This window comes from Mycetocola sp. Y171, from assembly GCF_056713165.1.
In genome coordinates this window covers 730,665-957,564 of the sequence record NZ_JBWYGX010000002.1, presented here as the reverse complement: position 1 = coordinate 957,564, position 226,900 = coordinate 730,665, and the positions used below count along the sequence as shown (strand labels likewise).

At 66.1% G+C, this 226,900-nt stretch carries 209 protein-coding genes, 7 tRNA genes and 1 other RNA gene (1 of these 217 running past the window's edge); 71 read left to right on the top strand and 146 right to left on the bottom strand.

Annotated elements, in window-relative coordinates; all coding sequences use genetic code 11:
* The 20 genes from AC1M2K_RS14265 to pyrR form a co-directional block, all read right to left on the bottom strand.
* Positions 1–1,514 carry the 5' portion of an anthranilate synthase component I gene (locus AC1M2K_RS14265; protein WP_480241468.1) on the bottom strand. 16 nt of this gene lie to the left of the window's left edge, so the window shows 1,514 of its 1,530 coding nt (coding positions 1–1,514); the start codon lies at positions 1,512–1,514; its stop codon lies off the left edge, out of view.
* Complete coding sequence (gene hisI / locus AC1M2K_RS14260; protein WP_480236497.1) at positions 1,507–1,887, bottom strand: phosphoribosyl-AMP cyclohydrolase; 381 nt, start codon at positions 1,885–1,887, stop codon at positions 1,507–1,509. Before hisI ends, AC1M2K_RS14265 begins: the two co-directional genes overlap by 8 nt.
* Entirely contained in the window at positions 1,887–2,648 is a 762-nt protein-coding gene (gene hisF, locus AC1M2K_RS14255) for an imidazole glycerol phosphate synthase subunit HisF (protein WP_480241467.1), read from the bottom strand. Before hisF ends, hisI begins: the two co-directional genes overlap by 1 nt.
* A 13-nt stretch (positions 2,649–2,661) precedes the next feature.
* Positions 2,662–3,501, bottom strand: a complete 840-nt coding sequence (gene hisG / locus AC1M2K_RS14250) for an ATP phosphoribosyltransferase (protein ID WP_480241466.1) — start codon at positions 3,499–3,501, stop codon at positions 2,662–2,664.
* A gap of 63 nt (positions 3,502–3,564) precedes the next feature.
* Complete coding sequence (locus AC1M2K_RS14245) at positions 3,565–3,828, bottom strand: phosphoribosyl-ATP diphosphatase (protein WP_480236500.1); 264 nt, start codon at positions 3,826–3,828, stop codon at positions 3,565–3,567.
* 13 nt (positions 3,829–3,841) lie between these two features.
* Positions 3,842–4,525: a ribulose-phosphate 3-epimerase gene (gene rpe / locus AC1M2K_RS14240; RefSeq protein ID WP_480241465.1), complete on the bottom strand. Its 684-nt coding sequence runs from the start codon at positions 4,523–4,525 to the stop codon at positions 3,842–3,844.
* Between the two features lie 9 nt (positions 4,526–4,534).
* Positions 4,535–5,956 carry an RsmB/NOP family class I SAM-dependent RNA methyltransferase gene (locus AC1M2K_RS14235; RefSeq protein ID WP_480241464.1) on the bottom strand — a complete coding sequence of 474 codons (1,422 nt, stop codon included), beginning with the start codon at positions 5,954–5,956 and terminating at the stop codon, positions 4,535–4,537.
* 10 nt (positions 5,957–5,966) lie between these two features.
* Positions 5,967–6,884: a methionyl-tRNA formyltransferase gene (fmt, locus tag AC1M2K_RS14230; protein ID WP_480241463.1), complete on the bottom strand. Its 918-nt coding sequence runs from the start codon at positions 6,882–6,884 to the stop codon at positions 5,967–5,969.
* 35 nt (positions 6,885–6,919) lie between these two features.
* Positions 6,920–8,944: a primosomal protein N' family DNA-binding protein gene (locus AC1M2K_RS14225; RefSeq protein ID WP_480241462.1), complete on the bottom strand. Its 2,025-nt coding sequence runs from the start codon at positions 8,942–8,944 to the stop codon at positions 6,920–6,922.
* Positions 8,945–8,946: 2 nt separating this feature from the next.
* Positions 8,947–10,140, bottom strand: a complete 1,194-nt coding sequence (gene metK, locus AC1M2K_RS14220) for a methionine adenosyltransferase (RefSeq protein WP_480241461.1) — start codon at positions 10,138–10,140, stop codon at positions 8,947–8,949.
* Between the two features lie 154 nt (positions 10,141–10,294).
* Positions 10,295–11,509 carry a bifunctional phosphopantothenoylcysteine decarboxylase/phosphopantothenate--cysteine ligase CoaBC gene (gene coaBC, locus AC1M2K_RS14215; protein WP_480241460.1) on the bottom strand — a complete coding sequence of 405 codons (1,215 nt, stop codon included), beginning with the start codon at positions 11,507–11,509 and terminating at the stop codon, positions 10,295–10,297.
* Positions 11,510–11,524: 15 nt separating this feature from the next.
* The gene (gene rpoZ / locus AC1M2K_RS14210) at positions 11,525–11,782 is read right to left on the bottom strand and encodes a DNA-directed RNA polymerase subunit omega (RefSeq protein WP_090712805.1); all 258 of its coding nucleotides are present in this window, start codon (positions 11,780–11,782) and stop codon (positions 11,525–11,527) included.
* 62 nt (positions 11,783–11,844) lie between these two features.
* Positions 11,845–12,774, bottom strand: a complete 930-nt coding sequence (gmk, locus tag AC1M2K_RS14205; RefSeq protein ID WP_480241459.1) for a guanylate kinase — start codon at positions 12,772–12,774, stop codon at positions 11,845–11,847.
* Positions 12,767–13,609: an orotidine-5'-phosphate decarboxylase gene (gene pyrF / locus AC1M2K_RS14200; RefSeq protein ID WP_480241458.1), complete on the bottom strand. Its 843-nt coding sequence runs from the start codon at positions 13,607–13,609 to the stop codon at positions 12,767–12,769. The genes gmk and pyrF overlap by 8 nt, the downstream gene beginning before the upstream one ends.
* Positions 13,606–16,899: a carbamoyl-phosphate synthase large subunit gene (gene carB / locus AC1M2K_RS14195; RefSeq protein WP_480241457.1), complete on the bottom strand. Its 3,294-nt coding sequence runs from the start codon at positions 16,897–16,899 to the stop codon at positions 13,606–13,608. The genes pyrF and carB overlap by 4 nt, the downstream gene beginning before the upstream one ends.
* The gene (carA, locus tag AC1M2K_RS14190) at positions 16,899–18,068 is read right to left on the bottom strand and encodes a glutamine-hydrolyzing carbamoyl-phosphate synthase small subunit (RefSeq protein ID WP_480236510.1); all 1,170 of its coding nucleotides are present in this window, start codon (positions 18,066–18,068) and stop codon (positions 16,899–16,901) included. Before carA ends, carB begins: the two co-directional genes overlap by 1 nt.
* Complete coding sequence (locus AC1M2K_RS14185; protein WP_480241456.1) at positions 18,068–18,601, bottom strand: PH-like domain-containing protein; 534 nt, start codon at positions 18,599–18,601, stop codon at positions 18,068–18,070. Before AC1M2K_RS14185 ends, carA begins: the two co-directional genes overlap by 1 nt.
* A complete protein-coding gene (locus AC1M2K_RS14180; protein ID WP_480241455.1) occupies positions 18,594–19,940 on the bottom strand; it encodes a dihydroorotase in 1,347 nt (448 codons plus the stop codon). The genes AC1M2K_RS14185 and AC1M2K_RS14180 overlap by 8 nt, the downstream gene beginning before the upstream one ends.
* A gap of 3 nt (positions 19,941–19,943) precedes the next feature.
* A complete protein-coding gene (locus AC1M2K_RS14175; protein WP_480241454.1) occupies positions 19,944–20,891 on the bottom strand; it encodes an aspartate carbamoyltransferase catalytic subunit in 948 nt (315 codons plus the stop codon).
* Positions 20,891–21,430 (bottom strand): bifunctional pyr operon transcriptional regulator/uracil phosphoribosyltransferase PyrR, encoded by a 540-nt coding sequence (gene pyrR / locus AC1M2K_RS14170; RefSeq protein WP_480236514.1) that lies wholly within the window; start codon positions 21,428–21,430, stop codon positions 20,891–20,893. The genes AC1M2K_RS14175 and pyrR overlap by 1 nt, the downstream gene beginning before the upstream one ends.
* A 287-nt stretch (positions 21,431–21,717) precedes the next feature.
* Between pyrR and AC1M2K_RS14165 the strand changes: the two genes are divergently transcribed.
* On the top strand, positions 21,718–22,854 hold the full coding sequence (locus AC1M2K_RS14165) for an FAD-dependent oxidoreductase (RefSeq protein ID WP_480241453.1): 1,137 nt from the start codon (positions 21,718–21,720) through the stop codon (positions 22,852–22,854).
* A gap of 4 nt (positions 22,855–22,858) precedes the next feature.
* Here the strand turns inward: AC1M2K_RS14165 and AC1M2K_RS14160 are convergent, their stop codons facing one another.
* From AC1M2K_RS14160 to aroC, 7 genes are all read right to left on the bottom strand, one after another.
* Positions 22,859–23,551 (bottom strand): peptidoglycan DD-metalloendopeptidase family protein, encoded by a 693-nt coding sequence (locus AC1M2K_RS14160; RefSeq protein WP_480241452.1) that lies wholly within the window; start codon positions 23,549–23,551, stop codon positions 22,859–22,861.
* Positions 23,552–23,657: 106 nt separating this feature from the next.
* A complete protein-coding gene (gene nusB / locus AC1M2K_RS14155) occupies positions 23,658–24,071 on the bottom strand; it encodes a transcription antitermination factor NusB (RefSeq protein ID WP_480236516.1) in 414 nt (137 codons plus the stop codon).
* Positions 24,071–24,634, bottom strand: a complete 564-nt coding sequence (efp, locus tag AC1M2K_RS14150) for an elongation factor P (protein ID WP_480236517.1) — start codon at positions 24,632–24,634, stop codon at positions 24,071–24,073. Before efp ends, nusB begins: the two co-directional genes overlap by 1 nt.
* A gap of 95 nt (positions 24,635–24,729) precedes the next feature.
* Positions 24,730–25,167, bottom strand: coding sequence for a type II 3-dehydroquinate dehydratase (locus tag AC1M2K_RS14145; RefSeq protein WP_480241451.1), 438 nt, complete (start codon positions 25,165–25,167; stop codon positions 24,730–24,732).
* 3 nt (positions 25,168–25,170) lie between these two features.
* Positions 25,171–26,247 carry a 3-dehydroquinate synthase gene (aroB, locus tag AC1M2K_RS14140; RefSeq protein ID WP_480241450.1) on the bottom strand — a complete coding sequence of 359 codons (1,077 nt, stop codon included), beginning with the start codon at positions 26,245–26,247 and terminating at the stop codon, positions 25,171–25,173.
* Entirely contained in the window at positions 26,244–26,711 is a 468-nt protein-coding gene (locus AC1M2K_RS14135; RefSeq protein WP_480241743.1) for a shikimate kinase, read from the bottom strand. Before AC1M2K_RS14135 ends, aroB begins: the two co-directional genes overlap by 4 nt.
* Before the next feature lie 41 nt (positions 26,712–26,752).
* A complete protein-coding gene (gene aroC, locus AC1M2K_RS14130) occupies positions 26,753–27,964 on the bottom strand; it encodes a chorismate synthase (protein WP_480241449.1) in 1,212 nt (403 codons plus the stop codon).
* A gap of 94 nt (positions 27,965–28,058) precedes the next feature.
* Here aroC and AC1M2K_RS14125 point away from each other — a divergent pair, with 94 nt between their 5' ends.
* Positions 28,059–28,790, top strand: a complete 732-nt coding sequence (locus AC1M2K_RS14125) for an SDR family oxidoreductase (RefSeq protein WP_480241448.1) — start codon at positions 28,059–28,061, stop codon at positions 28,788–28,790.
* Positions 28,791–28,811: 21 nt separating this feature from the next.
* Here the strand turns inward: AC1M2K_RS14125 and AC1M2K_RS14120 are convergent, their stop codons facing one another.
* From AC1M2K_RS14120 to AC1M2K_RS14065, 12 genes are all read right to left on the bottom strand, one after another.
* On the bottom strand, positions 28,812–29,675 hold the full coding sequence (locus AC1M2K_RS14120) for a shikimate dehydrogenase (RefSeq protein WP_480241447.1): 864 nt from the start codon (positions 29,673–29,675) through the stop codon (positions 28,812–28,814).
* The gene (mltG, locus tag AC1M2K_RS14115; protein WP_480241446.1) at positions 29,675–31,099 is read right to left on the bottom strand and encodes an endolytic transglycosylase MltG; all 1,425 of its coding nucleotides are present in this window, start codon (positions 31,097–31,099) and stop codon (positions 29,675–29,677) included. Before mltG ends, AC1M2K_RS14120 begins: the two co-directional genes overlap by 1 nt.
* The gene (gene ruvX, locus AC1M2K_RS14110; protein ID WP_480241445.1) at positions 31,096–31,572 is read right to left on the bottom strand and encodes a Holliday junction resolvase RuvX; all 477 of its coding nucleotides are present in this window, start codon (positions 31,570–31,572) and stop codon (positions 31,096–31,098) included. The genes mltG and ruvX overlap by 4 nt, the downstream gene beginning before the upstream one ends.
* Positions 31,573–31,586: 14 nt before the next feature.
* Positions 31,587–34,241, bottom strand: coding sequence for an alanine--tRNA ligase (alaS, locus tag AC1M2K_RS14105; RefSeq protein ID WP_480241444.1), 2,655 nt, complete (start codon positions 34,239–34,241; stop codon positions 31,587–31,589).
* Between the two features lie 40 nt (positions 34,242–34,281).
* A complete protein-coding gene (locus tag AC1M2K_RS14100; protein ID WP_480236527.1) occupies positions 34,282–34,515 on the bottom strand; it encodes a hypothetical protein in 234 nt (77 codons plus the stop codon).
* Positions 34,516–34,657: 142 nt separating this feature from the next.
* On the bottom strand, positions 34,658–35,287 hold the full coding sequence (gene rpsD, locus AC1M2K_RS14095) for a 30S ribosomal protein S4 (protein ID WP_480236528.1): 630 nt from the start codon (positions 35,285–35,287) through the stop codon (positions 34,658–34,660).
* 328 nt (positions 35,288–35,615) lie between these two features.
* Positions 35,616–37,058, bottom strand: a complete 1,443-nt coding sequence (locus AC1M2K_RS14090) for a replication-associated recombination protein A (RefSeq protein ID WP_480241443.1) — start codon at positions 37,056–37,058, stop codon at positions 35,616–35,618.
* 64 nt (positions 37,059–37,122) lie between these two features.
* Positions 37,123–38,145: an iron-siderophore ABC transporter substrate-binding protein gene (locus tag AC1M2K_RS14085; RefSeq protein WP_480241442.1), complete on the bottom strand. Its 1,023-nt coding sequence runs from the start codon at positions 38,143–38,145 to the stop codon at positions 37,123–37,125.
* Between the two features lie 47 nt (positions 38,146–38,192).
* Complete coding sequence (locus tag AC1M2K_RS14080) at positions 38,193–39,032, bottom strand: ABC transporter ATP-binding protein (protein WP_480241441.1); 840 nt, start codon at positions 39,030–39,032, stop codon at positions 38,193–38,195.
* Positions 39,029–40,075, bottom strand: a complete 1,047-nt coding sequence (locus AC1M2K_RS14075; protein WP_480241440.1) for a FecCD family ABC transporter permease — start codon at positions 40,073–40,075, stop codon at positions 39,029–39,031. Before AC1M2K_RS14075 ends, AC1M2K_RS14080 begins: the two co-directional genes overlap by 4 nt.
* On the bottom strand, positions 40,075–41,115 hold the full coding sequence (locus AC1M2K_RS14070; RefSeq protein WP_480241439.1) for a FecCD family ABC transporter permease: 1,041 nt from the start codon (positions 41,113–41,115) through the stop codon (positions 40,075–40,077). Before AC1M2K_RS14070 ends, AC1M2K_RS14075 begins: the two co-directional genes overlap by 1 nt.
* A complete protein-coding gene (locus tag AC1M2K_RS14065; protein ID WP_480241438.1) occupies positions 41,115–42,068 on the bottom strand; it encodes a siderophore-interacting protein in 954 nt (317 codons plus the stop codon). The genes AC1M2K_RS14070 and AC1M2K_RS14065 overlap by 1 nt, the downstream gene beginning before the upstream one ends.
* A gap of 148 nt (positions 42,069–42,216) precedes the next feature.
* Here AC1M2K_RS14065 and AC1M2K_RS14060 point away from each other — a divergent pair, with 148 nt between their 5' ends.
* The 4 genes from AC1M2K_RS14060 to AC1M2K_RS14045 all read left to right on the top strand — a co-directional run bounded on the left by AC1M2K_RS14060 (position 42,217) and on the right by AC1M2K_RS14045 (position 45,858).
* Positions 42,217–43,011, top strand: a complete 795-nt coding sequence (locus tag AC1M2K_RS14060) for a peptidylprolyl isomerase (RefSeq protein ID WP_480241437.1) — start codon at positions 42,217–42,219, stop codon at positions 43,009–43,011.
* A gap of 87 nt (positions 43,012–43,098) precedes the next feature.
* Positions 43,099–44,328 (top strand): DUF349 domain-containing protein, encoded by a 1,230-nt coding sequence (locus AC1M2K_RS14055; protein ID WP_480241436.1) that lies wholly within the window; start codon positions 43,099–43,101, stop codon positions 44,326–44,328.
* 171 nt (positions 44,329–44,499) lie between these two features.
* Positions 44,500–45,186 carry a phosphatase PAP2 family protein gene (locus AC1M2K_RS14050; protein WP_480241435.1) on the top strand — a complete coding sequence of 229 codons (687 nt, stop codon included), beginning with the start codon at positions 44,500–44,502 and terminating at the stop codon, positions 45,184–45,186.
* Between the two features lie 102 nt (positions 45,187–45,288).
* Positions 45,289–45,858, top strand: coding sequence for a type IV toxin-antitoxin system AbiEi family antitoxin (locus tag AC1M2K_RS14045; protein ID WP_480241434.1), 570 nt, complete (start codon positions 45,289–45,291; stop codon positions 45,856–45,858).
* Here AC1M2K_RS14045 and AC1M2K_RS14040 read toward each other — a convergent pair.
* From AC1M2K_RS14040 to thrS, 12 genes are all read right to left on the bottom strand, one after another.
* Entirely contained in the window at positions 45,837–48,083 is a 2,247-nt protein-coding gene (locus tag AC1M2K_RS14040; protein WP_480236539.1) for a RelA/SpoT family protein, read from the bottom strand. The genes AC1M2K_RS14045 and AC1M2K_RS14040 overlap by 22 nt on opposite strands.
* 44 nt (positions 48,084–48,127) lie before the next feature.
* Positions 48,128–49,138: a protein translocase subunit SecF gene (gene secF / locus AC1M2K_RS14035; protein ID WP_480241433.1), complete on the bottom strand. Its 1,011-nt coding sequence runs from the start codon at positions 49,136–49,138 to the stop codon at positions 48,128–48,130.
* Positions 49,138–50,856 (bottom strand): protein translocase subunit SecD, encoded by a 1,719-nt coding sequence (gene secD / locus AC1M2K_RS14030; RefSeq protein WP_480236541.1) that lies wholly within the window; start codon positions 50,854–50,856, stop codon positions 49,138–49,140. Before secD ends, secF begins: the two co-directional genes overlap by 1 nt.
* 115 nt (positions 50,857–50,971) lie before the next feature.
* A complete protein-coding gene (gene yajC / locus AC1M2K_RS14025; protein ID WP_480241432.1) occupies positions 50,972–51,412 on the bottom strand; it encodes a preprotein translocase subunit YajC in 441 nt (146 codons plus the stop codon).
* Positions 51,413–51,483: 71 nt separating this feature from the next.
* Positions 51,484–52,509, bottom strand: coding sequence for a Holliday junction branch migration DNA helicase RuvB (ruvB, locus tag AC1M2K_RS14020; protein ID WP_480236543.1), 1,026 nt, complete (start codon positions 52,507–52,509; stop codon positions 51,484–51,486).
* Positions 52,506–53,126, bottom strand: coding sequence for a Holliday junction branch migration protein RuvA (ruvA, locus tag AC1M2K_RS14015; protein WP_480241431.1), 621 nt, complete (start codon positions 53,124–53,126; stop codon positions 52,506–52,508). The genes ruvB and ruvA overlap by 4 nt, the downstream gene beginning before the upstream one ends.
* 184 nt (positions 53,127–53,310) lie before the next feature.
* A complete protein-coding gene (gene ruvC / locus AC1M2K_RS14010) occupies positions 53,311–53,877 on the bottom strand; it encodes a crossover junction endodeoxyribonuclease RuvC (protein WP_480241430.1) in 567 nt (188 codons plus the stop codon).
* A 9-nt stretch (positions 53,878–53,886) separates the two neighbouring features.
* A complete protein-coding gene (locus tag AC1M2K_RS14005; protein WP_480236546.1) occupies positions 53,887–54,648 on the bottom strand; it encodes a YebC/PmpR family DNA-binding transcriptional regulator in 762 nt (253 codons plus the stop codon).
* Positions 54,649–54,710: 62 nt separating this feature from the next.
* On the bottom strand, positions 54,711–55,316 hold the full coding sequence (gene pdxT, locus AC1M2K_RS14000; protein ID WP_480241429.1) for a pyridoxal 5'-phosphate synthase glutaminase subunit PdxT: 606 nt from the start codon (positions 55,314–55,316) through the stop codon (positions 54,711–54,713).
* Complete coding sequence (pdxS, locus tag AC1M2K_RS13995; RefSeq protein WP_480236548.1) at positions 55,306–56,208, bottom strand: pyridoxal 5'-phosphate synthase lyase subunit PdxS; 903 nt, start codon at positions 56,206–56,208, stop codon at positions 55,306–55,308. The genes pdxT and pdxS overlap by 11 nt, the downstream gene beginning before the upstream one ends.
* Positions 56,209–56,266: 58 nt before the next feature.
* Positions 56,267–56,860 carry an HIT family protein gene (locus AC1M2K_RS13990; protein WP_480241428.1) on the bottom strand — a complete coding sequence of 198 codons (594 nt, stop codon included), beginning with the start codon at positions 56,858–56,860 and terminating at the stop codon, positions 56,267–56,269.
* On the bottom strand, positions 56,848–58,770 hold the full coding sequence (gene thrS, locus AC1M2K_RS13985) for a threonine--tRNA ligase (protein WP_480237346.1): 1,923 nt from the start codon (positions 58,768–58,770) through the stop codon (positions 56,848–56,850). Before thrS ends, AC1M2K_RS13990 begins: the two co-directional genes overlap by 13 nt.
* 181 nt (positions 58,771–58,951) lie before the next feature.
* Between thrS and AC1M2K_RS13980 the strand changes: the two genes are divergently transcribed.
* The gene (locus tag AC1M2K_RS13980; RefSeq protein ID WP_480241427.1) at positions 58,952–59,638 is read left to right on the top strand and encodes a lysoplasmalogenase; all 687 of its coding nucleotides are present in this window, start codon (positions 58,952–58,954) and stop codon (positions 59,636–59,638) included.
* Positions 59,635–60,432, top strand: a complete 798-nt coding sequence (locus AC1M2K_RS13975) for an alpha/beta fold hydrolase (protein WP_480241426.1) — start codon at positions 59,635–59,637, stop codon at positions 60,430–60,432. Before AC1M2K_RS13980 ends, AC1M2K_RS13975 begins: the two co-directional genes overlap by 4 nt.
* Here AC1M2K_RS13975 and AC1M2K_RS13970 read toward each other — a convergent pair.
* On the bottom strand, positions 60,395–61,588 hold the full coding sequence (locus tag AC1M2K_RS13970; protein ID WP_480236552.1) for an AI-2E family transporter: 1,194 nt from the start codon (positions 61,586–61,588) through the stop codon (positions 60,395–60,397). The two genes, AC1M2K_RS13975 and AC1M2K_RS13970, sit on opposite strands and share 38 nt — an antisense overlap.
* Positions 61,589–61,717: 129 nt before the next feature.
* On the opposite strand from AC1M2K_RS13970, the gene AC1M2K_RS13965 reads away from it, so the two are divergent.
* A complete protein-coding gene (locus tag AC1M2K_RS13965) occupies positions 61,718–62,893 on the top strand; it encodes an alcohol dehydrogenase catalytic domain-containing protein (RefSeq protein WP_480236553.1) in 1,176 nt (391 codons plus the stop codon).
* A gap of 45 nt (positions 62,894–62,938) precedes the next feature.
* Here the strand turns inward: AC1M2K_RS13965 and AC1M2K_RS13960 are convergent, their stop codons facing one another.
* Entirely contained in the window at positions 62,939–63,358 is a 420-nt protein-coding gene (locus AC1M2K_RS13960) for a DUF7144 family membrane protein (RefSeq protein ID WP_480236554.1), read from the bottom strand.
* 209 nt (positions 63,359–63,567) lie between these two features.
* Between AC1M2K_RS13960 and AC1M2K_RS13955 the strand changes: the two genes are divergently transcribed.
* Complete coding sequence (locus AC1M2K_RS13955) at positions 63,568–65,442, top strand: glycoside hydrolase family 15 protein (RefSeq protein WP_480241425.1); 1,875 nt, start codon at positions 63,568–63,570, stop codon at positions 65,440–65,442.
* 5 nt (positions 65,443–65,447) lie between these two features.
* Here the strand turns inward: AC1M2K_RS13955 and AC1M2K_RS13950 are convergent, their stop codons facing one another.
* Positions 65,448–66,818, bottom strand: a complete 1,371-nt coding sequence (locus AC1M2K_RS13950; RefSeq protein WP_480236556.1) for a hypothetical protein — start codon at positions 66,816–66,818, stop codon at positions 65,448–65,450.
* Positions 66,819–66,977: 159 nt separating this feature from the next.
* On the opposite strand from AC1M2K_RS13950, the gene AC1M2K_RS13945 reads away from it, so the two are divergent.
* On the top strand, positions 66,978–68,393 hold the full coding sequence (locus AC1M2K_RS13945) for an ATP-binding protein (RefSeq protein WP_480241424.1): 1,416 nt from the start codon (positions 66,978–66,980) through the stop codon (positions 68,391–68,393).
* A 9-nt stretch (positions 68,394–68,402) separates the two neighbouring features.
* On the opposite strand, the gene AC1M2K_RS13940 is transcribed toward AC1M2K_RS13945, so the two are convergent.
* Positions 68,403–69,824, bottom strand: a complete 1,422-nt coding sequence (locus tag AC1M2K_RS13940) for a DUF2252 domain-containing protein (RefSeq protein WP_480241423.1) — start codon at positions 69,822–69,824, stop codon at positions 68,403–68,405.
* Positions 69,825–69,901: 77 nt separating this feature from the next.
* Positions 69,902–71,161: an AI-2E family transporter gene (locus tag AC1M2K_RS13935; RefSeq protein WP_480241422.1), complete on the bottom strand. Its 1,260-nt coding sequence runs from the start codon at positions 71,159–71,161 to the stop codon at positions 69,902–69,904.
* A gap of 257 nt (positions 71,162–71,418) precedes the next feature.
* On the opposite strand from AC1M2K_RS13935, the gene AC1M2K_RS13930 reads away from it, so the two are divergent.
* Together AC1M2K_RS13930 and AC1M2K_RS13925 are read left to right on the top strand one after the other, a co-directional pair.
* The gene (locus tag AC1M2K_RS13930) at positions 71,419–71,805 is read left to right on the top strand and encodes a hypothetical protein (RefSeq protein ID WP_480241421.1); all 387 of its coding nucleotides are present in this window, start codon (positions 71,419–71,421) and stop codon (positions 71,803–71,805) included.
* Between the two features lie 71 nt (positions 71,806–71,876).
* Positions 71,877–72,539 (top strand): GAP family protein, encoded by a 663-nt coding sequence (locus tag AC1M2K_RS13925; protein WP_480241420.1) that lies wholly within the window; start codon positions 71,877–71,879, stop codon positions 72,537–72,539.
* Between the two features lie 28 nt (positions 72,540–72,567).
* Here AC1M2K_RS13925 and AC1M2K_RS13920 read toward each other — a convergent pair whose 3' ends face one another.
* The 4 genes from AC1M2K_RS13920 to AC1M2K_RS13905 all read right to left on the bottom strand — a co-directional run bounded on the left by AC1M2K_RS13920 (position 72,568) and on the right by AC1M2K_RS13905 (position 76,030).
* Positions 72,568–75,459 (bottom strand): hypothetical protein, encoded by a 2,892-nt coding sequence (locus AC1M2K_RS13920; RefSeq protein ID WP_480241419.1) that lies wholly within the window; start codon positions 75,457–75,459, stop codon positions 72,568–72,570.
* 268 nt (positions 75,460–75,727) lie between these two features.
* Positions 75,728–75,799, bottom strand: a tRNA-Val gene (locus AC1M2K_RS13915).
* 35 nt (positions 75,800–75,834) lie between these two features.
* A tRNA-Cys gene (locus AC1M2K_RS13910) sits at positions 75,835–75,905 on the bottom strand.
* Between the two features lie 53 nt (positions 75,906–75,958).
* Positions 75,959–76,030, bottom strand: a tRNA-Gly gene (locus tag AC1M2K_RS13905).
* Between the two features lie 184 nt (positions 76,031–76,214).
* Here AC1M2K_RS13905 and AC1M2K_RS13900 point away from each other — a divergent pair.
* Both AC1M2K_RS13900 and AC1M2K_RS13895 read left to right on the top strand, forming a co-directional pair.
* Positions 76,215–76,290: transfer RNA gene (locus AC1M2K_RS13900), tRNA-Val, on the top strand.
* 127 nt (positions 76,291–76,417) lie between these two features.
* The gene (locus AC1M2K_RS13895) at positions 76,418–77,296 is read left to right on the top strand and encodes an aminoglycoside phosphotransferase family protein (RefSeq protein ID WP_480241418.1); all 879 of its coding nucleotides are present in this window, start codon (positions 76,418–76,420) and stop codon (positions 77,294–77,296) included.
* Positions 77,297–77,380: 84 nt separating this feature from the next.
* On the opposite strand, the gene AC1M2K_RS13890 is transcribed toward AC1M2K_RS13895, so the two are convergent.
* From AC1M2K_RS13890 to zapE, 5 genes are all read right to left on the bottom strand, one after another.
* Entirely contained in the window at positions 77,381–78,526 is a 1,146-nt protein-coding gene (locus AC1M2K_RS13890) for a ScyD/ScyE family protein (protein WP_480241417.1), read from the bottom strand.
* Between the two features lie 196 nt (positions 78,527–78,722).
* Complete coding sequence (locus AC1M2K_RS13885) at positions 78,723–79,394, bottom strand: endonuclease/exonuclease/phosphatase family protein (protein ID WP_480237347.1); 672 nt, start codon at positions 79,392–79,394, stop codon at positions 78,723–78,725.
* A gap of 64 nt (positions 79,395–79,458) precedes the next feature.
* Positions 79,459–79,890 carry a type II toxin-antitoxin system PemK/MazF family toxin gene (locus tag AC1M2K_RS13880; protein ID WP_480241416.1) on the bottom strand — a complete coding sequence of 144 codons (432 nt, stop codon included), beginning with the start codon at positions 79,888–79,890 and terminating at the stop codon, positions 79,459–79,461.
* Between the two features lie 272 nt (positions 79,891–80,162).
* Positions 80,163–81,395 carry an ammonium transporter gene (locus AC1M2K_RS13875; protein WP_480241415.1) on the bottom strand — a complete coding sequence of 411 codons (1,233 nt, stop codon included), beginning with the start codon at positions 81,393–81,395 and terminating at the stop codon, positions 80,163–80,165.
* A 166-nt stretch (positions 81,396–81,561) separates the two neighbouring features.
* Positions 81,562–82,599 (bottom strand): cell division protein ZapE, encoded by a 1,038-nt coding sequence (zapE, locus tag AC1M2K_RS13870; protein WP_480241414.1) that lies wholly within the window; start codon positions 82,597–82,599, stop codon positions 81,562–81,564.
* Positions 82,600–82,743: 144 nt separating this feature from the next.
* On the opposite strand from zapE, the gene AC1M2K_RS13865 reads away from it, so the two are divergent.
* A complete protein-coding gene (locus tag AC1M2K_RS13865) occupies positions 82,744–83,640 on the top strand; it encodes a sulfurtransferase (RefSeq protein ID WP_480241413.1) in 897 nt (298 codons plus the stop codon).
* Between the two features lie 62 nt (positions 83,641–83,702).
* Positions 83,703–84,137 carry a SufE family protein gene (locus AC1M2K_RS13860; RefSeq protein ID WP_480236570.1) on the top strand — a complete coding sequence of 145 codons (435 nt, stop codon included), beginning with the start codon at positions 83,703–83,705 and terminating at the stop codon, positions 84,135–84,137.
* A gap of 6 nt (positions 84,138–84,143) precedes the next feature.
* On the opposite strand, the gene AC1M2K_RS13855 is transcribed toward AC1M2K_RS13860, so the two are convergent.
* Positions 84,144–85,331: an alpha/beta hydrolase family protein gene (locus AC1M2K_RS13855; RefSeq protein ID WP_480241412.1), complete on the bottom strand. Its 1,188-nt coding sequence runs from the start codon at positions 85,329–85,331 to the stop codon at positions 84,144–84,146.
* 26 nt (positions 85,332–85,357) lie between these two features.
* Between AC1M2K_RS13855 and AC1M2K_RS13850 the strand changes: the two genes are divergently transcribed.
* The 4 genes from AC1M2K_RS13850 (at position 85,358) to AC1M2K_RS13835 (ending at position 90,560) form a co-directional block, all read left to right on the top strand.
* A complete protein-coding gene (locus tag AC1M2K_RS13850; protein WP_480236572.1) occupies positions 85,358–85,954 on the top strand; it encodes a DUF3000 domain-containing protein in 597 nt (198 codons plus the stop codon).
* Positions 85,947–87,146, top strand: coding sequence for an HRDC domain-containing protein (locus AC1M2K_RS13845; RefSeq protein WP_480236573.1), 1,200 nt, complete (start codon positions 85,947–85,949; stop codon positions 87,144–87,146). The genes AC1M2K_RS13850 and AC1M2K_RS13845 overlap by 8 nt, the downstream gene beginning before the upstream one ends.
* 73 nt (positions 87,147–87,219) lie before the next feature.
* Positions 87,220–88,416 carry a thiolase family protein gene (locus tag AC1M2K_RS13840; protein WP_480241411.1) on the top strand — a complete coding sequence of 399 codons (1,197 nt, stop codon included), beginning with the start codon at positions 87,220–87,222 and terminating at the stop codon, positions 88,414–88,416.
* A 5-nt stretch (positions 88,417–88,421) separates the two neighbouring features.
* The gene (locus tag AC1M2K_RS13835; protein WP_480241410.1) at positions 88,422–90,560 is read left to right on the top strand and encodes a 3-hydroxyacyl-CoA dehydrogenase NAD-binding domain-containing protein; all 2,139 of its coding nucleotides are present in this window, start codon (positions 88,422–88,424) and stop codon (positions 90,558–90,560) included.
* Between the two features lie 62 nt (positions 90,561–90,622).
* Here AC1M2K_RS13835 and AC1M2K_RS13830 read toward each other — a convergent pair whose 3' ends face one another.
* The 6 genes from AC1M2K_RS13830 to dut all read right to left on the bottom strand — a co-directional run bounded on the left by AC1M2K_RS13830 (position 90,623) and on the right by dut (position 98,754).
* A complete protein-coding gene (locus AC1M2K_RS13830) occupies positions 90,623–91,792 on the bottom strand; it encodes a N(5)-(carboxyethyl)ornithine synthase (protein WP_480241409.1) in 1,170 nt (389 codons plus the stop codon).
* Positions 91,793–91,848: 56 nt separating this feature from the next.
* Positions 91,849–93,780 carry a 1-deoxy-D-xylulose-5-phosphate synthase gene (dxs, locus tag AC1M2K_RS13825; protein ID WP_480241408.1) on the bottom strand — a complete coding sequence of 644 codons (1,932 nt, stop codon included), beginning with the start codon at positions 93,778–93,780 and terminating at the stop codon, positions 91,849–91,851.
* A gap of 117 nt (positions 93,781–93,897) precedes the next feature.
* Complete coding sequence (acnA, locus tag AC1M2K_RS13820) at positions 93,898–96,708, bottom strand: aconitate hydratase AcnA (protein WP_480241407.1); 2,811 nt, start codon at positions 96,706–96,708, stop codon at positions 93,898–93,900.
* 157 nt (positions 96,709–96,865) lie between these two features.
* Positions 96,866–97,603, bottom strand: a complete 738-nt coding sequence (locus tag AC1M2K_RS13815; protein ID WP_480241406.1) for a DUF3159 domain-containing protein — start codon at positions 97,601–97,603, stop codon at positions 96,866–96,868.
* Between the two features lie 6 nt (positions 97,604–97,609).
* Positions 97,610–98,299 (bottom strand): DUF3710 domain-containing protein, encoded by a 690-nt coding sequence (locus AC1M2K_RS13810; RefSeq protein ID WP_480236580.1) that lies wholly within the window; start codon positions 98,297–98,299, stop codon positions 97,610–97,612.
* On the bottom strand, positions 98,296–98,754 hold the full coding sequence (dut, locus tag AC1M2K_RS13805) for a dUTP diphosphatase (protein WP_480241405.1): 459 nt from the start codon (positions 98,752–98,754) through the stop codon (positions 98,296–98,298). The genes AC1M2K_RS13810 and dut overlap by 4 nt, the downstream gene beginning before the upstream one ends.
* Positions 98,755–98,793: 39 nt before the next feature.
* Between dut and AC1M2K_RS13800 the strand changes: the two genes are divergently transcribed.
* On the top strand, positions 98,794–99,258 hold the full coding sequence (locus AC1M2K_RS13800; RefSeq protein WP_480241404.1) for a DUF3093 domain-containing protein: 465 nt from the start codon (positions 98,794–98,796) through the stop codon (positions 99,256–99,258).
* On the opposite strand, the gene AC1M2K_RS13795 is transcribed toward AC1M2K_RS13800, so the two are convergent.
* A complete protein-coding gene (locus tag AC1M2K_RS13795; RefSeq protein WP_480236583.1) occupies positions 99,255–99,548 on the bottom strand; it encodes a DUF4193 domain-containing protein in 294 nt (97 codons plus the stop codon). The two genes, AC1M2K_RS13800 and AC1M2K_RS13795, sit on opposite strands and share 4 nt — an antisense overlap.
* 200 nt (positions 99,549–99,748) lie before the next feature.
* On the opposite strand from AC1M2K_RS13795, the gene sepH reads away from it, so the two are divergent.
* Positions 99,749–100,783, top strand: coding sequence for a septation protein SepH (gene sepH, locus AC1M2K_RS13790; protein WP_480241403.1), 1,035 nt, complete (start codon positions 99,749–99,751; stop codon positions 100,781–100,783).
* 107 nt (positions 100,784–100,890) lie between these two features.
* Here sepH and AC1M2K_RS13785 read toward each other — a convergent pair whose 3' ends face one another.
* Positions 100,891–102,030: an alkaline phosphatase family protein gene (locus AC1M2K_RS13785; RefSeq protein ID WP_480241402.1), complete on the bottom strand. Its 1,140-nt coding sequence runs from the start codon at positions 102,028–102,030 to the stop codon at positions 100,891–100,893.
* Positions 102,031–102,110: 80 nt separating this feature from the next.
* Here AC1M2K_RS13785 and AC1M2K_RS13780 point away from each other — a divergent pair, with 80 nt between their 5' ends.
* On the top strand, positions 102,111–104,585 hold the full coding sequence (locus AC1M2K_RS13780) for a DNA gyrase/topoisomerase IV subunit A (protein WP_480241401.1): 2,475 nt from the start codon (positions 102,111–102,113) through the stop codon (positions 104,583–104,585).
* A gap of 301 nt (positions 104,586–104,886) precedes the next feature.
* Here AC1M2K_RS13780 and AC1M2K_RS13775 read toward each other — a convergent pair whose 3' ends face one another.
* Complete coding sequence (locus AC1M2K_RS13775) at positions 104,887–106,977, bottom strand: DNA gyrase/topoisomerase IV subunit B (protein ID WP_480241742.1); 2,091 nt, start codon at positions 106,975–106,977, stop codon at positions 104,887–104,889.
* Between the two features lie 163 nt (positions 106,978–107,140).
* Here AC1M2K_RS13775 and AC1M2K_RS13770 point away from each other — a divergent pair, with 163 nt between their 5' ends.
* Positions 107,141–107,386, top strand: a complete 246-nt coding sequence (locus AC1M2K_RS13770; RefSeq protein WP_480236587.1) for a DUF7455 domain-containing protein — start codon at positions 107,141–107,143, stop codon at positions 107,384–107,386.
* 100 nt (positions 107,387–107,486) lie between these two features.
* The gene (locus AC1M2K_RS13765) at positions 107,487–108,566 is read left to right on the top strand and encodes a DNA polymerase IV (RefSeq protein WP_480241400.1); all 1,080 of its coding nucleotides are present in this window, start codon (positions 107,487–107,489) and stop codon (positions 108,564–108,566) included.
* 4 nt (positions 108,567–108,570) lie between these two features.
* On the opposite strand, the gene AC1M2K_RS13760 is transcribed toward AC1M2K_RS13765, so the two are convergent.
* The 5 genes from AC1M2K_RS13760 to AC1M2K_RS13740 all read right to left on the bottom strand — a co-directional run bounded on the left by AC1M2K_RS13760 (position 108,571) and on the right by AC1M2K_RS13740 (position 114,425).
* On the bottom strand, positions 108,571–109,293 hold the full coding sequence (locus AC1M2K_RS13760) for a type 1 glutamine amidotransferase (protein ID WP_480241399.1): 723 nt from the start codon (positions 109,291–109,293) through the stop codon (positions 108,571–108,573).
* Positions 109,290–110,585, bottom strand: a complete 1,296-nt coding sequence (locus tag AC1M2K_RS13755; protein WP_480241398.1) for a Mur ligase family protein — start codon at positions 110,583–110,585, stop codon at positions 109,290–109,292. Before AC1M2K_RS13755 ends, AC1M2K_RS13760 begins: the two co-directional genes overlap by 4 nt.
* Positions 110,578–111,927 carry an RNA polymerase sigma factor gene (locus tag AC1M2K_RS13750; protein ID WP_480236591.1) on the bottom strand — a complete coding sequence of 450 codons (1,350 nt, stop codon included), beginning with the start codon at positions 111,925–111,927 and terminating at the stop codon, positions 110,578–110,580. The genes AC1M2K_RS13755 and AC1M2K_RS13750 overlap by 8 nt, the downstream gene beginning before the upstream one ends.
* 217 nt (positions 111,928–112,144) lie before the next feature.
* Positions 112,145–113,464 carry an MFS transporter gene (locus AC1M2K_RS13745; protein ID WP_480241397.1) on the bottom strand — a complete coding sequence of 440 codons (1,320 nt, stop codon included), beginning with the start codon at positions 113,462–113,464 and terminating at the stop codon, positions 112,145–112,147.
* A gap of 22 nt (positions 113,465–113,486) precedes the next feature.
* Entirely contained in the window at positions 113,487–114,425 is a 939-nt protein-coding gene (locus AC1M2K_RS13740) for a proteasome assembly chaperone family protein (protein WP_480236593.1), read from the bottom strand.
* Between the two features lie 102 nt (positions 114,426–114,527).
* Between AC1M2K_RS13740 and AC1M2K_RS13735 the strand changes: the two genes are divergently transcribed.
* From AC1M2K_RS13735 to sucB, 3 genes are all read left to right on the top strand, one after another.
* A complete protein-coding gene (locus AC1M2K_RS13735) occupies positions 114,528–116,030 on the top strand; it encodes a leucyl aminopeptidase (RefSeq protein WP_480241396.1) in 1,503 nt (500 codons plus the stop codon).
* A 95-nt stretch (positions 116,031–116,125) separates the two neighbouring features.
* Complete coding sequence (lpdA, locus tag AC1M2K_RS13730; protein WP_480236595.1) at positions 116,126–117,499, top strand: dihydrolipoyl dehydrogenase; 1,374 nt, start codon at positions 116,126–116,128, stop codon at positions 117,497–117,499.
* A 69-nt stretch (positions 117,500–117,568) separates the two neighbouring features.
* The gene (gene sucB, locus AC1M2K_RS13725; RefSeq protein WP_480241395.1) at positions 117,569–119,047 is read left to right on the top strand and encodes a 2-oxoglutarate dehydrogenase, E2 component, dihydrolipoamide succinyltransferase; all 1,479 of its coding nucleotides are present in this window, start codon (positions 117,569–117,571) and stop codon (positions 119,045–119,047) included.
* Here sucB and AC1M2K_RS13720 read toward each other — a convergent pair.
* A complete protein-coding gene (locus AC1M2K_RS13720) occupies positions 119,044–120,495 on the bottom strand; it encodes a serine/threonine-protein kinase (RefSeq protein WP_480241394.1) in 1,452 nt (483 codons plus the stop codon). The two genes, sucB and AC1M2K_RS13720, sit on opposite strands and share 4 nt — an antisense overlap.
* A 155-nt stretch (positions 120,496–120,650) precedes the next feature.
* Here AC1M2K_RS13720 and AC1M2K_RS13715 point away from each other — a divergent pair, with 155 nt between their 5' ends.
* On the top strand, positions 120,651–121,361 hold the full coding sequence (locus AC1M2K_RS13715) for a DUF4191 domain-containing protein (RefSeq protein WP_480236598.1): 711 nt from the start codon (positions 120,651–120,653) through the stop codon (positions 121,359–121,361).
* Positions 121,362–121,442: 81 nt separating this feature from the next.
* On the opposite strand, the gene AC1M2K_RS13710 is transcribed toward AC1M2K_RS13715, so the two are convergent.
* A complete protein-coding gene (locus AC1M2K_RS13710; protein WP_480241393.1) occupies positions 121,443–121,886 on the bottom strand; it encodes an RDD family protein in 444 nt (147 codons plus the stop codon).
* Positions 121,887–122,025: 139 nt separating this feature from the next.
* On the opposite strand from AC1M2K_RS13710, the gene glnA reads away from it, so the two are divergent.
* On the top strand, positions 122,026–123,450 hold the full coding sequence (gene glnA / locus AC1M2K_RS13705) for a type I glutamate--ammonia ligase (protein WP_480236600.1): 1,425 nt from the start codon (positions 122,026–122,028) through the stop codon (positions 123,448–123,450).
* 176 nt (positions 123,451–123,626) lie between these two features.
* On the opposite strand, the gene AC1M2K_RS13700 is transcribed toward glnA, so the two are convergent.
* The 3 genes from AC1M2K_RS13700 to AC1M2K_RS13690 all read right to left on the bottom strand — a co-directional run bounded on the left by AC1M2K_RS13700 (position 123,627) and on the right by AC1M2K_RS13690 (position 128,385).
* A complete protein-coding gene (locus AC1M2K_RS13700; protein ID WP_480241392.1) occupies positions 123,627–123,908 on the bottom strand; it encodes a hypothetical protein in 282 nt (93 codons plus the stop codon).
* Positions 123,909–124,001: 93 nt separating this feature from the next.
* On the bottom strand, positions 124,002–127,019 hold the full coding sequence (locus AC1M2K_RS13695) for a bifunctional [glutamine synthetase] adenylyltransferase/[glutamine synthetase]-adenylyl-L-tyrosine phosphorylase (protein WP_480241391.1): 3,018 nt from the start codon (positions 127,017–127,019) through the stop codon (positions 124,002–124,004).
* Positions 127,020–127,029: 10 nt separating this feature from the next.
* Positions 127,030–128,385 (bottom strand): glutamine synthetase family protein, encoded by a 1,356-nt coding sequence (locus AC1M2K_RS13690; protein WP_480236603.1) that lies wholly within the window; start codon positions 128,383–128,385, stop codon positions 127,030–127,032.
* A 113-nt stretch (positions 128,386–128,498) separates the two neighbouring features.
* Here AC1M2K_RS13690 and panB point away from each other — a divergent pair, with 113 nt between their 5' ends.
* Positions 128,499–129,329, top strand: a complete 831-nt coding sequence (panB, locus tag AC1M2K_RS13685) for a 3-methyl-2-oxobutanoate hydroxymethyltransferase (protein WP_480236604.1) — start codon at positions 128,499–128,501, stop codon at positions 129,327–129,329.
* Between the two features lie 20 nt (positions 129,330–129,349).
* On the opposite strand, the gene AC1M2K_RS13680 is transcribed toward panB, so the two are convergent.
* On the bottom strand, positions 129,350–129,538 hold the full coding sequence (locus tag AC1M2K_RS13680; protein WP_480241390.1) for an SPOR domain-containing protein: 189 nt from the start codon (positions 129,536–129,538) through the stop codon (positions 129,350–129,352).
* Between the two features lie 36 nt (positions 129,539–129,574).
* Here AC1M2K_RS13680 and map point away from each other — a divergent pair, with 36 nt between their 5' ends.
* A complete protein-coding gene (map, locus tag AC1M2K_RS13675; RefSeq protein WP_480241389.1) occupies positions 129,575–130,459 on the top strand; it encodes a type I methionyl aminopeptidase in 885 nt (294 codons plus the stop codon).
* Positions 130,456–131,220 carry a polyphosphate--glucose phosphotransferase gene (gene ppgK / locus AC1M2K_RS13670; RefSeq protein WP_480236607.1) on the top strand — a complete coding sequence of 255 codons (765 nt, stop codon included), beginning with the start codon at positions 130,456–130,458 and terminating at the stop codon, positions 131,218–131,220. Before map ends, ppgK begins: the two co-directional genes overlap by 4 nt.
* A 17-nt stretch (positions 131,221–131,237) precedes the next feature.
* Here ppgK and kynU read toward each other — a convergent pair whose 3' ends face one another.
* The 6 genes from kynU to AC1M2K_RS13640 form a co-directional block, all read right to left on the bottom strand.
* Positions 131,238–132,494 (bottom strand): kynureninase, encoded by a 1,257-nt coding sequence (gene kynU / locus AC1M2K_RS13665; protein WP_480241388.1) that lies wholly within the window; start codon positions 132,492–132,494, stop codon positions 131,238–131,240.
* A 14-nt stretch (positions 132,495–132,508) separates the two neighbouring features.
* Positions 132,509–132,872: RNase P RNA component class A (gene rnpB / locus AC1M2K_RS13660), an RNA gene on the bottom strand.
* 49 nt (positions 132,873–132,921) lie between these two features.
* Positions 132,922–133,659 carry a zinc ribbon domain-containing protein gene (locus AC1M2K_RS13655; RefSeq protein ID WP_480241387.1) on the bottom strand — a complete coding sequence of 246 codons (738 nt, stop codon included), beginning with the start codon at positions 133,657–133,659 and terminating at the stop codon, positions 132,922–132,924.
* A gap of 40 nt (positions 133,660–133,699) precedes the next feature.
* Positions 133,700–134,518, bottom strand: coding sequence for a Nif3-like dinuclear metal center hexameric protein (locus AC1M2K_RS13650; protein WP_480236610.1), 819 nt, complete (start codon positions 134,516–134,518; stop codon positions 133,700–133,702).
* A 32-nt stretch (positions 134,519–134,550) separates the two neighbouring features.
* Positions 134,551–135,327 carry an aggregation-promoting factor C-terminal-like domain-containing protein gene (locus tag AC1M2K_RS13645; protein WP_480241386.1) on the bottom strand — a complete coding sequence of 259 codons (777 nt, stop codon included), beginning with the start codon at positions 135,325–135,327 and terminating at the stop codon, positions 134,551–134,553.
* Between the two features lie 309 nt (positions 135,328–135,636).
* Entirely contained in the window at positions 135,637–136,002 is a 366-nt protein-coding gene (locus AC1M2K_RS13640) for a hypothetical protein (protein ID WP_480241385.1), read from the bottom strand.
* 171 nt (positions 136,003–136,173) lie between these two features.
* Here AC1M2K_RS13640 and AC1M2K_RS13635 point away from each other — a divergent pair, with 171 nt between their 5' ends.
* Entirely contained in the window at positions 136,174–137,205 is a 1,032-nt protein-coding gene (locus tag AC1M2K_RS13635; RefSeq protein ID WP_480241384.1) for a manganese catalase family protein, read from the top strand.
* A 9-nt stretch (positions 137,206–137,214) separates the two neighbouring features.
* Here the strand turns inward: AC1M2K_RS13635 and AC1M2K_RS13630 are convergent, their stop codons facing one another.
* Complete coding sequence (locus AC1M2K_RS13630) at positions 137,215–137,949, bottom strand: GntR family transcriptional regulator (RefSeq protein ID WP_480241383.1); 735 nt, start codon at positions 137,947–137,949, stop codon at positions 137,215–137,217.
* A gap of 83 nt (positions 137,950–138,032) precedes the next feature.
* Here AC1M2K_RS13630 and AC1M2K_RS13625 point away from each other — a divergent pair, with 83 nt between their 5' ends.
* From AC1M2K_RS13625 to AC1M2K_RS13610, 4 genes are read left to right on the top strand one after another with little or no spacing between them, the layout of a single operon-like run.
* The gene (locus AC1M2K_RS13625; protein WP_480241382.1) at positions 138,033–138,902 is read left to right on the top strand and encodes an SMP-30/gluconolactonase/LRE family protein; all 870 of its coding nucleotides are present in this window, start codon (positions 138,033–138,035) and stop codon (positions 138,900–138,902) included.
* The gene (locus tag AC1M2K_RS13620) at positions 138,899–139,861 is read left to right on the top strand and encodes an aldose epimerase family protein (protein ID WP_480241381.1); all 963 of its coding nucleotides are present in this window, start codon (positions 138,899–138,901) and stop codon (positions 139,859–139,861) included. The genes AC1M2K_RS13625 and AC1M2K_RS13620 overlap by 4 nt, the downstream gene beginning before the upstream one ends.
* Positions 139,854–140,675 (top strand): SDR family NAD(P)-dependent oxidoreductase, encoded by an 822-nt coding sequence (locus tag AC1M2K_RS13615; protein ID WP_480241380.1) that lies wholly within the window; start codon positions 139,854–139,856, stop codon positions 140,673–140,675. Before AC1M2K_RS13620 ends, AC1M2K_RS13615 begins: the two co-directional genes overlap by 8 nt.
* Positions 140,672–141,715 (top strand): mannonate dehydratase, encoded by a 1,044-nt coding sequence (locus tag AC1M2K_RS13610; protein ID WP_480241379.1) that lies wholly within the window; start codon positions 140,672–140,674, stop codon positions 141,713–141,715. The genes AC1M2K_RS13615 and AC1M2K_RS13610 overlap by 4 nt, the downstream gene beginning before the upstream one ends.
* Before the next feature lie 5 nt (positions 141,716–141,720).
* Here AC1M2K_RS13610 and AC1M2K_RS13605 read toward each other — a convergent pair.
* Both AC1M2K_RS13605 and AC1M2K_RS13600 read right to left on the bottom strand, forming a co-directional pair.
* A tRNA-Val gene (locus AC1M2K_RS13605) sits at positions 141,721–141,796 on the bottom strand.
* Positions 141,797–141,861: 65 nt separating this feature from the next.
* A complete protein-coding gene (locus AC1M2K_RS13600; protein WP_480241378.1) occupies positions 141,862–142,335 on the bottom strand; it encodes a peroxiredoxin in 474 nt (157 codons plus the stop codon).
* A gap of 237 nt (positions 142,336–142,572) precedes the next feature.
* Here AC1M2K_RS13600 and aceE point away from each other — a divergent pair, with 237 nt between their 5' ends.
* The 6 genes from aceE to AC1M2K_RS13570 all read left to right on the top strand — a co-directional run bounded on the left by aceE (position 142,573) and on the right by AC1M2K_RS13570 (position 150,265).
* Positions 142,573–145,299, top strand: coding sequence for a pyruvate dehydrogenase (acetyl-transferring), homodimeric type (aceE, locus tag AC1M2K_RS13595; RefSeq protein WP_480241377.1), 2,727 nt, complete (start codon positions 142,573–142,575; stop codon positions 145,297–145,299).
* Positions 145,300–145,317: 18 nt separating this feature from the next.
* Entirely contained in the window at positions 145,318–146,517 is a 1,200-nt protein-coding gene (locus AC1M2K_RS13590; RefSeq protein ID WP_480236620.1) for a PucR family transcriptional regulator, read from the top strand.
* Positions 146,518–146,619: 102 nt separating this feature from the next.
* On the top strand, positions 146,620–147,534 hold the full coding sequence (locus tag AC1M2K_RS13585; protein ID WP_480241376.1) for an ACP S-malonyltransferase: 915 nt from the start codon (positions 146,620–146,622) through the stop codon (positions 147,532–147,534).
* A 42-nt stretch (positions 147,535–147,576) separates the two neighbouring features.
* Complete coding sequence (locus tag AC1M2K_RS13580) at positions 147,577–148,581, top strand: beta-ketoacyl-ACP synthase III (protein ID WP_480241375.1); 1,005 nt, start codon at positions 147,577–147,579, stop codon at positions 148,579–148,581.
* An 82-nt stretch (positions 148,582–148,663) separates the two neighbouring features.
* Positions 148,664–148,912 carry an acyl carrier protein gene (locus tag AC1M2K_RS13575; RefSeq protein ID WP_090711896.1) on the top strand — a complete coding sequence of 83 codons (249 nt, stop codon included), beginning with the start codon at positions 148,664–148,666 and terminating at the stop codon, positions 148,910–148,912.
* 117 nt (positions 148,913–149,029) lie between these two features.
* On the top strand, positions 149,030–150,265 hold the full coding sequence (locus tag AC1M2K_RS13570) for a beta-ketoacyl-[acyl-carrier-protein] synthase family protein (protein WP_480236623.1): 1,236 nt from the start codon (positions 149,030–149,032) through the stop codon (positions 150,263–150,265).
* Between the two features lie 152 nt (positions 150,266–150,417).
* On the opposite strand, the gene AC1M2K_RS13565 is transcribed toward AC1M2K_RS13570, so the two are convergent.
* From AC1M2K_RS13565 to gad, 3 genes are all read right to left on the bottom strand, one after another.
* On the bottom strand, positions 150,418–150,921 hold the full coding sequence (locus tag AC1M2K_RS13565) for a DUF3145 domain-containing protein (protein WP_480241374.1): 504 nt from the start codon (positions 150,919–150,921) through the stop codon (positions 150,418–150,420).
* A gap of 134 nt (positions 150,922–151,055) precedes the next feature.
* Positions 151,056–151,736 (bottom strand): hypothetical protein, encoded by a 681-nt coding sequence (locus tag AC1M2K_RS13560; RefSeq protein ID WP_480241373.1) that lies wholly within the window; start codon positions 151,734–151,736, stop codon positions 151,056–151,058.
* A gap of 23 nt (positions 151,737–151,759) precedes the next feature.
* Positions 151,760–153,130: a glutamate decarboxylase gene (gad, locus tag AC1M2K_RS13555; protein WP_480241372.1), complete on the bottom strand. Its 1,371-nt coding sequence runs from the start codon at positions 153,128–153,130 to the stop codon at positions 151,760–151,762.
* A 211-nt stretch (positions 153,131–153,341) separates the two neighbouring features.
* Here gad and AC1M2K_RS13550 point away from each other — a divergent pair, with 211 nt between their 5' ends.
* Together AC1M2K_RS13550 and AC1M2K_RS13545 are read left to right on the top strand one after the other, a co-directional pair.
* Positions 153,342–153,914: a PadR family transcriptional regulator gene (locus AC1M2K_RS13550; protein ID WP_480241371.1), complete on the top strand. Its 573-nt coding sequence runs from the start codon at positions 153,342–153,344 to the stop codon at positions 153,912–153,914.
* Between the two features lie 143 nt (positions 153,915–154,057).
* Positions 154,058–156,532, top strand: a complete 2,475-nt coding sequence (locus AC1M2K_RS13545; RefSeq protein WP_480241370.1) for an ATP-dependent DNA ligase — start codon at positions 154,058–154,060, stop codon at positions 156,530–156,532.
* Positions 156,533–156,543: 11 nt separating this feature from the next.
* On the opposite strand, the gene AC1M2K_RS13540 is transcribed toward AC1M2K_RS13545, so the two are convergent.
* Together AC1M2K_RS13540 and AC1M2K_RS13535 are read right to left on the bottom strand one after the other, a co-directional pair.
* The gene (locus AC1M2K_RS13540; protein WP_480241369.1) at positions 156,544–156,957 is read right to left on the bottom strand and encodes a four-helix bundle copper-binding protein; all 414 of its coding nucleotides are present in this window, start codon (positions 156,955–156,957) and stop codon (positions 156,544–156,546) included.
* A gap of 135 nt (positions 156,958–157,092) precedes the next feature.
* Positions 157,093–157,923, bottom strand: a complete 831-nt coding sequence (locus AC1M2K_RS13535) for a YhjD/YihY/BrkB family envelope integrity protein (RefSeq protein WP_480241368.1) — start codon at positions 157,921–157,923, stop codon at positions 157,093–157,095.
* Between the two features lie 201 nt (positions 157,924–158,124).
* On the opposite strand from AC1M2K_RS13535, the gene AC1M2K_RS13530 reads away from it, so the two are divergent.
* The 4 genes from AC1M2K_RS13530 (at position 158,125) to AC1M2K_RS13515 (ending at position 160,747) form a co-directional block, all read left to right on the top strand.
* On the top strand, positions 158,125–158,631 hold the full coding sequence (locus AC1M2K_RS13530) for a DUF1990 family protein (RefSeq protein ID WP_480241367.1): 507 nt from the start codon (positions 158,125–158,127) through the stop codon (positions 158,629–158,631).
* 63 nt (positions 158,632–158,694) lie between these two features.
* The gene (locus AC1M2K_RS13525; RefSeq protein WP_480241366.1) at positions 158,695–159,540 is read left to right on the top strand and encodes a DNA/RNA non-specific endonuclease; all 846 of its coding nucleotides are present in this window, start codon (positions 158,695–158,697) and stop codon (positions 159,538–159,540) included.
* A gap of 351 nt (positions 159,541–159,891) precedes the next feature.
* Complete coding sequence (locus AC1M2K_RS13520) at positions 159,892–160,062, top strand: hypothetical protein (protein WP_480241365.1); 171 nt, start codon at positions 159,892–159,894, stop codon at positions 160,060–160,062.
* Positions 160,063–160,186: 124 nt separating this feature from the next.
* A complete protein-coding gene (locus AC1M2K_RS13515) occupies positions 160,187–160,747 on the top strand; it encodes a GIY-YIG nuclease family protein (protein WP_480236634.1) in 561 nt (186 codons plus the stop codon).
* 15 nt (positions 160,748–160,762) lie between these two features.
* Here the strand turns inward: AC1M2K_RS13515 and AC1M2K_RS13510 are convergent, their stop codons facing one another.
* The 6 genes from AC1M2K_RS13510 to AC1M2K_RS13485 all read right to left on the bottom strand — a co-directional run bounded on the left by AC1M2K_RS13510 (position 160,763) and on the right by AC1M2K_RS13485 (position 165,610).
* On the bottom strand, positions 160,763–161,539 hold the full coding sequence (locus tag AC1M2K_RS13510) for a PspA/IM30 family protein (RefSeq protein ID WP_480236635.1): 777 nt from the start codon (positions 161,537–161,539) through the stop codon (positions 160,763–160,765).
* Between the two features lie 13 nt (positions 161,540–161,552).
* Positions 161,553–162,158: a hypothetical protein gene (locus AC1M2K_RS13505; RefSeq protein ID WP_480241364.1), complete on the bottom strand. Its 606-nt coding sequence runs from the start codon at positions 162,156–162,158 to the stop codon at positions 161,553–161,555.
* Between the two features lie 257 nt (positions 162,159–162,415).
* Complete coding sequence (locus tag AC1M2K_RS13500; RefSeq protein WP_480236637.1) at positions 162,416–162,973, bottom strand: dihydrofolate reductase family protein; 558 nt, start codon at positions 162,971–162,973, stop codon at positions 162,416–162,418.
* A 201-nt stretch (positions 162,974–163,174) separates the two neighbouring features.
* Positions 163,175–163,251 (bottom strand) — tRNA-Ile (locus tag AC1M2K_RS13495).
* Positions 163,252–163,260: 9 nt separating this feature from the next.
* Positions 163,261–164,523: a glycosyltransferase gene (locus AC1M2K_RS13490; RefSeq protein ID WP_480241363.1), complete on the bottom strand. Its 1,263-nt coding sequence runs from the start codon at positions 164,521–164,523 to the stop codon at positions 163,261–163,263.
* A gap of 160 nt (positions 164,524–164,683) precedes the next feature.
* Positions 164,684–165,610 (bottom strand): DMT family transporter, encoded by a 927-nt coding sequence (locus AC1M2K_RS13485; protein WP_480241362.1) that lies wholly within the window; start codon positions 165,608–165,610, stop codon positions 164,684–164,686.
* 39 nt (positions 165,611–165,649) lie between these two features.
* Between AC1M2K_RS13485 and def the strand changes: the two genes are divergently transcribed.
* Complete coding sequence (gene def, locus AC1M2K_RS13480) at positions 165,650–166,216, top strand: peptide deformylase (RefSeq protein ID WP_480241361.1); 567 nt, start codon at positions 165,650–165,652, stop codon at positions 166,214–166,216.
* A 54-nt stretch (positions 166,217–166,270) separates the two neighbouring features.
* On the opposite strand, the gene AC1M2K_RS13475 is transcribed toward def, so the two are convergent.
* The 5 genes from AC1M2K_RS13475 to dusB form a co-directional block, all read right to left on the bottom strand.
* Positions 166,271–166,343, bottom strand: a tRNA-Asn gene (locus tag AC1M2K_RS13475).
* A 64-nt stretch (positions 166,344–166,407) separates the two neighbouring features.
* Positions 166,408–167,244, bottom strand: a complete 837-nt coding sequence (locus AC1M2K_RS13470) for an ATP-binding cassette domain-containing protein (RefSeq protein ID WP_480241360.1) — start codon at positions 167,242–167,244, stop codon at positions 166,408–166,410.
* A gap of 48 nt (positions 167,245–167,292) precedes the next feature.
* Positions 167,293–169,146: a DNA primase gene (gene dnaG, locus AC1M2K_RS13465; protein ID WP_480241359.1), complete on the bottom strand. Its 1,854-nt coding sequence runs from the start codon at positions 169,144–169,146 to the stop codon at positions 167,293–167,295.
* Positions 169,147–169,206: 60 nt separating this feature from the next.
* A complete protein-coding gene (locus tag AC1M2K_RS13460) occupies positions 169,207–170,460 on the bottom strand; it encodes a deoxyguanosinetriphosphate triphosphohydrolase (protein ID WP_480241358.1) in 1,254 nt (417 codons plus the stop codon).
* Positions 170,450–171,610, bottom strand: a complete 1,161-nt coding sequence (dusB, locus tag AC1M2K_RS13455) for a tRNA dihydrouridine synthase DusB (RefSeq protein ID WP_480241357.1) — start codon at positions 171,608–171,610, stop codon at positions 170,450–170,452. Before dusB ends, AC1M2K_RS13460 begins: the two co-directional genes overlap by 11 nt.
* A gap of 33 nt (positions 171,611–171,643) precedes the next feature.
* Here dusB and AC1M2K_RS13450 point away from each other — a divergent pair, with 33 nt between their 5' ends.
* A complete protein-coding gene (locus tag AC1M2K_RS13450; RefSeq protein ID WP_480241356.1) occupies positions 171,644–172,129 on the top strand; it encodes an aminoacyl-tRNA deacylase in 486 nt (161 codons plus the stop codon).
* Here AC1M2K_RS13450 and AC1M2K_RS13445 read toward each other — a convergent pair.
* The 17 genes from AC1M2K_RS13445 to hrcA form a co-directional block, all read right to left on the bottom strand.
* The gene (locus AC1M2K_RS13445; protein ID WP_480236646.1) at positions 172,113–172,253 is read right to left on the bottom strand and encodes a hypothetical protein; all 141 of its coding nucleotides are present in this window, start codon (positions 172,251–172,253) and stop codon (positions 172,113–172,115) included. The two genes, AC1M2K_RS13450 and AC1M2K_RS13445, sit on opposite strands and share 17 nt — an antisense overlap.
* A complete protein-coding gene (locus AC1M2K_RS13440) occupies positions 172,250–172,927 on the bottom strand; it encodes a DsbA family oxidoreductase (protein WP_480241355.1) in 678 nt (225 codons plus the stop codon). The genes AC1M2K_RS13445 and AC1M2K_RS13440 overlap by 4 nt, the downstream gene beginning before the upstream one ends.
* A 145-nt stretch (positions 172,928–173,072) precedes the next feature.
* Positions 173,073–173,879: an isoprenyl transferase gene (locus AC1M2K_RS13435; protein WP_480236648.1), complete on the bottom strand. Its 807-nt coding sequence runs from the start codon at positions 173,877–173,879 to the stop codon at positions 173,073–173,075.
* Positions 173,876–174,613 (bottom strand): DNA repair protein RecO, encoded by a 738-nt coding sequence (gene recO, locus AC1M2K_RS13430; protein WP_480236649.1) that lies wholly within the window; start codon positions 174,611–174,613, stop codon positions 173,876–173,878. Before recO ends, AC1M2K_RS13435 begins: the two co-directional genes overlap by 4 nt.
* Before the next feature lie 43 nt (positions 174,614–174,656).
* A complete protein-coding gene (leuA, locus tag AC1M2K_RS13425) occupies positions 174,657–176,417 on the bottom strand; it encodes a 2-isopropylmalate synthase (protein ID WP_480241354.1) in 1,761 nt (586 codons plus the stop codon).
* A 201-nt stretch (positions 176,418–176,618) separates the two neighbouring features.
* Positions 176,619–178,010, bottom strand: coding sequence for an ABC transporter permease (locus tag AC1M2K_RS13420; RefSeq protein WP_480241353.1), 1,392 nt, complete (start codon positions 178,008–178,010; stop codon positions 176,619–176,621).
* Positions 178,007–178,768: an ABC transporter ATP-binding protein gene (locus AC1M2K_RS13415; protein ID WP_480241352.1), complete on the bottom strand. Its 762-nt coding sequence runs from the start codon at positions 178,766–178,768 to the stop codon at positions 178,007–178,009. The genes AC1M2K_RS13420 and AC1M2K_RS13415 overlap by 4 nt, the downstream gene beginning before the upstream one ends.
* 58 nt (positions 178,769–178,826) lie before the next feature.
* Positions 178,827–179,516 (bottom strand): response regulator, encoded by a 690-nt coding sequence (locus AC1M2K_RS13410; RefSeq protein WP_480236653.1) that lies wholly within the window; start codon positions 179,514–179,516, stop codon positions 178,827–178,829.
* Complete coding sequence (locus AC1M2K_RS13405) at positions 179,513–180,709, bottom strand: sensor histidine kinase (protein ID WP_480236654.1); 1,197 nt, start codon at positions 180,707–180,709, stop codon at positions 179,513–179,515. The genes AC1M2K_RS13410 and AC1M2K_RS13405 overlap by 4 nt, the downstream gene beginning before the upstream one ends.
* A gap of 80 nt (positions 180,710–180,789) precedes the next feature.
* Complete coding sequence (gene era / locus AC1M2K_RS13400) at positions 180,790–181,764, bottom strand: GTPase Era (protein WP_480241351.1); 975 nt, start codon at positions 181,762–181,764, stop codon at positions 180,790–180,792.
* 2 nt (positions 181,765–181,766) lie between these two features.
* A complete protein-coding gene (locus AC1M2K_RS13395) occupies positions 181,767–183,062 on the bottom strand; it encodes a hemolysin family protein (protein ID WP_480241350.1) in 1,296 nt (431 codons plus the stop codon).
* Complete coding sequence (gene ybeY, locus AC1M2K_RS13390; RefSeq protein WP_480236657.1) at positions 183,062–183,526, bottom strand: rRNA maturation RNase YbeY; 465 nt, start codon at positions 183,524–183,526, stop codon at positions 183,062–183,064. Before ybeY ends, AC1M2K_RS13395 begins: the two co-directional genes overlap by 1 nt.
* A complete protein-coding gene (locus AC1M2K_RS13385) occupies positions 183,523–184,536 on the bottom strand; it encodes a PhoH family protein (protein WP_480241741.1) in 1,014 nt (337 codons plus the stop codon). Before AC1M2K_RS13385 ends, ybeY begins: the two co-directional genes overlap by 4 nt.
* A 76-nt stretch (positions 184,537–184,612) precedes the next feature.
* Complete coding sequence (locus AC1M2K_RS13380; protein ID WP_480236658.1) at positions 184,613–184,969, bottom strand: histidine triad nucleotide-binding protein; 357 nt, start codon at positions 184,967–184,969, stop codon at positions 184,613–184,615.
* A gap of 47 nt (positions 184,970–185,016) precedes the next feature.
* Positions 185,017–185,751 carry a 16S rRNA (uracil(1498)-N(3))-methyltransferase gene (locus tag AC1M2K_RS13375; RefSeq protein WP_480241349.1) on the bottom strand — a complete coding sequence of 245 codons (735 nt, stop codon included), beginning with the start codon at positions 185,749–185,751 and terminating at the stop codon, positions 185,017–185,019.
* Between the two features lies 1 nt (position 185,752).
* Entirely contained in the window at positions 185,753–186,847 is a 1,095-nt protein-coding gene (gene dnaJ / locus AC1M2K_RS13370; RefSeq protein WP_480236660.1) for a molecular chaperone DnaJ, read from the bottom strand.
* Between the two features lie 81 nt (positions 186,848–186,928).
* Positions 186,929–187,951, bottom strand: a complete 1,023-nt coding sequence (hrcA, locus tag AC1M2K_RS13365; protein WP_480236661.1) for a heat-inducible transcriptional repressor HrcA — start codon at positions 187,949–187,951, stop codon at positions 186,929–186,931.
* 205 nt (positions 187,952–188,156) lie between these two features.
* On the opposite strand from hrcA, the gene AC1M2K_RS13360 reads away from it, so the two are divergent.
* Entirely contained in the window at positions 188,157–188,786 is a 630-nt protein-coding gene (locus AC1M2K_RS13360; protein ID WP_480236662.1) for a DUF4870 domain-containing protein, read from the top strand.
* Between the two features lie 21 nt (positions 188,787–188,807).
* Here AC1M2K_RS13360 and hemW read toward each other — a convergent pair whose 3' ends face one another.
* From hemW to lepA, 3 genes are read right to left on the bottom strand one after another with little or no spacing between them, the layout of a single operon-like run.
* Entirely contained in the window at positions 188,808–190,031 is a 1,224-nt protein-coding gene (hemW, locus tag AC1M2K_RS13355; RefSeq protein ID WP_480241348.1) for a radical SAM family heme chaperone HemW, read from the bottom strand.
* Between the two features lie 30 nt (positions 190,032–190,061).
* Positions 190,062–190,715 carry a DUF1990 family protein gene (locus AC1M2K_RS13350; RefSeq protein WP_480241347.1) on the bottom strand — a complete coding sequence of 218 codons (654 nt, stop codon included), beginning with the start codon at positions 190,713–190,715 and terminating at the stop codon, positions 190,062–190,064.
* A gap of 4 nt (positions 190,716–190,719) precedes the next feature.
* A complete protein-coding gene (lepA, locus tag AC1M2K_RS13345) occupies positions 190,720–192,570 on the bottom strand; it encodes a translation elongation factor 4 (protein ID WP_480236665.1) in 1,851 nt (616 codons plus the stop codon).
* 114 nt (positions 192,571–192,684) lie between these two features.
* Here lepA and AC1M2K_RS13340 point away from each other — a divergent pair, with 114 nt between their 5' ends.
* Together AC1M2K_RS13340 and rpsT are read left to right on the top strand one after the other, a co-directional pair.
* Entirely contained in the window at positions 192,685–193,449 is a 765-nt protein-coding gene (locus AC1M2K_RS13340) for an alpha/beta fold hydrolase (RefSeq protein ID WP_480241346.1), read from the top strand.
* Positions 193,450–193,541: 92 nt separating this feature from the next.
* The gene (gene rpsT / locus AC1M2K_RS13335) at positions 193,542–193,802 is read left to right on the top strand and encodes a 30S ribosomal protein S20 (protein ID WP_480236667.1); all 261 of its coding nucleotides are present in this window, start codon (positions 193,542–193,544) and stop codon (positions 193,800–193,802) included.
* A 91-nt stretch (positions 193,803–193,893) separates the two neighbouring features.
* Here rpsT and holA read toward each other — a convergent pair whose 3' ends face one another.
* From holA to AC1M2K_RS13310, 5 genes are all read right to left on the bottom strand, one after another.
* Complete coding sequence (gene holA / locus AC1M2K_RS13330) at positions 193,894–194,922, bottom strand: DNA polymerase III subunit delta (protein ID WP_480236668.1); 1,029 nt, start codon at positions 194,920–194,922, stop codon at positions 193,894–193,896.
* 53 nt (positions 194,923–194,975) lie between these two features.
* Positions 194,976–197,393 carry a ComEC/Rec2 family competence protein gene (locus AC1M2K_RS13325; protein ID WP_480241345.1) on the bottom strand — a complete coding sequence of 806 codons (2,418 nt, stop codon included), beginning with the start codon at positions 197,391–197,393 and terminating at the stop codon, positions 194,976–194,978.
* Entirely contained in the window at positions 197,390–198,025 is a 636-nt protein-coding gene (locus tag AC1M2K_RS13320; RefSeq protein WP_480241344.1) for a helix-hairpin-helix domain-containing protein, read from the bottom strand. Before AC1M2K_RS13320 ends, AC1M2K_RS13325 begins: the two co-directional genes overlap by 4 nt.
* A gap of 113 nt (positions 198,026–198,138) precedes the next feature.
* On the bottom strand, positions 198,139–200,691 hold the full coding sequence (gene leuS, locus AC1M2K_RS13315) for a leucine--tRNA ligase (protein WP_480241343.1): 2,553 nt from the start codon (positions 200,689–200,691) through the stop codon (positions 198,139–198,141).
* 81 nt (positions 200,692–200,772) lie between these two features.
* Positions 200,773–202,137, bottom strand: a complete 1,365-nt coding sequence (locus tag AC1M2K_RS13310; RefSeq protein ID WP_480241342.1) for an anthranilate synthase component I family protein — start codon at positions 202,135–202,137, stop codon at positions 200,773–200,775.
* Positions 202,138–202,231: 94 nt separating this feature from the next.
* On the opposite strand from AC1M2K_RS13310, the gene AC1M2K_RS13305 reads away from it, so the two are divergent.
* Genes AC1M2K_RS13305 through AC1M2K_RS13290 form a run of 4 tightly spaced genes read left to right on the top strand, consistent with a single transcriptional unit; the run spans position 202,232 to position 206,734 of the window.
* Positions 202,232–203,098, top strand: coding sequence for an ABC transporter ATP-binding protein (locus AC1M2K_RS13305; RefSeq protein WP_480241341.1), 867 nt, complete (start codon positions 202,232–202,234; stop codon positions 203,096–203,098).
* Between the two features lie 58 nt (positions 203,099–203,156).
* A complete protein-coding gene (locus AC1M2K_RS13300) occupies positions 203,157–204,125 on the top strand; it encodes an iron-siderophore ABC transporter substrate-binding protein (RefSeq protein ID WP_480241340.1) in 969 nt (322 codons plus the stop codon).
* Positions 204,106–206,211 carry an iron ABC transporter permease gene (locus AC1M2K_RS13295; RefSeq protein WP_480241339.1) on the top strand — a complete coding sequence of 702 codons (2,106 nt, stop codon included), beginning with the start codon at positions 204,106–204,108 and terminating at the stop codon, positions 206,209–206,211. Before AC1M2K_RS13300 ends, AC1M2K_RS13295 begins: the two co-directional genes overlap by 20 nt.
* A gap of 49 nt (positions 206,212–206,260) precedes the next feature.
* On the top strand, positions 206,261–206,734 hold the full coding sequence (locus tag AC1M2K_RS13290; protein ID WP_480241338.1) for a nitroreductase/quinone reductase family protein: 474 nt from the start codon (positions 206,261–206,263) through the stop codon (positions 206,732–206,734).
* Here AC1M2K_RS13290 and AC1M2K_RS13285 read toward each other — a convergent pair.
* The 5 genes from AC1M2K_RS13285 to AC1M2K_RS13265 are packed head-to-tail and all read right to left on the bottom strand — an operon-like array spanning position 206,723 to position 213,224.
* Complete coding sequence (locus tag AC1M2K_RS13285) at positions 206,723–207,370, bottom strand: TetR/AcrR family transcriptional regulator (RefSeq protein WP_480241337.1); 648 nt, start codon at positions 207,368–207,370, stop codon at positions 206,723–206,725. The genes AC1M2K_RS13290 and AC1M2K_RS13285 overlap by 12 nt on opposite strands.
* Positions 207,371–207,426: 56 nt before the next feature.
* Complete coding sequence (gene cydC / locus AC1M2K_RS13280) at positions 207,427–209,118, bottom strand: thiol reductant ABC exporter subunit CydC (RefSeq protein WP_480241336.1); 1,692 nt, start codon at positions 209,116–209,118, stop codon at positions 207,427–207,429.
* Entirely contained in the window at positions 209,115–210,779 is a 1,665-nt protein-coding gene (gene cydD / locus AC1M2K_RS13275) for a thiol reductant ABC exporter subunit CydD (protein ID WP_480241335.1), read from the bottom strand. The genes cydC and cydD overlap by 4 nt, the downstream gene beginning before the upstream one ends.
* Before the next feature lie 9 nt (positions 210,780–210,788).
* Positions 210,789–211,802: a cytochrome d ubiquinol oxidase subunit II gene (gene cydB, locus AC1M2K_RS13270; protein WP_480236680.1), complete on the bottom strand. Its 1,014-nt coding sequence runs from the start codon at positions 211,800–211,802 to the stop codon at positions 210,789–210,791.
* A gap of 9 nt (positions 211,803–211,811) precedes the next feature.
* Entirely contained in the window at positions 211,812–213,224 is a 1,413-nt protein-coding gene (locus AC1M2K_RS13265; protein ID WP_480236681.1) for a cytochrome ubiquinol oxidase subunit I, read from the bottom strand.
* Between the two features lie 131 nt (positions 213,225–213,355).
* Here AC1M2K_RS13265 and AC1M2K_RS13260 point away from each other — a divergent pair, with 131 nt between their 5' ends.
* Genes AC1M2K_RS13260 through AC1M2K_RS13245 form a run of 4 tightly spaced genes read left to right on the top strand, consistent with a single transcriptional unit; the run spans position 213,356 to position 216,484 of the window.
* Positions 213,356–213,754 (top strand): BlaI/MecI/CopY family transcriptional regulator, encoded by a 399-nt coding sequence (locus AC1M2K_RS13260; RefSeq protein WP_480236682.1) that lies wholly within the window; start codon positions 213,356–213,358, stop codon positions 213,752–213,754.
* A 12-nt stretch (positions 213,755–213,766) separates the two neighbouring features.
* Positions 213,767–214,705: a M56 family metallopeptidase gene (locus AC1M2K_RS13255; RefSeq protein ID WP_480241740.1), complete on the top strand. Its 939-nt coding sequence runs from the start codon at positions 213,767–213,769 to the stop codon at positions 214,703–214,705.
* Positions 214,706–214,724: 19 nt separating this feature from the next.
* Entirely contained in the window at positions 214,725–215,411 is a 687-nt protein-coding gene (locus tag AC1M2K_RS13250) for a DedA family protein (protein ID WP_480236683.1), read from the top strand.
* Between the two features lie 26 nt (positions 215,412–215,437).
* The gene (locus AC1M2K_RS13245) at positions 215,438–216,484 is read left to right on the top strand and encodes an App1 family protein (protein WP_480236684.1); all 1,047 of its coding nucleotides are present in this window, start codon (positions 215,438–215,440) and stop codon (positions 216,482–216,484) included.
* Here AC1M2K_RS13245 and AC1M2K_RS13240 read toward each other — a convergent pair.
* The gene (locus tag AC1M2K_RS13240) at positions 216,481–217,182 is read right to left on the bottom strand and encodes an SOS response-associated peptidase (protein ID WP_480236685.1); all 702 of its coding nucleotides are present in this window, start codon (positions 217,180–217,182) and stop codon (positions 216,481–216,483) included. The two genes, AC1M2K_RS13245 and AC1M2K_RS13240, sit on opposite strands and share 4 nt — an antisense overlap.
* Positions 217,183–217,284: 102 nt before the next feature.
* Between AC1M2K_RS13240 and AC1M2K_RS13235 the strand changes: the two genes are divergently transcribed.
* Positions 217,285–218,412, top strand: coding sequence for a winged helix DNA-binding domain-containing protein (locus tag AC1M2K_RS13235; protein WP_480241334.1), 1,128 nt, complete (start codon positions 217,285–217,287; stop codon positions 218,410–218,412).
* Positions 218,413–218,422: 10 nt separating this feature from the next.
* On the top strand, positions 218,423–219,478 hold the full coding sequence (locus AC1M2K_RS13230) for an FUSC family protein (RefSeq protein WP_480241333.1): 1,056 nt from the start codon (positions 218,423–218,425) through the stop codon (positions 219,476–219,478).
* 37 nt (positions 219,479–219,515) lie between these two features.
* Here AC1M2K_RS13230 and AC1M2K_RS13225 read toward each other — a convergent pair whose 3' ends face one another.
* From AC1M2K_RS13225 to AC1M2K_RS13215, 3 genes are all read right to left on the bottom strand, one after another.
* The gene (locus AC1M2K_RS13225) at positions 219,516–220,079 is read right to left on the bottom strand and encodes a YceI family protein (protein WP_480236688.1); all 564 of its coding nucleotides are present in this window, start codon (positions 220,077–220,079) and stop codon (positions 219,516–219,518) included.
* A 115-nt stretch (positions 220,080–220,194) separates the two neighbouring features.
* Positions 220,195–221,391, bottom strand: coding sequence for a glycoside hydrolase family 3 N-terminal domain-containing protein (locus AC1M2K_RS13220; RefSeq protein WP_480241332.1), 1,197 nt, complete (start codon positions 221,389–221,391; stop codon positions 220,195–220,197).
* Positions 221,392–221,419: 28 nt separating this feature from the next.
* Positions 221,420–222,457 (bottom strand): zinc-binding dehydrogenase, encoded by a 1,038-nt coding sequence (locus tag AC1M2K_RS13215; protein WP_480241331.1) that lies wholly within the window; start codon positions 222,455–222,457, stop codon positions 221,420–221,422.
* 102 nt (positions 222,458–222,559) lie between these two features.
* Here AC1M2K_RS13215 and AC1M2K_RS13210 point away from each other — a divergent pair, with 102 nt between their 5' ends.
* Both AC1M2K_RS13210 and AC1M2K_RS13205 read left to right on the top strand, forming a co-directional pair.
* Positions 222,560–223,288 (top strand): trimeric intracellular cation channel family protein, encoded by a 729-nt coding sequence (locus AC1M2K_RS13210; protein WP_480236691.1) that lies wholly within the window; start codon positions 222,560–222,562, stop codon positions 223,286–223,288.
* Positions 223,289–223,407: 119 nt separating this feature from the next.
* Positions 223,408–223,998 (top strand): NADPH-dependent FMN reductase, encoded by a 591-nt coding sequence (locus tag AC1M2K_RS13205; RefSeq protein ID WP_480241330.1) that lies wholly within the window; start codon positions 223,408–223,410, stop codon positions 223,996–223,998.
* A gap of 8 nt (positions 223,999–224,006) precedes the next feature.
* Here AC1M2K_RS13205 and AC1M2K_RS13200 read toward each other — a convergent pair whose 3' ends face one another.
* Positions 224,007–224,402 carry a YchJ family protein gene (locus AC1M2K_RS13200; RefSeq protein WP_480241329.1) on the bottom strand — a complete coding sequence of 132 codons (396 nt, stop codon included), beginning with the start codon at positions 224,400–224,402 and terminating at the stop codon, positions 224,007–224,009.
* Between the two features lie 156 nt (positions 224,403–224,558).
* Here AC1M2K_RS13200 and AC1M2K_RS13195 point away from each other — a divergent pair, with 156 nt between their 5' ends.
* From AC1M2K_RS13195 to AC1M2K_RS13185, 3 genes are read left to right on the top strand one after another with little or no spacing between them, the layout of a single operon-like run.
* Positions 224,559–224,978 carry a MerR family transcriptional regulator gene (locus AC1M2K_RS13195; RefSeq protein WP_480241328.1) on the top strand — a complete coding sequence of 140 codons (420 nt, stop codon included), beginning with the start codon at positions 224,559–224,561 and terminating at the stop codon, positions 224,976–224,978.
* Positions 224,975–225,955, top strand: coding sequence for an aldo/keto reductase (locus AC1M2K_RS13190; protein ID WP_480241327.1), 981 nt, complete (start codon positions 224,975–224,977; stop codon positions 225,953–225,955). The genes AC1M2K_RS13195 and AC1M2K_RS13190 overlap by 4 nt, the downstream gene beginning before the upstream one ends.
* A 40-nt stretch (positions 225,956–225,995) precedes the next feature.
* Complete coding sequence (locus AC1M2K_RS13185; protein WP_480241326.1) at positions 225,996–226,670, top strand: TetR/AcrR family transcriptional regulator C-terminal domain-containing protein; 675 nt, start codon at positions 225,996–225,998, stop codon at positions 226,668–226,670.
* The last annotated feature ends 230 nt before the right edge of the window (positions 226,671–226,900 follow it).

Genomic DNA, 226,900 nt, shown 5'->3' with positions numbered 1-226,900 from the left:
ATGGCGTTGGCCACTGCGACGGCGCGGAGCGGGGCCGCGGCCTTGTTCTGCGACTCGAGGAACTCGCTCTCCGGGTCGGAGTCAGCGACGAGGCCTCCCCCTGCCTGGACGTGCGCGACTCCGTTGACGATGGTGGCCGTCCGGATGGCGATGGCCAGGTCGGTGTCGCCGGAGAACGCGAAGTACCCGACAACTCCCCCGTAGACGCCGCGCTGGGCGGGTTCGAGCTCGTCGATGATCTCCAGGGCACGGGGCTTCGGCGCGCCGGACAGCGTCCCTGCCGGGAACGTCGCCGTGAACACGTCGATGGGGGTGGCGGACTCTGCCAGTGTGCCTTCGACGCTCGACACGAGGTGCATGATGTGGCTGAACCGCTCGATCCGCATGAACTCCGTCACTTCGACGCTTCCCGGGGTGCAGACCTTGAGCAGGTCGTTTCGCGCCAGATCCACGAGCATGAGGTGCTCTGCCCGTTCCTTGGCGTCAGCGGAAAGCTCGGCCGCGAGTTCGACGTCGCGCTCAGGGGTGTCTCCCCTGGGCTTCGAGCCGGCGATCGGGTGGGTGAAGACCCGGTTGTTCTGAACCTTGACGAGTGCCTCAGGGCTCGAGCCGACGATCGTGTACGGCGTGCCGTCGACCGTGTGCAGGGTGAGCAGATACATGTACGGGCTGGGGTTGAGGCTCCGCAGGATCCGGTACACGTCGATCGGCTCGGCCTCGCACGGCTGGTCGAAGCGCTGGGAGATGACGACCTGGAAGATGTCGCCGTCACGGATACGCTCCTTACTCGTCACGACCGCGTCGAGGAAGTCCGACTTCTTCGTGCGATGGGCCGGGTTCGCCGGGGTGGCGAGGTCGACCTCGGCCAGCCAGGCGTCGCTCGGCTTCGCGAGCTGGGACTGCATCGCGTCGAGTCGTGACTGTGCGGAACGCCACAGGGCGGCTTCGTCGTCGAGGCCGTCGTTGAGCACGTTGGCGATGAGTTGGACGGTTCCTGTGCGGTGGTCGAGGACGACGAGGTCGGCCACGAAACAGAGGGCCTGCCCTGGCACGTCGAATTCCTTCGGCGGGCGGTTCGGCAGGTGTTCGATCTGGCGGATCGCTTCCCAGCCGATGAAACCGACGAGTCCGCCGGTGAGCGGTGGGTGACCGTCGACGTGGGGGGTCTCCCACCGCCTGTGCAGTTCGGCGATGGCCTGCAGCGGCCGCAGGCCTTCGGCATCCCCGAGGGCGCGCTGCCGTGTGAGGCCGTAGTCGATCCACTGGACAGTGTCACCACGCTGGGTGAGCACGCCGAACGAGGAGACGCCGACGAACGAGAAGCGCGACCAGATCCCGCCCTGTTCAGCCGATTCGAGGAGGAAGCTGCCCGGCTTGCCGATCGCGAGCTTCCGATAGATCCCGACAGGGGTCTCTCCGTCTGCGAAGAGCTCGCGGATCACCGGGATGACCCTGTGGTCCCTGGAGAGCATGTCGAAGTCGGCACGACTGGTCGTGCCTGTGCTCTTACTCATCGTCATCGTCGCTGTCGTCGGAGGGTTCGTCGCCGATGGCAGGGCTGAGTTCGTGCGCGTCGAAACAGGTGCGGGTGCCGGTGTGGCATGCGACGCCGACCTGTTCCACCTGGACGAGAAGGGTGTCCGCGTCGCAGTCGAGCGCTGCGCCCTTGACGTACTGGGCGTTGCCGGAGGTGTCCCCCTTGCGCCAGTACTCTTTCCGTGACCGCGACCAGAACGTCACGCGTCCTTCGGTGAGCGTGCGCCTGACGGCTTCATCGTTCATATAGCCGAGCATCAGGACCTCGCCGGTGTCCCACTGCTGGATGATGGCGGGGATGAGCCCGTCCGCATCGAACTGGATCTGCTGGATTGTCGAGGAAACGCTCATCAGCGCACCAATATCCCTTCGTTCGTCAGTTCACGTTTCACGTCGCCGATGGTCAACGCTCCCGAGTGGAAGACGCTCGCTGCGAGGACGGCGTCTGCACCGGCCGCGATGGCCGGCGGGAAGTGCGCGACGGCGCCTGCGCCCCCTGAGGCGATCACGGGGACACTGCTGACCTCGCGCATGAGGGCGATGAGCTCGGTGTCGAAGCCCTGCTTGGTGCCGTCGGCGTCGATCGAGTTCACGAGCAGTTCGCCCGCTCCGCGTTCGATGGCTTCGCGTGCCCAGTCGAGGGCGTCGAGCGACGTCTCTGTCCTGCCGCCGTGGGTGGTGACCACGAAGCCGGAGTGGGTCGATCCGCCCCGTTTGACGTCGAGGGAGAGCACGAGGACCTGGGCGCCGAAGCGGTCGGCGATCTCACCGACGAGGTCTGGCCTGGCGATCGCGGCGCTGTTGACGCCGACCTTGTCTGCGCCGCTGCCGAGCAGCCTGGCGACGTCGTCGACGCTGCGCACTCCACCTCCGACGGTGAGTGGGATGAAGACCTGCTCCGCGGTGCGGGTGACGACGTCGTAGGTGGTCGCCCGATTGTCGACGGTCGCGGTCACGTCGAGGAAGGTCAGTTCGTCAGCACCCTGCTCGTAGTAGCGACGGGCCAGCTCGACCGGGTCGCCTGCATCCCGCAGGTTCTGGAAATTGATGCCCTTCACGACGCGGCCGTCGGCCACGTCGAGACACGGGATCACACGGCACGCAACGGTCATCGTTCCGCCCTCGCTACAGTCTCGCCGCGTGGATGGCGCTGACGAGGATGGCCCGCGCGCCGAGTTCGTAGAGCGCATCCATGATGTGGTTGGTCCGCTGGCGGGGAACCATGACCCGGACGGCCACCCAGTCCTTGTCACGGAGCGGTGAGACGGTCGGCGATTCGATGCCGCCGGCGATGTCGGTCGCCTGGTCGAGGAGGTGAGCGGGGAGGTCGTAATCCATGAGGACGAACTGGCGGGCGACGAGCACTCCCTGCAGGCGCCTGCGGAGTGTCGCGAGCCCGGACGCCTCCTGGGGAGACCCGATGAGCACCGCCGTGGATTCGAGGATCACAGGGCCGAAGATGTCGAGCCCTGCCTTCCTGAGCGTCGTTCCCGTGGAGACGACATCTGCGACGGCATCCGCTACACCGAGCTGGACGGCGGATTCGACGGCGCCGTCGAGCGGCACGAGGGTGACGTCGACGTCGTGGCCGGCGAGGAATGTACCGACCAGGCCGGGGTAGCTCGTTGCGACCCGCAGCCCTGCCAGATCTGCGAGCTCGGTGAACCGGCCGGAAGGACCGGCGAAGCGGAAGGTCGAGTCACCGAAGCCGAGGCTTTCGATCTCGGAGGCCTCGGACCCCGAATCGAGGAGCAGGTCGCGTCCGGTGACCCCGACGTCGAGGGCACCTGAGCCGACGTATGTGGCGATGTCGCGTGGGCGGAGGAAGAAGAACTCGACGTCGTTGTGTGCGTCGACGAGGTGGAGTTCCTTCGGGTCGCGCCGGCCGGCGTAACCGGCCTCTGACAACATCTGTGCGGCTGTCTCAGCCAGTGAGCCCTTGTTGGGCACTGCGATTCTCAACATGTGCTGAAGTCTCTCGGTGGGGTGTCTGGTGTCGGAGGTGTCGTGTGCCCTGACGGGCAGGCGTCACAGATGTCGGTACACGTCCTCCGGCGCGAGTCCCTTGGCGAGCATCAGGACCTGCAGGTGGTAGATCAGCTGGGAGATCTCTTCGGCGGTCTCGGCGTCGCTCTGGTATTCGGCGGCCATCCACACTTCGGCGGCTTCCTCGACGATCTTCTTGCCGATGGCGTGCACGCCGGCATCCAGTTCACGAACCGTTCCGCTGCCTTCGGGGCGTTCGAGCGCCTTGCGGCTGAGTTCTGCGAACAGGTCGTCGAATGTTTTCACGTCTATCAGGGTACTAGTTCCTCGACGGGCCGCCGTGCGTGTGAACGGATGCAGCGGCCTCACGGAGGGCGCTGATCCGCAGTTCGGCGTTGTCGGAGCCGAAGACGCTCGAACCGGCCACGAAAGTGTCTGCCCCGGCCTCGGCGGCGATGCTGATGGTGTCTTCGTTGACTCCGCCGTCGACCTGCAGCCAGACGTCTCCTCCTGTGCGCGAGAGGGTTTCGCGGAGGAGGTGCAGTTTGGGCATGGTCTCTGCCATGAACGCCTGTCCGCCGAATCCGGGTTCGACGGTCATGACGAGGACCTGGTCGAACTCGTCGAGGAGTTCGAGGTAGGGCTCGACGGCGGTTCCCGGCTTGAGGGCGATGCCAGCCCTGGCGCCGATCTCGCGCAACCGCCGGGCGAGGAGGACGGGTTCGGTGGTCGCCTCGGCGTGGAAGGTGACGCTGTACGCGCCGAGTTCGGCATAGCCTGGCGCCCACCGGTCGGGGTCGTCGATCATCAGGTGCACGTCGAGCGGGAGCGAGGAGACCTGCTGGATCCGGTCGACCATCTGGGGGCCGAAGGTGAGATTCGGCACGAAATGGTTGTCCATCACATCCACATGCACGAGATCCGCTGTGCCGATGCGGCCGAGGTCACGTTCGAGATTGACGAAATCGGCGGCCAGGATGCTCGGGTTGATTCTGATCGACATCCAGACAGCCTAACGACTGGAGGAGGTCGCCTGCGATTTACCGATCAAGGCGATGAACATCGCGTCCGTCCCGTGGCGGTGCGGCCAGAGTTGCACCGTCGTGCCCTGGTCGGGGTCCTCCGCTGGGGGCAGGTCGAGGTGCTGGACAGCGACGGATTGCAGAACCCGGGCGGTGTCGAGCAGTTCGGCCGAATCGCCGAGCCTGCGGAGGGCGTCTGTGACGACGCCGCGGGTCTCCGCGACGTGCGGTGAGCAGGTCACGTATGCCAGCACTCCACCTGGCTTGAGCGCGTCGAAGGCGGACAGCAGCAGTGACTGCTGGAGCGCGGTGAGGTCGCCCACGTCTTTTGCGGTCTTCCGCCAGCGTGCCTCAGGTCGGCGGCGGAGCGCGCCGAGACCGGTGCATGGCGCGTCGACGAGGATGCGATCCCACGACTCGGGCTGGAGCTCGCCGACGTCGGTGCCGTCGAGTTCGGTGACCGGGATGTCTCCCGGCACCGGTGCGACGGCGCGGCGGACGAGCTGTGCCCTGGCCGGGACGACTTCGTTCGCCGTGACGGTGGCTCCGGAGAGGGCCGCCTCGGCGCCGAGCAGCGCGGTCTTGCCGCCGGGCCCAGCGCACAGGTCGAGCCAGCGCTCCCCCTCCACGACCGGCCGCGCCCTGCTGAGCGCGAGGGCGGCGAGCTGTGAGCCTTCGTCCTGCACGCGCATGCGGCCGTTCTCGTGGCGGATGGCTGTGTCCGGGTCTCCGCCGGTCAGGGTGAAACCGAACGGAGAGTACCGGTTGTGGTCGGCATCGTCAGGGGCGTCGGCGAGACCGGGAAGGGCGACGAGGTTGACGCGGGGTGCCTGGTTGTCTGCGGCGAGCAGGTCGTCGAGTTCGTCTCCCCTGCCCTCCAGGTTGAGCGCCTGTCGGAAGGCACGGATGATCCAGGCCGGGTGCGCGGAATCCGCGGCGATGCGGTCGTCCGCGCTCGTGGCGGCGGCGAGCACACGCTCGCGCCACTCGTCCGGCGTCGAGCGGGAGATGGTGCGGAGGACGCCGTTCGTGAAGCCGACGGCGGAACGGGAGCCGACCATTCGCGCCAGCGCGACCGATTCGTTGACGGCGGCGTGGGGCGCGACGCGAGTGGCGAGCAACTGGTGTGCGCCGAGCCGGAGCACGTCGAGGATGGCGGCATCTATCTGGCTGATGTCCCTGCCGGCGGCGATGGCGATGACGCGATCGTAGTAGCCGCGGAGGCGCAACGTGCCGTAGGTCAGCTCGGTCGCCAGCCCGGCGTCAGCGGTGTTGAGCGCCGACCGGGAGATGAGGGTGGGAAGGAGCAGGTTCGCATAGGCGTCGTCCGTGCTCACGGCGGCGATCACGTCGTACGCGACGCGCCTGGCCGGCTGGACGGAAGAGGGAGTGGGTGCGGTTGATGCAGTCATTGTGTGGAACCTACTCTGCCACGATCGCCGGGTCGCGGCCGAGTCCGCGCCACCAGTCGGCGGCAGCCATGGCCGGTTTGCCGGCAGGCTGGACCCTGAGGAGTTCGAGTGCCGTTGTTCCGGTGCCGACGACCACACGGCCGTCTGCGAGTCCCAGCTGCCCGGGGGAAAGCCTGACGTCCGGGGCCACCCGCGCGTCGAGGACCTTGAACCTGGCGCCGCCGATTGTCGTGTGTGCCCCAGGCTCCGGCGTCACGCCACGGAAGCGGTTGTACACCTCGTCGGCCGGAGCGGTCCACGGCAACCGACCGTCCTCGATGGTGAGTTTCGGTGCGACGGTCACCTCGCCGGACTGGGGCACCGCCTCGATCGCGCCGTCGCCGAGCCGGTCGACGACGTCGGCGAGGAAGCCCGCCCCGGTGTCTGCGAGCTCCCCGAGGAGGGCGCCGGCAGTGGCATCCGGGTCGATCGGATGCGTGAGGGTCCCGAACACGTCGCCGGCGTCAAGTTCGCGGACGAGCTGGAACACGCTCGCGCCGGTGACGGTGTCGCCGGCGATCAGTGCGTGCTGCACGGGTGCTGCTCCTCGCCAGGCGGGGAGCAGCGAGAAGTGCAGGTTAATCCAGCCGAGCCGTGGCGTCGACAGCAGCGGTTCGCGGAGGAATCCTCCGTATGCGACGATGACGCCGAGGTCTGGTGCCAGCGCGGTGAGAGCCTCGGTCACGTCGTCGCTGAGTCTGTTGGCCTTGAGCACGGGGATGCCTGCCGACTCTGCCGCACGAGCCACAGGCGACGGTGTGAGGATGCGCTTGCGGCCGAGCGGAGCGTCCTCCCTGGTCAGGACCGCCACGACCTCGTGGCGCCCTGCGAGCAGGCGCTCGAGGCTGGGGACGGCGACCTCGGGGGTTCCGGCGAAAATCAGTCTCATCGGGGTGTGCTCTCTCGCTGGCTGGTGCTGGGGGCTCATGACAGGATCTCGGGGTCGTCGAAGCGGACCCGCAGTGTCGGGGGCGGGCGGTAGCCGGCCTTGCCAGGGGGCGCCTTGCGGCGCCTGGTCGCATTCTTCACGACGGCGCCTCGGAGCAGCCGTGCCGCTTCGCCGGCGTGGCCGTAATCGATTCGCAGGATCGCCCTGACTCCGTCGTCTGTGGGAGTCGGACCGAGGATGCTCGCCCCTGGCAGATCCCTCACCTCGTCGAGTGCGGCGGAGACCGCGGTGGAATCTCCAGAGACGGATGCCGCTCTCACGGCGGGAGGGAAGCGCAGCGCGTGGCGGTCGAGGAGCTCGGCGTGGGCGAACGCCGGCTGGGTCCAGGTGGCGAGAGCGCGTGCGAGGTCTCCGGTGACGCCGGTGAGGACGACGGGGGCGCCCGGACGGGCGAGTGCTGCGGCGTTCGACCACCAGCGCAGGCAGTCCTCGCCGATCCTGAGGTGCTCTGCAGCGAGCATCCGGTCTCCGTCAAGGAGAAGGACGGCCGCGTACCCGCCCGAGGCGATCGGCTCGGCCCCCCTCGTGGCGATGACGAGCGAGGGCCTGGACTCGACGGTCGTCACCTGTCGTTCGCCGTCGGAGACGATGACGGGCACACCGGGGAACGCCCGCCCCAGTTCTTCAGCGGTGCGTCCTGTCCCCCTGGTGACCAGCCGGAGCTTCGTGCCCTCGCAGGTCGGGCATCTCCATCCGGCGGCGATGGCGCCGCAGAGGGTGCAGGCGGGTGCCGCTCCTGCCCTTGCGATGCCGAGGGGGCCTCCACAGTGGGTGCACCGTGCGGCTGCGGAACACGTGGCGCAGGCGACCACAGGGGCGTAACCGGGCCTCGCCACCTGCACGAGCACGGGACCGGACTGGAGCGCTTCCCTGGCCTGGCGCCACGCCATCGACGGGATGCGGGCCGCGACGGCGCCGGCATCCTCATGGTCCGCTTTCGCCGTGACGAGCACACGCGGTGTGAGGGCGCGCTCGGGCGCGACAGCCCTCACCCAGCCGATCTCGACGAGACGCTGTACGTCAACACTGCGCGTGTGCCCGGCGAAGAGAAGGGCGGCCCCCGACTGTTCCTGGCGGATGAGAGCCGCGTCGCGTGCGTGGACGTACGGGGTGAGCGGCTCCGAGTAGAGCGGATCGCCGTCGTCCCACAGGGCGATGAGACCCAGGCGTGCGGCCGGCGCGTAAACCGCCGACCGGTTGCCGAGGATCACCCGGGGAGTGTCGGTGAGGCAGTCGAGGAACCCGCGGTACCGCTCGGCATTGGGCTGGTTGGCGTCGACCCTGGTGATGCGATCGGCCGGAAGGTATTCGCTCAGGGCGGCGGAGAGCTGCTCGAGGTCGCGGTAGTCGGGCACGGCGAGGATGGCTGACTCTCCCCCGGCGACGACACGGGCAGCCGCCTGGGCCAGTGTGAGTGCCCATCGCCCGACCCATGCTCCCGAGTCGACCTGCACGACCTGAGGGACGACGTCGAGCGCGATCCTGGCGTGGTCGGCGAGCAGCCCGGCCAGTGCGTCTGAGAAGCCGTGGATGTCCGGGGCGGAGAGGACTGGCGTCGGAGCGCCCGGTTCGTCCTGCTCGCGCTGCCAGGTCTTCTCCACCCGGACCTGCCTGGCCGGGATGGCCAGCCGCAGGATGTCTCCCGCGCCGCCGGCTGCGCGGTCGGCCGCCTTCCTGGCCAGAGCCCAGACCTCAGGGGTCAGGACGGGCACATCGGAGACGACGGAGTCGATCGGGCTGAGGGCGCCGTCGAAACCGTCGGACGCGTCGACGGTGTCGATGATGTATCCGCGCGCGATCCGCCCGGCCGAGCGGAGGGGCACTGTCACCCGCACGCCGGGCACGGCGACGGAGGCGAGGCTCTCAGGGATGCTGTAGTCGAACAGGTGGTCGAGCTGTGGCAACGGGGAGTCGATCACGACGCGGGCCGCCGTGGTTCGGCTCGGACGCGGACCGGGCGGTGCTGCCCCGTCCGTCCCGGTTGGGGCGCCCTCCGTCACGGCTAGAGCCCGGCAGCGCTGCGGAGGTCGTCGACCCTGTCGAGCCGTTCCCAGGTGAAGTCAGGCAGTTCCCGGCCGAAGTGGCCGTACGCCGCCGTCGCCGTGTAGATCGGCCGCTTGAGGTCGAGCGCAGCGACGATCGCCGCAGGCCGGAGGTCGAAGACGTCGCGGATGGCGTCGACGATGGTCTCCTCTGAGACCTTCGCGGTGCCGAATGTCTCGACGTAGAGGCCGACAGGGGCGGCCTTTCCGATCGCGTATGCGACCTGAACCTCGAGCTTGTCGGCGAAACCGGCCGCCACAGCGTTCTTCGCGACCCACCGCATGGCGTATGCGGCCGAGCGGTCGACCTTCGACGGGTCTTTTCCGCTGAATGCGCCTCCGCCGTGCCGTGCAGCGCCGCCGTAGGTGTCGATGATGATCTTGCGGCCGGTGAGCCCGGCGTCGCCGGCCGGTCCGCCGATGACGAAGCGACCGGTGGGGTTGATGAGGAAGTTGACGGCGGAGGTGTCGAGGTCCACCGTGTCGAGCACGGGCCGGATGACATGCTCTTCGACGTCTGCGCGAAGCTGTGCCAGTTCGATGCCGTCCTGGTGCTGGGTGGAGAGCACGACGGTTTCGACGGAGCGGGCGGTGATCCCGTCGTAGCCGACCGTGACCTGGGTCTTGCCGTCCGGACGGAGGTAGTCGAGCTCACCGGACTTGCGCACGGCGGAGAGTCGCTCAGCGAGACGGTGGGCGATCCATCCTGGCACGGGCATGAGCTGGGGGGTCTCGGTCGTGGCGAAACCGAACATGATGCCCTGGTCGCCTGCGCCCTGGTGGTCGAGGGCGTCCGAGCTGGACAGTTCGCGGGATTCGAAGGCGTCGTCGACACCCTGGGCGATGTCAGGCGACTGCTGGCCGATGGAGACGGAGACGCCGCATGAGGCGCCGTCGAAGCCGACGTCCGAATGGTTGTAGCCGATGTTGGTGACGAGTTCCCGGATGAGCGCGGGGATCTCGACGTATGCCTCTGTGGTGACCTCGCCCGCGACGTGGACGAGTCCGGTGGTGACGAGTGTTTCGACGGCGACGCGGCTGTTCGGATCCTGTTCGAGCATGGCGTCGAGGATGCTGTCTGAGATCTGGTCGCAGACTTTGTCCGGGTGCCCTTCGGTGACGGATTCCGAGGTAAACAGGCGCAGTTGCGTCATACCAACTCCAAGTGGGACGGGGTGAGAACGGTCGTTCGGTGGGGCCGCCCGTGATCGATTCTCGGTGAAACCACCGACAATGCGCGGCCCGAAAAGCCCTCATCACTATATCCCCGGCCGGATGGGCGCCCCGTCCAGGTGACGGCGGGAGACGTCAGCGGGTCGGTCGGGGAAGGGTGTTGAGGACTCGGTCGGCGACGGTCAGCTTGTCGCCGGACGCCGTCAGAACGACCTCGCCGCCCCGAGCCAGGACGACGACGGTGTTGCTGTCCCTGGCGAAGCCCTCGTCCCATCCGACGCGGTTCACGACGAGGAAGTCGCAGCCCTTGCGCGCGAGTTTTGCCCGGCCGATCTCGATCAGTTCGTCCTCCCCTGGCGTCGTCTCCGCCGCGAAACCGACGACCACCTGGTCCGGCCTTGCCGATGCCGCGAGTCCGGCGAGGATGTCGGGGTTCTTGACGAGCCGGAGAGTGAGTTCGTCGCCGGTGTCTTCCTTCTTGATCTTGGCGTCCATCACCTCGACCGGCCGGTAGTCCGAGATTGCGGCGGCCATGATGACGATGTCCGCGTCCGGTGCGGCCTCCGTCACGGCCCGCTGGACGTCAGCGGCGCTCGGTGCATCGACGAGAGTGACGCCGTCTGGGGCAGGAACGTCAAGATGTGAGGCGATGAGCGTGACGGCCGCGCCCCGACGGAGGGCGGCGGTCGCGAGGGCGACACCCTGTTTGCCGCTGGAGCGGTTGCCGATGAACCTCACCGGATCGAGGGGTTCGCGTGTTCCGCCTGCCGTGATGACGATGCGGGTCCCGTCGAGGTCGCCAGGTGTACGCCGTTCGGCCGCAAGGGCGAGTGCGGCTTCGACGATCCGTTCGGGTTCCTCCATCCGCCCAGGGCCCGAATCTGCGCCGGTGAGTTGGCCGACGGCCGGACCGACGATTCCGACGCCGCGCGTACGGAGGGTGGCGATATTCGCCTGCGTTGCCGGGTTCTGCCACATCTCGGTGTGCATGGCGGGGGCGATCACGAGAGGGGCGGTGCTGGCCAGCACGGTGTTGCCGAGGAGGTCGTCTGCGAGCCCTGCTGCGAGCTTCGCGATCGTGTTCGCGGTCGCGGGGGCGATGACGATGAGGTCGGCGGCCTGGCCGATCGCCACATGCCTGACCTCGGAGACGCCCTCATAGAGTTCTGTGTGCACAGGGTTGCGGGAGATCGCCTCAAGTGTCGGCCTGCCGACGAAGCGCAGCGCCCCGGCGGTGGCCACGACCTGGACCGAGTGCCCGGCCAGCACGAAAGAACGGATGACACCGACCGCTTTGTATGCGGCGATGCCACCCGTTATGCCGACAACGACATTCAGAGAACCTGTCATCGGGAGTATTCGGTGTTACTCGACGATGGGACGCAGGACGAGCTTGTCCTCGTTGATCTCGTGGAGTGCGACGGAGAGCGGCTTGTCTTCGACGTGTGAGTCGACCAGGGGTCCGACGTTGTCGAAGAGGCTGCCCTCGTGCAGGTCGGAGTAGTAGTCGTTGATCTGGCGGGCGCGCTTGGACGCGAAGATCACCAGGGCGTACTTGGAGTCGACCTTGGAAAGCAGGTCGTCGATGGGCGGGTCAATGATTCCCTTGGGCTTCTCAGCCATACTGAAGTCACACTCCTCGTGTGTTGCGGATTGGAGAATAGAGGTCTGTCTGTGGCCGCGCGTCACGCCTGAGGGGCGTCTGACGGGCCGCGAGTCTGCATCAAGTCTACGACCTCCCGGGCTGCTTCAGCCACGGTGCCGTTCACGACCCGGTAATCGAACTCGTCCTGGGCCGCCAGTTCGTGCTCAGCGGTGGCCAGTCGACGTTCGCGCTCCTCGGCATCCTCGGTGCCACGGCCGACGAGCCGGCGGACGAGTTCGTCCCAGCTGGGCGGCAGCAGGAAGACGAGGGTGGCCTCTGGCATCACCTTGCGGACCTGCCTCGCTCCCTGGATGTCGATCTCGAGGAGCACGCTGTGCCCGCGGCGGAGAGCTTCGTCGATGGGTGCGCGCGGGGTGCCGTAGCGGTACGCGTTGTGGACGGTGGCGTGTTCGAGAAGTTCGTGGTCGGCGATCAGCCGGTCGAACTCGGCGTCGTCGACGAAGAAGTAGTTCACACCGTCGACTTCACCCGGCCGTGGCGCCCGCGTGGTCGCCGAGACGGACAGCAGCACGTCAGGGTAGTTCTCCCTGATGTGCGTGGCGACCGTTCCCTTGCCGACGGCTGTGGGTCCTGCGAGGACGACGAGACGGCTCTTGCGGCGTCCACGGTTCCGTGCCTCCCTGTCTATGACGAAGTTCCGGAGCCGCACGCGCTGATTGTGGCCGAGCCCGCCGATCCGCTTCGACGGAGAGATTCCGAGATCCTCGAGGATGCGGGCGAGTTTGGTCCGACCGATCGCAGGCACGCTGAGCAGGAAGTCGGTGACGCGCATCCGGCCGGCAACGCCTTCCGGGTGCTCGAGTCCGTCGTCGAGGACGGAGAGCGCAGAGGTCGATCCCTCAGCGATGGCGTTCTTCAGCCGGGCTCTGGCCCGCCTCGCCTCGACTGCGGCACGGGATGCGGCGACGCGGTCCACCTCTGGTGGGGTGCGATCCGTTGACTCAGGCACTGGCCCGCCTCACCTCTTCTGCTCGGGAGGCGACAGCCTGGCGGATGCCGTCTGGACCCGCGGCGAGCAGAGCGCGGGACTCGGAAACGATGACTCCGGCGGCGAGCGGGCCGTAAATGGCCTTGAGGTCGGCGACGGATGCGCCCTGGTGGCCGAAGCCAGGCGCGAGGACGGGCGGAGCCGGGCTCCTGGTTCCCCCGAGGTCGAACGGGCCGAGGTCGAGGGTCGCGCCGAGGACCACTCCGACCGAGCCGAGCGGCCCGGCCGCATGGTCTTGGTTCCATGTGGTCACGTCGTCGAGAATACTCCGCGCCACGGTGGAACCGGAGGCCAGTTTTGCCTGCTGGCCTGCGATGCCCTCCGGGTTCGACGTCGCGGCGAGCACGAACACCCCTTTTCCGTGCTTTTCGGCTAGCTCGAACGGCCCGGTGAGCGATCCGACTCCCTGGAACGGGTTGAGGGTGAGGGCATCCGATTCCAGTGGTGAACCGGCACCGAGCCATGCGTCGCCGTAGGCGTCGACGCTGGAACCGACGTCGCCCCGCTTCGCATCGGCGATGACGAGGAGCCCACTCTCCCTCGCCTCGCGGAGAACGCGTTCGAGCGCGTCGAACCCGCGGGATCCGAAGCGTTCGAAGAACGCCACCTGCGGTTTGACGATGCCGGCCGTCCCCGCGGCGGCCGCGACGACCCGGAGGCCGAACTCCCTGGCGCCGTCCGCTGTGTCAGGGAGCCCCCAGGTCGAGAGCAGCCAGCCGTGCGGGTCGATGCCGACGCAGAGGCGGCCCGGGCCGGCGAAGACCCCCGCCAGCCGTTCGCTGAAGGTTTCGGTCATGCCCGCGAGGCCCGATCCGACGCGTACTCCTGCAGGGAGCGCACGTCGAAGCCGTTGCGCACCGCTTCGATCGACGCGACAGCCGCGGTGAGTTCGGCGATGGTGGTGAAGAGCGGCTTGTCCTCCGCGACGGCAGCTGCGCGGATCTCGTAGCCGTCTGCGCGGCCGCTGCGACCCGAAGGGGTGTTGATGACGATGTCGACTTCGTGGCGGTTGATGAGTTCGACGATGGACGGTTCGCCGAGCGTGGACTCGTCGCCCTCGCTGTACTTGCGGACGGTGCGCGCCGAGATGCCGTTGCGGTTGAGGATCTCGGCGGTTCCGACCGTGGCGAGGATGTCGTAGCCAAGCTCCTGGAACCGAAGGATCGGAAGCACGATCGAGCGCTTGTCGCGATCGGAGACCGAGACGAAGACGGTGCCGGACAGCGGCATCCCGCCGTATGCAGCCGTCTGACTCTTGGCGAATGCGCGCGGGAAGTCCTTGTCGATGCCCATCACCTCGCCGGTCGAGCGCATCTCGGGGCCGAGGATCGAGTCGACGATGCGCCCGTCCGTCGTGCGGAACCGCTTGAACGGGAGGACGGCTTCCTTGACGGAGACCGGGGAATCGATCGGGATGCGCGATCCGTCGACCGGCGGCAGGAGACCCGACTCCTTGAGCTCGGCGATCGTCGTGCCGGTCATCACGAGCGATGCGGCCTTGGCGAGCGGGATGCCGAGGGCCTTTGAGACGAACGGAACCGTGCGCGACGCCCGCGGGTTGGCTTCGAGCACATAGAGGATGCCAGCGCCGATCGCGAACTGCACGTTGAGCAGACCCTGCACGCCGATGCCCTGCGCGATGGCGAGGGTGGCGTCACGGACCCGGTCGATCTGCCCACGACCGAGGGAGATCGGCGGAAGGGTGCAGCTCGAATCACCGGAGTGGATGCCTGCCTCTTCAATGTGCTCCATCACGCCGCCGATGTAGAGCTCGGTGCCGTCGTAGATGGCATCGACGTCGATCTCGATGGCGTCGTCCAGGAACCGGTCGACGAGCAGCGGATGCTGCGGACCGATGATTCCCTGGCCGGCCATCCGGAGGAAGTAGTCCTCGAGAGACGCGGTGTCGTAGACGATCTCCATGCCGCGGCCGCCGAGTACGTAGCTCGGGCGGACGAGGACGGGGTAGCCGATGTCCTCGGCGATGGTGATCGCACCGGTGACCTCGGTGGCTGTGCCGTTCTTGGGTGCGAGCAGCCCGGCGTCTGTGAGGATCTGTGAGAACGCGCCGCGCTCTTCGGCGAGGTCGATCGCCTCCGGGGTGGTTCCGAGAATCGGGATGCCTGCTGCTTTGAGCCCCTTGGCCAGGCCGAGGGCGGTCTGGCCGCCGAGCTGCACGACCACTCCGACGAGTTCGCCCGCCTGGCTCTCGGCGTGGATGACCTCGAGGACGTCCTCGAGAGTCAGCGGCTCGAAGTACAGCCTGTCGCTCGTGTCGTAGTCCGTCGACACGGTCTCCGGGTTGCAGTTGATCATGATGGTCTCGAACCCGGCGCCGCGCAGGGCGAATGACGCGTGGACGCAGGAATAGTCGAACTCGATACCCTGGCCGATGCGGTTGGGGCCTGAGCCGAGGATGACCACCTTGCGGCGGTCGGACGGGATGACCTCGGTCTCCTGGTCGTAGCTCGAGTAGTGATACGGCGTGAGGGCGGGGAACTCGCCTGCGCACGTGTCGACGGTCTTGAAGACGGGCCGTACGTCGAGGATGTGCCTGACTTCGCGCACCTCAGCTTCGCCGAAACCGCGCAACTGCCCGATCTGGGCGTCGGAGAAACCGTGGTTCTTGGCGGTCGTGAGCACGTCGGTGTCAAGCCTGGCGGCATCCCGGATGTAGTCGGCTACCTCGTTGATGAGCACGATCTGGTCGAGGAACCACGGGTCGATCTTGGTGGTTTCGAACAGCTGTTCCGGGGTTGCCCCACGACGCAGTGCCTGCTGGACGACGACGATTCGTCCGTCGGTCGGTACGGCGGCGATCGTGAGGAGTTCCTCGATGGAGCGGTTCTCTTCTCCCCAGTGGAAGCTGGAGCCGCGTTTCTCGAGTGAGCGGAGCGCCTTCTGCAGGGCTGTGGAGAAGTTACGGCCGATCGCCATCGCCTCACCGACCGACTTCATGGTCGTGGTGAGCGTGGCATCCGCTGCCGGGAATTTCTCGAACGCGAACCGCGGCACCTTGACGACGACGTAGTCGAGCGTCGGCTCGAAGCTCGCGGGGGTGACCTTCGTGATGTCGTTCGGAATCTCATCGAGGTGGTAGCCGATGGCCAGCTTTGCGGCGATCTTGGCGATCGGGAACCCGGTCGCCTTGGACGCGAGGGCACTCGAGCGTGAGACGCGTGGGTTCATCTCGATGACGATGATGCGACCGTTCGCCGGGTCGATGGCGAACTGGATGTTGCAGCCGCCCGTGTCGACGCCGACGGCGCGGATGATGTCGATGCCGATGTCGCGGAGCTTCTGGTACTCACGGTCGGTGAGGGTCAGTGCCGGAGCGACGGTGATCGAGTCGCCGGTGTGCACACCGACCGGGTCGACGTTCTCGATGGAGCAGACGACGACGGTGTTGTCGGCCGTGTCGCGCATCAGTTCGAGTTCGTACTCTTTCCAGCCGAGGATCGACTCCTCGAGGAGAACCTCGGTCGTCGGGCTCTGGTGCAGGCCATCGGTGACCATTCGCACCAGTTCCTCGCGGGTATACGCGAATCCGGAGCCGAGACCGCCCATGGTGAACGACGGCCGGATGACGAGCGGGTAGCCCAGCTGCTCGGCGAAATCGATTGCTTCGTCGACGGTGTGGGCGATGAAGGATTTCGCGACATCCGCGCCGCATTCGAGGACGAGCTCCTTGAAGATCTGGCGGTCTTCGCCCTTGTTGATGGCCTCGAAGTTCGCGCCGATCAGCTCGACGTCGTACTTCTCGAGGATGCCGTGTTCGTGCAACTGGATCGCCGCGTTCAGTGCGGTCTGGCCGCCCAGGGTCGGCAGGATGGCATCCGGCTTCTCCTTGGCGATGATCGTTTCGAGGACTTCCCACGTGATCGGTTCGATGTATGTGGCATCTGCGAAGTCCGGGTCGGTCATGATGGTGGCCGGGTTGGAGTTCACGAGGATGACGCGAACGCCTTCCTCACGCAGAACACGGCACGCCTGCGTTCCCGAGTAGTCGAACTCGGCTGCCTGGCCGATGACGATCGGGCCTGAACCGATGACGAGGACGCTGTGGATGTCGTCGCGCTTGGGCATTAGTTGTTGTCTCCTGCTCGGTTGGCCTTGTTCGAGATCACCAGGTCGCGGAAGCGATCGAAGAGGTGGTTGGCGTCATTCGGGCCTGCGGCCGACTCCGGGTGGTACTGCACGCTGAACGCGGGGATGTCGAGGCACGCGAGGCCTTCGACGACCTGGTCGTTGAGACTGTAGTGACTGACGGTGACCCGGCCGAATCCCTCAGGCGACTCGTGTTCGCCCTCGATCGGCAGGTCGACCGCGAAGCCGTGGTTCTGGGAGGTGATCTCCACTCTCCCTGTCGCCTTCTCGAGCACTGGCTGGTTGATGCCGCGGTGGCCGAACGGCAACTTGTATGTGCCGAAACCGAGCGCGCGGCCCAGCAGCTGGTTTCCGAAGCAGATCCCGAAGTAGGGAAGTTCGGCGCGGAGTGCCTCGCGGAGGAGGGTCACATGGGCTTCGGACGCAGCGGGGTCGCCCGGTCCGTTCGAGAAGAACAGGGCGTCCGGGTTCAGGGAGAGCACGTGCTCGGCCGTGACGTTCTGCGGCAGCACGAGAACATCGAAGCCGCGCTCCGAGAGATATTTGACAGTCGAGCTCTTGATACCGAGATCGAGAACAGCGACCCGGCCGACGCGCTCACCCTGGGCAGGGACTTCGTACGGGTCGACCGTGGAGACGTCGCGCGACAGGTTTCGTCCCGACATTTCCTCACCCTGGCGGACCTGGTCGAGCTGGTCGCCCTCGGAGAGGTCGAAGAACTCGCCAGAGAAGATCCCGGCGCGCATGGCACCCGCCGAGCGGATGTGGCGGGTGACGGCGCGGGTGTCGATGTTGCTGATCCCGACGACGCCGCTCTGAACGAGGTCGTTGTCGAGGCTGTCCTCGGCGCGGAAGTTGGAGACCATACGGGAAGGGTCGCGGACGACGTATCCGGCCACCCAGATCTGCTTCGACTCCATGTCTTCGGTGTTGACGCCGGTGTTGCCGATGTGGGGTGCGGTCATCAGGACGATCTGCCCGGCGTACGACGGGTCGGTCAGCGTCTCCTGGTATCCGGTCATCCCGGTGGAGAAGACAGCCTCACCGAGGGTCTTGCCTGTTGCGCCGTATGCGCGGCCGACGTAGCGGCTGCCGTCTTCGAGGACGAGGACGGCCGGTGTTGCGGAGCCAAATCTCGAGCTGCTCATTATTTCTCACTCTCGGTGGAGTCGGTGGGCGCGGCGGGGGCCGGCGCGGAGGACAGGGACGTCAGGGCGTCGAGGACGCGGGTGTGCTGGGTGGGATCGATCACGCGGACGTAGCTCTCGACATCCGTGCCCGCCGATCGCCAGCGGAACGAGAGCAGGCCGTCTGCCTCGACCACACGGTCGATGGTCCAGGTCGCAGGCTCCGCGGACACGATCTGATCCGCGGCGAGAAAGACGGGATCCTGTCCGGGGACGGACAGCACGACGCCTTCGGAGGCGACCGTGAGGTCGGCACTGGCTCGGAACGCCAGTCCGCGGATGGCGAGCCGCTCAAGAGGCTGCCCGGCACGGGTCGTGGCGACGTAGAGCACTGCGGTGGTGATGAGAGGGTGGATGCCCTCTGCTGGCACCGGCTGTCCGGCAGGAACGCCGGCGTCACGGGCGGCGCGGGCCCGCCAGGCGAGCCACATGCCGAGCAGGAGCAGGGCAAGGAACGCCAGGACGATCGCGGCGGGTACGATCCGGTCAGACATTGCTGGCCGTCCTCTGCTCGCGGGCCAGCGTGGCGATCTCGTCCGCCGGCCTGAGGAGTCCGTCGAGGACGGTGGCGAAGCCGTTGTGGAAGGTCGCGACGACCCGGCCGGGCAGAACCTGGTCGAGATAGGGCGAGTTGGTCCCCTTCCCAGCGAGGTCGTCGGTGCTGAAGGTGCGGCTGGCCGTCGGGTCGTAGAGGGTGACCTGGCCCGGGGCCCCGTGTGTGAGGCCCTGGCCGTGGCTCGAGATGCGCCCGATGCGCGCCGGAGCTGAGGAGAGCACGCGGGCGACGTCAGCCCAGCCCAGCTGGCCGGTCTCGACGACGGCCTTGTGGACCACGCTGAGCGCCGATTCCAGTCCGACCATGCCGTTCGCGGCGGCATCCCATTCACAGTCCTTGTTCTCGACCGGGTGCGGGGCGTGGTCGGTGGCGACGATGTCGATGGTGCCGTCTGCGAGTGCCTCGCGGAGGGCGAGCACGTCCTCGCGGCGACGCAGAGGCGGGTTCACCTTGTAGCGGGCGTCGAAGCTGCGGACGAGTTCTTCGTCGAGGAGCAGGTGGTGCGGGGTGACCTCGGCGGTGACGTCGATGCCGCGTGCCTTGGCCCAGCGGATGACGTCGACGGAGCCTGCGGTCGAGACGTGACAGACGTGCAGCCTGCTGCCGACGTGTTCGGCGAGGAGCACGTCGCGGGCGATGATCGACTCCTCGGCGACGGCCGGCCACCCGGTGAGGCCGAGTTCGCCGGAGACGGCGCCCTCGTTCATCTGTGCGCCGACGGTGAGGCGGGGTTCCTGGGCGTGCTGGGCGATGACGCCGTCGAAGGACTTCACGTACTCAAGCGCGCGGCGCATGAGTACAGGGTCTGAGACACAGAAGCCGTCGTCGGAGAAGACGCGGACGTTGGCCCGTGAGGTTGCCATTGCGCCGAGTTCGGCCAGCTGTTCACCGGCGAGGCCGACCGTGACGGCGCCGATCGGCTGCACGGTGGCGTATCCGGCCTGCTCCCCCAGCGAGAGTTCCTGTTCGACGACGCCGGCCGTGTCTGCGACCGGCGAGGTGTTCGCCATGGCGAAGACGGCGGTGAAGCCGCCGGCAGCAGCGGCCTGGGTTCCGGTCAGCACCGTCTCACTCTGTTCGTAACCAGGCTCACGGAGGTGGGTGTGCAGGTCGACCAGGCCAGGGAGCGCGACGAGTCCGTCTGCGTCGATGCGTCGGGCGCCGGCGGACGACAGGTCGGTGCCGAGGCCGGCGATGATGCCGTTCTCGAGGAGGATGTCGGTGCGCGTGCCGTCTGGCAGGGAGGCTCCGGAAATCAGGTAGGTGTTCGTCGACATGTCTTAGTTCTCCCGATCGCCTGACAGCAGCAGATACAGTGCGGCCATCCGCACGGAAACCCCGTTGGTCACCTGTTCGCGCACGGTTGACATGGGCGAATCGGCGGCGGCAGCGGAAATTTCGAGGCCCCGGTTCATCGGCCCGGGGTGCATGACAATGGTAGTCGGCTCGAGCCGGTGCAGCCGCGCGTCGTCGAGTCCCCAGCGTCTCGCGTACTCGCGGCTGTTCGGGAAGTAGGCGTCCCGCATCCGTTCGCCCTGAATGCGAAGCATCATCAGAACGTCCGGCCCGGCGGCGATGGCGTCGTCGAGGTCGTAGCCGATGCTGACGGGCCATGCCCGGGTGTCGACGGGGACGAGGGTCGGTGGGGCTACCAGACTGACCGTCGCGCCGAGAGTCGTGAGCAGCCAGACGTTCGAACGTGCCACCCGGGAGTGCAGGATGTCGCCGACGATGCTGACTGTGAGGCCGTCGAGGCTGCGCCCGCGGGAATCCGCGCCGTGCACACGCTTGCGGATGGTGAACGCGTCGAGGAGCGCCTGGGTGGGGTGCTCGTGGGTGCCGTCGCCGGCGTTGAGGATGCCCGCGTCGATCCAGCCGCTGGTGGCCAGCGTCTGCGGAGCTCCCGATGCGGGGTGACGGATGACGACGGCATCCGCGCCCATCGCCTGCAGGGTCTGTGCTGTGTCCTTGAGGCTCTCGCCCTTCGAGACGCTCGATCCTTTCGCACTGAAGTTGATGACATCCGCGCTCAGGCGTTTCGCGGCGGCCTCGAACGAGATGCGAGTGCGGGTGGAATCCTCGAAGAAGAGGTTCACGACGGTCTTGCCGCGGAGCGTGGGGAGTTTCTTGACCTCGCGCTGCTGGGTGTCTGCCATGTCTTCGGCGACGTCGAGCAGGCGGACGGCCGCGTCGCCGTCGAGGTCACGGGTCGACAGCAGGTGGCGCATCACAGGGCCGCCGCATCGATCGAGACGAGATCGGCGCCGTCGAGTTCGGCCAGTCGCACGTTGATCCGTTCGGTCTGAGAGCTCGGCAGGTTCTTGCCGACGAAGTCCGGGCGGATCGGGAGTTCACGGTGCCCGCGGTCGACCAGCGTGGCGAGCCGGACGGCGCGGGGTCTGCCGATGTCGCCGATCGCGTCAAGGGCGGCCCGGATGGTGCGGCCGGAGTAGAGAACGTCGTCGACGAGGATGACGGTCTTGCCGTCGATCCCCGAGGCAGGGATGTGGGTCGGGGCCGGCGTGCGGGTCGGATGCTTCGCGAGGTCGTCCCGGTACATGGTCACGTCGAGCGACCCGGCCTCGATGGCCGTGCCGGAGATGTCGGAGATGATCCGGGCGATGCGGTCGGCGAGAATCACGCCCCGAGTCGGGATTCCGAGGAGGACGAGGTCGTCTGCGCCTCGATTGGACTCGAGGATCTCATGCGAGATCCGAGTCAACGCTCGGGCGATGTCAGCCTGCTGCAGTACGACGCGCGCACTCATGTGCTGACTCCCTTCTCCGTCTCTCTGGGCGGCTTTAAAGGTTGTCGGTTTCGTCCACCCTACCAGCGGGCGTGCCTACCCGCCTCCGCTCGCAACCCTCGCCGGTCGGGTAGTGCCCATTGCGCAGGGCGTCCGCATACCGAGCCCGCGTCGGAATAACAGGAGATCGCACGTTTATCAGGACTGAAGTACCGAAAGCCTCCTGCAAACCGTGCGATCTCCTGCGGAGTCTTTGGCGGGCATCCGCACCGGGAAGGACTGGGCTGCACGCGGCGTTACACCTCACCGTGACCGTCGACTCCCCCGCACCCCAACCCGCACCGGCCGACGTCGTCGTCATCGGTGCGGGGCAGGCGGGCCTCTCCGCGGCGTATCACCTGCAGCGGCGAGGCTTCGTACCCGCGGCGAACGCACCGACGGGCACGTCGGCCAGGACCTACGTCGTCCTCGACGCCGAAGACGGCCCTGGCGGAGCCTGGCGCCACCGCTGGAAGAGCCTCGTGATGGCCACGGTCAACGGGATCAGCGACCTTCCGGGAATCGCGAAGCCCGATGTCGACCCCGATCAGCCGAGTTCGGAGTTCCTCACCGGCTATTTCGGGGACTACGAGCGGGAACTCTCCCTCGCCATCGTCCGCCCTGTGCGGGTGTCAGGAGTCTTCAGGGAGGACGACGACCCGCACGGCAGGCTGCGCGTCGAATCGGATGCCGGCACCTGGTCCACCCGCGCCGTGATCAACGCCACCGGCACATGGACCCGCCCGTTCTGGCCGCTCTACCCCGGGCAATCGACATTCCGGGGACGCCAGCTCCACGTCGCCGACTATGTCTCAGCCGATGAGTTCACCGGGCAGCACGTGCTCGTCGTCGGCGGAGGAATCTCGGCGGTACAGCTCCTCGATGAGATCTCCACCGTCGCCACGACGACGTGGTTCACCCGCCGCGAACCCGTCTGGCGCGACGACGTCTTCGACGACGCGGCCGGCCATGCCGCCGTCGCCCTCGTCGAGGAACGGGTGAAGCAGGGCCTGCCCCCGCAGAGCGTGGTGTCCGTCACCGGCCTGATCTGGACGCCCGTCCTGCGCGCCGCTGCCGCTCGCGGTGTCCTCGACCGGCATCCGATGTTCACCGCGATCGAGGCCGACGGGGTCCGGCACGCGGACGGCTCGTTCGAGCGTGCGGACGTGATCCTCTGGGCTACCGGGTTCCGTGCGGCACTCGACCACCTCTCGCCGCTTCACCTCCGTGTGCCTGGCGGCGGAATCGTCATGGACGGCACGTCCGTCGCCGCAGAGCCGCGCGTCCACCTCGTCGGCTACGGCCCGTCGTCGTCGACCATCGGCGCGAACCGGGCCGGACGCGCAGCAGTCACCGGAATCGTCCGCATGCTCGACGCCGCACCGGCCGCGCGGCTCGCGGGCTGACCCGTCAGTCCGGCTCGGTCGACCGGATCCGTTCCCGACGGGTCGGGATGCCGTCCGTCACGGCCTCCCACCGGCCGTCCCGTTCCACCTCGTACGCGCTGAACGCGCAGGCGATGCCGTTCGCCGTCATCAGGTCCGGCGAGTCCATCAGTTGGAAGTGCAGATGTGGTGAGGTCGAATTTCCGGTGTGCCCGACCCTCCCGAGGAGATCTCCGGATGCCACACGCTGACCGGGAATCACCGCGACCGTCCCCGGCGCGAGATGGGCGAACCCGGCGAACAGGGCGCCTGAGCGCAGGATCACGTGGTTGCCGAGGATGCTGGGCAGACGCTCAGGCGTGAACGTGACGGCGTTCCTGACCATGCGGAGGATCTCGGCGACCGGGTGGATCCATTTCCGCTCGGGGAAGCCGTCGACGGCGCGCACGACGTCACCGTCGAACGGTGCGTGGACAGAGGCACCCCATGCGTAGCAGTCGCGTGTCCTCGTCCCGAGAACGAGGCCGCGAGCGGTGCCACCCGGGTCGACGTGCACTCCCCTTCGCCGGTCGACCCTGACCAGGTCGAACGCGTATCGCTGTCCGAGCATGTCTGTGCCGTGGCTCGGCACTCTGGTTGCAGGCGTCGTGACGGCCATCCAGCCTTCCCCGCGGAGGGGGAACGTCACGGTGACGGGGTTCTCGAGCGAGGGGGCCATGGCCCAAGAGCGTAGTCCCGGCCGCCGCTGGGGTGAATGCCCCAAGACGACGGAACGCCCGCCGACTCGCACGGAGGTGCGAGGGCGGGCGCCCGGAGGATGTGCTCTAGCCGTTGGCCTGCGAGATCTTGCCGAGAAGGCCGTTCACGAAGCCGGCTGAATCGTCTGTCGAGAGCGTCTTGGCTGACTCGACGGCCTCATCGATCGCGACAGCCGCCGGGATCTCATCGTTGAACAGGATCTCCCACACGCCGATTCGCAGGATCGCGCGGTCGACGGCGGGCATCCGCGCGAGGCTCCAGCCCTGCGCGTACGTCTCGATCTGCTCGTCGATCTCCTCGGAGTTGTCGATGATGCCGTCGACGATGTCCCTGGCGTAGAGCCAGGACGCTTCGCGCTGCGGCTCGCTCGCCGCACGCTGCGCTTCGACGGTCAGGGCGTCGCGGAGCGGAAGTTCGCGAAGGTCGGCACCATAGAGGATGTCGATGGCCCGTTTGCGGGCCTTGCTACGGGCGCTCACTAGTCGTTGACGCGGCCCATGTAGTCACCGGTGCGGGTGTCCACCTTGACCTTGGTGCCCTGCTCGAGGAACAGCGGGACCTGGATCTCATAGCCGGTCTCGACTGTGGCGGGCTTGGTGCCGCCGGTCGAACGGTCGCCCTGCAGGCCAGGCTCGGTGTACGTGATCTCGAGGACGACGGATGCCGGAAGCTCGACGTAGAGCGGGTTGCCGTTGTTGAGGGCGACGGTGACCGACTGGTTCTCCAGCATGAAGTTGGCGGCGTCTCCGACGACGGTGGCCGGGACGGTGAGCTGGTCGTAGTCAGCGGTGTCCATGAAGACGAACGCTTCGCCGTCGTTGTACAGGTAGGTGAAGTCGCGGCGGTCGACGTTCTCGATCTCGATCTTGGTGCCGGCGTTGTACGTGCGGTCGACGGTCTTGCCCGAGACGACGTTCTTGAGCTTGGTGCGGACGAACGCGCCGCCCTTGCCCGGCTTGACGTGCTGGAATTCGATGACGTTCCAGAGCTGGCCGTCGATGTTGAGGACGATTCCATTCTTGATGTCGGCGGTAGATGCCATGAAGAGGGGGTTCCGTTTCAGTGGGAAGAGGTTCGGCCCGACGGGGCCGTCCCAAGGAGTTTACCCGCAGCGCGTCGAGGCGCCAAAGGCACCGCTCAGCGTGGGAGGGTGACGGCCGACAGCGCCAGCCGGTACGAGTCGAAACCGAAGCCTGCGATGATGCCCGTCGCCACACCGGAGATCACGCTGGTGTGCCTGAACGTCTCCCGGGTGTGCGGGTTGGTGATGTGCACCTCGACGAGCGGCAGGCCAGCCTTGGTGACGAGCGCTGCGGCATCCCTCAGGGCGTAGCTGTAGTGGGTGAAAGCGGCAGGGTTGAGGATGACGGGCGAACCGGTGTCGACGGCCTCGTACAGCCAGCCGATGAGCTCGGCCTCGTCGTTGGTCTGGCGGAGATCGATGGTGACCCCATCGGGCGCGTCCGCTTCGAGGATGACGCGCAGGTCGTCGAGGCTGCCGCTTCCGTAGACGTCTGGTTCACGGGAGCCGAGGCGACCGAGGTTCGGGCCGTTGAAAACGAAGATCCGAGTCATGGTTCAGGAGCCTACTTCCTGGTACGCCGCGAAGAGCAGCGATGTCTCAGGGCCGGCGAGGACGGTCGGCTTGGCCAGGTCGTCGAGGACGATGAAGCGGAGCATCCCCGCCCGCGCCTTCTTGTCGCGCTGCATGGTCGCCAGGAGCGTGTTCCAGCGCCCGAGCGGGTACTCGGTGGGGAGGGACAGGGAATCGAGGATGCTTCGGTGCCGGTCTGCCACGGCGTCCGGCAGGCGGCCGGCCAGCCTGGACAGCTCTGCTGCGAACATCATGCCGACGGCGACAGCGGCACCGTGACGCCACTGGTAGCGCTCGGCGTGCTCGATGGCGTGGCCGAGGGTGTGCCCATAGTTGAGGATCTCGCGCACGCCGCCCTCCTTGAAGTCCTCGCTGACCACTCGCGCCTTGAGGGCGATGGACAGTTCGACGACCCGGCGGAACGCGTCAGTGGTCGGGTCGGTGACGACGTCGACGTCTGCCTCGATGTGGTCGAGGATCTCGGGCTCTGCGATGAACCCGCACTTCACGATCTCGGCGAATCCGGCGAGGATCTCGTTCTTCGGCAGGGTGGAGAGCAGATCGAGGTCGACGACGACGCCGGCGGGAGCGTAGAAGGAACCGACGAGGTTCTTGCCCTCGTTGGTGTTGATGCCGGTCTTGCCGCCGATGGCTGCGTCGACCATTCCTGCCACAGACGTCGGCACCTGCACGAGGCGGACGCCGCGCAGCCAGGTCGCTGCGACGAACCCGGCGACATCGGTGGTCGCTCCCCCACCGAAGCCGATGACGGCATCCGTCCGGGTGAAGTCGGCCTGTCCCATGATCTGCCAGCAGAAGGCCGCGACCTCGACCCGTTTGCCGGTCTCGGCATCCGGGATCTCAGCGAGGAGGACCTGGTATCGATCCGAGAGGCTCTCACGCAGCTTCTCGGCCCGTGCGCCGAGCGTCGGAGGGTGGACGAGGAGGATCTTCGCCGCCTGGTCGCCCAGGGCGACCGGGATCCGGTCGAGTATGCCGCGTCCCACCTCGACGTTGTACGCGTCGGTTCCTGTGACCTCGATGGTGGTGATGTCCGTCATGCGTGTCCTTTCGCCCAGTCGGCGATTCTGTCGGCGATGTTCTCGATCGGCTCGCGCGACGTGTCGAATGTGATGGTGGCCAGCCGTTCGTACGTCGGCCGGCGTTCCTCGTAGATGCGCTGCCAGTCGCCCGTGCCGTCCTTGAGGAGCGGTCGCTTGTCGGTCCGGATCCGTGCGGCCACGGCCTCAGCGGTCACCGTGAGCAGCACGACGGTGAGACCGTCGAGTTCGGCTTGCGTGTCGGGGTCGATCACTGCGCCGCCGCCGAGGGAGACCACGGCGGATTCCTTCAACGCGTGGGCAACGGCGATGCGTTCGAGGCGGCGGAACTCCGGTTCGCCGTGAAGGGCGAAGATCTCCGTGATCGGCCCGTGGTCGGCGACGATCCTCTTGTCCGTGTCGACGAACGGCACAGAGAGCGACCGGGCGACACGGCGGCCGATCTTGGTCTTACCGGCCCCCATCGGTCCGATCAGGACGAGGGGAAGCGGCTTCGCCTGCTCGCTCACTGAGGTTCTGGAGTGGATTCCGTCGCGGTCCGAAGACCTTCGGGGATCGCGGCGATGTAGGAGTCCAGGTTGCGCTTCGTCTCCTCGATGGCGTCTCCGCCGAACTTCTCGAGGACCGAATTCGCGAGCACGAGTGCGACCATGGCTTCGGCCACCACACCGGCTGCAGGAACGGCGCAGACGTCCGAACGCTGGTGGTGCGCTCCTGCGGCCTCGCCAGTGGCGACGTCGATGGTGCGCAACGAGTGCGGTACCGTCGCGATCGGTTTCATGCCGGCACGCACACGCAGGACGGTGCCCGTGCTCATGCCGCCCTCGGTTCCTCCGGCTTTGTCGCTTGAGCGGACGATCCTGTCGCCGATGGCGAACAACTCGTCGTGTGCGGCCGAACCGCGACGGGTGGTGGTGAGGAAACCGTCGCCGACCTCGACCCCCTTGATGGCCTGGATGCCCATGAGAGCGTGTGCGAGCTGGCCGTCGAGGCGCCTGTCCCAGTGCACGTGCGACCCGAGCCCTGGCGGAAGCCCGTATGCGAGCACCTCGACGACGCCGCCGAGGGTGTCACCGTCCTTCTTGGCGTCGTCGACTTCTGCCACCATGCGCTCCGACGTGGCGGGGTCGAAGCACCGCAGCGGATCCGCGTCGAGCAGGTCGACGTCGGCAGGGGTCGGCAGCGCAGTACCTTCGGGAACGCGGACGGGACCGATCGAGAGCGTGTGGCTGACGAGGGTGATCCCGAGCTCGGCGAGGAAGGAACGCGCGACGGCTCCGAGGGCGACGCGCGCTGCGGTCTCGCGTGCACTCGCCCGTTCGAGGATCGGCCGTGCTTCGTCGAAGTTGTACTTCTGCATGCCGACGAGGTCGGCGTGACCTGGCCGTGGTCGGGTCAGCGGCGCGCTGCGGCCGCGGGACTTCTCGGTCTCCTCGATGGGCTCCGGGTTCATCACCTCGACCCACTTGGGCCACTCGGTGTTGCCGATGCGGATGGCGACGGGGCTGCCGAGAGTGAAGCCGTGGCGCACTCCCCCGGAGACGTTCAGTTCGTCCTGCTCGAACTTCATCCGGGATCCGCGGCCGTAGCCCAGCTTGCGGCGGGCCAGATCGGCGCGGATCGCGTCGAGGGAGACGGGGACGCCGGCGGGCAGGCCCTCGACGATTGCAATGAGTTCCGGGCCGTGAGACTCTCCGGCAGTGAGCCAACGAAGCATGGCTCTATCCTTCCACAGCGGCTGGCCCCGCTCTGACGCGGGGCGCTAGCCTGCAGGAAGGACACCGACACGGAACAGGGAAGGGCGGCAACGCATGGAGGTCCTCGTCACAGGAGGCACAGGGACCCTCGGCTCGATCGTCGTCGACCGGTTGCGATCGGCCGGTCACATCGCCCGTGTCCTCAGCCGCTCAGCGAAAGCCGGAGTGGTGACCGGCGACCTGCGCAAGAATCTCGGGATCGGATCAGCGGTCACCGGAGTCGACGTCATCGTGCACTGTGCGACCGGTCGCGGCGACGTCAGCGCCACGAAGAACCTGGTCCACGCGGCTCGTTCCTCTGGAAACCCGCATCTGGTCTACATCTCCATCGTCGGCGTCGACAGGATCCCGTTCAGCTATTACCGGCAGAAGCTCCAGGCCGAGGCCGTGATCTCCGGCAGCGGGTTGCCGTTCACGATCCTCCGCGCCACGCAGTTCCACACCCTCGTCGCCGGGATCTTCGACGCCCAGCGAAAGGTGCCACTGCTCGTCGTCCCCGCCGTGTCCGTTCAGCCGGTCGAGGTCTCGGAGGTGGCCGATGTCCTCGCCGGCCTCGCTGTCGCCGAGCCCGCCGGCCGCGTGCCTGACTTCGGCGGTCCTGAGGTCAGGCCGGCGCACGAATTCGCCAGCGCGTGGCAGCGTGCAGAGGGACAGTACAGGCACCAGGTGCCGCTTCGGCTGCCCGGCGGGACATTCCGCGCGTTGCGCGAGGGAAGAAACGTGACCAGCGGACTCCCCACCGGTTCCGTCACGTTCGACGAATTCCTCGCGGCCCGCAAGCGCTGAGCAAACGCGACGGTCTGTGGGTCAGGCGATCGGGATGCCCCGATTGTCGAGACCGACGGATGCCAGCATGGCCGCCAGCACGGCATCCTCGTCGTCGAGCGGCTGGAACGGGTCGTCGAACGCGAAGATGCGGACCTGGACGAGCGCCTGGTGCACGAGCATGGACAGGCCGTTGGCGACCGTTCCGCCGGCGTTCTCCCACCCGGAGGCGAGAGCACTCGGCCACGGGTCGTACGCGACATCGAGCAGCGCAGACTCTGCCATCACTCGGGCCGGGTATCTGACGGGGGCGTTCGATCCGCCCGGCAGGGTGCTGACGACGAGCTGAGGAGTCGGGAGCCCCGCGATCGTATCGAATCCGACCAGCTCGACGGTGAGCCCTGCACGGTGGCCGAGGTCGACGAGGCCGGCGGATTTCTCCGGCGAGCGGGTCACGATCGACACGTTCAGGGCGCCGAGCTCGGCCGCGGCGACGACGGCGCTTGCCGCTGTGGAACCCCCGCCGAGAATGTGCACCTGGGCGGCTTCGGTGACGTCGAGCGTTGCCAGGGCGCGGAGAATGCCGGTGACGTCGGTGTTGTAGCCGGACAGTCGCCTGCCGGTCCCTGTGTCGGTGAAGTGCAATGTGTTCACGGCGCCCGTGAGTTCCGCGATGGCGTCCCGCGTGTCTGCCAGGTCGAATGCGGCGGATTTCAGGGGCATCGTCAGCGACAGTCCGCGCCACGTGTCGTCGAGGTCAGCGAGCGCCCCGGGCAGCTCGGCGGCGCCCACCTCCCGTGAGTCGTATTCCCAGTCGACGCCGATGTGCCGATACGCGGTGCTGTGCAGGACGGGCGACTTCGAGTGGGCGATCGGTGAACCGAACACGGCGAGGCGTTCGGTCATCAGCAGCCTTTGCCCGGGTTCGCGTCGCACCAGGAGCGGAGTTGCGCGACGGCCGCTTCATGTTCCTCGATCGTGTTCGTAAACACGGTCTCGCCGGTGTCGAGGTTCACCGTGACGAAGAACAGCCAGCTGCCGTCCGCCGGCGCCATGGCTGCGGCGATCGCGGCGTCGCCCGGACTGGCGATCGGCCCGATCGGCAGCCCGGTGCGCTTGTAGGTGTTCCACGGGTTGTCGGACTCGAGGGCTTCCTTTGTAGACCAGACCGAGCCGGACTTCGTCGTGTCAGCGTACTGGGCCGTCGAGTCCATCTCGAGCTTCATGTCGACGTCGAGCCGATTCTGGATGACCCGGCTGACCTTGTAGAAGTCCTCGTCGAGCCGCGCCTCCCGCTGGATGATCGAAGCGATGGTGAGGATGCGTTCGCGGTCCTCGACCGGCACGGCGGCGGAGTCGAGCGAGCTGATCGTCCTGTCGACGAGCACCTGGATGATCTGCTCGGCGGTCAGCCCCGGGTCGAATGTGTAGAGCGCAGGGAACAGCCAGCCTTCGATGGAGACCGCTGTGGCGGGGATCCCGTACTGCGAGGGATCGGCGACCGCCGCCTCGAACTCCTCGACGGGGATCTCGGTTCCCGCTGACAGCTCTTCGATGATCTCGGCGCCGGTGATTCCTTCACGCAGGAGCACCGTCCGCTCGATCTTGTTGTCAGGGTCGAGCAGCGCATCGAGTGCCGACTGTGCGCTCATCTTCTTCGCGAGCTGGTAGACGCCCGGGTGGAAGACCGGTTCGGCGTCCTGGGTGAGGAGCAGGTCGTAGAACGCTTCGGTCGTCTTCGTCACGCCGCTGTTCTTCAGCGTCCTGGCGATGTCCGATCCGTCGTCGCCTGCGGCGATCGAGACCATGACCTCACCGCTGCCTGAGCCCTCGTAGTCGTTGGGCTCTTCCCAGCCCATGACGGAGCGGATCTGCGGCTCGAAGGTGTTCCAGACGTACAGACCTCCCCCACCGATCCCGGCGAGGAGGACGAGCACGACGACAGCGGCGATCCAGCCCGACTTCTTCTTCTTTTCACGCGGCGGGTAGTCCGGGGCAGCGGAGCGTCGCGACGCGCGGTCGCGGCCTCGTGCGTCGGGCTCAGTCGGCTCGGTCGCTCCGACAGCCGGCGAGACGTCCGCCGTCGACTCAGTCGGCGGAACGGCCGTTCTGCCCGCTTGTTCACGAGCCTCACGCCGTGACAGCGGGGCATCGGCAGCCGCGGAGACGGGTGACGGGTCCGTGACGAAGGCAGAGTCATCGCCGGCGGGAGGCGGGGTGGGCGAGGTGGATTCGACGGCGGGGTCCGGCGTGGACTCGACGTCCTGGTCCCGGCCGCTTGACCCGAATACGGCGTCGAACGCGTCATCGCGTGGCGTCTGTTCAGTCACTCCTGTGTTCCTTCATTCGGGCTGACGAGTGTGCCAGGGGGGAACGCGCTGCCGCGCTCCGCATCGAGGGCGTGCTGCAGGATGATGACGGCCGCGACCTGGTCGATGACGGTGCGAGAGCCCTTCTGCTTCTTGCCAGAGCTCCGCAGCGCCGAGTGGGCGGACACGGTCGACAGTCGTTCGTCGACCATGCGGACCGGGATACCGGATGCAGCTGCAAGCGTTGCCGCGAAACCGGCTGCATCCTCTGTCGACGCCGTCCGTCGCCCGGAGAGTGCGAGGGGCAGCCCCACGACGATCTCGATCGGCTCGAGTTCGCCGGCGATCTCGAGAATGCGGCGGATGTCTGAGTCGCCGCTCGAGGCCCGCGGGACGGTCTCGATCGGCGTCGCCAGCATCGCATGGGCGTCAGAACGGGAGACGCCGATGCGAGCCGTTCCGACGTCGATGCCGATGCGGACACCTGCGCGCATGTCGGTTCCCACCGTCAGCGCGTGACCGCGTCGACGATGGCGGACAGCGCTGCTGGGATCGCGGCGGAATCTGACCCGCCACCCTGGGCGAGGTCGTCCTTGCCGCCTCCGCCTCCGCCGAGGACGCCTGCGGCGGTTCGGGCGAGCTGGCCGGCCTTCGCGCCGAGGGCACGGGAGGCGTCGTTCGTGGCGACGATGACGATCGGACGGTCGTTGACGGTCGCGGCGAGGGCGACGACCGACGGGTCGGAACCCAGCCGTTCGCGCACACCGGTCACGAGCGATCGCAGGTCGTCCTGCGAACCGAGGACTCCGACCGATTCAGCCACGGTGCGGATCGCACCCGGCCGGACCGTCGACACCAGGGCAGGAATACGTTCTGAGAGCAACCGCGCCTCGAACGACTGGATCTTCTTCTCGGCCGACTTGAGGTTCGCGACGAGCTCGGCGATCCGGTCGGGCAGCTGCTCACGCGGAGTCTTCAGAGATGAGGTGAGCTGCGACACGATGGCGCGCTCGGCAGCCAGGTCACGGAACGCCTCGAGCCCGACGAGCGATTCGACGCGGCGGTTGGTCGATCCGACGCTGGACTCACTCACGAGGTTGATCATCCCGATCTCGGCACTCGACGACACGTGTGTTCCTGCGCAGAGTTCGCGAGACCACGGTCCCCCGATGTCGACGACACGCACGACATCGCCGTACTTCTCGCCGAACAGGGCCATGGCGCCGAGCGACTTCGCCTCGTCGAGCGGGAGCTCACGGGTGACGACCTCGAGGTTGTCCCGGATGGCGTTGTTCGAGACCTCTTCGATCTCAGACCGCGTCTCCTGGGACAGTCCCTGGTTCCAGGAGAAGTCGAGTCGCAGGTAGCCGGCCTTGTTGTACGAACCGGACTGGTGCGCGTTGGGGCCCAGGATCTGGCGCAGCGCGGCGTGGATGATGTGGGTTCCCGAGTGGGCCTGTTTTGCGCCACGCCGGTAGTCGGCGTCGACGACGCTTCGAGCGACGTCCCCGACTCCGACCTCGCCGCGCGACACCTGCACCTTGTGGCTGATGAGACCCTTGACCGGCTTCTGAACGTCGAGCACTTCGAGCTCGTAGCCCGGTCCGACGATGAGGCCCTGGTCGGACTCCTGGCCACCGGACTCCGCGTAGAGCGACGTCTCGGCGAGGATCACTTCGGCGATGTCCCCGGCGACCGCCGTGGTGACCGAGTGGCCGCCGACGATGAGCCCGAGCACACGGGATTCCGTTTCGAGGTCGGTGTATCCGGTGAAGACTGTCTCGCCCTGTGCCCGGAATGCGCTGTAGACGGAGAGATCGGCGAGTGCCGTCTTCTTCGCTTTTGCGTCGGCCTTCGCGAGCGAGCGCTGGTTCGCCATGAGCGCGTCGAATGCCGGGCGGTCGACGGAGAGGCCTGCTTCTTCAGCGATCTCGAGGGTGAGGTCGATCGGGAAGCCGTAGGTGTCGTGGAGCAGGAACGCGGTGTCGCCCTGGAGCCTGCTGCTCCCGGTGTCCTTCGTCTTCGTGACCGCGAGGTCGAGGATCGTGGTTCCGCCTGCCAGCGTGCGCAGGAAGGTCTCCTCCTCGCCGAAGGCGGCCTGGGAGATCCGGTTGTAGTCGTGCTCGACTTCCGGGTATGCGGACTTCATGGCGTCGCGGGATGCGGCGAAGAGTTCGGGGAACGACGCGCCGTCGACGCCGAGCAGGCGCATCGCACGCACCGTGCGGCGCATCAGGCGGCGGAGAATGTAGCCACGGCCTTCGTTGGACGGCGAGACGCCGTCGCTCATGAGCATGAGTGAGCTGCGCACGTGGTCGGCGATGACGCGCATCCTCACGTCGTCGGTGTGGTCGGCGCCGTAGCGCTTCCCCGACAAAGCGGCCGCGCGGTCGAGGACGGGCCTGACCTGGTCGATCTCGTACATGTTCTCGACGCCCTGCTTGAGGAACGCGACACGTTCGAGTCCCATGCCGGTGTCGATGTTCTTCTTCGGCAGTTCCTGGACGATCTGGAAGTCTGTCTTCGAGCGGACGTCGCCGATCAGGTACTGCATGAAGACGAGGTTCCAGATTTCGACGTACCTGTCGTCATCCGTCGCCGGTCCGCCGTCTGCGCCGTACGCGGGGCCGCGGTCGAAGAAGATCTCCGAGCACGGACCGGCCGGGCCGGGCTGGCCGGTGTGCCAGTAGTTGGTGTCCTTGTCGAGACGCTGGATCCGTTCCTCCGGCAGGCCGGCGACCTTCTTCCACAGCGCGATGGCCTCGTCGTCGTCCTTGTAGACGGTGACCCAGAGGTCCTTCTCGTCGAACCCGTAGCCGCCGTCGCTCTCCGAGGAGGTGAGCAGCTCCCACGCGTACGCGATCGCCCCCTCCTTGAAATAGTCGCCGAAGGAGAAGTTCCCGGACATCTGGAAGAACGTGCCGTGGCGCGGGGTCTTCCCGACCTCTTCGATGTCGTTGGTGCGGATGCACTTCTGGACGCTCGTTGCGCGCGGGTACGGCGCTGGGACGAGACCGGTGAGGTAAGGAACGAACGGAACCATTCCCGCAACGGTGAAGAGCAGCGACGGGTCGTCTGAGACCAGGGAGGCTGAGGGGACGACGGTGTGGCCGCGCTCGGCGAAGAAATCGAGCCAGCGCTGGCGAATATCAGCGGTCTTCATGGGTCCGTTCGAAGGTTGAGGGTGCGCCTGGGCGCAGCGGTCAGTTCTTATTGAGGTCGCCGAGAGCGTCTTCGGCATCACGGGCGAGGTCGTCGATCTTGTCGCGGAGCTCGGCTTCGCGCTCCTTGTATGCGTCGGCGACGGTCTCGCTGAACTCGCGCAGTTTCTGGTCCAGGTCGGCGAAGAACTCCTTGCCGCGCTGGGTCTTGTTGACTTCGTGGGCGACGACAAAGCCGGCACCGATGCCTGCGATCAACCAGAGCAGGTTCTTCATAGGGGCTCCTCCTGTAACTGTGGGGCGGATGCTTCCAAGCTATTCATCCTATCGGGTGAGCCTGTTGACCAGCCGAACGCGGCCGGTACGACGAACGGGGCCGCGGCAGATGCCGCGACCCCGTCCGTTCGATAAGCAGTGCTTAGCGAGCTGCGTAGTACTCCACAACGAACTGGACTTCACAGGTCACGGGGACCTCTGCACGCTTCGGGCGGCGCACGAGGCGTGCCTGCAGCTTGTCGAGTTCGACCTCGAGGTAGGCGGGAACCTTGGGCAGGACATCGACGTGTCCGCCTGCGGCTGCAACCTGGAAGGGCTCGGTGCCTTCGCTCTTGGCCTTGACGTGGATGAGCTGACCCGGCTTCACGCGGAAGGACGGGCGGTCGACGAGCTGGCCGTCGACGAGGATGTGACGGTGCACGACCATCTGGCGGGCCTGTGCGGTGGTGCGGGCGATGCCTGCACGCAGCACGAGCGCGTCGAGACGCATTTCGAGGAGCTCGACCAGGTTCTCACCGGTCAGGCCCTGGGTACGGCGAGCCTCTTCGAAGGCGATCTTCAGCTGCTTCTCGCGGATGCCGTACTGGGCGCGCAGACGCTGCTTCTCGCGAAGACGCACGGCGTAGTCGGAGTCGGTCTTGCGCTTGGTGCGGCCGTGCTCACCGGGAGCATACGGGCGCTTTTCAAGGTACTTTGCAGCCTTCGGGGTCAGGGCGATGCCCAGTGACCGCGAGAGGCGGGTCTTGCTACGGGTACGTGACTTGGTAGACACGGGTTCCTTTCGATGGAATCTCTGACAATGTGATGCCGACGCACAGAAGTGCGACCGGAAAGTAAGAGGGGTGAGCCGGAACAGTTCGGCTAAAGAACATGTCCGTCAACCCGATTCAGTGCAGCCATACATTCAAACCGGGCCTAGGCCAGCAACAATCCTAACACGGGTGGGCCTGACACGAACGCGGTCTGCCGCGCGCCCCAGGCAGTGTCGCGCGAAGGTTCCCGTTGCGGTCGAGGGCACCAGGAGCCCGGGGTGCTTTCGACCGGAAGTGATGCCATCGGTCGCCCGTTCACCTGTTCCGGACGTGCTCACGAGGAATCGGTCAGCCGCGCCCGCCGCGCACGATGCGCAGCAGCTTCGCCAGGCGGGACGAGACATCCCGCTCGTTGCCGTGCTGGGTGGGCTGGTAGTAGCGCACGCCCCGCAACTCGTCGGGCAGGTACTGCTGTTCGACCACGCCGAGGTCGGCGTCATGCGGATAGCGGTAGCCCTTGCCGTGGCCGAGGCGCTTCGCTCCTGCGTAGTGGGCGTCGCGCATCGGCTTGGGGACGCGGCCGAAGTTGCCTGCCCGCACGTCGGCGATGGCCTGGTCGATGGCGACGTATGAGGCGTTCGACTTCGCTGCTGTGGCCAGGTAGACGACCGCCTCGGCCAGCGGGATCCTGCCCTCGGGCATGCCGATGAACTGGACGGCGTCTGCAGCGGCGACGGCGATGAGCAGGGCCTGGGGGTCGGCCATGCCGATGTCTTCAGAGGCCGAGACGATGATCCGGCGCGAGATGAACCGCGGGTCCTCCCCCGCCTCGATCATGCGCGCGAGGTAGTGCAGCGCCGCGTCGACGTCTGAGCCGCGGATGGACTTGATGAACGCGCTGATGACGTCGTAGTGCTCGTCTCCGTTCCTGTCGTACCGCAGCAGGGCACGGTCGACCGCCGACGAGACGACGTCTGCGGTGATCCGCGGTCGTTGGGCCTCGGCGGTCTGCGCAGGGGCGGCCTCCTCGTCGCGCTCATCTGATTCGTCGGATTCGTCGGATTCGGTCGCAGGCTCAGCCGCAGCATCCGAGCTGAGTGAATCGGCGCTGAGTGAATCGGCGCTGACGGATGCCGCTTCGAGGGCGGTGAGTGCGCGGCGGGCGTCGCCTGAGGCGAGGCGGATGATCGTGTCTCGCGCGTCATCGGTGACTTCGAATCGGCCTCCGAGGCCCCTGGGGTCGTCGATGGCCCTGTCGAGCACGATACGGAGGTCGTCATCGGTGAGCTGCTCGAGTGTGAGCAGGAGCGACCGCGAGAGAAGGGGCGAGATCACCGAGAACGACGGGTTCTCGGTCGTCGCTGCGACGAGGATCACCCAGCCGTTCTCGACGCCGGGGAGAAGGGCATCCTGCTGCGCCTTCGTGAACCGGTGGATCTCATCGAGGAACAGAACGGTGGAGAGGCCGTACAGGTCGCGGCTGGTCATCGCTTCGTCCATGACCTGTCTGACGTCGCGCACGCCCGCGGAGACGGCGGAGAGTTCGACGAAACGGCGACCGGAGCTGTGGGCGATCGACTGGGCGATCGTGGTCTTGCCCGTGCCTGGTGGACCCCAGAGGATCACGGAGACCGAGCCTTTGTCACCCGACTTGCTGGTGGCGAGGCTGACGAGAGGTGAACCGGGCTTGAGCAGGTGCTTCTGGCCGGCGACCTCGTCGAGGCTCTTGGGGCGCATCCGCACGGCGAGCGGGACGCTGCCCGATTGCAGCGCCGCTGTCGTGTTTGCCATGATGCAAGGCTAGCCGCACCCGCCGACAGTTGCTGTCGGCGGATGCGGCCAGTGGCTGGTGCTTCTACTCGGCTGCGGTCGCTGCCGTGGAGAGGATCGCGACGTAGTCTTCGATCCCCCAGGTCAGCGAGAGAGCGCTCGGCGGGGAAACGGCGGCGATGAGCTCGACACCGACGACGGATGCCACCGAGCCGTTCGCGACGGCAGGGATCGTCTGCGCGTAGCTCGAGGACAGGAACGTGTCCGCTGCTTCCTGGGTGTCCGAGTAGCTCACCAGGATGTCGCTGTCGAGCTTGTCGAGTTCCTCGTAGCTGAGCTCGTAGTAGAAGCTCGAGTCACCGTTCGCGAGTTCCTCGACGGCCGGAGCGTCGACGAGGCCGAGATCGAAGAGGAAGTCGACGCGGGAGTCTGCTGCCTTGTACACGTAGAACTTGCCGCCGGAGTCAGCGACGGCCGCGACCGTCTTGCCCTCGAGTTCCGGGTGCGCTTCCGCCTGCTCGGCGGTGACTGTCGCGATGTCATCGAGGACTGCTTCAGCCTCGGCGGTCTTGCCGAGCGCCTTGCCGACCGTGGTGACGACCTCGGTCCACGGGGTCGACCATGGGGCATCCGGGTATGCGACGGTCGGTGCGATCTCGCTGAGGAGGTCGAACTGTGCCTCGGTGATGCCCGAGTACACGGCCAGGATCAGGTCGGGTGCCTGCTCGGCGATCTGCTCGTATGCCGGCTCCTCGACCGTGGACGGGATGACGGCGGGAGTCTCGGCTCCGAGGTCGTCGAGAGCGTCGGCCACCCACGGGAGGACACCGTTCTCGTCTCCGCCGTAGCTCTGTGCCTCCATGCCGACGGGAACGACGCCGACCGCGATGGCGGCATCCGTCGATCCCCACCCGAGGGTGACGACGCGTTCGGGTGCTTCTTCGATCTCGGTCTCGCCGAAGGCGTGGGCGATCGACACGGGGTATGCGCCCGAGTCGCTCTGGGCCGCAGGGGTCTCGGCGTCGTCGTTCGATGTGGCACACCCGCTGAGGGCGAGGACGGTGACGGCGGCTGTCGCGATCAACGCGAGTCGGGGTCGGTAGGACACAGGGGCTCCAGGTTCGTCGGAAGGGGGAATGTTTAGGTAAGCCTATCCTAAGCCGATTCGGCGGGACGGTGGAATCGTCCGATGGGGATGACCATGGGTGACCCGCAGACGGGGTCGGCGATGATCTGCGACTCGAGGCCGAACGCCCGCTGAACGAGGTCGGAGGTGAGGATGTCTGCAGGCGCGCCGTTGGCGAGGACCGCTCCATTCGCCATCACGACGAGGTGGTCGGCGTAGCGCGCGGCGAGATTGAGATCGTGGAGGACCATCACGATCGTCGAGCGCCTGGTGCGGTTGAGCTCGGCGAGCAGGTCGAGAACGTCGATCTGGTGGGTCACGTCGAGGAACGTCGTCGGTTCATCGAGGAGCAGGATGTCGGTGTCCTGGGCGAGGGCCATGGCGATCCAGACCCGCTGGCGCTGGCCGCCGGAGAGCTCCTCCACCCGTCGGTCGGCCAGCTCGGTGGTCGACGTCGCTTCCATCGCTTCGGCAACGATCGACTGATCCGCACTGGACCACTGCCGGAACAGGCCCTGATGGGGATGCCGGCCCCTGCCGACGAGATCGGCGACGGTGATGCCGTCAGGCGCGATGGGCGACTGCGGAAGGATGCCGACGACCCGTGCGAACTCCTTGGCCGGATAGGTGGAGATGTTGCGGCCGTCCAGGTGAACGGTGCCGGCTGTGGGGCGGAGCAGCCTGGCCACGCCACGCAGGAAGGTCGATTTGCCGCACGCGTTGGCGCCGACGATGACGGTGACTGCACCGTCAGGGATCGAGAGGTCGAGGCCCGCGATCACGTCGCGGCCGTCGTAGGAGAGGCTGAGTCCTGCCGCCTCGATGTCGTGGCCGGGCTTCGCCTGGCTGGGTGTCTGGTTGCCGGTCATGCGCCGCGGCCTCCTCGGTCAGCGGTGGCGAGCAGCCACAGCAGGTAGGGGGCACCGATGATGCCCGTGATGATGCCGGCGGGAACCTGAAGTTCGCCGGGGAGTGCATGCTGGGCGACGAAGTCGGCGCTGAGCACGAGGACCACTCCGACGAGGGCGCTGGGGACGAGCGCAAGCGAGCCGTGTCCGACGATGCGACGTGCGATCGGGGCAGAGACGAAGGCCACGAACGCGATCGGGCCGACGAATGCCGTCGCGACGGCGCACAGGGCGACAGCGACGACGAGCAGGACGAGCCGGGTCCGTTCCACAGGAACTCCGAGGCCACCGGCCGCGTCGTCGCCGAGCTGGAGGATGCGCAACCGGGCTGACAGGACCGCTACGACAGGCAGCAGGACGGCGAGCCCGATCGCGAGCACCGCGATCTCCGACCACTCGGCTCCCCCGACCCCGCCGACCATCCAGACGAGTGCCTGTGACACCTCCCGCACGTCTCCGCGGGTGAGGAGGTAGCCGAGGGCAGCCTGGACGAGGAACGCGACACCCACCCCGATGAGGACGAAGCGATAGCCGCTCACCCCGTCACGCCAGGCGAGGAGATAGATCGCCGCAGCGACGACCAGGGCGCCGAGGAAAGCGCTGAGGGAGACGGCGGCGCCGCTCGCGCCGAAGATCAGGATGGCGGTCGCGGCTGACACGCTCGCTCCCCCGGAGATGCCGATGATGTCCGGGCTGGCCAGGTCGTTCCTCAACAGGGTCTGGAACAGCGCCCCGGCGATCCCGAAGGCCGCGCCTGCCAGCATCCCGAGCACCACCCGCGGCAGGCGGAGCCGGAAGACGATGACGTTGTCACTGCCTGCGCCCTGTCCGAGCAGCGTCATCACCAGGTCGGGCAGCGCCAGAGTGTACGCGCCGACCGCCAGACTGAGCGCGGCGATGAGCAGCGCGATGACGGCAAGGATCCCGACGACCCAGCGTTCGCGAGTCGGGTTCCCGTGGGTCGCGAGCGGCGCGGGCAGCGTTGCCTGTGGGGTCGACGTCATCACAGGCCGGCCGTCTTCGACCGGCGAACGATCACGATGAGGACCGGAGCGCCGATCACGGCGACCACGAGCCCCGCCTCGATCTCGCTCGGGTAGCTGAGGAGCCGGCCGACGACGTCAGCGGCGACGAGCAGGACCGGCCCCAGCACCGCCGAGTAGGCCAGGATCCACCGATAATCCGGCCCGGTGAACGGGCGGACGAGATGCGGGATCACCAGTCCGACGAAGACGATCGGACCGGCAAGAGCCGTGGCGGCGCCGCACAGCAGCACGATCGAGACCGCGGCGATCGCTCGGGATACCCCCACGCCCTGCCCGAGACCCCTGGCGAGGTCGTCGCCGAGCGACAGCACGTTGAGGGTCGATCCGATGGCGAAGGCAAGTATCGCGCCAACGACGAGGAACGGAAGGAGGGCGGCCACGGTGTCGAGGTCGCGATTGACCAGGGAACCGACCGACCAGAACCGGTAACTGCTCAAGGTGTCGATGTCGGTGATGAGCAGCAGGGTGATGATCGACGTGAGCCCGGCTGTGAGCGCCGTTCCCGCGAGGGCGAGCTTCACCGGCGTCGCGCCCTCACGCCCCAGCGTGCCGACCGCATAGACGATCGCTGCAGCTGCGGCCGCGCCGGCGAAGGCGAACCAGATGTATCCGGACGGGTCGGTGACGCCGAACAGGGCGATCGCCAGCACGACGAAGAGGGATGCTCCCGCGTTGACCCCGAGCAGCCCGGGATCCGCCAGCGGGTTGCGGGTGATCCCCTGCATGAGTGTGCCCGCGAGAGCGAGGGCAGCTCCGACGACGAGCCCGATGATCGTGCGGGGCACGCGGAGCTCGCGGATCACGAGGTGATCGTTGTTCCCGGCGACAGGGTCGAACAACGCACCGAAGACGCTGTCGATGGAGGTGACCCGTGTGCCGAGGGTCAGGCTCAGGACGAGCACCAGTATGAGCAGGCCGACAGAGACGACCAGCCCGATCCGACGACGACTCCGTGACCTCACCGGTGGCACTGTCGCCGCCACGAAAGCTGTCGTCATTACTGAGCTTCGGCTTTCCCGGTGCGCCAGTAGCCCATGAATGCGATCCGTTTGCGATCGATGCCGGTCTCGCTGACCAGGAACCGACGCAGCGTCTTGATCACGGATGCCTCGCCAGCCAGCCAGGCGTAGAAGTCTCCGGTGTCCTGGGCCTCGGGCGAATCCCAGATCAGCTCGCGGTCGACGTCGACGTCGTCGAGCTGCTGGGCGGTCGACGAGAGGGCGGCGCGGTAGACGGGCCGGTTCGCGGCAACCCATTCGCGGACAGCAGGATCGAGGATGCCTCCGATCGCGGCGTCGTTCCTGGCCAGCCAGGTCACCTCCGAGCCGGGCGGCACGTCGAGCGGCAGGATGTCCGATTCGGCCGGCACTTCGATGAACGCCCTGGCGGTGCGACCCGCAGGCAACGATTCGATCACGCTGCAGATGGCGGGCGCCGCGGTCTCGTCGCCGACAAGCAGTACGCAGCGTGCGTCGCCTGGGTGCCAGTCGATACCGACGGCCGAGTCGATGCTCTGCGAATCCGGTCCGATGAGGACGACCTCCTGGCCGGGTTCGGCGCGGTTCAGCCAGCGCGACGCAGGCCCGCCGTCACCGTGGGCGACCATGTCGACGTCGACCTCGCGCGCTTCAGGCCGGACACCGCGGACCGTGTAGGTGCGGAACGGGTTACGTTCGGCGTCCGGAAGGCCGCGCCAGCGGGAGTACCAGGAGCCGTCGGCGATCGTCGCAGGGTCGTCGGAGCCGAAGTCGCTGATACCTCTTCCCTCGAGTGGGAACACGATCTTCATCCGCTGGTCGAGGCGGTCCACCCCGAACGCGCCGAGTTCGTCCCCGGTGAAGGTCACCCGGATGAAGTGCGGAGTCAGGGGTTGCACGCGGGCGACGGTGACCCGGAACGGACGATACGCGGGGCGCGAGTCCTTGACGGGAACGGGGCTCAGGGTAAGCATTGCCTAAGTATGGCATGCCTTACCTAAACGCCCCAGCTCGCTCCGGCATTTGGCGGGTACCAGCCGGTGACCGTAAAGTTCATCAGGGTGAGGAAGCCGCAGGCTCCTCTCCCGCGCGATTGCGCACAGGCACCCATGGAGGATCCACGTGGCACCCAGCAAGACCGACGACCGTGCCGCTCGCGAGAACCGCGAGCGTCTCAAGGGTTACAAGGCCCGGCAGGCCATGCACGAATTCCGGATCCGCCGTCGGGTGCGCGACAACTGGATCGCGAGCATCGCGATCGTCGTGGTCGTTGCGGGTGCGACGTTCGCCCAGCTGGCCTACTTCACGTCAGGACCAGGAACGCCCGTCGCGACGCCGACCGCTACGCCTGAGCCCACCGAGACCGCTCCCGCCGGCGAGAATGTCGGCAATGTCCCCGATGCCGAACTCGCCGAGGGCCGAACCTGGACAGGAACGCTCACGGTGAACGATGTCCCGCTCGGAATCGAACTCGACGGCGCAGCGGCTCCGCAGGGTATTTCGTCCTTCATCTCGCTCGCCCAGAGCGACTTCTACACCGGCATCCCCTGCCACCGCCTCACCAGTGGTGGATTCTTCGTGCTGCAGTGTGGCGACCCGGAGGGTGACGGAAGCGGCGGCCCCGGCTACAGCTACGGCCCCGTCGAGAACGCACCTGCAGACAACGTGTACCCGGCAGGGACGATCGCCATGGCCAGGCAGAGCGAGAACGGCTACAGCATGGGCAGCCAGTTCTTCATCGTCTATGAGGACACGACCATCCCTGCGGACTCCGCCGGCGGTTACACCGTGCTCGGAACGGTCACGAGCGGACTCGACGAACTGAAGGCCCAGGTGACGGACAAGGGTGTCGCGGACGGTGCCACCGACGGCGCTCCTGCCATTCCCGTATCGATCACCGGCGTCGTCGTCGAATAGCCTTGCCGGGCGCACGCGCCGAGGTAATAGGCTTGAGCAGAGTTTCCGGTCGCGCGTGAGTGCGACACCCACAGCAAGGTGAGGCACGTGTCCAATTCAGACCAGCAACCATGGGGCCGCGTCGACGAGTCCGGCGCCGTCTTCGTCCGCGAGGGCGAGGACTGGCGCGAAGTGGGCCAGTACCCTGACGGAACCGCAGAAGAGGCTCTTGCCTACTTCGAACGCAAGTATGTCGACCTCGCCGGCCAGGTGACCCTGCTCGAGCAGCGCGTGAAGCGCGGCGCACCGGCCGCAGACGTCGCCAAGGCTGTGGCGCACCTCGCCACGAACCTCGAGGGAGCCAACGCCGTCGGCGACCTCGCCAGCCTCAAGACCAGGGTGGCCGCTCTCGATACGACCGTCGGCGAACTGACCGAACAGCAGGGCGAAGAGGCGAAGGCCGCAGTGGCCGAGGCACTTGCCGCCCGGACGGCGATCGTCGAAGAGGCCGAGAAACTCGCGGCCCAGGACCCGGCGAAGGCGCAGTGGAAGAACACCACCGAGCAGATCAACGCCCTGTTCGCGCAGTGGCAGACCCACCAGCAGGAGGGTCCGAAGCTTCCCAAGGGCGAGGCGAACGACCTCTGGAAGCGATTCCGTGCAGCGAAGTCGACCATCGAACAGAATCGGCGGGCATTCTTCGCCGAACTCGACTCGGTTCACCGCGATGCGAAGACCCGCAAGCAGGCGCTGATCGAGAAGGCCGAAGCCCTCATCGAGAAGGGCGCCGACGGCATCCCCGGTTACCGTGCCCTGCTCGACGAATGGAAGCAGTCGGGCCGGGCAGGCAAGCGACACGATGACGCTCTCTGGGCACGTTTCAAGGCTGCGGGCGACGCGATCTATGCCGCCAAGTCCGAGGTGGATGCCCACGACAACGCCGAATTCCAGGGGAACCTCGATCAGAAGCTCGAACTCCTCGCCGAGGCAGAGCCGCTGCTGGCTGAGAACGACCGTGACAAGCTCCGTTCGGCTCTTGCCGGCATCCAGCGTCGCTGGGACGAGATCGGCAAGGTCCCGCGTGACCAGGTCAAGAACGTCGAGGACCGCCTCCGCAAGGTCGAGCAGCACCTCCGCACGCTCGACGACGATCACTGGAAGCGCAACAACCCCGAGACGAAGGCACGCACCGAGGGGCTCGCAGGCCAGCTGAACGCCGCCATCGCGAAGCTCGAGAGCGAACTCGAAGATGCGAAGGCATCCGGTGACAAGGCGAAGATCGCCGAAGCCACCGACGCACTCGAGGCCAGGAAGCTCTGGCTCAACGCCCTGTCCTGATTCCCACGTTCCCACCATTCGACGTCCCGCTGTGCACCGCACAGCGGGACGTCGTACTTTTGCGGGGGCGAACGCGCACGCCTCGCCCGCAATCGTCGACGCACGCGATACAGTTTCCACCTGCACGTGCTGACCCGGCCCGAGCGCAGGCAGATCGCAGGGAGTCGACCGATGGCATCATCCGTCCGTGAATCAGGCTCGTCCAGGCGGATCGAGCCGCCTGCCGCCCCCTCCGACCGCACACGACGGCTCGCGCTCATCGCGTGCGCGGCGGCCGTCGTCCTCTTCGCGATCGTGGCCGCCGTCAGCTACGGCCAGTCGTACGTCGCCGAGCCCCTCGACCGGTGGTGGAGCGAGCTGATGCTCGACCAGAGGACGGAGACCGGGCTCGTGCTGGCCTGGATCCCCGCCGTCATCGGCGGGCCGATCTCGATGCTCATCATCGGACTGGTTCTCGTCGGCACTCTGCTGTACATGCGGTGGAAGCTCGTCGCCCTCATCGTCGCGGCGGCGATGGTGGCATCAGTGGCTCTGGCCGCGCCTCTCGCGGCGGTGGTTGCTCGCACCAGGCCGGAGGGCTCGCTCGCGGAGTCCGTTCCCACCTCGTTCCCCTCAGGGCACACGGCGATGGCCGCGACCGTTGCGGTGGTCCTCGGACTCGTCCTGCGTCACTGGCTCGTCTGGCTCCTGGGTGCTCTATGGGTGATCGTCATGGCGTGGAGCCGGACGTATCTCCAAGCCCACTGGCTCACCGATGTGATCGCCGGCGCCCTGCTCGGCGTGATCGCGGGCACAGTGGTCTGGTACGGCATCGAGACCATCCGGAGCCGACGGGCGGCCTCGGATCCCGCATCCTGAGCCGGCAGCGGAGTTGTCCACAGCGGTCGGTCGAGCGTCGCGTTGTGCACAGCAGCGCGGGGTGGCCACCCTGCCCGCTCGGAGGCAGGCATGCTGTAGGCCGTGTTCTCCGTTCCCCCGCTTCTCACCTCGGTCGTACTCCCCCGGGCCGAGTTGTCTGCCGCCCGCCTCGACGGCGAGCTCTTTCCGGTGGACGATGGGTGGGTGTGCGCTGACGAACCCGACAGCCCCGAGCTCCGCGCGCGGGCGCTCGGAGCGCTGCTCCCCCGATCGGTGGCGAGCGGACGGCTGGTGATGATCGGGGGCACCGCAGCCTGGCTGCACGGGGCGACGGATGCTCCGCCCTCGCGCCACGAGGTCTGCGCACGGAGCGATGAGCGGGCAGGTGTTCGGCTGCCGCACCGCTTCGTACTTCGCGAGCTCAGCCTGGCCGACGAGGAGGAGTGCAGGATCGGACCCCTCCGGGTGACGACGCCTGCACGGACGGCTTTCGATATCGGCAGGCGCGAGCCTCTTGGTCAGAGGGACCTCCTCGTGCTGCAGGCACTCGTTCTCCGCTACCGGATCGTGCCTTCCGATCTGGTCGGTGTCCGCGCCACGCCGCTGCCCGGGAGGCGACGGTCGCTCGACCTGATCGCCGCGGTGACTGCTCAGCCGCCGTTGACGCGGTAGACGTCGTAGACGGCGTCGATTCGGCGGACCGCGTTGAGGACCCGGTCAAGGTGGGTGGTGTCACCCATTTCGAAGACGAACCGGCTGATTGCGAGGCGGTTGGTCGATGTCGACACCGTCGCGGAGAGGATGTTGACGTGGTGTTCGCTGAGCACCCGGGTGACGTCGCTGAGAAGCCCGGCCCGGTCGAGCGCCTCGACCTGGATGTTCACGAGGAAGACGCTCTTCGAGGTCGGTGCCCATTCGACGTCGATCATCCGTTCGGGTTCCTTGAGCAGATCCTGCACGTTGTGGCAGTCGCTGCGGTGGACGGACACTCCGGACCCGCGTGTGACGAAACCGACGATGTCGTCGCCGGGAACCGGGGTGCAGCACTTCGACATCTTCACGAGGATGTCAGGGGCTCCACGAACGAGCACACCTGAGTCGCTGTGCGGCAGTTTGCGCGTGCGCCCGCGCACCGGGAAGTCGATGGCTTCGGCCTCGGCTTCGCTGTCACCCTGAAGCAGGGCGGCGACCTTCTCGAGCACCGACTGGGTCGAGACGTGTCCCTCGCCGACGGCGGCGTAAAGCGCCGAGACGTCTTCGTAGCGCATCTGTGCTGCGACTTCGGCGAACGAGTCCTGGCTCATCAGTTTCTGCAGGGGCAGGTTCTGCTTGCGCATGGCGCGAGCGATGGCATCCTTGCCCTGCTCGATCGCCTCGTCGCGGCGTTCCTTGGTGAACCACTGCCGGATCTTGTTGCGGGCCCTGGTGCTCTTGACGAAGCTCAGCCAGTCCTGGCTGGGCCCGGAGTCCGGGTTCTTCGAGGTGAAGACCTCGACGACGTCACCGCTGTTGAGCTCGGTCTCCAGAGGAACGAGGCGACCGTTGACCTTGGCACCCATCGTGCGGTGTCCGACCTCGGTGTGCACCCCGTACGCGAAATCGACGGGGGTCGCCCCGGCGGGGAGCCCGATTACGCGACCCTTCGGCGTGAAGACGTAGACCTCTTTGGCGCCGATCTCGAACCGCAGGGAGTCGAGGAACTCCCCCGGGTCGGCGGTCTCGGCCTGCCAGTCGGAGATGTGAGCCAGCCAGACCATGTCGTTCTCGTTGGCCTTGGCCCCGGCGCTCTTGCCGTTGACGTTCTCTTTGTACTTCCAGTGCGCCGCGACGCCGTACTCGGCGTGCTGGTGCATCTCGTGGGTGCGGATCTGGATCTCGACGCTCTTGCCGCCAGGACCGATGACCGTCGTGTGCAGCGACTGGTACAGGTTGAACTTCGGCGTGGCGATGTAATCCTTGAACCGGCCGGGGATCGGGGTCCAGCGGGCATGGATCGCACCGAGAACCGCGTAACAGTCGCGGACGGAGTTCACGAGGATCCGGATGCCGATGAGGTCGTAGATCTCATCGAAGTCACGACCGCGCACGATCATCTTCTGGTAGATCGAGTAATACTGCTTGGGCCGTCCGACCACCTTGCCGCGGATCTTCGCGACCTTGAGGTCTTCGTTGACGGCGTCGATGACCTGGTGGACGAGCTCTTCACGCTGCGGCGTGCGCTGCTTGACGAGGCTTTCGATCTCGGCGTAGAGCTTCGGGTAGAGGACCGCGAACGACAGGTCTTCCAGTTCCCACTTGATGGTCTGGATGCCGAGACGGTGCGCGAGCGGCGTATAGATCTCGAGGGTCTCTGTCGCCTTCTTCGCCGCCTTCTCCGGGGGGACGAAGCCCCACGTGCGCGCATTATGGAGGCGGTCGGCGAGCTTGATGACGAGAACGCGGATGTCCTTCGACATCGCCACGATCATCTTGCGGACGGTCTCGGCCTGGGCGCTTTCGCCGTACTTGACCTTGTCGAGCTTGGTGACACCGTCGACGAGCATGGCGACCTCGTCGCCGAACTCAGCCCTCAGCTCGTCGAGCCCGTACTCGGTGTCCTCGACCGTGTCGTGCAGAAGCGCAGCAGCGAGCGTCTTCGGCCCGATTCCCAGATCCGCGAGGATCTGAGCGACGGCGACCGGATGCGTGATGTACGGTTCGCCGCTCTGCCGTTTCTGTCCGCGGTGCGCCTTCTCGGCGACCGTGTAGGCACGTTCGATGATCGAGAGGTCGGCCTTCGGATGGTGCATCCGTGCCGTGCGCACCAGCCGGTCGACGGCGCCTGCCGGCTGGGCCTTCGAGAAGATCCGAGGGACAAGACGTCGCAGGGAGGCGCTCGACGATTGTGTTTCAGTCATCGGTCACCTCCTTCCGTACCATTATCTCGCGGAAATGAGGCAGGTCAGATCGCCGGAACGACGGCGGGCTGCTCCAGTGAGCGCTTACGGGCGGCCAGGACGCGGGCATCCCGCTTCTTGATGTCCGGTTCGTTCTGACGGAACAGTGCGTACAGCGGCGCTGCCACGAAGATCGTCGAATAGGTGGCGACGATGATGCCGACGAAGAGCGACAGCGAAATGTCACGCAGCGTCTCCGCTCCGAGGACGAAGTCACCGATGATGAGGATGGACGCCACAGGCAGTGCCGCGACAACGGAGGTGTTGATCGACCGCACCAGCGTCTGGTTGACGGCGAGGTTCACCGACTCCGCGAAAGTCCGTGGGGCGTTCTCCCCGTCCTCACTGGTGTTCTCCCTGATCTTGTCGAACACCACGACCGTGTCGTACAGGGAGTAGCCGAGGATCGTCAGGAAGCCGATGATGGCCGCCGGGCTGATCTCGAAGCCACTGAGTGAGTAGACACCGAGGGTGATGATGAGCACGTCGAGCAGTGCGATCATCGCAGCCGCAGACATCTTCCAGGTGCGGAAGTACAACGCCATCGTGATGAAGGCGAGTGCGAGGAAGATCAGGAGGCCGGTGATGGCCTGCCTGGTGACATCCTGTCCCCATGACGCGCCGATGAACGACGTCGCGACGTCGCTCTCGTCCACATCGAAGGCCGCGGCAAGCGCCTGGGAGACCTCGGTGGTCTCCGCACTGGTCAGCTGGCTGGTCTGGACGCGTACGGCGCTGTCACCGACGGTGGTGACTTTCGAGACGGCTTCGGGGACCACGCTCGCGACGGCATCCGTCGCCTTGTCCTGGTCGGCGGATGCCACGGACGAGATCGTGAACTGCGACCCACCGGTGAACTCGAAGCTCAGGTTGAACCCACCCTTGACGACGGGCACGAGGATCGAGAGAAGGACGAGGGCGATCGCGACGCTGAACCAGACCTTGCGGTTGCCCACGAAGTTGAACGAGCGCTTGCCCGTGTACAGGTCATTGCCGAATGTTGTCAGGCTTGCCATTAGGAATCCTTCTCCTGGCTCTTCTTTCCGCCTGCGGCGATGAGTTCGGCCTGCTTGCGTTCTGCGATCGTTTGGCGTTTGACTGCCTCACGGCTGGATTTCGCCGCCTTCGACTGGCTCACGTCGATCGGCTGGCGGAACTGGGCACGACCGCGGTAGACAGCGCCGAGTGCCGTCGGGTCGAGTCCGGTGAGTGGATGCCCGCTGGAGAAGAACCGGGTGGTTGCGAGCAACTGCAGGGTCGGGTGAGTGAAGAGCACGACGACGATGACGTCGATGATCGTGGTGATACCAAGTGTGAACGCGAAGCCCTTCACGTTGCCGACGGCGAGTGCGTACAGCACGACGGCGGCCAGGAGGTTGACACCCTTCGACGCGTAGATCGTGCGCTGCGCACGACGCCAGCCGGCCTCGACCGCCGATTCGAGCCCACGGCCGTCGCGGAGTTCGTCTCGTATTCGCTCGAAGTAGACGATGAACGAGTCCGCCGTGAAGCCGATCGCGACGATCAGACCCGCCACACCTGCCAGCGACAGTCGGTAGCCGCTTCGCCAGGACAGGATCGCGATCACGAGGTAGGTCAGGATTCCGGCGACGATGAGCGACGCGATGGTGACGAAGCCGAGGAGGCGGTACTGGAACAGCGTGTAGATGGCGACGAGGATGAGGCCGATGATGCCGGCGATGATGCCGATCTGGAGCTGGCTGGATCCGAGAGTCGCCGAGATCTGGTCGGAGCTCTGCACCGTGAAGCTGATCGGCAGCGCGCCGTACTTGAGCTGGTCGGCGAGTGTCTTGGACGATTCCTGCGTGAAGTTTCCGGAGATCTCGGGCTTGCCGTCGCTGATCACAGCGAGGGTCTGAGGAGCTGAGATGACCTGGTTGTCGAGCACGATCGCGAACTGGTTCTGCGGGCTCTGCAGGCCGTTGAGCCTCGAGGTGACGTCGGCGAACTGCTCGGTCCCCTCGGAGTTGAAGACGAGGTTCACCGCCCACTCACCGGTGGTGGCTCCCGACTGCGTGGTTCGCATCCCGTTCGTGGCGTTCGTGATCTGCGAACCCTCGACCTCGACCGGGCCGAGGATGTACTTCACACTGCCATCGGCTTCACAGGCGATGATCGGTTCGTCAGCGGGCTGGACCACGCCGGCTTCGACGGGCTCGTTGCAGTCGAATGCCTGGAACTCTGCCTGCAGTGCAGGAGTGACCTGGCTGAGGTCGCTCGGGCTGGTCGGCTCGGCGGTCGGGGTGCTCGGCAGCGACGGGTCCGGTGTCGGGTACGGGGTTTCGGTTCCGTCCTCGCCGACGAACGTGTTCGACGGTTCCCCGGCCACGAGGACCGGCCGGAACTCGAGTTTCGCCGAGGCCTCGATGCGGTTGCGTGTCTCCTCGTCGGCTTCACCGGGGATCGAGACGACGACGTTGCTGCCCTCGGTGTTCACCTCGGCCTCGGAGACACCCGACGCGTCGACGCGCTGGCGGATGATGGCCACAGCCTGGTTGAGCTGTTCCTGCGAGACCTGCTCGCCACTCTGGACATTGGGCTGCAGGATGATCTGCGTTCCACCCTCGAGGTCCAGGGCGAGCTTGGGGGCCCAGCTGGCTCCGCCCCACAGGATCCCGCCGACAAGGACGCCAAGGAGAGCAAGGGTGATGACACCCAGCCAGGACAGGGAGCGCCATGCCTTACGGACGGGCGTCAACTTCGACTGTGCCAACTACGTACTCAGCTTTCTATGACCGCCCCACCCGCTGGGAGGCGGGAGGGACGCTTCGAGGATGGTGCGAAATCACTGCGAACAGCGCTGGGAGCGGCGACGCTCCTCAGGAAGACTACTGGTCAGCGTTCTTCTCACGTGAATCGGTGGCCGGCTTGGCCTCTGTCGGGTCGACGCGCTCACCGAATTCGGGCTCGGTCGGGAACGTCGCAGGCTCGGCCGGGTATGCGGCGCTGTCTTCGTTGATCTGCTCGGGAGCGTCTGCTTCGACGCCCTCGTCAGCCTCTTCGACCGGTGCGGGCTCGTCGTCGAGGAAGCGGACGATGGTCTGGCGGTGAACGGTGAGAACGTTGCCGGGGCTGGTCTCGACCTGGACCTTGTCGTCGTTCACGCTGAGGATGGTGCCGAAGACACCGAAGTTGGTCATCACTTCGGCGCCGGGCACGACCTTCGACTGCTTCTCTGCCATGTCCTTCTTGCGCTTCTGTCCGTTGCGGAACATGAAGAAGATGAGGACGGCGAGGATGGCAAGCATGCCAATGCTGAGGGGATCCATGAGTTCTTGTGAAGCCTTCCGCGGTTGTTCAACCGCAAGGGTAGGGAGTGGGGCCGATGGGCCAATCTGAATTATAGAACATCAGGCAGCAGAGAACCCTGAGCATGCGGTACCCCAAAGTGCGCGAAAGCCTGAGGCGTGGCCATCCTGCCGCGTGGGGTTCGCGTGATCAGGCCGATTCGGACCAGGAAGGGTTCGACGACGCTCTCGACCGTCTCCGCCTCTTCGCCGACGGACACAGCCAGGGTGTTCAGCCCGACTGGGCCTCCCCCGAACCTCGTCAGCATAATCTCCATCACTGCGCGGTCGAGGCGGTCGAGGCCGAGTTCGTCGACGTCGTACAGGTTGAGAGCGGCCCGGACGGACGCCTTGTCGGCAGGAGTCCGGTGCACGAGGACGTAGTCGCGGACGCGGCGAAGCAGTCTGTTGGCGATACGCGGGGTCCCGCGGCAGCGGCCGGCGATCTCGGCGAGGGCATCCGCCTCGATCGGGAAGTCGAGCATCCTGGCTGCCCGGTGGAGAACCTGCTCCAGTTCCGGCTTGTCGTAGAACTCGAGGTGCGCGGTGAAACCGAAGCGATCGCGCAGCGGATTCGGCAGGAGGCCGGATCGTGTGGTCGCGCCGACGAGAGTGAACGGTGCCAGGTCGAGGGGCACAGAGGTCGCCCCCTGGCCCTTGCCGACCATGATGTCGATGCGGAAGTCTTCCATCGCGAGGTAGAGCATCTCTTCCGCCGAGCGCGCCATCCGGTGGATCTCGTCGATGAAGAGCACTTCGCCGGGGACCAGACTCGACAGGACGGCCGCGAGATCGCCTGCGTGCTGGATGGCCGGACCGCTCGACATCCGGAGCGGCTTCTGGCTCTCGTGCGCCACGATCATGGCGAGAGTGGTCTTGCCGAGTCCTGGCGGCCCGGCGAGGAGGATGTGGTCGGCGGTGCGGCCCTGGATCGCGGCTGCCTTCAGCAGCAGTTCGAGCTGACCGCGTACCTTCGTCTGGCCGACGAACTCGGCGAGGCTCTGTGGCCGGAGGGCGCCCTCGAAGACGAGTTCAGCGTCCGACTCAGGTTCGGGATTGGTGAGATCGACGTCGGTCATGCGCGCGCACCGGTCGTGCTGTGCTGTGCGGGGCCGAGTTGTGCGAGGGCGAGCCTGAGCAGGGTCTGCACGGGCGAGGTACCTGCATCAGGGTTGGCGGCGATGACGTCGCTGACGGCCTGCCCGGCCACCTTCTCCGACCAGCCGAGACCGACGAGTGCGACGACGACCCTGTCGCCCGTCGGTGTGCCAGCGACCGGCGCAGCTGTCTCGGTGTGGGCGATGAGCTTGCCTGCGAGCGAGACGACGATGAGCTTCGCGGTCTTCGGGCCGATCCCTGACACCTTGCGGAAGGCCGCATCGTCTTCGGAGGCGACGGCCGCAGCGATCTGGCCTGGACCGAGAACGCTGAGCACCCCGAGGGCGGATTTCGGGCCGACACCGGTGACGCCGGTCAGCAACTGGAACACGGCGAGTTGCTCGCGGGTCTCGAACCCGAAGAGGCTCATCGAGTCCTCGCGGACGATGAACGACGTGTGGATGAAGGCCTGGTCGCCGACGCGCAGCGCCAGCGCGTGCTCAGGGGTGACGTGCACCGCGTAGCCGATTCCGCCGACATCGATGACGACGTCGCCGCCGACGGCCGAGAGCACTGTTCCACGCACGCTTGAAATCACCTTTCAAGCCTACGTGGGGCATCCGACAGACACCGGACCGCCACGCTCGACGCGTGCACTCCGTGAGGCTGTCGCGGTGAGGCCCGGGGTTCGTTGGTCGCTAAATGCGGTGATCGCCTGCGCGTTGCCGCACATCGTGACATATGAACGGGTACGGGCGGGCCGCACGACGCTCATCCGTCGCCTACTTGCCTCGCGCGGCCCGTTCCGCGCGGGCCCAGGCCTCCTGCGCCGGGGTGAGGGTGGTGGATGCTGCTCCCCCGGCGGGCACGACTCCCCCGCGCCACGCGTGACAGATCGCGATGGCCAGGGCGTCGGCGGCATCCGCAGGCTGCGGTGGCTCGGCGAGTCCGAGAACACGCGCGACCATCGTCGCGACCTGTTTTTTGTCTGCCGATCCGTAGCCGGTGATGGATGCCTTCACCTCGGAGGGCGTGTGAAGGCCGACCCGCAATCCACGCTTAGCCGCCGCGTGGAGGGCGAGCCCGGAGACCTGGGCAGTTCCCATCACGGTGCGGAGGTTGTGCTGCGCGAAGACACGTTCCACCGCGACGGCGCCGGGGAGGAACTCGTCGAGCGCCTCGTCGATTCCGCGCCCGATGACGAGCAGTCGCTGGTCGATCGAAGCATCGAGGTCGCTCCGCACGACCGTGTAGTGAACCAGCCTGGCCTTCCGGTTGGGCTCGACGTCGACGATCCCGATCCCGCAGCGTGTGAGGCCGGGGTCGACGCCGAGCACCCGGAGGGTCATCGGTCGGTCCTAGTCGTCCTGCGCGTGCAGTTCGGCCTGAACCTCAGGCGACAGCTCGTAGTTGCTGTAGATGTTCTGCACGTCGTCGGAATCCTCGAGCGCGTCGATGAGCTTGAAGATCTTGCGTGCGGTTTCCGCGTCGACCTCGACCTTGAGGTTGGGCACGAACGCAGCGTCGGCCGAGTCGTAGTCGATGCCGGCCTCCTGCAGGGCGGTACGGGTGGCCACGAGGTCGGACGGGTCAGTGATGATCTCGAAGGTCTCACCCTCGTCGACGACCTCTTCGGCACCGGCGTCGAGCACGGCGGCGAGGATGTCGTCCTCGGTCGTGTCAGCGGCTGGAACGACGATGATGCCCTTGCGTGCGAAGTTGTATGCGACGCTTCCTGGGTCGCCCATCGTGCCGCCGTTGCGGCTCATCAGGGTGCGGACATCGGCCGCAGCACGGTTCTTGTTGTCGGTGAGACACTCGATCAGGAGGGCGACACCGTGCTGGGCATAGCCCTCGTACATGATCGTCGTGTAGTCGACGGAGTCACCGGAGAGGCCGGCGCCGCGTTTGACGGCCCTGTCGATGTTGTCATTGGGAACCGAGGTCTTCTTGGCCTTCTGGATGGCGTCGACGAGGGTCGGGTTGCCTGACAGGTCGGCGCCGCCCATTTTCGCGGCGACTTCGATGTTCTTGATGAGCTTCGCGAACGCCTTGGCACGGCGAGAGTCGGTGATCGCCTTCTTGTGCTTGGTCGTAGCCCACTTGGAGTGTCCGGACATGTGCTCCCTTACTGGATGTCTAACCGCATCAGTCTAAATCACGCGGCGCTCGACCGCCGGAATCAGCGTGTGCGTGTGCGTACCTTCTCGAGAAAGTGTGCGTGGAATCGGATTTCGCCGGTGACCTCGGGGTGGAAAGAGGTTCCGAGCAGGTTCCCCTGCTCGACTGCGACGACCCGGCCGTCCGCAAGTGCGGCCAGGACGGTGGCCTTCGGCCCGACCGTCTCGACGATCGGGGCACGGATGAAGACGGCGTGCACCGGTGGTCCACCGAGGACGGGGACGTCGAGGTCCGTCTCGAACGAGTCGAGCTGCGACCCGAAAGCGTTCCGCCTGACGGCGACGTCGAGGCCGCCGAGCGTCTGCTGCCCCGCGATGCCCTCGACGATCCGGTCGGCGAGCATGATCAGCCCCGCGCACGTTCCGTAGACGGGGAGCCCTGAGGCGATGGCCGCTTTCAGGGGCTCGGCGAGACCGAACGCGCGCGACAGTTTGTCCTGAACGCTCGACTCCCCACCGGGGATGACGAGACCGTCCACGGCGGCGAGCTCCTCGGGGCGCCGGACGTGGATGACATCTGCCCCGAGACCCCGGAGAACGAGAGCGTGCTCCCGGAAATCGCCCTGGAGGGCGAGAACCCCGACCTGCGGCGTACCGCTACCAGCCACGTTCGGCGAGGCGGTGCGGGGCGGCGAGGTCCGACACGTTGATGCCGACCATGGCCTCACCGAGTCCGCGAGACACCTCTGCGATGATCTTCGCGTCGTCGTAGAAGGTCGTGGCCTTCACAACGGCAGCTGCGCGCTTCTCGGGGTTGCCCGACTTGAAGATGCCTGAGCCGACGAAGACGCCGTCTGCACCGAGCTGCATCATCATCGCGGCGTCGGCCGGGGTGGCGACACCACCGGCCGTGAACAGGACGACGGGAAGCTTTCCGGTCTCGGCGATCTCAGCGACGAGGTCGTACGGAGCCTGAAGCTCCTTGGCCGCGACGTAGAGTTCGTCCTTCGACATCGACGTGAGAGACGCGATCTCGCTCTTGATCTTGCGGATGTGCTTGGTGGCCTCCGAGACGTCGCCCGTGCCTGCCTCACCCTTCGAGCGGATCATGGCCGCACCCTCGTTGATGCGGCGGAGCGCCTCACCGAGGTTGGTCGCGCCACAGACGAAGGGGACGGTGAACTCCCACTTGTCGATGTGGTTCACGTAGTCAGCCGGGCTCAGCACCTCTGATTCGTCGATGTAGTCGACGTCGAGTGCTTCGAGGACCTGGGCCTCGACGAAGTGGCCGATGCGGGCCTTCGCCATCACGGGGATGGAGACCTCGGCGATGATCGACTCGATCAGGTCGGGGTCGGACATCCGTGCGACACCGCCCTGGGACCGGATGTCTGCGGGCACGCGCTCGAGGGCCATGACGGCCACGGCGCCGGCGTCCTCGGCGATGCGTGCCTGCTCCGCTGTGACGACGTCCATGATGACGCCACCCTTCAGCATCTCTGCAAGGCCGCGCTTGACGCGGTTGGAACCCAGTTCGCCGGTGTTGGTGCTGTTAGTCATAATGCTCAATCCTAGATCGTTGAAGAGGGGCGTGCCGTCGTGATGACGGAGCCAGGGGTCAGGTAGTCGGCCAGGCTTCGGCGATCGCCTCGCGGACGTCGCCGAGAAGCTGCGGGAGCGCCTTCGTCTTCGCGATGATCGGCAGGAAGTTCGCGTCCTGCGCCCACCGGGGCACGATGTGCTGATGCAGGTGACCGGCGATGCCCGCGCCTGCGACGATGCCCTGGTTCATGCCGATGTTGAAGCCGTCGTTCTTCGACACGGTGCGGACGACGGTCATCGCCGTCTGGGTCAGTGAACCGATCTCGGCCACTTCCTCCGGCGTCGCCTGGTCGTAGGTCGGGATGTGACGGTACGGGCACACGAGAAGGTGACCGCTGTTGTACGGGAACAGGTTCAGCAGGACGTATGCATGCGTGCCCCGAGCGACGATGAGAGCATCCTCGTCGTTCATCTGCGGTGCCAGGCAGAACGGGCAGTCGTCCTCATGGGGCTGCTGACCGTGCTGGATGTACACCAGCCGATGCGGGGTCCACAGCCGCTGGAACTCGTCGGGGACGCCGGCGAGGTGCGCGCTCGATTCAACCGACTCTGCCACAGGGATGCCGGGTTCGTCCGGCTCCCTGTGGTCGTCGACGCCTAGTCGAGCCATGCTGTCGACACCTGCGCACGCGAGTCGATCGAGGAACGGATCCGGGCGATGGCGTCGGCCACGGGGATGCCGTTGAGCTGGGTTCCATCACGGAACCGGAAGCTGACGGCACCGTTCGCACGGTCCTCCTCGCCCACGATGAGCTGGAACGGAACCTTCGATTTGGTGTGCGTGCGGATCTTCTTCTGCATCCTGTCGTCGGAGTGGTCGACGTGGGCCCGCACGCCAACAGCGGTGAGCTGGGCGATCACGTCGTCCAGGTATGCGCCGTATTCATCCGCCACCGGGATGCCGACGACCTGCACCGGGGAGAGCCAGACCGGGAAGGCACCCGCATAATGTTCGGTGAGCACACCGAAGAACCGCTCGATCGAGCCGAACAGTGCGCGGTGGATCATCACCGGGCGCTGGCGGGTCCCGTCCGCTGCCGTGTACTCGAGTTCGAAACGTTCGGGGAGGTTGAAGTCGAGCTGGATGGTCGACATCTGCCAGGTCCTGCCGATGGCATCACGGGCCTGCACCGAGATCTTGGGCCCGTAGAACGCCGCTCCACCCGGGTCTGGCACGAGTTCAAGACCGGATGCCTCGGCGACCTCCTGCAGGGTACGCGTCGCTTCATCCCACGCCTCGTCGCTTCCGACGTACTTCACAGGGTCCTTCGTCGACAGCTCGAGGTAGAAGTCGTCGAGTCCGTAGTCCTTGAGCAGGCCGAGCACGAAGTTCAGGGTGCCGGTGAGTTCGTCCTTCATCTGTTCGCGGGTGCAATAGATGTGGGCGTCGTCCTGGGTCAACCCGCGGACACGGGTCAGCCCGTGGACGACTCCGGACTTCTCGTATCGGTAGACGGTGCCGAACTCGAACAGCCGCATCGGGAGGTCACGGTACGAGTGCGCACCTGCACGATAGATGAGGTTGTGCATCGGGCAGTTCATTGGCTTCAGGTAGTAGTCCTGGCCGGCCTTGCGCACGTCGCCGTTCTCATCGTATTCCGCGTCGATGTGCATCGGCGGGAACATCCCGTCGCGGTACCAGTCCAGGTGACCGGAGATCTCGTAGAGGTTGCCCTTGGTGATGTGGGGCGTATTGACGAAGGAGTAGCCCTCCTCGATGTGCCGCTTGCGCGAGTACCCCTCGAGTTCGTTCCGGATGATGCCGCCGTTCGGGTGGAACACCGGCAGCCCTGACCCGAGTTCCTCGGGGAAGCTGAACAGGTCGAGCTCGGCGCCGAGCTTGCGGTGGTCGCGTTTCGCCGCCTCCTCGAGCCTGGCCTGGTAGGCACGAAGCTCGTCCTTGGTCGGCCAGGCCGTCCCGTAGATGCGCTGAAGCTGCGGGTTCTTCTCCGAACCGCGCCAGTACGCCGCGGCGACACGCATGAGCGAGTAGCCGTTGCCGATCATCCGGGTGTTCGGAAGGTGAGGTCCCCGGCAGAGGTCTTTCCACTCGGTCTCGCCGGTCTTCGGGTTGACGTTGTCGTAGATGGTGAGCTCTGCTCCCCCGACCTCGACGTTCTCGTTGTCCTCAGTGGCCGACGATCCTCCCTTGAGCCCGATGAGCTCGAGCTTGTACGGTTCGTCGGCGAGCTCCTCGCGGGCTTCCTCATCAGACACCACCCGGCGAACGAATCGCTGGCCCTGCCGGATGATCCGGTCCATCTCTTTCTGAAGCGCTTTGAGATCTTCAGGGGTGAACGCCTCACGCACGTCGAAGTCGTAATAGAAACCGTCGGTGACGGGCGGGCCGATGCCGAGCCGGGCGTCCGGGTTCACCTTCTGAACGGCCTGTGCGAGCACGTGGGCCGCTGAATGACGGAGGATGCTGAGACCGTCCGGTGAATCGATGGTCACCGCTTCGACCTCGTCGGTGTCCGTGATCGTCGTCGCCAGATCCTTCAACTCGCCGTTGACGCGCATTGCGACAACGGATCGGTCGGTAAATCGTGCGAATCCGTCAGACACCTGGTGTGCTCCTCTGTTTGGTAAAAGACTCTCCAACTTTAGCGCCGTCGGCCGTGTCGCCCGTTCGCGTGCCCGGTGGCCGTTCGCCCGCCCCTAGAGTGAGTGCACCCCAAGACGTGAGAGTGAGGAACACGCCGTGCCCGCTTCAGTCCGACCGCGCCCCCTCGTGGCCTTCGCGCCGTTCCTTCTCGTCAGCGTGATTCATCTCATCGGTCAGCTCATGCCGTCCCCGGTCCTGACCACTCTGACGAAACCCCTTCTCATCCCGTTCCTGGCGATCGCGGTCATCTGGTTCCTCCGCCGGTCGCTGTCGCGCGCTGCGATCCTGCTGCTCGGTGCCCTGCTGTTCAGCTGGCTGGGCGACCTCGCCCTCCTGATCCCCGGCGGCACGTGGTTCCTCATCGGCCTCGTGCTTTTCCTCCTCGCCCATGTTGCGTACATCGCGCTGTTCTCGTCCGATGTGGGAGTAGGTCGTCCCCGTCGGTGGAGCCTGGTTTACGGCGTCTGGTTCGCCGCCCTCATCCTCGTTCTCGCGCCGCACCTCGGCGGAATGCTGGTCCCCGTCGTCGTGTACGGGCTCGTGATCTGCTCGATGGCCGTTGTCGCCACGCGCTGCGGCGGCACAGTCGTCGCCGGTGCGACTCTGTTCCTTCTCTCGGACTCCCTGCTCGCCGTGAACACGTTCGTCGCCGACATCGAGATCCCTGCAGTCGACTTCCTGGTCATGCTGACGTATCTGGCCGGACAGGGCCTCATCGCGCTGGGCATTGCGCGTCTGCTTGTCCGGGCCGACGAACCGATCGAGGCAGGAGCCATCCGATGACTCAGAATTGCCCCTACCGTTTCGTCCACGGCGACCTCACCCTGCTCGTCAGGCGCTGGGGTGCACGGAAGGCACCCGGTTCGCCGCAATACGTCCTTGTGCATGGCATCGGAGTCTCGTCGAGGTACTTCACCAGGCTGGCGACGCTCCTCGCCCGGTCAGGAACCGTGTTCGCCGTCGAGCTCCCGGGTTTCGGCGGTGCGCCACGGCCCGAACACGAACTGACCGTCGAGGCTGGCGCCGAGCTCCTGTCCGCCTTCCTGAGGGCGGAAGGCCTCGACGCGGCCATCCTGGTCGGCCATTCGATGGGGTCGCAGTTCACTGTCGAGGTCGCCGCTCGCGGCTCGGATCGCGTCGCTGGACTCGTCCTCATCGGAGCCGTCGTGGACGAACGTGCCCGGGCTCCGTGGCAGCAGGGCATGCGCCTGGCACGCGATGTTCTCCGGGAATCCCCGACGGCGAACTGGATCGTCGGCACCGACTACCTCCGGAGTGGTCTCCGGTGGTACCTCACCGAACTGCCGGTGATGCTCGGTTACCGAATCGAGCATCGCATCCGGTCCGTAGCGGTTCCGGTTCTCGTCCTTCGGGGCGAGCGCGATCCGATCGCACCCCACGGTTGGTCGTCCGCCCTCGCCGCGCGCGCAGTTGACGGGCGACTCGTCGATGTGCCGGGCGGGGCGCATGTCGTTCAGCACACTGCGGCGGAGACGGTTGCTCGGATTCTGGAGGAATTCGAGGCTGGATCCTCGGGCTCTACGACGCCGGAGCGGCCGACGCGCCAGGAGCGGTAGTCTCCCCGGCCCCAGCGGACGGTGCAGGCTTCTTCTCGCGTTTCGTTCGCTTCTTCGCCGGGCGGTCGAGCGACGTGTCCGGCCCGTTCCAGACCTTGACGATCGCCCATGCCACTGCGGCGATCGGTACGGCGAGCACGGCACCGGTGATCCCACCGAGGATCGTCCCGGCGGTGAGGGCGACGAGGATGACGAGGGGGTGCAGCTTGAGCGACTGGGCCATGACGGTGGGCTGGAGGAAGTTGCCCTCGAGCTGGTTCACGACGATGGCGGCGGCAATGACGAGGAGCGCTGTCAGCGGGCCGTTCTCGGTGCCGACGAGGGCGACAAGCGCGGCGAGGATGCTGGCGACCGTCGCACCGACGATCGGGACGAACCCGCTGAGGAAGATGATCACGGTGAGCGGGAGGGCGAGCGGGACTCCGAGGATGAAGAGGACCGCCCCGATGAAGAACGCGTCGACGAAAGCGATGAGGGCCGTCCCTCGCACGTAGCCGCCGAGTACCCGGACACCTGTGTGGCCGATCCGGACGCCGCGGTCGAGGCGTTCGCCGTGCAGCGGCTTGAGGAAGAAGTTCCAGATGGTGTCGCCGTCCTTCAGGAAGAAGAACAGGATGACGATGGCCAGGACCAGGCCGGTGATGATGTTCGCGGCGGCCGACACCCCCGCGAGGGCTCCTGTACCGAACTGGCTGCTGGTGAGGAAGTCGACGGCGGCGTCACGGGCATCGTCGATCTGCTGCTGATCGATCGGCAGAGGACCGTCTTCCAGCCAGGTCAGGAGCTGGTCGAGGCCCTTCACCGCCGAGGCAGCAAGTTCGTTCCACTGGTCCCTCACGGCGAACACGATCATGGTGACGATGCCCCCGAAGACGAGCGCTCCGCTGAGGAGGGCCGCCCAGGCGGCGAGCAGATTCGACATGAAGCGGCGAAGCCACATGATCACAGGGGCAGCAGCGGCAGCCACGATCAGTGCGATGAGCAGCGGGATCACGACGAGCTTGATCTGGACCAGCGACCACACGAGCACGGCGCCCAGCGTGATGATGAGGAGGAGCTGGACGCTGCGGGTTCCGAGGTACCCGATCCGGTCGGTCCACAGGTCGCGCAGAGTGGGTTTGGCTGTGACGGGTCGAGCGTCGCTGTCAGCGTTCATCGTGCCAGCCTAGTTAGTTCCGGCAAACGGCCGAGCCGGTTGCGCTCGCGCGTCGTGCACGGTACTTGTCCCGCGCCTATGCGTCAAGGTGGTCGACGCCGGAACGATGGCGGGCGTAGACAGGACGGCATGAGAGCACTCACCTGGCAGGCAAAACGATCCGTCTCCGTCGAAACCGTCCCCGACCCGACCATCCAGAAACCGACGGATGTCGTCATCCGCGTCACCTCCGCCGCGATCTGCGGTTCCGACCTGCATCTGTATGAGACGCTCGGCCCGTTCCTCGACAAGGGCGACGTGCTCGGCCACGAGACGATGGGTGTCGTCGAGGAGGTCGGCTCCGCGGTCACGCGCCTCTCCCCAGGCGACCGCGTGGTCATCCCATTCGTCATCGCGTGTGGCGACTGCTACATGTGCAACCGCGGTCTCCACTCACAGTGTGAGACGACCCAGATGACCGAGCAGGGTACAGGCGCACAGCTCTACGGGTTCAGCCAGCTCTACGGCTCGACTCCTGGCGGTCAGGCCGAACGCCTTCGGGTCCCCCTGGCCGACTTCAACGCCACCAAGGTCGGGCACGACCTGCCCGACGAACGCTACCTCTTTCTGAGCGACATCCTGCCGACCGCCTGGCAGGGTGTGCGTTACGCCGACCTGCCAGACGACGGCACCCTCATCGTGATGGGCCTCGGCCCTGTGGGGCAGTTCGTGAGCAGGATCGGTAAACATCTCGGTCATCGAGTGCTCGCCGTCGAACCGGTCACTGAACGACGAGTGATGGCCGAACGTTACGGCGTTGAGACCTTCGACCTGACGGATGACGTGGTGGCGCGACTCCGTGACGCCACAGACGGGCGCGGCGCTGACTCCGTTGTCGAGGCCGTCGGCATGGAAGCCCACGGCAGCCCTGGCGCGACGCTCGCCCAGAACGCGGTCGGCCTTCTGCCGGATGGCATCGCCAGAAAGCTGATGAACACGGCGGGCGTCGACCGTCTCGAGGCGCTGTACAACTCGTTCGACTCCGTTCGCCGGGGTGGCACGGTGTCTTTGAGCGGCGTCTACGCGGGTGAAGCGGACCCCATTCCGATGAAGTCCCTGTTCGACAAACAGGTGAGCATCCGGATGGGACAGTGCAACGTGCAGCACTGGCGCGATGAGCTGCTTCCGCTGGTCGAGGACCCGTCCGACCCGCTTGGCGTCGAGGATCTCGTCACCCACCGGGTGCCGCTCGACAAGGCACCCGAGATGTACGAGATGTTCCAGAAGAAGGAGAACGGCTGCATCAAGGTCGTGCTGAAGCCGTAGCGTTCAGGCGGTGCCGGCCGTCACGGGCGGCACCGCCCGCACGGCTCAGGCCCGGGTCTTGAGTTCTGCGCCGCGCGCCACGAGGGCGTAGATGATGGTCACGTCGATTGCGATGACGATGAGTGCCCACCAGGGTTGCGACGGCAGGACCATCATCTGCACGACCCCGCTGATCGCGGCCAGGATGATGGCGAGAACACGGGCCCAACCGGCCTCCCGGAACAGGGCGACCGAGGTGAGGATCAGCAGTGTGCCGATGATCAGGTTCCACCAGCCCCACCCGGACGCGTCGAACAGGAAGACGCTCCCCTCGACCACGGTGAAATATGTGCTCGGCCCGACCACGGCCACGAGGCCCTGGACGACGCTGAAAAGACCATTGAGAAGGAGAATGACCGCAGCGAACTGGACCCACCCGGCCCAGACGGTCGGCGTGGCACGCGTCCCGGAATTGACAGTACTCATGGTGTGAACCGCTTCCCATCTGATCTGCGGCCGACCCGAACGATGTGATCTGCCGTGTCTATCGTGGGCCCCGATTATCCTCCGGCCGCGTCCCGGCGGTCAACGGATCCCGAGCGCCTGTACCCAGCTTCACCCTGACCGGGTGACGACTCCGGCGGGGCCCGATCGCATGATGTCTGTGGAGGCGAATTCTGAAGACGGGTGTGCAGATGAAGACCTACCCTTTGATCGCCGATCATGGCCTGATCGGTGATCTCCAAACCGCCGCGCTGGTGTCCACAGACGGGACCGTCGACTGGTTCTGCAGCCCGCGTTTCGACTCACCCAGCATTTTCGCCTCGCTCCTCGACGCGGATCGCGGGGGTCATTTCGCCGTACGCCCCCGCGCCGACACATTCGACTCGAAGCAGCTCTACTTGCCGGATACCGCGATCCTCGTCACCCGTTTCCTGACGGAGGAGGGTGTGGGGGAACTGGTCGACTTCATGCCGGTGACCGGAAGCGCGACGAGCGAGCTGCACTGCCTGGTGAGAATGATCCGCTGTGTCCGTGGGCGGATGACGTTTGACATCGAGGTCGCCCCTCGATTCGGCTACGGGCAGCTGACCCATACCCTCAGTGTCGGGGACCACGGAGCGACCTTCGAAGCAGGCGACACCCGGCTTGCCCTGAGCCTCATCCGAGAGGACGGGGCCGAGGAACTGGGAAGCCTCGCTGCGACTGATGACGGTGCCATCCACGGGGCGTTGAGCCTCGAGGAGGGGCAGATGCGTGGGTGCGTTCTGGAGACAGGCGCGCTTGCCGTCCCGCTGAGGAGACGCCCGGCGGATGCCATCCGGCTTCTCGAAGAGACGACGGAGTTCTGGCAGGACTGGATCGGCAGATCGACATATCGAGGACGCTGGCGTGAACAGGTGGAGCGATCCGCCATCACGTTGAAACTTCTCACCTACGCCCCTACCGGAGGCCTGGTGGCCGCTCCCACCGCCGGGCTGCCCGAACAGATCGGCGGTGAACGCAACTGGGACTATCGGTACACCTGGGTGCGCGATGCGTCGTTCTCGGTTCACACCCTGGTCAGGTTGGGGTTCACCGATGAAGCCGTCGCTTTCGGCCAGTGGCTTCGGGACCGTGCGACGGAGCACGTGGAGAGCGAGACCGGCCCGCTCAACATCATGTACAGGATCGACGGTGACCCTGACCTACAGGAGGATCTCGTCGAGGGGTGGGAGGGCTACAAGGGCTCCTACCCGGTGCGGATCGGCAACGGGGCCGCCGGGCAGCTTCAGCTCGACATCTACGGCGAAGCGCTGGACGCCGTCTACGCCCTCGATCGGGCCGGTGTCACGATCGGACAGCCCGGCTGGGCAGGCATCTGCACCCTTCTCGACTGGCTCGCAGACAACTGGGATCAGCCGGAGGAGGGCATCTGGGAGACCAGGGGCGGGCGCAGGAATTTCACCTACGGTCGGCTGATGTGCTGGGTCGCGTTCGACCGGGCGATCCGCCTGGCGACTGCCCTCGGCAGACCGGCGGACCTGTCACGGTGGATCGTCGAACGCGACGCCATCTACAGCCAGATCATGGAGCATGGGTGGAACGCCGACCGTTCGGCGTTCGTGCAGCAGTATGGGGAGACCGTCCTCGACGCCTCGCTGCTGAAGATGCCTCAGGTCGGTTTCGTGTCATCCCACGATCCCCTGTGGCAATCGACGCTGGACGCCATGGACGAAGAACTGGTGTCGGACAGCCTCGTGTACAGGTACGACCCAGCGGCGTCGCCCGACGGTCTCCGCGGGTCAGAGGGAACGTTCTCCCTGTGCACGTTCCTGTACGTCGATGCCCTGGCGCGGGCGGGTCGGGTCGATGCGGCACGGCTGACCTTCCAGAAGATGCTCACATACGCGAACCATCTGGGCCTGTACTCGGAGGAGATCGCCGTCACCGGAGAACAGATCGGAAACTTCCCCCAGGCATTCACCCATCTGGCGCTCATCGACGCCGCGCTAACCCTGGACGATGCGCTCGAAGACTCCGCACACGACCGGAGACCGTCGACACCAGGCGGTCGGCGCGACCTCTGATCGGATCATTCGACTTCGACGGTCTCGATGTCCTCACTCGCTGTCGCAGGAACAGTGACGACGGGGCGCTGCACAAGTTCGATGATCGCGAGGGCGACCACCGCGAGCACCAGAGTCCAGAGCGTGAGGCTGATGCTGACGGGCCGAACCAACAAAACGACGGCAGACGCGACGACGGCGACGATGGCGCGAAGAAGCGTCCGACGGGTGTAGATCCACACCCCGAAGCGGCCTGTCGTGATGCCGCGTTCCTCCGCTGCACCGCGGATCGCCCCTGCGCCCTCATTCACCAGTCCGCGCAGGCGGCGCGGGACGCCGAACGGCCCGGCCAGCCAGCCGACGATGGCGACGACGACCGCGAGGACAAGGACGGCGACAGCGGTGTTCCGCATGTCACCGGCGACGGTTTCGTAGAGCAGCGTCGTCACCCCTGAGGGCAGCACGTCGGGGCTCAAGGCTGAGACGAGTGCGAAGTTGCCGATCACGATTCCCCCGAGGGCAAGCGCCATCGACAGGGCCAGCGCCACCGCAGCCCAGATCAGGGCGACGGGACGCCGCCTGGCGGCGACCACACCGGCGGCGAGGAACAGAATCGCGATCCACGGCAGCCACGAGCCGAGCGCGACGATGAAGCCATAGAACAGCTGCACAGAGGGAAGCGCGTCGGCCTGAGCGATGACGACTGTCCTGTCGACGGCCGGGATCTGGTTCGCCAGGTCGATGCCCCTGTCCACCAGTGCCTTCTTGACGGCCTCCACGATGGGGCCGAGCTGGATTCCGATGGAGCCGTCAGTTCCGACCTGGACCACGGCATCCGGATCGTTCTCCATGAGCGAGATGATCTGGGTATGGCTCACCCGCAGCGCTGACGCCCACACATTCGCAAACGCGTCCGACTCGACGAAGCCGGTCACCCCGCGTTCGATGAGCGATTGAACACCTGCGGCCGCCGGTCCTTTCAGGAGTTCGAGCGCCTGCGTCGCCCTCGGACCGGTGCCGAGGTCCGTGATGCCGTCGATCACGTCAGAGGTGAGCGTCGGGATGTCGATCTGTTCGTTGATGACTGCCAGGGTCTGATCCGTGATGTACGCCTGAACCGCCGGGTCTTCCGCCAGCGGTGCATAGGTCGCTACGAAACGGTCGGTGTCTGTGAGGAGCACCTTCGACCATGAGGCGACCAGCGCGAGAGGAGCCAGCACGGCTCCCACCACGATCAATACCGTCGCAAGGAGCGTCCATCCCCATCCGCGTCGCTTTCTCTGCGGGGTCGGTTCCGCATCGGCCGGCGGGATACCGTCACGCTCACGGAGGGCCGAGTTCTCGGCCTCGAGTTGTTCGATCCGCCGGAGCAGTTCGATGTTTGCCGGATCTGACATGAGTTCCTCATTCGCCCAGTGATGTGTCTACGGTAAAGATGACCCTGAATCCTGGCGTTGAGATCACCCATCCTGCGTGAGATAGCGAAAAATCGGCATCATTGCTTTCGTCCGGACAAACAGCGGGGCTACTCTTTCGCTGAGCTGAAGGAGAGAGCGATGACGGATGCCAGAAGTTCCGGGACGGACGCGGCGTCGGCCGTTTCGATCGACGGGCGGGTCTTCCAATTCGCCGGCTCGCTTCAGTCCGCGTTCGAACCAGGCGGATTCGTCCTCCTTCTCGCCGAAGACGGCGGCAAACAACTCGGTCAGGTGGAAGACGTCACGTTCGCCATCGGTGGCGCCCTGAGCGGCGTCGGCCGGATCCTCGGAGCCGTGTCAGACGACGGACTGCAGATCGACAGGCGACGCACCGCAGCGTTCCCACGAGCGACCGTGCATGTGGCGGACGCACAAACGATCGAAGCCCTGCATGACGGCTCGGCGGCGGCGCTGACAATCGGTTCGTATCTGGCCTCGGATGAGATCCCAGCGCGGCTCCTTCCCTCGCGGTTCAACCGGCATACGTTCTGGTGCGGCCAGAGCGGGTCGGGCAAGACCTACGCGCTCGGCGTGGTGCTGGAGCAACTTCTGCTCCACACCAGTCTTCCGATGGTGATCTTCGACCCTAATGGCGACTTCGTCCGAATTCGCGAGACAAATCCGGATGCGAAGGACACTGCTGCAGGAGAGACGCTCGCCGGCCGTGACATCCGGGTACTCCGGCCCTCATCGCCGAACCCGAATTCACTCCGGGTCCGCTTCATCGATCTCCCCGCCGCAGCGAAGGCCGCAGTCTTCAGCCTCCATCCGCTCGCCGACCGCGACGAGTACTCCGAGCTGATCCACCTCGAGGAGACGGCGGGCACCATAGGGAAGGAGGGGATCATTCCACACCTTCTCGAACGGGACACGGCAGCTGCACGGGCCCTGGTGGCACGCACGCTGAATCTCGATGTCCTCAACTGGAGCGTCTGGGCCGAAGGGTTCGACACGGTCACCGACATCCTGGACACGCGTCCGGATGCAACCGTCCTCGACCTCGGCGGGTTTTCCTACGCAGAGGAATCCCTCGTCGTGTCGCTGGCCGTCCTGGATGACCTGTGGGCGAAACGCGAAGACCGGCGGCCACTTCTGATCGTGATCGACGAGGCGCACAACCTGTGTTCCCCTGACCAGAACAGTCCGTTGCACATCGCCGTACGGGAGAGGATCATCCAGATCGCAGCTGAAGGCCGGAAGTTCGGTCTGTGGCTCCTGCTCTCCACGCAACGCCCCTCGCGGGTCCACCCCAGCATCATCTCGCAGTGCGACAATCTGGCCCTGATGAAGATGACCTCGCCGCTCGATCTCGACGAGCTCGCAACGATCTTCGGTTTCGTGCCTCCTGCGATGCTCGCCAGGGCATCGCGCTTCACTCAGGGCGAGGCGCTCTTCGCCGGCGGCTTCACCCCCGCGCCATCGATGGTCAGAATGGGGAGCCGCCTCACGCGAGAAGGCGGTGCCGATGTGGGTGTGCCGCTCAGACAGGCATGAGCAGGAGCCCTACCCCCCTGAAGACGCGGTCAGACGGCCCGATGCCACCGCATCGCTGAAAGCTGAGAAATCTCGTTCGTTCTGATCGGCGTATGCCGAGGCGAACCGACCGATCGCCTTGTCGAATCGATCGCTGTTGCCCAGGTATCCGGCGATGGCGACCCGATCGCCCGCCCGAGCGTGTGCGCGAGCCAGGGTTTCACCGCAGATGCGCGCGTAGATGAGAGCCCCGGCGAACGGCATGTTCTCGAGGTCCGCCGAACCCTTCCAGTCGTGAAGCTGGCGTACGTAGAAATCGCGTGGCTGGCCGTCGAACCCCACCACACGTTGCCAACCGAGGAAGATGTCGCTCGCCCCCTGCATGATGCGCTGACCCCGGACAACGCGTTCGCCATGGTGCGCATATTCGCTCGCGGGCAGGAATCGTTCGAGAACGGATGCCTCGGCTTGCTTGGCCTGCAGAAACAGGGGGTCTGAGTTGTCCCGTCCGCGCAAGAGTACGATCCACGCCCTGGTCCCGACACTTCCCACTCCACCGACTCTCCTGGCCATGTCGACGTATTCGAACTCCCGCATCGGGTGGATGTCGTGGGACAGCGTCGTCTGATAGTCGGCGAGAAGGTCGCGGATGGTGCTTTCATTCTCCTCACGGGTGCGAATGGACGGAGCGAGATCTGCGAGGGGGACGACGAGGGGCGGATTCGCGCGGATACGGAGGTCTCCATCGACAACCTCCGCGAGCTTCGCCAGCGCGCGTGCGCTGTCTCGCTTCTTCGCTTGAGCGATGACCCGTTCAGGACCGTTCGACTTCTCCCCGTTCTTCTGGACCGTTCTGAGGGCTGGACGGAACAACTCGACGACTTGATCCGCCTTCAGATGGTCGTACCACGCCGTCAGGACCGGCGACCCCGCGGCTTTGCGCATCCTCTTCCGATAGCCGCTCACTGTCGCCCGGGTCAGCGCCTGACGTTCCACGTCCGAGAACTGGCGATGCCTGCCCATCACTTCGAAACTCGCCGCGAGCCGTTTGACATCCCACTCCCATGGACCGGGGAGGGTCTCATCGAAGTCATTCATATCGAATACCAGCACACGTTCAGGGCTGGCGTAGAGCCCGAAATTCGACAGGTGGGCATCGCCGCACAGCTGGACGGTGATCCCGGAGTCCTCGGTGTGCGCGAGATCGGCGGCCATGATCAGTGCCGCGCCGCGGAAGAAGGCGAACGGGGATTGCAGCATCCGCGAATGCCGAATCGGCACCAGGTCCGGCACACGGGTCGCTGCCTGCTCTTCAAGGAGGGAGATCGGGTCGGGGCGGTCGGATGCCGCAGTCCACGTCTCGTGCGCAGCGCGTGGAACCCGCCCGCGGGCGGCCCTCCCCCGTTCCGCCCGTTCCTGGAAGGCCGGGGTGGGTGTACCGCGTGATTTCATGGCCTGACTGTACGCGCCCCATGATTCACCAGCATCACCCGGGGAGGATGAAGGCATTCATCGTCACATGACGGGCGTCACCTGTGGCGGCTGTTCCGCCTCGTTTGGGGCTCCGGCTCGACGGCGGTCGTTTCTACGGCCGACACGGGTGGCGCCTGGCCGGGTGCAGCCTGCTTCCGAGCCTTCCTGCCTGCCTTGGCTTCGGCGTCAGCCGCCTTCATCAGCCCCTTTGCTTCGTCGATGTCGCCGGTCAGCGGTCTGAACCACTTCATTCGCGGATCCGCATCCAGCAGGACCGTTCTCACCAGGAGCGTGAGCGGCACGGCGAGCACCGCGCCGATCGGACCGATCACTGCGGCCCAGAACAACACCGATACGAAGGTGATGGTCTGGTTGAGAGCCACCACGTTGCTGACCAGCAGCGGTTGCACGATCGACTGGACGATGAAGTTGATGACACCGTAGATGAGGATCACGGCTATTCCTGTCGGCCACCCGCCGACCAGGAATCCGAAGATCGTCGGAGGGATGATGGCGATGAAATAGCCGATGTTCGGGATGAAGCTGCAGATAAAGGAGAGCAGCGCCCAGAGAAATGACGCGGGGACCTGCAGGACGACCAGTGCGATCCAGTTCATCGTGCTCTGCAGGATCCCCAGCGCGGTTGCGGCGACCATGTAGCGCCTGACGCCGATCGCATACCCGCTGAGCGCTGCGACAAGGCTGGGGCGCTTCACCTTGATCTGCGCCAACAGGGTCGGCAGGTAGGCCGCGTCCATGGCCATCAGCATCACAAGGGTGAGAATGACGACGAGGCCGAAGATGATTCCGGTGATCCCGCCGAGTATCCCCGTCGCGAAGTCGACCAGGTTGGCCGGGTCGAATCCGGCGACGATCGTCTCGGCTGAGGCTGTGCCGACTCCGATGCTGGAGAGCCACCCGGCGATGTCCTCCCCGATCGCGCGCAGTTCTGCCGTGTACTCGGGAATAAGGGTCGTGAACTGGGTGAGCGCCACGATGAAGGCGGCGACGAAGCCGGCCAGAAGAGCGAAAACGAGGAGGATGGCAGTGACCGTCGCGACTCCACGTGGTACGCGTCGTTTCTCGAGGACCGCACGGATCGGATGAGCGCAGATCGTGAGAACAAGCGCGAATGCCACCGGAGCGGCGACGCCCCTTATCGCCGCCAATCCGAACACCGTGACTGTTGCTCCCGCGAGCCCCAGGAGGATGATCGTGGCACGGGGCATGGCGTGCGTCACGCGCGCAGGCTCGACGTTCTCCGCGTCAGCAGCGGGCAGAGAAGAGGCGCTGGAACGCTGGAAGAACCGCCACATCGTCCCATCCTCCCGACGAATCCCACACCATTCTCGACGGCGGGCACATTCGGCTGTCGGGCCCGCCATCGAGATCGCGAGCCGGCGCTGCTGCCGGCTGGCTGAGCGTATGGGCACGGTACCACCGGGTCCGAGTCGTTCTCTACGGTGTTAGCCGCAATTCACCCGGTCTGGATGGTTCACTGTACGACGGGCAGGATTTGGGTCTATGTTGCAGAAACGGCAGTTGTCGGAGCACCGAGAAGGAGTTGGTCGAGATGGAGCTGTTGAGCGATTTCTGGTCTGTGATGCTCTGGCTCTTCTGGGCATATGTCTACATCGCCTACCTGTTCGCGATCGTGATCGTGCTCGGCGACGTATTCAGGGACCGTTCGCTGAACGGCTGGCTCAAGGCGGTGTGGGTGATCTTCCTCGTTTTCGTGCCATTCCTCACCGTCCTCGTCTACCTCATCGCCCGCGGCAACGGGCTGAGCCAACGGATGGGTCGCGGTCTGAACTCCGAGTCTGAAGATCCGCGCGGGCCGTCCGACAGCGGAGCGGGCTCGAGTCCAGCAGACGAAGTCGCGAAGGCGCATGCGCTCCTGCGGTCCGGTGCGATCACTCACGACGAGTTCGAGGTCATCAAAACGAAGGCGCTGGCCTGATTCCACTCCAACACCGCGCGGAGTGCCGAGCCTGGGGAGCGACGTCCGATGACTGATCCGGCTGCATCGTCATGACCTCGGTCATCGGTCAGGTCCTGCCCCTCGCGATCGCGGTGGCGCTCAGCACGGTGCCGATCGTCGCGGCGATCCTCATCCTGCTTTCGCCGGCAAAACCGCTCGTCAGCATTGCCCTTCTCGTCGGCTGGGCAGTTGGCGTCGCCGCAATCCTCGGGCTGCTCACCGTGGGCATCCGACTCATTCCCGCGGCATCGCCCCCTCGCGACGACACCGTGGTCGGTGTCTTCCGGATCCTCCTCGGCACAGCGCTCATCGTCTATCCGGCCATCACCTGGCGAAAGCGGGCCAGGCGCGTACGCGAATCCCCCCGCTGGCTGGATGCCCTGGGGAAGATCAACGCCATCGGGGCGCTCGGCTTCGGTTTCGCGCTCGCGCTTCGCCCCAAGAATGTGATCCTCTCCGTCGCCGCCGCTGTCGTGATCGGTGACGCGGAGTTGAGAGTCCCCGACGCGGTTGGCGTCATCGTGATCTTCACGATCGTGGGGATATCGACCGTGGCGCTGCCCATTGTCGGGCACTTCTCCGCTCCGGAAAAGACGCGGGCACCATTGGACGCCATCCGGGAGTGGATCACGAAGAACAACGTCACCATCATGCTCGTCGTCTCGATCCTGATGGGCGTCCTGATCATCGGATCCGGCCTCCAGAAGCTGTGACCGAGGCCGGTAGCCGTCACGAGGATCGCTATTCGACGGCCGGGACCGTTCCATCCCGTGCCGCCCGATCCTTCCTCCGCTTCATCATCTCGACCAGCTCGCGCCGCGCCGCCCGGTACTGCGGTGTGGAGAGGTAATCGTTGTGCCGTGCAACCGCCCAGAGGTACGAGCGCGGCGATCGTTCGGTGGCACCGCGATCGATCGGGTTCTCGTTGGCACCGTCGACCACGTTGCTCCAGTATCCGTTCACCGGGAATCCGAGGTAGTCCGTCCGGCGCCAGAGGCTCCGCCACCGGGGTGACACCAGGTTATCCGGGTCGCGGAAGTTACCACCCAGGAGTTCGACGACGGATGCCGGGTCGGCATCGTTGTGCAGCGGCGACGCAGGAGGCCTGCTCTCCTCGATGACCTGACGCCGCCACGGATCCGCGCCGAGCAGTGTGGGTCCGCGGGTCCCCCGCACGCCGAGCACGCGGGCGCCGAACACCTCGGGGAAGAACCGGCTGAAGTATGGGCGGAGCTGCACACCGTGGGTGAGCAGCGAGACCCTGTGGAGGATGTCGTCCTCGTCTTCACCGTGCAGTGCGAGAACGGCCCCGACCGCGATCGTTGCTCCCATCGAGTGGGCAGAGAGGATCACCTGCGCGTCCTCCCCCTCGTCCGACATCCAGCGTCTGATCCGCTTCGTGATCTCGGGTACGGCACGTTCGGCATAACAGGGCGGTGTGAACGGATGCCCTGCCCTCGGGAAGAAGCAGATGATGTCCCAGACGAGTCCGAGCGGCCGTTCAGTCGAGGTCACCGCATTGGTGACCACCCAGGCGACAGCAGCAAGCGCGAGCAGGCCGATCGCCCATCCGGAGACGGCCGAGAGCGTGCTCCACACGGTCTGCTGTTCGAGCAATTCACCGAAGTACGGGATGGCGAGCGGCACGAGCGCGAGGGCGGTGAGGATGGCGAGCACCCGGAGGATCGGCTCACCCCGATGGGCGAGGCCTGCGATCCGGCGCGCGTCCGCGACGGCTCGCAGGCGGCCGCTCGGTTTGTCTTCGTTGGGCGGGTAATCCTTCCCGTGCACCACCCGGGGCGCGTGCGGGTGCGCATCCGTCGTTGAACCCGACCGTGTCGACGCCCCGTCGGCGGCCAGCCGCGAGACGCCGCCGAGGTCAGGATCGAACTCCGGACCGGGGAGGCTGAAGGCGGGGAACCGCCGAAGCGACGCCACGACCGCGAACACTCCGAAGATGATGACCACGAGCAAGATGACGACGAGCATCCCGGCGAATCGTTCGTGGAATCCGGGAGCAGCGATCGGCTCGGCGCTCGACTCGTCGATTGTTCTCCAGCCGTCTTTCACCTCGGGGGTGTCGTTGTCGGCAACGAGCCACGCGTGCGTGCCCAGGACGAGCAGGCTCGTGATCACGAGTGAGGCAAGTAGGGCGAGCAGGAGTGAGACCCCGGCGCCGTTTCCGTGCCACCCTGAGTTCCGTCTGGCGGTGCGCACGTCGGGGTCCCTGAACGGCAGATAGGCGATGACGATGGCCAGGGCGACAAGGATCACGGTGAACCAGGAGAGCGCAGGGCGGGCCCAGCTGAGATCGCCGGCGAGATCCTTCGCCCATACCGCCGACGACAGTGCGCAGACGAGAGCGAGAGGAAGCACGAGCCACATCACCAGGCGCCGCCGCCAGCGATAGCCCCATGACAGGCTGGCGACTGCGATGAGCGCCCCGCCCGCTGCGATCACCGTCGGAGTGACGATGAGCCCTCGCATGCTGCTGTCACCGGCGAACTCCCCAGCCCCCGTGACGTCATCGCGGGCGACGATGAGAGCCCAGCAGACCCAGAGGACGTATGACAGGGCCGAGACGACGAGCAGGACAGTGGACCAGCCGCGTTTCGATCGGATCGACCAGATCTTGCCACTCAGGCCGGCCGCAGCGGTGATGGCGAACGCGCCGGCGAGCAGCAGAGCGCCGATGACGACTGCGGTGAACGGGACCGGGCTTCCAGCCACCGTTCCGAGCCCGCCGAGGAGGACGTCGAGCGGATCGGCATCCGGGAAGGAATCCACCAGGGCATCAGAGCTGAGCAGAAGGATGATGAGGGCCACAGCGCCGGCGAGGTGCGCTCGCTCGGACGTCTGAGCAACCCGGGAACGGTGCCAGAAGCTGGCGGATGCGAGCAGCGCCGGGCGGGGAGGATCGGCTTCTCCGGCCTCGGCTTTCGCTCTCGGGTGCGGCTTCGCGTCATCGTCGAATGAACGCTGCGGGTTGAACATTCCCCTGGCTCTCAGACCGATCATGTAGATGAGCAGGATCACTGCGATGGGCACAACGCTGAACAATGCTGCCCGGGCTGTCGGGCTCCATGCGGCGAGGAAGTCCAGCCAGCCGGGCAGCGCTGCGCACGCCTGGTAGCCAGTCCCATCCTCCGATTCGACGGCACGGAAACACTGCAGGGCCATGAGATGGACGAACACGGTGAGGAAACCGACCGTGTAGAAGAGGGTCTGCAGCAGTGCGAACACGCGAACAGCCACTGCGCCGTCACCTCCAGCCCACCACTTGGGCTCTTCGTCGGCACCCTTGATGTCGCGTCTGGCCCAGTACGCGAGGTTGCACAGCCCGAACGGCAGGACGAAGAGCCAGCACACGTGCACGATGGCGCGGCCGATGAGCGCGACGGCGGATCCACCCGAGCGGGCCTGATTGCCCCAGGAGTAGGCTTCCGCGACCGTCTCTACGCCGGAGTGGGGCTGCGCACCTGCGGCGGAAAGCTTGGGCTTGATCTGCCAGAACGAGCCCTGTTCGTCACCGTCCTTGCGCTCGACCTCTTCCTGGGTCGTGCACAACATCTCGGCAGGCGGCGAGTTGGCGATGCCGTGGATCCGTAACTCGAGCACTCGCAGGTTCGCCATGATCGCACCTCTCGTAGAGCGATGACGCACCGATTCTAGAGATGAGCAAAACTCATTACCAGCCCCATCCTGCGACAGATCGCCGTGACGAGCGCGCGCGGAAGCCCGGTTAAACCACAGAAGCCCGAACATTTCTGTCCGGGCTTCTTCTGTGTGAGCGGTACTGGGATCGAACCAGCTGGACCGCGGCCCATGCGGTCCAGGGGGCGCCGGTGCGATCCGGTTAAACCACAGAAGCCCGAACATTTCTGTCCGGGCTTCTTCTGTGTGAGCGATACTGGGATCGAACCAGCGACCTCTTCCGTGTCAGGGAAGCGCGCTACCGCTGCGCCAATCGCTCATGCTTCATAAAAGTGTAATTCAATTGTGAGTGCGAGGTGGCGACGGGATTCGAACCCGTGTGGACGGCTTTGCAGGCCGCTGCCTCGCCTCTCGGCCACGCCACCGCGTGTGGTTGCCCACATGCCGTGGTCAACCCTAAGGCTAACCCCAACACTCGAGCGGATGACGAGATTCGAACTCGCGACCCTCACCTTGGCAAGGTGATGCGCTACCACTGCGCCACATCCGCATTTGCTCGCATTCCTGCGTGCTTGAAAGACTCTACTTGATGAAGAGCCGAGAAACAAAATCGAGTTACCGCAGTGTCATTCACCCGCCTGAAGAGGGCAAAACGGATGCCGCCATGGTTCGCGGGAGTGCTCCGGTTCGGGTACGATGAAACGTCGTTGTGCTCCTCTCGGATCGCAACAAATGGGCGATTGGCGCAGTTGGTAGCGCGCTTCCTTCACACGGAAGAGGTCATCGGTTCGAGTCCGGTATCGCCCACCAGAAAGGCCCGCGAAGAACTCGCGGGCCTTTTTCGTGCCCGGGCGTCGGCGACAGCCCGGACCCGGTTCGACCGGAATTTGGGGGGCGTCCGACAGACTGGGGACACACGGGAAAGAAGGCGGACCGGATGACCATGCACGGCGACGAAGTCGCCATCGACAGCCGACTGGTATCGCGGCTCCTTGCCGATCAGTTCCCGGAAGTGGCTGAACTGACAATCCGTGAGGTCAGGTCGACCGGGACGGTGAACGCCGTCTACCGACTCGGCGACCATCTGGCTGTCCGGCTGCCGCGGGTAGAGCGCTGGGCTGGTGACCTTGTCAGGGAGCTGAGGTGGCTCCCTGGGCTTTCGCAGCACCTGACAGTGCCCATCCCCCGCCCGGTCTTCACGGGCTCACCCACGGACTACTACGGCCTTCCGTGGGCGGTCTATGAGTGGCTGGCCGGCACGCAGTATGCGGATGACACGATCGACGACGAGGACCACGCGGCCCGCGATCTCGCCGGATTCGTCTCGGAGCTGCGGCGCGTGGACCCCTCAGGTGCGCCCGCGGCCGGGCGCAAGCCGTTGAGTGAGCTGGATGCCGGAACACGCGACACCATCCTCGCCTCAGCGCGCGTCATCGACTCCTCGGCAGCGATGCACGCGTGGGACGTCGCGTTGGACTCGCAGCAGTGGGCCGGCGCACCGGTCTGGATTCACACCGACCTGCTCCGCCCGAATCTGCTCGCACGCGACGGCCGCCTCAGCGCCGTCATCGACTGGGGCGGCGCTGGGGTCGGTGACCCTGCCGCCGACGTGATCGCGGCGTGGAGTGTTTTCGGGGCCTCGGGTCGGCGAACCTTCCGGGCAGAGCTCGCGGTGGACGACGAGACCTGGAACCGGGCGCGGGGATACGCCCTTCACCAGGCGGCAGCCATCATCCCCTACTACGAGGTCACCAACCCGGCCTTCGTCACGATGGCGGTGCGCACCATCCGCGAAGTCCTGTCCGAACCGTTCTGAGGTGCTGGCCGTCGGCACACAGCGGTGCCGTGCGCCGTCGGGCGACGCACGGCACTGTGTGTTCAGGCGCCTGTGCTCAGGTGCCTAACCCAGATAGGACTTCAGTGATTTGCCGGTGAGGCTGACCTTCACCAGCTTCCCGATCGGCTGAGGTCCCGTCTCACCCAGGACGAAGGCGTCCTTCGTGAGATAGATGCTCGTGCCGGACAGCTCGATGGCCGCAGGCGAGGTGACCGGGAACGCCGTCACCGCTCGTTTGCCCCATGGCAGCACGAGCGAGACCTGGCCAGTGCCGTTCGGTCCCCCGAACATTTCGGCGACGAAGACGACTCCGGTCTTCGGCGAGACGGCAAGTCCCGTTGCTCCGACGAATCCGGTTGCGAAGCTGACAACCTTGCCTGACCAGGGGCTGACCTTGAAGACGGCACCCCTGGCGCCCAGGCTGGCGTCTTCAGGCCCGCCCGGGAGGGAGCTGACGTAGAGCCACCCGCCCGGACCGGTCTCGACGTCCGTCGGAACCGGTTCGAAACGGTACTTGTAGCCGGCAGCGCAGGCGGGGAACCCGAATTGTTCGACGATCGCCGCTGTCGCGACGACCGGTGAAGTCGGCGGGAGAACGGCGACGGTCTTCACGCGGCCGTTGTAGCCGACCTTGAGGATCGCGTTCATTCCGGCATCCGCCACGTACACCCCGTCCTTCGTGGCGAGCGACGCGTACGGATGCGTGTCCTTGATCCCCGTGTAGGACGCAGGCGCCTCAGCGGGGAACTGCGATGCGCACGAGGCTGGGAGTCCCACGAAGCCGTAGGTGTTGACCTGGTCCGGGTTCTTCGTTTCCTCGTGAGCCCAGAGGTCGGCCACGGTCACCGGTGCCTTCCCCCTGGTCACGCTCATGAGCTTGGCACTCGAGTGGTCCTGTGCGACCTGGGCGTAGTACACCGTGTTGCCCCGAGTGGACACGGCACTGATCTCGTCACCGTTGCCCGAGACGATGTCCGACTGTTGGCCGCGCGGCGGCACTTTGGTGAGCAGTCCGGGGAAGTTCTGGCTGATGTATGCCGTACCGCTCGAACCGATGTCGAGGGAGAGCGGCGAGAGCATGCCATCGGCGAGAACTTTCTGGCTGATGCTGACAGGCGGCTGCCCGCCGTGGGCCGACGCCGGCGTGGCGACGGCGACAGTGGTGAGGGCGGCGATACAGACCGCAGCCGTCAGGGTCGAAACTTTCACTCTGTGCTCCTTTGTGAGAGGTGATGACAGAGAAGTCAGGACGTCATCGCTCGGGTGTGATCGCACACTCCGGGGAGGCAGATGAGGGTGGGGTCACTGCGAGTCGATCATGAGACTTTCTCACATTTTGAGAACGGTACTCAGGATTGACAGAGTTGTCGAGCCCTCGTGCACAGATGCGGCGCCGAGCCCCGCGTCAGACCAGGTACGTCGTCGTGACGAGAATGGCGCGGTGGTCGGATGCTCCTCGAGGCAGCGTCTTCACCTCGTCGATTCCCATGTTCACACTCGTGACGAAGTCGAAGTGTCCGCGGAAGATCTTGTATCGCGCATAGGTCCGCGCGTTGCTCAGCGACAGCTCGTAGCCCATCTCCTGGATGCGCCTGCGGAGGTTGTTCTTGAAGATCGGGTAGTTGAAGTCGCCGACCATGACTGTCGGGATGCCTTCGGCAAGCGAACGCAGTTCGTGGTGGGCGGTGCTGATCTGCTTCCGTCTGAGCGAATTGAGTGCCGTGAGCGGCGCGGCGTGGAAAGAGGCGACGAGCATCTCGCGGCCTGCTTCGTTGTCGTACAGTTTCGTCGCGATGAGGCGTTCGGTCGCCGGCGAGAACAGCCGGTCATGCATCGACTTCTTCAGCTCGAAGGCCGTCGTCGTGAGGGCCGAGAAACGTTCCTCGTTGTAGTAGATCGCCAGTCCGAGTCGGTTGGCACGGGTCGAGTCGGCCAGCCGGAGACGTCCGACCGAAGTTGGCAACAACTCGCTGTCCGCCTCCTGAAGGCAGAGAACGTCAGCGTCGTACAACTTTTCCAGGCCGAGAAGTTCAGCGCTTGCAGCATGCTTGCGAAGGTTGTAGCTGATGATTCTGATGAGGACTCCCCGTCCGAGAAACTCGATAGGGAAAATTCTACAGCGGCAACGGGAGGGCGACTGCTCAGCTCCAGCCGTATCGGGAGCTGAGCGCGTCGGCGACACCCTGGAAAACTGTGGAGTCGATGGCAGCAGCTTCACGGCGCATTCCGTCCGGATGAACCCGGAACACCCGGTCGAGCGCGACCCAGCTCGGCCGACCCTCGAAGTCCCACCTCCCGCGCCCGATCGCCACGAAGTTCCCATCACCGCCGTGGGGCTTGCTCGTCAGCTGGACCGCCAGCGCGGTTCCGTCCGGTTCAGAGGCCACGAGCAGGACTGGGCGGTCCTTGCCCCTGCCGTCCCGTTCCTCATAGGGCACCCAGGTCCAGACGATCTCGCCCGGATCCGGGTTGCCGTCGGTCGATGGGACGTAGGTCATCGTCACCCGGCCCAGCCGCGAGGGGTCCACTTCAACGGTCGCCGTCGAACCGTTCCGGCCCCGCTCGTCTGTCATGGGGGCAGGCGTAGCACCCGGCGTCCTGGTCGTGCGCAGGATGGACGCAACCGCTGAGCGGAGAACAGAGGTGAGGGATGCCACGGTCAGATTCCGACGGAGGAGATGAGCGGGCGGGTGGGCGCGTTGTGCCTGGCGAACAGTCGGGTGGTCACGCGCTCATCCTAGCCACGCCGAACCGAGGTGGCAGCGCCAGGGGCTGCATCCGGGAACGACGGAACGGGATGCCGCGCGAAGGCGACATCCCGTTCTGACGTGCTGTGTTGTGGAGGTTAGACGACCTCGAGGGCGTAGCCCTCTTCGCCGTGGACAGTGGTGTCGACCCCGGCGATCTCGTCCTCGTTCTTGACCCGGAAGCCGAGAGTCTTCTGGATCGCGAAGCCGACGATTCCGGCGACGAGGAAGGAGTAGACCAGGACAGCGAACGCTGCGATGAACTGGACGGCGAGCTGCTCGAAGCCGCCGCCGAGGAGCAGGCCCGTCTCGGTGGCGAAGAAGCCCAGGTAAAGCGTTCCGACGAGTCCACCGACGAGGTGGATGCCCACGACATCGAGGGAGTCATCGAAGCCGAGCTTGAACTTCAGCTCGATGGCGAGAGCACAGATCGCACCGGTGAGAACGCCGAGGAGGAGGGCCCAGCCCGGCGTGAGGTTGGCACATGCGGGGGTGATGGCGACGAGGCCCGCGACTGCACCGGATGCGGCACCGACCGAGGTCGCCTTGCCGTCCTTGAGCTTCTCGATGATCAGCCAGCCGATGATGGCCGCAGCGGTCGCACCGAGCGTGTTGATCACGATGAGGCCCGTGTTGGCGAGGCCGTTCAGCCACTCTGCACCGGCGTTGAAACCGAACCAGCCGAACCACAGGATCGAGGCGCCGAGGAGGGTGAGCGGCACGTTGTGCGGCTTCTGGATGCCCTTCTGGAATCCGACGCGCTTGCCCAGGACGAGGGCGAGGGCGAGGGCTGCTGCTCCCGCGTTGATGTGGACAGCGGTACCACCGGCGTAGTCGATGACTGCGATGCCTGCATCTTCACCGAAGAGCGCTGTGCCGAGGTTCATGATCCAGCCGCCGCCCCAGACCCACGCGGCGATCGGGAAGTAGCCGATGGTCGCGAAGATGCCGGCGAAGAGCATCCAGGAGCCGAACTTGGCGCGGTCTGCGATGGCACCCGAGATCAGGGCAACGGTGATGATGGCGAAGGTTGCGCCGTACGTGGCGCCGAGGAGGTTGGTGTTGGCGTCTGCACCCTGCGAGAGAGCAGTGAGGCCGAAGTCGGAGAACGGGTTCCCGGCGAAGTCTGTCGGGCTGGCGACCGCGCTCATGTTGAATCCGTAGAGAATCCACAGCACGGTGATGAGGCCGAGTGCGCCGAAGCTCATCATCATCATGCTGATAACGCTCTTGGCCTTCACAAGGCCGCCATAGAAGAATGCGACGCCAGGAGTCATCACCAGTACCAGTGCGGTAGCGGTGATCCCCCAGGCAATGCTGCCGGTGTCCATATCGTGTCCTTAGTTCTCTCGAGTGCATCGGGCTGACCGACGGAGGGACGCGGTGCGCCAGTCGGTGTGATGCCAGCATGCTTTGCCGACGTTTCGAGAGCGGTGCACCCGATGTTTCGGGTTCGTTACGTGAGGGTGCCCCGTGTAAAAAGCAGGTTTCGTGGCGCTACGAAACCACGGTCAGCGCGATCATGCGCGACATCGACCTGAGGTACTTCTTGCGGTACCCACCGGACAGCATGTCTCCGGCGAAGACCTGGTCGAGAGGGATGCCCGTTGCGGCGATCGGGATCTGTGCATCGTAGACGCGGTCGATGAATGCGACGAGGCGGAGTGCTTCGGTCTGCGAGTGCAGTTCGTGCACGTCGCGCAGGCCGATGCGGTCGATGCCATCGATGAGCTTGATGTACTTGGACGGGTGGACGGTGGCGAGGTGGGCGATGAGGCCATCGAATGAATCGTCGGACATCCGCTCCCCCGCTGCCGTCGCTGCGTCGAGCGCCGCGGAATATGCAGCAGGGTCCAGCGCCTGGGCGTGACCCTCCGTCGACCTGCGGCGGTAGTCGTTGCCGTCGATGCGGAGGGTGGTGAAGTGTGCGGACATCGCATGGATCTCTCGCAGGAAGTCCGAGGCGGCGAACCGGCCCTCGCCGAGAGCGTTCGGCGGTGTGTTCGAGGTCGCCGCGACACGCGTTCCAGTCGCGACCAGATCGGTGAGAAGCCGGGTCATCATCATCGTGTCGCCCGGGTCGTCGAGTTCGAACTCATCGATGCAGATCAGGGTCGATCCGGTGAGCGCTTCGACCGCCTTTGCGTACCCGAGTGCACCGACGAGAGCGGTGTACTCGATGAACGTCCCGAAATACTTCCGCGGCCCAGGGGCCGCATGCCAGAGCGCCGCAAGGAGGTGGGTCTTTCCGACACCGAACCCGCCGTCGAGGTAGACGCCTGGTTTGACCTCCGGCTCCTTTTTCTTTCTGCTGAAGAAGCCACCCGACCTGGAGGGCGCCCACCCGGTGGCGAATGCCTGCAGCAGCTCAACTGCTTCCTGCTGCGATGCGAACTCGGGGTCGGGACGGTAACTGGCGAAGCTGGCATCCGTGAACTGCCGGGGCGGAACGAGGCTCGCCGCGATCTCCTCACCGGTGATGGTCGGTGTGCGGTCGGCGATGCGGGTGCGTTCCGTCTCGGCGGTCTGGCTCATGGGAGAATACCTCGTGTGTCGAAGTCTTACGGCGCGACTGCCGCAGGCGATGATGCTGCGTATCTTCGCAGTAGAACGAGTTCCCAGCCTATGCCAGCGTGACGGCCAGCCCGTGCCGCAGGCGGCTCATACCGGAGGTAGATCATGCCCATCGAAACCGACCCTTCGCCCGCGTTCGCGGAGTATGCGCACCCTGAGCGGCTCGTCACCGCCGATTGGCTGGAGGAGCGTCTCGGCCAGCCAGGCCTCGTCGTGGTCGAATCAGACGAGGATGTCCTGCTCTATGAGGTCGGCCATATCCCCGGTTCCGTGAAGATCGACTGGCACACAGACCTCAACGATCCTGTGCTGCGTGACTATGTCGACGGCGAGGGTTTCGCGGCGCTGCTCTCGAGTCGCGGCATCGCCCGCGACGACACCGTTGTGATCTACGGCGACAAGAACAACTGGTGGGCGGCGTACGCTCTCTGGGTGTTCACACTGTTCGGGCACGACGACGTCAGACTCCTCGATGGGGGTCGTGACAAGTGGATCGCCGAAGGCAGGCCCATCACGACGGACGCCACCCAGAGACCGGCCGTCGAATACCCGGTCGTCGACCGCGATGACTCGGTGATCCGTGCCTACAAGGATGACGTGCTCGCGCACCTCGGCAACCCGCTGATCGATGTGCGGTCGCCGGAGGAGTACAGCGGTGAACGGACGACAGCACCGGCGTACCCGGAGGAAGGTGCTTTGAGAGCCGGCCACATCCCGACCGCGCAGAGTGTGCCATGGTCGAAGGCCGTCGCCGAGGATGGCACCTTCCGGTCGCTCGCCGAGCTCAACGCGATCTATCGGGACGGCGCAGGTCTGAAGGATGGCGACGATGTGGTCGCGTACTGCCGGATCGGGGAGCGATCGAGCCACACCTGGTTCGTGCTGCAGCATCTCCTCGGCTTCGAGAACGTCCGAAACTACGACGGTTCCTGGACGGAATGGGGCAGCGCTGTTCGCGTTCCGATCGCCGTCGGCACCGAACCTGGCGAGCTTCCCCGCTGACACCCGGCAGCCGGTCTGACACTCGGCCGGCTGCCATCACGGCGTGGGAGAATGGGCGCACCATGACGCAGACACTTCCCGACCAGCTTGCCGAGATCCGCGACGAGTTCCTCGCCGTCGACGAGCGTTCCCGGCTTCAGCTCCTTCTCGAGTTCTCGATGGAACTGCCTGACCTGCCGCCACGCTACGCGGACCACCCCGACCTGCTCGAACGGGTCGTCGAGTGCCAGTCCCCCATCTACATCTTCGTCGAGGTCGATGACGACGGCGTCCACCTGCACGCGACAGCCCCGAGGGAAGCACCGACGACGCGCGGGTTCGCGAGCATCCTCGCTCAGGCCGTCGACGGGTTGACCGTCGACGAGGTCCTCGCGATTCCGTCCGATTTCCCGCAAATGCTGGGGCTCGGCAAGGCCGTGTCGCCGTTGCGGCTCAACGGGATGAACGGGATGCTCCAGCGCACGAAACGTCAGCTCGCCGAACGAACCGGACGCTGACCAGCATCACTCCAGGGCGTTGGCCCAATCGGTGATGGCGTTCGTCCAGCGGGTTTCGTCGTAGTTCCACAGCTTCGTGTGACGGGCGACGGTAAACGGCTCGAACGTGACGAGGTCAGGCCGCGCAGCCGCGAGCTCGTGTGATCCAGAGGACGGAACGAACCCGTCGTCGTCGCTGTGGAGGAGAAGCATCGGCTGGGTCAGTTCATCTGATCGGCTGACGATGTCGAGTCCCCGGAAATCGATGGCGGCATCCTGCCCGGTGAAGGCCCTGCCCCACGGGTTGCTGATAGCGCTAATGGCCGCCAGCCTCAGCGGTACGGGGATCCGTGTGGCATCCGCCTGGAATGCGAGCACCCTCCCCCAGTCCAGGACAGGAGATTCGAGCACGATCCCGCGCACGAGGTCCGCGTTCGGGCTGCGGAGCGACGTCTGGACAGCGATGGTGCCTCCCATCGACCAGCCCATCAGGACGATGTCGGTTGCGCCGCGCGACACGGCTGCGTCGATGGCCGCGTCGACGTCGCGCCATTCGGTGTCACCGAGCCCGTACATCCCGTCGGGGCTCGGCGGGGCATCCCCGTCGTTCCGGTAGGAGACAAGGAGGGATGTGTACCCGGCCGCGCGCCAGACGGGGACGGCCCGCAGGCACTCGCTCCTGGTGGTTCCCCTGCCGTGGACGATGATCACCCAGCGGCCGTTCGGAGATTCGGCGGGAAACAGCCAGGCGGGCGCGTCGCCGAGCGGCGTGGACACGTTGATCTCGCTGTAGTCGAGGCCGAGTTCGCCCGGCTCGGAGAAATACCAGCCGCTGAACGTCGCAGGGCCGCTCTCCGGGAGGTCCGTCGCCGTGGTCTCGAGTCTGCGGGTGACGGTTCCGCCCGCAGACTCGACGATCTCGCCCAGCCGCAGATAGCGTTCGGGCGCCCCATAGAAGAGACCGTAACGTCCGGGTAGCGTAGTGTCGTCGTTCCTGCCCAGCGTGATCGTTCCTGACGTCGCATCGATCGAGTGGACGTCACTCTCACGAAAGCGGGTGCGGGCAGGGGTCACCACGCGCCGCGCGATGGTTGCGACAGCGATGAGCGCGCTGGATGCGAGGGTCGCCGCGATGCCCGTGACGGCGACGCCCAGAAGCCAGGGGCGCACCAATGAACGGGGGGCGGGCTGGTCGGCGTGGCTGTGTCGTTTCATCGGCAAGTAACTCTAGTCTCTCAAACGTGGCTGATACTCCGACGAGTGCCGACGTTCCGGCAGAGTTCCAGAGAGCACTGGATTCGGTTCGTCGTGCGCAGGCGCGGCCCGAACTGGCGGTCAGTGAGATCGCCGCCCCCGGAAACCTCGCACCGTTCGCGATCGCTCTCTCCGCAGACGTGACACCGTCCAGGCACGGCGCGGATTCCGAGCTCGGGACAGGCCGGTTCATCCTGCTCCACGATCCGGCAGAACCCGAGGCATGGGGCGGTGCATTCCGCATCGTCTGCTTTGCACAGGCCCCGCTGGAGACGGAGATCGGTCTCGACCCGTTCCTGGCCGATGTCGCCTGGTCATGGCTGGTCGACGCGCTCGACGCCCGCTCGGCGAAGTATGCCAACGCCTCCGGCACGGCGACGAAGATCATCTCCACCGGTTTCGGCGAACTCGCCGCACAGGGCGACGGAGCGCAGATCGAACTGCGGGCGTCATGGACTCCGTTGGAGGATGACATCTCCTCACATGTGGAAGGCTGGGGGGAATTGCTCTGCATGCTCGCGGGGCTTCCACCCACAACCGAAGGTGTCACTCTGTTGTCTAGCCGCAGGACGGCACGTGACTGAACGCCACGTCATCGAGTCGAGGGACGAATACCTCGACACCATCCGTATCATCTCCGAAGGATCAGGGCCCATCGCCGTCGACGCCGAACGCGCGTCCGGCTACCGGTACTCCCAGCGGGCCTACCTGATCCAGCTCTATCGCCGGGGAGCAGGCCTCTTCCTCTTCGATCCGCCAGCTGTCGGCCGGTTCGACGAGCTCAACGAGGCGATCGCCTCTGAGGAGTGGGTCCTCCACGCCGCCAGCCAGGACCTCGCCTGCCTCCGTGAAGTCGGACTGGATCCTTCGCACATCTTCGACACCGAACTCGCGGCCAGGCTCCTCGGGCTTCCCCGCGTCGGACTCGGCACCGTTGTGGAAGAACTCCTCGGAATCCACCTCGCCAAGGAGCACTCGGCAGCCGACTGGTCGACCCGGCCGCTGCCTGCGGCATGGCTGGAATATGCCGCCCTCGACGTCGAACTCCTCGTCGACGTTCGGGACAAACTCGCCGACATGCTCGACGCCGGCGGCAAGCGTGACATCGCCTCCCAGGAATTCGAGGCGACGCTCGCACGCCAGCCGAAGCTCCAGCGCCAGGACCCGTGGCGGAGGCTGTCAGGCCTCAACACGGTGCGCGGCGCGAGGAACCTCGCCGTCGCCCGCGAACTGTGGACCGAGAGGGACAGCTTCGCCCGCGAGAGCGACACCGCTCCCGGCAGGCTCGTCCCCGACGCGTCCCTCGTCGCAGCTGTGAAGGCTGAGCCACGTACCCGTTCCGCGCTCGCAGCACTGCGTGACTTCAAGGGCAGGGCATCCCGGACCGAACTGCCACGTTGGTGGGCCGCCATCGAACGCGGACTGACCACCGAGGATCTGCCTCCCCTGCGCGGGGCATCCGCAGACACGCTGCCGCCCCCTCGAAGCTGGGCCGATCGGAACCCCGAGGCTGATGCCAGGCTGAAGGCAGCTCGCCAGGCCGTCACCGAGATCTCCGAAGAACTGGCGATCCCGGTGGAGAACCTCCTGACTCCCGAGACACTCCGACGAGTGGCCTGGTCGCCGCCCGAACCGGTGACCGCTGAGACGGTCGGGGACGCCCTCGCAGCGCTCTCCGCACGCCCCTGGCAAGTTGACGCAACCGCACAGGCAATCGCCGCTGCTTTTGTGGAATCCAACCAAACGCCGTCCGAGGCGCCGAAATCGGAGTCGTAGGAAGAATCAAAGGATTCCGGCTCAGATTTCGCCACTCATAGGATCGTCCTGAATCCGAAAATTGGGAGGCAACGTGGCCGAAATAGCCGACGTCTTTTTTGTTGATGGTGTGCGGACCCCGTTTGGTCGCGCCGGAGAAAAAGGCATGTACTGGAACACTCGCGCAGACGATCTCGCCGTGAAGGCGATGATCGGTCTCCTCGAGCGCAATCCGGATGTGCCGAAAGACCGGATCGATGAGGTCGCGATCGCTGCCACGACGCAGCAGGGAGACCAGGGGCTGACGCTCGGACGGACCACGGCCCTCCTGGCCGGACTCCCCCGCTCCGTTCCCGGCTACGCCATCGACCGGATGTGTGCAGGCGCGATGACCGCGGTGACGCAGGTGGGAAGCGCGATCGCCTTCGGGGCATACGATTTCGCGATTGCCGGCGGTGTGGAGCACATGGGCAGGCACCCCCTCGGCGCAGACGCCGACCCGAACCCGAGGTTCCTCAGCGAGAAGCTCGTCTCCGCTGACGCCCTCGACATGGGCAAGACCGCCGAACGAATCCACGACCGGTTCCCGCACCTGACCAAAGAACGCGCGGACCGCTTCGGAATGCGCAGCCAGCACAAGCTGCAGGCCGCGTACGACGCAGGAAAGATCCAGCCGGACCTCATCCCTGTCGCAATCAAGAGCACCTCCGGCTGGGGCCTGGCCACGCGTGATGAGGGTACTCGTCCCGAAACCACGATGGAGGGTCTCGCCACCCTGAAGACTCCGTTCAGGCCGCACGGCCGGGTGACCGCAGGCACCGCGTCTCCCCTGACGGACGGCGCAACGGTGAGCCTGCTCGCCGGCGGACCGGCAGTCAAAGAGTTCAAGCTCAAGCCCAAGATGCGCATGGTGAGCTTCGCGTTCGCCGGTGTGGAGCCCGAGATCATGGGCATCGGACCGGTGCCGTCCACCGAAAAGGCGCTTCGAAAGGCCGGGCTCACCATCGATGACATCGGCCTGTTCGAGCTCAACGAGGCCTTCGCCATCCAGGTTCTGTCCTTGCTCGACCACTTCGGGATCGACGACGACGACCCCCGGGTCAACCAGTGGGGCGGCGCGATCGCGGTCGGGCACCCCCTCGCAGCCTCAGGCGTGCGACTGATGACTCAACTTGCGGCTCAGTTCGCCGAGCGCCCCGACGTGCGATACGGGCTGACGGCCATGTGCGTCGGTCTCGGCCAGGGCGGCAGCGTCATCTGGGAGAACCCGAACTGGAAGGGAAAGAAGTAACCGCGATGACCGATTACTCGACAATCGATTTCAGCCCACTCCTCGCCCACGCGGAAGACGAAGTCGTCACACACTCCTTCGTCCGCGATGTCACCCTCCCCGATGGCACGGTGATCGCGTTGATCACCATCGACAACGGTCGCGATCACACCCGGCCGAACACCCTCGGCCCAGTGACCCTGCTCGAACTGGGCGGCGTTCTCGACGCCCAGCAGGCGCGCGCGGCAGCGAAGGAGATCTCCGCTGTCGCCATCACCGGCAAACCGTTCATCCTTGCCGCGGGAGCCGATCTGAGCAAGGTCAGCGAGGTCGACTCCCGCGAGTCGGCTGTTCTTCTCGGGCAACTCGGGCACCACGTCTTCGGCAAGCTCACCGCCTTGGGCGTGCCGTCGTTCGTCTTCATCAACGGCCTCGCGCTCGGCGGCGGACTGGAGATCGCGCTCAACGCGGACTACCGCACCGTCGACGCATCCGCACCGGCGATCGCGCTGCCCGAGGTCTTCCTCGGCCTCGTGCCCGGCTGGGGCGGCGCCTACCTCCTGCCGAACCTCATCGGCATCGAGAACGCGCTCAAGGTCGTCATCGAGAACCCGTTGAAGATGAACCGGATGCTGAAGGCCTCTGACGCCTTCGACCTCGGCATCGCCGACGCGATCTTCCCCGCGGCATCCTTCCTGGAGGACTCGCTCCTCTGGGCAGGCAAGGTGCTCGCAGGAACCGTCAAGGTCGAGCGCAAGAACAAGCCGGGCAAGGTGGAACGTCTCGTCAAATGGGACGCAGCCGTGGGGATCGCCAGGAAGATGCTGGAGTCGAAGATCGGCACCGTCCCGGTCGCCCCCTACGTCGCGCTCGATCTGCTCAAAGCCGCAAAGGGCGGCACGAAGGCTGAGGCGTTCGCGCGTGAGGACGAGGCTTTGGCCTCGCTCGCCTGCGGCGACCAGTTCCAGGCCAGCAACTACGCCTTCAACCTCGTCCAGAAGCGGGCTAAACGACCAGCAGGAGCGCCGGACAAGGCTCTGGCGCAGAAGGTCACCAAGGTCGGCGTGATCGGCGCAGGCCTGATGGCCAGCCAGTTCGCGCTCCTCTTCGTCCGCCGGTTGCAGGTCCCCGTCGTCATCACTGATCTGGACCAGGACCGGGTCGACAAGGGGCTCGACTACATCCGTGGCGAGATCGCGACTCTCCTCGAGAAGAAACGCATCTCACCCGATGAGTCCAACCGGCTGAACGCGCTCATCTCCGGGACGACGCAGAAAAGCGACTTCTCCGATTGCGACTGGGTGATCGAGGCCGTCTTCGAAGAGCTGGGTGTCAAACAGGACGTCTTCGCCGACGTCGAACAGCACATCTCCGACACGGCCATCCTGGCGACGAACACGTCGTCGCTCTCGGTGGAGCAGATCGGCGCGAAGCTGGCGCACCCCGAGCGCCTCGTCGGTTTCCACTTCTTCAATCCGGTGGCCGTCATGCCGCTGATCGAGGTCGTGAAGACGCCGCACACGACGCCCGAAGCGCTGGCGACGGCAATGGCGACAGCGGCGAAGCTGCGGAAGAACGCTGTGATCACGAGCGACACCCCCGGCTTCGTCGTCAACCGGGTCCTGGCGAAGGTTCTCGGCGAGGCGATGTACGCGGTCGACCACGGGACGCCGTTCGAGGTCGTCGACCAGGCCCTCGCGCCTCTCGGCCTCCCGATGCCGCCGTCGCAGCTGCTGGACCTCGTCGGGCTGAAGGTGGGTGCGCACGTCCTCGACACGCACCACAACGCCTTCCCCGAACGGTTCTACCGCAGCGAGAACCTGCACAAGCTGGCCGAATACGGCACCCTGCTCGAGAAGGATTCGAAGGGCAAGGTCAAGGGCTTCGACAAGGGAGCGCTCAAGATCGTTTCGGGTGGGACCGAACCGCTGACGGCGGATGCCATCCTGCGCCGGCTCGAGGACGGCCTCGCCGACGAGATCCACCGGATGCTCGACGACAAGGTCGTCGAGGCGGCCGAGGACATCGATCTCTGCATGATCCTCGGCGCCGGCTGGCCGTTCCACATGGGTGGCGTCACGCCGTACCTCGATCGCGTCGGTGCAAGCAGCCGGGTGTTCGGCGGAACCTTCCACGACCCGGAGATCCGCGGCCTGCGGGACTGATCCGGTACAGAGAGAGGGACGCGAGGCAAGGTGCCTCGCGTCCCTCTCTGCGTTGACCGGCGTCAGCCGATCGCGTGCGGGTACTCGGCAGCCCGGTTCTGGAAGGTGAGGATCGCGGGGTTCTGGATGACGCCGTCGCGGATCTCGACCGCGCGGCGAACTGTCTCGTTGCGATCCTTGTCCGTCGGACCGTCCATCACTGTGCGGAGGAATGGCAGCAGTGCCTCGCTGATCTCCCAGGTGGCAGAATTCCACAGGTGCGACGGCGTGTGGTCGACGGCGTAGTACCTGATGTGATCGCCGACCTCGAAGATCGGGTCGTCGAACGACGTCATGGTCGCCCATTCGAAGCCCATTCCCTCGTCGCACGAGACGTCGACGATCAGGCTGCCAGGCGTGAACAGCGACAGGTCGGCGTTCTCCAGGTAGACGACCGGGTTGTTCGGGTCCTGCAGGGTGCAGTTGACGACGATGTCGTGCTCGGCAAGGAACGGTGCAAGCGGCTTGCGCTCGTCTCCGTCGATGACGGCGGAGAGAAACGATCCGTCCTCGTCCTGGTCGAACTGGACGATGGTGGCGGAATGGATCGGGGCGCCGACCGCTGCGATGCCCCTGCTGGTGAGAACCTGCACGTCGTGGATACCGAGTGCATTCAGGGCGGTGACGGCCCCGCGGGCCGTCGCGCCGAACCCGATGACGACGGCGTTCATCCGTCGACCGTAGTGCCCGGTCGACCCCGTCAATTCGAGCGCGTGCAGTACCGACGCGTACCCGGCCAGTTCGTTGTTCTTGTGGAACACGTGGAGAGCGAACCCGCCCTCTGGCGTCCAGTGATTCATCACTTCGAACGCGATGAGCGTGAGCCGCTTGTCGATGGCAGCCTGGGTGAGCTCGCGGTCCTGGACGCAGTGCGGCCAGCCCCAGAGGACCTGGCCCTCGTGCAGGTCGGCGAGGTCGGCTGCCTGCGGTTTGGGCAGAAGCACGATGTCGGCGTCCGCGAGAAGTTCCTCCCTCGGGGCGATCCGGTGCACGAGCGGCGCGAGCTGCTCGTCGGAGAGGCCGAATCGTTCACCGTAGCCGGTCTCCAGGATGATCCGGTCGCGAAGGTCGGCGTCGATGCGTTCGAGGTGCAGCGGGTGGATCGGCAGCCGGCGTTCGTTCTTCTTGCGCGACGTGCCCAGCACCCCCAGGACGAGGTTTCGATCGGATGCTGCTGGTGGGCTGTCGGTCATCGGAGCTCCTTGGGCGGGGGAAGACGGCGACGGTGCGCTGCCAGGTGTGGGGCGAGTCAGCCTCGCTGGAGTCGATCGGCGGTCGCCTCGGCGGGCCGTGCTACGGGGATCCGGCGGCCGGAGACCTGCGCGATCACGTCGTCGGCGATCCTCCCGGCGGTGAGTCCTGCATCCTCGAGGATCTGCTCACGGGTGGCGTGCTGGAGGAACTCGTCAGGCAGGCCGAGTTCGTCGACACCTGTGTCGACGCCGGCTTTGCGAAGCTCCTGGCGGATCCGGGTTCCGATGCCCCCGACACGGACGCCGTCTTCGATCGTGATGACGAGTCGGTGGGCGTCGGCGAGTTCGACGATGCTTCCTGCGACGGGGACGACCCAGCGGGGGTCGACGACAGTGCTGCCGATGCCGGCTTCCTCGAGCAGCCCGGCAACGTCGAGGCCAAGCCGGGCCATCGGGCCGACGGCGACGATGAGCACGTCGTTCGGCCCCTGCTCGGAGAGCACGTCGACTCCGTCAGCTGTCCGGCGCACGGCCGGGACGGTGGCACTGACGTTCCCCTTCGGGAAACGGATCACTGTGGGTGCATCGTCGACGGTGACGGCTTCGGCGAGTTCTTCCTCGAGCCGCTCGGCGTCTCGGGGTGCAGCGAGGTGGATACCAGGGACGACCTGAAGGATCGCCAGGTCCCAGATGCCGTGGTGCGACGGGCCGTCTGGCCCGGTGACGCCTGCGCGGTCGAGCACGAAGGTCACACCCGCCTTGTGCAGGGCGATGTCCATCAGGATCTGGTCGAATGCCCGGTTGATGAAGGTGGCGTAGATGGCGACGACAGGATGGAGGCCGCCGAACGCCAAACCGGCGGCTGACGTGGCAGCGTGCTGTTCGGCGATGCCGACGTCGTGCACGCGCTCGGGGAACCGCTCGGCGAGCTTGTGCAGGCCCGTCGGTCGCAGCATGGCCGCGGTGATCCCGACGATGCGTTCGTTCGATTCGGCGAGGCGGACGAGCGTGTCGCTGAAGACACCGGTCCAGGTCGGCGCGCTGCTCGTCGAGATCGGTTCCCCGGTTTCCGGATCGATCTTGCCGACGGCGTGGAACTGGTCCGCTTCGTCATGAACGGCCGGGGCGTAGCCCTTGCCCTTCTGGGTGATGGCGTGCACGATGACGGGCGCGCCGTAGTTCTTCGCCTGGCTGAGCGCCTCTTCCATGGCCTGCTCGTCGTGACCGTCGACGGGCCCGATGTACTTGATGTCCAGGTTGGAGTACAGGGCTTCGTTGTTGCTGAATCGTGCCAGGAACCCGTGCATGCCGCCGCGCACGCCGCGGTAGACCGCCCGCCCGGGCGGGCCGAGGCGGTCGAATGCCTTCTGGCTGGTCAGGTAGAGGTCACGGTAGGTGCGCCGGGTCCGAACGGTGTTGAGGAAGCGGGCCATGCCGCCGATGGTCGGGGCGTACGAGCGACCGTTGTCGTTGACGACGATGATCAGCTTGCGGGTGTTGTCGTCGCTGATGTTGTTGAGTGCTTCCCAGGTCATGCCCCCGGTCAGCGCGCCGTCTCCGACGACGGCGACGACGTGGCGCTGGTTCTGCCCTGTCATCTCGAATGCCCGCGAGATCCCGTCCGCCCAGCTGAGCGAGCTCGACGCGTGCGAACTCTCCACGATGTCGTGAGGGGACTCACTGCGCTGCGGGTACCCTGCCAGCCCACCCCGTTCACGGAGCCCGGTGAAATCCTGTCGCCCGGTGAGGAGTTTGTGGACGTAGGACTGGTGACCGGTGTCGAAGACGATGGCATCCGTCGGTGAGTCGAAGACCCGGTGGATGGCGAGCGTCAGCTCGATGACGCCGAGGTTGGGGCCGAGGTGGCCGCCTGTGCGCGACACCTCGCTCACGAGGAACGTTCTGATTTCGGCTGCGAGCTGGATCAGCTGTTCTCTTGAGAGGGCGTCGAGGTCGCGTGGACCCCTGATCGTCTCAAGAAGACCCATCGCCTAACTCCTCTGTTTCGTTCCAGCGGCCGGCTCAGCGCCGACCCTCTCACTCTACGCGGCGCCCCTCTGCGATTCCTGATGAATCGCAAAGGGGCACCGTTGTGGTAGAGGGCCTTAGACCAGGCTGCGCAGCACGTACTGCAGGATGCCGCCGTTGCGGTAGTAGTCCGCTTCGCCCGGGGTGTCGATGCGCACGACCGCGTCGAACTCGACGGTCTGCTTGCCTTCAGGCGAGTGCTCGGTCGGTTCGGCGACGACGTGGACCGTCTTCGGGGTCGTGCCGGCGTTCAGTTCCTCGAGGCCGGTGATGGTGACCGACTCGGTTCCATCGAGTCCGAGGGACTCCCAGCTCTCCCCTGCGGGGAACTGCAGCGGGACGACACCCATTCCGATGAGGTTCGACCGATGGATCCGCTCGAAGCTCTCGGTGATGACGGCCTTCACGCCAAGCAGGCTTGTTCCCTTTGCCGCCCAGTCACGCGAGGATCCCGAGCCGTACTCCTTGCCACCGAGGATCACGAGCGGGGTGCCGGCGGCCTGGTAGTTCTGCGACGCATCGTAGATGAACGACTGCGGGGCGTCCGCCTGGGTGAAGTCCCTGGTGTAGCCGCCCTCGACGCCGTCGAGGAGCTGGTTCTTCAACCGGATGTTCGCGAACGTGCCGCGGATCATCACTTCGTGGTTTCCCCGGCGTGAGCCGTAGGAGTTGAAGTCCTTGCGGTCGATGCCGTGGTCGGTCAGGTAGTGCCCTGCGGGGCTGTCCGCCTTGATGGAACCGGCGGGGCTGATGTGGTCGGTGGTGACCGAGTCGCCCAGCTTCGCCAGCACGCGGGCGCCGGTGATGTTCGCCACGGGAGTGGTTTCCATCGTCATGCCCTCGAAGTACGGGGGCTTCCTGACGTAGGTCGACTCGGGGTTCCAGTCGAACGTGTTCCCGGCCGGAGTGGGCAGCGAACGCCAGCGCTCGTCTCCCTCGAACACCGACGAGTACTCGTGGGTGAACATGTCGGTGTCGATCGACGTGTCGATGGTGTCCTGCACCTCGGCGGCGTCCGGCCAGATGTCCTTGAGGAAGACGTCGTTTCCGTCGTGGTCCTTGCCGAGGGCATCCGTCTCGAAGTCGAAGTTCATCGAACCCGCGAGAGCGTATGCGATGACGAGCGGGGGGCTCGCCAGATAGTTCATCTTCACGTCCGGGTTGATCCGGCCCTCGAAGTTGCGGTTGCCGGAGAGGACGGCCGTCACGGCGAGGTCGTTCTCGTTGATGGCCGCTGAGACCTCATCGAGGAGCGGTCCCGAGTTGCCGATACAGGTGGTGCAGCCGTAACCGACGGTGTAGAAGCCCAGCTTCTCGAGGTCGTCGGTGAGGCCGGCCTTGGCGTAGTAGTCGGTGACGACCTTCGACCCGGGGGCGAGTGTCGTCTTCACCCACGGCTTCGAGGTGAGGCCCTTCTTCGCCGCGTTGCGGGCCAGCAGGCCTGCAGCGAGCATGACCGACGGGTTCGACGTGTTCGTGCACGACGTGATCGCCGCGATGGTGACGGCACCGTGGTCGAGCGTGAACGACGAGCCGTCCTCCAGGGTGACCTGGCTCGGCTTCGACGCGGTGGACGGAGCGTGGCTGCGGTGGTGGTGGCTGTGCGTGCTCTGCTCGTTCTCCGGGGTGTTTCCGGGAGGATCGGATGCCGGGAACGACTCCGCGATCTCGAGGTCGACGAGATCGTGGTCGACGTCGGCGTAGTTGTTGAGGTCGATCTCGAACTGGTCCTTCGAACGGCTCAGTTCGATCCGGTCCTGCGGACGCTTCGGGCCGGCGATCGAGGGCACGACCGTGGAGAGGTCGAGCTCGAGGTACTCGCTGAACGTGGGTTCGACGGCCGGGTCGTGCCAGAGACCCTGGATCTTCGAGTATTCCTCGACCAGGGTGACCTGCTCCTCGCTGCGCCCGGTGAGCCGGAGGTAGCCGAGGGTCACGTCGTCGATGGGGAACATCGCGGCAGTGGAGCCGAACTCGGGGCTCATGTTGCCGATGGTGGCGCGGTTGGCGAGGGGAACCTCGGCGACTCCTTCACCGTAGAACTCGACGAACTTGCCGACGACGCCGTGCTGCCGAAGCTTCTGGGTGATGGTGAGGACGACGTCCGTTGCCGTGACTCCGGTGGGGATCGTGCCGGAGAGCTTGAAGCCGACGACCTTCGGGATGAGCATCGACACGGGCTGGCCGAGCATCGCGGCTTCGGCCTCGATTCCGCCGACGCCCCAGCCGAGCACGCCGAGGCCGTTGACCATCGTGGTGTGCGAGTCGGTGCCGACGAGAGTGTCCGGGTAGGCCTGGAGCGCTCCGTTGACGGTGCGGGTGTAGGTGACGCGTGCCAGGTACTCGATGTTGACCTGGTGCACGATTCCGGTTCCGGGCGGCACGACCTTGAAGTCTTCGAACGCCGTCTGGCCCCAGCGGAGGAACTGGTACCGCTCGCCGTTCCGCTCGTACTCGATTTCGACGTTGCGCTCGAGGGCGTCGTCCGTGCCGAAGAGGTCGGCGATGACCGAGTGGTCGATGACGAGCTCGGCCGGGGCGAGCGGGTTGATCTTGGTCGGGTCTCCCCCGAGTTCGGCCACGGCCTCACGCATGGTGGCAAGGTCGACGATGCAGGGCACACCGGTGAAGTCCTGCATGACCACACGCGCAGGTGTGAACTGGATCTCGGTGTCGGGTTCGGCGGTCGGCACCCAGTTGCCGAGGCTGCGGATCTGCTCGGCGGTGACGTTCTTGCCGTCCTCCGTGCGGAGCAGGTTCTCCAGCAGGACCTTGAGGCTGAACGGGAGCTTCTCGTAGCCCTCGACGGAATCCAGGCGGAAGATCTCGTAGTCGGTGCCTCCGACCGAGAGTGTGTTCTTCGCCCCAAAGCTGTTTACGGTAGACACGTGGCCTTCTCCTTCGTTGGCTCAGGCATGCTCGCGCCTGCCATAGGTCAATAGTGGTTTCCCGACCACGTGCGTGGCTAGCAAGGCGAACCTAACCAGCGACGCAGGATTCGTGGAAAACGACGACCCGATTTATCTTGATGTCGAGATAACTCTATCAGGATGCCGCTGGCAGTTTGCGGTACACCGCGCGCACGACCAGCCAGGTCAGGATGAGCAGCGGCGCATAGAGGGGAATGCCCATGAGAAGCTTCGTCGCCGCCAGCCACTCGACGTTTCCGGAGAGGTAGAGCGGAAGTTGCACGGCCAGGCGGAGCAGGAACATGCCGGCCCAGCACAAGGTGAGGATGGCGAAGACACGACGTTTCAGCGCCACGCGCCTCCAGGCTGTCCCCTCTCCCATCAGGTAGCCGGCGATGAGGCCGATGATCGGCCAGCCGACGGCGATGGAGATGAGGAGCGCAGCGGCGTAGACACCGTTGGTCACGAAACCCAGGACGAAGTTGTCCTCAGGGCGATTCGTCAACAGGGCGAGAGCGGCAGATGCGCCAGCGGCGATGAGGCCGCCGAGCGCCGAGGACACGGGGGTCTTCTGGATCAGGCGCAGCAGGGTGAAGATCGCGGCAACCCCGACGGAGATGCCGAGCGCCAGGGGCAGGTTCTGGTTCACCGTGTAAACGATCAGGAACAGCAGGCCCGGGACTGTCGCTTCCACGATCCCGCGGATGCCGCCCATCGCTTCGAGCAGGATCTTGCCGTTCGGCTTCTCGGCCTCTGCGAGGGCGCCGAGGCCTGACTTCCTGGCCGCATTGCCGAGTGCAGCGGCGATCGCCTCGGCGGTCTCCGGGTCGGCCGCTGCCTGGTCTTTGCGTTCGTCGGGTGGATTACCGGTCATCGGTCGTCAGTCGGTCGGCGTCGCCGACGCGGGCATCTTCAACGGGATGAGGTCGCGCGGCGGCATCGGAGCCGAACCACGGACGACGACGATGCTGCGGAAGAGGTCTTCGACCTTGGCCGCGGCATCCGGATCGGTCGCGCCTTCGCCTGCGATGACTCCCCGGAGGAACCAGCGGGGTCCGTCCACTCCGACGAAACGGGCGACTCGCGTGCTCGCAGCACCCTCTGCGCCCTGCACGACGGGAACCTCGGCGATGAGTTCAGGGCCGAACACGCCTTCTCGCTCCGTGGCCGTGCCGCCCTGCTTGGCGATCTGTTCCTGGATCTGCTCACGGGTCTCGTTCCAGAGGCCGGTGCTCCGCGGTGCGGCGAAGGGCTGGACCTGGAGTGTGGACCCGGCGTAGTCGAGTCCGACGGCGACGATACGCTTCGTGCTCTCCTCGACTTCGAGGCGGAGGTTGAGTCCTTCACGCGGGAGGATCTTGACGCCGCCGAGGTCGATGTATGGGCGAACCGAGTTCGCTTCGGCTTCGTCGAGCGGCCCCTCTGTGGCCCGGTCGTCCGGTGCCGACTTGGAGACATCCGTTCCGGGCTCTTCGACGTCGCTGGTCTCCAGAGCGGCATCCGTCGTCGGCTCGAGTTCGGCGGCCGTCTCGGGCACGTCTGCGTCGTTCTTCTTGTTCTTCTTGCTCATGACTGGAGTCCTGTCTCTCGCGTGCTGTACCCGGTGGAGCCGAAGCCCTGCTCGCCCCGAAGGCTGCCCGGGAGCGTGTCGACCGGCACGAATCGCGCCCGGCTGACCGGCATGACGATCATCTGGGCGATCCGGTCACCCGGAGCGATCGTGTACGGGGCCGACTGGTCGGTGTTGAGGAGTGTGACGCGGATCTCTCCGCGGTATCCGGCGTCGACGGTGCCAGGAGAATTAACAACGGTGATCCCGTGCTTCGACGCCAGGCCCGACCGCGGGACGACGAACGCCACGTAGCCGTCGGGGAGCGCAATGGATACGCCGGTGCCGACCATGGCCCGTTCCCCCGGTGCCAGGGTGATGGCATCCGTCGATCTGAGGTCGGCCCCTGCGTCGCCTGCGTGGGCGTATGCCGGGAGCTCGGGGGCGATAATGAGTACGTCAACGCTTTCGGTCACGTGTCGAGGGTAGTGCAGAAGTTTGGATGAGAAGAGACGATGACCCGATATCGCGAACGTTTGTGGCCGGCGCCCTGGCTCCTCATCGCCTCAGCCCTCGTCATCCCTGCCAGCATGCTCGTGCTCGCCCCGATATCGTTCCCCGCAGGCATCGCCACGGCGGTCGTCCTGTACGGCGGCTGCGTGGGGCTGTTCATCTTCGGCGCGCCGATCATCTCGGTCGACGACGGGATGCTCAGAGCCGGTCGCGCGTCGATCCCGCTCTCCCTGCTGGGTGAGCCGCAGGCCTTCACCGGCGAGGAAGCGCGGCTCGAACGTGGCCAGCGACTCGACGCCCGAGCGTGGCTCCTGATCCGTGGGTCGATCGACCCCGTGGTCACTGTGCCGGTCAATGATCCTGAGGATCCTGCGCCGTACTGGCTTCTGTCGACGCGCCATCCACGAGAACTGGCCGCCGCGATCGTGAGATCGCAACGGCCAGATGATGCCCAGGTGGGTCGTTAGGCTGCGCACTCCGCGCAGATCGGACCCAGCTTCGACTCGTGGTCGATCTGCGAGCGGTGCTTCACGAGGAAGCAGTTCACGCAGGTGAACTCGTCCGCCTGCGGCGGGAGCACGACGACGTCGAGGTCAAGGTCGGAGAGGTCGGCGCCAGGCAGGTCGAACCCACCCGGGTTGTCAGCGTCATCGACGTCGACGGATCCGGACAGCTTGTCTGGCACGCGCTCCTTGAGGGCCTCGATCGACTCTGAATCATCGTCGGTCTTGCGGGGGGCGTCGTAATCCGTTGCCATGTCCATCCACTTCTTATGTCGTCGTCCGATCGCTGTCGGCGGCGATAGTTTGCATCATCCAGACCTGAATAGCAAACCGGCACGTGTCCGGTTTCAGTCACTGCAATCAGAACCCGCGGCACGCCCACGGTATTCCCAGCGATTCGGCCAAGCCGTGGCACGATTTAGCTAACAAATCGCAGCCTGAGAGGCAGTTGATCATGCACGACTTGAAAGTCATTGGCGTCGAGGACGGCGCGCTCATAGCCGCCACCGACAGCGGAGAGCGATTCCGTCTGCTCATCGACGACGTGCTGCAGTCGCACGTGCGACGCAGCAGGCAGGAACCGTCGAGCGGCCCCAAGCTCAGCCCGCGCGAAGTTCAGGCGCACATCCGGTCGGGCCTGTCGGCCGAAGAGGTCGCAACCCTCACCGGTGCCGACCTCGAATACATCCAGCGCTTCGAGGGCCCCGTCCTGGCCGAACGCGAACACATCGTCGGCGCCGCGCTCAGCGTCCAGGTCCTCACAGCCGTCGAACCGACCACAGAGGAAGACGACTCGACGTTCGGTTCGGCGATCCGTGCCCGCCTCGACTCGCTCAGCGCATCAGACGAGCGCTGGACCAGCTGGAAGGAAGCCGGCGGCGGTTGGACGGTCAAGCTGTCCTTCACCGCGGCGAACATCGAGCACGACGCCCGCTGGAGCTTCGAACCGAAGAAGCAGGCACTTGCGCCCCTCAACGGCGAAGCCGTGACCCTCTCGAAGCAGGGGGAACTCCCGACGGTGCTCATCCCCCGTCTCCGTGCGGTCGAACGGGACGACGCTCACCCGGACGAGAGCCGGTTCGACAGCGGTGCATTCAACTTCCGCGACGCGGACGACAACGGTGACTTCGCTCCTCACATCGAGATCGCCCCGCGCCCGCAGTCCTCGTCCAAGGCGGCGGCCGCTGCGGCCATCAACCGCAACGAAGACGGTGGAGCACAGTCGAATCAGACCGCCGATCTCCTCGAAGCGCTGCGCAAGCGACGCGGCGAGCGTGAATCAGCGCACCGGCCAGACGACGACGCGGTTTCGCGCCTGACGCCGAGGCTCGTGGACGTTCCGCTCGACTTCGAGGCTCTCGGTGACGAACCGGCAGCACCGACGGAGTCTCCGTCAGCGTCTGCGGCACCAGGGCGCCCCAAGCGCGGCCGCGCGGCGATGCCGTCGTGGGACGAGATCGTCTTCGGCGCGAGGACTGACGAGGACTGACGCGTTCGCCGTTCCGGGCCGATTGGTCCCGAACGACTGTTCGTGCGTTCCGCGAATGACCCTTCCGGCGAAATCCGGCGGGCGGATGACCCTTCCGGCGCGTTCGATCAGCGCTCGAACGCGCCCAGCCGGACCAGCGGAACGATTCGTTCTTCGGCGGTGAGTGAACCGTGCTGGCCGATCATGTTCCTGGCTGACTGGTCGGCCGGGCGGGAGTCGTAGTAGACGACGCGTTTCCTCGCGGCGACGATGACGTCACCGATCCGCGGCAGAACCTCGTCGTCCACGTCACCGAACAACCCGGCACCGATGGCATCCGCTCGACTCGCGATCCACGCGCGTTCGCCTTCGCTCTGCTCCCACACGGCAGCCAGCGCCTGCCGGTCGCCGTCGGTGGCGCCCGGTTCGAGGTAGAGGTGGAGGCAGCGGGGCTCTCCGCCGACGTGCCGGACCCCGGCGATCAGCTCCTGGGCCCGGTCGAACAGGATGTGCGAGCCGTGCGGGACGTCCACAGATCCGTGATCGGCAGTGACGAGAACGCCGACACGGGGAGGGAGCCCCCGCAGAAACGACTGCAGCTCGGCGTCGACGGCTTCGAGCCCGCTGAGCCATTGCGGTGACTCCCAGCCGTACTGGTGCGAAGCCTTGTCGAGTTCGGGGATGTAGAGATAGGTGAGCGACGGTTCCCCCGTTGCGACGATACGCGCCGCTTCGGCGAACCGATCGCCCAGCGAGTTCGCTCCTCGGTACTCCGCACCCCGGAGTACCGCCCGGGTGAACCCGGATGTCCGGAACTTCGACGGGCCGACGGCGAAGCTGCGGATGCCCCCTGCCGTCGCGCTGTCGAAAACGGTCGTCTGCCGCTGCCACACCTCTGGCACCATGCCGTCGTCCCAGCCGGTCAGCTGGTTCACGAGCCTGTCGTTGGCGACGTCGAGCGTGCGATAACCGACGAGCCCATGCCTGCCAGGCATCGCACCGGTCGTGAGCGTTGTCAGCGCCGCTGCCGTCGTCGTCGGAAAGACTGACGTGAGCGGTTCGCGATGGTGCGGCGCGAGGAAACGGGCGTGGCCTGCTCGCGCGGCGAGCTGGGATCGGCCGAGCCCGTCGACGACCACGACGACGACGCTGCGAACCGCAGGAAGGTCGAGATCGTTCGGCTCGCCGGCCAGTGCGCGTGCCGAATTCGGCAGAACATCGGCAAGGCTCCGAGCGCCGGGTTTCTCGGTGGGTAGCATGGTGGCCATCCGGGCAATTCTGGCATAACCGCGACGCGGCCGCCGGTCGCCCGGCCCGAAGCCCCTGCCCCTTCCCTGAGAAACTCCGGATGCCCCGTACACAGACTCCTCCCCCGGCCGCCGACGACTTCACCGAACGCATCGAAGACGTCGATGTCTCCGTCGAGATGCAGGGTTCGTTCCTGGAGTACGCCTACTCGGTGATCTACTCCCGCGCCCTCCCCGACGCGCGAGACGGCCTGAAGCCGGTGCAGCGTCGCATCCTGTACATGATGACCGAGATGGGTCTGCGCCCCGACCGCGGGCACGTGAAGTCGGCACGCGTCGTCGGCGAAGTGATGGGAAAGCTTCACCCGCACGGCGACTCGGCCATCTACGACACCCTCGTTCGGCTGGCCCAGCCGTTCACGCTCCGCGTGCCGCTGATCGACGGTCACGGCAACTTCGGATCCCTCGACGACGGTCCGGCGGCCGCGCGCTACACGGAGGCCCGCCTGGACGCCGCCGCGCTGGCGATGACCGACGAACTCGACGAGGACGTCGTCGACTTCGTGCCCAACTACGACAACCAGCTCACCCAGCCAGACGTCCTTCCCGCCGCGTTCCCGAACCTGCTCGTCAACGGCGCGAGCGGGATCGCCGTCGGCATGGCCACGAACATGGCGCCGCACAACCTCATCGAGGTCATCGGTGCTGCCCGCCACCTGCTCTCGCATCCCAACGCCACTCTCGACGAGCTCATGGAGTACGTGCCGGGCCCCGACCTGCCTACGGGTGGCACGATCGTGGGCCTCGACGGCATCAAGGATGCCTATGCGACCGGCCGCGGGAGCTTCAAGACCCGGGCGAAGGTGAGTGTCGAGAGTCTCTCCGCACGCAAGAGCGGCCTGATCGTCACCGAACTCCCCTACCTCGTCGGGCCAGAACGCGTGATCGAGAAGATCAAGGACGGCGTCACCAACAAGAAGCTCAGCGGCATCTCGGATGTCACCGACCTCACCGACCGCAAGCACGGGCTCCGGCTCGTCATCGGTATCAAGACCGGTTTCAGCCCCCAGGCCGTTCTCGAGCAGCTCTACCGGTACACCCCGCTCGAAGACGGCTTCAGCATGAACAACGTCGCACTCGTAGGTGGTGGGCCGCAGACGCTCGGCCTTCGTGAGCTGCTCCAGGTCTATGTGGATCACCGGATCGAGGTCGTCACCCGGCGCTCCGCGTTCCGGCTTGCCAGGCGGAAGGAACGGCTTCACCTCGTCGAGGGAATGCTCATTGCCATCCTCGACATCGACGAGGTCATCCAGGTCATCCGCGCGAGCGATGACACGGACCAGGCGAGGACCCGCCTGATCGACGTCTTCGACCTCTCCGTGCTCCAGGCCGAGTACATCCTCGAACTCCGTCTTCGACGGCTCACCCGGTTCTCCCGCATCGAGCTCGAGGCCGAGCGCGACAAACTCAAACTCGAGATCGCCGAACTGGAGCGCCTCCTCGGCAGCCAGGCGCTGATCCGCAAGCAGGTCTCGGACGAGCTCGCGGACGTCGCCGAACGCTTCGGCACGCCACGGCGGACCCTGCTCACGGAGGCACGCCCGAGCATCGCCACAGCGGCGTCGAGGCGTCAGCCCGCACAGCTCGAGGTGGCGGACACCCCGTGTCGCGTCTTCCTCAGTACCACCGGCCGCGCGGTGCGCATCGACCGGGTCGATGGCGAGGAAGCCCCGGCCTCGGAGCGTGCCCGCAGGCGCAGCAAGCACGACGCCGTCAGGGCGTTCATCGACACGACGTCACGCACCGAGATCGGTGCGGTCACGTCGCTGGGCCGTCTCATCCGTTTCACCGCCGTCGACCTGCCTGTCGTCCCCGCGAATTCCCTTCAGCTTGCGGCCGGCGTGAAGATCGGCGACTACCTTGCTCTGCCCAACAAGGCGGAACGGGTGCTGGCGCTGGTCTCCCTCGACAGCAGCGAACCGATCGCGCTCGGCACCAGACTCGGCGTGGTGAAGAGGGTGACGCCGGGAGACTGGCCGAACAAGCCAGACTTCGAACTCATCGGCCTGAAGCCGTCGGATGAGGTCGTCGGGGCTGTCCAGACGGCTGATTCCGCCGAGCTGGTGTTCGTCAGCTCAGCGGCGCAGTTGTTGCACTTCCCGGCTAGCGCGGTCCGACCGCAAGGGCGGGCGGCCGGCGGGATGACCGGTATGAACCTGCCGGCAGACACGTACGCCATCTTCTTCGGAGCGGTCGACCCGTCCGCTGAGAATGTCGTCGCCACCCTGTCGGTGTCCTCTGGCACCATCCCGGGTACCGACCCCGGCCGGGTGAAGGTCTCGTTCTTCTCCGAGTTCCCCCCGAAGGGCAGGGCGACCGGAGGTGTGCGGGCCCACGCGTTCCTCAAGGGAGAAGACGGCCTGGCGCTCGCGTGGGTGGGGCCTGGCCCCGCGCACGCCGTCGGAACAGACGGATCCGCCCGCACACTTCCGGAGGCCGGCGCACGGCGCGATGGCTCCGGAACGGCCATCGACTCGGTGATCGGCTCCATCGGCAGCGAGATCGCCACCGCCTGACCTGCGACGTCGGCGGGATGCCACGTCGTGACGCTTCATCCGTCGCAAATGTCGGGTTTCGGTCGTCACAACCGCCATTTGCGACGGATGAACCGCCGTGACCATCGGAGGACGACGTTCATCGGTCACAAACGGCGCGAATCCGTGTGCCATACGCGCAATTTGCGCCATACGAACCGCGGACACCACCTGGGCGCGCTTCATCCGTCGCGACGGTCGGGTTTCAGTCGTTTTGAGCGCCTTTTGCGACGGATGAACGGCGGAGACCATCGGCGACCGTTCATGTGCCGCAGCCCGGACGTCACGCGTCGATGCGGTCCCGGTTCAGGCGGTCTGAGCTGTCGACGATGAACTCCTTGCGCGGAGCCACGTCATTGCCCATCAACAACTCGAACACGTGGGCAGCCTGCTCGGCATCGCCCACCTGCACGCGCCTGAGGGTGCGGTGCCTGCGGTCCATCGTCGTGGTCGCGAGCTGGTCGGCATCCATCTCACCGAGTCCCTTGTAACGCTGGATCGGTTCCTTGTACCGCCGCCCGGACTTCTTCAGCTTCGCGAGCAGGGAGTGGAGTTCCTGCTCCGAATAGGTGTAGATCGTCTCGTTCGGCTTCGACCCGGAGTTCATGACGATGACCCGGTGCAGCGGGGGCACGGCCGCGAACACTCGACCCTCTGTGATCATCGGGCGCATGTACCGGAAGAACAGGGTGAGCAGAAGGGTACGGATGTGCGCACCGTCGACGTCGGCGTCACTCATGATGATCACCTTGCCGTAGCGGGCTGCAGAGAGGTCGAAACTCCGCCCCGACCCTGCACCGATGACCTGGATGATCGCGGCGCATTCGGCGTTGGAGAGCATGTCCGAGACGGATGCCTTCTGCACGTTGAGGATCTTGCCCCGGATCGGAAGGAGGGCCTGGAATTCGCTGTCCCTGGCGTTCTTCGCTGTGCCCAGTGCAGAGTCACCCTCGACGATCATCAGCTCGCTGTTGGCGACGTCGTTGCTGCGGCAGTCGACGAGCTTGGCGGGGAGCGATGAGCTCTCCAGCGCGTTCTTGCGACGCTGTGTCTCCTTGTGCGCCCGCGCGGAGATGCGGGACTTCATCTCGGAGACGATCTTGTCGAGCACGAGCGCGGTCTGCGCCTTGTCATCGCGCTTGGTCGACGCGAAGCGCTCTTTCAGAGCGGTGGCCACGACGTTCGCCACGATGGCACGGGCGGCGGGAGTTCCGAGGACCTCCTTGGTCTGGCCCTCGAACTGCGGTTCGGGCAGCCGAACGGTGAGCACGGCGGTGAGACCGGCGAGCACGTCGTCCTTGTCGAGCTTGTCCGAGCCCACCTTGAGCCGGCGGGCGTTCTGCTCCACCTGCTGGCGGAGGAACTTGAGCAGACCCTGCTCGAAGCCGAGCTGGTGGGAGCCGCCCTTCGGGGTGGCGATGATGTTCACGAAGCTCTTGGCGACGGTGTCGTACCCGGTCCCCCAGCGAAGGGCGATGTCGACCTCGCAGGTGCGCTCGAGTTCGGTGGGAAGCATGGCGCCCGTTTCGCTGAGCACGGGCACGGTCTCGGTGAAGGTGCCGCTCCCCGAAAGCCTCCAGATGTCGGTGACCGCCGTGTCTGTCGCAAGATGCTCGACGAACTCCGAGATCCCGCCCTCGTACTGGAACAGGTGGGTGTCGCCGTCGCCGGCCTCTCCCTGTCGTTTGTCCTCGATGGTGAGGCCGAGGCCGGGGATGAGGAACGCGGTCTGCCTGGCGCGACCGATGAGGTCGTCCATCTGGAAGGTCGCGCCCTTGGTGAAGATCTGTCTGTCGGCCCAGTAGCGGACCCTGGAGCCGGTGACACCCTTCTTGACCTTGCCGACGACGCGCAGTTCGCTGCCGAACTCGAACGGTGTGAACGGAGCGTCAGGGCTCGGGTCCCCTGAGTCCGTGAAGATACCGGGCTCACCGCGGTGAAACGACATCGCCCAGGTCTTGCCGTCACGGTCGACCTCGACGTCGAGTCGTTCACTCAACGCGTTGACGACGGATGCCCCGACACCGTGCAGACCACCGGATGCCGCGTAGGAGCCGGAACCGAACTTTCCACCCGCGTGGAGCTTGGTGAAGACGACCTCGACACCGCTCAATCCGGTCTTCGGCTCGATGTCGACGGGGATGCCGCGCGCGCGGTCGCGCACTTCGACGCTTCCATCTTCGTGGAGGACCACGTTGATGTGGTCGCCGTGGCCGCCGAGGGCCTCGTCGACCGAGTTGTCGATGATCTCCCAGAGGCAGTGCATGAGTCCGCGGGAGTCGGTGGATCCGATGTACATTCCCGGACGTTTGCGGACTGCTTCCAGACCCTCGAGGACGGAGAGATGGCGGGCGGAATAGTCGGAACTCACAATGTTCAAGCCTACCGACCATGCCGGCATCACCCGGAAGTGACACGATTTCACCGCTCAGCCGTACGCGCACAGCGAAATAGCAGACCCGATAGGAAGATATCCAGCCACGCGTGGTTTCATTAGTGGACAACACATGCTCGCACGCCAAGGTCAGGAGGAGCTCATGTCATCAGGAGAACGCGGTACCGGTCGAGTCGAAACCGGCAGCGTCGACACGCTTGAGCCACAGCTGACCGCCGCAGACCGCTGCGACAGCTGTGGAGCACAGGCTTACATCCGGGTGGTCGTGAACAGTGGAGAACTGCTGTTCTGCGCACACCACGGAAAGAAGTACCAGGAGAAGCTGTCAGCGATCGCGCACAGCTGGCACGACGAGTCCTCGAGGCTCCTCAACGACCAGCGCGTCTGATCCCTGCTTTCGAACGCTCAACCGCCGCCCGAATCCGGGCGGCGGTTTTCGTTTGTCTGGAGACCTTTGCAAATGAGAATGCGGAGGCCAGACTGGTCGCGTGAATTCCGGGAACAATCCGTGGGTGCTGCATGTCGATCTCGACCAGTTCATCGCGGCCGTCGAAGTGTTGCGGCATCCAGAACTTGCCGGCAAACCGCTGATCGTCGGCGGCCGCGGCGACCCCACCGAGCGTGCCGTCGTCTCGACCGCGTCGTATGAGGCCCGTGCATTCGGTGTGGGCTCGGGGATGCCGTTGCGGGTCGCCGCTCGCAAGGTGCCGGATGCCGTCATTCTCCCAGTGGATGCCGAGACCTACCTCGCGGCATCGCACGAGGTCATGACGACGCTCAGGGACCAGCCGGGAGCCATCGTCCAGGTCCTCGGCTGGGACGAAGCCTTCGTCGGGATCGACACGGAGGGGCCCGAGTCGTATGCCCGTGACCTGCAGCGAGCGGTGCTCGAGCGGACCCGCCTGCACTGCAGCGTGGGAATCGGCGACACGCTGGTGCGCGCGAAGGTCGCAACCGGGTTCGGCAAACCGCGCGGTGTCTTCAGGCTGACCGCCGAGAACTGGCTCGAGGTGATGGGCGACCGCCCGACGATCGACCTGTGGGGCGTCGGGTCGAAGGTCTCCCGTCGCCTCACCGCGCACGGCATCACCACTGTCTCCGAGCTCGCCGCAGCGGATCCAGAGATTCTGGCATCGGAGTTCGGTCCGAAGATGGGGCCGTGGTACGGCCAGCTCGCCAGGGGCGAAGGAGAGCGGGAGGTCGACGACACGCCCTGGGTGGCTCGTGGTCACAGCCGGGAGACGACGTACCAGCGGGACCTCACGACATCCGCTGAGGTGGATGCGGCGGTCGGTGAACTGGTCGATCGCGTGCTGCAGGACGTCCAGGCTGAGGCGCGCCCGGTTATCGGCATCACCCTCAAGGTGCGCTACGCGCCGTTCATCACCAAAGTCTTCACGAAGAAGATCCCGGAGACCGCCGATCGTGACGTCGTGCTGGCGCGCGCCATGGACCTCGTCGACCGGATGGAAAAGGACCGTCCGATCCGGCTCCTCGGTTTCCGCGCCGAAATGACAATGCCCGAAGACGCGCGGGACGGCCACACGCCGACGCGGAGCGGCTGGTGACGGGTCAGGCGGTCGGCACCTTGGCGAGAAGGATGGAACGGGCCAGATCGACGACCTCGTCAAGGTCTGCGTGCTCCGGCCCTGGTCGGTAGTCGACCCCGGCACGCTGGGCGGCGAGTCGGATCAGGTGGTCAGCCATCGCCGGGTTGAGAACGAGGAACGGCCCGTGGCAGTGCGTGCCGAGGCTGTTCTTCACCACGGCGCCGTCCGTGCCGTCACCGTTGCCGTGACCGTTGCGCACGCGGCCAAGCGACTTCTGGTCCGGGCGGCCCGTGTATACCGAGGTGTGGTTCTCCGTGCCGATGAGCAGACCGAAGTCGCTCTCGATGGCGAACGCCTCTGTGATGGTCCTGCGTGCGCTGTTGTCGACGGAACCGCCGAATACACCTGCGCCTGGGATGACTTCGGTCGGGCTGAGCCTGATCGAGGCGGAAAGCAGGTGGAAACCCGCTCCGACCGCGACGATGACCACTCCGGCCTCCGACCACTCACGCAGCGTCGGGGCGATCCGCTCGACGTCCGATGCGATCGACCGGACCGCACTTGACGTTCCTGTGCCGATCAGGACGATGTCCACGGACGAGGGAAGCTCGTCGCCGACCGAGTAGCTGAGCTCGTCGACCTCGAGGCCGGCCAGTCGCATCCGCCGGACGAGCGCCGTGCGGTTGCCGACGTCGCCGTTGAGTGACAGGTCGGCCGGGTACAGTTCGAGAACGCTGATACTCACGCGGCACCCGCTTCCAGATCCTTGTAGCCGAGGTACCGGCGGGTGGCCATCATCTGGTCGTAGTCCAGGAAGAATGTGTGGCGACCGCTTGCAGGAGGCGGACCGTCCAGCATCCGCTGCACCGCCCTGGTGATGTCAGGTTCGATGACGCCGAAGTCCTTGCCCTCGTATGCCAGTCGAAGCGCAACGAACGCACCCTTCGGACCCGAGATGACGTCGACGTGGTCGAGCCGGCTGAGGTCTGCGGCGTAGAGCCACGACGGGTCCTTGCTCGACTCGTCGTAGGCGAAGAGCACCGAGTCCGGTGTTCCCTGCAGGTAGTCGAGGTTGAGCTGCAGGCTGGCGAGGTTCTTCAGCATGAGGATTTCGATCTCGACACCGTTCACCGTCAGGATTTCACCACGGCCGTAGACCGTCTTGGTGTTCTGAACGGCGGCAACGGCCTTCGCGACGTCGAACTTCTCGCCGAGATTGCGAGCCGCAAGCGTGAACGCCGCAGCGATGTCGACGGCGTAGTGGATGCCGCGCGACGGCATCCGGACGTCGTGGACGGCCTCACCGAAGCGGATCTTCGCGTCATAGCCGTCGGCGTGGACGACCTCCGCGACGGCGTGCCGTGATTCGGCGGCTGTCGCGCCAGAGAAGTCGCGCGCCGAGACCTGGCCGTGGGGCGCTGAGGCCTGGACGTCGGGCGTGACACCGAAGTACTCGACCGCGAGGCGGCCTTCGGCTTCGAGTTCGCTGCCGAGGGTGCTGAGGAAGTTGTCGTCGCGGTTCAGGACGATGGACGTCCCGATCTCGGCGGCGATCCCGCGGAACATCGCCGCGACCTTGTCCGGTTCGCCGAACCGATAGATCTGGTCGACGAGGAGGTTGAGGATCACTGCGGTCTGCGGCTTCAGCTTCTTCGCGATCACGGCGCCATAGCCCTCATCGATTTCGAGGATGGCGATATCCGCCTTGATCCTGCCGGTCAGCGACGTCTCGGCCAGCAGGGCGGATGCGATGCCCTGCGGCATGTTCGCCCCTGACGGGTTCGTGAAGACCTTGAGACCGTGCTCCCGCATGATCGCCGAAAGCAGGTTGGTCGTCGTCGACTTGCCGTTCGAGCCGAGCACGAAGACGACGCCGTACGGGAGCTGCGATGCGACATCCCTCATCACGTTCGGGGCGAGCTTCTGCACCACGACACCGGGCATCGCGCTTCCTCCCCCGCGCAGGCGCGTGACGAAACGTGTCAGGCGCCCGGCGAGGATGGGAAGTACGTAGTGCAGGCCGGTCGGTTTACTCAAGGTAGTCCCTGAGCGACTGCGACCGGGACGGGTGGCGCAGCTTGGCCATCGTCTTGGACTCGATCTGGCGGATTCGCTCACGCGTCACGCCGAACGTGTCGCCGATCTGGTCGAGTGTCTTCGGCATTCCGTCGCCGAGCCCGAAGCGCATGCGGATCACGCCCGCCTCACGCTCGCTCAGCGAATCGAGGAGGCTCTCCAACTGCTTCTGCAGCATGGTGAAGCCCACCGCGTCGGCCGGCACGACAGCTTCGGTGTCCTCGATGAGGTCACCGAACTCGCTGTCACCGTCTTCACCCAGCGGGGTGTGAAGCGAAATCGGCTCGCGCCCGTACTTCTGGACCTCGATGACCTTCTCAGGCGTCATGTCGAGTTCGCGGCTGAGCTCCTCAGGCGTGGGCTCGCGGCCCAGATCCTGCAGCATCTGACGCTGGACACGGGCGAGCTTGTTGATGACTTCGACCATGTGCACCGGGATACGGATGGTGCGGGCCTGGTCGGCCATGGCGCGCGTGATCGCCTGGCGGATCCACCAGGTGGCGTAGGTCGAGAACTTGAAGCCCTTGGTGTAGTCGAACTTCTCCACGGCGCGGATCAGACCGAGGTTGCCCTCCTGGATGAGGTCCAGGAACTGCATGCCGCGGCCGGTGTAGCGCTTCGCGAGGGAGACGACGAGGCGGAGGTTGGCGCCGAGCAGGTGGCTCTTCGCCCTGGCACCGTCCTTGGCGACCCACTGCAGTTCACGGCCGAGCTGCGTGCGCTTCTCGGTATCGTCCATCTGCGAGAGCTTGTCCTCGGCGAAGAGGCCCGCTTCGATCCGCATGGCGAGCTCGACCTCTTCTGCTGCGTTGAGGAGGGCGACCTTGCCGATCTGCTTGAGGTAGTCCTTGACCGGGTCGGCGGTTGCGCCGGTGATGGCCGAGGAGTAGACGGGGACCTCGTCCTCGTCGTCGACGACCGACAGGACGAGAGCTCCCTGAGGGAGAGCCTCGGCTTCTGCCGCCTTCTTCTTACGAGCCTCTTCGGCTTCGTCGCTCTCGGCGTCGGCCGGGTCGACGTGCACTTCTTCGTCGTGCTCGTCTGCCTTTTTCTTCGCCGGACCGCGCTTCGCTGCGGCAGCCTTGGCCGGGGCCTTCGCGACAGGGGCGTCGGCCTTCGCGGCGTCTTCCGCCTTCTTGACTGCGGCCTTCGTCGGCGCTTTCGTTGCGGTTTTTGCTGGCGCCTTCTTCACGGGTGCCTTCGTCTTCGCGGGGGTCTCCTCCGCGGTGGTCGTGTCTGCTGCGGCCTTCGTTGCCGTCTTCTTTTCTTCCGTTGCCGAAGTTTGTGCGGCCTTGGTGGCCATAGGAGCACCTTTCAGTCCCGGAGCGCCGTTGTCACGGACGAGCACTTCTGGGCCCAGATTGTTTTCGGACATTACTAAGACCCATGTCAAGCCCTATGCGCTGTCCACGCGTCGGCAGACGCGGGAAGCACGGACTTGAACGGGTCCTTAGACAACATTATGTCACGCTTTGCTGTGAGGATGAGCCAACCCGCGCCGCTCGACGGGTCGCGGCCTGCTACGGGTGACGGCGACGGAAGGCTTCCATAGCTGCAACCCACAAAGGCCCCACCTGTATTCCCTCATCCTCCACGATCCTCCGCCTGGTTCGCCGCCTCGCGATCATCAGCATGACCACTCCGAATCCGATGACGAGGTACTGGACGAGGAAGGCGAGACGGAACGAATCGAGGCTGTACAGCACCGCTGCCGGCGCTCCTGGCCCTGCAAGCGAGTCGAGCACGAGACCGATGAGGAACATCATCACGAAACTCGCGGTGAAGCCGCCGACGTTGACGACGCCGTTGGCCGAACCGAGGACCCGGACCGGGTTGAAGGTGCGGGCGAAGTCGAAGCCGATGAGCGAGCCGGGTCCCCCTGCGCCGAGGACGACGAGGAGGAGGATCAGGACCCAGAGCGGAGGAGTGTCAGGCCAGAGCAGGAGGGTGGTCCACGCAGCGCCGATGGCGAGGACGATCCCGAGCACGAGGTTGCTTCTTCGATAGGGATAGCGCGCTGAGAGGAGACCGAGCACCGGCCCGATCACGACTCCTGATGCGACGATCACGAGCAGCATGGACGCGGCCACCTGCTCCGAGAGACCCAGTCCGTAGACCATGAACGGGTACCCCCACAGAAGGGCGAATACCGTTCCAGACGACTGCGTCACCCAGTGGGCCCAGAAACCGAGTTGCGTCCCCGGTCGCTTGAAGCTCAAGGCGAGCTGGCTGAGCGCCTCCCGGAGACTCGACACCCGGTGAGCTTCCGTCGAGTCCGCCGGGCGGTCCCTGATCACCGCGAGGCTGAGCACCAGGGCGAGAGCGACGAGGGAGGCCGCCGCGAGGAAAGCCTGCGTCCAACCGGCAGTGTGCAGGAGCAGGGCGAACGGGATGGCCGAGAGAATCTGACCCACCTGCCCCAGGTTTCCCATCCACTGCGACAGCTGGGGAACGATCCGGCCGGAGAACCAGGAACTGACGAGGCGCATCACTGAGACGAAGATGGCGGCGTCGCCGGCGCCGACCAGGATGCGGCCGACCACGGCGACCGAGATGGACGGAGCGAAGGCGACGACGACCTGGCCGACGACGAGGAAGCTCAGACCTGCGGCGATGAGCACCCGAGGGCCGAGCCGGTCGATGAGGACGCCGATCGGTACCTGCAGCACGGCGTAGACGACGAGCTGGACCACAGCGAGCGTAGAGAAGGCCGAAGCGGAGGCGTCGAAACGCTCGACGGCCGAAACACCGGCGACTCCCAGCGTGGACCGCTGCATCACCGCTGCGATGTAGGCGAAGACCCCGATCCAGAAGACGAGCCAGGATTTCGCGGAATTCACCCTGTCAGCCTAGGGCAGCCGATCAGTCGGGCAGCCCGCCTGGCGACCGCCGTTCATCCGGTCCCTTGCGTCCGGCGAGGAACTTCTCGAGCTCTGCGGCGATCTCGTCGGCGGACGGCAGGGTGCCGTCTGAGTCCATGAGAGGGGATTTCAACGCGCTGCCCTCCATGTACGTGTCGTACCGTTCCTCGAGCGTGCCGACCAGCCGCTTGAGTTCGTCGTTCCCGCCGACCTGTTCGTCGATGCGCGAGACGAACTCGCGACCCTCTTCACGGAGCTCGTCAGTGGGCAGGATCAGACCGGTCGCCGCGCTGATGCTGTCGATCGCGGCCAGAGCGGCTGTGGGGTATTCGGTGTCGGCCAGGTAGTGCGGGATGAGAAGGGCGAACCCGGCGACACCTGAACCACGTTCGGCGAGGCGGTACTCGAGCAGGTGGAGGACGTTCGACGGCACCTGGGTGTGCGGGCGCCAGACGCTCATCGATTCGATCAGCTCTTCGCGTGTTCCGCTCACCGTGACCCCGATGGGCCGCGTGTGAGGGACAGGCATAGGGATGGCGTGCACCCATGTCGTCCTGGCAACCCGGAATCGGTCGATCAGCTCGATCACGTCGCGGACGAATCGTTCCCAGAGGAAATCGGGCTCGTACCCGGTGAGCAGAAGGAACGGGTGGTGCAGGTCGTCGTACGCCAGCGACACCACGAGCTGAGGGGGCGTGTACTCGGTGAGGTGGTCCTGGTCGAAGTAGATGATCGGCCGACGAGCACGGTAGTCGAGCAGCAGATCGTTGTCGAAGACCGCGACAGGCTCACTCTCGACCGAGCCGCGCGAGTACTCGTTGAACTGCCCCGCCGCCCCGCCAGCGTCAGAGAAACCGGTGAGCGAAACGACGAGGTCGAGCCCGTCCGGTACGTCGGATGCCGCAGCCGTCAGCTCGTAAAGTTCGGCGGGAATACTCATGCGTCCACTCTAATCGGCGTCGCGAAACGGGGAGGGGCGCTGGGAACGCGCTCAGCGAACACGGCGGGGGTTCCATCCGACCCAGCGTCTAGCATGAGGGGCATGTCTGTCCCCGAACTTTCCGTGTCCTCCTCTGCGCCTGCCGACTCGACCGCCGACGTCCTCGTCGTCGGCTCACTGAGCTCAGGCTCATCGGCAACCCTTCACGCCGCGCCCGGTTTCTCGTCGCTCGGCGACGTCTTCGACGCCATCGGTGTCTCGGGTTCGGCCGACCAACTGGTGCGGATCCCCGCGTCTGTGGGGGCGGCAGGGAGTATCGCGATCATCGGTCTCGGTTCGGATGCCGGACTTGACAGCCTGCGGAATGCTGCAGGCTCCGCCGTCCGCCAGCTCGCCGGCGCAGGAACCGTCGCTTTCGCCTTCCCGACGGCTTCCGCAGCAGAGGTCGAGGCCATTCTCGAGGGAGCAGCCCTGGGAGGCTACAGCTTCACCTCCTACCGCAACACCTCGCTCGACTCCGTAAAGGAGGGGGTGGCTTCTGTCACCGTCCACCTCGATGGTCAGTTCGACGCCCCGACATTCGACGGCGCCGTCGAGCGCGCCGGGATCCTCGCCGAGGCGATCGCCCAGGTCAAGGATCTCGTCAACACTCCCCCGGGCGACCTGTACCCGGAAACGCTGGCCCAGGCGGCCGCAGACGCCGTCGCAGACCTTCCCGTCGAGGTGACGATGTGGGACGAGAATGCTCTCGCCGCTGATGGATTCGGCGGCATCCTCGGTGTCGGCCAGGGGTCGAGCCGCGGCCCCCGCCTCGTCAAACTGTCCTACACCCCTGCCGGAGCGGCGAAACACCTCGCCCTCGTCGGAAAGGGCATCACCTTCGACACCGGTGGCCTCTCGCTGAAACCACCGGCCTCGATGGTCGGCATGAAATACGACATGGCTGGCGCGGCCTCCGCACTGGGCGTCATCGTCGCCGCCGCCCGGCTGAACCTGCCGGTGAGGCTCACCGCCTGGCTGTGCATCGCCGAGAATATGCCGTCGGGAACGGCAATCCGCCCGAACGACGTCCTTCGGATGAAGGGTGGCCGCACGGTAGAGGTTACGAACACGGATGCTGAAGGTCGCCTCGTCATGGCCGACGGCCTCGTCGCCGCCAGCGAGGAGCATCCGGACGCCATCATCGACATCGCTACCCTGACGGGCGCGGCCGTCGTGGCACTCGGCAAGCGGTACACCGGGGTGATGGGCGATGATGAGCTTGTTGCGGATGTCCTCGCGGCGGCGAAGACGCAGGGTGAGCCGATGTGGGCGATGCCGTTCCCCGCGGAGACACGCGCGCTGCTGCGTTCGGACGTCGCGGACCTCGCCAACGCCAAGGTCGGGAACACGGCAGGCGGGATGCTCGTGGCCGGCGTCTTCCTCCGTGAGTTCATCGGGAAGCAGAGCGATGCGGATGACGCGAAGGCGATCCCCTGGGCGCATCTCGACATTGCCGGCCCCGCCAACAACCCCGATGCGCCGTACGGTTTCACCGCAGGCGGTCCGAGCGCAGTCGGCGTTCGCACGCTCGTCAAGGTGGCCGAACAGATTGGTCGCCCGTAGTAAGGTCGTATGGGCTAGTCAGCCCCCAACCGTCGCCAGCTCGAACCCGTGTCGGCGGCTTTAGCACGAACCCAGATGCACGAGGGAGAAGCTCAGTGTCGGAGCAGAATTTTGACATCGTTGTTCTCGGTGGTGGAAGTGGCGGATACGCGGCAGCATTGCGCGCGTCCGAGCTTGGATTCACCGTCGGACTTGTAGAGAAGGACAAGCTCGGAGGCACCTGCCTGCACCGCGGTTGTATTCCGACCAAAGCACTCCTGCACTCGGCCGAGGTGGCTGACGTCTCGCGCGAGTCGTCGAAGTACGGCGTGAACACCACGTTCGAAGGCATCGACATCGCCGGCGTCACCGCCTACCGCGAGGGAATCGTCGCGAAGAAGTACAAGGGGCTCCAGGGCCTGATCAAGGCTCGCGGCATCACCGTCATCGAGGGTGAAGGCCGACTGACCTCCCCCACGACCGTCCAGGTCGGAGACCAGACCGTCACCGGCAAGAACGTCATCCTCGCCACCGGATCGTACAGCCGCTCGCTTCCCGGACTCGAGATCGGCGGCCGCGTCATCACGAGCGAGCAGGCCCTCCAGCTCGACTTCATTCCCCAGAAGGTCGCCGTGCTCGGCGGCGGCGTGATCGGCGTCGAGTTCGCCAGCGTCTGGAAGTCCTTCGGCTCGGATGTCACCATCATCGAGGCCCTCCCCCACCTCGTCCCGAACGAGGACGAGGCGATGTCGAAGGGACTCGAGCGCGCGTTCCGCAAGCGCGGCATCAACTACTCACTCGGCGTCCGGTTCCAGGGCGTCACGCAGGACGAGAACGGCGTGGTCATCACGCTCGAGGATGGCAAGACCATCGAAGCCGAGCTCCTGCTCGTCGCCGTCGGCCGCGGCCCGTCGACCGCCAACCTCGGTTACGAGGAAGTCGGCGTCACCATCGATCGCGGGTTCGTCATCACCAACGATCGTCTCGAGACGAACATCCCGGGGCTCTACGCCGTCGGAGACATCGTTCCCGGCCTGCAGCTCGCTCACCGTGGATTCCAGCAGGGCATCTTCGCTGTCGAGGAGATCGCCGGTCTCAACCCGGTCCTCATCCCAGACGTGAACATCCCGAAGATCACCTACTGCGACCCCGAGGTCGCATCCGTCGGCCTCACCGAGGCGAAGGCCGCTGAGCAGTACGGCGCAGACAAGATCACCGCGTACGAGTTCAACCTCGCCGGCAACGGAAAGAGCGAGATCATCGGGACGACAGGGAACGTCAAGGTCATCCGGGTCAATGACGGCCCCGTCATCGGCGTCCACATGATCGGCGCCCGCGTCGGCGAGCTCATCACCGAAGGCCAGCTCGCTGTGAACTGGGAGGCCTACCCCGAAGACCTCGCTCCCCTGATCCACGCGCACCCGACTCAGAGCGAAGCGCTGGGCGAGGCATTCCTCCACCTGGCGGGCAAGCCGCTCCACGCGCTGTAGGTCACGCCCGTCCGGGTGCGATCAAACTAAGCTACATACGTAAGAACTGGTTTCAAAGGAGACAAGGTCATGGCAGAATCCGTAAGCCTTCCGGCGCTCGGTGAGAGTGTCACCGAGGGTACGGTCACCCGCTGGCTGAAGAACGTTGGAGATCGGGTCGAGGTCGACGAGCCGTTGCTCGAGGTTTCGACCGACAAGGTCGACACCGAGATCCCTTCCCCCATCGCCGGTGTGATCGAAGAGATCCTCGTGCAGGAAGACGAGACGGTGGAGGTCGGCACGGCGCTCGTGAAGATCGGTGACGGTTCGTCATCCGGCGAGAGCGCCCCCGCCGATGAGGCACCGGCCGAGGAGGCACCTGCCGAAGACGAGCAGCCCGCTGCCGAAGCACAGGAAGAGGCGGCACCTGCCGTCGAACCGTCGACCGAGGTACCTGAGGAAGCCGAAGCGCCCGCCGAAGGCGAGTCCGCTCCAGCTGAGGCGCCAGCGCCTCCGGCTCCTGCTGCACCCGCACCAGCGCCTGCCGCTCCGCCAGCACCGGCAGCGCCTGCCGCTCCGCCAGCACCGGCAGCGCCTGCCGCTCCGGCGCCTGCTCCCGCTGCGCCTGCTCCGGCTGCCCCTGCTGCGCCTCCTGCCCCGTCAGGGGACGCCATCGGAAGTGGCTACGTCACTCCTCTGGTCCGTCGTCTCGCCAATCAGCAGGGCGTCGACCTCTCCACGATCACCGGCACCGGTGTCGGCGGACGTATCCGCAAGGAAGACATCCTCCAGGCCGGTCAGGCGACATCCGCAAGCGGAGCGCCGGCGAAGGCAGCTCCGCTCGAGGTGTCCCCGCTCCGAGGAACCACGCAGCCGATGTCCCGTCTCCGCAAGGTTGTCGCGGAGCGCGCCGTCATCTCGATGCAGACCTCGGCACAGCTCACCAGCGTCGTCGAAGTGGATGTCACCAACATCGCCACGCTGCGCGACAGGGTGAAGTCCGACTTCCAGTCGAAGACCGGCTCGAAGCTGTCGTTCCTCCCGTTCTTCGCGCTTGCCGCCGCTGAGGCCCTCAAGGCCTTCCCGGTGATCAACGCGACGATCGATGGCGACTCGATCGTCTACCCGGACCACGAGAACATGAGCATCGCGGTCGACACGGAGCGCGGCCTGCTCACCCCTGTGGTCCGCAATGCCAGCGACCTCAACCTCGCCGAACTTGCCGGGCAGATCGCAGATCTCGCCGAACGAACCCGCGACAACAAGCTCAAGCCCGACGAGCTCGCCGGCGGCACATTCACGCTGACCAACACTGGTTCGCGCGGCGCCTTGTTCGACACCCCCGTCGTGTTCCTTCCCCAGGTCGCCATTCTCGGCACCGGCATCGTCACCAAGCGCGCAGCCGTCGTCAAGGCCGCAGGCCAGGAAGCGATCGCGATCCGTTCCATGGTCTACCTGGCACTCTCCTACGACCACCGGATCGTCGACGGGGCGGATGCCTCACGGTTCCTCGTCGCGGTGAAGAACCGCCTCGAAGAGGGCAACTTCGAGGCAGACCTCGGAATCTAGTCCGGTTCGAACAGATCACGCAGACGCCAGCCGGTGTCCGTCCTCACCACGAGGACGAGTACCGGCTGGCGTTCGCCGTTTGCAGGAATGGCTCGTGTGAGTACGGCGTCGCCGTAAGCCTGGACGAGTTCGACCCGTTCGCGCGATCGGGGTTCGGCGAGCAGTACCCCGCCCGCCCGCCGGCTCCCGAACGCGTGCCGATCGGCGTCGTCGATGGCTGATCCGGCTTCGGCGAACATCCCGACGCAGGACGGCTCTGCGCGAACGGCGCAGCGACCCCGCAACTCGAGCAATGCGGCGGCAGCCGCTGCAGCATCCTCGCCGGCGACAGCGGTGGCTTCCTCTGTCGAGAAACCGAGACCGGCGATCACGCCACCCGGTGACGGCTTCCCGGCAGGCGCCGAGACGGCCGGGCTCTGCGCCGTACTCCGGCTCTGTGTCGGAACCTTCTGCCGTCCTTCGGCGGCACCGGGGATCGCCGTCAGCCCTGCGCTGACGACCAGCGCACCGACCAGAACTGCCAGACCGATCGGAAGGCCCCTGCGGCGGACGACCCGCCCCAGCCGGCCGCGGAAGGCAGCACCCGACAGCGAGACGGCGAGTCGCTTCGCCCGGGTCAGCGCCGACAGTGCGACCCGCAGCGGCGGAACCGCCGACTGGCGGACCTCCCGTATGTCCCGTTCCACCGGCTGGGTACGCCGGTCGGCCACCAGGACGACGGGCAACGAGGGGGCAACGGCGAAGATCCTGCACTCGAGCTGGCTCGCTCGCGAGCGATCTGCCTCCGCGTCGTCGATGGAGGTGTCCAGCCATTCGGCGACCCCGCTGAATTCCGTCCTCGCCGGTTCATCCACCACTTCACCGATGGCCCGGATCAGAGTGGACAATGCCCGGTAGTCGGCGAGGATGCCGGGCGTCGACGACGAGCTGCCGTCCGCTTCGTTCGTCGTGATGGCGTCTTTCCTGAGCCCGTCGAAGCCGCCGATCACCGGCCGTCCGTCCGTCGCGAAGAAGACCGACGCGGCGTTCAAACCGCCGTGGACGAGTCCGGCGGCGTGGATCTCGGCAAGCCCTGCCGTGATCGGCGCCAGGATGGTCACGGCTTCGCCGGCCGCGAGGCGAGAACGTGCGGCCAGAAGAGTGGCGAGTGACCAGTCCGTCTGTTCACACGCGAGGAGCAGCCGACCATCCGAGACCGTTGCGATGTCGATGAGAGACAGGACGTGCGGCGAACGAACACGGGTATGCGACTCAACGCGACGCATGGCGGCTTCGTCCTCACGGCAGATCGTGAGGACGACGGCGAGGTCGCGGGGCTCCGCGTGGGCGAGCCAGACGGAATCGCTCGTGTCACTGCCCAGGCGGCGGACGAGCCGGTACCCACCGAGTACGACACCGGGTGCGAGACGCGTCCCGCCCGGTTCCGCCGGTCTCTTCGGTTCTGCCATCCGACCATGATCGCCGGGGACTGGTGGCATCCGTCAGGGTTTGATCCGGTGGTGGAGGCACCCGCTCGGGTGACGGAGTTGTGAGGGACAGGAGCCCTCGCGTTGGTCGGCGACAGGCGCCGACGGGCATCCACATTGCCGGTATCCTTATTCACATGGCACGCAAAGAAAAACCCGTCAAGGCGGCGAAGGAACCAGGCCGTTTGAAGCAGATGGGGCAGGTCTTCCAGATGACCCGCCGCTACGACAAGAGCGTCGTGTGGTGGATGCTCCTCGGATTCCTCGGTCCCATCGCCGTCGGTGTCGCCGCGGCGCTGATCCTCTCTGGCGGCAACGTCTTCGGTCTCGTCCTCTGGATCATCGCGGGTGTTCTCGCCGGTGTCCTCGTGGCCATGATCATCCTCGGACGCAGGGCCGAACGGGCCGCATATGGGCAGATCGCCGGTCAACCGGGAGCTGTCGGCGCCGTCTTCCGGAGTTCGCTCCCCCGCGGCTGGCAGGGCAGCGAGATGCCTGTCAACGCCAATGCGAAGACCCAGGACGCTGTCTACCGTGCCGTGGGTCGCGGCGGTGTCGTGCTCGTCGGCGAGGGGCCACGCTCCCGCTCGAGTCGCCTCGTCGAAGACGAGAAGCGCAAGATCAACCGTGTCGTCCCCAACGTGCCCGTCACCGTCTTCTTCGTCGGACCAGACGAAGACTCGGTGCCCCTGTACAAGTTGACCAAGTCGTTCCGCAAGGTCAAGAACACGCTGACCAAGCCCGAGGTGCTCGCGGTCGTGAACCGGCTGGCGTCGCTCAGCGCCGGGTCCCTGCCGATCCCGAAGGGTGTCGACCCGTTCAAGGTCCGCCCCCAGCGCGCGCGGTAGCACTCCGCGACACAGAAAACCCGCCTGTACGACACTGTCCAGGCGGGTTTTCCGTTTTCACTGAGACGGATACCGCTGAGCTCAGGCCCTGACGAGTACCGTTCCTGCGATCTTGTCGTGGAACCCGCGCTGGTCCGAGTCCCAGATCAGGGCGGGCAAGATGAGGATGAGGAGCAGAGTCCTGACGGCGGGTCGCCAGAGGCCGACGTACCCTCCTGTGAGCGGTACGACCCTCATGCCCAGGATGCGGTGGCCGACGCTCGCTCCCGTGGTGATGAGAAAGAGGATCTGCAGCACAGCGAAGACGAACAAGTTCGCCCAGCCGTTGCCGACGGTGTTCGCGCTGGGGAAGAACGTCGCCACGATGAGCAGGGCTGACGCCCAGTCGATGGCGAGAGCGGCAATACGGCGCCCGGCCCGGCCGACACTGCGCGGTCCGTGCTCCGGAAGGCCGAGGCGTTCCCCCGGGTATCGGCTGGGCGCGAGGTCGCCGAAACGGGGGTTGGGCTTCGGTTCGCTCGTCACACTCAAATCTTACGCGGAGCAACACGTGTAACATGCCAGAAACATGGGTGTGACCGCGGGGTAATCCCCTGTCAATACCCTCTCTAGAGGTTGCATGTCGCATCCTTCTCTCGGTACCAACCCTTTTGGAGCTATCCATATGTTCAGCGATTCATCCGAGGTGCTTAAGTTCATCAAGGACACCGACGTCAAGTTCGTCGACATCCGATTCACCGATCTGCCCGGTGTACAGCAGCACTTCAACATCCCGGCAGCGACCGTCGACGAAGAATTCTTCACCGTCGGCCAGCTGTTCGACGGCTCGTCGATCCGGGGCTTCGCCAACATTCATGAGTCGGACATGCAGCTGATTCCGGATGTCACCACGGCTTACCTCGACCCGTTCCGCGTCGAGCGCACCCTCATCATCCTCTTCGACATCTACAACCCGCGTAATGGCGAGATCTACGCGAAGGACCCGCGTCAGGTCGCCAAGAAGGCTGAGAAGTACCTCGCCTCCACCGGCATCGCCGACACCGCCTACTTCGCTCCAGAGGCCGAGTTCTACATCTTCGACGACGTCCGTTACGAGATCAACCAGCACTCGAGCTCGTATTCCGTCGACTCCAGCGAGGGCGCCTGGAACTCTGGCAAGGAAGAAGAAGGCGGAAACCTCGCCAACAAGACGCCATACAAGGGCGGCTACTTCCCGGTCAGCCCTGTCGACCAGCACGCCGACCTCCGCGACGACATCTGCCTCAAGCTCATCGATGCCGGCCTGATCCTCGAGCGTAGCCACCATGAGGTCGGCACCGCCGGCCAGGGTGAGATCAACTACCGCTTCGACACGATGGTGCACTCCGCTGACGACATCCTCAAGTTCAAGTACATCGTCAAGAACACGGCGCACCAGTGGGGCAAGACGGCGACGTTCATGCCGAAGCCGCTGTTCGGCGACAACGGTTCGGGCATGCACACGCACCAGTCGCTCTGGAACGGCAGCACACCGTTGTTCTACGACGAGGCCGGTTACGGCGGACTTTCCGACGTCGCGCGCTGGTACATCGGTGGACTGCTCAAGCACGCCCCGGCTGTGCTCGCGTTCACGAACCCGACCGTCAACAGCTACCACCGTCTCGTCCCCGGCTTCGAAGCTCCGGTGAACCTGGTCTACTCGGCGGGCAACCGTTCGGCGTCGATCCGAATCCCGATCACGGGCACGAACCCGAAGGCCAAGCGCATCGAGTTCCGCGCGCCTGACGCATCGGGCAACCCGTACCTGGCCTTCGCCGCCCAGCTCATGGCCGGCCTCGACGGAATCAAGAACCGCATCGAGCCGCACGAGCCCGTCGACAAGGACCTCTACGAGCTTCCCCCCGAGGAAGCCAAGAGCATCCCCCAGGTTCCGTCGTCGCTCGAGGGTGCCCTCCAGGCGCTCGAGGCCGACCACGAGTTCCTGCTGCAGGGCAACGTGTTCACGCGTGAGCTGATCGAGACCTGGATCGACTTCAAGCGCGAGCACGAGATCAAGCCCCTGGCTCAGCGTCCGCACCCGTTCGAGTTCGAGCTGTACTACGGCGTCTGATCACGAGGATCCATCTGACCGGGGACTCTGTGGACTCGTCCCGGGCGACTGCCCGCACATAGTCCGCTAGATCCCCGACCAGCGTTCCAGCACGCAACACAGAACGTCCCCCGCCATCCTTTCGGAGCGGGGGACGTTCTATTTACCTGTTGAGAGTCAGGCTGATGCGCTGGACATCAGCTCGCAGGATCGGCTTCCGGCCCGGCACGCCTTCGAAGGCGACGAACGACAAGTCCTGCCGTCGCGAGGGCGAGGACCGCGGCGGCGAGCACCAGCGCACAATTCATGCCGAACGTGAACCATGTCGGAAGAACCACCTCGCCACCATCGATGAATGTCGTCGTCCAGTCGGTCGTCGAGGCGGCCGTGGAGAGGGCTGTCGGTACGAAGATGACCAGGGTCGTGGCGGAGATCACCAGCCAGGTGACGGTGTCGGCCAGTGAGAGTTCGCGGGACATGCCTGAGAGTTTACCTGCCGGGCCGGCGCGGGCAGGAGAAGCGGCGGGCGGTGCTCCACCTTCCGTCGCCGCCGTGCGACACGACTCCTGTCGTCAGCGCGGGGTGGGATCAGGTCTCGCCTGGGTGCCGTAGAACTGCTTCTCGAAGACACTCCGCGCCCGTCGGGTGACCTGGAGGTAGTCCTGTTCGAGCTGTGCGGCCGAGCCGGGCGGGTACTCGAGCACCCTCGCGATCCCGTCGAGCTGCATGCGGTCACTGGGAAGGACGTCAGTGGTCTTGTTGAGCCACAGCGTCATGGCCGAGCGCAGGCGGGACGCGAAGATCCACGCGGCACGCAGCCGCTCGGCCGTATCCGTGTCTACGAGTCCGTCTTCCACGGCTACCCCGAGTGCGCCGAGCGTGCTCGTCGTCCGCAGCCCGGGGATCGCCGATCCGTGCTGGAGCTGAAGCAACTGCACGAACCATTCCACATCGCTCAGTGACCCGCGGCCGAGTTTGACGTGCCTCGACGGGTCAGCGCCCTGCGGCAGGCGTTCGTTCTCCACCCTGGCCTTGATCCGCTTCACTTCGCGGACGGCGTTCTCGCTGATCTCAGCCGGGTACCGGATGTCATCTGCCAGCGCCTCGAAATCGGTCCAGAGTGAGCGGTCCCCGGCGACGCCACGCGCCCGAAGCAGCGCCTGGGCCTCCCAGGTGAGGGACCAGCGCGAGTAGTACGCGCGGTAGGAGTCCAGGGAGCGGGCGACAGGGCCGTTCTTGCCCTCCGGTCTGAGCCCGACGTCGAGATCGAGCGGCAGCCTGTGGTCCTCGCTCAGCCGGTTGAGCTCCGAAATGATCCGGTTCGCTGCGAGGTGCGTCTGCTCGTTCGGGAGTGCCGTGGTGCGGTACACGTACATGACGTCGGCGTCCGAGCCGAAGCCGAGCTCGGCACCGCCATAGCGGCCCATCCCGATCACCGCGAACTCCAGGCAATCCTCGCCGAGGCCTTCCGCCCGACGCACCGTCCGCAGAAGGCCGTCGATCGTCGCGGTCGTGACATCTGTGAGGCCCTGGGCCAGGTCAGTCAGGCCGAGGGTGCCTGTCACCGAGCCGAGTGCCAGCCGGAGGATCTCGCGCCGACGCAGGCGTCTGATCGCTTTACCCGCAGGAGCATCCGTGTCGTGCCGTCGGAGGATGGCGGAGATCTCCTCGGTGAGCGCGTCGAGCGGGCGGGGCCGGAGCTCGCTGTCGTGCTCGAGCCACGCTGCGGCCTCAGGGATCTGGTCGAGGAGCTCGCCGATGAAACGGGATCCGCTCAGTACCCTGGTGAGTTTCTCTGCCACGCCGGACGAGTCACGGAGCATCCGGAGGAACCAGTGGGTCCCGCCGAGCGATTCGCTGAGCCGCCGGAACGCGAGCAGGCCGTAGTCGGGATCTGCGCCGTCCGCCAGCCAGCGCAGCATCACCGGGAGCAGGTTCCGCTGGATCGTGGCGCGACGTGACACGCCTGCGGTCAGAGCGGCGATGTGGGTGAGGGCTCCATGCGGGTCGCGGAAGCCGATGGCAGCGAGCCTGGCGCCGGCCTGTTCGGGGCTGAGCAGGACCTCTTCCTCAGGGAGCGAGGCGACAGCGGAGAGCAGTGGTCGGTAGAAGAGACGCTCGTGCAGGCCGCGCACTTCGTGTTTGGTCTTCTCCCACAGCGCGACGAGGGCTTCGCCGTTCGGGGCGAACGTCGAGGCGCGCGCCAGGACGCGGAGGGCGTCCGGGTCCTGCGGCATGAGGTGGGTACGGCGAAGCCGGGTGAGCTGCAGGCGGTGCTCGAGCACGCGGAGAAGCCGATAGTCACCGGCGAACTCGGCCGACTCCTCCCTGCCGATGTAGCCGCGGCTGGACAGTGCGTCGAGTGCGGCGATGGTTCCCCGTTCGCGGACCGCTTCGTCCGCTGAGCCGTGGACGAGCTGGAGCAGCTGCACAGTGAATTCGACGTCGCGGAGTCCGCCTGGCCCGAGCTTGAGCTGAAAGTGCACCTCACCCGACGGGATGTTCTCGGTGACCCGTTCACGCATCCGCTGGACGGATTCGACGAAGTTTTCGCGTCCGGCGCTGGACCAGACCAGCGGAGACACGGCATCGACGTACCGGGTGCCGAGGTCGATGTCACCGGCGAATGCCCTCGCCTTGAGCAGCGCCTGGAATTCCCAGCTCTTGGCCCAGCGGTCGTAATACGCCAGATGGGACTCCAGGGTCCGGACGAGGGCTCCCTGCTTGCCCTCCGGCCGCAGGTTGGGGTCGACCTCCCACAGCTCCGGCTCGATGTCCGGCTGGCTGATGCCCCGCATGCTGAGCATGGCGAGCCGGGTGGCGATGTCGACAGCCCTGGCGTTGCTGAGCCCGTGCTCGTCGTCACCCTCCGCCACGAAGATGACGTCGACGTCGCTGACGTAGTTGAGCTCCCCTGCCCCTGCCTTGCCCATCCCGATGACGGCGAATCGCGTGCGCCTGACCTCGTCGGCGTCGAACTGTGCCGGGCCGGACCCTCCGGTCGTGACCTGGGTTCTGGCGACGGCGATGGATGCCTCGAGGGCCGCTGCTGCGGCATCTGACAGGGCGACGGCGACGGCATCGAACACGTCGCGCGGGTCGGCGGCGGCGAGGTCATGGGCGGCGATCCTTGCCAGCCAGCGCCGGTATCTGACCCTGAGCCTGGTGTGTCCCTCGTCGTCGACGCAGTCGGCGAATCCGTCGACGGCGCCGACGGCCTCGAGCAGGTCTGTGACGAGTTCGTCCCTCGTCGGCAGCCCGCCTTCCCACGCCGTGAAGGCGAGGAGCTCCTCCGGGTGGCGGTGGAAGAAATCGGCGAGACCGAGGGACGCACCGAGGAGGCGGACCAGCGGCACACGCTGCGTGTCCTCGCCGAGCACGGCCACGACGGTGTCAGGGTGAGAACGGGCCAGCCCCAGCAGGCTCCTGAGGGCCTGGTCAGGGTCGGCCGCCCGGGCGAAGGCGGGCAGCATGTCGTCGACCTCGAGTGGCACCGTGTCGAACAGCTCGTCCAGCTGGGATCGGACGCTGCTCAGCGCCGCGAAACCGAGTCGGGCGAGTTCGGTGAGAGTGGCCTGGTCCCGTCGCATCCTGGTCGTTCTAGAGGATCTCGATGTTCTTCGAGAGCTCGAACGGCGTGACCTGGGCCCGGTACTCCTGCCATTCCTGCCTCTTGTTGAGCAGGACGTAGTTGAAGACCTGCTCGCCGAGCGTCTCCGCAACGAGTTCGGACTCCTCCATCAGCTGGATGGCGTGGTCGAGGCTGGCGGGGAGCGCAGAGTACCCGAGGGCGCGGCGCTCTGAGTCGCTGAGGCTCCACACGTTGTCTTCGGCTTCCGGCGGCAGCTCGTAGCCCTCTTCGATTCCCTTGAGCCCTGCCGCGAGCAGCAGCGAGTATGCGAGGTACGGGTTGGCGGCGGAGTCGATGGCGCGGTACTCCACACGGGCGCTTCCGCCCTTGTTGGGCTTGTACAGCGGCACGCGAACGAGTGCGGAGCGGTTGTTGTGGCCCCAGGTGACGAAGCTCGGAGCCTCGGCCAGGCCGTTGTTGCCGACGGTTCCCCAGAGGCGCTTGTACGAGTTCACGAACTGGTTGGTGACCGCGGTGATCTCGGGGGCGTGCTGGAGCAGACCGGCGATGAACTGACGGCCGATCTTGGACAGCTGGTACTGCGCGCCGGCTTCGTAGAACGCGTTCGAGTCGCCCTCGAAGAGTGACATGTGCGTGTGCATGCCTGAGCCGGGCTTGTCCGAGAGGGGCTTTGGCATGAAGGTCGCGTAAACGCCCTGCTCGATCGCCACCTCCTTGATGACGGTACGGAAGGTCATGATGTTGTCGGCGGTGGTCAGCGCGTCGGCGTACCTGAGGTCGATCTCGTTCTGGCCCGGACCGGCTTCGTGATGGCTGAACTCGACCGAGATGCCGAGGTCTTCGAGCATCCGCACCGAACGACGGCGAAAATCGTGGGCGGTTCCGCCGGGGACGTTGTCGAAATAGCCGGCCGAGTCGACGGGGATGGGTCCCTCGGGACCGATCTGCGCAGACTTGAGCAGGTAGAACTCGATCTCGGGGTGAGTGTAGAACGTGAAGCCCCGGTCTGCGGCCTTCTCGAGGGTGCGCTTGAGCACGTTGCGCGGGTCGGAGAGTGCCGGGAGTCCGTCGGGGGTGGTGATGTCGCAGAACATCCGTGCGGTCGGATCGATCTCACCACGCCACGGCAGCAACTGGAAGGTCGTCGGATCGGGGACGGCGAGCAGGTCGGACTCGTACGAGCGACTGAGCCCTTCGATGGCTGAGCCGTCGAAACCGAGTCCTTCGGCGAACGCTCCCTCGACCTCTGCAGGGGCGATCGCAACGGACTTGAGAGTGCCGACGACATCGGTGAACCAGAGCCGGACGAACTTCACTCCCCGCTCCTCGATCGTGCGAAGAACGAAGTCGCGTTGCTTATCCATCTGATCCCCTCGAAAGTCCGTCGGCGTCTGCATTCTTAGGCTATCCGTTTCGCGCTCCCCGCGTGGGCACCCGTGCCGACGACCGCACCGGCAAGCCTCGATAGACTGGCGCAATGTCTGAGCCATCGAAGCCCGCAGCGTCCAGTCCCGCCCGTGTCCGCACCCGCCACTTCCAGCGGGCGAAGGAGCAGGGCATCAAGATCACCGGCCTGACCAGCTACGACATGCTCACTGCGCGAATCTTCGACGAAGCAGGGATCGACTTCCTTCTCGTCGGCGATTCCGCCGGCAACAACGTGCTCGGTTTCGAGACGACGCTGCCGATCACCGTCGACGAACTCATCCCGCTGACCAGGGCGGTCGCCGGCGCAGCCAAACGCGCCCTCGTGATCGCGGACATGCCGTTCGGCTCGTACGAGAATGGCCCGGAGGATGCCCTGAAGACCGCATTCCGGTTCATGAAGGAGACGGGCAGCCAGGCGGTGAAGCTCGAGGGCGGTGAACGAAGCCACGAGCAGATCCGGCGGATCGTGTCGGCAGGCATCCCGGTGATGGGTCACATCGGCTTCACCCCGCAGAGCGAACACGGACTCGGCGGCCACATCATCCAGGGACGCGGCCCTGCCCTGGAACAGCTCCTCCGCGACGCGCGTGCGGTGCAGGATGCCGGTGCGTTCGCCGTCGTCCTGGAAATGGTGCCTGCAGAAGCTGCCGCGCGAGTGACAGCCGAACTGGACATCCCCACCATCGGTGTCGGCGCCGGTCCTGACGTCTCAGGCCAGCTCCTGGTCTGGACGGACTTCGCCGGCCTCACGACCGGTCGCATCCCCTCGTTCGTGAAGAAATATGCGGACCTGCGCGGTGCGCTCACGGATGCCGTGACGAGCTTCCGCACTGAGGTCGCCGATGGCGTGTACCCCGGTGAGGAACACAGCTACAGCTAGAGCGGCAAGGGCCGGGGAGGCTACTTGTCTTCCGAGGCTTCCTCCGCCGCCCATGCGGCGCTGCGCTCGCGCAGGCGTTCCGGTGCGTGCGCGGCTTCCTCGGCCGAGGCGAACGGGCCTGCGCGATCGACGGACGGCGACTCGTAGCCGTGCTCGACCACACCGGTCTTCAGGTTGTACCAGTACTGCTTCGACGGATCTTCGCTCATGAAACTGCCCTTCGCTGGGTGGCTAAGCTTGATCCTATGCCCAAGGACCGAAACGGCCATCTGATTCCCGGTGCGCGATCCGCTCAGCGAAACGTCCCCCCGGGCATCCCCCGCCCCGAGTACGTCGGCAAGGCAGGACCGAGCCCGTTCCAGGGCTCTGACGTGTACTCCGCAGAGGCCGTCGAACGTATCCGCCGTGCCGGAAGAATCGCGGCGGATGCCATCGCCCTCGTGGGCGAGAACGTCAGGCCGGGTGTCACCACAGACGAGCTGGACGAGATCGGTCACCGCTTCCTCATCGAGAACGGTGCATACCCGTCCACCCTCGGCTACCGCGGCTACCCCAAGTCCATCTGCAGTTCCGTCAACGAGGTCATCTGCCACGGCATCCCCGACGACACCGTCCTCGATGACGGCGACATCGTCAACATCGACATCACCGCGTTCATCGGCGGTGTGCACGGCGACAGCAACAGAACGTTCATCGCAGGCACCCCGTCCGACGACGTGGGGCTTCTGGTCGAACGCACCGAAGAGTCGCTTCGACGGGGAATCAAAGCCGTCGCCCCCGGACGCCAGGTCAACGTGATCGGACGCGCCATCGAGTCGTACGCGAAGCGATTCGGCTACGGCGTCGTTCGCGATTTCACCGGCCACGGAGTCGGTGAGGCGTTCCACTCCGGCCTCATCATCCCGCACTACGACTCGGCACCCCAGTACGACACCGTCATGGAGGTCGGCATGGTGTTCACCATCGAGCCGATGCTCACCCTGGGCACCCATGAATGGGACATGTGGGCCGACGACTGGACGGTCACCACGAAGGACAAGAGCATCACGGCCCAGTTCGAGCACACCCTCGTCGTCACCGAGCGCGGCGCGGACGTCCTCACACTCCCGTCGCCTAAGGTGACAGCATGAACGGAACAGCCGTAGGAATCGATATCGGCGGCACGGGGATCAAAGGAGCCGTCGTCGATCTGGCGACCGGGACCCTGCTGACCGACCGGATCAAGCTCCCGACACCGAAGGGGGGAACCCCTGACGGCATCCTCGCGACGACGGTCGACCTGGTCAGGCAGTTGCAAGTGCACGACCCAGATGCTCCCGTCGGCGTGTGTTTCCCAGCCGTCGTCAAACACGGGATCACGCTCTCTGCCGCGAACATCTCGAAGAAGTGGATCGGGCTGCACGCCGAGAAGCTCTTCGAAGACGCGCTCGGCCGCGACATCACGTTCGCCAACGACGCTGACGCGGCCGGCTACGCCGAGGCCGCGTTCGGTGCCGCCCGTGGCGTGGACGGTGTCGCGATCATGACGACACTCGGCACAGGGATCGGTACCGCGATTCTCCACAACGGCGTGCTCGTGCCGAACGCCGAGTTCGGCCACCTCGAGGTCGACGGCCACGACATCGAGACGAAGGCGTCGAATGCCGCCCGCGAACGCGACGACCTGTCCTGGGCAGACTGGGCGAAGCGACTCCAGAAGTTCTACTCCGCTCTCGAGGTGTACCTCTCCCCCGACCTGTTCATCGTCGGCGGAGGCATCTCGAAACAGCACGAGCACTTCCTGCCGCTCCTCAAGCTGAACGCGCCGATCGTCCCGGCGATGCACCGCAACAACGCGGGCATCCTCGGCGCCGCCGCACTCGCCGTGCGCACCATCCCGCCGCTGAGCTGACGCCTGGCGCCGATCGCCTAGGTGACGATCGACCGGCTGTGGAACTCCGGCGCGTCCCACGCGCCGGAATCGAGGATGTCGCGCAGAGTTTCAACGGCATCCCAGACGTCCGTGTAGCCCAGGTACAGCGGCGTGATGCCGAAGCGCAGCACCTCGGGTTCGCGGTAGTCCCCGATCACCCCGCGGGCGATCAGCGCCTGCATCACCGCGAAGCCGTCCGGGTGACGGAAACTGACATGGCTTCCCCGGTGAGCCGGGTCCCGCGGTGTGATGAGCGTCAGTGGATGACGCGCACATCGCTCTTCGACTAGGGCGATGAACAGCTCGCTCAGCTCGAGCGATTTGTGTCGCACGGCGGCAGGATCGGCCGTGAGCGCGATGTCGAGCCCGCTTTCCACGAGCGCAAGCGACACGACGGGCTGGGTGCCGCAGAGGAACCGCTGGATTCCGCCGGCCGGCTCGTACGACGGTTCCATGGCGAACGGCCTGGCGTGGCCCCACCAGCCGGAGAGCGGCTGGCGGAATGTGTCGTGGTGTCGTTGATTCACCCAGATGAAAGCCGGGGATCCCGGGCCACCGTTGAGGTACTTGTAGGTGCAGCCGACCGCGAAATCGGCGCCGGCGCCGGTGAGGTCGACGGGGACGGCGCCTGCCGAGTGGGCGAGGTCCCAGATCACCAGCGCGCCGGCCGCCTGAATCGCGGCCGTGCAACCTGTCAGGTCGAACATCGCGCCCGTCCGATAATTCACGTGCGAGAGCATCACGACTGCAACGTCAGCACCCAGCCCGGCGCCGAGGTCCGCCGGACTATCGATCAGCCTGAGCTCGTAACCCCGATCGATGAACTCGATGAGCCCTTCAGCGATGTACAGGTCGGTCGGGAAGTTGTCCCGCTCGGAGAGGATCACCCGCCGCGACGGATCGAGCTGCTCCTGGATGCCGATGGCCGCTGAAAGCGCCTTGAACAGGTTCAGCGACGTCGTGTCTGTGACGACGGCCTCGCCGTCTCCGCCGCCGATCAGTCGGGAAACCTTGTCTCCGAGTCGTGCAGGCATCGTGAACCAGTCCGCGGTGTTCCAGCTGCGGATCAGTCCTGTCCCCCAGTCGTCGGCGATGACCGCACCGGCTCGTTCGAGCGCTCCCACCGGTCGTGGACCGAGCGAGTTGCCGTCCAGGTAGATGACATCAGGGGGCAGGAGGAATTCCCCGCGGAACATCGCGAGCGGGTCCAGACGATCGGCGGTCAGGCACTCGTCCCGAGTTCTCGTCGGCATCGACTCTCCCTGTGTGAATGGGCCGGCTGATACGCCGGGTTCTGTTCAGGCGCTTGCGCGCCCTGGACGACCATCTCTCTCGAGACTGCGTTACCGCAGCCTTCCAGCGGCCTACCCGAGAACGGGACGAGCAGCCCCATAGTCCTCTGTCTGACCTTGCTCCGGGCGAGGTTTACCGAGCCGGCCGGGTCACCCCGGCCGCTGGTGGTCTCTTACACCACCGTTTCACCCTTACCTGGCGCTCGCGCGCCCGGCGGTTTGTTTTCTGTTGCACTGTCTCGCGGGTTGCCCCGGGTGGGTGTTACCCACCGCCCTGCTCTGTGGAGCCCGGACGTTCCTCGGCGCCATTGCTGGCGACGCGGCCGTCTTGCCGACCCATTCACACGTCGAGCCTACCGGCCCGGGTGCCGGGGACGTCGCTGCAGAGCTACCAGAGGCCGGATTCGTCCGTGCGCACCATGATGGCCGAGCATTCAGGGCACTGCAGGACGTCGTCGATCTCCGCTGAACGGATCTTCTGCAGTTCGTTGCCCGTGAGGGTGATCGTGCACGCCCCGCAGGTCCCCGCACGGAACAGCGCCGCCCCGGTGCCGCCGCGGGTGCGGAGCTTCTCGTAGAGTGCCAGGAGGTCCGGCGAGACCGAGTCCTCGAGCAGCCCGCGCTGGGCGTTGAGCGTAGCTCGCTCCTGCGAGAGTGCGTCGAGCGCGGCCGTCCTGCGAGAACTGATGTCGTTGAGCTTCTCCAGCAGGTCGTCGTCTTCGCCCTGCGTCGCGGCGAGCTGCGATTCCGCCTGCTCGACCCGCTCCATCACGACGAGCTCCATGTCCTCGAGATTGTTCTTCCGTCGGTACAGCGAGTCGAGTTCGCTCTCCAGCGCCGTGACATCCTTCACCGAGGACGTGTGCGTGACCCGGTCGGTGTCGCGGGCGATACGGGCGTCGACCACTGCAGCATCCGATTCGAGCCGGCCGAGTTCGGTTCTCGCGTCCTCGAGCGTTCCGAGTTCAGCGGCCAGGCGACCGCTCAGCGCCGTGCGTTCCGCCGACACCTGGGTGTGCTCCACAGTCTCCGGCAGGCTCCGCTCGCGATGGGAGACACGGGCGAGCCCTGAATCGATGGTCTGCAGTTCGAGCAGTTTCTTCTGCTCGGCGAGGCTGGATTTCACGTGGGTTCTCTCTGAGTGGTGCTGCGGGTGTCCTGCAAGATTACTGGGTCACGACGAAATCCCACGGGTCGGTACGCAGGTCGCTCACGGCGACGTCGAGATCAGGCAGTAGTGCGCGCAACTGGGCTGCTGCCCGGTCGAGCCAGAGCCATTCGCTCGCCCAGTGCGAGACGTCGATCAGAGCCGGCCCTCCTCCGATTCTGGACTGCTCGATCGACTCGGAGGCCGGGTGGTGCCTGAGATCGCTGGTGATGTAGACGTCGGATGAGAGTACGCCTGGCTCCGCGAGCAGTGAGTCCCCCGCCCCTCCACACAGCGCGACGGTGCGGACGGTCCTGTCGTAGTCGCCGGCGACGCGGATGCCTGTGGCGGTCGCCGGGAGCAGGTGCGCGATGCGGTGCGCCAGGTGACCTAGCGTGATGGGGTCCTCGAGGACACCGACCCGCCCGATCCCCGTAGCGCCGTCCGCGCCGGGGACGAGAGGCTGGACGTCGAGAAGACCGAGCCGCTCCGCGAAGACACCTGACGTGCCCTCGTCGACGACGTCGGCGTTGGTGTGAGCGGCGAGGAGCGCGCATCGTCCCCGGATCAGCGCGGTCAGGACAGACCCCTTGTACCGGTCGGCTGCCACGCTCGTGACCCCGCGAAGAAGCAGCGGGTGGTGCACGAGCAGCAGGTCCGTCCCCGTTCCGAGTGCCTCCTGCACCACGCCATCCACCGCGTCGACCGCGAGGAGGACTCGCGACACGGGGTCATCGGGGTGACCGGCGATCAGCCCGGAGGCGTCCCACCCTTCGGCGCCCGAGATCGGCCACAGGTTTTCGACAGCCGAGCAGACCTCGGCGAGTGAGTAAGGCACCCACTCAGCCTAGCGAGCAGCGCTCGGCTGGATCAGTACCAGTTCATCGCGACGGAGTGCGACCACGCGGAGCAGGGGCTGCCGTATGCACGGTCGATGTAGTCGAGACCCCAGGAGATCTGCGTTGCGGCGTTGGTCTTCCAGTCCGAGCCTGCGCTCGCCATCTTGCTTCCAGGAAGGGCCTGCGGGATGCCGGTGGCACCGCTCGAGGCGTTGTACGCCGTGTATGACCAGCCGGACTCCTTCTGCCAGAGCTGGTTCAGGCAGGAGAACTCACCTGAGCCCCAGCCATAACGAGAGGAGGCGAGGGAAGCGGCGGTCGCACGGGCACCGTCAGGGGTGTTGCCGACGCGGATGGCTTCGGCCGCTGCCGCTGCCCTCGCTGCGGCGCGTGCAGCTGCGGCGCGGTCGGCTTCAGCTGCCGCGGCGGTGATCTTGTCTGCGTTCGCATCCGTATACGAGGCGAGGACGACGACAGTCTCGGGCTCGAGGGTGCGGTATCCGGACAGCGAGGCGAGGGAAGCCGTCAGGGGCGTCGTGTCGACCTTTTCCTTTGTGGCTGCGACGACGGCGTTGGCTTCGGCGATGGTCGCCTGGGCGAGCTGGTCTGCGTGTGCCTCGGTGATTGCGTCGGTCTTCTCGGCGAGGGTGCCGGTGACCTCGGCGACGGAGGCGGAAAGTCTGGCCTGCGCCTCGGCCTGGGCGGCATTCACCTGGACGGTGAAGAAGGTGGCGGCAAGGACGCCTGCTGCGGCGATCGCCGCGGTGATTTTCGTCGTACGGGTGAGCTTCTGGGCTGATCTGAGCATCTGTCTCCGGGTTTGTGTCCCCGCAGTTCAGCGCAGGCGGAAACCGAGCCGCGGTGAAGCGCTCCGGAAAAATACAGGGCAGGAGCTGCCTTCACCATGAGTGAGAACGCGGGCTGTGCCTGCACGAACTCAACGGCTACATGGGGTGACGGGCGGTGTCGGGTCACAGCGGCTCTGGCTGGCTCGCTGCACGCCTGCACGAAAGAATTCGGTGTGTGCGCAGGCGGCTGAAGCGTCCAGTCTCAAGCACGACTCTGTGAGACCCATCCACTGGTCCTGTGTAAACCGTGTATGTGCCTCGTTCGAGGGTCAAGCTGGGGAGTCGTCCACGATCCCGATGAATCGACTGCCGATGCCATCGATCTCGGTGCGACTCAGCCCCCCTGCGGGTTCGGGCAGCTCGTCTGAGCCGTGGTGCTCGCAACTGAGGTAGGTGAACTCCGGCCACCACTTCTTCGGCCTGGCCGCCTCGGAGAAGCCGCAGATGTCGCAGGTGAGCTGGACCCAGACTTTCTTCTTGCCCGTGCGGTTGGCACGGGATTGCACGAGCCACGCCGGTGGATTCTCGTCGAGTTCGGTCAGCTCGCCGTCGGTGAGTCGGGTAGGGATCCCGTGGCGCACCGCCATTTCGAGAGGGATGTCCAGGCGGAGGGCGGCTTCTCGTCGAGTGATCATGTCGTCCCCATCGTAGGCGACGAAGCATCCGTCATCTTCGACACGGACAGCAGCGGGCGCCGAGTCTAGTCGCGCCATCCGTCGATGGTCTAGCGTCTCCCGAACTTTCGCAACGAGGCGCAGAGTACGACCACGGCGACAGTCGGTCACCGATCCACAGGGGAGGACCACATGTATTTCCACGTGCAACAGCTGATTTCCGAAATCGCCCAGGACGAGCCGGATCCGGCAGCGGCCAACGCGCTGCAGGAGGGCCTCGGCGGTCAGTTCGGCGAGATGCGCACGATGATGCAGTACCTGTTCCAGAGCATGAATTTCCGTGGGGCGGCGGCGAAGCCTTACCGGGACCTGATGCAGGGAATCGGCACAGAGGAGATCAGCCATGTCGAGCTCATCGGAACGACGATCTCGCGCCTGCTCGACGGGTCCCCGCGGTATCAGGGCAAGAAGACCGACCCACTGGACACACCCGGTGCCGGCGGCGCAACGCCACTGAGCATCGCGCTTGACCACAGCAACATCCACCACTACCTCGTAGGCGCGCAGGGGGCACTCCCCGTTGACGCGGCAGGGAACCCCTGGAGCGGCAGCTACGTGTACAACTCGGGGAACCTCGTCCTCGACCTCCTCTACAACCTCATGCTGGAATCGACGGGGCGCCTGCAGAAATGCCGGATCTACGAGATGACGGACAACAAGACCGCCCGCTCGACGATCTCGTACCTCATCGTCCGTGACCAGGCCCACGAGAACGCGTACGCCAAGGCGCTGGAGAGCCTCGGGGTGAAGTGGAACACGCTTCTGCCGATCCCCAAGACGAATGCCGAGCAATTTCCTGAAGTGAAGAAGCTCCTCGACCTCGGGCTGCAGAGCAAGCAGTACACGTTCGACCTGGCCGGCCAGTCGGAGGCGGGAAAGATCTTCAGGGGAATGTCGCCGTCTAACGATGGAACCGAGCTGGATGCCACAGAGCAGGCACCGACCGGGGTGCCGTCGACGATCGCGCCCGAGCGCTTTGAGGAGTTCGCGCCGGGCCTCGACCCTGAGTTGTTGAAGCTGATTCAGGCGACTGCCGACCTCGAGCTCGCCGAAGTCGATGCGATGTTCGGCCCGGTGGGCGGCGCGGCAACGTCGGCCGTTCCTGCGCCAACCGCCAACGACAAGAAGGCCTCGACGGTGAGGGACAAGAAGGCGAGGAAGTAACGCAGGCGTTCAGGCCGCGAAGTACTCCGGGTACTCGGACCGGAGCCACGGTTCCTGTTCGAGAACGTGTCCGGCGTGGCGGGTGACGAGTGCCACGCCGGGCACGACCGACCCGGCCTCGAGGTGGTCGGCGATCGCCTTGTGTTCCTCGATCAGGTCCCGGCGCTGAATCGCGAGCGGGAGCACCAAGCGGCGAATGCGGTCGACCTGGACCTTCGAACTCCTGACAACGTTCCACGCGTCCGGGAAGCCGGAGAGACGGAAGAGCTCCTGATGGAACGCCTCGTCCGCGACGAAGAACGCCTCCGCGTCGCGTGCCGAAACCGCGTCCTCCTGCTGCATCAGGATGCGGCGGAGCGCAGAGACGTCGCGATTGGCCTCGCATGCCCGGCTGAATGCCGCGCCCTCGAGCGCACTTCGGATGAACGCGGCTTCTGCGACGTCGTGCGGCTCGATCAGGCAGACCCGGGTGCCGACCTGCGGGACCACCCGGACAAGGCGCTGTTCGACCAGTCGCGCGATCGCGTCGCGCACCGGCGTCCGGCTGACACCCAGTTGGGCGGCCAGTTCGGTCTCGGACAGCGGGGCGCCCGGCGGCAGCCGCAGGTCGCGAATCGCTGTGAACAACTCGTCGTGGACGCGGTCCGACATCCGTTCTCGCCCGGGCCGCACAGCTGCCGCTTCCGCCGGGCTCGAGGACGCACCGTCAGCGCTCCCGTCGGCGATGGGTGACATTCGGGCCATGGAGCCATCGTGCCAGTCGCGGCACTTGCATACAAGTGCGGCACGACCTAAGGTCGAGACGCCGATCGATCGAAGGAGATTGCATGACGGTGACGGTCTACCCAGAACCCGACCTGGTCGTCCGCGCTCGCGCCCTGGTCGGCGAGGGCCCGGTCTGGGACCAACGCAGCGGCCGCCTGTGCTGGGTCGATCTGGTCGCCGGGATGCTCTTCGAGGAAGATCTCGCTGCGGCACGGCACCGGCGCTGGACACTGGCCACCCTCCTCGGGGCAGCGGTCCCCCGTCGATCGCAGCCCGGGTTCGCGGTCGCAATCGCCGAAGGATTCGGCTTCGTCGTCGACGGGGAGCTGTCGGTGGTCGACGCCGCTTTGCCCGAGCCGTACAGGCGGATGAACGACGCCGCGTGTGATTCGCGCGGACGGCTCTGGGCTGGGAGCACCCACCTGAACTTCACCCCGGCAGGTGGAGCGCTTCACCGCTGGGACGGAACCTCGCCGAGCACGGTCATGGCGACCGGCTTCACCCTCCCCAACGGCCTCGGCTGGTCCCCTGACGACACGACCATGTACCTGGTCGACAGCGTTGGTCACACCTTGCTCTCCGCTTCCTACTCTCCAGACGATGGGGTCGTCGGCGACTTCACCCCGCTCAGCACGATCGACGAAGGGCTCCCTGACGGCCTCGCCGTCGATATCGACGGATGCATCTGGGTGGCGATCTGGGGCGGGGCGTCTGTGCACCGCTACTCCCCCAACGGCGAGCTGATCGGCCGCGTACCTCTTCCGGTCGCGAAGCCATCGAGCTGCGCGTTCGGTCCGGACGGAACGCTCTACATCACATCGGCCTCGACGGACCTCGATGAGGTCGAACTGGCGATGCAGCCGCTCGCCGGTTCCGTCTTCGCTCTCGCGAGTGGAACCCACGGCGTCCCCGTCATGCCGTTCGCCGCGTGACCATGACCATCGAACTCGTGAGTGACGACATCCGTGTCGACATCGATGCCGGGCGGGGTGCGGACATCCTCGCTCTCGTCGATAAACGGACCGGAGTCGACGTCCTGTTCAGAACTCCGTGGCGGGACCGCGCCGACGCCATTCGAGCCGGGCAGGCACCGTCGACCACGAACCCGACCGCGGGCTGGCTCGAGGGTTACCGCGGCGGCTGGCAGACGCTGTGCCCGGTCGCAGGCGACCCCGCTATCGTCCACGGAGCACCCGTGACCTTCCATGGTGAGGCCTCCATCGTGCCGTGGACCGTGGATGCGTCCGGCGCTGACACGGTCCGCCTTCACGTCGACCTGTTCTCGGTGCCGCTCCGGATCGAACGGATCGTCGCGCTCAAGGGTCCGCGGCTCGCTGTCACAGACACGCTCATCAATCTCAGCCCGGTCGACCTCAGGGTCGACTACGTCCAGCACCCCGCCTTCGGCGGACCGTTCCTGGAGGGAGAGTGCGTTCTCGACACCGGGGCCAGGATGTTCGTGAACGACCCCGCCCACGACCCCCTGTTCGCCGTAGGCCAGGTGATCGCCTGGCCGATGGCGACGGCCCTCGACGGCACGCAGATCGACCTCAGGGAGATCCCCTCCCGTGGTGAGAGCCGCGAGCTTTTCGGGTGGCTCGAGGACTTCGTCGAACCCTGGGCGTCGATCACCAATCGCGACATCGGGTTGTCTGTGCGCGTCGAATGGGACGGCGAGCACCTTCCGTACGCGTGGCTCTGGCAGGAGCTCGAATCGACGCCGACCTTCCCGTGGTATCGCAGGGCAAGAGCCGTCGCGATCGAACCGGCCAGTGTGCCGACCGGCGGCGTCGACCGGTCCAGTGTTGTCGTCGTCCCCGCGTCAGGCCGACGACGGATCGGCATGTCCATCACCCTCGACCATCACCCACCAGGAGGCATCAATGCGTGAACACACCGGCCGCGTCGCGCTCGTCACCGGCGGCTCCCGTGGCATCGGCCGCGGAGCCGCCATCTCACTGGCTTCGCATGGCGCAGCAGTTGTCGTCCACGGCCACGAACTCACGGAGGCCGAGACCACAGCCGCCGAGATCGTCGCATCCGGGGGTACGGCCATCGCCGTCGCCGGACCGATCGACGACCCCGCGACGAGCGATCGGGCGGTCGCGACTGCGATCGACCGTTTCGGCCGGCTCGACAGCCTCGTCACATCCGCGGGGATCCAGCGGTACGGCGACGTGACGACCACGACGCTCGCCGAATGGAACGAGGTCTTCGCCGTGAACGTCACGGGGGTCTTCCTTGCGGCGAGAAGTGCGCTCCCTCACCTCAGGAAGAGCCCGGCGGGGAGCGTCGCCATCGTCGCATCCGTGCAAGGCACAGCCACCCAGAACACCGTCGCCGCGTACACGGCGAGCAAAGGCGCACTGCTCTCGCTCGCCCGCGCGATGGCCGTCGATGAGGCGGCATGGGGCGTGCGGGTCAATTCGGTCAGCCCGGGGTCTGTCGACACTCCGATGTTGAGGGCCTCGGCTCTGTCCCACAGCGACGGCAGCCCAGACGACGTCGAACGGGTCCTCGCCGACTGGGGAACGGCTCATCCGCTCGGCCGGATCGGGACGGCGTCGGAGATCGGCGAGGTGATCTCCTTCCTCTGCGGCCCCCGTGCCGCCTTCGTGACCGGTGCAGACATCCGCGTCGACGGAGGACTACTGGCCAGGCTGGCAGCCCCCATCACCACCGGAACGGACGGGAAGACCTCATGATCCAGCTCAGCGAAATGCTCGCACCCCGACCGGAACCCCTTTGGCAACTCGTGAAGCAGTGCGGGGTGGACACTGTGGTCGCCACGCTCAACGGCGGTGAGCAGGACCAGCGGATGTTCGCCTCGGTCGGCAAGGACGGATACGTCGGACCAGCCGCGGACGAAGGCCCGTGGACCGAATCCGCGATCGCACGAGATGTCGCCCTCTTCGCCGACCACGGCCTCCGGGTGATCGCCATCGAGGACACGGCGCCGATGGACAAGGTCAGGCTCGGTCTCCCCGGACGCGACGAACAGATCGACCAGGTCATCACCCAACTGCGTGCGATGGGCCGGTTGGGCATCGAGACGCTCTGTTACAACTGGATGGCGGTCTCGAGCTGGGGTCGGACGGCAACGGCTGAACCGGGCAGGGGCGGCGCGCTGGTGACCGGTTTCCGCGCCGCCGATGCCGATTTCCTCCCCCCTCTGGCTGCCGACGGCGAGGTGACGCACGAGCAACTGTGGGAGGGGCTCTCCTACTTCCTCGATGCCGTCGTTCCCGTTGCCGAAGAGGCAGGCGTCCGGCTCGGGATGCATCCGGACGACCCTCCGCGCGCCTGGGGCAGGAACGTTCCGCGGATCATGGGCTCCTCCGACGCGTATCGCCGCCTCATGGCCCTGCGCCCGTCATCGTCGAACGCGATCACGTTCTGCCAGGGCAACTTCGCACTGATGGGCGAAGACCTCCCCACACTCATCCGCGAGTTCGGAGGGGCGGGGCAGATCGCCTTTGTTCACTTCAGGGATGTCGTGGGGACCCCGGACGACTTCCGTGAGGTCTTCCACGACGAAGGCCAGACGGATCTCCCCGAATGCATGAGGGCATATGCGGCGATCGGCTTTGACGGCCCCATGCGCCCCGACCACGTGCCGACGATGGCCGGCGAACCGAACGACCGTCCTGCGTACGGAACCCTCGGGCGCCTGTTCGCGATCGGTTACATCCGGGGACTCGAACATGCGGTCTTCGGGAAGCCGCGGGTCGATACCGCGAGATGAATTGATGGTGGGCCCTACCGGGATCGAACCGATGACATCCACGGTGTAAACGTGGCGCTCTACCAGCTGAGCTAAAGGCCCTCACTGCGTGACGCAGCGAGTTCATGTTACACAGGTTCCCGAGCGGGCCGGAAACGAGCGGCGGGTCAGACGGGCTGGTGCTGCAGCCGCTCGACCGCAGCGCGGTACGCGGCGAGCGAGCGGACCTCACCCGGTGCCGTGATGAAGCTGGCCCGGATGATCCCGTCGGTGTCGATCAGGAAGGTCGCCCGGTTCGAGAAGCCCTTGTCCTGAAGGAAGACGCCGTACTCCTTGCTGACCTGACCGTGCGGCCAGAAATCGGCGAGGAGGGTGAAGTCGTAGCCCTCCTCCTCGGCCCATGCACGGAGGGTGAACTTGGAGTCGACGGAGATGCCGATCAACTCGATGTCCGCGTCCTGGAAGAGGGCGAGGTTGTCACGCAGCTCGCAGAGTTCGCTCGTGCACCTGCCGGAGAACGCGAGCGGGAAGAAGACCAGGGCGACAGCGCGTTTGCCGCGGAAACTGCCGAGCTGGACGAGCTCTCCGAACTGGTTCGGAAGCGCGAAGTCGGGGGCTCGAGTGTCATTCTCGAGGGCCATGGTGGAACATCCTTTCAGGCGGATCGCCTGGATACGGTGCGGCGGGATCTGCCGCACAATGCAGTTCCACATGCTAACCCCGCTGGCTCTGTGCTCCAAGGCGGCTGGCTGTGTCGCCCAACTCGCGCGCAAGTCGCTAGGCTGATCAGTGGTGCCCGCGCGGGTCATACCCTGACCCCCACTGACAATTTGCACCGTGAGAACCAGGCACGATCTGCCCATACAGAAAGGTCGACGGTGACTGTAAACGACCAGGACCCCTACTCGGTTGACAACTTCGACGCTGATCCCGAAGAGACCGCGGAGTGGCAGGAGTCACTTGACCAACTCGTAGCGACGCACGGTCACGGCCGCGCGCGCGAGATCATGCTGAGCCTGCTGAAACGCTCGCGTGAACTGCACCTCGGCGTGCCGATGGTGCCGACGACGGACTACATCAACACCATCGCCCCGGAGAACGAACCCGAGTTCCCCGGCAACGAAGAGATCGAACGCCGATACCGTGCGTGGATCCGCTGGAACGCCGCCGTCACTGTGCACCGCGGCCAGCGCCCCGGGATCGGTGTCGGAGGACACATCTCCACCTATGCGTCCTCAGCGGCGCTGTACGAGGTGGGCTTCAACCACTTCTTCCGCGGCCACGACCACCCGGGCGGCGGAGACCAGATCTTCATCCAGGGGCACGCCTCCCCCGGCACGTACGCGCGCGCCTTCCTCGAAGGCCGCCTCTCTACCGACCAGCTCGACGGGTTCCGCCAGGAGAAGTCGCACGCGCCGAACGGCATCTCGTCGTACCCGCACCCTCGTCTCATGCCGGATTTCTGGCAGTTCCCGACGGTGTCGATGGGACTCGGCCCGATCAACGCGATCTATCAGGCCCAGGTCAACCGCTACCTGACCAACCGTGGCATCAAGGACGCCTCAGACCAGCAGGTCTGGGCTTTCCTCGGCGACGGCGAGATGGACGAAGTCGAGAGCCGAGGACAGCTTCAGGTCGCTGCCAACGAAGGACTCGACAACCTCAACTTCGTCATCAACTGCAACCTCCAGCGCCTCGACGGCCCTGTGCGCGGCAACGGCAAGATCATCCAGGAACTGGAGAGCTTCTTCCGCGGTGCAGGGTGGAACGTCATCAAGGTCGTCTGGGGTCGCGAGTGGGATGACCTGCTCGCCCGCGACGACTCAGGCGCTCTGCTCAACCTGATGAACGCCACGCCCGACGGTGACTACCAGACCTACAAGGCCGAGAACGGCGCCTTCGTGCGCGAGCACTTCTTCGGGCGCGACGAGCGAACACTCAAACTCGTCGAGAACTACTCCGACGAGCAGATCTGGAACCTCAAGCGCGGTGGCCACGACTACCGCAAGGTGTACGCGGCGTTCAAGGCGGCATCCGAGCACAAGGGACAGCCGACGGTCATCCTCGCGAAGACGGTCAAGGGCTACGGCCTCGGCCCGTCATTCGAGGGTCGCAACGCGACCCACCAGATGAAGAAGATGACTCTCGACAACCTCAAGACGTTCCGCGACGAGATGCGCATCCCGTTCACGGACGCCCAGCTCGAAGAGAACCCGTACCTGCCGCCGTACTACCACCCGGGTGACCAGGACGAAGCGATCCAGTACCTGCACGAACGCCGCAAGGCGCTCGGCGGTTACGTTCCCGAGCGTCGGTCGAAGTACACGCAGCTCAACCTGCCTGACGACTCGACCTACGCGATCGCGAAGAAGGGTTCGGGCACGCAAGAGATCGCCACCACCATGGCGTTCGTCCGGCTGCTCAAGGACCTCATCCGCGCGAAGGACTTCGGCAACCGCATCGTCCCGATCATTCCCGACGAGGCACGCACCTTCGGCATCGACGCGTTCTTCCCGACCGCGAAGATCTACAACCCGAACGGCCAGCACTACACCTCGGTCGACCGCGAGCTTCTGCTCGCCTACAAGGAGAGCCCCCAGGGGCAGATCCTCCACGTCGGCATCAACGAGGCCGGCGGAGCTGCTGCGTTCACCAACGTCGGAACGTCGTACTCGACGCAGGGCGAACCGCTCATCCCGATCTACGTCTTCTACTCGATGTTCGGGTACCAGAGGACCGGCGACGCCTTCTGGGCTGCCGGAGACCAGATGACCCGTGGATTCATCATCGGAGCGACCGCAGGACGCACCACCCTCACCGGTGAAGGCCTCCAGCACGCGGACGGCCACTCGCCCCTCCTCGCTTCGACGAACCCCGCGACGGTCACCTACGACCCGGCATACGGCTACGAGATCGGGCACATCATGCGCTCGGGGCTCGAGCGGATGTATGGCGGCGAGCACGAAGACCCCAACGTGATGTACTACGTCACCGTCTACAACGAACCGATCGTCCAGCCGGCCGAACCGGAGAACCTCGACGTCGACGGCCTGATCAAGGGCATCTACAAGCTCAAAGACTCGGAAGCATCCGGTCCGAAGGCCCAGCTGCTCGCCTCAGGCGTCGCCGTGCCGTGGGCACTCGAAGCGCAGCACCTGCTCGAGCAGGACTGGGGAGTGTCGGCAGACGTCTGGTCGGTCACCTCGTGGACGGAACTGCGCCGCGACGGCATCAAGGCTGAAGAACACAACTTCCTCAACCCGGATGCCGAGAAGAAGGTCGCGTACGTCACCTCGAAGTTGCAGGACGCCAACGGTCCGTTCATCGCCGTCTCCGACTTCATGCATGCTGTGCCGGACCAGATCCGTCAGTTCGTGCCCGGTGACTTCGCAACCCTCGGTGCAGACGACTTCGGATTCTCCGACACCAGGGCTGCCGCGCGTCGCTACTTCAAGATCGACGGCCCGTCGATGGTCGTCCGTGCGCTCGAACTCCTCGCCGATCGCGGCGAGATCGACCGCTCGGTTCCCGCCCAGGCGATCGAGAAGTACAACCTGCACGACGTGAACTCGGGAACCACCGGCAACGCCGGTGGTGAGAGCTAGACCATCAGCTCCCCGCTCGTGCCGCGTTCGAAGAGTGAGACGCTCGCCTGGCTGCGCAGGCTGTCAGGCGAACTCGCGACAACAACACTGAAGCGACTCGAAGACACGCTGCCCTGGTATGCAGAAATGCCGCCAGGGCGGCGGTCGGCGGTCGGCCTCGTCGCCCAGGCGGGCATCACGTCGTTCATCGCATGGTTCGACGACCCCAAGTCGACGCCATGGATCGCCGCTGACGTCTTCGGCGCCGCTCCACGCGAACTGCTGCGCTCGGTGAGCCTGCAGCAGACTCTTCAGCTCATCCGCGTCACCGTGGAAGTGGTCGAGGACCGTCTGAAGGACGGCGGAGGTGAAGACCTCCGTGAGGGCATCCTGCTGTACTCGAGGGAAATCGCGTTCGCCGCTGCCGACGTCTACGCTCGCGCAGCTGAGGCCCGCGGTCTGTGGGATGCCCGACTTGAAGCCCTCGTCGTCGACTCCATCCTCTCCGGCGAGGCCGATGATGAGCTTCCGAGCCGGATCGCTGCCCTCGGCTGGCACGGCCACGGCGAGGTCGCGGTCCTCGTCGGTACGACACCGCCCCAACTCGATGTCGATCAATTGCGCCGCACAGCCAGGCACATGGCAGCCGACGTCCTCATCGGCGTCCAGGGCGGACGGCTCGTGCTCGTGATCGGTCGGGCCGAGACGTCGCACGGCGTCGACGACGAGGAGATCGGCACAGCGGCGTCGCTGAGTTTCGTCGAGATCGCCACCCAGCTCGAGCCGGGCTTCGGCTCCGGGTACCTCGTCCTCGGACATGCGGTCCCCACTCTCGTCGAGGCATCGAAGAGTGCGCGCGCAGCCCTCGCGGGATTCGCCGTCGCTCGAGCATGGCGGCACGCTCCGCGCCCGGTGCAGGCAGACGATCTGCTGCCCGAGCGCGCTCTCGCCGGTGACGCTCTCGCACGGACGACGCTGATCGAGCGGATTTACCGCCCTCTCCAGGCGCACTCCACCGAACTCGTCACCACCCTGTGGTGCTACCTCGACAACGGCCGTTCACTCGAAGCGACCGCTCGCGAATTGTTCGTGCACCCGAACACAGTCCGATACCGCCTCAAACGCGTGTCCGACGTCATCGGCTGGGATGCGACAGGCGCCAGAGAGGCGCTCATCCTCCAGGCCGCCCTGATCCTCGGCTCCATCGCCGAACCGGATGCCGTCAAACGGCGACGCTGATCGCATCCGTCGCGTGGCTATGTGTGACATGCACAAGCGATCCTGTCATTCTTGTGACATGTTCAACACACCTTCCGTGACGACGATTGGCAGACTGGTACGGTGATCGTTCTCGTCTGCCCTGGGCAGGGCTCCCAGACCCCCGGCTTCTTCGCTCCATGGCTCACCGACCCGTCGAACCAGGCGCTGATGGAACAGTACTCGGAGGCTGCAGGCCTCGACCTGATCCTGCACGGCACCGAATCGGACGCAGACACCATCAGGGACACCCGCGTCGCACAGCCGCTCATCGTTGCCGCCGGTCTGCTCACGCTGCGCGCGCTCTCCGCGAACGGGCCATTGTCCGCCGATGTCGGCATCGCCGGACACTCAGTCGGTGAGATCACCGCAGCAGTCGGTGCGGGCGTGCTCGACGAGCTTGCAGCGATGCGCTTCGTCGCCGCGCGTTCCACGGCGATGGCTGCGGCAGCGGCAACCACTCCGACCGGTATGAGCGCCGTGCTCGGTGGAGACACAGACGCGCTCCTCGCACGGCTCGATGAACTCGATCTCCAGCCGGCCAACTTCAACGGTGGCGGGCAGATCGTCGTCGCCGGGGCGCTCGACGCACTGGCCGAGCTCACTGCGGCTCCCCTGTCAGGCACCCGGGTGATCCCCCTCCAGGTCGCCGGCGCATTCCACACGCGCTACATGGAACCGGCCAGGGACGAACTTGCTTCGAACGCTCACGCGTTCCAGGCATCCGACCCCGTGCGCCCGCTGTGGACCAACGCCGACGGCAGCCTGGTCGACTCCGGCTCGCGGTTCGTCGAACTTCTCGTCGGACAGGTCGCCTCACCGGTCCGCTGGGACCTGGCCATGGAATCGATGCAGGCGGCAGGCGTGACCGGGATCGTCGAACTCGCCCCGGCCGGCGCACTCACCGGTCTCGCCAGGCGCGGCCTCAAGGGCACGCCAGCCGTCGCGATCAAATCCCCTGACGACATCCCCGCAGCCATGGCGCTGCTGGCTGTCTGACATCCCCATTTCACCCGAATCAGCACCAGACGAGAGAGACGCATGACCACACCCATTCTGCGGCAGTCCCAGGGACCGGCCTTCACCCGCATCCTCGGATTGGGAGCGGCTCGCGGGGACCTTTCCGTCCCCAATGAGGACCTGATCGGCCCCATCGACTCCTCGGATGAGTGGATCCGCCAGCGCACGGGAATCATCACCAGGACGCGCGCCAGCCAGGACGTTCTTGCTGTCGATCTGGCGACGGATGCCGCGAAGGAAGCCATCGCCGCGTCCGGCGTCGACGCGGCCCAGATCGATGCGGTCATCATCGCAACGATCAGCAACATCCAGCAGACACCGTCGATGGCCGCCGTCGTCGCGGATCGCGTCGGCTCGAACCCCGCCGCTGCATACGACCTCAACGCCGCGTGCGCCGGATACCCGTACGCCATCGCCCAGGCCGACGCACTGATCCGTTCAGGTGCAGCGAACTACGTACTCGTCATCGGCGCTGAGAAGCTCTCGGACGTCGTCGATCCTGCCGACCGTTCCATCTCCTTCCTCCTCGGTGACGGTGCAGGCGCTGCCGTCGTCGGTCCGAGCGATTTCGCGGGCATCTCGAAGACGGTGTGGGGCTCGGACGGCTCGAAGGCCGGAGCAGTCGGCATGAACGCGACACTTCAGGAGTACCGCAGGGGCGAAGCGCCCTGGCCGACTCTGCGCCAGGAAGGCCAGACCGTCTTCCGCTGGGCTGTCTGGGACATGGCCAAAGTCGCCAAGGAAGCCCTCGACGCTGCTGGGGTGACCTCGGACCAGCTCGCCGCATTCATCCCCCACCAGGCCAACATGCGGATCGTCGACGAGTTCGCCAAGCAGCTCAAACTGCCGGAGAGCGTCGTGATCGCCAGGGACATCGAGACGACAGGCAACACCTCTGCCGCCTCCATCCCCCTTGCAGCACACCGCCTTCTCACCGAACACCCCGAGCTGAGCGGCGGCCTCGCCCTGCAGATCGGCTTCGGAGCCGGTCTCGTCTTTGCCGCGCAGGTCGTCGTCCTGCCGTAGAACCCGCAATTCCGATGCGCCGCGCCGCATCAGCACCCCCATAGACTGTTCAACGGTCAATCGATACCCAAGGAGAAAAACAATGGCACTGTCCACCGAAGAAGTCCTCGCCGGCCTGGCGGAACTCGTCAACGACGAGACGGGCATCGCAGCCGACACCGTCGAGCTCGACAAGTCCTTCACCGACGACCTGGACATCGACTCGATCTCGATGATGACCATCGTCGTCAACGCAGAAGAGAAGTTCGACGTCAAGATCCCCGACGAAGAGGTCAAGAACCTGAAGACGGTCGGCGACGCCGTCGACTTCATCGTCAAGGCCCAGGCCTAAATCCGTTCCAGCGGTGCGCGGGAGACCAGGTCGAGCCTCGCCTGACCTCGTCTCCCGCCGCCGCGGACACGCCATTCCCCCTCGTATCGCTGACCACGCACCAGGAGAGTCCCACGCATGACCAAGAAGATCGTCGTCACAGGCATCGGCGCCAGTTCGCCCCTGGGAGGCACGGCCCGCGAATCATGGCAGGCACTCCTCGCCGGTGAATCCGGCATCCGCACCCTCGAATACGACTGGGTCGCCGAGCACAACCTTCCGGTCACGTTCGCCGGTGAAGCGAAAGTTCGTCCGTCAGAGGTTCTCGAGCGCGTCGAAGTGAAGCGACTCGACCCGTCCAGCCAGTTCGCCCTGGTCTCCGCCCGTGAAGCGTGGGCAGACGCAGGATCCCCCGACGTCGACCCCCTGCGGGTCGGTGTGGACTACTCGACCGGCATCGGTGGGCTGTGGACGCTCCTCGACGCCTGGGACACCCTCAAGGAGAAGGGCCCCCGCCGGGTTCTCCCGATGACGATCCCGATGCTCATGCCCAATGCCGCTTCGGCCGCGATCAGCATGGCCATCCCTTCCCGTGCCTACTCGCGCACCGACGTCTCTGCCTGTGCGTCGAGCACCGAGGCCATCGCGAATGCCTACGAGCACCTGCAGGCCGGACTCGCAGACGTCGTCATCGCGGGAGGAACCGAATCGGTCGTCCATCCGCTGCCGATCGCCTCGTTCGCAGCCATGCAGGCTCTGTCCCGCCGCAACGACTCGCCCGAGACGGCATCCCGGCCCTACGACGTGTCCCGTGACGGATTCGTCCTCGGTGAAGGTGCCGCCTCCCTGGTCCTCGAGACCGAGGAACACGCACTCGCCCGCGGCGCCCGCATCTACGCCGAGCTTGCCGGCGGTTCGGTCACCAGCGACTCCTACCACATCACCGCTCCGGACCCGGAGGGTTCGGCCGCCGCACGCGCGATGCTCGCCGCCGTCGAGCGTTCAGGTGCCAGCATCACCGATGTGATCCACGTGAACGCTCACGCCACAAGTACGCCGGTCGGCGACATCGCCGAATACAACGCGCTTCTTCGCGTCTTCGGCGACCACCTGCCGAACATCGCGGTTTCCGCGACGAAGGCAGCCACGGGCCATCTCCTCGGTGGCACCGGAGCGCTCGAGGCGATCTTCACGATCCTCGCCCTGCACGAACGCACCGCCCCGCCGACGATCAACCTCGCCGAGCAGGACCCGGCCATCCCGCTCGACGTCGTCACGTCTCCGCGCGACCTTGGTTCAGGTGACCTGCTCGCGATCAGCAACTCGTTCGGCTTCGGCGGTCACAACGCCGTCGTCGCATTCCGCAGCGTCTAGTCCCACGCACGACAGAACCCCCGACGAGCATTTTCGTCGGGGGTTCTTCTGTAGACAGGATCACGCTGTTTCAACGACGAACCGGCCGGGAAATCACCAACCGGAGCACCTGAGGCCACTGGCGCTCATCCTGCAGCTCTGTGAATCGAGGGTCAACCGACCTTGTGGAGCCAGACGACCGAGGAGTCGTCTGAGGCGTGCCTGAACGGTTCGAGTTCATCGTCCCAGGCCTGGCCGAGAGCGACGCGAAGTTCGCGCTGCAGTTCGGCGGCGTTCGACCCGGCGACCTCCATGGCGTAGCGGACGCGATCCTCCGGGATCACGATATTGCCTGCCGTATCGGTCTGGGCGAAGAAGATGCCAAGATCTGGCGTGTGCAGCCAGCGGCCGCCGTCGGATCCAGGAGTCGGATCCTCTGTCACCTCGAAACGCAGGTGTTCCCACCCGCGCAGCGATGACGCGAGAGCGGCTCCCATCCCCTGGTAGCCCTCCCAGTAGAACTCGGTGCGCTGGGCCCCTTTGAGGACCGGCTGGTCCTCCCAGGAGAAGTTCACAGCACGACCAAGAGCGCGCCCAGCTGCCCATTCGACATGCGGGCAGAGCGCGCGCGGAGAGGAGTGAACCAAAATCACCCCTCGTGCGACTGATGCCACCATGATCTCCTCCATTTCCTGTGGTACGTCTTCCCCAACGACCGTGGAAATGCTCAGAGCTGCAGCATCATATGAAATTGTCGGCACAACGCCGTTGCAGTCATTATGCCTTACGGCGCTGGCAAATCACAACGGTGTCATTCGACGCGCCGTCCGGCCCGCGCGGGCAGCAGGAGGTAGGCGCCCGCGAAGAAGCAGACAGCTCCGAGGAAAGTGCCCGAATTGACGATCGTCAGATTGAGGATCTCGTCGGTCGAGGGCAACGTCACGGAAGCGATCCCCGACAACATGAAGAAGACCGACCCCACATAGTTGAGCACAGCGATCCACCAATCGGGATCGTTCCTTCGAACTTCCCAGGGGCGTCCGCGCACGATCAGCCAGGCCAGGTGGCTCGCGATCAGGAATGCGACTGAACCGAAGACATCCGGAGCCCAGACCAGCCGGTTCACCTCCCCCACCGACAGGTTCGAAAGCAGAGCATCGGCGGTGCTCCTGTTGAAGAAGAGTGTCCCGGCCAGCTGAACGATCGTTGCCCACCACGCCAGTAGCTGCGGTTGCCACGCGATGAAGCGGAAGCGGCGCGCGGATCCTGCAGTGTCAGAATCGTTGATCACCTGGAGGAACTGGCTGTATGCCGCCGCGGTGAAGAAGACGGAGCCGATGAAGAAGGTGAGGCCGACGATGCGGGAGTCGACCAGCTGTGCGTACGGAGGGAACGAGCCCAGGGCGAAGACCGCAGATCCGACCATGAACAGGGCGGCCACCCGCCAGTCGAGCTCGCGAGGTCGCCACGACCCGTCCCGGCGCCATCGCATCGCGGTTTCCTCCGCCCGGACGGTCAGTGGCTGAAGCCCGGCTGCGGCGCAGGGTGTCCCGGCGGGAATGCTCGGAGATGATCGACGGCATGGCGCAGCGCGTCAAGCAGACCGTCCGCGAGGTCGAGGCCCAGGCCCTCCCGCACGACGATACGGAGCACAGCCACATCCGTGGCGTTCTCGGGCATCGTGTACGCGGGAACCTGCCAGCCACCTGTGCGCAGTTGCTCCGAGACGTGGAAGACGGTGAATGGCTGCGAATCCTTCATCCTGAACGCCAGGACAGGCATCGCCGATCCGTCACTGAAGACATCGAACGGCCCCATCTCCGCGATCGCGGTTGAGAGGTGCAGCGCGACGTCACGCAGCGACTCCATGATCCGGGTGTAGCCATCGCGACCGAGGCGCAGGAAGTTGTAATACTGCCCGATGATCTGGTTGCCGGCCTTCGAGAAGTTGAGAGTGAACGTCGGCATGTCGCCGCCGAGGTAGTTGACGTGGAAGACCAGGTCCTCAGGCAGATCGTCCTGCGATCGCCACACCACGAAGCCGATGCCCGGGTAGGTGAGCCCGTACTTGTGTCCCGAGACGTTGATCGACTTGACCTGCGGAAGACGGAAGTCCCATTCCAGTTCCGGATGCAGGAACGGTGCGACGAACCCCCCGCTGGCGGCATCGACGTGCACCGGAACGTCGAGGCCCCTGTCGGCGTTGAAAGCAACCACACGGTCGTGGATCTCCCTGATCGGCTCGAACTCACCGGTGAAGGTGGTGCCGAGGATCGGGATCACCCCGATCGTGTTTTCATCCACCTGCTCCATGACCTCGTCAGGGTCCACCACGAACCGGTCGTGGGTGACCGGAACGTATCGCGGCTCGACGTCCCAGTAACGGCAGAATTTCTCCCACACCACCTGCACGTTCGACCCCATCACCATGTTGGGTCGGTCCGTCGGCAAGCCGTCGGCCTCTCGGCGCTGGCGCCACCGCCATTTCATCGCAAGTCCGGCGAGCATCACGGCCTCACTCGATCCGATGGTGGACGTGCCGATCGCGTCACCCGTGTTCGGAGCGTTGAACAGGTCGGCGACGATGTTGACGCAACGCCGTTCGATCTCGGCTGTCTGCGGATACTCATCTTTGTCGATCATGTTCTTGTCGAACGACTCGGCCATCAGTCTTTCGGCCTCCGGCTCCATCCAGGTGGTGACGAATGTCGCGAGATTCAATCGGGAACTGCCGTCGAGGAGGAGCTCGTCGTGGATGAGGCGGTAGACCGCAGCCGGTTCACTCTCGAAGTCCGGCATCCGGTGTTTCGGTACCGGCGTCTGGCTGAATCGGGTCGCATATGCGGGGGTGAGAGCCCCGATATCGGGCCTGTTTTCGTGGATCATGACAAACACCTGGGCTTTCTCGTGCGGAAACGACGCGGTTTCGTGATGTGTACGCACGGGGCGGAGGGCCCGGACGGCGACCACGATCAGAGTGTGGCACGGGAGAGCGACGTGGGCTAGGGCTCTCGCGGGAACTCGTCCTTATCGGGCGATCGGCCGACCTCGTGACATATACCGGGTAGAATTTTCGCGAACTCACTTTGGAGGGCAGATGGCGGTCAAGGACGGCATCCTCGCGATCCTCTCGCTCGGCCCTGGCTACGGACTGGCGTTGCGTGACGAACTCGTGTCGAGAGCGCCGCACCGCGCGGAGCTCAACGTCGGCCAGGTCTACAGCACCCTCGATCGGCTGGGGCGTGCCGGCCTCGTCGCCGGAGGCAGCGTCACCGAGGACAACCTCCCGCTGTACACCATCACAGCGGATGGCCTGGCCACCGTCGGGCGATGGCTGGAGTTGCCCGTCGCCCCGGAGCCGCGGTTCTGGGCAGATCTGCTGGATCAAGTACTCATCGGTTCGAGCCTTCCTGGGACCGACTGGGCGGGGCTCCTCGATCGCCACGACGTCGCGTGGCGCGCGCTGCTGGCCGCGTCCGCCGATCCCGGTTCCTTCCCCGTGCGAGAGCAGGTCGCAGCGGCAGCTGACAGACACTGGGCACGAGCCGCGCTCGGCTGGCTCGAGGAGACGCGAGCGGCATTCGCCGTCAGTGATCCCGCCCTGCCGCTCAGAGGCATCCGCCCCCCACGCGGCAGACGCCCATCGGCCACGGCGTCTCAAGGGACTTGAGCAACTTTCCTGGCGACGATACGCTGCCCCGCATGGTCCACCTGTTCACCGTCGGGCACTCGACGCATCCGATCGACGACATCATCGGTCTGCAGAGCGCTCACGTCGTCACCGACGCGCTCGTGGAAGAACCGGTCTAGGCCATGGCCGCGCGCGGAGGCTCCAGACAGATCGTGAGTGTCGACGGACGCAAGATCAGCGTCACAAACCTCGACAAGGTGATGTACCCGGAGACGGGAACGACGAAAGCCGACGTCCTGCGCTACTACGCGGAGATCGCCGATGTGATGGTGCCGTACACGGCGAACCGGCCAGCCACCCGCAAACGATGGGTGCACGGTGTCGGCACCGCTGAGCACCCCGGCGAGGTGTTCTACCAGAAGAACCTCGACGAATCAGCGCCGCACTGGGTCTCCCGGCGATCGATCGAACACTCGGGCGGGCCCAACGAGTACCCCCTCGTGAACGACAGGGCCACCCTGACCTGGCTCGCGCAGATGTCGGCGCTCGAGATCCACGTTCCGCAGTGGCAGTTCGAACGGACAGGAGGGCGTCGCAAGCCCGACCGGCTGGTGCTCGACCTCGACCCGGGCGACGGTGTCGGCCTGGCCGAATGCGCCGAGGTGGCCAGGCTCGCCCGCGAGATCCTCACGGACATGGGGCTGGAACCGTTACCAGTGACGAGTGGCAGCAAAGGCATCCATCTCTACGCCCCACTCGACGGGACGTTGACGTCCGAGCAGGTCTCGGCCGTCGCCCACGAACTCGCCCGTGCGCTCGAGGCCGACAACCGCGACCTGGTCGTGAGCGACATGAAGAAGACGCTTCGCACCGGCAAGGTCCTGGTCGACTGGAGCCAGAACAACCAGGCCAAGACAACCATCGCACCGTATTCTCTCCGCGGACGGATGCGACCGATGGTCGCCGCACCCCGGACCTGGCGCGAACTGGCGTCGCCGTCACTCCGCCAGCTCGACTTCGAGGAGGTTCTCGACCGGGTCGGTGAACGCGGGGACCTGCTCGCCCCTCTCCTGTCGTCGCGCGATGCCGGACTCGAACCGACACCGAGCCACCAGGCCTCCTTCGAAGCGACCCCGGCCTCACTCGACCGGCTGGCGACCTACCGCAGCATGAGGGACGGCGCGAAGACTCCCGAGCCGGTTCCGGACGCCGTCGCTCCCCTGACGAGCGGCAACTCGTTCGTCATCCAGGAACACCACGCGAGGCGCCTGCACTACGACTTCCGCCTGCAATACGAGGGCGTCCTCGTCTCGTGGGCGGTCCCGAAGGGGCCGCCGCTCGATGGCTCGACGAATCATCTTGCGGTGCAGACCGAGGATCATCCACTCGAGTACGGCACTTTCGAAGGCATCATCCCGAAGGGTGAGTACGGCGCAGGCGAAGTGTCGATCTGGGATTCAGGCACATTCGAACTCGAGAAATGGCGCGAGGGCAAAGAGGTCATCGCAACACTCACCGGACAGCCCGATGGTGGACTCGGTGGAGTACCGCGCAAGTACGCCCTCATCCACACCAGCAGGCCCGGCGCAGAGAACAACTGGCTGATCCACCTCATGGACGGATCGAAGAAGAAGGCCGGGGCGCACCGCTCGTCGCGGCCGATGGCGCTGGCGGCGAATCTGGCGGACGACGTCGCGCCGATCACGAGGCCACTCCGCTCCCCCATGCTCGCGACCAACGGGACACCCTCAGACCTCGACGCGGATGAGGACTGGGCCTTCGAGATGAAGTGGGACGGATACCGCGCCGTGGCGTATCTGGACGGCGACGACGTCCGGCTGGTGAGCCGCAACGGCAAGGACCTGACAGCCACGTTCCCCGAACTGGTGAAACCCCTCCGCGCCGCCGTCAGCCCGACGTCGGCTGTGCTCGACGGCGAAATCGTCGCGCTGGATCGCAAGGGGCGGCCGAACTTCGGATTCCTGCAGTCCCGGGCGGGCCTGAGCGAGGACGAGTCCGCTGCCCGTTCGGCCACGATCGAGATGATGATCTTCGACCTGCTCGAACTCGACGGTCATGACATCACTGCGGACGACTACGACGTTCGACGTGCCGCGCTGGCCGCCAGCGTGACCCCGACCGGGCCGATCCAGGTTCCCGAGGAGTTCGACGGCGACATCGAGGCCGCACTCGCATCCAGCACCGCTCTGAACCTGGAGGGCGTCATCGCGAAGGTTCGCGACAGCCGATACGCGGAGGGCAGGCGGTCGCGCGCCTGGATCAAGCTCAAGCACCAGAGCACACAAGAGGTCGTCGTCGTCGGCTGGAGACCGGGGGCGGGCAGCGCGGCCGGTGGAATCGGATCGCTGGTGCTCGGTATCCCGGATGCCGCCGGCATCCGCTATGCAGGACGGGTGGGCACCGGCTTCTCCGATGCTGAACGGCGCGCGATGGTCACCCGGTTCCGTGGGATGGCCCGACAGACTCCGCCCGTGCACGACGCGCCCCGAGACGAGCTCCTGCACGTGCACTGGATCGAACCGGACCTCGTCGGTGAGGTGACCTTCATGGAGTGGACGAGCGCCGGCGCACTGCGTCACTCGTCGTGGCGCGGCTGGCGCACGGACAAGTCACCGGAAGAGGTCCGGGTCGAATGACCTCGGTCTCGTCAGAGACTCTCGAGCAGGCGCGCGCAGGCCGCTTCGCAACGCCGGCAGGCCTCGGCGCAGACCCGGCAATGGCTGTACGTCTCCGCCTGGAGCTCGCATTGGTCTGCGGAGAGGGCACAGGCAGCCCGGCAGGCGGCGAGCAGGGCACGGCGGAGATTCGCATCGTAGCCCGGGTGGCGTGACAACACCCTCGCGGTCGCCCCTGTGACGTCGGCGCAGTCGAGCCCGATGCGGATGCAATCGCTGAGGTCCGCGACTCTCTCCTCGCTCAGGCAGGCCTCCGCGCACGCCGTGCAGGCCTGGGAACACTGGAGGCAGGCCTCGATGCAATCGGCCAGGACAGCGCGGTCGTCACGGTCGAACGGGCGCGGGTCCGCTCGAAGAATGGATGTCGCGTAGCTCAACGCACTCACCTCCTGTGCCGGGTGTCTGGGTCGTGGTCGACACACTCTGAACAGTAGGGGTGACCCTGCCGAGCGTCCAGCCCTTCCGCAACGTCGCGCGGTGTGCACGCCGAACCGGGGTCCTGCTTTCTTTCGCTGGCGAAATCAGGCGTGAGTAGAGTGCCGGCCGCGTGGCATGGCAGCGTCACCGGAGTGGCTCCACAGGTTCCCGGTCAGGGTGAGGTGGATGACGCGGCCGATCGTCACGGCGGCAAGAAGGACCGCCATCAACCCGAACAGCCACCCGATGTATGAGAAAGCGAGTCCGAGCACGCCGAATTGGTCTGCGGACGAGGCAAGTACCCGCGGGAGGTACGCACGTCCGATCACGGTGGCCACGGCGAACCCCAGTCCTGCGAGAATCGATCCGGGCAAGAGTGCTCGCAGGCTGACGCTTCGGTTGATCACGATCCATGATGCGGTCCACCACAACACGCACCAGATCGCTGCTTCGATGACCAGCTCGAGCGCCGACAGCGTGTCCGTGCCTCGCACGACGTAGCGGGTCGTGACCACAAGAACGAATCCGATCACGATCGCGACGATTGCGACGACCCAGCGCCACGCAAAACGAATCCCTGCCTTCGGCGTTCGCCAGATCCTGCGGAAGCAACGCTCGAGCGCGCGTGCGAATGCGGTTGCGGCGATGAAGAGCAGCAACACGCCGACGACCTGGGTGAGCGTCACGCCATCCGGCTTCTCGGGCATCGACTGTTGTAGCAGCTCCGCGGTCTGATCATCGAGGCCGAGGCTCTCGGCGAACATCGCGTCTGCTTCGGGGTTCAGGCTCCCTCTCAAGGAGCCGCCGACGATGAGGATGGGAAGGATCGACGTGAACGCCTGTGCGGCGAGAGTCATGGCCCTGTCGAACAGTTCGAGGTTGCGAACGTCTCGGAGCGCGCGCAACACGAAACGCCCCGCCGCAGCATGAGACATCGCCCGCACCAATCGGTTGACCGGCATCTGGGTCGCCATCACGCCACCTCGATTCGCAACGGGAGCGGGAGCGCCGCGCAGCACTCCGGGTACCCACTCTCGCCATGACGCGGATGCCCCCGCATCATGCGAACTACGTGAATACGGCACCGACCTTCACTCGAGTGCGGAAGGAGAGATCGTGCATGTCATGCTGGGGTCATGCCCTTCGGTACCGCGTACAACTTCACCGGAGAGCCTTCGATCGACGGCCCAAGTCCCACCGGTTACCGCCTGACCACGCGGTCCCGGGTGATCGGAACCGGCCGGGACCGTTTCGAGTCGGCAGCGACTGCCGTCCGGCGATGGCGCGTCCACTACGGATCCGGGTTCCACCCGGTCGACGTGCCCGAGCGTGTTGCCGTCGGCGCGACCTCGGTCTGGGTGATCCCATTCGGCCCCCTGCGCCCGCGCGTGGCCTGCCGCGTCTTCGCGGTGGTCGACGAACCGAGACGGTCCGGCTTCGGCCACGGGGCTCTCGTCGGGCATCCGCAGAGCGGATGGGAGAGCTACACGGTGTCGATCGACGACACCGATGTCGTTCGCCTCCACATCCGGGTCGTGTGGCGCCCTGCCGCGTGGTGGATGCGGGCCTCCGGGCCGTTCGGGCGCCTGGCCCTGGACCTGATCCTTCGGAGGAATCTGCGGGCGCTGGATTCTTATCGGTGACGGATGTCTGGCATCCGTGTCCGAGGATGGCGGCCTGTCGGGCGCTGATGCTTAGCTAGGGTCATGTCACCGAATGCCCCTCTCGGCTACGACCCAGGTTTTCTCGCCGTTCCCGTCCCGCTCCCGATCGCAGACCGGGACGTCGTCCGGCTCGACTACGTGCACTTCAGCGTGCTCCTGGACGCCCGTCGTCGACTGGCGGCGGCGACCGCCGTCAACATCGACGGGCCGTCCCTGGTGGACCTCGGGCGCGGTGATGACTGGCACCTCGACCCGCGGGTCGCAGATGACGAACAGGCAGGACCCGAGTTATACCGCGCCAACGACCTCGACCGCGGCCATCTCGTTCGGCGCCGTGACCCGGTGTGGGGACCGAGCGACGTGGCCGCAAGGGCAAACACCGACACCTTTGCGTACACCAACGCCGCGCCACAGGCGGCGGAGTTCAACCAGTCCAAGGAGTTGTGGCTCGGACTCGAGGACTACCTCATCGGCTACGCGGCTGAGACCGACCAGAAGCTCACCGTGTTCACCGGTCCGGTTCTCGCCGACGACGACCCGGTCTACAGGGGCGTAGGCATTCCGCAGGCGTTCTGGAAAATCGCGGCCTGGACCGTTCCCGGCCCGCACGGACCGGAACTAGCCGCAACCGGGTATCTGCTGGATCAGCGTCCCCAGTTGGACGAGATCGATCTCACCGAGGCCAGGCTTCGGGCCTCGTCGACGGATGCCCCGCCTCCGCTCGGACCGTATCGCACGTTCCAGGTCCCGATCCGTGACATTGCAGACCTCACGGGCCTCGAGGTCGGGCCTCTGCTTTCTGCTGACCGCCTCGAGGCGGTTCAGGGCATCCGTCCCCCGTCGACCGGCTGGGTCCGCCTCGAGTCGTTCGGTGACGTCCGCGTCTGATCGAACGGGTCCTCGCGGCCGCATCCCCGTTGTCAGCGACGACAGGTCGGAGTAGCTTTTCTTGCACAGGCGCCATCGGCGTCACCGGCCGGCACGATCGAGCCGGCCGCGCGTCAGGCGCCCCTCGTCGAGGGAGGCCGAGATGCCACGTCCGTTCAGGTGCCGGCTGAGGATCCACAAGTGGGTCGTCAAACAACTCTCTCCGGACGCTCCGCCGTATGTCGCGTGCGCATACTGCGATGCACTGCGCGACAATCGCCCGGAGAACATGCAGAAGTCGCCTAACATGTACCTCCGCCTCGGCCGCGATCATCGGTGATGACGATGAATCGGCCACTGCGGTGCCGGCTGATGATCCACAGGTGGGTCGTCAAACAGGAGGCATCGGACTCCCCGAAATATGTCGGCTGCGCCCGGTGCGACGCGATCAAGATGGTGGATTCCCGGCCGGAGGCGATCCTCGGCGAGGGCGCGGGAAAAATGCTCCTCTTCGACGACGACCCGCACGACAACAACAGGTGACGCGACCACAGCACCCGGCGAGATGGCAGTTTCGCACCCAAGACCCGTGAACGTGCGTGTTTTGGGTACAGATGTGCCATCTCGCTTGCCGCGCGCTGTCTGGGGGTGGACGTAGCGTTGCAGAATGACTTCGTGCACGATCGAGCTGGACTCTGGCGCCCCCTGTGGCGCGGACGTCGAACCGGGTGCTCCGCTGAGCCTGTGCCCGCACCATCTCCTTGTCGCCTACGACTGGGCGTCACGGGATCTCGGGGTCACAGACGTCCTTCCGAGTCCGTGCCTTGCCTGCGGCTCGCGCCTGGGGGTGCGGTACCCGGCCGGCTGGCTGTGCGCTGTCTGCGAATGGAAAGTCGGCGACATCCCAGACGGAGACGCGTTCCTCAACCGTGTGGATGTCGTCTACTACCTCCGATTCCGGGACCGGATCAAGATCGGGACGACCGCCAACCCACGCCAGCGGCTCGCGAGCATCCGTCATGACGAGCTCCTGGCCTTTGAACGTGGGAACCGGCTGACCGAGCAGAAACGGCACGCGCAGTTCGCCGCGCACCGGTTCGACCGCACCGAGTGGTTCGACGCTCACGATGACATCATCGCCCACGTGGATGTGCTGCGGGCGGGCATCGACGATCCGTGGGCCCGGTACGCCCTGTGGCTCAGCCAGCAGGCTGCACTGCACGGTTGACAGTGTTGCGTGGGCTCAGGGAGCGTCCGATCCCTGTCCGATGCTCAGCCACGAGTCCGAACTCTCACCCGGTGAACGGGAACGGCCGGACTCCGAACCCCGGGTGCTCCTCATCGTCTGCAACTGGCGTTCGACATCGGCATCCGTCGCGAGTGCCGCCAATTGACGCTCGAGGTCGGCGTCGGGGGCTTCGGTGAGGTCACGCAGCGCACCGCTGGACAGCAACTCATCGGTCGCGGCCGCGCGCGCACGCATCTGTGCAACCCGGTCACGCGCTCGCTCGAGACTGTTGCTGACATCGTCCATCTGGGAACCGATGCCGCCCAGCGTCTCGTTCACCTTCACCTGCGCCTGGGATGCTGTGTATGTGGCCTTGATCGTCTCTTTCTCGATCCGGAACGCGACGACGCGCTCGGCGAGATGACGCTCCTTGTCTTGCAACCCTGCTGTCTGCTTCTGCAATGCGACGTACTGAGTGCGGAGGGTGGCCACCTGCCCTTCCAGGAAGACACGTCGCTCCAGCGCGGCGCGGGCGAGATCCTCGCGGCCCAGATCCATTGCCTCCTGGGCCTGACCTGCCAGACGGCTATGGCGGGCGCCCATCTCCTGCCCTTGCAACTCGATCCGCTTCTTCGCGGTCGCGACCTCGGCGAGTCCCTGCCTCACCTGTTGCAGCATGTTCACCAGCTGGTCGTAGCTGTCGTCGAGCAATTCACGCGGATCCTCCAGCTTGTCGATCCCTCGGGACGTCTTGCTGCGCAAGATGCTTCGAATCCGTGATGTGTTGCTCATGCTCGCTCCCAGGTCATTCCTTGGTGAAGGGTTCCGTCAACGGCCACCGGTCGGCATCGGAGATCGCATCCCGCCCGTTGAGGTCGTGCAGTTCCTGCATGCCGGCGCGCACCGCCGTCACCTCCCTGTCGACGTCGGATCGCAGCGCCGTGAGGCTGTCATCGGAGAGGCCTCCGAGTCCGGAACCGACAACCGAGCGCAGCCGGCGTACGAGGTGCGTCACCTCGTCGACACGATGGCGAGCCGCTGGGAGCATCTCGGCGAGTACCGCCTCGTCGTTCTCACTCTCCAGAAGCCGCAACTGTGACTCCAACCGACCGCCTTCACCGGTGACTCGGCGAAACAGCTGCGGGAGCTCACCACGTGGGCCCTCGCTGCGCACCGCGAGGTCGATCGCTGCCTGTCCGCTATCGAGAGCGTCCTTCAGTCGCATCCGCAGTTTCAGTACCTCGCGTCGTGACCCATGGCTGAGTTGGGCGCGAACACGCAACGTGCTGCCGGAGATGTTGAGATTGCGGCGGATTCTTCGGTACAGGGAGCGGGCCGCGACGAACACCGCGGCCCAGGCCCCGACGACAACCGACGCAAGAGCGAGGAGCAGCCATCCGAGGTCGTTCACGAGAACCACCACGAAGGTGTGAGAGGGCGGATGAGCGTGCCGGCGCAGTATCGCATGGTCATCGACCCAACCAGGGTTGCCTCGTGATGTTCATCGGCTTGCCTTCATCGTGCAGCTTCGTGGTGCGACAGCGCCACACCTGTCACCGGTAACGCTACCCTCCTCGGCGCTCTTCATCTAGAGTGCGATGCATCAGCGCTTGCACGCTGTCGACGTCGGAGAATACCGTCTGAGCGCGCGCCATTCACCAGCCCGCTTCAGCGGGTCCGGTAGCGGGCGTAGACCAGTCCGCTGGCGAAGGCACGTTCCTCGACCAGGTCGAGATCGAGGCGCACACCATCCGGGAAGAATCGTTTGCCCCCACCCACCACGCTGGTGGTGATGAACAGGTGATATTCGTCGACCAGACCGGCCCTGATCGCCTGCGCAGCGAGGTTCGGTCCGTCGACGGTGAGGTCGTGTTCAGACTCGGCCTTGAGCTTGCGTACCGCGTCGGGATCGAAGGTCCGCTCGATCCTGGTCTTCGCGCTGGACACCGATTCAAGCGTCGTCGAGTAGACGACCTTCTCCGCGGCCTGCCAGTCGCGAGCGTACTGCAGAATGTGCGGGGGCAGATCGGGCTCGGCATCGGCGGTCTCCCAATAGACCATCGTCTCGTACATCCGGCGGCCATAGAGGTACGTGCCGACCGGCCGGAACAGGTCGCCGATGAAGGAATGCACCTCCTGATCGTCGGCCCCGGTACCGAGATCTCCGTCCGCAGCCTCTGCGAACCCGTCGAGCGAGGTGATCATTGAGTAGATGAGCTTGGCCATGGGTCTCCTCTGGCGATGTCTTCTGGGACCATAGCGGCGGTCAGGACCGCAGCACAACACCCCCATCCGTCGATCACCATGCGGTGATCGAGGAGGAGAAGAGAGCCCTCGCAGATCGGAACGAAGCGAAACACAGGGGGCAGAATGGGGGCACGATGTTTCCTGACCGGCCCGCGGCTCCCCGGCATCCCAGTGTTTATATGGTGGGGCGTGCGGGACTTGAACCCGCGACCGACGGATTATGAGTCCGCTGCTCTAACCAGCTGAGCTAACGCCCCCGGCGGTGTCTAGTCGTCTGACACCTGGATGGGAATCGCCTCGGTGACGGGATCCGTCACCGGTTCCCCACGATACATGCTCTCGAAGATGGCCAGCGTGCGCTGGATGTCGTGCGCCTTGATCATGTGCAGGGATTCGCGCTTCATCGCCGTGAGTTTCTCGGGTGACGCGGTGAGGACATCCGTCAGGCGCGCGGCCAGCTCGTCGACGTTGCCCGGCTCGAAGAGGTAACCATTGGCGTTGTCGTGCACGAGGTGAGGAAGCGCCATGGCGTTCGCCGCGACGACGGGCAAAGCGGATGCCATGGCTTCCATGGTCACGATGCTCTGCAGTTCGGCGATCGACGGCATCGCGAGAAGCGTTGCGCGCGTGTATGTGGAGCGGAGCTCCTCATCGCTGACGTAGCCGGTGAAGGTGACACGATCGCCGAGCCCGAGTTGCACCGCGAGGTGCTCCAGGTTGCGCTTCTGGTCCCCTCCGCCGACGATCTCCAGCTTTGCGTCCAGGGACGGGTCGAGCTTTGCGAATGCCTTGATCAGCACATCGATCTGCTTCTCACCGGTCACACGACCGACGAACAAGATCCGGTTCTCGGTGCGCGGTTCGAAGTTCGGCGTGTACATGTGCGCGTCGATGCCGCACGAGATCGCGTGCACGTCGGTGAGGCCGGTGTACTTCTCGAGGAAGTCGGCAGCGCGGCGGGTCGGCGTCGTGACGACCTCGGCGAGTCCCAGATTTCCCCGGGCGAGCTTCCAGGCCCAGCGGACGACACCTTCGCGGAAGCCCTCGGGAAGAAGGGTGAACTCGAGGGCGTTCTCGGGCATGAGGTGGTTCGTGGCGATGATCCGGATGCCCCGCTTCGTGGCCTCGTTGGACAAGCCCCGGCCGACGATCAGGTACGACTGCGAGTGAATCACGTCTGGCTTCACCGCATCGATGATGCGCGCCGAATTGCGGTTGATCGCCCACGGCAGGGCGAATCGCAGCCAGTCGTGCGGGTACCAGCGCCAGCTCTTGAGACGGTGCACCGTCATCTGCTGGCCTTCGTGCGTCTCGGTCCACGTACCCCGCTTGCGCGAAGCTGCTGGAGCGACGACGTGCACCTCGTGCCCGCGTGCCACCATGCCTGCGGCCAGTCGTTCTGCGAAGCGAGCTGCCCCGTTCACATCCGGGGAGAAGGTGTCGGCTCCGATGAGGATACGCAACGGACGCTTCCCTGCGGGCGGGGTGGTGTTCGAACCGGTGCTGGTCGAATTGAGTGAGTCTGGCAAGATGGGGGTTTTCCTCCGTCATCGGCCGGAGCGGAGGCTACCGACCACATCCCTCGGCTGATGGCCTCCCGGGATCGATCGATCCATTCTACGGGTCACCGGCTCCGTGATTGCGAACCCGAACGGCGAGCCTGCTGGCGGCGTGTCTGGACCGAGCCAGTCACAACACCTGCGGGTGGTGACGAGCGAGCTGGAACACGCCCCAGACGGCGAGGGCTCCGGCCACGGCGAATCCGATCATCGCCCAGAGCGGCGCGCCGCTGGCCTCGTCGAGGACGACGATACCGATCGCAACGGCCACCATCGGGTCGACGACGGTGAGACCGGCGATCACCAGATCAGGAGGTCCGGATGAATATGCCGTCTGGACGAAGTACGCCCCGATTCCCGTGGCAGCGAGAAGCGCGACGACACACAACATCGTGAGCCAGTCGAAGTTCTCGTTGATGATCCTGTTGATGACGACCTTGGCGAGTGTCGCCACGAAACCGTAGATGATGCCAGCCGCGAGGATGAAGAACAGGGCCTTCGACCGCTTGCGGAAGAAAACGAAGCCCAGGCCGAACAGGATGAGGACGACGCCGAGCATGATGAGAATCGTCAGCAGGTCCTGGTCGGTGACGGGCTTCTCCCCCGCGACGAGAGCCGCGATGGTGACGAACAGGCCGACACCGCCGACACAGGCGGTGATGGCTATCACAGACGGTCGGTTGAGCTTCACCTTGTGGATTCGCGCGTTGAGGATCGAGGTGATCACGAGTGCGATGGCACCGAGCGGCTGCACGATGATCAGCGGCGACCAGACGAGTGCCGTGAGCTGGAACGCGATGGCGAACGCGAGCATCAGCGAGCCCAACACCCACGACGGCCGAGCGAGCAGCAGCTTCAGTTGCGCGAGGCTCAGCCCGCTGCGGGCATCGACACCGCTGGTCGCCTCCACTTTGGTGACGCCACGGTGCTGGAACTGCGCGCCGAGCGACAGGAATACCGCACCGACGATGGCGAGCGGGATGCCGATCAGCTGGCTGGGATTGCGAACAAACTCCGCCGTCAGGTCGCCGAAGTCGTTGCTCGCAAAGATCACCATGCGAGCCTACAACGGGCACGTCTTGGTTAGGCTCAGCAAATGGCCATTCTCCCTATTCGCATCGCGGGCGACCCGGTGTTGCACTCCCCAGCCGACCCGGTGACGGACTTCGACGACTCCCTTCGCCAGCTCGTCTCAGACATGTTCGAGACGATGGATGCCGCGCCCGGCGTGGGGCTCGCAGCCCCGCAGGTCGGCGTGCCGCTCCGCGTCTTCGTCTACGGCTACGACACCGATGAGCACGGTCCCTGGCGTGGCGTGGTGATCAACCCCGAACTCTGGATCACTCCTCCCCCCGCAGGTGAACCCGACGAAGAGCTGGAATCCGAAGGATGCCTGTCGTTCCCCGGCGAGCGATTCCCGCTCCGCAGGGCCGACGAGGCGCTCGTCACGGGGGTCGACCTCGACCAGAACCCGGTCGAGCTCCGCGTCGACGGCTGGCGCGCCCGAATTCTGCAGCACGAATATGACCACCTCGACGGCTATCTCTACGTCGACCGGCTGGGCCGTCACGACCGCAAGATCGTGCAGAAGGTCACCCGCAAGATGGGCTGGGGTGTGCCAGGGGTGAGCTGGATGCCCGGCGAAGACGATCTCGACGGCTGAACCAGGAGGGCAAAAGAAAAGACCACAGGGGTGGAGCCCTTGTGGTCTTCTCAGCTCCTCGACTTGGACTCGAACCAAGAACCTACCGGTTAACAGCCGATTGCTCTGCCAATTGAGCTATCGAGGATTACTTGTTGCGCATTTACTTTACCAAAGGAATTGCAGACTCCAAATCGAGGGCGGGATTCGCCTCAATCGACGTCTGCGTGAACCCGGTGATCGGATTCTGAGAGCCCCACGAGGAACGGATGCTCCCCTCCGGCGAGCAGGTCGTCGATCGGCGCCAGTCCAACGATCCGGCCCTGGTGGAGAGCTGCGACGCGCCGAGTGGTGTGCCGCAGCAAGGGCAGATCGTGGCTGACGAGCACCGCAGAAAAGCTTCCCTCTGCACGCAGCCGGGCGACGAGTTCGTTGATCGAGCTGCGCACGGTCACGTCGATCCCGGCTGTCGGTTCATCCGCCACCCACAGCTGGGGTCCGAGCACGAGGGACCGGGCGATGGCCACACGCTGGCGTTGCCCGCTCGACAACTCGAACGGATATTTCTCGAGCACGGCAAGCGGCAGCTGAACGGCATCGAGCATCGTCGCCACCCGCAGGCCGACCGCCTTGCGGTTGTAGTGCTTGTCACGCTGGAGGATCGGCTGCGCGATCACCTCGGCCACGGTGAGCTCGGGCGCGAGCCGTGAGGCGGCATCCTGAGGCAGGTAGGCGACATCGAACGTCAGCCGGCTGAGCTCCCTGCGACGGATGCCTCTGAGCCGGTGGCCGAGGACCGTCGCGTCGCCGCCGACGATCACCGGGGCGGCATCGGAACCCTTCGGAGCGATCAGGTCGCCGGCGAGCACCCGAGCGAGCGTCGATTTGCCCGAACCCGATTCACCGATGACACCGAGGACCTCATCCGACGCGATGTCGAGCGTGACCCCGTCGATCGCCCGATGGACAGGGCTGGGCCGGCGCGCCGGGTACTCGATGGCCAGGTCGTCGATACGGACGCCTGAACCTGCGGTTCCCGAAGCAGTCATGGCTCCATCCTGCCCTAAACGAGGCACAGAGCCGCCAGCACGCGCCGGTCACCCTTCGCGGAGCCTCCGCCGTTCCACTTCGAGGGCCATGAGCTCGCCCTGCAGCGCGCGGTAGCTCTCCCTCTCCTTGGGGTCGATCCGCTGCAGTCGCCCGAGCATGTCGTGGGACTGGCGCAGCAGGTCACGATCGATCAATGCGACGGTGATCTCCCGGACGTAGCTCGTCAGGTCACGCTCGGCGCGTTCCGGGATCGGAGCGACCGCGAGCTGTTGCACCAGGCTGGCCATCGGCGTCGGCACGGTCTCGGTCACGGTGGCGAACCAGCCGGGAGTGCCGAAGCTGTCGAGGGTGGCGGCGATCGCATCGCGGACGACGGCGAGAGTCGCGTTTCCGAACCCGGTGAGCACGGCTCTCTGGACGAGCTCACGACCGGCGAGGTCGGGATGCTGGAGGATCGCCATCAGAGCGTCCCGTTCGAGGCGCGTGGTCGGGTCCCCTGGGAGGTCGCGGAGCGATGCGGGGCGTTCCACCGGTGGTTCATCGGCGGCTGCGGCCGAGTTCCGGGTCGCAGTTGCGCGGTTCGCTCCCTTGCTCGCCCTGGTGATCGCTCCCTGCACCTCACCGAGGTCCATTCCGAGATGGCGTGCGAGAACGCGGGTGTATCCGGGGCGCAGGGACGGGTCCCTGATGTCGGCGATGACGGGAGCGGATGCCTTGAGCGCCCCCACGCGGCCTTCGACGGTCTCGAGGTCATATGCGGCGAGGGTCTGCCGGATGACGAACTCGAACATCGGCTCCTTCGTGTCGATGAGCCGTCGAACGGCGTCGTCTCCACGGTTGAGGCGCAGGTCGCACGGGTCGAGGCCGTCGGGGGCGACGGCGACATAGGTCTGGGCGGAGAAGCGCTGCTCTTCGGCGAACGCACGCATCGCGGCCTTCTGGCCGGCGGCATCCGGGTCGAACGTGAAGATGACCTCGCCCTTGGCACTGTCATCCCCCATCACCCGGCGCAAGGTCTTGATGTGGTCGACGCCGAACGACGTGCCACAGGTCGCGACGGCCGTTGTCACTCCGGCGAGGTGGCAGGCCATGACGTCGGTGTAGCCCTCGACGACGACCACACGACCACTGCGGGAGACATCGCGCTTGGCGAGGTCGAGCCCGTACAGCACCTGGGCCTTGTGGTAGACGGCGGTTTCAGGGGTGTTGAGGTACTTGGGTCCCTTGTCATCCTCAAGAAGCTTGCGCGCGCCGAAGCCGACGGTCTGGCCGGTGACATCGCGGATGGGCCAGATCAGGCGGCCGCGGAACCGGTCGTACACTCCCCTGTCTCCCTGGGAGACGAGTCCTGACGCCGTGATCTCCTCGACGCTGAATCCCTTGCCCCTGAGAAAACCGGTCAGGGCGTCCCAGCTCTTCGGCGCGAAACCGACGCCAAACCGCTCAGCCGCGAACTGGTCGAATCCTCGTTCGCCGAGGAATCGCCGACCCGGGTCCGCGCCGGGCGTGCCGAGCTGTTCCTGGAAGAACGTCGCAGCTGCCGCATTGGCGGCGAGCAGCCTGGCGCGATTGCCGTGGTCTGATGCGCCCTCGCCGTCTTCGTAGGTGAGCTGGAAGCCCGCTCGCGCTGCCAGCCGCTCGACGGCATCCGTGAAGGTGACGTGGTCCATCTTCTGGAGGAAGGAGATGGCGTCTCCCGATTCACCGCAGCCAAAGCAGTGGTAGAAACCGAGCTGGGGACGCACGTGGAAGCTCGGGCTGCGCTCGTCGTGGAAGGGGCAGAGGCCTTTCAACGAGCCGACTCCTGCCGACTTCAGGCTGACGAAATCGCCGACGATATCGGCGATGTTCGTGCGTGACTTGACCTCGTCTATGTCGCTTGAGCGAATGCGGCCGGCCATCATCCCATCCTATCGAGGATCGCCATCCCGGGTGCCCTCCCCACAGGGAGGGGATGCCGCCTACACCCGCAGCGTGAGCCGCTCGTGCCAGGCGAGTGCGGACTGGTCGGTGAGGCTCGCGACCTGGTCGACCACGACACGCTTGCGGGCCGCGTCATCGGGTGCGTCGGCCCAGTCGTCGGCAAAGCTGCGGTCGAGCGAGTCGGGGCCTGCCTGGAACAGCCCGTCTGCCAGGTCGGTGAGGATGTCACGCTGCTGGCGATAGATGGGCTGGCGGGCATCACTCGCCATCACGAACGCGGCGACCACGCCTTTGAGCACGGCGATCTCGGCCTGGACGTCGTGCGGCACGATCACGCTGGCGCCGAACCGGATCAGGCTGGATTCCGGGTAGGCCTCGCGGGTGGCCTGGGTCGCCGACTGGGAGAAGTGGCCGATCATCTGGCTGGTGAAGTTCTTGAGCTTGCCGAGGTCGCGCCGTGAAGCATCCCAGCCGGTCATCCACACGTCGTACCCGGCAAGCCGGTCGAACGCGGCAGCCATGTCGTCGATCGTGAAGCTGTCCCCCGCCCACGCCTGCACGGCGCTGATCAGGGAACTGTGGCCGGCGCGGGCGCTGAGGAATGCCGGGTCGATGTACTCGTTGACGATGGCGTCTTCGAAGTCGTGCACCGAATACGCGATGTCGTCGGAGAGGTCCATCACCTCGGCTTCGATACAGCGCTGCCGCTCAGGGGCGTCAGCACGGAGCCAGACGAACGCGTCGCTGTCTTCGTCGAAGAAGCCGAACTTGGCGCGCCCGCCCGGATCGTGAACGGCCTGCGCCGCCGGCCAGGGGTACTTGCAGCTCGCGTCGAGGCTCGCCCTGGTGAGGTTCAGCCCGTACGATCGGCCGTCGGTGCCGAAGACCTTCGGTTCGAGCCTGGTGAGGATGCGGAGGGTCTGCGCGTTGCCTTCGAACCCGCCGATGTCCTCGGCCCAGCTGTTGAGCGCCTTCTCCCCGTTGTGACCGAACGGCGGGTGCCCGAGGTCATGGGCGAGGCAGGCGGTGTCGACGACATCCGGTTCGAGGCCGAGACTTGTGGCGAGCTCCCGGCCGACCTGTGCGACCTCGAGCGAGTGGGTGAGCCTGTTGCGGGCGAAGTCGAGGCCGGCCGTCGGGCTGAGCACCTGGGTCTTGGCGGCGAGACGGCGGAGGGCGCTCGAGTGCAGCAGTCGGGCGCGGTCGCGGGCGAAGTCGGTGCGGCGGGACGAGTGCTGTTCGGGCAGGGCACGCTCGTTGTCATGCTCCGAGTAGACGCCGCTATCCGCCACTGGTGTCCGCTTCCGTCTCGGTGAGTGTGCCGCGTTCGGCCGTGCCGAGCGTGCGGGAGTCGAGCCAGCCGTCAGGCAGCACGGTGCGCTTCGGTGAACCAGCACGGCCGCGCTGGCCCTCTGCCGCTTCTCCCGGGTACGCCTCGTCCCAGTCCAGGGTGCCGAGCAGGTCGTCGAGCTGGGCGAGCGACTCGACGGTGGCCAGGCGTGCGCGCAGGTCTCCGCCGACCGGGTACCCCTTGAAGTACCAGGCGACGTGCTTGCGGATGTCACGGCATCCGCGCTCTTCGCTCTCGAAGAATTCGGCGAGAAGTTCGGCGTGCCTGCGGAACGTCGTGGCGACCTGGCCGAGCGATGGGGTGAAGCGTGTTTCCGAGCCGGTGAACGCGGCGGCGAGGTCTCCGAACAGCCAGGGTCGGCCGAGGCAGCCTCGGCCGACGACGACGCCGTCGCAGCCGGTCTCGCTCATCATCCGGAGGGCGTCCTCGCCTGACCAGATGTCGCCGTTGCCGAGCACCGGGACGCTCGTCACCGTCTCTTTGAGCTTGGTGATCGCCGACCAGTCGGCGTGGCCGGAGTAGAACTCAGAGGCGGTACGCGCATGGAGGGCGATGCTGGCGACGCCAGCGCCTTCTGCTGCCTTACCCGCTTCGAGGTAGGTGAGGTGATCCTGGTCGATGCCCTTGCGCATCTTCACCGTGAGCGGGATGTCGCCTGCCGCTTTCACCGCGCCCTCGACGATGTCGCGGAACAGGTCCTGCTTCCACGGCAGCGCCGAGCCGCCACCCTTGCGGGTGACCTTGGGCACAGGGCAGCCGAAGTTCAGGTCGATGTGGTCGGCGCGATCTTCGGCGACGAGAATCGTGACGGCTTCTGACACCGTCTTCGGGTCGACGCCGTAGAGCTGGATGCTGCGGGTCGTCTCCGACTCGTGGTGCGTGATCAGCCGCATCGTCTCCTTGTTGCGCTCGACGAGCGCGCGAGAGGTGATCATTTCGCTCACATAGAGTCCGACGCCGAACTCGCGGCAGAGCCGGCGGAAGGCGGTGTTGGTGATCCCGGCCATGGGCGCGAGAACGACCGGTACGTCGAGCTCGAGCGAGCCGATCGACAGTGCCGGGGCGTGGCTTATCGTTGGGATGGCAGACATGTCCTTCAATTCTCCCAGAAAGCTGGCGAAATCATGACCGAGCAGGGCTCAGGCGGTGGACTCGACCGGATGCAGGCTGATGCCGCGTCCCGCGGACTCCAGGTCGAGGTCGTTCCCCGGCCCGCTGCGTCGAGTCTCGAGGAGGCGGCCGGCATGCTCGGCATCGAGCCCCGCGAGATCGTGAAGACCCTCGTGGTGAAGCGCCACGACGGCGACTTCCTCTTCGCGCTCGTGCCAGGTGGCCGGAAGATCTCGTGGGCGAAGCTGCGCGGTCTCGTCGGTGTGAACAAGCTGTCTCTGCCTCCTGCGGATGCCGCTCTCGCGGCGACCGGGTACGGTCGCGGCACGATCACCCCCCTCGGCAGCACCACGGCCTGGCCGGTGTACGTCGATGAGTCGGTGACAGGATGCCGCGTCGCCATGGGTGCAGGCGAACACGGCTACAGTGCCTTCGTCGACATCGACGCGCTCGTCGGGGCCTACGGCGCGACGGTGGCCGACATCACAGACCCCGAGTAAAGGCCTTCTCGACGGCAGCGGTGACCTCAGCGAGGGAAGGAATCGCGCAGGCGTCGCCTTCGCAGGTGACGGCATCCGTCGCGCCGAGCAGGGTGAGTGGCTGGCGGGTGTGCTTGTCGGTCATGATCGTGCTCCTACTCGTTCGTTCCAGACCTGGTCGAGGACGCCGGCGAAGGTCTCTGCCTCCTGGGCGCCCGATACGCCGTATTTTCCGTCGATGACGAAGAACGGCACGCCCTGAATGCCGTACTCCTGGCCGAGCGCCTGGTCTGCGCGGACGGCGGCAAGGTACTCGTCGGCCTCGAGGGCGCGGACGACGTCATCGCGGTCGAGTCCGATCTCGGCGGCGAGGTCGGCGAGATCCGCCACGCGGCCGACGTGTTTTCCTTCGGTGAAGTACGCCTTGAGCAGACGTTCCTTCGCCTCGATCTGCTTGCCGTGCGCCTTCGCGTAGTGGAGCAGCTGGTGCGCCTTCACCGTGTTGGTGTGCTTGAGCGTGTCGAAGTTGTAGTCGAGCCCGGTTTCGCCGGCGATACCAGAGACGCGGTCCAGCATCTGGGTGACCTGCTCGGCAGGCAGTCCCTTGTGGGTGGCCAGGAAGTCGATCTCGCTGCCGTCGAAGTCGACGGGGGTATCTGGGGAGAGTTCGTAGCTGTGGTACTCGATGACGACGTCAGGTGCGTCTTCGCCGGTCTTGCGGGCGAACGCCGCCGCACCGTTCTCGAACTTGCGCTTGCCGATGTAGCACCAGGGGCACGCGATGTCTGACCAGATGTCGATTTTGATGGATTCACTCACGATGGGTGAAACGTGCGCCACCGCTCAGTATTCCCCCGCATGCATGGAACTTCCGATGGATGTCCTGGCGTTCATCCGCCGCGTGTGACGGGTCTCGTGGCCGAAAGCCGGCATTCGTGACGGATGAATCGCCGTCGCGGCAGCGTCAGGCGGTACCGGGCTTGTCGACCGCCCCGCCGAAGCGCCTGTCGCGGTCGATGTAGAGGCCGATGGCCTCCCACAGGTCCTCCCGGGAGAAGTCCGGCCATAGGGTGTCGAGAAACACCATCTCGGCATATGCGCTCTGCCAGAGCAGGAAGTTGCTTGTTCGCTGCTCCCCCGAACTGCGCACGAACAGGTCGACGTCAGGAAGTTCAGGCGTGTACAGGTGCCGCTGGATCGACTTCTCGGTGATCCCCGACGGCTTCAGCGTGCCCGCCTTCACTTCCTCGGCGAGCTGCCGGACGGCATCCGTGATCTCCGTCCGACCGCCGTAGTTCACGCACATGGTGAGCGTGAGGGTGTCGTTCCCAGCAGTGAGCTTCTCGGCGAACTGCAGTTCCTTGATGACGGATGCCCACAGTCGCGGTTTGCGGCCGGCCCACCGCACGCGCACGCCCCACTCATTGAGCTGGTCGCGCCTGCGGTGCAGCACGTCGCGGTTGAACCCCATGAGGAACCGGACCTCATCGGGCGACCTGCGCCAGTTCTCGGTCGAGAAGGCGTACACGGAGAGGTGCTTCACGCCGATCTGGATAGCGCCTGCGACGACGTCGAGCAGCGCGGACTCCCCCGCCCGGTGTCCTTCGACCCGCGGCAGCCCCTTGCGGTTCGCCCAGCGGCCGTTGCCGTCCATCACGATCGCGACGTGCTCAGGAACGGAGCCGGCGGGCACCTGTGGCGGGTGGATGCCTGTCCAGTCCAGTGGGCGGTACTCGACGGCGTCTCGGTGGGTGAATGGCTTCGGGGTCAACTGTCTGCTCGCTCTCGGGAGACGTGGACGAGGGATTTCAGGCCGCGTTCCAGGTGCCACTGCGTGTAGGCGGCTGCGACCCCGCTGGCACGGGAGCGGGTGTCGTCGTCTGACGCGTCCGCGTGCTCCCAGTCCCCGGTGAGAAGAGCAGACAGCAGCGAGATGGTCTGGGTGTCGAGCCGAGGGCTCCCCGGCGGCGCACACTGGTCGCAGACGACGCCGCCGAGCTGAACCACCGCGTGGCTGTGCGGCCCGGGGGCCTGGCATCGCGCGCAGTCGAAGAAGCTCGGCGCCCACCCCGCGAGCGACAGGGCGCGCAGCAGATAGGAGTCCAGGATCAGGGTCGAGTCGTGGTCGTGACGGGACAGCGACCGAAGAGCACCGACGAGCAGTAGGTACTGCTGGAGCGAACCCTCGGACTCGGTGAGCTTGTCTGCGGTCTCCACCATCACCGTCGCGGCGGTGTAGCTGTTGTAGTCGGCGGCGATCAGGGCACCGTACGAGGCAAGCGTCTCCGCCTGGTTGATCACGTCGAGCGACCTGCCTTCGTAGAGCTGCAGATCCGCCACCATGAACGGCTCGAGTCGGGCTCCGAACTTAGAGCCGGTGCGGCGCACCCCTTTCGCGACGGCGCGGACCTTGCCGTGCTGGCGCGTGAGCAGCGTCACGATCCGGTCGGCTTCGCCCAGCTTGTGGGTGCGCAGCACGACGGCTTCATCACGGTAAACGGGCACAGTCCAGTATCCCGCGCTTATCGTGACGAAGCCGACGCCTCGCCTAGACCTGTGCCAGCGTGCGGTCCCCCGTTGTCGTCCGGATCGCCCGGTTGACGGCGGAGACGACGGCCTTGAGGGATGCCGTCGAGATGTCGGCATCGATCCCGACGCCCCAGAGTCGACGGTCGCCGACCTGCAGTTCCACATACGCTGCGGCCTGCGCGTCGCCGCTCGCACTGAGGGCGTGCTCGACGTAGTCGTACAGGGTCACCTCGATGCCACGCTCGCGCAGCACACTGAGGAATGCCGCGATCGGGCCGTTTCCGGTGGCGGTAGCCTCTGTCACCTCTTCACCGTCGCGAAGGTCGACGGTCAGTTCCACCGAACCGGCCAGACGGCTGGAGGTGCGGGTCGCCTGCAATTCGAACCTGCCCCACTTCTCCGACTCGGTCTCTGACGGCAGATACTCGTCCTGGAAGACTCCCCAGATGGCGTCGCTCGTGAACTCGCCGCCCAGCTCGTCCGTCTTCGCCTGGACCACCCCGGAGAACTCGATCTGGAGCTTCCGTGGCAGGTCGATGGCGTGGTCGGCCTTGAGCAGGTACGCGACCCCGCCCTTGCCGGACTGGGAGTTCACCCGGATGACAGCTTCGTAGCTGCGACCGAGGTCCTTCGGGTCGACCGGCAGGTACGGAACGGCCCAGTGCAGGTCGTCGACGTCCTTGCCCTGCGCTGCGGCATCCGCGGCCATGGCCTCGAAGCCCTTCTTGATGGCGTCCTGGTGCGATCCGCTGAACGCGGTGAAGACCAGGTCGCCTGCCCAGGGGCTGCGCTCGTGCACGGACAACTGGTTGCAGTATTCGGCCGTGCGCTTAATCTCGTCGACGTCGCTGAAGTCGATCTGCGGGTCGATCCCCTGCGTGAACAGGTTGATGCCGAGGGCGACGAGGTCGACGTTGCCCGTGCGTTCGCCGTTCCCGAACAGGCAGCCCTCGATTCGGTCGGCGCCGGCCATGTACCCCAGCTCGGCTGCCGCGACGGCGGTGCCCCTGTCGTTGTGCGGGTGAAGCGAGATGATCACGTTCTCACGGTTGTTGAGGTGCCGCGACATCCACTCGATCGAGTCGGCGTAGACGTTCGGCGTCGCCATTTCGACGGTGGACGGGAGGTTGATGATGACCTTGCGCTCCGGCGTCGGCTCGAACACCTCGAGCACCTGGTTGCACACGTCGACGGCGTACTCGAGCTCGGTCCCGGTGTAGCTCTCGGGTGAGTACTCGTAGTACACGGTGGTCTCGGGGATGAGTTTCTCCATCTCACGGCAGACGCGAGCGCCGTGGAGGGCGATGTCGATGATGCCCTGTTTGTCCGACCGGAAGACGACCTCACGCTGCAGCACGCTCGTCGAGTTGTACAGGTGCACGATGGCCTGCTTCGCTCCGACGATGGACTCGTAGGTGCGCTTGATCAGGTGGTCCCTGGCCTGCGTCAGCACCTGGATGGTGACGTCGTCCGGGATCGCGTTCTCTTCGATGAGGCTGCGCACGAAATCGAAATCGGTCTGGCTCGCGCTCGGGAAGCCGACCTCGATCTCCTTGTATCCGATCCGGACGAGCAGGTCGAACATGATCCTCTTGCGCTCGGGGCTCATCGGGTCGATGAGAGCCTGGTTGCCGTCACGGAGGTCGACGGCGCACCAGCGCGGCGCCTCGGTGATGCGCTTGGTCGGCCAGGTACGGTCGGGCAGGTCGACGGTGATCTGCTCGTGGTACGGGCGGTACTTGTGAATCGGCATCGCCGACGCAGTCTGGTTGTTTCTCATTGTTCTATTCTCCTCGCGTGTGTGGAAAGCCAACGACAAACCCCGCGACGAGAGGGCTTAGAAGGAAGCCTCGTCGCGGCAGCTAAGGAGCAGAGCGCCAAACAACACAGAAACAGGCTAACACCGATTAGCCTGCCCCTGTGTCGAATGGGTGCACTCTGTTATCTCAATGTGCGTTTTTCGACAGAAATGCTCTATTCGTCAGTCGATCGCGAGAGCAGCGACGGGCGAGATGCGAGTCGCGCGGCGCGACGGAGCGATCGAAGCGGCCATCGACAAAACAGCAGCAGCGACGATCGCGAGCACGATCACGAGCCACGGCACCGATGGCAGGGCGAATTCCCCTCCGAGGATCGACCCGAGAAGCGACATCGCGCCCGCCCAGCCATAGACCACTCCGAGCACCAGCCCGAATCCAACGGCGGCAACACTCATCTGGATGCTCTCGGCGAGGATCATCCGCCGGATCTGTGCGCGTGTGAACCCGAGGGCCCGGAGCAGCCCGAGCTCGCGGGTGCGCTGCAGCACGCTGAGCGACAGGTTGTTGACCATGCCGACAGCGGCGATGACGGCCGAGAAGCCGAAGAGGATCGCGAACACCGTGATCGTCAGGGCGAGGATCTGATCCGAGTCGCCGTAGTCGGCGGGATAGGCTTCCCTGCTCCGGTTGATGATGTCGACATAGCTCTGAGCGGCCACCGCGAACATCGTCACCAGGGTGACCCCGATGACGAGACCGATCGTCGCCCTCGTGCTGCGCGCCGGGTTCCGAACGGCGTTCGCCGCGGCGATCCGTGCCGCGGGACCTGTGCCGAGCATCCGCCCGACCAGACGGAGGATAGGCGGCATGAAGAACGGGGCGCCGAGCACGATCCCACTGAACGACAGGATGCCTCCCACCAGGCCGACGAGCACCCCGAGCATGCTGACCTGGCCGAGCAGCACTCCCCCGGCGAGGAGCACGGCGCCGATCCCGATCAGCGTGAACGCGGTGGCGTTCCTCACCGTCCTGGATGCCGTCTCCTCCTGGGACGGTTCGACGGCGGCCGCTCCGGCCTGGATCGGGGTGACGTCGAGGATCCGCCGCGATCCGACCCAGCTGGCGAGCCAGGTCACCAGCACGACGGCGACGACGGGAGCGGCAAGCTGCACCGAGAAGATCTCGTACGAGGACGCGGGAATGGTCCCGGTGGCGACGCCGACATTCAGCGCGATCGACGCGATGAGGCTGGCCACGCCCAGGCCGAGGACCGATCCGACGACTCCGACGAGCAGGCCGTCGATGGCAACCGTCCTGCGGAGCGTTCCCGCGCTGGCTCCGATCAGGCGGTACAGGGCGATCACCCGGGTCCGACCGGCGATCACGGTTCCGACGGTGTTCGCCGTGACGACTCCCCCGACGTAGACCGCGATGGCAAAGAACACGACGGCGACGAGACTCAGAGCGACCTGCACCGATTCCTTTTCGCCGATGTCGTCGCCGGCGATGAGGGTCGTGAGCACAGACGTGCCCTGCAGCAGCAGGACGCCGAACGTGCTCGAGAGCATCGTGACGAGGATCGACGCGGTGTAGTCCCGCAGGCGCATCCTCATGACGCGCGGTCCATGGCGAGCATGAACCCGGAGATCTGCTCGGGAGTCGAACGGTCGAGTTCATGGACCACCCGGCCGTCGGCAAGGATCAGCGTACGGTCGGCGTAGCTGGCGGCGACCGGGTCGTGGGTCACCATTGCGATGGACTGGCCGAAACGGCTGCACGCGTCAGCGAGCAGCCCGAGCACCTCGCGGCCGGTACGCGAATCGAGGTTGCCAGTGGGCTCATCGGCGAAGACGAGATCGGGCCGTGTGGCGAGTGCCCTGGCGATCGCGACACGCTGCTGCTGGCCACCGCTCAGTTCGTGCGGCCGGTGGGTGAGCCGGTCGGTCAGGCCGAGAGCATCGCAGAGGGTGTTGACCCAGCCCTGCTCATCGAGCGTCGGCGTGCGACCGTCGAGTTCGAACGGGAGCAGGATGTTGTCCCGTGCGGTGAGCGTCGGAACGAGGTTGAACGACTGGAAGACGAAACCGATCCGGCGTCGGCGAAGTTTGGTCAGCGCAGTGTCGTCGAGCCGCGTGATCTCGGTGTCGCCAAGCCAGGCCTCGCCCGACGTCGGCTGGTCGAGGCCTGCCATCACGTGCATGAGCGTGGACTTACCGGATCCGGACGGGCCCATGATGGCGGTGAACTGACCGCGGCGGATCCCGATGGACACGTCCGCGAGCGCGACGACCGCACCCTGACCGACACCGAAGCTCTTGCTGACGTGGACGACACGGGCAGCGAGGCCTATGTCCGTTGGAGTGATTTTCATGGTTCCACGTTAGGAACTCCGGGTCACGTGCCGCGTCGCCCGCGAGGGTGAACCGCTATCATCCTGCCGGATGATCCCCTGCGGCAAGTCCGTGTTCATACGCGAAGATCACGAGCTGAACCCGGTCACGGAGTCCGAGCTTGCCGAGCACGCGTGAGATGTGTGTCTTGACCGTTGCCTCGCTGAGGTACTCCTGGGCCGCGATCTCTGAGTTGCTCATGCCCCTCGCGGCGAACGCGAAGATCCCGCGCTCCCGGCTGGTCAGGGTGGCGAACTCCTCTGGGATGACGGGCGTACTCGCGGGGGCGCCGAAGTGAGCGAACAGGGCATGGGTTGCGCCCGGTGCGATCACGGCGTTCCCGGCGTGGACCGTGCGGATGGCGGCGAGAAGGAACTCCGGCTGCGTGTCCTTCAGGAGGAACCCGCTGGCGCCCTTCCGAAGGGCGGATGCCGCCCCCTCGTCGAGGTCGAACGTGGTGAGGACGATGATGCGCGGCGCCGGCCGGCCTGCCGCATCCGCGGCGTCGAGGATGGCGATGGTGGACGCGATGCCATCCATCACGGGCATCCTCACATCCATGAGGATCACGTCGGGCCGCACGGACTCCGCAAGCGCGAACCCGGCACGCCCGTCGCCCGCTTCGCCGGCGAACTCCAGGTCCGGCTGTGAGTCGATGAGCATCCGGATGCCCGCTCGGAACAGCTGCTGGTCGTCGACGAGCGCGACGCGGATCCGGTCCGTGGTCATCGGAAACCTCCCTGAACGATGGCTGACGGCACCGGGACGAAGGCGGTGACGAGGAACCGGCCGGCCGCGGTACGTTCGGCGGTGAGGTAGCCGCCGACGAGGGCGGCTCGTTCGCGCATGCCCGGTATCCCGTGGCCGAGTGGATCGCTGGCAGGCACAGTCGCAGCGAGGTTCTCGACCCGCACGGTGACCCCCGCGTCCCGCCAGGAGACATCGACGAACACGGTCTCGTTCTGGGCGCCGTGCCGGAGTGCGTTCGTCAGCGCTTCCTGGAGGATGCGGTAGACGGCGATCTGATGGCCGACCGGGAGCGCCTGTTCGGTTCCTGAGACCGAGCGCTGAAGGTGAAGACCTGCGCCGCTCATCTGTTCGAACAGGGCGTCGAGATCGGTGAGGAGAGGCTGGGGTCCCTCTCCCTGCCTGTGGCGCAGCTCGGCGAGCAGGAGTCTGACGTCACCGAGAGCGCTTCTTGCGGTGTCGGCGATCGTGGCGAGCGTTCCGTCCATGGCGACCGGATCGCCTTTCTGCGCGTACCGGGCTCCGTCCGCCTGCGCGATGACGACGGCAAGGGAGTGGGCCACGACATCGTGCATGTCGCGCGCGATCCGGTTACGTTCCTGCTCGATCACGACGGCCTGCTCGGCCTGGCGCTGGTCCTGCTGCGCCTGATAGCGCCGCGCCCCTTCCTCCCGTGCCTCACGGGAGGTGCGAACGAGAAGGCCGATCGTCCAGGACAGTCCGAGGACGAAGATGGCGGCGATCGATCCGACGAGCGACGTGAAGACGACTTGCGGCATGCTGCCGATCACGAAGGGATCTGACTGGCCATAGAGGGTGAGGGTCGTGTACACGGCCGCAATGGCGCCACCGGCGACCGCGGACACGAGGCCGGCCCACTTCACCACCGGCCCGCCATATCTGCCGGTGGCGTAGAGAACGGCGAGGATGGCGATGTTCGACGGAACCGCCTGCATCCCGCTGCTGAGCTGGACGAGAACGGTGAGCCACGCCACGCCGAGGGCAGGCCCAGGACCCAGACGGCGAAGCGCGAGGGCAAGAGTCATGCCGAGAACGACGAAGACGGCGCTGATCCCGTCGACACGGCCGATTTCCGTCGGAATCAGCACCAGGCCGAAGACACCCGCGACGACGATGTCGATGGTGACCTGGAACGGCGTGAGGCGGCGGAACATGATTCAACGCTAGTTCGTCGTTCGGCCGCCGGCCCCGGATTCGGCGCTTATCGGCCGAAGATCATCCTCCCGATGTACGGCTAGAACCCGAGCCGGCCGAGCAGCTTCGGGTCGCGCTGCCAGTCCTTTGCCACTTTGACCCGGATCGAGAGGTAGACCTGCTTGCCGACGAGCTTCTCGATCGGGATCCGCGCCTGCTGGCCGACGTCGCGCAGGCGTGAGCCGCCCTTGCCGATGATGATGGCCTTCTGGCTGTCGCGCTCCACGAAGATGTTCGCATAGATGTCGAGGATGTCTTTGTCCTCGCGCTCGATCATGTCGTCGATGGTGACCGCGATGGAGTGCGGCAGCTCGTCGTGCACACCTTCGAGGGACGCTTCACGGATGTACTCGGAAATGCGATCCTCAAGGACCTCGTCCGTGACGGCATCCGACGGGTACAGCGGTTCAGACGTCGGCATCAGGGCGATGAGCTCGCGGACGAGGATGTCGAGTTGGATGCTGCTCGTCGCGGAGACGGGGATGATGAGGTCCCAGTCGCGCAGCTCCTGCACCTCGGCGAGCTGTTCGGCGGTCGCCGGCCGCGGCGCCGCATCGATCTTCGTGACGATGGCGACCTTCTTCGCCCGCGGGTAGTGGTCGAGCTGTTCGTTGATGAACTTGTCGCCCGGGCCGATCTTCTCGTTGGCCGGGATGCAGAGACCGATCACATCGACGTCGCTCAGTGTCGACTGCACCAGGTCGTTGAGCCGTTCGCCGAGGAGCGTACGGGGGCGGTGGATGCCGGGGGTGTCGACGATGATCAGCTGCCCGGTCTCCTCGTGGACGATGCCGCGGATCGCCTTGCGGGTTGTCTGCGGCTTGGAGCTCGTGATGGCGACCTTCTGGCCGACGAGCGCGTTGGTCAGCGTGGATTTGCCCACGTTGGGGCGGCCGACGAACGAGACGAAACCAGCGCGGTAGCCGCTGTCAGGCAACACCTCCGGCTCCGGCTGCTGCGGCTCGGTACGGCTGTGTTCCTCGGTTGGTTCGGTGTTCTGATCGTCATTCGTCATGACTACTCCTCTATCGATTCAAATGATCTCTGCACGTCGCGCAAGGCCGCGCTCCGCGTCACGATCACGGTGCTCACCCGTTTTCGCCTGCCCTCGGTGCGTTCGGCGGTGAGCAGCAGGCCATCGGTCTCGGCGACGGAGCCGGAGACCGGCAACCGCCCGAGAACCTTGGTGAGCAGTCCGCCGACGGTGTCGACCTCGTCGTCGTCGAGTTCGAGGTCGAACAATTCGCCGAGCTCATCGACGGGGAGCCGCGCACTCACCCGGTACCTGTCGCCATCGAGCTTCTCGACATCGGGCGAATCCGTGTCGTACTCGTCGGAGATCTCGCCGACGAGTTCTTCGAGCAGGTCCTCGAGGGTGACGAGACCGGCGATGCCACCATATTCGTCGACGACCATGGCGAGGTGGTTGGATTCGAGCTGCATCTGCTGCAGCAGCGAGTCGGCCTTCTTCGACTCGGGCACGAACAGCGCAGGGCGGGCCAGTGACCGCACGCTGACGCTGTTGGCCGCAGCGTCGCCTTCATGGATGAGCCGGACGACATCCTTCAGGTAGAGGATGCCGGCGACCTCGTCGACTTCACCGTCGGTGACCGGGATGCGGGAAACACCGGTGCGGAGGAACAGGCTCATCGCCTGTTGCACGGTGACCCCGGCATCGACGGTGACCATGTCGGTGCGCGGAATCATCACTTCACGCACGACGGTCTCGTTGAACTCGAAGATCGAGTGGATGAGCTCCCTGTCGTCTTCTTCGAGCACGGCGAGCTCCGTGGCTTCGTCGACCATGTTGAGCAGTTGCTCTTCAGACGAGAAGGATGCTTCGCGGGCGACGCCGGGCGTGACCCTGTTGCCGAAGGCCACAAGTGCGTTCGCCAGCGGACCGAGCAAGAGCCGGACCGCCCGGATGGTCGGAGCGGTGACCCGAAGGATCGCATCGGCGTGCGTCCGGCCGAAGCTCCGCGGGCTCGCCCCGACGAGCACGAACGACACAGCGGTCATGATCAGCGCTGCGAGCAGCAGGACGAGCCACGGGGAATCGATCGTGAAGGCAAGGGCGAGCGTCACGAGGACGGCCGCCGTCGTCTCCGCGAGCACCCTGATGAAATTGATCGCGTTCAGGTGGGCGCCGGGGTCATCGGCGATCGCGAGGAGAGAGCGCGGCCGACGGGACGTCTCGGCCAGTTCGACCAGGCCCGCCCGAGACGTGACGCCGATGGCGGCGTCGACAGCGGCCATCAAACCGCCGAACGCGACGAGGAGCAGCGCGATGCCGATGAACCAGTAGAGGATCATCAGCGGGCGGCACGCTCCTGCACGGAGAAGCCCAGCAGGATGTCGCGCTGGATGCCGAACATCTCACGTTCCTCGGCCGGCTCGGCGTGGTCGAACCCGAGGAGGTGCAGGATGCCGTGGGTCGTGAGCAGCAGGAGTTCCTGCAGGGTGGAGTGGCCCGCGGTCTCGGCCTGGCCCTCAGCGACCTGGGGGCACAGCACGATGTCTCCGAGCAGCCCGGCCGGTGTCGGGGTGTCCTCGGTGCCAGGGCGGAGTTCGTCCATCGGGAAGCTCAGGACGTCGGTAGGGCCTGGTTCGTCCATCCACTGCACGTGAAGCTGTTCCATGGCGGCCTCATCGACAAGCACGATGTTGAGGTCGGCTTCCTGGCTCACGTGCATGGCGCCGAGCGCGTAGTCCGCGAGGCGAAGCAGCGCGGCCTCATCGACGGGGATGGTCGACTCGTTGTTGATTTCGATGCTCATGAACTCTTGCCCCTTCTGGGCATCCGGTCGCGGGGCGATGCGCCCCGGCGCTCGGCGCGGTTGGCGAACTCCTGGGCCTGGCCGCGCTCGAACCGTTCGGCCTGCTTGACCGCGTCGTATTCGCTGTAGGCGTCGACGATCTTCGCCACGAGGGTGTGGCGGACGACGTCGTCGCTGGTCAGGCGCGAGAAGTGGATGTCGTCGACATCGGAGAGCACTCGCGTCACCAGGCGGAGGCCGGATGATCCGGCCGGCAGGTCGATCTGGGTGATGTCGCCCGTGACGACGATCTTTGATCCGAAACCCAGCCGGGTCAGGAACATCTTCATCTGCTCCGGAGACGTGTTCTGGGCTTCGTCGAGGACGATGAAGGCATTGTTGAGCGTGCGTCCACGCATGTAGGCGAGGGGCGCGACCTCGACGGTTCCTGCGGCGAGGAGTTTGGGAACCAGTTCGGGATCCATCATCTCGTTGAGAGCGTCGAACAACGGGCGCAGGTACGGGTCGATCTTGTCGGTCAGCGTCCCGGGCAGAAAACCGAGCCGTTCGCCGGCTTCGACGGCGGGGCGGGTGAGGATGATCCGCTCCACCTCCTTGCGCTGGAGAGCCTGCACCGCTTTCGCCATGGCCAGGTAGGTCTTCCCTGTTCCGGCAGGGCCGATGCCGAACACGACGGTGTTCTCATCGATGGCGTCGACGTATTCCTTCTGGCCGAGTGTCTTGGGCCGGATGCTCTTCCCGCGCGAAGTGAGGATCGCCTGGCCGAGGAGGTCGGACGGTTTGCCACCGTCTTCGAGGATCCTGGCGGACGAACGTACTTCGACCGGTTCGAGGTCCTGTCCCTGCTTGACCATGTCGATCAACTCCGCGATGAGGTTGTGGGCGGCGCGCACCTGTGCGGCATCACCGGTGAGAGTGATGTCGTTGCCCCGGACGTGCAGCGAGACGGCCGGGTACTGCGTTTCGATCGTCGTGAGCAGCCGGTCCTGTGCGCCGAGCAGCCGGACCATGGCCACTCCGTCGACGTGGAGCTTCGCTTCGGCGTGATCGGGCTGCACCACCGGATCGCTCACGGGGAGAATCGGGTCATTCGTTTCCGGCACTGGAATCCTCTCCGAGGTTGCCGATGAGCACGTGCGCGTGCACGTGGAAAACGGTCTGGCCGGCGCGTTCGCCGGTATTGAACACGAGGCGGAACTCGCCGCCGTGCGCGTCCGCGAGTTCCTGGGCGAAGGCGACGAGCTCGGCCAGGAGTGCAGGGTCACCCGCTGCGAGGGCAGCGACGTTGGCATACTGCTCGGTCTTCGGCACCACCAGGATGTGGACGGGAGCCTTCGGGGCGATGTCGTTGAACGCGATCAGCCGGTCGGTCTCGCCCACGATCGTCGCGGGGATCTCGCGCGCGATGATGCGGGTGAAGATGCTGGGTTCGGTTCTCGACATGGTCCTATCCTACGAAGCTCTGGCGATCGGTGGGCGGCTGCGCGGGTTCACCAGCGGCCAAGGGAGACATTGAGGACGGCGAGTGCGGCCGGTCCGGCTGAGGAGGTCCTCAGCACGGTGTCCCCGAGTCGCACCCGGACGGCGCCAGCGGCGGTGAGAGCGTCGAGTTCGGAGTCACTGATCCCGCCCTCCGGCCCGACGACCAGCAGCAGATCACTGTCGTCTGCGTCGGCAGGGAGGTCGCTCAAGCGATCGGTGGCGGTCGGGTCGAGGAGAACGACTCTGGAGGTCGCTGCGAGCACCTTCAGGTCTGCGGTCGAGGCGATCGGGAGCACCGGGGGAACGAACCAGCGGATCGACTGCTTCGACGCTTCCCGCACGATGGTCTCCCAACGCGCCCGGCCCTTCTCTTTCTTGGCTCCCTCCCAGCGTGAGACACTCCGCGATGCCGCCCACGGGATGATCGCCGAGACGCCGAGTTCGGTAGCCGCCTGGATGGCGAGTTCGTCGCGGTCGCCCTTGGCGAGTGCCTGGACCAGCACGAGGCGGGGCGCTGGCTCTGCCCGCTCCTCCACATCGGTGACGCGGACGGCGACAGCACCGGGCTCGATCGACTCGATGATCCCTGTAGCGACGAGTCCGCGACCGTTGCCGATGCGGATCCCGTCGCCGACCCGAGACCGGTTCACGGTCACGGCATGCTTCGCCTCTGCGCCGCCGAGCTCGATGAGCGCACCGACCGTGGTCTCACCGAGGTCCTCGCGCAGGTACAGGCTGCTCATGTCAGCCGAGGAACCGGTCGCGCAGCTTGGAGAAGAGGCCCTGCTGGAAGGATCCGAGCTGGGTGCCCTTCTGGTCACGGCCGGCGGCGAACGTCTTGATGAGTTCCCGTTCGCGGTGGTCGAGCCGTGTCGGTGTGAGGACCTGGACGCCGATGCGCAGGTCGCCTCGACCGTTGCCGCGCAGCTTGGTGACTCCGCGGCCCTTGACCGTCAGGACCTCTGAACTCTGGACGCCCGGCTTGAGTTCGACGTCCACGTCCCCGTCGAGCGCGTGGATGGTCGTGGTGACGCCGAGAATGGCATCCGTCATCGGGACCTCGAGGGTGCAGAGCAGGTCGTCGCCGTTACGGCTGAACCGCTCGTCGCTGCGGACCTTGATCTCGAGGTAGAGGTCACCGTGCGGTCCACCGGCAGGCCCGATCTCGCCGCTGCCCGGCATCTGCAGGCGAAGTCCGGTGTCCACCCCGGCCGGGATGTCGACGGGGACAGTCCTGCGGTCGCGCACACGGCCCTGGCCCTGGCAGGTGACGCACGGGTTGGGGATGACCGTACCGTGGCCGCGGCAGGTGCCGCACGGCGTGGAGGTCATGACGTTCCCGAGAAGGGAGCGCACCGCCCGCTGGATCGAGCCGGTGCCTCGGCAGATGTCGCAGGTGATCGGCGACGTGCCCGGCTGGCAGCATGACCCCTGGCAGGTCTCGCAGAGCACTGCGGTATCGACCTCGAGGTCGCGGTGGGTGCCGAAGATCACCTCGGCGAGGTCGACCTCGACACGGAGCAGCGCATCCTGGCCACGTTCGCGCCGGGATTTCGGCCCGCGTTGCTGCTGTCCGCCGAAGAAGGTGTCGAAGATGTCGCCGAAACCGCCGAAACCGGCGCCACCCATTCCACCTGAGCCACCCATGTCGTACTGCTGACGCTGCTTGGCGTCGCTGAGCACGTCGTACGCGTGCGTCACTTCCTTGAACCGCTCGGATGCTTCAGCGCCCGGATTGACGTCGGGGTGCAGTTCCCGTGCCAGTCGGCGGTACGCCTTCTTGATCTCGTCGGTCGTCGCTTCGCGGGACACTCCGAGAACTTCGTAATGGTCAGCCACTCAAGGCCTTTCGTCGTGGGGTCGTCGCTGTGCTCGGGGGACGACCAGGGGATGTGCGCTGCGCCGGGCTCAGCGTGCCACTCAGTCGTCGCCGAGTTGGCGTGACAGGTAGCGGGCGACGGCCCGGACGGCCGCGAGATTGTTGGAATAATCCATTCTCGTCGGTCCGAGCACGCCAAGTCTGGCAAGTTCGCCAGAAGAGGAACGATAGTTGCTTGCGATGATGGAGGTCTCACCGAGTCCGAACGAGGCATTCTCCCGTCCGATCGAGGCCGAGACGCCGTTCAGGTCGGTCGCCATCTCGCCGAACAGGCGCAGGAGAACGACCTGCTGCTCGAGTGCTTCGAGGACCGGGTAGATGCTCCCCGAGAAGTCGTCCTCGGTCCTGGCGAGGTTCGCTGCGCCCGCCATCACGAGCTTGTCGTGTCGGTATTCAGCGAACTGCTCACTCAGTGCCTGGCTGACCCGCCCGACGAGAACCTCATCTTCGGGCGCCGCTTCCGCCCTGATGGCATCGAGGATCGCCGCCGATGCGTCGACGTTCGACCCGATGAGCAGCGCGTTGAGCTGACCTTTAAGCCGCTCGAGCGTGTGGGCCTCGACCGGGTGCTCGATCTCGACGACGCGTTGTTCGACCCGGCCGGTATCGGTGATCAGAACGGTCAGCAGTCTGTGGTCGGTGAGACCGACCAATTCGACGTGCCTGACCTGCGCCCGGGCGAACGACGGATACTGCACGATGGCGACCTGGTTGGTGATCTGGGACAGCAGCCGCACCGTGCGCATAAGCACGTCGTCGAGCCCGACGGATTGACCGAGGAATGTCTCGATCGCCTCCCGCTGTGCCGCTGTGAGCGGTTTACGGTCGGCGAGCTGGTCGACGAACAGGCGGTAGCCCTTGTCGGTCGGGACACGCCCGGAAGACGTGTGAGGGGCGGAGATCAGCTCCTCCTCCTCCAGCTGGGCCATGTCGTTGCGGATCGTCGCCGCTGACACACCGAAGGAGTGCCGTTCGACGATCGCCTTCGAGCCGACCGGCTCACGGCTGGCGACGTAGTCCTGCACGATGACGCGGAGAACCTCGAGGCTTCGCTCAGAAACCATGGCGCACCCCTTCCGCGTGAACGGGCCCAAGCTTTGGCACTCAGCAACCCTGAGTGCCAATTCTAGCGTGCGCCTCGCGGCAGGGGTAATTGCCTAACCCCCTGAACAGCAGTACTTTTAGCTCAAGCCCGCGACACCGCTCCCTTCGGGGAACTGGCACGTTCGGGCCCCACAGCAGCAGCGCCATCGATCGAAAGGCTTGGCCATGACCGACCCCAACGCGCAACCACCGGTTGACCCCAACCAGAACCAGCCGCAGGCCCCCCAGAACCAGCCGCAGCCTCCGCAGGGCCCACCGGCTCCGCAAGCTCCCCAGCCGCCATACGGCGGACAGCAGCCGTACGGAGGCCAGCAGCCGTACCCCGGCCAGCAGCCCCCACCCGGACAGGCTCCGTACGGTCAGCAGCCGTACCCGGGACAGCAGCCTCCGCAGCAGTACGCCTACCAGGGCCAGGCATCGCCCCCTCTGACGCAGGCCGAGGACAAGCAGTGGGCGTCGTTCGCGCACTTCGGCGGGGCTCTCGGCGCGTTCCTCGGTGCAGGCACCGCCGGGTGGATCGCCCCTCTCATCATCTTCCTCGTGTTCAAGGATCGCGGACCGTTCACGCGCCAGGAGGCGAAGGAGTCCCTGAACTTCCAGCTCACCGTGACGATCTTCGTCGTCGGCCTCTACATCCTCGGGTCGATCCTCGCGCTGGTCCTGATCGGCTTCCTGCTGTTCCCCCTTGCCTGGATCGTCGGCATCCTCGGTGTCATCTTCGGAATCATCGGAGGCGTGAAGGTCAACAATGGCGAAGCGTACCGCTACTTCTTCGCCATCCGCATGGTGAAGTAGCCGTCTGATCCGCCGGCGGGCTCACACCGTCAGCCGGCGGACCACCGCATCGGCAAGAAGCCGCCCTCGCAGGGACAGTTCCACTCTCCCGCGCAGGGCGGCTTCGGCGTTGACGAGGTCGTCTGCGATGAGCCCGGCCACTGCGACGCGCGCCTCCGAGGCGAGCGACGGGATGGCGATGCCGTCCCTGGTACGCGCGAGCAGCAGGATGCGTTCGAGTTCACGGGTGTCTGCGGAGAGGGTCTCCCTCCCCGCGCCTGGCGATACGCCCTCGCTCATCCGCCCGGCGTATGCGGCCGGATGTTTGACGTTCCACCACCGGACACCGCCGATGTGGCTGTGCGCCCCTGGCCCGATCCCCCACCAGTCCTGGCTGCGCCAGTAGGCGAGGTTGTGCCTGGACTGGAACTTCCGACCGCGGGACCAGTTGCTCACCTCGTACCAGTCGAATCCGGCCGCGACGAGTTTCGCGTCGACGAGTTCGTACATGTCCGCCTGCAGGTCCTCGTCAGGCTGGGAGACCAGCCCCGACTTGATCTGCCGAGCCAGTTTGGTGCCGGCCTCGACGATGAGCGAGTATGCGGAGAGGTGGTCGGGACTCGTATCCAGCGCAGCATCGACGGAGGTCTCCCAGTCGTCGAGGGTCTCCCCCGGTGTGCCGTAGATGAGATCGACGCTGACCTGGAGGCCGGCGCGTCTGGCCCAATCGACGACGAGAGGCACCCGATCCGGGTCGTGCGTGCGCTCGAGAGTCGCGAGAACGTGCGGGACCGCTGACTGCATGCCGAAGGAGACGCGGGTGAATCCGGCGTCGGCCAGCGTGGCGAGGTAGCCGGCGTCGACGGAGTCCGGATTCGCCTCCGTGGTGATCTCGGCGTCAGGGGCCAGCCCGATCTCGTCGCGGACGGCGTCGAGCATCCTCGTCAGGTCGGCCGCCGGCAGCAGCGTCGGCGTTCCTCCGCCGAAGAAGACGGTGCCTGCGGGCCGCTCCGGAAGCCCGGATGAGCGCAGGGTGCCTGCTGCGAAGGCGACCTCTGCTGAAGCCTCTGAGGCGTAGTCGGATTGCTTCGCCCCGCGGAGCTCGGTTGCCGTGTACGTGTTGAAGTCGCAGTACCCGCACCGCACCCGGCAGAACGGGACGTGCAGGTAGACGGACAGCATCCGCTCGGCCGCGCCGTCGAGAACGGATCGCGGCAGTGATCCGTCGGGTGGTGCTGGGTCACCGATCGGCTGGGGGCCGGCCATCAGGAGCGCCCCGGGTGAATTCGGGTCACGTCAGGCCGTCGGGGTCGACCACAGAGGAGACAGGGACCGCAGGTACGCGGTCGTGAACCTCTTCCGGCGCATCTTCACGAGCGGAGGGAACAGGCGGTACAGCAGCGACACCGGCCGACTGAACGACCGAACCTCGAACCAGACCGAGTCGTCCTCGCGTCGCTCGACGCGGAACGATTCCTCCCCGCTCACCCGGTGGGCGCCGACGGTGCCGTAGGCGAATGCGACGATGGTGGGTTCCTCGATGACGTAGACCACACGAACACGTTCGTCCATCCTGAACGAGCGGACGTGGCCGCGCAGGCGTGCCGTCGTACCGGACGAAACGAACGGCGTGCCGTCAGCAGCGAATCTCTGCTCGGTCGACACCGCGATCGGTTCGAGGGCAGTGCCGTCCTCGGCGTAGCGGATGCCGCCGTACCGCTGCCCTGAGTCAGCCTTGACGTCGAGCACGGCGATCCCCGCTCCGCGAAGGATGTCCCAGCCCAGCAGGGATGCCGTCGCCGACTCGAACCGTTCCTCGCCGCTCCCGAGCCGGATGGAGGCCTCGAACGGGGTGAATCCCTTCGGCGGGTATTGCATGAGGTCGTGCGCCTGCGTGGCGCCCACGGCCGCGTAGTCGACCGGCTGATCCTCGAAGTTGCTGCGACGCATCCCGTTACTTCTTGTCTTTCGTTTCCGTGTCTCCGCTCAGCGCGGCGATGAACGCCTCCTGCGGAACCTCGACCCTGCCGACCATCTTCATGCGCTTCTTGCCCTCTTTCTGCTTCTCGAGCAGTTTGCGCTTACGGCTGATGTCGCCGCCGTAGCACTTGGCGAGGACATCCTTGCGCATTGCGCGCACCGACTCGCGGGCGATGATCCGCGCACCGATGGCAGCCTGGATCGGAACCTCGAACTGCTGGCGCGGGATGAGCTTCTTCAGTCGCTCGGTCATCAGCAGGCCGTATGCGTACGCCTTCTCGCGGTGGACGATCGCGCTGAACGCGTCGACCTGTTCGCCCTGCAGCAGGATGTCGACCTTCACGAGGTCGGCTGTCTGCGATCCGGAGGGTTCGTAGTCGAGCGAGGCGTACCCCTGCGTGCGGCTCTTGAGGTGGTCGAAGAAGTCGAAGACGATCTCGCCGAGCGGCATCGTGTAACGGAGTTCGACGCGATCCTCGCCGAAGTACTCCATGCCGAGCAGCGCGCCGCGGCGGCCCTGGCAGAGTTCCATGATCGTGCCGACGTAGTCCTTGGGCGAGAGGATGCCGACCTTCACCATCGGTTCCTCGACCGAGGAGATCTTGCCGCCGGGGAACTCGCTCGGGTTCGTGACCGTCACGGTCTTCTTGTCGTCGGTGGTGACCTCGTAGGTGACGCTCGGCGCCGTGGCGATGAGGTCGAGGTTGAATTCACGTTCGAGTCGCTCGGTGACGATCTCGAGGTGCAGCAGTCCGAGGAACCCGCAACGGAAGCCGAAGCCGAGGGCGACGGAAGTCTCCGGCTCGTAGTTCAGCGAGGCGTCGGACAGCTTGAGCTTGTCGAGTGCGTCGCGCAGAACCGGGTAGTCGCTGCCGTCGATCGGATACAGGCCCGAGAACACCATGGGCTTCGGGTCGGTGTAGCCGGGCAGTGCCTCTGTGGACGGCTTCGACGCCGTGGTGACGGTGTCACCGACCTTGGACTGGCGCACATCCTTCACACCGGTGATGAGGTAACCGACCTCGCCGACGCCGAGCCCCTTCGTCGGGGCCGGCTCAGGGGAGCTGACACCGATCTCGAGAAGTTCGTGAACGGCGCGGGTCGACATCATCTGGATGCGTTCACGCGGGCTGAGGTGACCGTCGATCATCCGCACGTAGGTGATGACTCCGCGATAGGTGTCGTAGACGGAGTCGAAGATCATGGCGCGGGTGGGGGCGTTCGGGTCGCCGACGGGGTTCGGGATCTTCTGCACGACGCGGTCGAGCAGCTCCTCGACGCCGACGCCGGTCTTCCCGGAGACCTTGAGCACATCGGACGGTGATCCGCCGATGAGGTTCGCGAGTTCCTTGGCGTACTTCTCCGGGTCGGCCGCAGGCAGGTCGATCTTGTTGAGGACCGGGATGATCTCGAGGTCGTTCTCCATCGCCAGGTAGAGGTTCGCGAGGGTCTGCGCCTCGATCCCCTGGGCGGCGTCGACGAGGAGGATGGCGCCTTCACACGCCGCAAGGGATCGGGAGACCTCGTAGGTGAAGTCGACGTGACCGGGGGTGTCGATCATGTTGAGCGCGTAGGTCTGACCGTCGAGCTCCCACGGCATCCGCACGGCCTGGCTCTTGATGGTGATACCGCGCTCGCGCTCGATGTCCATCCGGTCGAGGTACTGGGCGCGCATGTCACGATCGGAAACCGCGCCGGTGACCGACAGCATCCGGTCGGCGAGCGTCGACTTGCCGTGGTCGATGTGCGCGATGATGCAGAAGTTGCGGATGAACGACGGGTCGGTAGCGGCAGGCTCGAGTGCCTTCGCAGCTTTAGGGCTCACGCGTTCCTCAGAAAGTTCGGGGGTGGAAAGGACTAACTCCCCATTGTCCCATGAACCGCCCGGCGGCTGGGCCGCCCCGTCGACTCGACCGGATGCCGCTGCGAGAATGGGGAGATGACCGGCAAGCCTGCGATCGTGCTCGTCCACGGCATCCGCACGTCGTCGTCGATGTGGCGCCGCCAGGTCGACGACCTGTTGCAGGCGGGCTACGAGGTGGAAGCCATCGATCTTCCCGGGCATGGGTCACGCATGGGCGAAGTCTTCAGCATCGACGGGGCCGTCGCCGCGATCGATGACGCGGTCGGGCGCCACGAGGGTCCTGTCCTCCTCGTCGGGCTCTCCCTCGGCGGGTATCTCACCATCCACTACGCCGGCCTGCACCCTGACCGGATCGCCGGGCTGGTGGCGGCCAGCTGCCAGACCCTGCCCCGCGGTGTCGGCCTGTGGGGCTACCGCGCGCTGGCACGGGGAATCCACCGGCTTCCCGACCGCGGGGCCTGGCTCAACGACACGATGGCGAGGCGGTTCCTGCCGCAGGAGGGTGTCGCAGACATGGGCGCAGGCGGCGTCGCGCTCGACGTGATGGACACCGCGCTGACCGCTGTCGGCACCCTCGACCCGCTCGGCAGCCTCCGCCGGTATCCGGGTCATGTCTGGTTCGTCATGGGCAGTCTTGACCATTTCCGGCTCGACCAGCGGGCGTTTCTGCGGGCGAAACCGGAGGCATCCGTTCTCGTCGTCCCCCGCGCCACGCACCTCGTCAGCCTCGTCAAGCCTGCCGAGTTCACGCGGGCGGTGGTGGCTGCTGCGGAGACGCTCACACCTCCCGCCCGGCAGATTTCAGAGAATGGCACCGGGACTGGTATCGTTGGTCCTTGACTTGCGTGTGGGTCGCCCCGCACGATTTTCGCCGCAAAGCGCCCTCTCTCGCCCAGCGGCACTCCATTCGATCACAACGGAAGCGTATAAACGTGGCAAACATTAAGTCGCAGATCAAGCGAATCGGCACCAACAAGAAGGCAACTGAGCGCAACAAGGCGATCAAGAGCCAGCTCCGGACCGTCGTCCGCCAGGCACGCGAAGCCATCCTCGCCGGTGACAAGGACAAGGCCCAGGCCACCCTGAAGACCGCAGCGAAGAAGCTCGACAAGGCCGTGAGCAAGGGCGTCATCCACAAGAACCAGGCTGCGAACCGCAAGTCGGCTCTCGCCAAGAAGGTTGCCGCTCTCTAAGCAGCACTTTCTTTCACACTGGGCTCCGCTTCGGCGGGGCCTTCTGTGTTTCCAAGGAGGGATTTCGGCGGTCTGTGTTTCGAGGAGCTTGTCAGCGACCGCGACCGGCCACCGTGTGGATCATCCGCTCGAGGGCGTAGACCGGGTCGCGCCCGCCACCCTTGACGTTCGCGTCGGTGTCGGCGAGGACCTGGATGCAGCGACCGAGTCCCTGATCGGTCCAGCCGGACAGGTCGCGCCTGGCCCGGTCGACCTGCCACGGTGCGAGACCGAACTGTCTTGCCAGATCGGCGGACGACCCGCGACCGCCCTGGATCTTGGCCATGGTTCGGAGCTTGCTGGCGAAGGCGGCGACGATCGGGACCGGGTCCGCGCCGGAGTCGAGGGCGTGACGGAGCCCGACCAGCGCTTCGGCGTAGCGGCCGGCGATCGCGGCATCGGCGACGGCGAACGCGTTGGTTTCGACGCGGCCGCCGTAATACCTCGTGACGGTGGCTTCGGTCACCTCTGCGCCGCTGTCAGCGATCAGCTGTGCGCAGGCACCGGCCAGTTCGGCGAGGTCGTCGGCGAAGGCGGAGACAACGGCGCGCAACGCCGCAGGCCGGATCGGTTTGCCTGCGGCCTTGAACTCGGCTGCGGCGAAGTCGTACTTGTCTGACTCCTTCTTGAGTTCGGCACAGACCACCTCGATCGCCGAGGCCTTGCTGGCGCGGACAGCGTCGAGCAGTTTCTTGCCGCGTACTCCCCCGGCGTGACGGAGCACGACGTAGGCACCGTCCGCAGGGGATTCCAGGTACGACAGGGCCTCGGCCATGAAGTCGTCAGACCCCTTTTCGACGTTCGTCACGCGGATCAGCCGCGGCTCACCGAACAGGGACGGGCTGGCCAGGGTGATGAGCTCCCCCGGCGCGTAACTGTCGGCTTCGATGTCGTTGACCTCGAGACTGGGGTCCTCAGCTTTGAGGTAGTCCCGGAGGAGTCGGATCGCGCGGTCGGCGAGGAAACCCTGGGTACCGGAGACGAGGACGACCGGCGCGGGCCGGACGGCGTTCCAGCCGAGCTGGGGAATGGCGACCTTTGCGGTCGCCTTGGCGGATGTCCCGCTACGTGCAGCTGCCACAGCCCACCTTCCTCACAGTTCCAGCCTACCGGCGACCGCCGACGCGCGGACCCTCAACAGGACCGCTCGGTCCAGACCACCGGGTTCACCGATGTGCCCCCGACAACGATGAGACCGCAGCGGTCGGTCCTGAAGCCGGTCGTACCCGCCGACGCGAGCATCGCCAGCGCGGCCGGGGTGGGATGCCCGTATCCGTTGTCCGCGCCGACCGAGATCAGGCCGATCGACGCGGACGCAGCCAGATAGATCCGTGCACTCTGGTCCGCCGAACCGTGGTGCGCCATCTTGACGAGGTCGACCGGGCCGCCGATGCGGTGCCCGGCAAGGATGCGCTCCTGCGCCGACTCGCCCAGGTCGCCCAGGAAGAGCGAACGGATGCCGCCGGCCTCCGGTTCGAACACCATCGTCACGCTTCCCGAGTTGCCGACCCAGAGCTCGCCGGAGCGCGCAGGCGGCCACAGCACCCTCCACCGGATCCGACCGAGGTCACCCGTGCCTCCTGCGACTCCGCGGTGAATCTGCGCGCCACCGGCGGAGAGGTCGGCGAGGATCCGCTCATCCGTCGCATTCTGCGGCTCACCGGCGAGGACGACGGAGGCCCGACCGACCACGGCTGACACCCCACCCACATGGTCGAGGTCGAAGTGGGTGAGCACCAGCAGGTCGAGCCGACCGATCGCCAGGGTGTCGAGGCAGGCGGTGAGCAGGCGCGGGTCGACACCGGTGTCGATGAGCGCGACAGCATCGTCGCTCCTGACGAGAACGGCATCGCCCTGCCCGACGTCGCACGCCGCGTGGCTCCAGTCGGCGGGCATCGACAGCGCAGGGGCGAAGCGCTGCGCAGCGAGGCTACCGGCGTAGGCTCCGCCGGCGACGACGAGAATCACGGCGCTCGCAACCGCCAGCATCCGATTCCCGGTCTCGACGGATCTCACCCCAGCCACGAACACGGCGGTGAGAAGCGCGAGAAGCAGTGCCCCAGCTGCGCCAGGCAACCAGGGCAGGCTCGTGAGCGGCAGGGTGTGAACGGTCGTGGCGATGGCCGAGATCCAGGTCGCCGGGATCCAGCCGAGCCAGAGCGCCAGGCCGGCGACCGGCCCGAGGATCGGCGTCAGGAGGCAGCCGAGAAGACCGAGAAGAGTGGCGATCGGAGCCGCGGGTGCCGCGAGAAGGTTGGCGGGAACTCCGAGCAGGGGTAAGGACGGTGACAGCAGGATGATGACCGGCTGGCAGGCCAGTTGCGCGGCGAGCGGGATGGCCATCGTTGCCGCGAGCCATCGCGGCAGGATCCGTGCCAGCAGACGGGTGAGCGGCCCGGTCAGCGTCAGGAGGCCGGCGGTCGCGAGGGCGGAGAGCACGAAGCCGTAGCTGCGTGACAGCCAAGGATCGGCGACCACCACCACGAGGACGACCAGGCTGAGCACCGGCAGCCCTGCGCTCGGGCGCCCGGCTCCGAGCGCGAGCAGCACGGCCAGCGCCATCAGAGCGGCGCGGACCACGCTCGGCTCGGGTGTGACGAGCAGGACGAAGAGTCCGAGCCCGACGAGGGCGCCGGTGATCCGCAGCCGTCGTGGAGCTCCGAGTGCGGCGAGAAGACCGGTGAGCACGGCGACGATCACGGCGCAGTTCGCCCCGGACACGGCGGTGAGGTGGCTCAGCGAACTCGCCTTCATCGCCTCGTCGAGTGACGCGCTCACCGCGGTGGTGTCGCCGACGGCGAGACCTGGGAGGAGTTCACCACCGCCTCCGGGAAGGGCCGAGGCAGCGTCGACGAACCCGGTTCGCAGTCCCGCCGCCCAGGCCAGGTACCAGCGCGGACTCTCCACGAGCGTCGCCGGTCTGCCCGCGAAGAGCAGAAAGGCCGCGGCGTCTCCAGCCGGGGTCAGTCGAAGCGCCACGGGAGCCTCCAGCACGCTGCCGATCGCGACGGGGTCCTTGCCGGGAACAGTCGCAAAGAGAAGGGCGGGCACCGAGGCGCTGTAGCTCTCGTCGCCGATCTCGAATTCAGAGATCGTGCCGCGCACCCTCTGCGGGACGCCGTCGTTTGCCTGTTCGGCGGCATCCGTCGACCGGTCCCAGAGCGACGGCGAGTGGCGGTCTTCGATGACGGACTTCTCGGTGACCAGCAGCCTGACTGTGACCGAACGGTGAGACTCTGCCGCCGTGACGAGTTGCCCAGGGGTGCGTGAGTCCTGACGTGCTGCGATCGCTGTCGCCGCGAGGGTCGTTGCGAGGAGGGTGATGGCGGCGAGGGCCCACCATGCCGACCGGTGTCCGGCGCGTGCAGGCGCTCTCCGCCGGCCTCGACGACTGCGTCGATCGGGACGCCGCGCGGCGAGAACGGCGCACAGAGCAGTCGCCACCGCGCCGACGGATGCCGCGACCCACGCGGCGTCCGGCACGCCGATCAGGGTGGCGGCCGTCAGCCAGGCGGCGATCGCCGGGAGCACGATCCGGTGCGCTGCGCTCACACCGTCACCAGTTCCCGCAGGGCTTCGAACGTCTTGTCGCCGATCCCGGTCACTCCGAGGAGGTCGTCCACGCTCGTGAACCGGCCGTTGGCGTCGCGCCACGCGATGATCCGTTCCGCCATCGCCGGCCCGACCCTGGGCAGTGTCTCGAGCTCGGCGCTCGTCGCGGTGTTGAGGTTGACCTTGCCGCCCGGCGTGCCAGGAGTCGGTGCCGACGGTGCGGCGCCCTGAGCAGGCACGGGGATCTGCTCCCCGTCGGTGACGAACCGAGCAAGATTCACGCCCTGCTGATCCGCGACAGCGGTGAACCCGCCCGCCGCAGCGATTGCATCGATCACCCGGTCGCCGTCGCGCAGCTGGTATACGCCGGGGCTCTGAACCTCGCCGAGGACGTGCACATAGACGACAGCCCCAGTGACCTCCGTCGCCACCGGAGACGGTTGCGCGATTTCGCGAGTCTGGCCCGATGCCCCGAGCAGGGAGACGACTACCGCAGCGATCAGGCCGGCGAGAAGCAGGAGGACGAGCGCGCCCACGCTGAGGCGGACACCGGGCGAGGACCGTGTCGCCAGCGTGGGTCGTCGGTCTGCGCCCGCTGCGCCCAGCGGCCTCGCGGGAGCGTGCCTGGCCATGCCTCCCAGTCAAACGGGCAACTGGAACGACGACCGATCGGCGTCGGTTTCGTGGATGGAAACGACAGCGCCCGCCCCTGTGAGGGACGGGCGCTGAACGGCCGGAAGCCTGTCTACGGTTTGGTGGCGATACTGACGATGCGAGGCGGCCGCACCACGACGTTGACGATCGACCTGTCTCCGATCGCCCGCTGCACAGCAGAAGACGCCCGCGCGAGTGCCTCGAGTTCGTCCGCGCCGATCTTCGGTGAGATCTCCAACCGGTCGCGCACCTTTCCGTCGACCTGCACGACGCAGGTCACCGACTCCTCGACGAGGAGGGTCGGGTCGGCCTTGCGCCAGAGCACATGTGCGACGGTCGGCTCGTAGCCCAGCTGGGCCCACATGTCTTCGGCCGTGTACGGCGCGAACAGGTTGAGGGCGACGGCGGTGACCTCCGCCGCCTCCCTCACCGCAGCATCCGCCGGGCCTGCGCCGGTGTCGATGACCTTCCTCGTCGCGTTGACGAGTTCCATCAGGCGGGCGACCACGACGTTGAACTTGAACGACTCGACCAGCCCAGGCGCGTCGGCCAGGAACCGGTGGGTCGTCCGGCGAAGTGCAGCGTCGCCGTTCTTCCAGACCACGTCAGGCGCACTCGTGACATCGTGCGCCACCCGCCAGGCGCGGGCGAGGAATTTGGCCGAACCGGCCGGAGAAACATCCGCCCAGTCGATGTCGTCCTCGGGCGGCCCGGCGAAGATCAGCGTCACCCGGAGGGCGTCGGCACCGTACTGCTCGAGTTCACTGGCGAACTCGACGAGGTTTCCCCTGCTTTTCGACATCTTGGCGCCGTCCATCAGCACCATTCCCTGGTTGAGCAGCGACGAGAACGGCTCGGTGAAGCCGAGGTGCCCGAGGTCGTAGAGCACCTTCGTGATGAAGCGCGAATAGAGCAGGTGCAGGATGGCGTGCTCGACGCCACCGACGTACTGGTCGACTGGCGCCCATTTGTCGGCCTGCCGGGGGTCGAAGGCAACGCTGTCCGACTGCGGGTTGAGGTAGCGCAGGTAGTACCAGGAGCTGTCGACGAACGTGTCCATCGTGTCCGAGTCCCGCTTCGCGGGTGCACCGCAGCGGGGGCACGGCACGTTGATCCAATCCTCGGCGGCCCCGAGCGGGCTCGTACCCTTCGGCTGCAGGTCGAGACCGTCCGCCGCGGGCAGCTGGACGGGGAGCTGGTCTTCGGGAACCGGCACCTCACCACAGTCGGCGCAGTGGATGATCGGGATCGGAGCGCCCCAGTAACGCTGGCGCGAGATCAGCCAGTCACGGAGCCGGTAGTTCTTCGCCGAGGCTCCGAGACCGGATGCCGTGAGGGCATCCGTGATCTTCGCGATCGCCGAATTCTTGCTCAGCCCATTGAATGGCCCCGAGTTGATCAGGCGACCGGGACCGATGAGCGCCTGGCCGGTCTCTGCCGGGCTCTCGGGTGGCAGGTCGTCGGGGAGTTCACCGTCGACGAGTACGGGGATCGCTCCGGTGACCGGCTGGTTGGTGTCGACGACGACGCGGACGGGCAGGTCGAACGCCCTGGCGAAGTCGAGGTCGCGCTGGTCGTGTGCGGGCACGGCCATGATCGCGCCGTGGCCGTAGTCGGCGAGCACGTAGTCGGAGACCCAGATCGGGATCCGTTCGCCGTTGAGCGGGTTCACCGCGTACCGCTCCAGGAACACGCCGGTCTTCTCGCGCTCGGTGCTCAGCCGGTCCATGTCGGTCTCGCCCTTGACCCGGTCGAGGTACTCGGCGAACGCGGCCTTCGTCGCGTCAGGGGCGTCTTCGACGAGTTCGGCCGCGAGGTCGGAGTCCACAGCGACGACCATGAACGTGACACCGTAGAGAGTGTCAGGTCGCGTCGTGTAGACCGGGACAGGCGCAGCCCTGCCTTCGATGACGAAGTTGACGTCTGCGCCTGTGGACCGTCCGACCCAGTTGCGCTGCATGCTCATGACCTTGGTCGGCCACGCACCCTCGAGCTGCTTGAGGTCGTCGACGAGACGGTCGGCGTAGTCGGTGATGCGGAAGTACCACTGGGTCAGCTTCTTCTTCGTGACCAGGTTCCCGCAGCGTTCGCAGTGGCCGTCGACGACCTGCTCGTTCGCGAGCACGGTCTGGTCGAACGGACACCAGTTGACGGCGCTCGCTTTGCGGTAGGCCAGGCCCTTCTCGAACAGCTGGAGGAACAGCCACTGTGTCCAGCGGTAGTACTCGGGGTCTGACGTGTGGATCTCACGGTCCCAGTCGAACGACGGCGCGTAGGTGCGGAAACTGGTCTTCTGCTGTGCGATGTTGTCGTACGTCCAGCCGCGCGGGTCGACGCCGCGCTTGATCGCCGCGTTCTCGGCGGGCAGCCCGAACGAGTCCCAGCCGATCGGGTGGAGCACGTTGAAGCCCTGCTGGCGCCAGTACCTGGCGACGACGTCACCGAGGCCGAAGGCCTCCGCGTGTCCCATGTGCAGATCGCCAGACGGGTACGGGAACATGTCGAGGACATACTTGCGCGGCCGCTTGTCGGTGACGTCGCTCGTCGCGAATGGCTTGATCCGGTCCCAGACCGGAAGCCACTTCTCCTGGATGGCGGCGAAATCGTACCGTTGTCCGGCCTGGCTCTGCTCGTCGTTCGACACGTGACTCTCATTCATAAGCGGGTGAAGACCGGCGGGTGCGTGGTTCTGGTGTTGAACCCGAGGTCCAAGGATCTAGCCTACTCACTGTTCCGATGCGCCCAGCGCGGCGAGAAGTGCGGCAGCTTTCACCCGGGTTTCCTCGATCTCGTCCGTCGGAACCGACAGCGCAGTGATCCCACCGCCGGTGCCGATCGACGCGCCGGTCGGGTCGATCAGGATGCTCCGAATCACCATCGCGAGGTCGACAGCGCCGTCGGCGCCGAAGTAGCCGAACGCGCCCGAATAGACACCGCGGGGGCCGGACTCCAGTCTGTCGAGGATGGTCATCGCCGAGAGCTTCGGCGCACCGGTCATCGAACCGGCCGGGAATGCCGACTCGACGGCATCCACTCCGCTCACGCCGTCGGCGAGTACGGCGGTCACCGTGCTGACGAGCTGGTGCACCTGGGCGTAGCTCTCGACGGCGAGCAACTGGGTGACGGACACGCTGCCGGTCACGGCCACACGTCCGAGATCGTTGCGCATGAGGTCGACGATCATCAGATTCTCGGCGCGTTCTTTGTCGCTGCCGAGGAGTTCCGCCTCGAGAGCCGCATCGTGCTCCGGCGTCGCCCCGCGCGGCCTGGTGCCCTTGATCGGACGTGTCGTGACGGTACCGTCAGGCGTGACCCGGAGGAATTGCTCGGGCGATGAACTGACCAACGCGGTGTCATCCGCGCGAATGAGACCGCCGTGATGGGTTGGACTGGCCTGGCGGAGCCGACGGTACACCTCGACCGGATCGAACGCGCCGTCCACGCGAATCTCGTTGGTCAGACAGAGCTGATAGGCGTTCCCCTGGCGGATCTCGGCCTGGGCTTCCTCGATGAGCGCGGCGTACTCTGCAGCAGAGTGCCGCCAGCGTGCAGGGTGAGTGCCCGCGCGGCGAGGTACATCCTGGGCTTCGTTGCCCGGTGCTTTCAGCCAGCCGAACGGCTCCGCGCATGTCGCACCGGTACCACGCTCGACAGCGGTGACCACATGAGCGGCGTGGTCGAAGACCAGCATCCGGTCGGGGCGGAGCAGGGCAGCGTCCGGGTAGCGCGACGGATGCGCGGGCGTGCCCGCCGATTGGGCGCCGACCTCGTACCCGATCCAGCCCACAAGCCCTGGGGCGAACTCGCCCGCGGACGGCTCATCTCCGGAGTCGGCGAACTCCGCGCGGAGGGCGTCGAAGAGCCCGACAGGCGCGGAGGTGTCCCCGTCGGCCGTCGACCAGCTCGCCGTTGCCCGCGCGACGTTCGCAGTGAGGAGTTCGGCGCCGTCGCCGAGATAGCTGTACCCGCTCGCGGCGTGCGCCCCGCTGTCGAGCCAAAATGATCGCGCGGCACCGGCGAAATACCGGAGATAGGCGGTTTCCGGGTCGATCCAGTGGCTCAGCCGACGGGTGTTCGAGCGGGGAATCACGCATCCCACCCTAGAGCGCCGCAGCGCGCGTCCGTCCGCGTATGTGACTCGGGCGAACTTTCACTTAGGTAAGGCTTACCTATAGAGTGTCGACATGCTCGGTCTCGACCTCACCCTCTCGTACAACGGCTCGCCCGTTGTCCACGGTGCGACGCTCGCCCTGGAGCCGGGGCGGATCACCGCCCTCGTCGGGCCGAACGGCAGCGGAAAGTCGACCCTGCTTCGGGCGCTCGCCCGCCTCCATCCGATCGACGGCGGACGCGTGTACCTCGGAGCTCCCGATGCGGATCCCCCCGTGACGACCTCCGCCGAGTCGGGTTTCGACGCCAGCGGCATCGGCAAGCGCGAATTCGCCCGCAGGGTCACCCTCCTGGCACAGACCCGGCCGACGCCGGCCGGGCTCAGCGTGCGCGAGGTCGTCGAATTCGGGCGCCACCCCCACCGCGGGCGCTGGAATCGCGGCGACGAACACGGCTCCGACGTGGTCGAACGGGCGATGGAACTCACTGGAATCGAGTCATTCGCCGACCGCCCCGTCGACCGGCTTTCCGGGGGGCAGTTGCAACGTGTGTGGCTGGCCGGGTGCCTTGCCCAGGACACAGAGGTGTTGCTGCTCGACGAACCCACGACCTACCTCGACCTGCGCTACCAGGTGGAGTTGCTCGACCTGATCAAGGACCTCGCCGTCGTCCACGGCGTGACGATCGGGGTCGTTCTGCACGACCTCGACCAGGCTGCCGCGATCGCCGACACCGTCGTCCTCCTTGAATCGGGGCAGGTGCGGGCAACAGGAACTCCGCGTGACGTCTTCGAAACCGAACTCCTCAGCTCCGTGTACGGCATCCGCGTCGACGTGGACGTCGTGAGCGGCCGGATCCGCACCCACGCGCGCAGCCGGCACAGCGTCGCATCCGAAGTCCCCGCCCACACCGATCACACCAGCACCACCGTCGTCGCCTGACCACTCGGTCGCCTCACCGGCACGGCTTCAGACTGCCATCACCCAGCAAAGGACACGCATGACCACGCGCCCACTCCCCCTCATCGCCTCCGCAGCAGCGGCGGCCCTGCTCCTCGCGGGCTGCGGAACGACGGAAGCACCTGCGAGCCAGAAGGACACCGCGACGACCATCACCGTCACCGACGACCGCGGCGAGAGGATCTCCCTCAGCGAGCCCGCGACCGAGGTCGTCGCGCTGGAGTGGAACACGGCCGAGAATCTCGTCGCGCTCGGAGTGATGCCGGTCGGCGTCGCGGACGTCGATGGATACGGCACCTGGGTGAAGTCGGAGTCCCTGGACGAGTCGGTGACGGATGTCGGAATGCGCGGGGAACCGAGCATCGACTCCATCGCCGGACTCGCGCCCGACCTCGTCGTGACGACCTCTGACCTCTCGGAAAGCGCCATCGCCCAGATCGAGGAGTTTGCTCCCGTCCTCGTCGTTCGCGGAGCGGACGCGTCCAACCCGATCGGCCAGATGGAGAAGAACCTCACCAACATCGCGGCCGCAACGGGCACGGAAGACAAGGCCGATGAACTTCTCGCCGGGTTCGACGCGAAGGTCGACGAAGCCGCTGCGGCGCTGACCGAGGCAGGTGTGGATGGCGACGAGTTCGTCATGTCAGACTCGTGGGCCGCAGGAGGCCAGGTCTCGATCCGTCCGTTCGCCGAAGGCGCGCTGCTCTCCGCTGTCACGGAGGAACTCGGCCTCGTCAACGCCTGGACCGGTGAGGGTGACAAGGACTACGGACTCGGTTCCACCGACGTCGAAGGACTCACGTCGCTCGGGAACGTCCACTTCCTCTACATCGCCGGCGGCGGAGTCGATGCGTACGGTGAAGAACTCGCAGACAACGCCGTGTGGACCTCTCTCCCGTTCGTGAAGAGCGGCAACGTCCACCGTCTCGCCGACGGTATCTGGATGTTCGGCGGTCCTTCGTCCATGAACGACTACATCGACGCGGTCGTTGCAGCAGTCACTCAGTAGCCCTCCGGCGACCGCCCGGCCCTTACAGGGGCCGGGCGTCGCGCGGAGCCGATGGTTCCGACTCGGTGCGCTCTTCGCCACGGGGCTCGCCACAGCGATCGTCCTCGCCGTCGTGCACCTCACGCAGGGAACCGCGGGAGTCGGCGGGCTCGACCTTCTTGGACTCCTGGGCGGGTCGGGCGACGACCAGGCCGGAGCTGTGCTCGTCTCCTCACGGCTCCCCCGGCTTCTCGCCGGGCTTCTCGTCGGTGTGGCACTGGGTGTCGCCGGCGTCGTCATGCAGACGGTCGCCAGGAACGTCCTCGCCTCCCCCGATACGCTCGCCGTCAACGCAGGCGCATATCTGGCGATCGTCAGCGCAGCGGCCCTCGGCGTGACACTCCCGTTGCTGGCGCAGGGACTCGTGGCATTCGCCGGTGGCCTGGCCGCTGCGGCACTCGTCCTCGGCCTGTCCGCTGGAGGCGGCAGCGGCACTGTTCGGCTGGTCCTCGCCGGGTCTGCGATCGCCCTGGCCCTGACAGCCCTCACCACGGTTCTCATCCTGCTCTTCACCGAGGAGACCACGGGGATGTACGCGTGGAGTGCCGGCTCGCTCGCGCAGACAGGCGTCGACGCTGTCTCCAGATTCGGTCCGGTCGTCGCCGTCGGAGTGGCCGGCCTCCTCATCCTCGCGTCCAGGCTCGACGTCCTCTCGCTCGGAGAGGATGCGGCATCCGTCCTCGGTCTGCGAGTGCGCAACACCCAGCTCGTCGCCGTACTGCTCGCCGTCCTCCTCTCGGCGGCCGCAGTGACGGTCGCCGGACCGATCGGATTCGTCGGCCTGGCCGCTCCCGCGATCATCCGTCTGATCGCCGCACGGGTCCCCGGCCTGCAGCGCCACCTGCTGCTCATCCCCGCCTCAGCGCTGATGGGGGTCATCGTCGTCCTGGGTGCCGATGTCCTGCTGCGCCTCGTGTTCGGCGGGCAGGCCGGCGTCGATGTCCCGACCGGGGTCGTGACATCCCTGTTCGGTGCCGTCTTCCTCGTGATCCTCGCCCGTCGCACCGGCGATGCAAGAGCAGGAACCCAGACCCAGAGCGGCGCACCGGGCAGGACGACGTCCGCGCGCACCCGACGCTGGATCCTCGTCGCGCTCACGGTTGCTCTCGTTCTCGTCTCCGTGGTCTCGCTGATGCTCGGTGACACGAAACTGCTCGCGGGAGACATCCTCAACTGGCTGACCGGGCAATCGGGTCCTGTCGTCAGTTTCGTGATGGACACCAGGCTCCCCCGCGTTCTCGCCGCCGTGCTCGCCGGAGCGGCGCTAGCGCTGTCAGGAACGATCGTGCAGGCCGTCGCCAGGAATCCGCTCGCCGAGCCCGGCATCATCGGGGTCACGGGAGGCGCAGGACTCGGCGCGGTCATCGTCATCACCCTCGCACCTGTCGCGAGTTTCTGGCTGGTGACGGCGGGCGGGCTGACCGGTGCGGCGCTCGCATCGGCGCTCGTCTTCGGCCTGGCGGCCTCCGGCGGGCTCAACAGCCAGCGGCTGATCCTCATCGGAATCGGTGTGTCTGCAGGAGCTGCCGCTCTGGTGAGCATGGTGATCATCTCGACAGACCCGTACAACGGCGCGAAGGCGCTCACCTGGCTGTCCGGCTCCACCTACGGGAGAACGCTGCCGCAACTCGTGCCTCTCGGCGTCGCGTTGGTCATTTCGATCCCGCTGCTGGCCGTGGTCGACCGTGAACTCGACATCCTCGCGCAGGACGACGACACCCCGCGGCTGCTCGGCATCCGTCTCGGCAGGACCCGTCTCCTCCTGCTGTCCATCAGCGTCGTGCTCGCGGCGACAGCGGTCGCCGCCGTCGGTGTGATCGGATTCGTCGGGCTGGTGGCTCCGCACGCTGCGTGGGCGCTGGTGGGTGGACGCCATCGACTCGTCCTTCCCACCGCAGCCCTTCTCGGCGCGATCCTCGTCGGCTTCGCCGACACGCTCGGCCGGACCGTCATCGCGCCGGCGCAACTCCCGGCGGGGCTTCTCACCGCCCTCGTGGGCGCACCGTACTTCGTGTGGCTACTCTGGCGTTCACGGCGGGCGGGCTGACCGGGCGGTCGCGGGGCCCGCGTCCAGCCTGTACTCCTACACTGCGGTCATGAGCTTCAGGACGAGGATGACGGACGCGGGCATGCGTGCGATGAACATTGTTCACCGTGGCATACTCGCTCTTTCCCGCGGCCGGCTCGGCTGGAGCGTCGGCCCCATGCTCGTCGTCGAACTGCACACGATCGGCCGCGGTTCCGGGCGTCGCCGGTCCACGATGCTCACCTCTCCCGTGCACAGCGGCGGGCGCTACGTCCTGGTGGCGTCCAAGGGCGGGGACGACCGCAACCCGGAGTGGTACGCGAATCTCAGCGCGAACCCTGACGTCGAACTGTCGATCAGAGGCGAGACGCTGCGATTCACCGCACGGACGGCATCCGAGGAAGAGAAGGCCCAGCTGTGGCCGCAGATCGTTTCCGCCTATCCCGGCTACGACGGATATCGGCGCCGGACCGCCCGGAACATCCCCGTCGTCATCTGCGAACAATCGGACGGCGGGGATCCGGAACGGGACTCAGTCGTCTGAGCCCTTCACGATCACCGAGATCAGCTCCGTGGCGTGTCTCAGGGTCTCGCGTGCCGACCGCGACGGCGGTTCGACCCGACCTGGATCATGCTCGGCGAAGATCCTCTGCAGGGTGTAGCGCAGGGCGGTGAAAGCGAGCGCGACCACCATTCCGGCCTCGTCCCGCAGTTCGTCGACGGGGCGCCCCGCGCTGCGGAACCGGTCGAGCACGAGTTCGACCAGCTGGTTCTCCTGCGCGGTCATCCACTCCATCTGTTTGCCGAGGAGTTCAGGGGTGTTGGTGATGATGATGAAGCGCGACCGGAGGAGATCCGTGTCCTGGTCATCGATGATGGGAGCAGCCATCGCGGTGACGAGGTCGAGAACGATGTCGCCGCTGCCCGCGTGGACGAACGCGTGCGCATCCTCTTCCGTCGTCATCGACGGCGCAGGGCCGAGGATGACGCCTTCCTTCGACCCGAAGTAGTTGAAGAATGTGCGCGGCGAGACCATGCTCGCATCGCAGATCATCTCGACGGTGACGTTGTCGTAACCGTGCTCGAGCGCGAGGCGGATCGCCGTCCGCTCGATCGTGGCGCGCGTGGCAGCGAGCTTGCGGGCCCGCAGCCCGTCGGTTCGTCCGCCGTCATCAGTCATGATGCTTCTTTCTACCGCACCCGCTCGGGAGATTGCCTCGTCCGTGCCGTCGCGGGTCAATCGGCGGGCTGCTCCGAGAGGATGCCGTCTGCCACGCGCACGCGGCGGTCGGCCAGTCCTCGCGGCACGTCTTCGTGCGAGATGAGAATGACCGTCCGATCGCCGCTCGCCGCGAGCAGGTCGTCCAGCAGCGAGCCGGCCAGGTCCGCTTCGACGTTCGCAGTCGGTTCGTCGAACACGATCACCGGGAAGTCGCGCAGCAGCGCCCTGGCCAGGGCGATGCGCTGCGCCTGCCCGCCAGAGACGAGCGCGCCTCGTTCACCGACACGAGAGTCGAGTCCGCCTCGGTCGGCCAGCCAGCCGGAAAGCCCGACCCGGGCAAGCACCTCGAGCAGGTCATCGTCCGTCGCAGTGTCGCGGGCGAAGAGCAGGTTCTGCCTGACGCTCTCGTCAAAGAGATACGGGGTCTGTTCACAGAGCCCGACGATCGTCCTCACGGCGTCGTCTCCGATCGCTCCGACCTCCTGTCCACCGAGCAGATAGCTGCCGTCGTGTGCGAGGAACCGCACGAGCACGTGCGCGAGCGTCGTCTTGCCCGAGCCACTGGCTCCCTCGATCAGCACGCGCTCTCCCCGTCGGATGGTGAGTCGCGGAACGAGAAGCGCGGGCTCGGTCTGACCGGGCCAGCGCACGGCGACGTCGGTGAGATCGATGGCCGGAGCGTGAGGGACCGGGTTCAGTGGTTCTCCGCCGCGGTTGTCGGAGAGCTCAGCGGGAGGGGTCGACGGCGCGAGCACGGTGATCCGCTCAGCGCTCGAACGGACCTGCCGCCACGCGCCGACCGCAAGCGGTACCGCCGCGATGAGCTCGAACACGGCGAGCGGCACAAGGACGATGACGGCGAGTGCCGGTCCGTCGATTCCGTTCTCGCCCGGAGTCGCCAGAGCCGGGATGCCCGCGAGCAGCGCCCAGACGACGGCAAGACCGCCGAAGAGCGAGAGGACTGCAGCTGCCAGGCCTGCGCCACCTGCCCGTCGCGTCAGCGCCCGGGTGAGTGCCGCATCCGCCCGTGTCACCCGCTGCCGTGCCTCCTCTTCTGCGCCGTAGGCGATGAGGACGTCGAGGCTGCCGAGGTAGTCCAGCAGGGCATCCACCAGCGCACCCCTGTGCGGTGCGATGGACCGCTCGGCGGCTGCAGCGACCCTGCCGGCAGCAAGCCCGCCGACAACGATGGCAGCGATCAGGCAGACGGCAAGCCCGACTGCAGCGACCGGCGAGATCATCGCGACGACCCAGACCGCGATCGCCGCGACGCCGAGCGAAGTCAGGAGGGGTTGCACGACCCGGAGGGGCAGGTTCTGGAGTTCGTCGACGTCGGAGACGAGCGCGGACAGCAGGGACCCCCTCTTCTTCGCGCCCAACCCGTCCGGCGCGAGCGGGAGAAGCCGGCGAAGGAGGTCGACGCGAACAACTTCCAGCTGGCGGAACGCCGCATCGTGGCTGGCAAGGCGTTCCAGGTACCGGAAGACGGCCCGTCCGAGCGCGAACGCACGGACACCGACAACGGCCATCGACAGGTACAGAATCGGGGGCTGCTCCGCCGCGCGGGTGATCAGGTAGGCACTCGTTGCGAGCAGAGCGACAGTCGACAGTGCCGCGAGGATGCCGAAGGCCACTCCGGCGAGCCAGCCGGCCGATCGTGGTTGCGCCGTGCGGAGCACGGCGGTGTGATCACGCAGTCCGGTCATCTCGTCACCACCGTGCTCGTGGCGAGAACGGGGACGACGGCATCCGCCGCCTCGATGACCGCCGTCCTGTGGCTCACCACCACGACGGCGACCCCGCGCTCGGCTACGGCATGGAGCCCAGAGACGAGTCGCTGCTCGGTCGCGTGGTCGAGTGCCGAGCTCGGTTCGTCGAGCATGAGCACGGCGCAGCTACTGGCGAGGGTGCGGTGGATCGCCCTGGCGACCGCGACGCGCTGAGCCTGCCCCCCGGAGAGGCCCGATCCGGCGACGCCGACGGGCGTGTCCAGCGCGATGTCCGATGCCCCCGCGAGGTCGAGGGCTTCCCTGACGAGGTCGCGGTCGCGGTCGACGAACGCTGTCCCGAGTGCGACGTTCGACGCGACGGTGCCGGCCACGAGCGAGGGTCGTTGCCCGGTCCATGCGAGCCATTCCCTCTCGGTCGCGTGCGGCGCGACGACCTGGTCGCCGACCCGGATGACGCCGGAATGCGGCGCAAACCCTGAAACTGCGGCCAGCAGGCTCGACTTGCCTGCACCGCTCGGCCCTGCGAGCACCGTCACGGTACCAGCGGTGAAACTCGCGGACACCGGCAGCGCCACCGGCCCGTCGCCGTAATCGACGGAGACGTCGACGAGACTCAGCGGCCCGGATGCCGGAACGGTCGCCTCCCCCGAGCCTTTGGTCGCGGCGTCCACGCCCGTGCCGAGTCGGTCGTCATCGAGGATGGCGAAGGCGTCGTCGGCGGCGGCGACTCCCTCGGCGGCCGCGTGGAAGTTGGCTCCGACCTGGCGAAGCGGCAGGAACGCTTCCGGCGCCAGGAGGAGGACGAAGAGCCCGACGGAGAGGTCCATCGAACCGTCGACGAGACGCAGCCCGATGGACACCGCGACGAGCGCGACCGAGAGGCTGGCGGCGAGTTCGAGGACGAACCCGGAGAGGAACGACACCCGGAGGACCCGCATGGTCTCAACGCGGTACTCCCGGGTGATCGTCCGCATCCGGTCGATCTGACGGTGCTGCCTGCCGAAGATCTTGAGTGTGGCGAGTCCGCCGAGCATGTCGACGAACCTGGTCGAGAGGTCGCCGAGGACGCTCCACTGCCGGCGCTGCACGGCCTGGGTGGCCCACCCGATGAGGACCATGAAGACCGGGATGAGCGGCAGCGTGACGACGATGAAGACGGCGGAGACGACATCCTGGAGCAGGATCACGCCGACGATGACGGGGGTGACGATCACCGTGAGGAGCAGTTGGGGCAGGTACTTGGAGAAGTAGTCGTCGAGGGCGTCCATACCCCGGCCCAGCAGCGTGACGATCCGGGCGTCGCTGCGGCGGGCGAGCCACGCCGGCCCGAGCCGTCGTACTGCGGCGAGCACGGAGAGACGCAGTTCGCTCTTCACCCGGGCCGCACCGTTGGCGGCGAGAAGTCCCTGGGCGTGGACGAGACACGCCCGCACCACGATGACGGCGACGAGGGCACCGACCTGCGGCAGGAGCTCATCGAGGCCTTGCCCGGCGATCGCCCCGGTGATGCACGCGGTGAGCAGCCACGCGAAGGCGATGATGCACGCCGTCGTCGCGACGCCGATCGCAGCGCCGCCGACGATGAACCAGCGTGCGCTGACCGCGTATCGGAGGAGACGGGGGTCGAGGGGACGCACGATTACAGGCTAGTGCGCGGCACCGGCGCCGACCTCGATGTGCCCGCGGGTGACGCGCTTGCGGAAGATCCAGTAGGTCCAGGCCTGGTAGGCGAGGATCAGCGGCAGGAAGATCAGCGCCGTCCAGCTCATCACCTGGAGCGTGTACGGGCTCGACGACGCGTTCTCGATGGTGAGGCTGTTGGCCGGGTTGTTGCTGGCGGGCATCACCTCGGGGAAGAGCGAGGCGAAGAGGGTCAGGACGGCCAGCGCGATCGTTGCAGCCATCAGGCCGAAGGCGACCCCTTCCGCACCACGGAGGTTGGCGACGAACGAACTCACCAGTGCGACTGCGGCCAGCACTGCGAGGATCGCCGCGGGGACGGTCCCGAACGCCAGCACGGTCCAGGCGAGGAAGACCGCGGCGACGAGGATCGTCACCACTCCGGCGCTGGATGCCAGCTTCCTGGCCCTGGCACGGATCTCGTCCTCGGTCTTCAGGGCGATGAAGAGGGCACCGTGCGTGAAGAACAGCAGCAGCGTCGTGAGCCCGCCGAGCAGGGCGTACGGGTTGAGCAGGTCGAAGAATGTCCCGATGTAATTGTGTCCTTCGTCGAGCGGCACACCCTGGACGATGTTCGCGAAGGCGACACCCCAGAGCAGTGCGGGAACCGCTGACCCGATCACGATCATCCGGTCGAAGCCGCGCTTCCACTCGAGGCCGGGTCGCTGGTGCCGGTACTCGAACGACACCCCGCGAAGGATGAGCGCGACGAGGATGAGGAGCAACGGCAGGTAGAACCCGCTGAACAGGGTTGCGTACCACTCGGGGAACGCCGCGAACAGCGAGGCGCCGGCGACGATGAGCCAGGTTTCGTTGAGGTCCCAGACCGGCCCGATCGTGTTGATGAGCACGCGCCGGTCCGTGTCGTCCTTCGACAGGAACGGCAGGTTCATCCCGACGCCGAAGTCGAAGCCGTCGAGCACGAAGTAGCCGACGAAGAGGAACGCGATGATGGCGAACCAGAGAGTTCCGAGGTCCATGATGTGCTCCTAGTAGACCGTCGTGTGGACGACGGGTTTGCCGGTTTCTTCATCGGTCGCCGGAACGTCGTCCGGCCCTTTTTGCGCCGCCTTCTTGATCAGCCCGAATTCGACGACGGCGAGCGACCCGTAGAGCAGGGTGAAGACCACGAGCGAGATGAGGACCTCGACGCCGGTCACACCGGGTGACACGCCATCTTCGGTTTTGAGGAGGCCGAAGACGAGCCAGGGCTGGCGGCCCATCTCGGTGAAGGTCCAGCCGACGATCATGGCACCGAGCGAGAGCGGGAACGACCAGATCGCGGCCTTCCACACCCACGTGTTGCGCGGCATCCGACCCTTGCGGGTGAGCCAGAGCCCGACGACGGCAACGAAGATGTGCAGCAGCCCCAGGCCGATCATCCAGCGGAACGACCAGTAGGTGACCCACACGATCGGCGTGTAGTCGCCAGGTCCGTAGAGCGTGACGTACTGCGCCTGCAGGTTGTTGATTCCTTCGACCGTTCCGTCAAAGGTGTGGGTCGACAGGAACGAGAGCAGGTACGGGATTCGGATGGAGAACAGTTCGTGCACACCGTCAGGGGTTCCGAGGGTGAAGATCGAGAAGGATGCCGCTGCTCCTGTCGACGTGTTGTACATGGCCTCGGCCGCCGCCATCTTCATCGGCTGTGTCGCGACCATGGCCAGGCTGAGCTGGTCGCCCGCGAGCGTAGTGAGGGCGCCTGACACGACCATTCCCCAGAGGCCGAACTTCAGGGCGGGGCGCATGGTCTCCAGATGCTGGTTGCGCGAGAGGTGCCAGGCCGCCACCGTGATGATGAGCCCGGACGACACCATGAAACAGGCGAAGATCGTGTGAGGGAAGGCGGCGAGGGCGACGGGGTTTGTCAGCAGCTCGACGATGCTGGTGAGCTCTGCACGCCCCTTCTCCTCATTGATCCTGAACGCCACAGGGTTCTGCATGAACGCGTTCGCGGCGATGATGAAATATGCCGAGAGGATGCTCCCGGTCGCCACGATCCAGATCGTCGCGAGGTGGAGTTTCTCAGGGAGCTTGTTCCAGCCGAAGATCCACAGGCCGATGAACGTCGCCTCGAGGAAGAACGCGAGGAGTCCTTCGAACGCAAGCGGTGCGCCGAACACGTCACCGACGAATCGGGAGTAGTCGGACCAGTTCATGCCGAACTGGAACTCCTGGACGATCCCGGTGACGACACCCATGGCGAAGTTGATGAGGAAGATTTTGCCGAAGAAGTGGGTGAGCTGGAGGTAGTGGGCTTTTCCTGTGCGGACCCACGCCGTCTGGAAGATGGCCACCGTGAGCGCCATTCCGATGGTGATGGGAACGAAGAGGAAATGGTAGATCGTCGTCAAGCCGAACTGCCAGCGAGAAAGCAGCAGCGGGTCGAGTAGCTCGTTCACGTCACCTCCACAGCGAATTTCTACACCGTGTAGAAACGTCGTGTTTCGAGTCTATGGCCCATTTCTACGTCACGTAGAACATTTTTCTACGTTTCGTAGAAGATGTCTCGACGTCGCGGTATCGTTGACGCATGGCAACACTGGGAGATCTCGAACGTGCGGTGATGGACGTTCTCTGGAGCACGGACGGCGCGCTCAGCGCCAACGACCTCAAGGAGCGACTCGACGCATCCGATCGGGCGGGCGCGCGCGAGGTCGCCGTCACGACGGTCCTCACCGTTCTCTCCCGCCTCGAAGCCAAGTCGTTCGTGTCCCGCGACCGGTCGTCGAGGCCCCACCTCTACCGCTCGGTCACGACGCGGGCGGAACACACCGCCGGCCTCATGCACGAGGTACTGGGGAGCGCTCCCGACCGGGAAGCCGCTCTCGCGCGATTCATCGGGCAGGTGTCAGCCGACGAGGCCGAGACGCTGCGTGCCCTCCTGGGCAGTTCGACCAGCGGCGGACGAGAGGCCGGCACCCGACAGTAAACTCCGAAGGTGATGTTGTTCGCCTCGGTGGTACTCGCGTCCCTCGCCGTACTGCTGGCGTGGCCCGTTCCGCTGCTCCTCGCTCGAGCGGAGTGGCCGGACAGGGCGCCGGGGACCGCGCTCGTCCTCTGGCAGTCCATCGCCCTGGCCGGCGGACTCTCGATGATCGGTTCCCTCGTCACGTACGGGCTCATCCCGTTCGGCGACAACCTCTTCGGCGGATTGTCATCGCTCATCAGCCACTTCTTCGCCGGGACCCTGCCCGAGACGGCGAATCTAGCCCACATCTTCGCGTTATGCCTTGCGGTGCTTCTTGCCGGGCACCTCCTCCTCAACCTCGGGCTGACCATCGCTCGGACCCAGCGCCAGCGCAGTCGGCACCTCTCGCTGATCAACCTGCTGAGCGCGCCGATGCCTGACCGGCCGGGCACCAGGGTGCTTGACCACCCGGCGCCTGTCGCCTACTGTCTGCCAGGCGTCACCCGCTCCGTCACCGTGCTCTCCGAAGGACTCATCACCCTTCTTGACCCACAGCAGCTGCAGGCGGTGATCGCTCACGAGCGTGCGCACCTCCGCCAGCAGCATCACCTGGTCCTGGTCGCATTCAAGTCCTGGCACAGCGCCCTGCCCTGGTTCCCGATCGCCAACCGTGCCGAGAATGCCGTCGGGCTCCTGGTCGAGATGCTCGCCGACGATCAGGCACGCCGAGTGGTCGACGACGAGACGCTCGCCACGGCCATCGCCCTCGTCGCCTCGGAGGGAACAGACCGACCGGACGAGTCCACACTCGAGCACCTGCACGCGGGAGACAGCGCGCCGGGGTTCGCCGGCCGACGGGTGCAGAGACTCATGGTCAGCACCCCGCCACTCTCCGCAGCCGCGCGGATCACCGTCCTCACCTGTTCCGTAGCACTTCTTCTCGTGCCCACCCTCCTTCTCGTCATCATCTGATTCGCCTAGGCTCAGTCGCGTGAACGAGACACTCAGCTGGATCCTCGACCTCGTTCAGAGCGTCGACCCGGTGCTCCGCACCGCCCTGGCAGGGTTCGCGATCATGCTGGAGACATCCGTCCTCGTCGGGCTCATCGTTCCGGGCGACACGGTCGTCATCGTGGCGAGCACCGCTGTCGAGGGCCCACTGCAGTTCGCATCACTCGTCGTCGTCGTGGTGATCGGCGCTCTCATCGGGGAGAGCATCGGGTTCGCGCTCGGTCGATTCTTCGGCCCGAGGATCAGGGACAGCAGGCTCGGGATGTGGATCGGCCCCGCGCACTGGGCCAGGGCGGAGAACTATCTCGATCGCCGCGGCGGAATCGCGGTCTTCATCTCACGGTTCCTTCCCGTGCTCCATTCCCTCATTCCCCTGACGGTCGGAATGAGCACGATGAGCTACCGCAAGTTCATCTCCTGGACCATCCCCGCCTGCATCATCTGGGCGGTGACCTATGTGTCCGTCGGATCGGCTGCGGCGGGTACCTACCGTGAACTCGCGGATCAGCTTCACTACGCCGGCTACATCTTTGTCGGCATCATCGCCGCGTTCCTCGTTCTCATCCTTGTGGTCAAGAAGGTGCTGCACCGGAGCCAGGAACGCCACATGCACAGCACGGAAGATTCCGGCACCAGAGCCGCCGACGAGGACGAGGTCGCTTCGTAGCAACCGCGGCATGGGAGACTGGCTGAATGCGAACACGCGAGCAGCCAGGACCCGGCGCGTCCAAGAAGACCCTCACTCTGCACCGGGCCGCCCGCATCGACGATGCGTTCCTCGACTGGCGGGCACGACGGGGCCGTAAGCGCGGTCTCACCGCCACGGTCATCCCGTACACCGGCTACGGATCCACCACACTGGTACGCGTGCTCGCCCGCGTGCTCCTGACCAGGCCGGACGCCACCCCGGCCGCCGCCCCCGTCCAGAGGGTCCGCGGCTGGCGCAGCTTCACGAGCATCCCCGTAGTCCACGCCGACGTGACGATCGTCGTCGGCGGCGAAACCCATGTCGTCCACGCTGATCGCGGCGGTGTCGTCGACGCCGAGATCAGCGTCGCGCTGACACCCGGCTGGCAGCAGATCACCCTGCAGAGCGAGAACTCCCGCCCCGTCGTCGCCAACATATTCATCGCGGACCCGTCTGTGCGGCTCGGTGTTATCTCAGACATCGACGACACCGTCATGGTCACGGCACTCCCCCGCCCGCTCCTCGCCGCCTGGAACACTTTCGTCCTCGACGAGCACGCCAGGACACCGGTACCCGGCATGGCCGTGTTGCTCGAGCGGCTGATGCAACGTCACGCAGGAGCGCCGATGATCTACCTCTCCACTGGTGCGTGGAACGTCGCGCCGACCCTCTCCCGGTTCCTCTCGCGGCACCTGTACCCGGCAGGAGCGCTGCTGCTGACGGACTGGGGCCCCACCCACGATCGCCTCTTCCGCAGCGGGCGTGAGCACAAGGCGGACAATCTCCGCCGACTGGCTGCCGAGTTCCCCGACGTTCGCTGGCTCCTCGTCGGCGATGACGGCCAGCACGACGTGGAGATCTACGGCGAGTTCGCCGACGAATTCCCCGGGAGTGTAGCCGCCGTTGCGATCCGCCAGCTGTCTCCGGGCGAGGCAGTACTCGCCGGTGGTCGCTCCAAGGCCGAGGAGCACGGCCAGGAGACGGCCCCGTGGATCTACGCTCCTGACGGAGCGGGCCTCCTGGAACAGCTCGACAAGCTCGACCTCGTCTAACCGAGGTCGATCGAGTCGATCAGCTGTGGTCCGTTGTTCTTGACGCTGTTGACCGCCTTCGAAACCGGGTAATACCCGAAATCGTGCGCGACTTCGAACGACGTCGAGTCGAGCAGCTCGATGGCGCCATCCGGCGTCAGATCAGAGCCGAGCCAGGCATCGTAGGCATCCGGGGTCAGACAGGCGGGCATCCGATCGTGGACCTCCCCCGGTGCGACGTGCGCGTCACGCGTGATGATCGCCATCGACAACCGCCAGCGGTCGGGGTCATCGGGCGCCTTTGAGCGGTCAGCCCAGGCACGGACGATGCCGGCCATGGCGATATCCGTGCCCGCGTGGTGGATGAAGTACGGCTGTTTACCCGTCTCTGTCAGTTGCCACTCGTAGTAGCCGGCGGCGCTGACGATGCACCGCGACGAGGCGAATGCTCCTTTGAAGAGTCCGTTGGTGGCGACCGTCTCGATCCTCGCGTTGATCACCGGCTTGCCGCCGCCGAAGGTCGGAGAGCCGGGCGACACCATGCCCCATCGAACGGACTCGACCCGCCTGGCGCCGTGATGCTCACGGACGACGGGGACCTGATCGGTGGGCGCCACGTTCCATGATGGCGTCCATTCGGATGCCTCCCCGCCCGTCTCCGCCATGAATTCCCGGATGAGGTCGTCGGTTTCCTTGTCCATTGCAAATCGTCCGCACATGCTCTCATCCTGCCGCAGACCACCGACGCCGTCACTCGCCTCCCTGAACCGGGCGTCGGGACCGGGGTGTCTGATGTCGGTCGTTCGCGCCAGACTGGCACCATGGCAGGAACGCGCCCCATCGACATCGCACGTCTCCGGCTCGTCGCGCAGGAGGTACACAAGCCCACCGCCGACGGACCGCTCGGTGCCGTCAGCCATCTCACCGCGATGCAGGGCCAGGACCTCCTGGGCGTGCTGTGGTCGATCGGCCTGCGGACGCCGGGGGCGACCGAAGCCGATGTGCGGTCGGCGTTCGATCGGCGGGAGCTCGTGCGCAGCTGGCCGATGCGGGGCACCCTTCACGTGTCGACTCCGGACGATCTGAGGCTGATCCTGCCGTTGTCCCGCCATCGGCTCGAGACCACGTTCGCCACGCGGCGCAGAGACCTGGGAATCGACGCACGGGACGTCGTCGATGCGACCGATGCCGCGCTCGCGAACCTGCAGGGCCGCCCGATGGTGCGGAAGGAACTCTTCGCAGCTTTCGAATCAGCGGGCCAGTCGACGTCCGGCCAGCGCGGAGCACATTTGATCGGCGCAATCGCCCGTGCCGGCCTGATCTGCCTGGGGCCGTTCGTCGGCAGGGAGCAGGCGTTCGTTCTTCTCGACGAGTGGGCACCCGCCGGTCGTGAGATACCACCCAGAGACGACGCCCTCGATGAGGTCGCGTTGCGCTACTTCCTCGGGCACGGACCGGCCACCGTGGCCGACCTGGCCTGGTGGGCGAACCTCACGCTCACCGACGTCAGGGCGGCGATCGCGCGCGTCGAAGACCGGCTGGCCACACTCACGGTCGGAACGACGACGTATCACGCCTCTCCGGAGCTCGCCGGTCACGCCTCGACGGTGCCAGGTGCCCGTTCGGTGCATCTCCTGCCCGGTTTCGATGAGAACCTGCTCGGATACACCGACAGGTCTGCTGCACTCGCCGTCGCCCATTCGCCCCTCATCGTCCCCGGCAACAACGGCATGTTCAAGTCGACGATCGTCGTCGGAGGGCGTGTCGTCGGCACCTGGTCACGCGCTGAGAAACCGAAGTCGATCCAGCTCACCGCGCACCAATTCGGCGAGCTCGGGAGCAGCGCACGCTCCGCGCTTTCAGGAGCCGCGCGTCGGTATGGCCGTTTCAAGGGCAAGGCCGCCGAGCTGGCCTTCGCACCAATGGGCGAGGGCTCCCCCACGCTGTAGCGTTGGAGACGTGAGAGGCCTCCGAGCGCTGCGACTGCCGTCGCGACTGCGCGCGCCGGCCAGGGGGCCTCTGCTCCAGGCGGTGAAGACATCCGTCGCCACCGTCCTGGCCTGGTTCGTCGCCGTCCTCCTGCTGCCGACAGAACTGCCGGTCTTTGCCGCGATCGCCGCACTGCTCGTCGTCCAGCCCAGTGTCAACCAGTCCTTCGGCAAGGCCCTCGAACGCAGCATCGGCGTCATCGCCGGTGTGTTGATCGCGTCACTCATCGGGCTCGTCTTCAGCAACCAGACCTGGGTGATCCTCCTGACGGTCGTGATCGCGATCTTCGTCGCCTGGGCGTTCCAACTCACTCCCGCCGCCGCTAATCAGGTGCCGATCAGCGCGATGCTCGTGCTCGTGCTCGGCGCGACCACGCCGGGCTACGCCCTCGACCGCATCATCGAGACGCTCATCGGTGCGACGCTCGGCATCATCGTCAATGTGCTCATCGTTCCTCCCGTCGTTCTCGCACCCGCCGAAAGGGATGTCTCGCTCCTCGCCACGGAACTCGCGGCGAGTCTCGAGCGGCTGGCCGCCGCCCTGACCAGCAGGCAGACCAGGCAGCAGCTCGACGGGCTCATGATCGAGGTCAGGCTCCTGCGGCCGATGCGGGAGTCGGCGGAGGCATCCGTTCGCCTTGGCGAGGAGTCGCTGACCCTGAACCCCAGGCAGAGTGCGCATCGCACACGGCTGACGGAGACCCACGGCCTGCTCAACCGGCTCTCGCCGATCGTGACGCGCACCATCGGCATGACCAGGGCACTTCACGACCGCTACGACGAATCCCTCCACGACGAGCCGTCGATCCACTCGATCGCTGTGGAACTCAACAGGGCCGCTCACGACCTGCGCCTCCTCGCCCGCCCCGCCGGGGAGGTACCGGCGGAGGCGCCGGTCAAGACGGCGGAGACTCCCATCCTCACGGCCCCGCTCACGATCGTCACCCCGCATCCGGAACACTGGCTCCTGATCGGCTCGCTGATGGAGGATCTTCGCCGGATACACGACGAGATCGTCGGAGACTGAGGGTCTCCGACGATCTCGTGGGTTCTGCTGGTGAGGACTATTCGCCTGCGTGCACAGCCTGGAGCTCGAGCGTGATGGTGACCTTGTCGCCGAGCAGGACGCCGCCGGTCTCGAGGGCCGCGTTGTAGTTCAGACCGAAGTCTTCGCGGTTGATCACGGTCTTGGCCGTGGCGCCGCCCTTGTAGTTGCCGTACGGGTCCTGGCCGAAGCCGCCGAACTCGAAGTCGAATGTCGCGGGCCTGGTGATGCCCTTGATGGTCAGGTTGCCGTCGACCTTGAAGTCGTCGCCGTCCTGGCGCGCTCCGGTCGAGACGAAGTCGATGGTCGGGTACGTCGCGGCGTCGAAGAAGTCGCCCGTGCGGAGGTGGCCATCGCGGTTCGGTTCGTTCGTGTTGATCGATGCGACCTCGGCGGATGCCGTGACGCTGGAGTCCAGCGGGTTCTCACCGGTCACGAAAGTGGCCGAGAACTTCTCGAACGTGCCCTTCACCTTGCTGATCATGATGTGGCGGATGCTGAAGCCGACTGCACTGTGGGTGGGGTCGATGGTCCAGGTTCCAGCCTTGTAGCCGGGGATGGAGGTCGCGGTCAGAGTCGTCATGTGGTGTGCTCCTTCAGGGGCAGGTCGGGGATCGGCGCGCTTGCGCCATGAATGATGCAAACGCATGCATTCCGGATCCTATTCCCCCGACGTGAACATGACGTTTCGCGACAGGTCAGCGAAGGGGTTCACCCAGCCTCGCGGCCTCGTTCCGCGCAACCAGGAGTTTCAGCGCGGCATCGTCGATCTGCTGTTCGGTGATCCGGCCTGCGTCGACGGCCGCGCCGATGTCGGCGACGAGGGCAGCCGGGTCTACTCCGTCGACCGCCGGGGAGGAGCCCAGGACGAAGAGAAGCATCGTGGTGCCCGCAGCAAGCGCACGGATGGCGTTCTCCGACGGGTCCTGGTATTCGGCCAGACCGGTGTTGCGCAGCATAAGCATGTCATCGGTGATGGTGATGCCGTCGAAGCCAAGGGTTTCCTTGAGGATCTTGTGCCAGACCGGCGAGAGCGACGCGGGCTGGGGATCGACCGCGCTGTAGTCGAGGTGCCCGAACATGACGATGGGCGCCCCTGCCGCGATCCCCTTCTCGAACGGGATGGCATCCGCTGCCGCCCACTGCTCCAGGCTCATCGCCGTCGTGGGAACGCTCGTGTGGGAGTCCCCTGGCGCCGCGCCGTGGCCGGGGAAGTGTTTGAGGGTGGAGAGGACCGAGCGCTTCTCCCCCTCGACGGCCGCAGCGACTCGGTCTCCGGCGGCTTCGGGAGTCGTGCCGAGGGCCCGACGGTAGATGAATGAATCCGGATCGTCGGTGACGTCAGCGACGATACCGAAGTTCACGGAGATCCCGGAGCTGGCCAGGAGTCGCGACCGCTGTCCGAAGGCGCGCTCGGCGTCCTCAACCGGTTGATCCTTGAGGGTCAGCGACGACGGCCACTCGTCCGAGCGGATCCGGCGGACGTCTCCGCCCTCCTGGTCGATGCCGATGAGCAGCGGGAATTCAGGATCTGCGCTCACTCCTGCGGCGAGGGCAGCGGTGTCGTCGACTCCGCCGCCGATGTTGTCGCCCATGAAGATCAGCCCGCCGGGCCGGTACGTGTCGACGAACGTTCGCAGCGCCGTGGCATCCGTTCCCGGCACGTGCAGCATGAGGAGACTCGCGATCTTCTCATCCCTGGTCATCCCGTCGAACTTCACCTGGGCCGCCTCAGCGGCCCGGCTGGACGTCGGCGCCGGATCCGTCGAGGTCGGCGCAGGGCTCGGGGCGGGCCGGTCCTCCGGCGCCGTGCACCCGGTCAGCGCGACGGCCGAGAGGACGACGACGGCCGAGAGGCGCAGCAGTCGTCCACGAGTTCGTGCGGACCGGATCATCCTTCCAGCCTATGTCGCGGCGGACCGGTCAGGGGACGATGAGGGTCACCCCAGGGGCGTTGCGTGCGTTCGCGAGGTCGATCATCGCCGCAGGTGCTTCGTCCAGGGTGATGCGCCTGGTGATGAGCTCTTCCGGCCGGAGCCGCCCTGACGCGATGATGTCGAGCATGGCCGGGTAGTGCTGGGCAGCCATCCCGTGACTGCCGAGCACGGTCAGCTCGCCGGCGATGATCTCGCTCATCGGTATCCGGGGATCCTGGGCGAGCAGGCCGATCTGGACGTGCCGCCCACGTCGGGCGAGAGAGCGGATTGCGACCGCGATCGTGCTCTCCCTGCCGAGGGCTTCGACGGAGACATCCGCTCCCCCTCTGGTCAGTTCACGGACCGTCCTGACGACCTCGTCATCAGACAAACCGCTCGAGTCGATGACGTGTTCCGCGCCGGATGCCGTCGCCAGCGCAAGCGCGTCTGGTGCGATGTCGACGCCGATCACCCTGGCGCCAACGGCGGCACCGATCATGACAGCGCTCAGCCCGACGCCGCCGCAACCGACGACGACGACCCATTCGTCCTGCCGCACCTTCGCCTGGCCGACGAGTCCCCGGAAGGACGTCGCGAACCGGCACCCCAGGATCGCCGCAGCGCCAGGGTCGAGTGTGTCGGGGATCGGGATGACGTTCACCTCGGCGTCGCGGATGGCGACGAACTCGGCGAACGAACCCCAGTGGGTGAAGCCTGGCTGGGTCTGGTTGCGGCACACCTGCCCGTTCCCGCTCTCGCACTCCGGGCACCTTCCGCACGCACAGACGAACGGTACGGTCACCCGCTGTCCGATCCGCAGCTCGGTGACTCCGGCGCCCAGCTCAGCGACCCGGCCGACCAGTTCGTGGCCGGGCACGTGCGGCAGGGTGATACCGGAGTCGTGTCCGCCCCACGCGTGGACGTCACTCCGGCACAGTCCGGTTGCGAGCACCTGGATGAGGACACCGCCCTCACCGGGATCCGGTCGGGGCACGTCGACAACACGGGGAACAGAGCCGAAAGACTCGTACAGGACGGCACGCATCAGGCCAGTATCCCCCAGCACGGCGGCACCGCGGCTCCGATACGCTGGACACCACGCGATCACCCGAGCTTCGCGACCGCGACGATTCCCCTGGGGACGGTGATGGACCAGACAGCAGAGACCTTCACCCAGGTCCTCCGGTTCGTCGATCTCGCCGGTGTGCTGGCGAACGCCATCCTCGGCGGCATCGCGGCCCGCTCCGCTCGGCTCGACATCGTCGGATTCGTGATCCTCGCGGTGATGAGCGGGCTCGGTGGCGGCATCATCCGTGACACCCTGCTGCAACAGGGCACGCCTGTTGCCCTCACAGACCCTGCGTATCTGGCGATCGCCATCGCCGGAGCCGTGATCGCGTTCTTCGTCCCGTTCCGCGGCCGGTGGTCCCAGCGCTCGCTGATCCTGCTCGACGCCCTCGCCATCGGTTGCTGGGCGGCAACGGGCGCACAGAAGTCGCTCGACGCTGACCTGGGCTGGCTGGCAGCGATCGCGATGGGCATCGTGACCGCTGTCGGTGGCGGAGCCGTTCGCGACGTCATGCTGCTGCGAATTCCCCGGATCTTCGGCGGAAACACCCTGTACGCCACGAGCGCACTGGTCTCCAGCGTGGAGATGGTGGTCTTGAGCTCACTGGGCATGCCGACGCTCGGTTCGGCCGTCGCGCTCGGGAGCGGCGCGCTGCTGTCATTGCTTGCGCGCCGGTACGGCTGGACTCTCCCCACCGAGATACGTATCCCACGCCCCCGCCTGCTCATCGATGCGCGCAGGCGTTTCAACCGGAGGAGAACGGATGCCGCAGACCCTGATCCTGCGGAGCCCGACGCGTCGAGCTGACGGGCGGCATCCGCTTTCACACCATTTCCTCGACAGCGCTGTGACCGAGTCGTAGCGTTTATCGTGTCGCGACCTGAGGCCGCATCGACCCAGGCGCTGACTCTGAGGAAAGGATGACGATGACCACCATCCACGAGCACGAACCTCCGTACACTGTCGGCTATTTCATCGGCAGTCTCGCGAAGGCGTCGATCAACCGGCAACTCGCGGGTGCGCTGGTGAAGCTCGCTCCCGATGACCTCATCCTGAGCGAGATCCCGATTCGCGACCTGCCGTTGTACAGCTACGACTACGACGCCGACTACCCACCCGTCGCGCGCGAGTTCAAAGAAGCCATCGCCTCGGTGGACGCCGTCATGTTCGTCACTCCCGAGTACAACCGTTCGATCCCCGGAGCCCTGAAGAACGCCATCGACTGGGCCAGCAGGCCGTACGGCGAGAACTCGTTCACTCGCAAACCGTCAGCTGTGATCGGCGCATCGGTCGGTGCGATCGGAACCGCCGTCGCCCAGCAGAGCCTTCGAAGCGTGCTGAGCTTCTGCAATTCGCCCCAGATGAACGCTCCGGAGGCCTACATCCAGATCACGCCGGGTCTCATCGCCGAGGACGGCACGGTCACGAATGAGGGAACGGAAGAGTTCCTGCGGGATTGGATGATGGAGTTCCGCACATTCATCACGCGCGTGCTCACGGTCATCCCTCGCAGCTGACCTCCCGCTCACTGCGCGTCGAGATAGCGCCAGTTCCGACCCTCGCGGACGAATCGGCTGACTTCGTGCTGCTCTCCGCGCCCATCCGGGGATCGGAAGAACGCACGGAACTCGACGATGCCGTCCTCGTCGAGGAGGCCGCCGCGTCGCGTCGAGACGATGTCGAGGCGATACCAGCGCACGTCAGGGTCAGGCTCGACCATCTCCGGACGGGTTCGTGGATGCCATGACGACAGCAGGTAGGCCTCATCGCCGACGACGTAGGCCGAGTAACGGGACCGCATGAGCCTCTCGGCCGTCGGTGCACTCGAGTCTCCGTGATGGAAGGGGCCGCAGCAGTTGCCGTACGTCTCCCCACTCAGGCAGGGGCAGCGGTCGGAGTCGGAGATGACGGCAAACGGCATAGTGCAATCATCCACGACTTCTCGCGGGCGCGAATGCTCAGCGGCCCCAGCCCGTCACAGCGAGTGTGTGTTCACGGTCGTAGTGTTCAGGCTGGCCGAACCGGGTCCGTCAGACCGATTTGACCTCCAGCGCGCTGGAGGACCGAGGATGAACGCATGATACAGACATTGCGGCCCGAAATTCCCGTCGAGGTGCCCGACGGCGGCCTGTCGATCAGTGAGGTGTCGACCGCAACCGGCGTCGGTGTCTCGGCCCTCCGCTATTACGAACGCGAGAACCTCATGCTCTCCCGGACCCCACGTGACGGAGGCGGGCGACGGCGATACGGAAGGGACGACGTCGACTGGATCGCCGGACTCGTCATGTTGCGCGAGACCGGGATGTCGATCTCCGACCTCAGGTCGATGGCGGAGATCAGCCGACGGGACGACTCGGAGGCGGAGCGACTGAGGTTCCTGGAGACACACCACGAGCGTGTGCTGGCAGAGCTCGCGCGCACACGACGCCACCTGACCGCCATCGAAAAGAAGATCCGCGCGTATCGCGCGGTCACGACAGAAAGAGAAGAGCGATGAGATCCATCGAGTTGGGCAACGGTTTGCGCGTTTCGGCGATGGGTCTGGGCGCAATGGGGATGAGCGCGTTCTACGGCCCCAGTGACGAGAAGGAGTCGATAGCGACCTTGCGTCACGCGCTCGATATCGGCGTCACGTTCATCGACACTGCCGAGGCGTACGGACCGTTCGAGAACGAACGGCTCATCGCCAGGGCTCTCGGCGGTCGCAGACAAGAGGTGACGATCGCCACCAAGGCCTCAGCGGAAACCGACGACGACGGCACCGTGCGCGGTCGCAACGGCACCCCCGCGTACATCCGACGCGCAGCCGAACGATCCCTGCGCCACCTGGGTACTGATGTCATCGACCTCTACTACCTGCACCGTGTCGATCCGAATGTGCCCATCGAGGAGACGGTCGGGGCGATGGCCGACCTGGTCGCCGAAGGCAAGGTCAGACACATCGGCCTGTCGGAGGCCTCAGCCGCAACGATCCGTCGCGCACATGCGGTGCATCCGCTGTCAGCAGTACAGTCCGAATTCTCCCTGTTCAGTCGCGACGTGTTGCACAACGACGAGAAGGCCACGATGGACGAACTCGGAATCGGTCTGGTCGCTTTCTCCCCACTGGGCCGCGGGACGCTCACGAGCGGGGTCCGATCCCTCGACGACCTCGCGCCATCGGATGCCAGGCGCGGCCTCCCCCGATTCCAACCGGACGCGTTCGCGGTCAATCGCGAACTGGTGAGTCGGGTGGAGGCGATCGCAGCCAGGCGCGAAGCATCGCTCGCGCAGATCGCCCTTGCCTGGATTCTCTCCCACGGCGTCGTGCCCATTCCGGGAACCCGCCGTCGCTCACGGCTGGATGAAAATGCCGCCGCTGCCGACATTGTGCTCACAGCGGAGGAATTGCGCGTCCTGACTGAGGCCATTCCCCGTGATGAGATCGCAGGCGACCGCGACTACCAGCCGGCGGCTGCACATACAGATCGCTAACGTCGGGTCGAGCCAGGACCGTACGATGTAAGGTCCTTCTATGCCCTCCACGTCAGTCCCCCGCGAGCCCGTCACACGGGACCGTGCCGTCCGCGTCGCCGTCTCACTGGCCGACGCCGGCGGCATCCCGTCACTCAGCATGCGCAAGCTGGCCGGCGAGCTCGGGATCGAGGCGATGTCGCTGTACTACCACGTCGCCGGCAAGGAAGACCTCCTCGACGGCATGGTCGAGAGCGTCGTCGATGAAATGGCTGTGCCGACCGACGGCGAGCCCTGGCGGAACGCCCTCCGCAGGAGGGCCGACTCCGCGCGCTCCGTCCTCGCGAGGCATCCGTGGGCGATCAGCCAGATGGATGCCCGAACGACCCAATCGACGCTGCGCCTGCACGACGCCATCATCGGATGCCTGCTCGGCGCAGGGTTCTCGATGGCGCTGGCCGCTCATGCGATGTCCCTCGTCGACAGCTACGTGCACGGGTTCGCCCAGCAGGAGGCGTCGCTCCCGACCGACGACGCCGGTGACATCAGCGTGGCCACCGAGGCGATCCTCGCGCAGACACAGCGGATGCAGGCGTTCCCGAACCTCTCCCGGATGGGCAGGGAACTGGTGATGCAGCCGGGCTACGCCTACGGCAACGAGTTCGATTTCGGCATCGAGCTGATTCTCGACGGCCTGCAGGCTGCCCTCGAGCGCGAGAGCGCGTCCTGGAAATGAGAAATCCCTCCCGAACGCCTGTTCAGGAGGGATTTTTGGTGGATCTGAGGGGATTCGAACCCCTGACCCCCTGACAGACGATGAAGTGCGAGTCTGCGCCGTCTTTAGTTGTGGGATACCAGCAATTGTATGGTCGGAACGACCATCGCGTGGCTTCGGGATTCTCGTTGGATGTGAATACTTGGCGGTGTCTGTTGCTCAAAAAGGACCCAAAAAGGCCACAACACAGC

Excerpts from the sequence above, each read along its gene's own strand:
- hisI (WP_480236497.1), bottom strand. The coding sequence starts at position 1,887 with ATGAGCGTTTCCTCGACAATCCAGCAGATCCAGTTCGATGCGGACGGG.
- hisF (WP_480241467.1), bottom strand. The coding sequence starts at position 2,648 with ATGACCGTTGCGTGCCGTGTGATCCCGTGTCTCGACGTGGCCGACGGC.
- hisG (WP_480241466.1), bottom strand. The coding sequence starts at position 3,501 with ATGTTGAGAATCGCAGTGCCCAACAAGGGCTCACTGGCTGAGACAGCC.
- rpe (WP_480241465.1), bottom strand. The coding sequence starts at position 4,525 with ATGTCGATCAGAATCAACCCGAGCATCCTGGCCGCCGATTTCGTCAAT.
- AC1M2K_RS14235 (WP_480241464.1), bottom strand. The coding sequence starts at position 5,956 with ATGACTGCATCAACCGCACCCACTCCCTCTTCCGTCCAGCCGGCCAGG.
- fmt (WP_480241463.1), bottom strand. The coding sequence starts at position 6,884 with ATGAGACTGATTTTCGCCGGAACCCCCGAGGTCGCCGTCCCCAGCCTC.
- metK (WP_480241461.1), bottom strand. The coding sequence starts at position 10,140 with ATGACGCAACTGCGCCTGTTTACCTCGGAATCCGTCACCGAAGGGCAC.
- coaBC (WP_480241460.1), bottom strand. The coding sequence starts at position 11,509 with ATGACAGGTTCTCTGAATGTCGTTGTCGGCATAACGGGTGGCATCGCC.
- rpoZ (WP_090712805.1), bottom strand. The coding sequence starts at position 11,782 with ATGGCTGAGAAGCCCAAGGGAATCATTGACCCGCCCATCGACGACCTG.
- pyrF (WP_480241458.1), bottom strand. The coding sequence starts at position 13,609 with ATGACCGAAACCTTCAGCGAACGGCTGGCGGGGGTCTTCGCCGGCCCG.
- carB (WP_480241457.1), bottom strand. The coding sequence starts at position 16,899 with ATGCCCAAGCGCGACGACATCCACAGCGTCCTCGTCATCGGTTCAGGC.
- carA (WP_480236510.1), bottom strand. The coding sequence starts at position 18,068 with ATGAGCAGCTCGAGATTTGGCTCCGCAACACCGGCCGTCCTCGTCCTC.
- AC1M2K_RS14185 (WP_480241456.1), bottom strand. The coding sequence starts at position 18,601 with ATGTCTGACCGGATCGTACCCGCCGCGATCGTCCTGGCGTTCCTTGCC.
- AC1M2K_RS14180 (WP_480241455.1), bottom strand. The coding sequence starts at position 19,940 with ATGTCGACGAACACCTACCTGATTTCCGGAGCCTCCCTGCCAGACGGC.
- AC1M2K_RS14175 (WP_480241454.1), bottom strand. The coding sequence starts at position 20,891 with ATGCGCCACCTGCTGTCGACCCGTGACCTCGACGGCGACGCGGCCGTC.
- pyrR (WP_480236514.1), bottom strand. The coding sequence starts at position 21,430 with ATGAGTGCGCGCGTCGTACTGCAGCAGGCTGACATCGCCCGAGCGTTG.
- AC1M2K_RS14160 (WP_480241452.1), bottom strand. The coding sequence starts at position 23,551 with ATGGCCCCCTCGCTCGAGAACCCCGTCACCGTGACGTTCCCCCTCCGC.
- efp (WP_480236517.1), bottom strand. The coding sequence starts at position 24,634 with ATGGCATCTACCGCCGACATCAAGAATGGAATCGTCCTCAACATCGAC.
- AC1M2K_RS14145 (WP_480241451.1), bottom strand. The coding sequence starts at position 25,167 with ATGACTCGGATCTTCGTTTTCAACGGCCCGAACCTCGGTCGCCTCGGC.
- aroB (WP_480241450.1), bottom strand. The coding sequence starts at position 26,247 with ATGACGGACATCACCACCATCGAGGTCACAGGAACCGACGCGTACAAC.
- AC1M2K_RS14135 (WP_480241743.1), bottom strand. The coding sequence starts at position 26,711 with ATGGGGGCCGGTAAGACCAAGATCGGCCGCCGTGTCGCCCGGTCGCTC.
- aroC (WP_480241449.1), bottom strand. The coding sequence starts at position 27,964 with ATGCTTCGTTGGCTCACTGCCGGAGAGTCTCACGGCCCGGAACTCATT.
- AC1M2K_RS14125 (WP_480241448.1), top strand. The coding sequence starts at position 28,059 with ATGGAGGTCCTCGTCACAGGAGGCACAGGGACCCTCGGCTCGATCGTC.
- AC1M2K_RS14120 (WP_480241447.1), bottom strand. The coding sequence starts at position 29,675 with ATGACCGAACGCCTCGCCGTGTTCGGTTCACCGATCGCCCACTCGAAG.
- ruvX (WP_480241445.1), bottom strand. The coding sequence starts at position 31,572 with ATGCGCGCAGGTGTCCGCATCGGCATCGACGTCGGAACGGCTCGCATC.
- alaS (WP_480241444.1), bottom strand. The coding sequence starts at position 34,241 with ATGAAGACCGCTGATATTCGCCAGCGCTGGCTCGATTTCTTCGCCGAG.
- AC1M2K_RS14100 (WP_480236527.1), bottom strand. The coding sequence starts at position 34,515 with ATGAAGAACCTGCTCTGGTTGATCGCAGGCATCGGTGCCGGCTTTGTC.
- AC1M2K_RS14090 (WP_480241443.1), bottom strand. The coding sequence starts at position 37,058 with ATGGCAAACACGACAGCGGCGCTGCAATCGGGCAGCGTCCCGCTCGCC.
- AC1M2K_RS14080 (WP_480241441.1), bottom strand. The coding sequence starts at position 39,032 with ATGACCGGCAACCAGACACCCAGCCAGGCGAAGCCCGGCCACGACATC.
- AC1M2K_RS14075 (WP_480241440.1), bottom strand. The coding sequence starts at position 40,075 with ATGACGTCGACCCCACAGGCAACGCTGCCCGCGCCGCTCGCGACCCAC.
- AC1M2K_RS14070 (WP_480241439.1), bottom strand. The coding sequence starts at position 41,115 with ATGACGACAGCTTTCGTGGCGGCGACAGTGCCACCGGTGAGGTCACGG.
- AC1M2K_RS14065 (WP_480241438.1), bottom strand. The coding sequence starts at position 42,068 with ATGCTTACCCTGAGCCCCGTTCCCGTCAAGGACTCGCGCCCCGCGTAT.
- AC1M2K_RS14050 (WP_480241435.1), top strand. The coding sequence starts at position 44,500 with ATGGCATCATCCGTCCGTGAATCAGGCTCGTCCAGGCGGATCGAGCCG.
- AC1M2K_RS14040 (WP_480236539.1), bottom strand. The coding sequence starts at position 48,083 with ATGACTGAAACACAATCGTCGAGCGCCTCCCTGCGACGTCTTGTCCCT.
- secF (WP_480241433.1), bottom strand. The coding sequence starts at position 49,138 with ATGGCAAGCCTGACAACATTCGGCAATGACCTGTACACGGGCAAGCGC.
- yajC (WP_480241432.1), bottom strand. The coding sequence starts at position 51,412 with ATGGATCCCCTCAGCATTGGCATGCTTGCCATCCTCGCCGTCCTCATC.
- ruvB (WP_480236543.1), bottom strand. The coding sequence starts at position 52,509 with ATGACCGACGTCGATCTCACCAATCCCGAACCTGAGTCGGACGCTGAA.
- ruvC (WP_480241430.1), bottom strand. The coding sequence starts at position 53,877 with ATGACCCTCCGGGTGCTCGGCGTCGACCCCGGCCTCACACGCTGCGGG.
- AC1M2K_RS14005 (WP_480236546.1), bottom strand. The coding sequence starts at position 54,648 with ATGTCCGGACACTCCAAGTGGGCTACGACCAAGCACAAGAAGGCGATC.
- pdxS (WP_480236548.1), bottom strand. The coding sequence starts at position 56,208 with ATGACTAACAGCACCAACACCGGCGAACTGGGTTCCAACCGCGTCAAG.
- AC1M2K_RS13990 (WP_480241428.1), bottom strand. The coding sequence starts at position 56,860 with ATGGCTCGACTAGGCGTCGACGACCACAGGGAGCCGGACGAACCCGGC.
- thrS (WP_480237346.1), bottom strand. The coding sequence starts at position 58,770 with ATGCGCGTCAACGGCGAGTTGAAGGATCTGGCGACGACGATCACGGAC.
- AC1M2K_RS13975 (WP_480241426.1), top strand. The coding sequence starts at position 59,635 with ATGACTCAGAATTGCCCCTACCGTTTCGTCCACGGCGACCTCACCCTG.
- AC1M2K_RS13970 (WP_480236552.1), bottom strand. The coding sequence starts at position 61,588 with ATGAACGCTGACAGCGACGCTCGACCCGTCACAGCCAAACCCACTCTG.
- AC1M2K_RS13965 (WP_480236553.1), top strand. The coding sequence starts at position 61,718 with ATGAGAGCACTCACCTGGCAGGCAAAACGATCCGTCTCCGTCGAAACC.
- AC1M2K_RS13960 (WP_480236554.1), bottom strand. The coding sequence starts at position 63,358 with ATGAGTACTGTCAATTCCGGGACGCGTGCCACGCCGACCGTCTGGGCC.
- AC1M2K_RS13955 (WP_480241425.1), top strand. The coding sequence starts at position 63,568 with ATGAAGACCTACCCTTTGATCGCCGATCATGGCCTGATCGGTGATCTC.
- AC1M2K_RS13950 (WP_480236556.1), bottom strand. The coding sequence starts at position 66,818 with ATGTCAGATCCGGCAAACATCGAACTGCTCCGGCGGATCGAACAACTC.
- AC1M2K_RS13945 (WP_480241424.1), top strand. The coding sequence starts at position 66,978 with ATGACGGATGCCAGAAGTTCCGGGACGGACGCGGCGTCGGCCGTTTCG.
- AC1M2K_RS13940 (WP_480241423.1), bottom strand. The coding sequence starts at position 69,824 with ATGAAATCACGCGGTACACCCACCCCGGCCTTCCAGGAACGGGCGGAA.
- AC1M2K_RS13935 (WP_480241422.1), bottom strand. The coding sequence starts at position 71,161 with ATGTGGCGGTTCTTCCAGCGTTCCAGCGCCTCTTCTCTGCCCGCTGCT.
- AC1M2K_RS13930 (WP_480241421.1), top strand. The coding sequence starts at position 71,419 with ATGGAGCTGTTGAGCGATTTCTGGTCTGTGATGCTCTGGCTCTTCTGG.
- AC1M2K_RS13925 (WP_480241420.1), top strand. The coding sequence starts at position 71,877 with ATGACCTCGGTCATCGGTCAGGTCCTGCCCCTCGCGATCGCGGTGGCG.
- AC1M2K_RS13920 (WP_480241419.1), bottom strand. The coding sequence starts at position 75,459 with ATGGCGAACCTGCGAGTGCTCGAGTTACGGATCCACGGCATCGCCAAC.
- AC1M2K_RS13895 (WP_480241418.1), top strand. The coding sequence starts at position 76,418 with ATGACCATGCACGGCGACGAAGTCGCCATCGACAGCCGACTGGTATCG.
- AC1M2K_RS13880 (WP_480241416.1), bottom strand. The coding sequence starts at position 79,890 with ATGACAGACGAGCGGGGCCGGAACGGTTCGACGGCGACCGTTGAAGTG.
- AC1M2K_RS13875 (WP_480241415.1), bottom strand. The coding sequence starts at position 81,395 with ATGGACACCGGCAGCATTGCCTGGGGGATCACCGCTACCGCACTGGTA.
- zapE (WP_480241414.1), bottom strand. The coding sequence starts at position 82,599 with ATGAGCCAGACCGCCGAGACGGAACGCACCCGCATCGCCGACCGCACA.
- AC1M2K_RS13865 (WP_480241413.1), top strand. The coding sequence starts at position 82,744 with ATGCCCATCGAAACCGACCCTTCGCCCGCGTTCGCGGAGTATGCGCAC.
- AC1M2K_RS13860 (WP_480236570.1), top strand. The coding sequence starts at position 83,703 with ATGACGCAGACACTTCCCGACCAGCTTGCCGAGATCCGCGACGAGTTC.
- AC1M2K_RS13855 (WP_480241412.1), bottom strand. The coding sequence starts at position 85,331 with ATGAAACGACACAGCCACGCCGACCAGCCCGCCCCCCGTTCATTGGTG.
- AC1M2K_RS13835 (WP_480241410.1), top strand. The coding sequence starts at position 88,422 with ATGACCGATTACTCGACAATCGATTTCAGCCCACTCCTCGCCCACGCG.
- AC1M2K_RS13830 (WP_480241409.1), bottom strand. The coding sequence starts at position 91,792 with ATGACCGACAGCCCACCAGCAGCATCCGATCGAAACCTCGTCCTGGGG.
- dxs (WP_480241408.1), bottom strand. The coding sequence starts at position 93,780 with ATGGGTCTTCTTGAGACGATCAGGGGTCCACGCGACCTCGACGCCCTC.
- AC1M2K_RS13815 (WP_480241406.1), bottom strand. The coding sequence starts at position 97,603 with ATGACCGGTAATCCACCCGACGAACGCAAAGACCAGGCAGCGGCCGAC.
- AC1M2K_RS13810 (WP_480236580.1), bottom strand. The coding sequence starts at position 98,299 with ATGAGCAAGAAGAACAAGAAGAACGACGCAGACGTGCCCGAGACGGCC.
- AC1M2K_RS13800 (WP_480241404.1), top strand. The coding sequence starts at position 98,794 with ATGACCCGATATCGCGAACGTTTGTGGCCGGCGCCCTGGCTCCTCATC.
- AC1M2K_RS13795 (WP_480236583.1), bottom strand. The coding sequence starts at position 99,548 with ATGGCAACGGATTACGACGCCCCCCGCAAGACCGACGATGATTCAGAG.
- sepH (WP_480241403.1), top strand. The coding sequence starts at position 99,749 with ATGCACGACTTGAAAGTCATTGGCGTCGAGGACGGCGCGCTCATAGCC.
- AC1M2K_RS13785 (WP_480241402.1), bottom strand. The coding sequence starts at position 102,030 with ATGGCCACCATGCTACCCACCGAGAAACCCGGCGCTCGGAGCCTTGCC.
- AC1M2K_RS13780 (WP_480241401.1), top strand. The coding sequence starts at position 102,111 with ATGCCCCGTACACAGACTCCTCCCCCGGCCGCCGACGACTTCACCGAA.
- AC1M2K_RS13770 (WP_480236587.1), top strand. The coding sequence starts at position 107,141 with ATGTCATCAGGAGAACGCGGTACCGGTCGAGTCGAAACCGGCAGCGTC.
- AC1M2K_RS13750 (WP_480236591.1), bottom strand. The coding sequence starts at position 111,927 with ATGGCCACCAAGGCCGCACAAACTTCGGCAACGGAAGAAAAGAAGACG.
- AC1M2K_RS13740 (WP_480236593.1), bottom strand. The coding sequence starts at position 114,425 with ATGAGTATTCCCGCCGAACTTTACGAGCTGACGGCTGCGGCATCCGAC.
- AC1M2K_RS13735 (WP_480241396.1), top strand. The coding sequence starts at position 114,528 with ATGTCTGTCCCCGAACTTTCCGTGTCCTCCTCTGCGCCTGCCGACTCG.
- sucB (WP_480241395.1), top strand. The coding sequence starts at position 117,569 with ATGGCAGAATCCGTAAGCCTTCCGGCGCTCGGTGAGAGTGTCACCGAG.
- AC1M2K_RS13720 (WP_480241394.1), bottom strand. The coding sequence starts at position 120,495 with ATGGCAGAACCGAAGAGACCGGCGGAACCGGGCGGGACGCGTCTCGCA.
- AC1M2K_RS13715 (WP_480236598.1), top strand. The coding sequence starts at position 120,651 with ATGGCACGCAAAGAAAAACCCGTCAAGGCGGCGAAGGAACCAGGCCGT.
- glnA (WP_480236600.1), top strand. The coding sequence starts at position 122,026 with ATGTTCAGCGATTCATCCGAGGTGCTTAAGTTCATCAAGGACACCGAC.
- AC1M2K_RS13700 (WP_480241392.1), bottom strand. The coding sequence starts at position 123,908 with ATGTCCCGCGAACTCTCACTGGCCGACACCGTCACCTGGCTGGTGATC.
- AC1M2K_RS13695 (WP_480241391.1), bottom strand. The coding sequence starts at position 127,019 with ATGCGACGGGACCAGGCCACTCTCACCGAACTCGCCCGACTCGGTTTC.
- AC1M2K_RS13690 (WP_480236603.1), bottom strand. The coding sequence starts at position 128,385 with ATGGATAAGCAACGCGACTTCGTTCTTCGCACGATCGAGGAGCGGGGA.
- panB (WP_480236604.1), top strand. The coding sequence starts at position 128,499 with ATGTCTGAGCCATCGAAGCCCGCAGCGTCCAGTCCCGCCCGTGTCCGC.
- AC1M2K_RS13680 (WP_480241390.1), bottom strand. The coding sequence starts at position 129,538 with ATGAGCGAAGATCCGTCGAAGCAGTACTGGTACAACCTGAAGACCGGT.
- map (WP_480241389.1), top strand. The coding sequence starts at position 129,575 with ATGCCCAAGGACCGAAACGGCCATCTGATTCCCGGTGCGCGATCCGCT.
- ppgK (WP_480236607.1), top strand. The coding sequence starts at position 130,456 with ATGAACGGAACAGCCGTAGGAATCGATATCGGCGGCACGGGGATCAAA.
- kynU (WP_480241388.1), bottom strand. The coding sequence starts at position 132,494 with ATGCCGACGAGAACTCGGGACGAGTGCCTGACCGCCGATCGTCTGGAC.
- AC1M2K_RS13645 (WP_480241386.1), bottom strand. The coding sequence starts at position 135,327 with ATGCTCAGATCAGCCCAGAAGCTCACCCGTACGACGAAAATCACCGCG.
- AC1M2K_RS13640 (WP_480241385.1), bottom strand. The coding sequence starts at position 136,002 with ATGATCACTCGACGAGAAGCCGCCCTCCGCCTGGACATCCCTCTCGAA.
- AC1M2K_RS13635 (WP_480241384.1), top strand. The coding sequence starts at position 136,174 with ATGTATTTCCACGTGCAACAGCTGATTTCCGAAATCGCCCAGGACGAG.
- AC1M2K_RS13630 (WP_480241383.1), bottom strand. The coding sequence starts at position 137,949 with ATGGCCCGAATGTCACCCATCGCCGACGGGAGCGCTGACGGTGCGTCC.
- AC1M2K_RS13625 (WP_480241382.1), top strand. The coding sequence starts at position 138,033 with ATGACGGTGACGGTCTACCCAGAACCCGACCTGGTCGTCCGCGCTCGC.
- AC1M2K_RS13615 (WP_480241380.1), top strand. The coding sequence starts at position 139,854 with ATGCGTGAACACACCGGCCGCGTCGCGCTCGTCACCGGCGGCTCCCGT.
- AC1M2K_RS13610 (WP_480241379.1), top strand. The coding sequence starts at position 140,672 with ATGATCCAGCTCAGCGAAATGCTCGCACCCCGACCGGAACCCCTTTGG.
- AC1M2K_RS13600 (WP_480241378.1), bottom strand. The coding sequence starts at position 142,335 with ATGGCCCTCGAGAATGACACTCGAGCCCCCGACTTCGCGCTTCCGAAC.
- AC1M2K_RS13580 (WP_480241375.1), top strand. The coding sequence starts at position 147,577 with ATGACCACACCCATTCTGCGGCAGTCCCAGGGACCGGCCTTCACCCGC.
- AC1M2K_RS13575 (WP_090711896.1), top strand. The coding sequence starts at position 148,664 with ATGGCACTGTCCACCGAAGAAGTCCTCGCCGGCCTGGCGGAACTCGTC.
- AC1M2K_RS13570 (WP_480236623.1), top strand. The coding sequence starts at position 149,030 with ATGACCAAGAAGATCGTCGTCACAGGCATCGGCGCCAGTTCGCCCCTG.
- AC1M2K_RS13565 (WP_480241374.1), bottom strand. The coding sequence starts at position 150,921 with ATGGTGGCATCAGTCGCACGAGGGGTGATTTTGGTTCACTCCTCTCCG.
- AC1M2K_RS13560 (WP_480241373.1), bottom strand. The coding sequence starts at position 151,736 with ATGCGATGGCGCCGGGACGGGTCGTGGCGACCTCGCGAGCTCGACTGG.
- gad (WP_480241372.1), bottom strand. The coding sequence starts at position 153,130 with ATGATCCACGAAAACAGGCCCGATATCGGGGCTCTCACCCCCGCATAT.
- AC1M2K_RS13550 (WP_480241371.1), top strand. The coding sequence starts at position 153,342 with ATGGCGGTCAAGGACGGCATCCTCGCGATCCTCTCGCTCGGCCCTGGC.
- AC1M2K_RS13545 (WP_480241370.1), top strand. The coding sequence starts at position 154,058 with ATGGCCGCGCGCGGAGGCTCCAGACAGATCGTGAGTGTCGACGGACGC.
- AC1M2K_RS13535 (WP_480241368.1), bottom strand. The coding sequence starts at position 157,923 with ATGTCTCATGCTGCGGCGGGGCGTTTCGTGTTGCGCGCGCTCCGAGAC.
- AC1M2K_RS13530 (WP_480241367.1), top strand. The coding sequence starts at position 158,125 with ATGCCCTTCGGTACCGCGTACAACTTCACCGGAGAGCCTTCGATCGAC.
- AC1M2K_RS13525 (WP_480241366.1), top strand. The coding sequence starts at position 158,695 with ATGTCACCGAATGCCCCTCTCGGCTACGACCCAGGTTTTCTCGCCGTT.
- AC1M2K_RS13520 (WP_480241365.1), top strand. The coding sequence starts at position 159,892 with ATGATCCACAGGTGGGTCGTCAAACAGGAGGCATCGGACTCCCCGAAA.
- AC1M2K_RS13515 (WP_480236634.1), top strand. The coding sequence starts at position 160,187 with ATGACTTCGTGCACGATCGAGCTGGACTCTGGCGCCCCCTGTGGCGCG.
- AC1M2K_RS13510 (WP_480236635.1), bottom strand. The coding sequence starts at position 161,539 with ATGAGCAACACATCACGGATTCGAAGCATCTTGCGCAGCAAGACGTCC.
- AC1M2K_RS13500 (WP_480236637.1), bottom strand. The coding sequence starts at position 162,973 with ATGGCCAAGCTCATCTACTCAATGATCACCTCGCTCGACGGGTTCGCA.
- AC1M2K_RS13485 (WP_480241362.1), bottom strand. The coding sequence starts at position 165,610 with ATGGTGATCTTTGCGAGCAACGACTTCGGCGACCTGACGGCGGAGTTT.
- def (WP_480241361.1), top strand. The coding sequence starts at position 165,650 with ATGGCCATTCTCCCTATTCGCATCGCGGGCGACCCGGTGTTGCACTCC.
- AC1M2K_RS13470 (WP_480241360.1), bottom strand. The coding sequence starts at position 167,244 with ATGACTGCTTCGGGAACCGCAGGTTCAGGCGTCCGTATCGACGACCTG.
- dnaG (WP_480241359.1), bottom strand. The coding sequence starts at position 169,146 with ATGGCCGGCCGCATTCGCTCAAGCGACATAGACGAGGTCAAGTCACGC.
- dusB (WP_480241357.1), bottom strand. The coding sequence starts at position 171,610 with ATGTCTGCCATCCCAACGATAAGCCACGCCCCGGCACTGTCGATCGGC.
- AC1M2K_RS13450 (WP_480241356.1), top strand. The coding sequence starts at position 171,644 with ATGACCGAGCAGGGCTCAGGCGGTGGACTCGACCGGATGCAGGCTGAT.
- AC1M2K_RS13445 (WP_480236646.1), bottom strand. The coding sequence starts at position 172,253 with ATGACCGACAAGCACACCCGCCAGCCACTCACCCTGCTCGGCGCGACG.
- leuA (WP_480241354.1), bottom strand. The coding sequence starts at position 176,417 with ATGAGAAACAACCAGACTGCGTCGGCGATGCCGATTCACAAGTACCGC.
- AC1M2K_RS13420 (WP_480241353.1), bottom strand. The coding sequence starts at position 178,010 with ATGAGGATGCGCCTGCGGGACTACACCGCGTCGATCCTCGTCACGATG.
- AC1M2K_RS13415 (WP_480241352.1), bottom strand. The coding sequence starts at position 178,768 with ATGAAAATCACTCCAACGGACATAGGCCTCGCTGCCCGTGTCGTCCAC.
- AC1M2K_RS13410 (WP_480236653.1), bottom strand. The coding sequence starts at position 179,516 with ATGACCACGGACCGGATCCGCGTCGCGCTCGTCGACGACCAGCAGCTG.
- AC1M2K_RS13405 (WP_480236654.1), bottom strand. The coding sequence starts at position 180,709 with ATGTTCCGCCGCCTCACGCCGTTCCAGGTCACCATCGACATCGTCGTC.
- era (WP_480241351.1), bottom strand. The coding sequence starts at position 181,764 with ATGACGAATGACGATCAGAACACCGAACCAACCGAGGAACACAGCCGT.
- AC1M2K_RS13395 (WP_480241350.1), bottom strand. The coding sequence starts at position 183,062 with ATGATCCTCTACTGGTTCATCGGCATCGCGCTGCTCCTCGTCGCGTTC.
- ybeY (WP_480236657.1), bottom strand. The coding sequence starts at position 183,526 with ATGAGCATCGAAATCAACAACGAGTCGACCATCCCCGTCGATGAGGCC.
- AC1M2K_RS13385 (WP_480241741.1), bottom strand. The coding sequence starts at position 184,536 with ATGGTCCGGCTGCTCGGCGCACAGGACCGGCTGCTCACGACGATCGAA.
- AC1M2K_RS13380 (WP_480236658.1), bottom strand. The coding sequence starts at position 184,969 with ATGTCGAGAACCGAACCCAGCATCTTCACCCGCATCATCGCGCGCGAG.
- AC1M2K_RS13375 (WP_480241349.1), bottom strand. The coding sequence starts at position 185,751 with ATGAGCAGCCTGTACCTGCGCGAGGACCTCGGTGAGACCACGGTCGGT.
- hrcA (WP_480236661.1), bottom strand. The coding sequence starts at position 187,951 with ATGGTTTCTGAGCGAAGCCTCGAGGTTCTCCGCGTCATCGTGCAGGAC.
- AC1M2K_RS13360 (WP_480236662.1), top strand. The coding sequence starts at position 188,157 with ATGACCGACCCCAACGCGCAACCACCGGTTGACCCCAACCAGAACCAG.
- hemW (WP_480241348.1), bottom strand. The coding sequence starts at position 190,031 with ATGGCCGGCCCCCAGCCGATCGGTGACCCAGCACCACCCGACGGATCA.
- AC1M2K_RS13350 (WP_480241347.1), bottom strand. The coding sequence starts at position 190,715 with ATGCGTCGCAGCAACTTCGAGGATCAGCCGGTCGACTACGCGGCCGTG.
- AC1M2K_RS13340 (WP_480241346.1), top strand. The coding sequence starts at position 192,685 with ATGACCGGCAAGCCTGCGATCGTGCTCGTCCACGGCATCCGCACGTCG.
- AC1M2K_RS13320 (WP_480241344.1), bottom strand. The coding sequence starts at position 198,025 with ATGGCCAGGCACGCTCCCGCGAGGCCGCTGGGCGCAGCGGGCGCAGAC.
- AC1M2K_RS13305 (WP_480241341.1), top strand. The coding sequence starts at position 202,232 with ATGCTCGGTCTCGACCTCACCCTCTCGTACAACGGCTCGCCCGTTGTC.
- AC1M2K_RS13300 (WP_480241340.1), top strand. The coding sequence starts at position 203,157 with ATGACCACGCGCCCACTCCCCCTCATCGCCTCCGCAGCAGCGGCGGCC.
- AC1M2K_RS13290 (WP_480241338.1), top strand. The coding sequence starts at position 206,261 with ATGAGCTTCAGGACGAGGATGACGGACGCGGGCATGCGTGCGATGAAC.
- AC1M2K_RS13285 (WP_480241337.1), bottom strand. The coding sequence starts at position 207,370 with ATGACTGATGACGGCGGACGAACCGACGGGCTGCGGGCCCGCAAGCTC.
- cydC (WP_480241336.1), bottom strand. The coding sequence starts at position 209,118 with ATGACCGGACTGCGTGATCACACCGCCGTGCTCCGCACGGCGCAACCA.
- cydB (WP_480236680.1), bottom strand. The coding sequence starts at position 211,802 with ATGGACCTCGGAACTCTCTGGTTCGCCATCATCGCGTTCCTCTTCGTC.
- AC1M2K_RS13260 (WP_480236682.1), top strand. The coding sequence starts at position 213,356 with ATGGCAACACTGGGAGATCTCGAACGTGCGGTGATGGACGTTCTCTGG.
- AC1M2K_RS13255 (WP_480241740.1), top strand. The coding sequence starts at position 213,767 with ATGTTGTTCGCCTCGGTGGTACTCGCGTCCCTCGCCGTACTGCTGGCG.
- AC1M2K_RS13245 (WP_480236684.1), top strand. The coding sequence starts at position 215,438 with ATGCGAACACGCGAGCAGCCAGGACCCGGCGCGTCCAAGAAGACCCTC.
- AC1M2K_RS13240 (WP_480236685.1), bottom strand. The coding sequence starts at position 217,182 with ATGTGCGGACGATTTGCAATGGACAAGGAAACCGACGACCTCATCCGG.
- AC1M2K_RS13235 (WP_480241334.1), top strand. The coding sequence starts at position 217,285 with ATGGCAGGAACGCGCCCCATCGACATCGCACGTCTCCGGCTCGTCGCG.
- AC1M2K_RS13225 (WP_480236688.1), bottom strand. The coding sequence starts at position 220,079 with ATGACGACTCTGACCGCGACCTCCATCCCCGGCTACAAGGCTGGAACC.
- AC1M2K_RS13220 (WP_480241332.1), bottom strand. The coding sequence starts at position 221,391 with ATGATCCGGTCCGCACGAACTCGTGGACGACTGCTGCGCCTCTCGGCC.
- AC1M2K_RS13215 (WP_480241331.1), bottom strand. The coding sequence starts at position 222,457 with ATGCGTGCCGTCCTGTACGAGTCTTTCGGCTCTGTTCCCCGTGTTGTC.
- AC1M2K_RS13210 (WP_480236691.1), top strand. The coding sequence starts at position 222,560 with ATGGACCAGACAGCAGAGACCTTCACCCAGGTCCTCCGGTTCGTCGAT.
- AC1M2K_RS13205 (WP_480241330.1), top strand. The coding sequence starts at position 223,408 with ATGACCACCATCCACGAGCACGAACCTCCGTACACTGTCGGCTATTTC.
- AC1M2K_RS13200 (WP_480241329.1), bottom strand. The coding sequence starts at position 224,402 with ATGCCGTTTGCCGTCATCTCCGACTCCGACCGCTGCCCCTGCCTGAGT.
- AC1M2K_RS13195 (WP_480241328.1), top strand. The coding sequence starts at position 224,559 with ATGATACAGACATTGCGGCCCGAAATTCCCGTCGAGGTGCCCGACGGC.
- AC1M2K_RS13190 (WP_480241327.1), top strand. The coding sequence starts at position 224,975 with ATGAGATCCATCGAGTTGGGCAACGGTTTGCGCGTTTCGGCGATGGGT.
- AC1M2K_RS13185 (WP_480241326.1), top strand. The coding sequence starts at position 225,996 with ATGCCCTCCACGTCAGTCCCCCGCGAGCCCGTCACACGGGACCGTGCC.